Annotated in this window: 229 protein-coding genes, 1 pseudogene and 1 riboswitch (2 of these 231 running past the window's edge); of the genes and pseudogenes, 124 read left to right on the top strand and 106 right to left on the bottom strand. The window is 67.5% G+C overall.

The annotated features are described in order from the left end of the window. The 3 genes in view from AC1U2B_RS09750 to AC1U2B_RS09760 are tightly spaced (at most 57 nt apart) and all read left to right on the top strand, a layout consistent with a single transcriptional unit that may run on beyond the window. Positions 1–122 carry the 3' portion of a hypothetical protein gene (locus AC1U2B_RS09750; protein ID WP_071289762.1) on the top strand. The gene continues 187 nt to the left of window position 1, outside the view, so only the last 122 of its 309 coding nucleotides appear in the window; its start codon lies off the left edge, out of view; the stop codon is at positions 120–122. A gap of 57 nt (positions 123–179) precedes the next feature. Continuing rightward, a complete protein-coding gene (locus AC1U2B_RS09755; RefSeq protein WP_480216658.1) occupies positions 180–2,156 on the top strand; it encodes a thioredoxin domain-containing protein in 1,977 nt (658 codons plus the stop codon). Between the two features lie 10 nt (positions 2,157–2,166). Next, positions 2,167–2,529 carry a nuclear transport factor 2 family protein gene (locus AC1U2B_RS09760; RefSeq protein ID WP_043396049.1) on the top strand — a complete coding sequence of 121 codons (363 nt, stop codon included), beginning with the start codon at positions 2,167–2,169 and terminating at the stop codon, positions 2,527–2,529. Positions 2,530–2,581: 52 nt separating this feature from the next. Here the strand turns inward: AC1U2B_RS09760 and trhA are convergent, their stop codons facing one another. Next, positions 2,582–3,304, bottom strand: a complete 723-nt coding sequence (trhA, locus tag AC1U2B_RS09765) for a PAQR family membrane homeostasis protein TrhA (protein WP_260943367.1) — start codon at positions 3,302–3,304, stop codon at positions 2,582–2,584. A 116-nt stretch (positions 3,305–3,420) separates the two neighbouring features. Here trhA and AC1U2B_RS09770 point away from each other — a divergent pair, with 116 nt between their 5' ends. The 4 genes from AC1U2B_RS09770 (at position 3,421) to AC1U2B_RS09785 (ending at position 6,700) form a co-directional block, all read left to right on the top strand. Then, a complete protein-coding gene (locus AC1U2B_RS09770; protein WP_071289767.1) occupies positions 3,421–4,218 on the top strand; it encodes a (2Z,6E)-farnesyl diphosphate synthase in 798 nt (265 codons plus the stop codon). 21 nt (positions 4,219–4,239) lie between these two features. Then, positions 4,240–5,604 (top strand): hypothetical protein, encoded by a 1,365-nt coding sequence (locus AC1U2B_RS09775; RefSeq protein ID WP_480216659.1) that lies wholly within the window; start codon positions 4,240–4,242, stop codon positions 5,602–5,604. Positions 5,605–5,733: 129 nt separating this feature from the next. Continuing rightward, positions 5,734–6,153: a hypothetical protein gene (locus tag AC1U2B_RS09780; RefSeq protein ID WP_071289769.1), complete on the top strand. Its 420-nt coding sequence runs from the start codon at positions 5,734–5,736 to the stop codon at positions 6,151–6,153. Between the two features lie 145 nt (positions 6,154–6,298). After that, positions 6,299–6,700 carry a hypothetical protein gene (locus AC1U2B_RS09785; RefSeq protein WP_260972655.1) on the top strand — a complete coding sequence of 134 codons (402 nt, stop codon included), beginning with the start codon at positions 6,299–6,301 and terminating at the stop codon, positions 6,698–6,700. Between the two features lie 62 nt (positions 6,701–6,762). Here AC1U2B_RS09785 and coaA read toward each other — a convergent pair whose 3' ends face one another. Continuing rightward, positions 6,763–7,701 carry a type I pantothenate kinase gene (gene coaA, locus AC1U2B_RS09790; RefSeq protein ID WP_043395777.1) on the bottom strand — a complete coding sequence of 313 codons (939 nt, stop codon included), beginning with the start codon at positions 7,699–7,701 and terminating at the stop codon, positions 6,763–6,765. 62 nt (positions 7,702–7,763) lie between these two features. Between coaA and AC1U2B_RS09795 the strand changes: the two genes are divergently transcribed. The 5 genes from AC1U2B_RS09795 (at position 7,764) to AC1U2B_RS09815 (ending at position 13,435) form a co-directional block, all read left to right on the top strand. Further along, positions 7,764–8,996 carry a DUF885 domain-containing protein gene (locus AC1U2B_RS09795; RefSeq protein ID WP_480216660.1) on the top strand — a complete coding sequence of 411 codons (1,233 nt, stop codon included), beginning with the start codon at positions 7,764–7,766 and terminating at the stop codon, positions 8,994–8,996. Positions 8,997–9,005: 9 nt separating this feature from the next. After that, positions 9,006–9,464, top strand: a complete 459-nt coding sequence (locus tag AC1U2B_RS09800) for a hypothetical protein (RefSeq protein ID WP_480216661.1) — start codon at positions 9,006–9,008, stop codon at positions 9,462–9,464. A gap of 46 nt (positions 9,465–9,510) precedes the next feature. Beyond that, positions 9,511–10,983: a glycine hydroxymethyltransferase gene (locus tag AC1U2B_RS09805; RefSeq protein WP_260943248.1), complete on the top strand. Its 1,473-nt coding sequence runs from the start codon at positions 9,511–9,513 to the stop codon at positions 10,981–10,983. Positions 10,984–11,109: 126 nt separating this feature from the next. Further along, entirely contained in the window at positions 11,110–11,931 is an 822-nt protein-coding gene (locus AC1U2B_RS09810; RefSeq protein WP_043984703.1) for an acyl-ACP desaturase, read from the top strand. Positions 11,932–12,121: 190 nt separating this feature from the next. Continuing rightward, positions 12,122–13,435, top strand: a complete 1,314-nt coding sequence (locus tag AC1U2B_RS09815; protein ID WP_043395757.1) for an RNA 5'-3' helicase PhoH2 — start codon at positions 12,122–12,124, stop codon at positions 13,433–13,435. Here the strand turns inward: AC1U2B_RS09815 and AC1U2B_RS09820 are convergent. Together AC1U2B_RS09820 and AC1U2B_RS09825 are read right to left on the bottom strand one after the other, a co-directional pair. Continuing rightward, the gene (locus tag AC1U2B_RS09820) at positions 13,413–14,414 is read right to left on the bottom strand and encodes an NAD(P)H-quinone oxidoreductase (protein ID WP_480216662.1); all 1,002 of its coding nucleotides are present in this window, start codon (positions 14,412–14,414) and stop codon (positions 13,413–13,415) included. The genes AC1U2B_RS09815 and AC1U2B_RS09820 overlap by 23 nt on opposite strands. 28 nt (positions 14,415–14,442) lie before the next feature. Then, entirely contained in the window at positions 14,443–15,000 is a 558-nt protein-coding gene (locus AC1U2B_RS09825; RefSeq protein ID WP_480216663.1) for a hypothetical protein, read from the bottom strand. A 153-nt stretch (positions 15,001–15,153) separates the two neighbouring features. Here AC1U2B_RS09825 and AC1U2B_RS09830 point away from each other — a divergent pair, with 153 nt between their 5' ends. Beyond that, complete coding sequence (locus tag AC1U2B_RS09830) at positions 15,154–16,029, top strand: polysaccharide deacetylase family protein (RefSeq protein ID WP_480216664.1); 876 nt, start codon at positions 15,154–15,156, stop codon at positions 16,027–16,029. A 72-nt stretch (positions 16,030–16,101) separates the two neighbouring features. On the opposite strand, the gene AC1U2B_RS09835 is transcribed toward AC1U2B_RS09830, so the two are convergent. From AC1U2B_RS09835 to glpX, 3 genes are all read right to left on the bottom strand, one after another. Beyond that, positions 16,102–16,461, bottom strand: coding sequence for a hypothetical protein (locus AC1U2B_RS09835; protein ID WP_480216665.1), 360 nt, complete (start codon positions 16,459–16,461; stop codon positions 16,102–16,104). A 159-nt stretch (positions 16,462–16,620) separates the two neighbouring features. Continuing rightward, on the bottom strand, positions 16,621–18,027 hold the full coding sequence (locus tag AC1U2B_RS09840) for a class II fumarate hydratase (protein ID WP_480216666.1): 1,407 nt from the start codon (positions 18,025–18,027) through the stop codon (positions 16,621–16,623). 28 nt (positions 18,028–18,055) lie between these two features. After that, on the bottom strand, positions 18,056–19,084 hold the full coding sequence (gene glpX, locus AC1U2B_RS09845) for a class II fructose-bisphosphatase (RefSeq protein ID WP_043395742.1): 1,029 nt from the start codon (positions 19,082–19,084) through the stop codon (positions 18,056–18,058). 90 nt (positions 19,085–19,174) lie between these two features. Here glpX and AC1U2B_RS09850 point away from each other — a divergent pair, with 90 nt between their 5' ends. After that, positions 19,175–19,837 (top strand): DUF4245 domain-containing protein, encoded by a 663-nt coding sequence (locus AC1U2B_RS09850; RefSeq protein ID WP_043984820.1) that lies wholly within the window; start codon positions 19,175–19,177, stop codon positions 19,835–19,837. Here AC1U2B_RS09850 and AC1U2B_RS09855 read toward each other — a convergent pair. Genes AC1U2B_RS09855 through AC1U2B_RS09875 form a run of 5 tightly spaced genes read right to left on the bottom strand, consistent with a single transcriptional unit; the run spans position 19,764 to position 25,160 of the window. Next, complete coding sequence (locus tag AC1U2B_RS09855; RefSeq protein ID WP_480216667.1) at positions 19,764–20,993, bottom strand: AI-2E family transporter; 1,230 nt, start codon at positions 20,991–20,993, stop codon at positions 19,764–19,766. The two genes, AC1U2B_RS09850 and AC1U2B_RS09855, sit on opposite strands and share 74 nt — an antisense overlap. A gap of 32 nt (positions 20,994–21,025) precedes the next feature. Further along, complete coding sequence (locus AC1U2B_RS09860) at positions 21,026–21,790, bottom strand: SDR family NAD(P)-dependent oxidoreductase (protein ID WP_480216668.1); 765 nt, start codon at positions 21,788–21,790, stop codon at positions 21,026–21,028. 51 nt (positions 21,791–21,841) lie between these two features. Then, complete coding sequence (locus AC1U2B_RS09865; RefSeq protein WP_480216669.1) at positions 21,842–22,723, bottom strand: formylglycine-generating enzyme family protein; 882 nt, start codon at positions 22,721–22,723, stop codon at positions 21,842–21,844. After that, positions 22,716–23,609: an HAD family hydrolase gene (locus AC1U2B_RS09870; RefSeq protein ID WP_480216670.1), complete on the bottom strand. Its 894-nt coding sequence runs from the start codon at positions 23,607–23,609 to the stop codon at positions 22,716–22,718. The genes AC1U2B_RS09865 and AC1U2B_RS09870 overlap by 8 nt, the downstream gene beginning before the upstream one ends. Further along, on the bottom strand, positions 23,610–25,160 hold the full coding sequence (locus AC1U2B_RS09875; protein ID WP_480216671.1) for an arylsulfatase: 1,551 nt from the start codon (positions 25,158–25,160) through the stop codon (positions 23,610–23,612). Between the two features lie 151 nt (positions 25,161–25,311). On the opposite strand from AC1U2B_RS09875, the gene AC1U2B_RS09880 reads away from it, so the two are divergent. Continuing rightward, positions 25,312–25,587 carry a dsRBD fold-containing protein gene (locus AC1U2B_RS09880; RefSeq protein ID WP_043396041.1) on the top strand — a complete coding sequence of 92 codons (276 nt, stop codon included), beginning with the start codon at positions 25,312–25,314 and terminating at the stop codon, positions 25,585–25,587. A gap of 123 nt (positions 25,588–25,710) precedes the next feature. Here AC1U2B_RS09880 and AC1U2B_RS09885 read toward each other — a convergent pair whose 3' ends face one another. The 4 genes from AC1U2B_RS09885 to AC1U2B_RS09900 form a co-directional block, all read right to left on the bottom strand. Next, positions 25,711–26,784 (bottom strand): 3-beta-hydroxysteroid dehydrogenase, encoded by a 1,074-nt coding sequence (locus tag AC1U2B_RS09885; protein ID WP_480216672.1) that lies wholly within the window; start codon positions 26,782–26,784, stop codon positions 25,711–25,713. 63 nt (positions 26,785–26,847) lie between these two features. Beyond that, complete coding sequence (locus tag AC1U2B_RS09890) at positions 26,848–27,060, bottom strand: exodeoxyribonuclease VII small subunit (RefSeq protein WP_043395723.1); 213 nt, start codon at positions 27,058–27,060, stop codon at positions 26,848–26,850. Further along, positions 27,047–28,279, bottom strand: coding sequence for an exodeoxyribonuclease VII large subunit (gene xseA, locus AC1U2B_RS09895; protein WP_480216673.1), 1,233 nt, complete (start codon positions 28,277–28,279; stop codon positions 27,047–27,049). Before xseA ends, AC1U2B_RS09890 begins: the two co-directional genes overlap by 14 nt. A 4-nt stretch (positions 28,280–28,283) precedes the next feature. Next, positions 28,284–28,862, bottom strand: a complete 579-nt coding sequence (locus tag AC1U2B_RS09900) for a lipid droplet-associated protein (protein WP_480216674.1) — start codon at positions 28,860–28,862, stop codon at positions 28,284–28,286. A gap of 53 nt (positions 28,863–28,915) precedes the next feature. Here AC1U2B_RS09900 and AC1U2B_RS09905 point away from each other — a divergent pair, with 53 nt between their 5' ends. Beyond that, positions 28,916–29,926 carry a 4-hydroxy-3-methylbut-2-enyl diphosphate reductase gene (locus AC1U2B_RS09905; RefSeq protein WP_260943187.1) on the top strand — a complete coding sequence of 337 codons (1,011 nt, stop codon included), beginning with the start codon at positions 28,916–28,918 and terminating at the stop codon, positions 29,924–29,926. A 50-nt stretch (positions 29,927–29,976) separates the two neighbouring features. Here AC1U2B_RS09905 and AC1U2B_RS09910 read toward each other — a convergent pair whose 3' ends face one another. After that, complete coding sequence (locus AC1U2B_RS09910; RefSeq protein WP_480216675.1) at positions 29,977–31,119, bottom strand: DUF6542 domain-containing protein; 1,143 nt, start codon at positions 31,117–31,119, stop codon at positions 29,977–29,979. An 83-nt stretch (positions 31,120–31,202) separates the two neighbouring features. On the opposite strand from AC1U2B_RS09910, the gene ychF reads away from it, so the two are divergent. Continuing rightward, complete coding sequence (gene ychF / locus AC1U2B_RS09915; protein WP_480216676.1) at positions 31,203–32,276, top strand: redox-regulated ATPase YchF; 1,074 nt, start codon at positions 31,203–31,205, stop codon at positions 32,274–32,276. Positions 32,277–32,367: 91 nt separating this feature from the next. Further along, positions 32,368–32,709, top strand: coding sequence for a DUF1801 domain-containing protein (locus AC1U2B_RS09920; RefSeq protein WP_480216677.1), 342 nt, complete (start codon positions 32,368–32,370; stop codon positions 32,707–32,709). Positions 32,710–32,743: 34 nt separating this feature from the next. Here the strand turns inward: AC1U2B_RS09920 and arr are convergent, their stop codons facing one another. Next, positions 32,744–33,154, bottom strand: coding sequence for an NAD(+)--rifampin ADP-ribosyltransferase (gene arr / locus AC1U2B_RS09925; RefSeq protein ID WP_480216678.1), 411 nt, complete (start codon positions 33,152–33,154; stop codon positions 32,744–32,746). Between the two features lie 63 nt (positions 33,155–33,217). Continuing rightward, entirely contained in the window at positions 33,218–34,189 is a 972-nt protein-coding gene (locus AC1U2B_RS09930; protein WP_480216679.1) for an NAD(P)H-dependent flavin oxidoreductase, read from the bottom strand. Positions 34,190–34,345: 156 nt separating this feature from the next. Further along, positions 34,346–34,411: riboswitch (guanidine-III (ykkC-III) riboswitch) on the top strand. A gap of 9 nt (positions 34,412–34,420) precedes the next feature. Between AC1U2B_RS09930 and AC1U2B_RS09935 the strand changes: the two genes are divergently transcribed. Together AC1U2B_RS09935 and AC1U2B_RS09940 are read left to right on the top strand one after the other, a co-directional pair. After that, a complete protein-coding gene (locus tag AC1U2B_RS09935; protein WP_480216680.1) occupies positions 34,421–34,735 on the top strand; it encodes a DMT family transporter in 315 nt (104 codons plus the stop codon). 36 nt (positions 34,736–34,771) lie between these two features. Continuing rightward, complete coding sequence (locus AC1U2B_RS09940; RefSeq protein ID WP_480216681.1) at positions 34,772–35,335, top strand: dihydrofolate reductase family protein; 564 nt, start codon at positions 34,772–34,774, stop codon at positions 35,333–35,335. A gap of 72 nt (positions 35,336–35,407) precedes the next feature. Here the strand turns inward: AC1U2B_RS09940 and AC1U2B_RS09945 are convergent, their stop codons facing one another. After that, entirely contained in the window at positions 35,408–35,854 is a 447-nt protein-coding gene (locus AC1U2B_RS09945; RefSeq protein WP_480216682.1) for an Lrp/AsnC family transcriptional regulator, read from the bottom strand. A gap of 80 nt (positions 35,855–35,934) precedes the next feature. Here AC1U2B_RS09945 and AC1U2B_RS09950 point away from each other — a divergent pair, with 80 nt between their 5' ends. Then, positions 35,935–36,642 (top strand): AzlC family ABC transporter permease, encoded by a 708-nt coding sequence (locus AC1U2B_RS09950; RefSeq protein WP_480216683.1) that lies wholly within the window; start codon positions 35,935–35,937, stop codon positions 36,640–36,642. Next, the gene (locus AC1U2B_RS09955; RefSeq protein ID WP_480216684.1) at positions 36,635–36,958 is read left to right on the top strand and encodes a branched-chain amino acid transport AzlD family protein; all 324 of its coding nucleotides are present in this window, start codon (positions 36,635–36,637) and stop codon (positions 36,956–36,958) included. The genes AC1U2B_RS09950 and AC1U2B_RS09955 overlap by 8 nt, the downstream gene beginning before the upstream one ends. On the opposite strand, the gene AC1U2B_RS09960 is transcribed toward AC1U2B_RS09955, so the two are convergent. Then, positions 36,931–37,323 (bottom strand): VOC family protein, encoded by a 393-nt coding sequence (locus tag AC1U2B_RS09960; protein ID WP_480216685.1) that lies wholly within the window; start codon positions 37,321–37,323, stop codon positions 36,931–36,933. The genes AC1U2B_RS09955 and AC1U2B_RS09960 overlap by 28 nt on opposite strands. Before the next feature lie 141 nt (positions 37,324–37,464). Between AC1U2B_RS09960 and AC1U2B_RS09965 the strand changes: the two genes are divergently transcribed. Beyond that, positions 37,465–37,863 carry a VOC family protein gene (locus AC1U2B_RS09965; RefSeq protein ID WP_480216686.1) on the top strand — a complete coding sequence of 133 codons (399 nt, stop codon included), beginning with the start codon at positions 37,465–37,467 and terminating at the stop codon, positions 37,861–37,863. A 7-nt stretch (positions 37,864–37,870) separates the two neighbouring features. Here the strand turns inward: AC1U2B_RS09965 and AC1U2B_RS09970 are convergent, their stop codons facing one another. Beyond that, positions 37,871–38,251, bottom strand: a complete 381-nt coding sequence (locus AC1U2B_RS09970) for a nuclear transport factor 2 family protein (RefSeq protein WP_480216687.1) — start codon at positions 38,249–38,251, stop codon at positions 37,871–37,873. A gap of 109 nt (positions 38,252–38,360) precedes the next feature. Between AC1U2B_RS09970 and AC1U2B_RS09975 the strand changes: the two genes are divergently transcribed. Continuing rightward, a complete protein-coding gene (locus AC1U2B_RS09975) occupies positions 38,361–39,107 on the top strand; it encodes a class I SAM-dependent methyltransferase (RefSeq protein ID WP_480216688.1) in 747 nt (248 codons plus the stop codon). A gap of 72 nt (positions 39,108–39,179) precedes the next feature. Here AC1U2B_RS09975 and AC1U2B_RS09980 read toward each other — a convergent pair whose 3' ends face one another. Continuing rightward, entirely contained in the window at positions 39,180–39,758 is a 579-nt protein-coding gene (locus AC1U2B_RS09980; protein WP_043395680.1) for a TetR/AcrR family transcriptional regulator, read from the bottom strand. A gap of 47 nt (positions 39,759–39,805) precedes the next feature. Between AC1U2B_RS09980 and AC1U2B_RS09985 the strand changes: the two genes are divergently transcribed. Then, complete coding sequence (locus AC1U2B_RS09985; protein ID WP_480216689.1) at positions 39,806–40,642, top strand: phytanoyl-CoA dioxygenase family protein; 837 nt, start codon at positions 39,806–39,808, stop codon at positions 40,640–40,642. A 73-nt stretch (positions 40,643–40,715) separates the two neighbouring features. Here the strand turns inward: AC1U2B_RS09985 and AC1U2B_RS09990 are convergent, their stop codons facing one another. Next, on the bottom strand, positions 40,716–40,943 hold the full coding sequence (locus AC1U2B_RS09990; RefSeq protein WP_480216690.1) for a hypothetical protein: 228 nt from the start codon (positions 40,941–40,943) through the stop codon (positions 40,716–40,718). A gap of 110 nt (positions 40,944–41,053) precedes the next feature. After that, complete coding sequence (locus AC1U2B_RS09995; protein ID WP_480216691.1) at positions 41,054–41,746, bottom strand: guanylate cyclase; 693 nt, start codon at positions 41,744–41,746, stop codon at positions 41,054–41,056. 56 nt (positions 41,747–41,802) lie between these two features. Between AC1U2B_RS09995 and AC1U2B_RS10000 the strand changes: the two genes are divergently transcribed. Continuing rightward, complete coding sequence (locus AC1U2B_RS10000) at positions 41,803–41,970, top strand: hypothetical protein (protein ID WP_260943154.1); 168 nt, start codon at positions 41,803–41,805, stop codon at positions 41,968–41,970. On the opposite strand, the gene AC1U2B_RS10005 is transcribed toward AC1U2B_RS10000, so the two are convergent. Together AC1U2B_RS10005 and AC1U2B_RS10010 are read right to left on the bottom strand one after the other, a co-directional pair. Continuing rightward, on the bottom strand, positions 41,931–42,749 hold the full coding sequence (locus AC1U2B_RS10005; RefSeq protein WP_110788963.1) for an adenylate/guanylate cyclase domain-containing protein: 819 nt from the start codon (positions 42,747–42,749) through the stop codon (positions 41,931–41,933). The two genes, AC1U2B_RS10000 and AC1U2B_RS10005, sit on opposite strands and share 40 nt — an antisense overlap. A 34-nt stretch (positions 42,750–42,783) precedes the next feature. Next, entirely contained in the window at positions 42,784–43,671 is an 888-nt protein-coding gene (locus tag AC1U2B_RS10010) for an alpha/beta fold hydrolase (protein WP_480216692.1), read from the bottom strand. 138 nt (positions 43,672–43,809) lie between these two features. Between AC1U2B_RS10010 and AC1U2B_RS10015 the strand changes: the two genes are divergently transcribed. From AC1U2B_RS10015 to AC1U2B_RS10035, 5 genes are all read left to right on the top strand, one after another. Then, positions 43,810–44,445 (top strand): Rv1363c family protein, encoded by a 636-nt coding sequence (locus AC1U2B_RS10015; protein WP_480216693.1) that lies wholly within the window; start codon positions 43,810–43,812, stop codon positions 44,443–44,445. Beyond that, complete coding sequence (locus tag AC1U2B_RS10020) at positions 44,442–45,107, top strand: Rv1363c family protein (RefSeq protein ID WP_480216694.1); 666 nt, start codon at positions 44,442–44,444, stop codon at positions 45,105–45,107. The genes AC1U2B_RS10015 and AC1U2B_RS10020 overlap by 4 nt, the downstream gene beginning before the upstream one ends. A gap of 79 nt (positions 45,108–45,186) precedes the next feature. Further along, positions 45,187–46,431: a WS/DGAT domain-containing protein gene (locus tag AC1U2B_RS10025; protein ID WP_480216695.1), complete on the top strand. Its 1,245-nt coding sequence runs from the start codon at positions 45,187–45,189 to the stop codon at positions 46,429–46,431. Between the two features lie 9 nt (positions 46,432–46,440). Beyond that, positions 46,441–46,956, top strand: a complete 516-nt coding sequence (locus AC1U2B_RS10030) for a DoxX family protein (protein WP_480216696.1) — start codon at positions 46,441–46,443, stop codon at positions 46,954–46,956. A 115-nt stretch (positions 46,957–47,071) separates the two neighbouring features. Next, entirely contained in the window at positions 47,072–48,802 is a 1,731-nt protein-coding gene (locus AC1U2B_RS10035; protein WP_480216697.1) for a DUF3556 domain-containing protein, read from the top strand. On the opposite strand, the gene AC1U2B_RS10040 is transcribed toward AC1U2B_RS10035, so the two are convergent. Continuing rightward, the gene (locus AC1U2B_RS10040) at positions 48,792–49,589 is read right to left on the bottom strand and encodes a FadR/GntR family transcriptional regulator (protein WP_043984739.1); all 798 of its coding nucleotides are present in this window, start codon (positions 49,587–49,589) and stop codon (positions 48,792–48,794) included. The genes AC1U2B_RS10035 and AC1U2B_RS10040 overlap by 11 nt on opposite strands. A gap of 194 nt (positions 49,590–49,783) precedes the next feature. Between AC1U2B_RS10040 and AC1U2B_RS10045 the strand changes: the two genes are divergently transcribed. From AC1U2B_RS10045 to AC1U2B_RS10055, 3 genes are read left to right on the top strand one after another with little or no spacing between them, the layout of a single operon-like run. Further along, a complete protein-coding gene (locus tag AC1U2B_RS10045) occupies positions 49,784–50,929 on the top strand; it encodes a thiolase family protein (protein WP_480216698.1) in 1,146 nt (381 codons plus the stop codon). Beyond that, positions 50,926–51,726, top strand: a complete 801-nt coding sequence (locus AC1U2B_RS10050; RefSeq protein ID WP_480216699.1) for a crotonase/enoyl-CoA hydratase family protein — start codon at positions 50,926–50,928, stop codon at positions 51,724–51,726. Before AC1U2B_RS10045 ends, AC1U2B_RS10050 begins: the two co-directional genes overlap by 4 nt. Before the next feature lie 2 nt (positions 51,727–51,728). After that, entirely contained in the window at positions 51,729–52,871 is a 1,143-nt protein-coding gene (locus AC1U2B_RS10055) for an acyl-CoA dehydrogenase family protein (RefSeq protein ID WP_043984740.1), read from the top strand. 69 nt (positions 52,872–52,940) lie between these two features. Here AC1U2B_RS10055 and AC1U2B_RS10060 read toward each other — a convergent pair whose 3' ends face one another. Together AC1U2B_RS10060 and AC1U2B_RS10065 are read right to left on the bottom strand one after the other, a co-directional pair. Then, complete coding sequence (locus AC1U2B_RS10060; protein WP_480216700.1) at positions 52,941–53,696, bottom strand: fasciclin domain-containing protein; 756 nt, start codon at positions 53,694–53,696, stop codon at positions 52,941–52,943. A gap of 133 nt (positions 53,697–53,829) precedes the next feature. Then, a complete protein-coding gene (locus AC1U2B_RS10065; protein WP_480216856.1) occupies positions 53,830–55,050 on the bottom strand; it encodes an MFS transporter in 1,221 nt (406 codons plus the stop codon). Positions 55,051–55,160: 110 nt separating this feature from the next. Here AC1U2B_RS10065 and AC1U2B_RS10070 point away from each other — a divergent pair, with 110 nt between their 5' ends. After that, complete coding sequence (locus tag AC1U2B_RS10070; RefSeq protein ID WP_043396016.1) at positions 55,161–55,676, top strand: gamma carbonic anhydrase family protein; 516 nt, start codon at positions 55,161–55,163, stop codon at positions 55,674–55,676. Positions 55,677–55,725: 49 nt separating this feature from the next. On the opposite strand, the gene tet(V) is transcribed toward AC1U2B_RS10070, so the two are convergent. Beyond that, on the bottom strand, positions 55,726–57,009 hold the full coding sequence (tet(V), locus tag AC1U2B_RS10075; RefSeq protein ID WP_480216701.1) for a tetracycline efflux MFS transporter Tet(V): 1,284 nt from the start codon (positions 57,007–57,009) through the stop codon (positions 55,726–55,728). 81 nt (positions 57,010–57,090) lie between these two features. Then, a complete protein-coding gene (locus AC1U2B_RS10080) occupies positions 57,091–57,882 on the bottom strand; it encodes an enoyl-CoA hydratase (RefSeq protein ID WP_480216702.1) in 792 nt (263 codons plus the stop codon). Between the two features lie 120 nt (positions 57,883–58,002). Here AC1U2B_RS10080 and AC1U2B_RS10085 point away from each other — a divergent pair, with 120 nt between their 5' ends. From AC1U2B_RS10085 to AC1U2B_RS10095, 3 genes are read left to right on the top strand one after another with little or no spacing between them, the layout of a single operon-like run. Continuing rightward, complete coding sequence (locus AC1U2B_RS10085) at positions 58,003–59,097, top strand: CaiB/BaiF CoA transferase family protein (RefSeq protein WP_480216703.1); 1,095 nt, start codon at positions 58,003–58,005, stop codon at positions 59,095–59,097. A gap of 39 nt (positions 59,098–59,136) precedes the next feature. Continuing rightward, entirely contained in the window at positions 59,137–59,889 is a 753-nt protein-coding gene (locus AC1U2B_RS10090) for a 3-hydroxyacyl-CoA dehydrogenase (protein WP_071288912.1), read from the top strand. After that, positions 59,889–60,890: an NAD(P)H-dependent flavin oxidoreductase gene (locus AC1U2B_RS10095; RefSeq protein WP_480216704.1), complete on the top strand. Its 1,002-nt coding sequence runs from the start codon at positions 59,889–59,891 to the stop codon at positions 60,888–60,890. The genes AC1U2B_RS10090 and AC1U2B_RS10095 overlap by 1 nt, the downstream gene beginning before the upstream one ends. 121 nt (positions 60,891–61,011) lie before the next feature. Here AC1U2B_RS10095 and AC1U2B_RS10100 read toward each other — a convergent pair whose 3' ends face one another. Continuing rightward, the gene (locus tag AC1U2B_RS10100) at positions 61,012–61,134 is read right to left on the bottom strand and encodes a hypothetical protein (protein ID WP_020099274.1); all 123 of its coding nucleotides are present in this window, start codon (positions 61,132–61,134) and stop codon (positions 61,012–61,014) included. Positions 61,135–61,470: 336 nt separating this feature from the next. Between AC1U2B_RS10100 and AC1U2B_RS10105 the strand changes: the two genes are divergently transcribed. From AC1U2B_RS10105 to AC1U2B_RS10115, 3 genes are read left to right on the top strand one after another with little or no spacing between them, the layout of a single operon-like run. Further along, positions 61,471–63,699, top strand: a complete 2,229-nt coding sequence (locus AC1U2B_RS10105) for an MMPL family transporter (RefSeq protein ID WP_480216705.1) — start codon at positions 61,471–61,473, stop codon at positions 63,697–63,699. Then, positions 63,696–64,364: a TetR/AcrR family transcriptional regulator gene (locus AC1U2B_RS10110; RefSeq protein WP_480216706.1), complete on the top strand. Its 669-nt coding sequence runs from the start codon at positions 63,696–63,698 to the stop codon at positions 64,362–64,364. The genes AC1U2B_RS10105 and AC1U2B_RS10110 overlap by 4 nt, the downstream gene beginning before the upstream one ends. Before the next feature lie 2 nt (positions 64,365–64,366). Further along, complete coding sequence (locus AC1U2B_RS10115) at positions 64,367–64,996, top strand: class I SAM-dependent methyltransferase (RefSeq protein WP_043395632.1); 630 nt, start codon at positions 64,367–64,369, stop codon at positions 64,994–64,996. Here AC1U2B_RS10115 and AC1U2B_RS10120 read toward each other — a convergent pair. Then, complete coding sequence (locus AC1U2B_RS10120) at positions 64,983–65,711, bottom strand: NAD-dependent deacylase (protein WP_071288915.1); 729 nt, start codon at positions 65,709–65,711, stop codon at positions 64,983–64,985. The two genes, AC1U2B_RS10115 and AC1U2B_RS10120, sit on opposite strands and share 14 nt — an antisense overlap. Before the next feature lie 85 nt (positions 65,712–65,796). Between AC1U2B_RS10120 and AC1U2B_RS10125 the strand changes: the two genes are divergently transcribed. Next, positions 65,797–66,159 carry an Rv1152 family transcriptional regulator gene (locus AC1U2B_RS10125; protein ID WP_071288916.1) on the top strand — a complete coding sequence of 121 codons (363 nt, stop codon included), beginning with the start codon at positions 65,797–65,799 and terminating at the stop codon, positions 66,157–66,159. A gap of 197 nt (positions 66,160–66,356) precedes the next feature. Here AC1U2B_RS10125 and AC1U2B_RS10130 read toward each other — a convergent pair whose 3' ends face one another. Then, positions 66,357–67,553, bottom strand: a complete 1,197-nt coding sequence (locus AC1U2B_RS10130) for a PucR family transcriptional regulator (protein WP_480216707.1) — start codon at positions 67,551–67,553, stop codon at positions 66,357–66,359. A gap of 131 nt (positions 67,554–67,684) precedes the next feature. On the opposite strand from AC1U2B_RS10130, the gene AC1U2B_RS10135 reads away from it, so the two are divergent. Both AC1U2B_RS10135 and AC1U2B_RS10140 read left to right on the top strand, forming a co-directional pair. Then, complete coding sequence (locus tag AC1U2B_RS10135; protein ID WP_480216708.1) at positions 67,685–69,190, top strand: flavin-containing monooxygenase; 1,506 nt, start codon at positions 67,685–67,687, stop codon at positions 69,188–69,190. A gap of 70 nt (positions 69,191–69,260) precedes the next feature. Then, positions 69,261–72,398, top strand: coding sequence for a bifunctional cytochrome P450/NADPH--P450 reductase (locus AC1U2B_RS10140; RefSeq protein WP_480216857.1), 3,138 nt, complete (start codon positions 69,261–69,263; stop codon positions 72,396–72,398). Here AC1U2B_RS10140 and AC1U2B_RS10145 read toward each other — a convergent pair. The 3 genes from AC1U2B_RS10145 to AC1U2B_RS10155 are packed head-to-tail and all read right to left on the bottom strand — an operon-like array spanning position 72,371 to position 75,051. Next, on the bottom strand, positions 72,371–73,642 hold the full coding sequence (locus AC1U2B_RS10145; RefSeq protein ID WP_480216709.1) for a uracil-xanthine permease family protein: 1,272 nt from the start codon (positions 73,640–73,642) through the stop codon (positions 72,371–72,373). The genes AC1U2B_RS10140 and AC1U2B_RS10145 overlap by 28 nt on opposite strands. Before the next feature lie 42 nt (positions 73,643–73,684). Further along, a complete protein-coding gene (locus AC1U2B_RS10150; RefSeq protein ID WP_260943353.1) occupies positions 73,685–74,461 on the bottom strand; it encodes a class I SAM-dependent methyltransferase in 777 nt (258 codons plus the stop codon). Positions 74,462–74,517: 56 nt separating this feature from the next. After that, the gene (locus AC1U2B_RS10155; RefSeq protein WP_480216710.1) at positions 74,518–75,051 is read right to left on the bottom strand and encodes a DUF1697 domain-containing protein; all 534 of its coding nucleotides are present in this window, start codon (positions 75,049–75,051) and stop codon (positions 74,518–74,520) included. A 54-nt stretch (positions 75,052–75,105) separates the two neighbouring features. On the opposite strand from AC1U2B_RS10155, the gene AC1U2B_RS10160 reads away from it, so the two are divergent. Together AC1U2B_RS10160 and AC1U2B_RS10165 are read left to right on the top strand one after the other, a co-directional pair. Continuing rightward, positions 75,106–75,549: a PPOX class F420-dependent oxidoreductase gene (locus AC1U2B_RS10160; protein ID WP_043395606.1), complete on the top strand. Its 444-nt coding sequence runs from the start codon at positions 75,106–75,108 to the stop codon at positions 75,547–75,549. 18 nt (positions 75,550–75,567) lie between these two features. Beyond that, a complete protein-coding gene (locus AC1U2B_RS10165; RefSeq protein ID WP_043395603.1) occupies positions 75,568–75,756 on the top strand; it encodes a DUF5302 domain-containing protein in 189 nt (62 codons plus the stop codon). Between the two features lie 78 nt (positions 75,757–75,834). On the opposite strand, the gene AC1U2B_RS10170 is transcribed toward AC1U2B_RS10165, so the two are convergent. The 3 genes from AC1U2B_RS10170 to AC1U2B_RS10180 are packed head-to-tail and all read right to left on the bottom strand — an operon-like array spanning position 75,835 to position 78,921. Continuing rightward, on the bottom strand, positions 75,835–77,118 hold the full coding sequence (locus AC1U2B_RS10170) for an acyltransferase family protein (RefSeq protein ID WP_480216711.1): 1,284 nt from the start codon (positions 77,116–77,118) through the stop codon (positions 75,835–75,837). A gap of 44 nt (positions 77,119–77,162) precedes the next feature. Next, the gene (locus AC1U2B_RS10175; RefSeq protein WP_480216712.1) at positions 77,163–78,383 is read right to left on the bottom strand and encodes an MFS transporter; all 1,221 of its coding nucleotides are present in this window, start codon (positions 78,381–78,383) and stop codon (positions 77,163–77,165) included. A gap of 7 nt (positions 78,384–78,390) precedes the next feature. Further along, positions 78,391–78,921 (bottom strand): helix-turn-helix domain-containing protein, encoded by a 531-nt coding sequence (locus AC1U2B_RS10180; protein WP_480216713.1) that lies wholly within the window; start codon positions 78,919–78,921, stop codon positions 78,391–78,393. 100 nt (positions 78,922–79,021) lie between these two features. On the opposite strand from AC1U2B_RS10180, the gene AC1U2B_RS10185 reads away from it, so the two are divergent. Both AC1U2B_RS10185 and AC1U2B_RS10190 read left to right on the top strand, forming a co-directional pair. Further along, entirely contained in the window at positions 79,022–79,807 is a 786-nt protein-coding gene (locus AC1U2B_RS10185) for an aldolase (protein ID WP_480216714.1), read from the top strand. Between the two features lie 24 nt (positions 79,808–79,831). Next, positions 79,832–80,710, top strand: a complete 879-nt coding sequence (locus AC1U2B_RS10190; protein ID WP_480216715.1) for a dihydrodipicolinate synthase family protein — start codon at positions 79,832–79,834, stop codon at positions 80,708–80,710. Positions 80,711–80,716: 6 nt separating this feature from the next. On the opposite strand, the gene AC1U2B_RS10195 is transcribed toward AC1U2B_RS10190, so the two are convergent. Then, positions 80,717–81,013: a hypothetical protein gene (locus AC1U2B_RS10195; protein ID WP_043395587.1), complete on the bottom strand. Its 297-nt coding sequence runs from the start codon at positions 81,011–81,013 to the stop codon at positions 80,717–80,719. 118 nt (positions 81,014–81,131) lie between these two features. Between AC1U2B_RS10195 and AC1U2B_RS10200 the strand changes: the two genes are divergently transcribed. Further along, positions 81,132–81,710, top strand: coding sequence for an HhH-GPD-type base excision DNA repair protein (locus AC1U2B_RS10200; RefSeq protein WP_043395583.1), 579 nt, complete (start codon positions 81,132–81,134; stop codon positions 81,708–81,710). A gap of 71 nt (positions 81,711–81,781) precedes the next feature. On the opposite strand, the gene AC1U2B_RS10205 is transcribed toward AC1U2B_RS10200, so the two are convergent. Further along, positions 81,782–82,444, bottom strand: a complete 663-nt coding sequence (locus AC1U2B_RS10205; protein WP_260943088.1) for a nitroreductase family protein — start codon at positions 82,442–82,444, stop codon at positions 81,782–81,784. A gap of 33 nt (positions 82,445–82,477) precedes the next feature. Between AC1U2B_RS10205 and AC1U2B_RS10210 the strand changes: the two genes are divergently transcribed. The 4 genes from AC1U2B_RS10210 to AC1U2B_RS10225 all read left to right on the top strand — a co-directional run bounded on the left by AC1U2B_RS10210 (position 82,478) and on the right by AC1U2B_RS10225 (position 84,393). Beyond that, positions 82,478–82,627 (top strand): DUF1059 domain-containing protein, encoded by a 150-nt coding sequence (locus tag AC1U2B_RS10210; RefSeq protein ID WP_071289247.1) that lies wholly within the window; start codon positions 82,478–82,480, stop codon positions 82,625–82,627. Positions 82,628–82,768: 141 nt separating this feature from the next. Next, entirely contained in the window at positions 82,769–83,197 is a 429-nt protein-coding gene (locus AC1U2B_RS10215) for a MarR family winged helix-turn-helix transcriptional regulator (protein ID WP_480216858.1), read from the top strand. 31 nt (positions 83,198–83,228) lie between these two features. Continuing rightward, the gene (locus AC1U2B_RS10220; protein ID WP_480216716.1) at positions 83,229–83,591 is read left to right on the top strand and encodes a nuclear transport factor 2 family protein; all 363 of its coding nucleotides are present in this window, start codon (positions 83,229–83,231) and stop codon (positions 83,589–83,591) included. 61 nt (positions 83,592–83,652) lie between these two features. Continuing rightward, positions 83,653–84,393 carry an SDR family NAD(P)-dependent oxidoreductase gene (locus AC1U2B_RS10225; protein ID WP_043984830.1) on the top strand — a complete coding sequence of 247 codons (741 nt, stop codon included), beginning with the start codon at positions 83,653–83,655 and terminating at the stop codon, positions 84,391–84,393. A 12-nt stretch (positions 84,394–84,405) separates the two neighbouring features. Here the strand turns inward: AC1U2B_RS10225 and AC1U2B_RS10230 are convergent. Then, positions 84,406–85,380, bottom strand: a pseudogene (locus AC1U2B_RS10230) (Rv1157c family protein); the annotation flags it as partial. A 43-nt stretch (positions 85,381–85,423) separates the two neighbouring features. Then, the gene (locus tag AC1U2B_RS10235; protein ID WP_480216717.1) at positions 85,424–86,215 is read right to left on the bottom strand and encodes a hypothetical protein; all 792 of its coding nucleotides are present in this window, start codon (positions 86,213–86,215) and stop codon (positions 85,424–85,426) included. 183 nt (positions 86,216–86,398) lie between these two features. Between AC1U2B_RS10235 and AC1U2B_RS10240 the strand changes: the two genes are divergently transcribed. Beyond that, on the top strand, positions 86,399–87,532 hold the full coding sequence (locus tag AC1U2B_RS10240) for a mannosyltransferase (protein ID WP_480216718.1): 1,134 nt from the start codon (positions 86,399–86,401) through the stop codon (positions 87,530–87,532). Here the strand turns inward: AC1U2B_RS10240 and AC1U2B_RS10245 are convergent. Next, a complete protein-coding gene (locus AC1U2B_RS10245; RefSeq protein ID WP_043395575.1) occupies positions 87,513–87,788 on the bottom strand; it encodes a 4a-hydroxytetrahydrobiopterin dehydratase in 276 nt (91 codons plus the stop codon). The two genes, AC1U2B_RS10240 and AC1U2B_RS10245, sit on opposite strands and share 20 nt — an antisense overlap. A gap of 208 nt (positions 87,789–87,996) precedes the next feature. After that, on the bottom strand, positions 87,997–88,260 hold the full coding sequence (locus tag AC1U2B_RS10250) for a hypothetical protein (protein ID WP_480216719.1): 264 nt from the start codon (positions 88,258–88,260) through the stop codon (positions 87,997–87,999). Between the two features lie 42 nt (positions 88,261–88,302). Between AC1U2B_RS10250 and AC1U2B_RS10255 the strand changes: the two genes are divergently transcribed. Both AC1U2B_RS10255 and AC1U2B_RS10260 read left to right on the top strand, forming a co-directional pair. Beyond that, entirely contained in the window at positions 88,303–88,863 is a 561-nt protein-coding gene (locus AC1U2B_RS10255; protein WP_480216720.1) for a hypothetical protein, read from the top strand. Between the two features lie 73 nt (positions 88,864–88,936). Further along, entirely contained in the window at positions 88,937–89,314 is a 378-nt protein-coding gene (locus AC1U2B_RS10260; RefSeq protein ID WP_480216721.1) for a (deoxy)nucleoside triphosphate pyrophosphohydrolase, read from the top strand. On the opposite strand, the gene AC1U2B_RS10265 is transcribed toward AC1U2B_RS10260, so the two are convergent. Then, complete coding sequence (locus AC1U2B_RS10265; RefSeq protein WP_418003204.1) at positions 89,308–89,580, bottom strand: hypothetical protein; 273 nt, start codon at positions 89,578–89,580, stop codon at positions 89,308–89,310. The genes AC1U2B_RS10260 and AC1U2B_RS10265 overlap by 7 nt on opposite strands. Before the next feature lie 93 nt (positions 89,581–89,673). After that, positions 89,674–89,841 (bottom strand): hypothetical protein, encoded by a 168-nt coding sequence (locus AC1U2B_RS10270; protein WP_110767632.1) that lies wholly within the window; start codon positions 89,839–89,841, stop codon positions 89,674–89,676. Between the two features lie 68 nt (positions 89,842–89,909). Between AC1U2B_RS10270 and typA the strand changes: the two genes are divergently transcribed. Further along, entirely contained in the window at positions 89,910–91,814 is a 1,905-nt protein-coding gene (gene typA, locus AC1U2B_RS10275; protein WP_043395565.1) for a translational GTPase TypA, read from the top strand. 52 nt (positions 91,815–91,866) lie between these two features. On the opposite strand, the gene AC1U2B_RS10280 is transcribed toward typA, so the two are convergent. Beyond that, complete coding sequence (locus AC1U2B_RS10280) at positions 91,867–92,721, bottom strand: hypothetical protein (protein ID WP_480216722.1); 855 nt, start codon at positions 92,719–92,721, stop codon at positions 91,867–91,869. A 126-nt stretch (positions 92,722–92,847) separates the two neighbouring features. Here AC1U2B_RS10280 and AC1U2B_RS10285 point away from each other — a divergent pair, with 126 nt between their 5' ends. Next, on the top strand, positions 92,848–94,689 hold the full coding sequence (locus tag AC1U2B_RS10285; RefSeq protein WP_480216859.1) for an ABC transporter family substrate-binding protein: 1,842 nt from the start codon (positions 92,848–92,850) through the stop codon (positions 94,687–94,689). Here the strand turns inward: AC1U2B_RS10285 and AC1U2B_RS10290 are convergent. Further along, positions 94,676–95,977 (bottom strand): chloride channel protein, encoded by a 1,302-nt coding sequence (locus tag AC1U2B_RS10290; protein ID WP_480216723.1) that lies wholly within the window; start codon positions 95,975–95,977, stop codon positions 94,676–94,678. The two genes, AC1U2B_RS10285 and AC1U2B_RS10290, sit on opposite strands and share 14 nt — an antisense overlap. Before the next feature lie 28 nt (positions 95,978–96,005). Here AC1U2B_RS10290 and mshB point away from each other — a divergent pair, with 28 nt between their 5' ends. Beyond that, positions 96,006–96,884 (top strand): N-acetyl-1-D-myo-inositol-2-amino-2-deoxy-alpha-D-glucopyranoside deacetylase, encoded by an 879-nt coding sequence (mshB, locus tag AC1U2B_RS10295; protein WP_480216724.1) that lies wholly within the window; start codon positions 96,006–96,008, stop codon positions 96,882–96,884. 90 nt (positions 96,885–96,974) lie between these two features. After that, positions 96,975–97,427 carry a hypothetical protein gene (locus tag AC1U2B_RS10300; RefSeq protein ID WP_480216725.1) on the top strand — a complete coding sequence of 151 codons (453 nt, stop codon included), beginning with the start codon at positions 96,975–96,977 and terminating at the stop codon, positions 97,425–97,427. Positions 97,428–97,568: 141 nt separating this feature from the next. Here AC1U2B_RS10300 and AC1U2B_RS10305 read toward each other — a convergent pair whose 3' ends face one another. Then, on the bottom strand, positions 97,569–98,921 hold the full coding sequence (locus AC1U2B_RS10305) for a hypothetical protein (RefSeq protein WP_480216726.1): 1,353 nt from the start codon (positions 98,919–98,921) through the stop codon (positions 97,569–97,571). A gap of 213 nt (positions 98,922–99,134) precedes the next feature. Between AC1U2B_RS10305 and AC1U2B_RS10310 the strand changes: the two genes are divergently transcribed. Together AC1U2B_RS10310 and AC1U2B_RS10315 are read left to right on the top strand one after the other, a co-directional pair. Then, positions 99,135–101,711: a bifunctional FO biosynthesis protein CofGH gene (locus AC1U2B_RS10310; protein WP_480216727.1), complete on the top strand. Its 2,577-nt coding sequence runs from the start codon at positions 99,135–99,137 to the stop codon at positions 101,709–101,711. A 120-nt stretch (positions 101,712–101,831) separates the two neighbouring features. Continuing rightward, on the top strand, positions 101,832–102,287 hold the full coding sequence (locus AC1U2B_RS10315; RefSeq protein ID WP_480216860.1) for a DUF2231 domain-containing protein: 456 nt from the start codon (positions 101,832–101,834) through the stop codon (positions 102,285–102,287). Between the two features lie 77 nt (positions 102,288–102,364). Here AC1U2B_RS10315 and AC1U2B_RS10320 read toward each other — a convergent pair whose 3' ends face one another. Together AC1U2B_RS10320 and AC1U2B_RS10325 are read right to left on the bottom strand one after the other, a co-directional pair. Next, the gene (locus AC1U2B_RS10320; protein ID WP_480216728.1) at positions 102,365–104,392 is read right to left on the bottom strand and encodes an FAD-dependent oxidoreductase; all 2,028 of its coding nucleotides are present in this window, start codon (positions 104,390–104,392) and stop codon (positions 102,365–102,367) included. Further along, positions 104,389–104,949 carry a PadR family transcriptional regulator gene (locus AC1U2B_RS10325; protein WP_043395546.1) on the bottom strand — a complete coding sequence of 187 codons (561 nt, stop codon included), beginning with the start codon at positions 104,947–104,949 and terminating at the stop codon, positions 104,389–104,391. Before AC1U2B_RS10325 ends, AC1U2B_RS10320 begins: the two co-directional genes overlap by 4 nt. 246 nt (positions 104,950–105,195) lie before the next feature. Between AC1U2B_RS10325 and fdxA the strand changes: the two genes are divergently transcribed. From fdxA to AC1U2B_RS10340, 3 genes are read left to right on the top strand one after another with little or no spacing between them, the layout of a single operon-like run. After that, the gene (fdxA, locus tag AC1U2B_RS10330) at positions 105,196–105,516 is read left to right on the top strand and encodes a ferredoxin (RefSeq protein ID WP_029121628.1); all 321 of its coding nucleotides are present in this window, start codon (positions 105,196–105,198) and stop codon (positions 105,514–105,516) included. Next, positions 105,513–106,622, top strand: coding sequence for a succinyldiaminopimelate transaminase (gene dapC, locus AC1U2B_RS10335; RefSeq protein WP_480216729.1), 1,110 nt, complete (start codon positions 105,513–105,515; stop codon positions 106,620–106,622). The genes fdxA and dapC overlap by 4 nt, the downstream gene beginning before the upstream one ends. Before the next feature lie 51 nt (positions 106,623–106,673). Next, the gene (locus AC1U2B_RS10340; RefSeq protein ID WP_480216730.1) at positions 106,674–107,705 is read left to right on the top strand and encodes a TIGR03617 family F420-dependent LLM class oxidoreductase; all 1,032 of its coding nucleotides are present in this window, start codon (positions 106,674–106,676) and stop codon (positions 107,703–107,705) included. 12 nt (positions 107,706–107,717) lie between these two features. Here AC1U2B_RS10340 and AC1U2B_RS10345 read toward each other — a convergent pair whose 3' ends face one another. After that, complete coding sequence (locus AC1U2B_RS10345) at positions 107,718–108,644, bottom strand: LysR family transcriptional regulator (protein ID WP_480216731.1); 927 nt, start codon at positions 108,642–108,644, stop codon at positions 107,718–107,720. 69 nt (positions 108,645–108,713) lie between these two features. Here AC1U2B_RS10345 and AC1U2B_RS10350 point away from each other — a divergent pair, with 69 nt between their 5' ends. Further along, positions 108,714–112,148, top strand: a complete 3,435-nt coding sequence (locus AC1U2B_RS10350) for a proline dehydrogenase family protein (RefSeq protein WP_480216732.1) — start codon at positions 108,714–108,716, stop codon at positions 112,146–112,148. A 9-nt stretch (positions 112,149–112,157) separates the two neighbouring features. On the opposite strand, the gene AC1U2B_RS10355 is transcribed toward AC1U2B_RS10350, so the two are convergent. The 4 genes from AC1U2B_RS10355 to AC1U2B_RS10370 all read right to left on the bottom strand — a co-directional run bounded on the left by AC1U2B_RS10355 (position 112,158) and on the right by AC1U2B_RS10370 (position 115,166). Continuing rightward, positions 112,158–113,177, bottom strand: a complete 1,020-nt coding sequence (locus AC1U2B_RS10355; protein WP_480216733.1) for an isopenicillin N synthase family dioxygenase — start codon at positions 113,175–113,177, stop codon at positions 112,158–112,160. Between the two features lie 84 nt (positions 113,178–113,261). Then, on the bottom strand, positions 113,262–113,507 hold the full coding sequence (locus tag AC1U2B_RS10360; RefSeq protein ID WP_260972753.1) for a hypothetical protein: 246 nt from the start codon (positions 113,505–113,507) through the stop codon (positions 113,262–113,264). Positions 113,508–113,605: 98 nt separating this feature from the next. Beyond that, positions 113,606–114,103 carry an NUDIX domain-containing protein gene (locus AC1U2B_RS10365; RefSeq protein ID WP_480216861.1) on the bottom strand — a complete coding sequence of 166 codons (498 nt, stop codon included), beginning with the start codon at positions 114,101–114,103 and terminating at the stop codon, positions 113,606–113,608. Positions 114,104–114,182: 79 nt separating this feature from the next. Beyond that, the gene (locus AC1U2B_RS10370; RefSeq protein WP_480216734.1) at positions 114,183–115,166 is read right to left on the bottom strand and encodes an NAD-dependent epimerase/dehydratase family protein; all 984 of its coding nucleotides are present in this window, start codon (positions 115,164–115,166) and stop codon (positions 114,183–114,185) included. 142 nt (positions 115,167–115,308) lie between these two features. On the opposite strand from AC1U2B_RS10370, the gene AC1U2B_RS10375 reads away from it, so the two are divergent. After that, entirely contained in the window at positions 115,309–116,706 is a 1,398-nt protein-coding gene (locus tag AC1U2B_RS10375; protein ID WP_480216735.1) for an acyl-CoA synthetase, read from the top strand. A gap of 85 nt (positions 116,707–116,791) precedes the next feature. Here AC1U2B_RS10375 and AC1U2B_RS10380 read toward each other — a convergent pair whose 3' ends face one another. Further along, on the bottom strand, positions 116,792–118,117 hold the full coding sequence (locus AC1U2B_RS10380; RefSeq protein WP_480216736.1) for a hypothetical protein: 1,326 nt from the start codon (positions 118,115–118,117) through the stop codon (positions 116,792–116,794). A gap of 181 nt (positions 118,118–118,298) precedes the next feature. Between AC1U2B_RS10380 and AC1U2B_RS10385 the strand changes: the two genes are divergently transcribed. Next, positions 118,299–118,712, top strand: a complete 414-nt coding sequence (locus AC1U2B_RS10385; protein WP_043395524.1) for a PPOX class F420-dependent oxidoreductase — start codon at positions 118,299–118,301, stop codon at positions 118,710–118,712. Positions 118,713–118,783: 71 nt separating this feature from the next. Here AC1U2B_RS10385 and dapD read toward each other — a convergent pair whose 3' ends face one another. Both dapD and AC1U2B_RS10395 read right to left on the bottom strand, forming a co-directional pair. Continuing rightward, complete coding sequence (dapD, locus tag AC1U2B_RS10390) at positions 118,784–119,707, bottom strand: 2,3,4,5-tetrahydropyridine-2,6-dicarboxylate N-succinyltransferase (protein WP_480216737.1); 924 nt, start codon at positions 119,705–119,707, stop codon at positions 118,784–118,786. A gap of 83 nt (positions 119,708–119,790) precedes the next feature. Next, entirely contained in the window at positions 119,791–121,605 is a 1,815-nt protein-coding gene (locus AC1U2B_RS10395; RefSeq protein WP_480216738.1) for an NAD(P)-binding domain-containing protein, read from the bottom strand. A gap of 114 nt (positions 121,606–121,719) precedes the next feature. Here AC1U2B_RS10395 and AC1U2B_RS10400 point away from each other — a divergent pair, with 114 nt between their 5' ends. The 6 genes from AC1U2B_RS10400 to abc-f all read left to right on the top strand — a co-directional run bounded on the left by AC1U2B_RS10400 (position 121,720) and on the right by abc-f (position 128,253). Beyond that, positions 121,720–122,766, top strand: a complete 1,047-nt coding sequence (locus AC1U2B_RS10400) for a 2,3-butanediol dehydrogenase (RefSeq protein WP_480216739.1) — start codon at positions 121,720–121,722, stop codon at positions 122,764–122,766. Between the two features lie 14 nt (positions 122,767–122,780). Continuing rightward, positions 122,781–123,575: an acetoin reductase gene (locus tag AC1U2B_RS10405; RefSeq protein WP_480216740.1), complete on the top strand. Its 795-nt coding sequence runs from the start codon at positions 122,781–122,783 to the stop codon at positions 123,573–123,575. Between the two features lie 23 nt (positions 123,576–123,598). Continuing rightward, positions 123,599–124,891: a GAF domain-containing protein gene (locus AC1U2B_RS10410; protein WP_480216741.1), complete on the top strand. Its 1,293-nt coding sequence runs from the start codon at positions 123,599–123,601 to the stop codon at positions 124,889–124,891. Between the two features lie 205 nt (positions 124,892–125,096). Beyond that, positions 125,097–126,161 (top strand): succinyl-diaminopimelate desuccinylase, encoded by a 1,065-nt coding sequence (dapE, locus tag AC1U2B_RS10415; RefSeq protein ID WP_260972784.1) that lies wholly within the window; start codon positions 125,097–125,099, stop codon positions 126,159–126,161. Continuing rightward, entirely contained in the window at positions 126,158–126,520 is a 363-nt protein-coding gene (locus AC1U2B_RS10420; RefSeq protein ID WP_043395497.1) for an Hsp15 family ribosome-associated heat shock protein, read from the top strand. Before dapE ends, AC1U2B_RS10420 begins: the two co-directional genes overlap by 4 nt. A 143-nt stretch (positions 126,521–126,663) precedes the next feature. Continuing rightward, a complete protein-coding gene (gene abc-f, locus AC1U2B_RS10425) occupies positions 126,664–128,253 on the top strand; it encodes a ribosomal protection-like ABC-F family protein (RefSeq protein ID WP_480216742.1) in 1,590 nt (529 codons plus the stop codon). A gap of 160 nt (positions 128,254–128,413) precedes the next feature. On the opposite strand, the gene AC1U2B_RS10430 is transcribed toward abc-f, so the two are convergent. Together AC1U2B_RS10430 and AC1U2B_RS10435 are read right to left on the bottom strand one after the other, a co-directional pair. Next, positions 128,414–129,250 carry a type VII secretion target gene (locus AC1U2B_RS10430; RefSeq protein ID WP_480216743.1) on the bottom strand — a complete coding sequence of 279 codons (837 nt, stop codon included), beginning with the start codon at positions 129,248–129,250 and terminating at the stop codon, positions 128,414–128,416. Positions 129,251–129,321: 71 nt separating this feature from the next. Then, complete coding sequence (locus AC1U2B_RS10435) at positions 129,322–130,977, bottom strand: tetratricopeptide repeat protein (protein WP_480216862.1); 1,656 nt, start codon at positions 130,975–130,977, stop codon at positions 129,322–129,324. A gap of 101 nt (positions 130,978–131,078) precedes the next feature. Here AC1U2B_RS10435 and AC1U2B_RS10440 point away from each other — a divergent pair, with 101 nt between their 5' ends. The 7 genes from AC1U2B_RS10440 (at position 131,079) to AC1U2B_RS10470 (ending at position 136,696) form a co-directional block, all read left to right on the top strand. Beyond that, positions 131,079–131,654 (top strand): cytokinin riboside 5'-monophosphate phosphoribohydrolase, encoded by a 576-nt coding sequence (locus AC1U2B_RS10440; RefSeq protein WP_480216744.1) that lies wholly within the window; start codon positions 131,079–131,081, stop codon positions 131,652–131,654. A gap of 11 nt (positions 131,655–131,665) precedes the next feature. Then, positions 131,666–133,447: a long-chain-acyl-CoA synthetase FadD6 gene (gene fadD6, locus AC1U2B_RS10445; RefSeq protein ID WP_480216745.1), complete on the top strand. Its 1,782-nt coding sequence runs from the start codon at positions 131,666–131,668 to the stop codon at positions 133,445–133,447. Between the two features lie 214 nt (positions 133,448–133,661). Then, the gene (gene folP / locus AC1U2B_RS10450; protein WP_043984842.1) at positions 133,662–134,486 is read left to right on the top strand and encodes a dihydropteroate synthase; all 825 of its coding nucleotides are present in this window, start codon (positions 133,662–133,664) and stop codon (positions 134,484–134,486) included. After that, a complete protein-coding gene (locus tag AC1U2B_RS10455) occupies positions 134,483–135,424 on the top strand; it encodes a glucosyl-3-phosphoglycerate synthase (protein WP_043395487.1) in 942 nt (313 codons plus the stop codon). Before folP ends, AC1U2B_RS10455 begins: the two co-directional genes overlap by 4 nt. A 37-nt stretch (positions 135,425–135,461) precedes the next feature. Beyond that, positions 135,462–135,794 (top strand): DivIVA domain-containing protein, encoded by a 333-nt coding sequence (locus AC1U2B_RS10460; RefSeq protein WP_480216746.1) that lies wholly within the window; start codon positions 135,462–135,464, stop codon positions 135,792–135,794. Beyond that, positions 135,791–136,375 carry a DNA-3-methyladenine glycosylase I gene (locus AC1U2B_RS10465; protein WP_480216747.1) on the top strand — a complete coding sequence of 195 codons (585 nt, stop codon included), beginning with the start codon at positions 135,791–135,793 and terminating at the stop codon, positions 136,373–136,375. Before AC1U2B_RS10460 ends, AC1U2B_RS10465 begins: the two co-directional genes overlap by 4 nt. A 153-nt stretch (positions 136,376–136,528) precedes the next feature. Next, complete coding sequence (locus tag AC1U2B_RS10470) at positions 136,529–136,696, top strand: DUF3117 domain-containing protein (protein ID WP_005059648.1); 168 nt, start codon at positions 136,529–136,531, stop codon at positions 136,694–136,696. A gap of 1 nt (position 136,697) precedes the next feature. Here the strand turns inward: AC1U2B_RS10470 and glgA are convergent, their stop codons facing one another. After that, the gene (gene glgA / locus AC1U2B_RS10475; protein ID WP_082067846.1) at positions 136,698–137,867 is read right to left on the bottom strand and encodes a glycogen synthase; all 1,170 of its coding nucleotides are present in this window, start codon (positions 137,865–137,867) and stop codon (positions 136,698–136,700) included. Positions 137,868–137,942: 75 nt separating this feature from the next. On the opposite strand from glgA, the gene glgC reads away from it, so the two are divergent. Continuing rightward, entirely contained in the window at positions 137,943–139,157 is a 1,215-nt protein-coding gene (gene glgC / locus AC1U2B_RS10480; protein ID WP_043395484.1) for a glucose-1-phosphate adenylyltransferase, read from the top strand. Here glgC and AC1U2B_RS10485 read toward each other — a convergent pair. The 6 genes from AC1U2B_RS10485 to AC1U2B_RS10510 form a co-directional block, all read right to left on the bottom strand. After that, a complete protein-coding gene (locus AC1U2B_RS10485) occupies positions 139,154–139,759 on the bottom strand; it encodes a DUF4126 domain-containing protein (protein WP_043395482.1) in 606 nt (201 codons plus the stop codon). The genes glgC and AC1U2B_RS10485 overlap by 4 nt on opposite strands. Positions 139,760–139,831: 72 nt before the next feature. Beyond that, a complete protein-coding gene (locus tag AC1U2B_RS10490; protein WP_480216748.1) occupies positions 139,832–140,506 on the bottom strand; it encodes a methyltransferase family protein in 675 nt (224 codons plus the stop codon). 8 nt (positions 140,507–140,514) lie between these two features. Then, complete coding sequence (locus AC1U2B_RS10495; protein WP_480216749.1) at positions 140,515–142,152, bottom strand: ABC transporter permease; 1,638 nt, start codon at positions 142,150–142,152, stop codon at positions 140,515–140,517. Beyond that, positions 142,149–143,072, bottom strand: a complete 924-nt coding sequence (locus tag AC1U2B_RS10500) for an ABC transporter ATP-binding protein (protein ID WP_480216750.1) — start codon at positions 143,070–143,072, stop codon at positions 142,149–142,151. The genes AC1U2B_RS10495 and AC1U2B_RS10500 overlap by 4 nt, the downstream gene beginning before the upstream one ends. Then, the gene (locus tag AC1U2B_RS10505) at positions 143,069–143,722 is read right to left on the bottom strand and encodes a TetR/AcrR family transcriptional regulator (protein ID WP_480216751.1); all 654 of its coding nucleotides are present in this window, start codon (positions 143,720–143,722) and stop codon (positions 143,069–143,071) included. The genes AC1U2B_RS10500 and AC1U2B_RS10505 overlap by 4 nt, the downstream gene beginning before the upstream one ends. A 181-nt stretch (positions 143,723–143,903) precedes the next feature. Then, positions 143,904–144,659, bottom strand: coding sequence for an O-methyltransferase (locus AC1U2B_RS10510; RefSeq protein WP_480216752.1), 756 nt, complete (start codon positions 144,657–144,659; stop codon positions 143,904–143,906). A 249-nt stretch (positions 144,660–144,908) separates the two neighbouring features. Here AC1U2B_RS10510 and sigE point away from each other — a divergent pair, with 249 nt between their 5' ends. The 4 genes from sigE to tatB all read left to right on the top strand — a co-directional run bounded on the left by sigE (position 144,909) and on the right by tatB (position 148,231). After that, a complete protein-coding gene (sigE, locus tag AC1U2B_RS10515) occupies positions 144,909–145,742 on the top strand; it encodes an RNA polymerase sigma factor SigE (RefSeq protein WP_480216753.1) in 834 nt (277 codons plus the stop codon). Between the two features lie 84 nt (positions 145,743–145,826). After that, on the top strand, positions 145,827–146,234 hold the full coding sequence (gene rseA, locus AC1U2B_RS10520) for an anti-sigma E factor RseA (protein ID WP_043395473.1): 408 nt from the start codon (positions 145,827–145,829) through the stop codon (positions 146,232–146,234). Positions 146,235–146,318: 84 nt separating this feature from the next. After that, positions 146,319–147,812 (top strand): serine protease HtrA, encoded by a 1,494-nt coding sequence (htrA, locus tag AC1U2B_RS10525; RefSeq protein WP_480216754.1) that lies wholly within the window; start codon positions 146,319–146,321, stop codon positions 147,810–147,812. Then, entirely contained in the window at positions 147,812–148,231 is a 420-nt protein-coding gene (gene tatB / locus AC1U2B_RS10530; protein ID WP_043395469.1) for a Sec-independent protein translocase protein TatB, read from the top strand. The genes htrA and tatB overlap by 1 nt, the downstream gene beginning before the upstream one ends. Positions 148,232–148,236: 5 nt before the next feature. On the opposite strand, the gene AC1U2B_RS10535 is transcribed toward tatB, so the two are convergent. Then, positions 148,237–148,944, bottom strand: a complete 708-nt coding sequence (locus tag AC1U2B_RS10535) for a TetR/AcrR family transcriptional regulator (RefSeq protein WP_480216755.1) — start codon at positions 148,942–148,944, stop codon at positions 148,237–148,239. 143 nt (positions 148,945–149,087) lie between these two features. On the opposite strand from AC1U2B_RS10535, the gene AC1U2B_RS10540 reads away from it, so the two are divergent. From AC1U2B_RS10540 to AC1U2B_RS10565, 6 genes are all read left to right on the top strand, one after another. Next, on the top strand, positions 149,088–150,173 hold the full coding sequence (locus tag AC1U2B_RS10540; protein WP_480216756.1) for an oxygenase MpaB family protein: 1,086 nt from the start codon (positions 149,088–149,090) through the stop codon (positions 150,171–150,173). 41 nt (positions 150,174–150,214) lie between these two features. Continuing rightward, positions 150,215–151,906: an aldehyde dehydrogenase family protein gene (locus tag AC1U2B_RS10545; RefSeq protein ID WP_480216757.1), complete on the top strand. Its 1,692-nt coding sequence runs from the start codon at positions 150,215–150,217 to the stop codon at positions 151,904–151,906. A gap of 85 nt (positions 151,907–151,991) precedes the next feature. Continuing rightward, positions 151,992–152,657, top strand: a complete 666-nt coding sequence (locus AC1U2B_RS10550; protein WP_480216758.1) for a TetR/AcrR family transcriptional regulator — start codon at positions 151,992–151,994, stop codon at positions 152,655–152,657. Positions 152,658–152,778: 121 nt separating this feature from the next. Next, entirely contained in the window at positions 152,779–153,942 is a 1,164-nt protein-coding gene (locus AC1U2B_RS10555) for a DUF2306 domain-containing protein (protein WP_480216759.1), read from the top strand. Between the two features lie 27 nt (positions 153,943–153,969). Beyond that, positions 153,970–155,670 carry an aldehyde dehydrogenase family protein gene (locus tag AC1U2B_RS10560; protein WP_480216760.1) on the top strand — a complete coding sequence of 567 codons (1,701 nt, stop codon included), beginning with the start codon at positions 153,970–153,972 and terminating at the stop codon, positions 155,668–155,670. Positions 155,671–155,806: 136 nt separating this feature from the next. Next, complete coding sequence (locus AC1U2B_RS10565) at positions 155,807–156,718, top strand: acyl-ACP desaturase (RefSeq protein ID WP_480216761.1); 912 nt, start codon at positions 155,807–155,809, stop codon at positions 156,716–156,718. 10 nt (positions 156,719–156,728) lie between these two features. Here AC1U2B_RS10565 and AC1U2B_RS10570 read toward each other — a convergent pair whose 3' ends face one another. The 5 genes from AC1U2B_RS10570 to AC1U2B_RS10590 form a co-directional block, all read right to left on the bottom strand. Next, positions 156,729–157,733: a beta-ketoacyl-ACP synthase III gene (locus tag AC1U2B_RS10570; protein ID WP_480216762.1), complete on the bottom strand. Its 1,005-nt coding sequence runs from the start codon at positions 157,731–157,733 to the stop codon at positions 156,729–156,731. A 28-nt stretch (positions 157,734–157,761) separates the two neighbouring features. Continuing rightward, positions 157,762–158,895 carry an Mrp/NBP35 family ATP-binding protein gene (locus AC1U2B_RS10575; RefSeq protein ID WP_043984804.1) on the bottom strand — a complete coding sequence of 378 codons (1,134 nt, stop codon included), beginning with the start codon at positions 158,893–158,895 and terminating at the stop codon, positions 157,762–157,764. A gap of 43 nt (positions 158,896–158,938) precedes the next feature. Then, positions 158,939–160,444 (bottom strand): lytic transglycosylase domain-containing protein, encoded by a 1,506-nt coding sequence (locus AC1U2B_RS10580; protein WP_480216763.1) that lies wholly within the window; start codon positions 160,442–160,444, stop codon positions 158,939–158,941. 70 nt (positions 160,445–160,514) lie between these two features. Then, positions 160,515–161,147, bottom strand: coding sequence for a DUF1003 domain-containing protein (locus AC1U2B_RS10585; protein ID WP_480216764.1), 633 nt, complete (start codon positions 161,145–161,147; stop codon positions 160,515–160,517). Continuing rightward, entirely contained in the window at positions 161,144–162,457 is a 1,314-nt protein-coding gene (locus AC1U2B_RS10590; RefSeq protein WP_071285416.1) for a magnesium transporter MgtE N-terminal domain-containing protein, read from the bottom strand. Before AC1U2B_RS10590 ends, AC1U2B_RS10585 begins: the two co-directional genes overlap by 4 nt. 25 nt (positions 162,458–162,482) lie before the next feature. Between AC1U2B_RS10590 and AC1U2B_RS10595 the strand changes: the two genes are divergently transcribed. Next, the gene (locus tag AC1U2B_RS10595) at positions 162,483–163,448 is read left to right on the top strand and encodes an HpcH/HpaI aldolase/citrate lyase family protein (RefSeq protein WP_043984806.1); all 966 of its coding nucleotides are present in this window, start codon (positions 162,483–162,485) and stop codon (positions 163,446–163,448) included. 9 nt (positions 163,449–163,457) lie between these two features. Here the strand turns inward: AC1U2B_RS10595 and AC1U2B_RS10600 are convergent, their stop codons facing one another. Both AC1U2B_RS10600 and AC1U2B_RS10605 read right to left on the bottom strand, forming a co-directional pair. Further along, the gene (locus AC1U2B_RS10600) at positions 163,458–163,682 is read right to left on the bottom strand and encodes a DUF4190 domain-containing protein (protein WP_162625244.1); all 225 of its coding nucleotides are present in this window, start codon (positions 163,680–163,682) and stop codon (positions 163,458–163,460) included. Positions 163,683–163,687: 5 nt separating this feature from the next. Further along, on the bottom strand, positions 163,688–164,338 hold the full coding sequence (locus AC1U2B_RS10605; RefSeq protein ID WP_480216765.1) for a DUF4190 domain-containing protein: 651 nt from the start codon (positions 164,336–164,338) through the stop codon (positions 163,688–163,690). A gap of 80 nt (positions 164,339–164,418) precedes the next feature. Here AC1U2B_RS10605 and AC1U2B_RS10610 point away from each other — a divergent pair, with 80 nt between their 5' ends. The 6 genes from AC1U2B_RS10610 to AC1U2B_RS10635 all read left to right on the top strand — a co-directional run bounded on the left by AC1U2B_RS10610 (position 164,419) and on the right by AC1U2B_RS10635 (position 169,963). Continuing rightward, positions 164,419–164,919, top strand: coding sequence for a general stress protein (locus AC1U2B_RS10610; protein WP_043395450.1), 501 nt, complete (start codon positions 164,419–164,421; stop codon positions 164,917–164,919). A 113-nt stretch (positions 164,920–165,032) separates the two neighbouring features. After that, positions 165,033–166,442, top strand: coding sequence for an ABC transporter substrate-binding protein (locus AC1U2B_RS10615; RefSeq protein WP_480216863.1), 1,410 nt, complete (start codon positions 165,033–165,035; stop codon positions 166,440–166,442). Next, positions 166,439–167,353, top strand: coding sequence for a carbohydrate ABC transporter permease (locus AC1U2B_RS10620; protein ID WP_051954859.1), 915 nt, complete (start codon positions 166,439–166,441; stop codon positions 167,351–167,353). The genes AC1U2B_RS10615 and AC1U2B_RS10620 overlap by 4 nt, the downstream gene beginning before the upstream one ends. A gap of 1 nt (position 167,354) precedes the next feature. Next, the gene (locus tag AC1U2B_RS10625) at positions 167,355–168,191 is read left to right on the top strand and encodes a carbohydrate ABC transporter permease (protein ID WP_133764677.1); all 837 of its coding nucleotides are present in this window, start codon (positions 167,355–167,357) and stop codon (positions 168,189–168,191) included. Between the two features lie 3 nt (positions 168,192–168,194). Beyond that, entirely contained in the window at positions 168,195–169,370 is a 1,176-nt protein-coding gene (locus AC1U2B_RS10630) for an ABC transporter ATP-binding protein (protein ID WP_480216766.1), read from the top strand. After that, positions 169,367–169,963: a suppressor of fused domain protein gene (locus AC1U2B_RS10635; protein ID WP_071285424.1), complete on the top strand. Its 597-nt coding sequence runs from the start codon at positions 169,367–169,369 to the stop codon at positions 169,961–169,963. The genes AC1U2B_RS10630 and AC1U2B_RS10635 overlap by 4 nt, the downstream gene beginning before the upstream one ends. Positions 169,964–170,020: 57 nt before the next feature. Here AC1U2B_RS10635 and AC1U2B_RS10640 read toward each other — a convergent pair whose 3' ends face one another. Then, positions 170,021–170,299 carry a hypothetical protein gene (locus tag AC1U2B_RS10640; protein WP_043395442.1) on the bottom strand — a complete coding sequence of 93 codons (279 nt, stop codon included), beginning with the start codon at positions 170,297–170,299 and terminating at the stop codon, positions 170,021–170,023. Between the two features lie 89 nt (positions 170,300–170,388). Next, entirely contained in the window at positions 170,389–171,495 is a 1,107-nt protein-coding gene (gene corA / locus AC1U2B_RS10645) for a magnesium/cobalt transporter CorA (RefSeq protein WP_480216767.1), read from the bottom strand. Between the two features lie 136 nt (positions 171,496–171,631). Here corA and AC1U2B_RS10650 point away from each other — a divergent pair, with 136 nt between their 5' ends. Both AC1U2B_RS10650 and AC1U2B_RS10655 read left to right on the top strand, forming a co-directional pair. Beyond that, complete coding sequence (locus AC1U2B_RS10650) at positions 171,632–172,774, top strand: NAD(P)-dependent malic enzyme (RefSeq protein ID WP_071285558.1); 1,143 nt, start codon at positions 171,632–171,634, stop codon at positions 172,772–172,774. A gap of 5 nt (positions 172,775–172,779) precedes the next feature. Continuing rightward, positions 172,780–173,640, top strand: a complete 861-nt coding sequence (locus AC1U2B_RS10655) for a glycine betaine ABC transporter substrate-binding protein (RefSeq protein ID WP_480216768.1) — start codon at positions 172,780–172,782, stop codon at positions 173,638–173,640. Here AC1U2B_RS10655 and AC1U2B_RS10660 read toward each other — a convergent pair. Next, positions 173,637–174,467: an SDR family NAD(P)-dependent oxidoreductase gene (locus tag AC1U2B_RS10660; RefSeq protein ID WP_480216769.1), complete on the bottom strand. Its 831-nt coding sequence runs from the start codon at positions 174,465–174,467 to the stop codon at positions 173,637–173,639. The genes AC1U2B_RS10655 and AC1U2B_RS10660 overlap by 4 nt on opposite strands. A 28-nt stretch (positions 174,468–174,495) precedes the next feature. Further along, on the bottom strand, positions 174,496–175,332 hold the full coding sequence (locus tag AC1U2B_RS10665) for an SDR family NAD(P)-dependent oxidoreductase (protein WP_480216770.1): 837 nt from the start codon (positions 175,330–175,332) through the stop codon (positions 174,496–174,498). Positions 175,333–175,545: 213 nt separating this feature from the next. On the opposite strand from AC1U2B_RS10665, the gene AC1U2B_RS10670 reads away from it, so the two are divergent. Continuing rightward, on the top strand, positions 175,546–176,400 hold the full coding sequence (locus AC1U2B_RS10670) for a TIGR04222 domain-containing membrane protein (protein WP_480216771.1): 855 nt from the start codon (positions 175,546–175,548) through the stop codon (positions 176,398–176,400). Continuing rightward, a complete protein-coding gene (locus AC1U2B_RS10675) occupies positions 176,397–177,476 on the top strand; it encodes an MbnB/TglH/ChrH family RiPP precursor modification enzyme (RefSeq protein WP_480216772.1) in 1,080 nt (359 codons plus the stop codon). Before AC1U2B_RS10670 ends, AC1U2B_RS10675 begins: the two co-directional genes overlap by 4 nt. Here AC1U2B_RS10675 and AC1U2B_RS10680 read toward each other — a convergent pair. Together AC1U2B_RS10680 and AC1U2B_RS10685 are read right to left on the bottom strand one after the other, a co-directional pair. Then, positions 177,473–181,195 (bottom strand): multifunctional oxoglutarate decarboxylase/oxoglutarate dehydrogenase thiamine pyrophosphate-binding subunit/dihydrolipoyllysine-residue succinyltransferase subunit, encoded by a 3,723-nt coding sequence (locus AC1U2B_RS10680; protein ID WP_480216773.1) that lies wholly within the window; start codon positions 181,193–181,195, stop codon positions 177,473–177,475. The genes AC1U2B_RS10675 and AC1U2B_RS10680 overlap by 4 nt on opposite strands. 187 nt (positions 181,196–181,382) lie before the next feature. Beyond that, positions 181,383–182,135, bottom strand: a complete 753-nt coding sequence (locus AC1U2B_RS10685) for a hypothetical protein (protein WP_260942430.1) — start codon at positions 182,133–182,135, stop codon at positions 181,383–181,385. A 160-nt stretch (positions 182,136–182,295) separates the two neighbouring features. On the opposite strand from AC1U2B_RS10685, the gene AC1U2B_RS10690 reads away from it, so the two are divergent. Continuing rightward, positions 182,296–183,582 (top strand): Bcr/CflA family efflux MFS transporter, encoded by a 1,287-nt coding sequence (locus tag AC1U2B_RS10690; RefSeq protein WP_480216774.1) that lies wholly within the window; start codon positions 182,296–182,298, stop codon positions 183,580–183,582. Positions 183,583–183,785: 203 nt separating this feature from the next. Continuing rightward, positions 183,786–185,441: an MFS transporter gene (locus AC1U2B_RS10695; protein WP_480216864.1), complete on the top strand. Its 1,656-nt coding sequence runs from the start codon at positions 183,786–183,788 to the stop codon at positions 185,439–185,441. A 1-nt stretch (position 185,442) separates the two neighbouring features. Here AC1U2B_RS10695 and AC1U2B_RS10700 read toward each other — a convergent pair whose 3' ends face one another. After that, entirely contained in the window at positions 185,443–186,051 is a 609-nt protein-coding gene (locus tag AC1U2B_RS10700; protein WP_480216775.1) for a hypothetical protein, read from the bottom strand. 72 nt (positions 186,052–186,123) lie between these two features. Here AC1U2B_RS10700 and AC1U2B_RS10705 point away from each other — a divergent pair, with 72 nt between their 5' ends. Next, on the top strand, positions 186,124–186,822 hold the full coding sequence (locus tag AC1U2B_RS10705) for a hypothetical protein (RefSeq protein ID WP_480216776.1): 699 nt from the start codon (positions 186,124–186,126) through the stop codon (positions 186,820–186,822). Between the two features lie 92 nt (positions 186,823–186,914). Further along, positions 186,915–187,529, top strand: coding sequence for a hypothetical protein (locus tag AC1U2B_RS10710; protein WP_480216777.1), 615 nt, complete (start codon positions 186,915–186,917; stop codon positions 187,527–187,529). A gap of 79 nt (positions 187,530–187,608) precedes the next feature. Here the strand turns inward: AC1U2B_RS10710 and AC1U2B_RS10715 are convergent, their stop codons facing one another. From AC1U2B_RS10715 to AC1U2B_RS10725, 3 genes are read right to left on the bottom strand one after another with little or no spacing between them, the layout of a single operon-like run. Next, positions 187,609–188,976 carry an FAD-binding oxidoreductase gene (locus AC1U2B_RS10715; RefSeq protein WP_480216778.1) on the bottom strand — a complete coding sequence of 456 codons (1,368 nt, stop codon included), beginning with the start codon at positions 188,974–188,976 and terminating at the stop codon, positions 187,609–187,611. Then, positions 188,973–189,488, bottom strand: a complete 516-nt coding sequence (locus AC1U2B_RS10720) for a hypothetical protein (protein ID WP_480216779.1) — start codon at positions 189,486–189,488, stop codon at positions 188,973–188,975. Before AC1U2B_RS10720 ends, AC1U2B_RS10715 begins: the two co-directional genes overlap by 4 nt. Next, entirely contained in the window at positions 189,485–192,913 is a 3,429-nt protein-coding gene (locus tag AC1U2B_RS10725; RefSeq protein ID WP_480216780.1) for a TM0106 family RecB-like putative nuclease, read from the bottom strand. The genes AC1U2B_RS10720 and AC1U2B_RS10725 overlap by 4 nt, the downstream gene beginning before the upstream one ends. A gap of 11 nt (positions 192,914–192,924) precedes the next feature. Here AC1U2B_RS10725 and AC1U2B_RS10730 point away from each other — a divergent pair, with 11 nt between their 5' ends. Continuing rightward, on the top strand, positions 192,925–193,305 hold the full coding sequence (locus AC1U2B_RS10730; protein ID WP_480216781.1) for a DUF2200 domain-containing protein: 381 nt from the start codon (positions 192,925–192,927) through the stop codon (positions 193,303–193,305). Here the strand turns inward: AC1U2B_RS10730 and AC1U2B_RS10735 are convergent. After that, positions 193,302–193,841: an LppP/LprE family lipoprotein gene (locus AC1U2B_RS10735; protein WP_071285564.1), complete on the bottom strand. Its 540-nt coding sequence runs from the start codon at positions 193,839–193,841 to the stop codon at positions 193,302–193,304. The two genes, AC1U2B_RS10730 and AC1U2B_RS10735, sit on opposite strands and share 4 nt — an antisense overlap. 111 nt (positions 193,842–193,952) lie before the next feature. Between AC1U2B_RS10735 and AC1U2B_RS10740 the strand changes: the two genes are divergently transcribed. Further along, positions 193,953–195,875, top strand: coding sequence for a DEAD/DEAH box helicase (locus AC1U2B_RS10740; RefSeq protein ID WP_480216782.1), 1,923 nt, complete (start codon positions 193,953–193,955; stop codon positions 195,873–195,875). Next, positions 195,872–196,972, top strand: coding sequence for an acyltransferase family protein (locus AC1U2B_RS10745; protein WP_480216783.1), 1,101 nt, complete (start codon positions 195,872–195,874; stop codon positions 196,970–196,972). The genes AC1U2B_RS10740 and AC1U2B_RS10745 overlap by 4 nt, the downstream gene beginning before the upstream one ends. Here the strand turns inward: AC1U2B_RS10745 and AC1U2B_RS10750 are convergent. After that, a complete protein-coding gene (locus AC1U2B_RS10750; protein ID WP_480216784.1) occupies positions 196,969–198,066 on the bottom strand; it encodes a DUF5685 family protein in 1,098 nt (365 codons plus the stop codon). The two genes, AC1U2B_RS10745 and AC1U2B_RS10750, sit on opposite strands and share 4 nt — an antisense overlap. A gap of 97 nt (positions 198,067–198,163) precedes the next feature. Here AC1U2B_RS10750 and AC1U2B_RS10755 point away from each other — a divergent pair, with 97 nt between their 5' ends. Further along, on the top strand, positions 198,164–198,889 hold the full coding sequence (locus AC1U2B_RS10755) for a siderophore-interacting protein (RefSeq protein WP_480216785.1): 726 nt from the start codon (positions 198,164–198,166) through the stop codon (positions 198,887–198,889). Here AC1U2B_RS10755 and AC1U2B_RS10760 read toward each other — a convergent pair. From AC1U2B_RS10760 to AC1U2B_RS10770, 3 genes are read right to left on the bottom strand one after another with little or no spacing between them, the layout of a single operon-like run. Then, complete coding sequence (locus tag AC1U2B_RS10760) at positions 198,874–199,458, bottom strand: TetR/AcrR family transcriptional regulator (protein ID WP_480216786.1); 585 nt, start codon at positions 199,456–199,458, stop codon at positions 198,874–198,876. The two genes, AC1U2B_RS10755 and AC1U2B_RS10760, sit on opposite strands and share 16 nt — an antisense overlap. Beyond that, positions 199,458–200,705 carry a cytochrome P450 gene (locus tag AC1U2B_RS10765; RefSeq protein WP_480216787.1) on the bottom strand — a complete coding sequence of 416 codons (1,248 nt, stop codon included), beginning with the start codon at positions 200,703–200,705 and terminating at the stop codon, positions 199,458–199,460. Before AC1U2B_RS10765 ends, AC1U2B_RS10760 begins: the two co-directional genes overlap by 1 nt. Before the next feature lie 44 nt (positions 200,706–200,749). Further along, entirely contained in the window at positions 200,750–202,114 is a 1,365-nt protein-coding gene (locus AC1U2B_RS10770) for an FAD-binding oxidoreductase (protein WP_480216788.1), read from the bottom strand. Between the two features lie 101 nt (positions 202,115–202,215). Between AC1U2B_RS10770 and AC1U2B_RS10775 the strand changes: the two genes are divergently transcribed. After that, positions 202,216–202,563, top strand: coding sequence for a hypothetical protein (locus AC1U2B_RS10775; RefSeq protein WP_480216789.1), 348 nt, complete (start codon positions 202,216–202,218; stop codon positions 202,561–202,563). Here the strand turns inward: AC1U2B_RS10775 and AC1U2B_RS10780 are convergent. After that, entirely contained in the window at positions 202,550–203,188 is a 639-nt protein-coding gene (locus tag AC1U2B_RS10780; RefSeq protein ID WP_480216790.1) for a TetR/AcrR family transcriptional regulator, read from the bottom strand. The two genes, AC1U2B_RS10775 and AC1U2B_RS10780, sit on opposite strands and share 14 nt — an antisense overlap. A gap of 80 nt (positions 203,189–203,268) precedes the next feature. Here AC1U2B_RS10780 and AC1U2B_RS10785 point away from each other — a divergent pair, with 80 nt between their 5' ends. Genes AC1U2B_RS10785 through AC1U2B_RS10795 form a run of 3 tightly spaced genes read left to right on the top strand, consistent with a single transcriptional unit; the run spans position 203,269 to position 206,131 of the window. After that, positions 203,269–204,216, top strand: a complete 948-nt coding sequence (locus AC1U2B_RS10785) for an oxygenase MpaB family protein (RefSeq protein WP_480216791.1) — start codon at positions 203,269–203,271, stop codon at positions 204,214–204,216. 28 nt (positions 204,217–204,244) lie between these two features. Further along, positions 204,245–205,075, top strand: a complete 831-nt coding sequence (locus AC1U2B_RS10790) for a uracil-DNA glycosylase (protein WP_480216792.1) — start codon at positions 204,245–204,247, stop codon at positions 205,073–205,075. 3 nt (positions 205,076–205,078) lie between these two features. Then, positions 205,079–206,131 (top strand): LLM class flavin-dependent oxidoreductase, encoded by a 1,053-nt coding sequence (locus AC1U2B_RS10795; protein ID WP_480216793.1) that lies wholly within the window; start codon positions 205,079–205,081, stop codon positions 206,129–206,131. Here AC1U2B_RS10795 and AC1U2B_RS10800 read toward each other — a convergent pair. From AC1U2B_RS10800 to AC1U2B_RS10810, 3 genes are read right to left on the bottom strand one after another with little or no spacing between them, the layout of a single operon-like run. Then, positions 206,128–206,574: a nitroreductase family deazaflavin-dependent oxidoreductase gene (locus tag AC1U2B_RS10800; protein WP_480216794.1), complete on the bottom strand. Its 447-nt coding sequence runs from the start codon at positions 206,572–206,574 to the stop codon at positions 206,128–206,130. The genes AC1U2B_RS10795 and AC1U2B_RS10800 overlap by 4 nt on opposite strands. Continuing rightward, a complete protein-coding gene (locus AC1U2B_RS10805; RefSeq protein WP_480216795.1) occupies positions 206,571–207,017 on the bottom strand; it encodes an HIT family protein in 447 nt (148 codons plus the stop codon). Before AC1U2B_RS10805 ends, AC1U2B_RS10800 begins: the two co-directional genes overlap by 4 nt. 23 nt (positions 207,018–207,040) lie before the next feature. Beyond that, positions 207,041–207,508, bottom strand: a complete 468-nt coding sequence (locus tag AC1U2B_RS10810; protein WP_043395402.1) for a VOC family protein — start codon at positions 207,506–207,508, stop codon at positions 207,041–207,043. A gap of 26 nt (positions 207,509–207,534) precedes the next feature. Here AC1U2B_RS10810 and AC1U2B_RS10815 point away from each other — a divergent pair, with 26 nt between their 5' ends. Next, positions 207,535–208,362 (top strand): AraC family transcriptional regulator, encoded by an 828-nt coding sequence (locus AC1U2B_RS10815; protein WP_480216796.1) that lies wholly within the window; start codon positions 207,535–207,537, stop codon positions 208,360–208,362. An 18-nt stretch (positions 208,363–208,380) separates the two neighbouring features. Beyond that, on the top strand, positions 208,381–209,757 hold the full coding sequence (locus tag AC1U2B_RS10820) for an amidase (RefSeq protein WP_480216797.1): 1,377 nt from the start codon (positions 208,381–208,383) through the stop codon (positions 209,755–209,757). Here the strand turns inward: AC1U2B_RS10820 and AC1U2B_RS10825 are convergent. Beyond that, positions 209,754–210,695 carry an alpha/beta hydrolase gene (locus tag AC1U2B_RS10825; RefSeq protein ID WP_480216798.1) on the bottom strand — a complete coding sequence of 314 codons (942 nt, stop codon included), beginning with the start codon at positions 210,693–210,695 and terminating at the stop codon, positions 209,754–209,756. The two genes, AC1U2B_RS10820 and AC1U2B_RS10825, sit on opposite strands and share 4 nt — an antisense overlap. Positions 210,696–210,745: 50 nt before the next feature. Continuing rightward, positions 210,746–211,240, bottom strand: coding sequence for a DNA-deoxyinosine glycosylase (locus AC1U2B_RS10830; RefSeq protein WP_260942376.1), 495 nt, complete (start codon positions 211,238–211,240; stop codon positions 210,746–210,748). Between the two features lie 42 nt (positions 211,241–211,282). Between AC1U2B_RS10830 and AC1U2B_RS10835 the strand changes: the two genes are divergently transcribed. Together AC1U2B_RS10835 and AC1U2B_RS10840 are read left to right on the top strand one after the other, a co-directional pair. Further along, positions 211,283–212,362, top strand: a complete 1,080-nt coding sequence (locus AC1U2B_RS10835) for an adenylate/guanylate cyclase domain-containing protein (RefSeq protein WP_260942373.1) — start codon at positions 211,283–211,285, stop codon at positions 212,360–212,362. A 57-nt stretch (positions 212,363–212,419) separates the two neighbouring features. After that, positions 212,420–213,220, top strand: coding sequence for a glycoside hydrolase family 16 protein (locus AC1U2B_RS10840; protein WP_480216799.1), 801 nt, complete (start codon positions 212,420–212,422; stop codon positions 213,218–213,220). On the opposite strand, the gene AC1U2B_RS10845 is transcribed toward AC1U2B_RS10840, so the two are convergent. Both AC1U2B_RS10845 and AC1U2B_RS10850 read right to left on the bottom strand, forming a co-directional pair. After that, positions 213,221–215,332 (bottom strand): heavy metal translocating P-type ATPase, encoded by a 2,112-nt coding sequence (locus AC1U2B_RS10845; RefSeq protein WP_480216800.1) that lies wholly within the window; start codon positions 215,330–215,332, stop codon positions 213,221–213,223. Beyond that, complete coding sequence (locus AC1U2B_RS10850) at positions 215,329–215,532, bottom strand: cation transporter (protein ID WP_061002753.1); 204 nt, start codon at positions 215,530–215,532, stop codon at positions 215,329–215,331. Before AC1U2B_RS10850 ends, AC1U2B_RS10845 begins: the two co-directional genes overlap by 4 nt. A 97-nt stretch (positions 215,533–215,629) precedes the next feature. On the opposite strand from AC1U2B_RS10850, the gene AC1U2B_RS10855 reads away from it, so the two are divergent. The 5 genes from AC1U2B_RS10855 (at position 215,630) to AC1U2B_RS10875 (ending at position 218,897) form a co-directional block, all read left to right on the top strand. Beyond that, positions 215,630–215,842: a hypothetical protein gene (locus AC1U2B_RS10855; protein WP_260942367.1), complete on the top strand. Its 213-nt coding sequence runs from the start codon at positions 215,630–215,632 to the stop codon at positions 215,840–215,842. 79 nt (positions 215,843–215,921) lie between these two features. Further along, complete coding sequence (locus AC1U2B_RS10860) at positions 215,922–216,473, top strand: ATP-binding transcription factor AbmR (RefSeq protein ID WP_480216801.1); 552 nt, start codon at positions 215,922–215,924, stop codon at positions 216,471–216,473. A gap of 62 nt (positions 216,474–216,535) precedes the next feature. Continuing rightward, on the top strand, positions 216,536–217,009 hold the full coding sequence (locus tag AC1U2B_RS10865) for a hypothetical protein (RefSeq protein WP_480216802.1): 474 nt from the start codon (positions 216,536–216,538) through the stop codon (positions 217,007–217,009). Between the two features lie 39 nt (positions 217,010–217,048). After that, a complete protein-coding gene (locus tag AC1U2B_RS10870) occupies positions 217,049–217,528 on the top strand; it encodes a methyltransferase family protein (RefSeq protein ID WP_480216803.1) in 480 nt (159 codons plus the stop codon). Between the two features lie 130 nt (positions 217,529–217,658). Next, positions 217,659–218,897 carry an HNH endonuclease gene (locus AC1U2B_RS10875; RefSeq protein ID WP_480216804.1) on the top strand — a complete coding sequence of 413 codons (1,239 nt, stop codon included), beginning with the start codon at positions 217,659–217,661 and terminating at the stop codon, positions 218,895–218,897. A 245-nt stretch (positions 218,898–219,142) separates the two neighbouring features. Here the strand turns inward: AC1U2B_RS10875 and AC1U2B_RS10880 are convergent, their stop codons facing one another. From AC1U2B_RS10880 to AC1U2B_RS10895, 4 genes are all read right to left on the bottom strand, one after another. Continuing rightward, positions 219,143–219,688: a TetR/AcrR family transcriptional regulator gene (locus AC1U2B_RS10880; protein WP_480216805.1), complete on the bottom strand. Its 546-nt coding sequence runs from the start codon at positions 219,686–219,688 to the stop codon at positions 219,143–219,145. A 94-nt stretch (positions 219,689–219,782) separates the two neighbouring features. Beyond that, a complete protein-coding gene (locus AC1U2B_RS10885; protein ID WP_480216806.1) occupies positions 219,783–219,998 on the bottom strand; it encodes a hypothetical protein in 216 nt (71 codons plus the stop codon). 3 nt (positions 219,999–220,001) lie between these two features. Further along, positions 220,002–221,072, bottom strand: a complete 1,071-nt coding sequence (locus tag AC1U2B_RS10890) for an oxygenase MpaB family protein (protein ID WP_480216807.1) — start codon at positions 221,070–221,072, stop codon at positions 220,002–220,004. Between the two features lie 84 nt (positions 221,073–221,156). Next, positions 221,157–221,239, bottom strand: the 3' portion of a protein-coding gene (locus AC1U2B_RS10895; protein ID WP_480216865.1) for an ABC transporter ATP-binding protein. 1,819 nt of this gene lie beyond the right edge of the window; 83 of the gene's 1,902 nt are visible here — the last part of the coding sequence; the start codon falls outside the window, past its right edge; it ends in the stop codon at positions 221,157–221,159.

Below are 221,239 nucleotides of genomic sequence, written 5' to 3' on the forward strand. Positions count from 1 at the left end.
AAGCCGATCAGGCGGTCGACGACGGCACTGTCGGTGGTGTGCCACTGGAAGCTCCGGATGCCGATGCTGGGCACAAGGATGCGGGCAAGCCAGATGCTGGGTCAGACTCCCGGGATGGCTAAGTCTGATGCACCGGGCTTCTCATCGCGGCTCGTACCTCACCGCTTGATCGGCGCCCGGTGAACACCCTCGGCTCCGCCACCAGCCCGTACCTGCGCCAGCACGCCGACAACCCGGTGCACTGGCAGCAGTGGTCGCCGGAGGCGCTGGCCGAGGCCGCGGCCCGGGATGTGCCGATCCTGCTGTCCATCGGCTACGCGGCCTGCCACTGGTGCCATGTGATGGCGCACGAGTCCTTCGAGGACTTGGAAGTAGCAGCCGTGGCGAACGAAAGCTTCGTGTGCATCAAGGTCGACCGGGAGGAACGTCCCGACCTCGACGCCATCTACATGAGTGCGACCGTCGCCATGACCGGCCAGGGCGGCTGGCCCATGACGTGCTTCCTGACGCCTGACGGGCGGCCGTTCTTCTGCGGCACCTACTACCCGAAAGCCGGCTTCCTGCAGCTGCTTTCGGCGGTCACCGACACCTGGCAGAACCGGCGGGCTGAGGTCGAACAGGCCTCGGACCAGATCGCCTCGGAACTGCGCAAGATGTCGTCCGGGCTGCCCGACGGTGGACCCGTGCCCTCGCCCGAACTGTGCGACCACGCCGTCGCCGCGGTGCTGCGCGACGAGGACCTGCCCCGGGGCGGCTTCGGCCGCGCGCCCAAGTTCCCGCCGTCGGCATTGCTCGAAGCCCTGCTGCGGCACCACGAACGCACCGGCTCCGCGCTCGATGCGGTGGAACGCACCTGCGCCGCGATGGCCCGCGGCGGTATCTACGACCAACTGGCAGGCGGCTTCGCCCGATACAGCGTGGACGCCTCCTGGGTGGTGCCGCACTTCGAAAAGATGTTGTACGACAACGCCCTCCTGCTGCGGGTGTACGCGCACTGGGCGCGGCTGACCGGAAACCCGTTGGCGCGCAAGGTGGCCGACGAGACGGCACGATTCATCATGAATGACCTCGGCGACGGCGGCATGTTTGTCTCGTCGCTAGATGCCGACACCGCCGGGCATGAGGGCCTGACCTATGTGTGGACGCCCGCGGAGCTGGTGTCGGTGCTGGGCGACGACGACGGCCGTTGGGCCGCTGCGCTTTTCGAGGTCACCACCGCCGGGACGTTCGAGCACGGCAGTTCGGTGCTGCAGCTGCTGGCCGACCCTGACGATGCCGCGCGCTTCGAGCAGGTCCGCGCGAAGTTGATGGCGGCCAGGGAGCTGCGTCCGCAGCCGGGTCGTGACGACAAGGTCGTCACCGCTTGGAACGGCTTCGCCATCACCGCTCTCGCGGAGGCCGCTGTCGCGCTCGGGGTGTCCGAATTCCTTGACGCGGCAACGGGTTGCGCCCGTCGGCTGCTGGATCTGCACCTGGTCGACGGCCGGCTGCGCCGGGCCAGCCTCGGTGGCGTCGTCGGCGACAGCGTCGGGATCCTGGAGGACTACGCGGCGCTGGCGACGGGTCTGCTCACGCTGCATCAGGTGACTGCGGACGGCAGTTGGCTGGCCGCCGCGCAGAACCTGCTCGACACCGCGCTGACGCACTTCACCGACCCCGACCGCGGCGGCCGGTGGTTCGACACCGCGGATGACGCCGAGGCCTTGCTGGTGCGCCCCGCCGACCCGGTCGACGGGGCGACGCCGTCGGGCGCCTCGTTGGTCGCCGAAGCGCTGCTGACGTTCGCGCACCTGGCTGCTGAGCCGCAGCGATACATCGACGCGGCCGCCGCCACCGTGGCGTCGGCGACCCCGATCCTGGCCCGCTCGCCGCGCGGCGGCGGTCACTGGCTGGCGGTCACCGAAGCGGCCGTCCGAGGCCCTATCCAGATCGCGGTGGCCTGCGCCGACCCGGATTCGGAATTGCTCAGTGCCGCACGCAGATTCGCGCCCGGCGGGGCGATCGTCGTCGGTGGCGCGGAAGGGTCGTCGGCGCTGCTCGACGGACGTGGCCTGGTGCGCGGTCAGGACGCCGCGTACGTCTGCCGCGGCCAGATGTGCGACCTCCCGGTCACGACGGCGGGGGATCTCGCCGCTGCCCTCGGCGCGGCCGTGTAGCGTGCGGCGCATGCCCAGCGCTGAGCAGATCACCGAAAACGTCAACCGTTACCTGGACCTCGTCGACGTCGCGGACGCCGATGGGATCGCGCAGCTGTACGCCGTCGATGCCGCCATCGAAGACCCGGTGGGTGGCGAGGTGCACGTCGGCCGTCAGACGATCCACGGGTTCTACTCGAACATCGCGGGCACGAAGAACTCCCACGAACTGCACACGCTGCGGGTCTGCGGCCACGAGGCCGCGTTCTACTGGACCCTGACCGTCAACAGCGCCATGCGTATCGACATCATCAGCACCATGAACTTCGACGCCGACGCCAAGATCACGTCGATGAAGGCCTACTGGGGCCCCGCGAACGTCACCCAGCTTTAAGCGATTTGTGCACGTTCCGTCTCGCTCAGCGTGACGGGACGTGCACAAATCATCACGAGAAGACCGCGAACCACATCGCGATGTAGTGGCAGATGGCCGCCACCGCGGTGCACGCGTGGAAGAACTCATGGTGCCCGAACGTCCGGGGCCACGGGTTGGGCCACTTGACCGCGTAGAGCACGCCGCCGATCGAATACAGCGCGCCGCCGACGAGCAGCAGCACCACCGCCGTCACCCCGGCGCCTTCCAGGATCGGGCCGATGAACCACGCCGCCACCCAGCCCAACAGGATGTACAAGGGCACGCCCAGCCAGCGCGGGGCCGTCGGCCACAGCATCTTCAGCGCCACCCCGGCGAGCGCGCCGCTCCACACGATCCAGAACAGCAGCCACCCGTTGGTGCGGACGGCGAGCAGCGCGAACGGCGTGTAGCTGCCGGCGATGAAGATGAAGATCATCGAGTGATCCATGCGCTTCATCCAGGTGCGCGTCTTCACCGACTTCCAGTTCACCCGGTGATAGGTGCCGCTGACGGTGAACATGGCGACGATCGTGAAGGTGTAGAGCAACGTCGCCAATCCGGCGCGGGTGCCCTGCAAGGCCCACGACACCGAAACCAGTGCGGCGCCGGCAAAGAACGCGACCACCGCCGAATACACGTGGATCCAGCCGCGGGCTCGGGGCTTGCCAAGGAACTCGACGACGCTTTCCACCACCACGTCCGGCAGCGAATCTGAATGACGGAGTACCGCCGCAGCACGGTACGGCTTGGTCATGTGCGTCGGCGCATCGGCCGCTTCGGTGGCAGCCGGATCTGTATTGCTCGGAGCGGTCAACGTTCCTCCACTAACAGCCATGGGATACCCAGAAGTCCACAGTAGTCTGGTTTCTCGTGGACATCATTCCTCCGCGCCTCAAGGAACCGGCGTACCGGCTCTATGAGCTGCGGCTCCGTCAAGAGCTGACGGCCTCGAAAGCGCAACTGCCACGCCATATTGCGGTGCTGTGCGACGGGAACCGGCGCTGGGCGCGTGAGGCAGGTCACGACGACGTCAGCTACGGCTACCGCATGGGCGCCGCGAAAATCGCCGAAGTGCTGCGCTGGTGCCAACAGGCCGGCATCGAGATGGCGACGATCTATCTGCTCTCGACCGAGAACCTGCAGCGTGACCCGCATGAGCTGGCGCCGCTGATCGAGATCATCACCGACGTCGTCGAAGAGATCTGCGCGCCCGACAAGCACTGGACCGTCCGCACCGTCGGCGACCTCGAACTGCTCGGTGAGGAACCGGCCAAGCGCCTGCGCGACGCGGTGGAGTCGACGACCGAGCGCACCGACGCCGGCTCGTTCCACGTCAACGTCGCCGTCGGCTACGGCGGTCGGCAGGAGATCGCCGACGCGGTACGCACCCTGCTGAGCAAGGAACTCGCCAACGGCGCGACGGCCGAAGAACTCATCGAGGCCGTGACCGTCGACGGCATCTCGGAGAACCTGTACACCTCGGGCCAGCCCGACCCCGACCTCGTCATCCGGACCTCGGGTGAGCAGCGGCTCAGCGGATTCCTGTTGTGGCAGAGCGCCTATTCGGAGATGTGGTTCACCGACGCGCACTGGCCGGCGTTCCGGCGAGTGGACTTCCTGCGTGCCCTGCGCGACTACACGCTGCGGAACCGCCGCTACGGAAAATAGCGTTCGTGCCAAACTGAAGACATGGCTGCGCTGTCGGCAGTGGTCTTCGCCCTGAGCTGGTGGCTCGGGCTGTATCTGCTGGCGCGCGATCCCCGCAAGCCCATCCTGGCGTGGTCCGCGGTCGGGTTGTGCAGCTTCGCCGTGGTGGTCGCCGTCGACGCCATCCGGCTGGGCAGCGGTGCGCCCACTGGTCTGCTCAGTCACGTCGAGGCGTACCTGGCTGTGCTGCCCGGCATCGCGTGGCTCACCGTGCTGCTCGAGTTGGCCCGGCCGGTCGATTCGACACGGAGCCGGCAGGGCTTCTTTGTGGTGGCGGCGGTGGCCGCCATCGCGTTGGTGGGGGCCGGGATATCCGGTGGCGTGCACCCGCCGCTGCGGCCCGGGCACTGGGTCATGGTCGGCGCCATAGCCTTGTCGGCGTTCGGTGCCCTGGTGCTCGCGGTGCGACGGCTGCGCCGTGGGGCGTCGTCGCGCAAGATCGTCCCGCCGGTGGTGGCGGCGACCATCTTCTTCGGGCTCGGCAATGCGATTTTGCTGATCCCGCTGGGGCTCCTGCCGAGTTGGGTGGTGCTGGCCTCGGCGGCCTTCGACGTGCTGCTGCTCGGTATCGCGGTGGCGTGGTGGGACGCGTTCGACGAGGGGCAGGCCCTGCGCGCGGGCATGCGCCGCTCACTGGTCGGCAGCATGGCGGTGTCGGTGCTGTTCGGCGGGCAGGTGCTGATCGGTCTGGCGGTCACCGGTGAGCATGTGGCGTTGATGGTTTTGTTGTTCACCAGCCTCGCGGTGGCGATCGCGATCAACGTGCTGGCCGACCCGCTGTCCGGACTGCTGGACCGGCTGGCGTTCGCCCGCGAACCGGATCTGCGGGCCGACCGCGCCGCACTGCGTCGCACCGAGGCGGCGCTGCCGCTGCGCGCGACCAACCCGCTGGACCACGTCGATGACGAGACCTTCGTCCGCCTCACCCGACGCGCCCTCGGCCACTACGCCGACCTCTCGAAGCTCGTCGCATCGCCGCTGACGACCCTGCCGGTGATCGACGACCGGCTGGCCCGGCGCGGCGCACCCGACCAGCCGCTGGAGCGCGCCAACGAACTCAAGGATTTGCTGGCCGATCGCATCGCGGCGCTCAAGCCGCGCGACGCCGGCGACTTCGGTACCACCGAGCAGTGGCGCCACTACAACTCGCTGTACTTCCCGTACGTCGTCGGCGTCCGGGCCTACGCGCAGAACGCCACCGCCTCCGGGCTGGACCCAGTGGCCCGCCAGGCCTGGCAGTGGTTCGTCACCGAGGTGCCGCAGCGGTCGCTGCACAACTGGCAGAACGCGGCCGCCCGGGTGATCGCCGCCGACTTGCGCGGTACCCCGGTATCAACCTCGAGTTAGGCCCTGCAGGGCGCTGACCTGCGGTTGGCAGTGCCTGGCAGTATTCGGCAGCATTTGGTGCAGACCGGGCAGCGCGGTCCGGGCAATGTCATGGGTGTCCCCACACCGGCACCGCAAGGAGCGACCGCCATGACCGCCATCAACCCAGGACTCCACACCCGCCCACTGTCCGACAGTTCCGATTCCCTGCTCCGTTTCGCCCTCCGGGTCGACGGCACGCTGTGCTCGCTGACCGGCCTGCTGATGGCTTTCACCGCTGATCCGCTGTCCCGGTTGTCGGGGCTGTCGGCGACGTCCGAATGGATCATCGGCGCCGTGTTGGTCGTTTGGGGGTTTGCTCTGTACGTCCTGGCCGCGGTGCCCCGGATTCGGCGCGTCGGGACCGGCGTGCTGATCGGCAACCTGGTCGGCACCGTCGCGGTGCTCGGTGTGCTGGCCTCGGGGGTGCTCCCGCTGACCGCGGCAGGCAACGTCCTGGTGCTGGCGATCATGGCCGTCGGCCTGGGCTGCGCCTGGCTGCAATACCTCGGAGTGCGTCGTCTGGCGTGACTCCCTCCCCGCCGGGCGGGGACGTCACTGAAAGAGGTTGCAGTCGACGTCCCCGCACCGGCCTTCCCCAAGCGATTTCGGCGTGATTCGTATCGATCAACGTGACGAATCACGCCGAAGTCACCACTCGATGAAAGGAAAATCCATGACCACCATCACTTCACCTGTCCGCGTCCGGTCCGACCGCCTGCTTCGCCTGGCCCTCCGGGCCGATGCGCTCATCAGCGGCGCCGCCGGCGTCATCATGGCGGCCGCGGCCGGCGCCGTGGCGGCGGAGTCGGGTATCCCGCAGTCGGCCGTCTACGTGTTGGCCGCGGTCCTCGTCGGCTACGGCGCCGTCGTCTACGGGTTGTCGACCATGGCGGCGGTGCGCCGTCCCGGCATCGCCGTCGCGATCGCCAACGTGGTCTTCACCATCGCCGCGATTCTGGCCATCGTCGACGACGTCTGGCCACTGACGACGACCGGCGTGGCCATGATGATCGTCAGCGCCGTCTACACGCTGGCGATGGCCGAGCTGCAGTACCAGGGCGTCCGCCGCGCCTGATCACCGGGGATTTGTGCACGTTCCGTCACGCTGACCGTGACGGAACGTGCACAAATCACTGTCTAGAGCTTGCGGAGACGCAGCCGGTTGATGGCGTGGTCGGCGTCTTTGCGCAGCACCAGGGTGGCGCGCGGCCGGGTCGGCAGGATGTTGTGGATCAGGTTGGGCAGGTTGATGGACTGCCAGATGTCGCGGGCGGCGAAGATCGCCTGCTCGTCGGTCAGTGTCGAGTAGTGGTGGAAGTGCGACTGCGGATTGGCGAATGCGCCGGCGCGCATCGCCAGGAACCGCGACACGTACCACTGCTCGATGTCTTCGATCCGGGCGTCGACGTACACCGAGAAGTCGAACAGGTCCGAGATCATCAGGGCCGGCCCGGTCTGCAGGACGTTGAGTCCCTCGATGATCAGGATGTCGGGATGCCGGACGACGACCTTCTCGCCGGGCACGATGTCGTAGATCAGGTGCGAGTACACCGGGGCGGACGCCTGATCGGCGCCCGACTTGACCGCGGTGACGAAGCGCATCAGCGCACGACGGTCGTAGCTTTCCGGAAAGCCCTTGCGGTGCATGATCTTTCGCCGCGTCAGCTCGGCGTTCGGGTACAGGAAGCCGTCGGTGGTCACCAGGTCGACGCGCGGGTGGTGGCCGAACCGGGCGAGCAGCGCCTGCAGCACACGGGCGGTGGTCGACTTGCCGACGGCGACGCTGCCGGCCACGCCGATGATGAACGGCACCGGCCGGTCCGGGCTCTGCTGGGGCTCGCCGAGGAACTCGGAGGTGGCCGCGAAGAGGCGCTGCCGGGCGGCGACCTGCAGGTGGATCAGACGGGCCAGCGGCAGATAGACCTCTTCGACTTCCAGCAGGTCGAGTTGCTCGCCCATACCGCGCAGGCCCAGCAGTTCATGAGCAGTGAGTTTCAGGGGAGTCGCCATACGCAGTGCGCGCCATTGGCGCCTGTCGAACTCGACGTAGGGACTCGGCTCGCTCGGCCGCGGCATGCGCCCAGTCTTGCAGTAATTGCCGCGCGGTGAACGCGGGGGTACCGGCTAACGTGGCGGATATGAGCACTGGGCATATCCCGATGCCGGTTACCGATACCGCCGCAGACGGCTTGATCCGCGAATACCTGCTGCTCGGTCTGCGGTTCGACCGCATCGAGGAGGGCTACGTCGACTCGTTCACCGGGGACCCCGCGCTGCGGGCCGCGGTCGCCGATGAGGCCGCGCCGGACCCCGCGGCGCTGGCCCGGCAGGCGCGCCGCTTGCACGGCGAGGTCGACGGCTCCGGCCTGAACCCGCAGCGGGCGGACTATCTCAAGGCCCATCTGCGGGCCCTGGACTGTGCGGGGCGCAAGTTCGCGGGGGAGGACGTCGGCTTCGTCGACGAGGTCCGCGACTACTTCGACGTCTCGATCGCAAAAGGCGACGAGGACCGGTACCGCGAGGCGCACCGCGCGCTGGACGAGGCGCTGGGCGGCAGCGGCCCGCTGGTCGAGCGCATGCAGGCCCACCGATCCGGCGAGGAGATTCCGCCCGAGCGGCTCGAGGAGTGCATCTACGCGTTCTCCTCGGCGCTGCGCGACCGTGTCCGGGCGGACTTCCCGCTGCCCGACACCGAGACGATCAACTACGAGATCGTCACCGACAAGCCGTGGTCGGGCTTCAACTACTACGAGGGCAATTTCCGGTCGACGGTCGCGGTCAACGCCGACCTCAAGCAGCAGATGTCGAACCTGCCGCGGCTGGTGGCGCACGAGTCGTACCCGGGTCACCACACCGAGCACTGCCGCAAGGAAGCCGGCCTCGTCGAGCTGGGCGGCCAGGCCGAGCAGACCATCTTCCTGGTCAACACCCCGCAGTGCCTGATGGCCGAGGGCCTTGCGGACCTGGCGCTGCACGCGGCGGTGCCCGACAACTGGGGCAGCTGGGCCGCCGAAATCTACGCCGACCTGGGCCTGCGTTTCGACGGCGAACGTGCCGAGGCGATCTCCGCGGCGAGCGCCGCGCTGGCCGACGTCCGTCAGGACGCCGCGCTGATGCTGCACGACGAACATCGCGACGCGGACGACGTCGTCACCTTCCTGCAGCGCTGGCTGCTGACCAGTCCGGAGCGGGCCCGGCAGTCCATGCGGTTCCTGTCGTCGCCGTTGTGGCGCGCCTACACGTCGACGTACGTCGAGGGTTACCGGCTGCTGCGGGGCTGGCTCGATGCCCGGCCTGACGACGTCACCCTCACCGCGCGGTTCGGCCGCCTGCTCGACGAGCCGCTGATCCCGTCGTCCTTGCGGAATTAGGCCCGGACGGTGTCGACCCTGCCGCGGGACAGCGCCGGCCAGGCCATGCCACTCAACATCCTGTTGGTGGCGTGGATGGCGATCGGGCGGGGACTTTTCGTGCCGCTGGGCTGGATAGCGCTGTTCACGATCTTCTTCTCGCCTCTTCTCCTGGCGTGTCTGCTGGCGACCACCAGGATGATTCGCCGGCTACCCGGGCGGGACCTCACAGTCGGGCAGACGCGCGCACAGGTCGCCTTATGGTCGGCGATGTTCGGCTTCGGGTTGTTCGCTCCCGATGGCGGTGACGGTCCTACCTATCCGTCGATCCTGATGAAACTGCTCGGTGAGCCGTCCTGGTCGGAAACAGTGAGCGGGCTGCTCTGGTGGGGCTGCATCATCGCTGGGCCGGTCGCGTGGTGCGTGCTGTTCTCCAAGCTCACCAAAGGTCTCGCCGCTGTGCAGCCGCCGTACCCGCCCACGGGCTAGCCATCCTGGGGCAGGAGCGCAGAGACCAGCGCACTATTCTGAACGCATGACCGCAGACGCTTCCGTGTCCAAGTCCGGCCTGGGTGCCGGCTACGCCGCCACCGCCAGCGAGGCCTACCAGGCGGCGCTGCGGGTCATCGAGCAGGTCGAGCCCCGCGTCGCCGCGGCGACCCGGAAAGAGCTTGAGGATCAACGCAGTTCGCTGAAGCTGATCGCCAGCGAGAACTACGCGTCGCCCGCCGTGCTGCTGACCATGGGCACCTGGTTCTCCGACAAGTACGCCGAGGGCACCGTCGGGCACCGGTTCTACGCTGCCTGCCAGAACGTCGACACCGTCGAGGCGCTGGCCGCCGAGCATGCCCGTGAACTGTTCGGCGCCCCGTACGCCTACGCGCAGCCGCACTCGGGTATCGACGCCAACCTGGTCGCGTTCTGGGCCATCCTGGCCACCCGCATCGAGGCCCCCGGCCTCGCCGAACTGGGCGCCAAGCACGTCAACGACCTGTCCGAGGAGGACTGGGAGAAGCTGCGCAGCAAGCTGGGCAACCAGCGCCTGCTGGGCATGTCGCTGGACACCGGCGGCCACCTCACCCACGGTTTCCGCCCCAACATCTCGGGCAAGATGTTCCACCAGCGCAGCTACGGCACCGATGCGCAGACCGGCCTCATCGACTACGACGCCGTCGCCGCTGCCGCCCGCGAGTTCAAGCCGCTGGTGCTGGTCGCCGGCTACTCGGCCTACCCGCGCCGCGTGAACTTCGCCAAGATGCGCGAGATCGCCGACGAGGTCGGCGCCACCCTGATGGTCGACATGGCGCACTTCGCCGGTCTGGTCGCGGGCAAGGTGTTCACCGGCGACGAGAACCCGGTGCCGCATGCCCACGTCACCACCACGACGACGCACAAGTCGCTGCGCGGTCCGCGCGGTGGCCTGGTGCTGGCGACCGAGGAATACGCCCCGGCCGTCGACAAGGGCTGCCCGATGGTGCTCGGCGGCCCGCTCTCGCACGTGATGGCCGCCAAGGCCGTCGCGCTGGCCGAGGCCCGCCAGCCCGAGTTCCAGACCTACGCCCAGAACGTCGCCGACAACGCCAAGTCGCTGGCTGACGGCTTCCTCAAGCGTGGCGCGACGCTGGTCACCGGCGGCACCGACAACCACCTGGTGCTGCTGGACGTGCAGTCCTTCGGGCTCACGGGCCGGCAGGCCGAGTCCGCGCTGCTGGACGCCGGTGTGGTCACCAACCGCAACTCGATCCCGAACGACCCGAACGGCGCCTGGTACTCCAGCGGCATCCGCTTCGGCACCCCGGCACTGACCACGCGTGGTTTCGGCGCCGACGAGTTCGACAAGGTCGCCGAGCTGGTGGTGGACGTGCTGTCGAACACCCAGCCGACCGCTGCGTCGAATGGGCCGTCCAAGGCCAAGTACACGCTGGCCGACGGCACCGCCGACCGCGTCCGCGCGGCCTCGGCCGAGATGCTGGACGCCAACCCGCTGTACCCGGGTCTGACGCTCTGACGCCCTGAGTTTGTGCCGAACGTGGGGCCTGTGACCGCAGAAATCGCGAGATTTCGGTCATAGGCCCCACGTTCGTTCGGCGAGGCTGATTTCAAAAACATGTGTACTCGGGTTACAGTTACTTTCATGGCTGCGAAACCCGTTGCGAACGCGCTGACCCTTGAGCTCGATCCCGTCGTGGGCCACGAGCTGTCCCGGCACCTCGGGACCGAGGAAGCCTGGTACGCCCACGACTACGTGCCGTTCGAGCAGGGCGAGAACTTCGCCTTCCTCGGTGGCACCGACTGGGATGCCTCGAGTGTCACGCTGCCCAAGCCGGTCACCGATGCGCTGGAAATCCTGCTCATCACCAAGGACAACCTCGCGGGCTACCACCGTGAGCTGGTCGAGCACTTCATCCTCGAAGACAAGTGGGGCCGCTGGCTGGGCCGCTGGACCGCCGAGGAGCACCTGCACGCCATCGCGCTGCGCAACTACCTCGTGGTGTGCCGCGAGATCGACCCGACGGCCAACGAGGACGTCCGCGTCGCGCACGCCATGAAGGGCTACCGGGCCGACAAGTTCAGCCAGATCGAGACGCTGGTCTTCATGGCGTTCTTCGAGCGTGCGCACGCCGTCTTCACCCGCAACCTGCAGGCCCAGATCGAGGAGCCCGTGCTCGCCGCCATGGCCGGCCGCATCGCGCGTGACGAAGAGCGGCACGAGGAGTTCTTCGCCAATCTGGTCACCCACCTGCTCGAGACGCACCGCGACGAGACCATCGCCGCCATCGCCGCCCGGGCCGCGGGCATCGAGGTCATCGGCGCGGATATCGACGCCTACCAGGACAAAGTCCAGGTGGTTGCCGACGCCGGCATCTTCGACGCCGCGGCGCTGCGTACGGTCATCTCCGACCGCATCAAGGCGTGGGGCCTGGGCGACGAACCGTCGCTCGCTCAGTTCATCTAGACGTCACAAAACAGTCACGGCGCGCCAGCCAGCGGGGTGCGGCAGCCGAGAGTAGCGTCGCCGGTGATGGCTAGCGAACTGCTCTGCTATCCGGGCGGTACCCGATTCGAGATTGGGACCGGCCCCGGTCCAGGTACCGCTGCGTCCACCGAAGTACTCGTGTGGGGCCGCACGGGCCGAGGAGCGCCACGTGTCTGATTCGCAGGTCCGTACCTATGTGCTCGATACCTCCGTGCTGTTGTCCGATCCTTGGGCTTGCACGCGTTTCGCCGAGCACGAAGTGGTTGTCCCCCTGGTGGTCATCAGCGAGCTGGAAGGTAAACGCCATCACCACGAACTGGGATGGTTCGCCCGGCAGGCGCTGCGCATGTTCGACGACCTGCGTTTGGAGCACGGACGGCTGGATCAACCGATTCCCGTTGGGACACAAGGTGGTTCGCTCCAAGTTGAGCTGAACCACGTCGACCAGTCGGTGCTGCCCTCGGGCTTCCGCACCGATACCAACGACCACCGCATCCTGGCCTGCGCCGCCAACCTCGCCGCCGAAGGCAAGCGAGTCACGTTGGTCAGCAAGGACATTCCGCTGCGCGTCAAGGCCGGTGCGGTGGGTCTGATCGCCGACGAATACCACGCGCAGGATGTCATCACCTCGGGCTGGACGGGCATGACCGAGATGGATGCCGCGCCGGACGATATCGACACGCTGTTCGCCGACGGCGAGGTCGACATTCTCGAGGCGCGGGATCTGCCGTGCCACACCGGGATTCGGTTGCTCGGCGGCACCTCGCACGCACTCGGCCGGGTCAATGCCGAGAAGCGGGTGCAGCTGGTCCGTGGTGATCGCGAAGTGTTCGGCCTCCGGGGAAGGTCAGCCGAACAACGCGTCGCCCTCGATCTGCTGCTCGACGAATCCGTCGGCATCGTCTCGCTCGGCGGCAAGGCCGGTACCGGCAAGTCGGCGCTGGCGCTGTGCGCCGGCCTGGAGGCGGTGCTCGAGCGTCGCACCCAGCGCAAGGTCGTGGTGTTCCGCCCGCTGTATGCCGTTGGCGGACAAGACCTTGGCTACCTGCCGGGCAGCGAGAGCGAGAAGATGGGCCCGTGGGCGCAGGCCGTCTTCGACACTCTGGAAGGACTGGCCAGCCCGGCCGTGCTCGAAGAGGTGCTGTCCCGCGGAATGCTGGAAGTGTTGCCGCTCACGCACATTCGCGGTCGCTCGCTGCACGACTCGTTCGTCATCGTCGATGAGGCGCAGTCGCTGGAGCGCAACGTGCTGCTGACGGTGCTGTCTCGCCTCGGCAGCGGTTCGCGGGTGGTGCTCACGCACGACGTCGCCCAGCGCGACAACCTGCGCGTCGGCCGGCATGACGGTGTCGCCGCGGTGATCGAGAAGCTCAAGGGCCACCCGCTGTTCGCGCACATCACCCTGATGCGCAGCGAACGGTCGCCGATCGCCGCGCTGGTCACCGAGATGCTCGAGGAGATCAGCCCCGGCACCCTGCCGTGACGTGATTGTCGAGGATGACTTTGCCGACGGTCTCTCCGGACTCCATCAACCGGTGAGCCTGCCCGGCGTCGTGTAGCGGTACGACGGTGTCGACCATCGGGCGGATGGCCTTTGTCTCGAACAAGGGCAGCACCTCCCGGATGACGCCGGCGACGATCGCGGCTTTCTGCTCGGCGGGGCGGGCCCGCAGCATCGTGGCGGTGACGCTGGCTCGCTTCGCCATCAGCAGGCCGAGGTCCAACATCGCGGGCTCCGTGGAACCGCCGATGACGACCAGGTGCCCGTCGGGTGCGAGGCACTCAAGGTTGCGGTCCAGGTAGCTCGAGCCCACCACGTCGAGGATGGAGTCAACCCCGCGACCACCGGTGGCGGACAGCGTGGCGGCGACGAAATCTTCGGTGCGGTAGTTGATCGCCGTGCGCGCGCCCAGGTCTCGCCCGGCGTGCACCTTGTCGTCGCTGCCGGCGGTCGTGATGACGTCAACACCGATGGCGGCGGCCCACTGAATGGCGAACGTGCCGATGCCGCCACCGGCGCCGTGGATGAGCACGCTGTGCCCGTGGGTGAGTCCGGCGACCATCGCGAGATTGGAGTACACCGTGCAGGCCACCTCCGGGATCGCGGCGGCTTCGATCATGCTCAGCCCTTGCGGGATCGGCATCAGCTGGGTCGCGCGCACCGCGACCTGGTCGGCGTAGCCGCCGCCGTCGAGCAGGGCGCACACCTGGTCACCCGGCGACCAACCGGTGACGCCCTCGCCAATCGCGACGATGGTTCCCGCGCATTCCAGCCCGAGCGGACGCGGCGCCCCGGGCGGCACCGGGTACCGTCCGCGCCGCTGAAGCAGGTCGGCGTTGTTGATCCCGGCGGCCTCGACACCGATCACCACCTCGCCCGGGCCGGGCAGAACGGGGTCCACGGGTTGCCAGTGCAAAACGCCGGGGTCGCCGGGATGGTCAAACAGCACTGCTGAGGGCATGCGAAGTCTCCTTTGCCTGGTTGGGTGACTATGCGGCGGTTGCGGCGCGGTCGGCCGCCCAGCGGGCGATGCTCTGGGCGTACCGCGGGGTCTCGACACGGCAGTGGCGTCCGGAGGCGTCCTGACGGGCGGCGGCTGCCTCGGCGAAGGTCTGCCCGTGCTGGGCGATGAATTCCAAGAAATGCTCGGTGGGGTGCGAGGTGACCGTGTTGGTGTAGCGGCAGCGGTCACCGTCGAGCTGCTCCATCCGCAGTTCCCAGATGACCTGCGTGCTGGTCCATCCGAGCGGGGTAAACACATCCGATAGCGAAACCATCCGGCAGTAGTGCGGCTCGGCGACCTCGAACCGGTACTGCTGCACCACCAATCCGGTGCCGATCATCTCCACGTTGATGGACATCGGGGTTCCGTCGTCGTCGACGGTGTAGCCGGCCGCCTTGTGGTCGCCCGGGGCGCACCGCTGATATTCGTGTGTCGGGAGGGTTTTCAACCACCGCGCGATGTCGACGTGATCAAACGGCGCCCGCACTTCTGCGGTTATCACCGCCTGCGACAGGATCAGATCCTCGCGAACCGTCGAACTCATGAAATGCTCCCTTCATTCCGATGTTGTGTGTGGTCAACCCTGCTCGACGAGAAACTCCGGCACCATGGCGCTAGCCGCACATTCGGCGGTAGTGCTAGCCCCCACTACGCCGGGGTCAGGGACCAGTCAGCCGCGGCCGGTAGCATTTCTCCCGTGCCACGCCGACCCGAGAGCCCGTTTTGGTCCTATTGGCGAACCGTCCTCGGCGTCTGCGCCGGCGTGACGATCGTCGTGGTCGGGTGCCAGACCGGTAATGTCGCCAAGGCCGACGAAGTCGACTGCAGCAAGTACAAGTGCATCGCGCTGACCTTCGACGACGGTCCCAGCCCGTACACCGACCGGCTGCTGAAAATCCTGCAGGACAACGACGCCAAGGCGACGTTCTTCGAGATCGGCAACAAGGTCGCCGCCAACCCGGCCGGCGCCAAGCGCGTCGTCGACGCCGGGATGGAGCTGGGCAGCCACACCTGGGAACACCCCAACATGACGACGATCCCGCCGGAGTTCATCGCGGGCCAGTTCAGCAAGGCCAGTGACGCCATCGAGAAGGCCACCGGGCAGCGGCCGAAGCTGGTCCGCACCGCCGGCGGTCTGATCAACGACCAGGTGCTCGCCGAGGCCAAGAAGCAGGGCCTGGCCGACATCAACTGGGACGTCATCCCGTTCGACTGGGCCAATGACTCCAACACCGCGGCCACCCGCTACATGCTGATGACGCAGATCAAGCCGAATTCGGTGGTGCTGTTCCACGACACTTACTCGTCGACGGTCGACCTGGTGCAGCAGTTCATCCCGGTGCTCAAGGCCAACGGCTACCACCTGGTGACGGTCAGCCACATGGTCGGCCATCGCGAGCCGGGCACCAGCTACGGCAGCCGCGACAACGGCCCGCCAGTCAACGGGCTCACCGACATCCCGCCGGCAGAGATTCCGACGCTGCCCAACACCCCGTCGCCGCCGCCGATGCCGAACATCCCGATCACGGACATCCCGGGCGCCAACTCCGGCGGCTCGAACAACGGTCAGTAATTCCGCGAGCAGACGAATAACTGTCGTTTTCGCCTGGAAATGGACAGTTTTGTGTCTGCTCGCGAGGGAACGCTAGGCAGTGGGGAAGCGGTCGGCGATCGCATCGACCATGGCCATGACGTCGGCCATCCTCGAACGCAGCACCTCGAGGTGCTTGTCGGCGCCCTGTTTCGCCGCCCGGCGCTCCGTCGCCGCCAGCTGCAGGTTCAGCTCGCCCAGCTCTTCTTCGAGCAGTTCGATGAACAGCCTGGCCTGCAGCACGTCGGCGTTCCGTTGCCCCGGTGAGGTCGTCACCAGTTTGAGGACATCAGCCTGGGATTTGGGCATCGGCTCCACGGCGTGTGTGTGCGGCATGTGGTAACGCCCGTGCGTCATGCACGGGACGGCGTCCAGCCGGGTACCTCGATACGAATCAGTGAGGTCGGCCGCCATTGCAACACGATCGCAAATACGCGGGCGAATCCCGTTTCCCAGCCGTATCTGCGCCGTAAGGACCTATTCACATCGTCGGCACCGAGGTTGTGAGAAGGAACCCGCCCGAGCGCACAAAAATGCCCCCTCCCGAGGAAGGGGGCATTTTCGACGCGAGAACTACTCGCCGTCCTTGACCTTCGCCATGGCCAGCACGTCGAGGCGCTTGTCCAGCTCGGCCTCGGAGAGGTTGTCGCCGATCAGGCCGCGGTCGATGACCGTCTGCCGGATGGTCTTCTTCTCCTTGAGGGCTTCCTTGGCCACCTTGGCGGCTTCCTCGTAGCCGATGGCCGAGTTCAGCGGCGTCACGATCGACGGCGACGACTCCGCCAGCGTGCGCAGGTGGTCCTCGTTGGCGACGAGGCCGTCGATGCACTTGGACGCGAACAGCCGGGACACGTTGGACAGCAGCGTGAAGGATTCCAGCACGTTGCGGGCCATCATCGGGATGTACACGTTCAGCTCGAAGGCACCGGACAGGCCGCCGACGGTGACCGCCGCGTCGTTGCCGATGACCTGTGCGGCCACCTGGGTAACCGCTTCGGGCAGAACGGGATTCACCTTGCCCGGCATGATCGAGCTGCCCGGCTGCAGGTCGGGCAGCTGGATTTCGCCGAGGCCGGTCAGCGGGCCCGAGCCCATCCAGCGGACGTCGTTGGCGATCTTGGTCAGCGACACCGCGATGGTCTTCAGTGCGCCGGAGGCCTCGACGAGTCCGTCACGGGCGGCCTGCGCCTCGAAAGAGTCTGCGGCGGTGCGCAGTTCGGCGATGCCGGTCTGGTTCACCAGCACCTCGACGACCTTGGCGCCGAAGCCGTCGGGGGCGTTCAGGCCGGTGCCGACGGCGGTGCCGCCGATGGCCAGCTCACCCAGGCGGGGCAGCGTCCCCTTGACGCGCTCGATGCCGGCCTCGACCTGGCGGGCGTAGCCGCCGAACTCCTGGCCCAGGGTGACGGGCACGGCGTCCATGAGATGGGTGCGGCCGGACTTGACGACGGTGCGCCACGCGCGGGCCTTGTTGGCCAGCGACTCGTGCAGCACCTCGAGCGCCGGGATCAGGTGGCGCACAGCGGCTTCCGTCGCCGCGATGTGCGTGGCGGTGGGGAAGGTGTCGTTGGAGCTCTGCGACATGTTGACGTGGTCGTTGGGGTGGACCTCGACGCCGTTGCGGCCCGCGATCGAGGCGATGACCTCGTTGGCGTTCATGTTCGAGCTGGTGCCCGAACCGGTCTGGAAGACGTCGATGGGGAACTGGTCGTCGTGCAGACCGTCGGCGATCTCACCGGCGGCGGCGATGATTGCGTCGGCCTTGTCGGCGGCCAGCAGGCCCAGGTCCTTGTTGACCTGCGCGCAGGCGCCCTTCAGCAGGCCGAGCGCGCGGATCTGAGTGCGCTCCAGGCCGCGGAACGAGATCGGGAAGTTCTCCACCGCTCGTTGCGTCTGCGCGCGCCACAGGGCGTTGATCGGCACCCGGACCTCGCCCATGGTGTCGTGCTCGATGCGGTATTCGACATCGTTGTCGGACATGTGCTCCCTTTTGTTGAGGTGAACGGAATTACGGCAGGGGGTGTGCAGCGGACAGGTCGCCGGTGAAGTCCACTGCGGAGTACTCGTTGAGCTTGGAGAGCCGGTGGTAGGCCTCGATCATCCGGACGGTGCCGGACTTCGAGCGCATCACGATCGACTGGGTGGTGCAACCGCCGGCGAAGTAACGCACGCCGTTGAGCAGGTCGCCGTCGGTGACGCCGGTGGCGCAGAAGAAGACGTTGTCGCCGGCGACCAGGTCTTCGGTGGTCAGCACGCGGTCCAGGTCATAGCCGCGGTCCAGGGCGCGCTGGCGCTCGTCGTCGTCGGTCGGGGCGAGGACGGCCTGGATCGCGCCGCCCATGCAGCGGATGGCGGCCGCGGCGATGATGCCCTCGGGGGTGCCGCCGATGCCGGCCAGGATGTCGGTGCCGGACTCGGGGCGGCAGGCGGAGATGGCGCCGGCGACGTCGCCGTCGGAGATCAGCCGGATGCGGGCGCCGGCCTCACGGACCTCGCTGATCAGCTGGGCGTGCCGGGGCCGGTCCAGGATGCACACTGTGACATCGGCCACGGATTCGTTGAGCTTCTTGGCGACCCGGCGGATGTTCTCGCCGATGGGCACAGTGATGTCGATGACGTCGGCCGCGTCGGGTCCGACGGCGATCTTGTTCATGTAGAAGACGGCCGACGGGTCGAACATGGTGCCGCGCTCGGAGACTGCCAGCACCGAGATGGCGTTGGGCATGCCCTTGCTCATCAGCGTGGTGCCGTCGACCGGGTCGACGGCGAAGTCGCAGTCGGGGCCGTCGCCGTTGCCGACCTCTTCGCCGTTGTAGAGCATCGGGGCGTGGTCCTTCTCGCCCTCGCCGATGACCACGACACCGCGCATCGATACCGAATTGACCAGCTCACGCATGGCGTCGACGGCCGCGCCGTCACCGCCTTCCTTGTCACCGCGGCCAACCCAGCGGCCGGCGGCCATGGCCCCGGCTTCAGTGACCCGGACGAGTTCGAGTGCGAGGTTGCGGTCTGGGGCTTCCCGGCGCGAAGGCGTCATGCGCAGATTGTCCCATTAGCCAGTGCGCGTCGGGGAGCTGGGATACTGAGCACCGTGACGTCATCATCCCCGGAACCTGAGGGCCAGCCGATCGCCGCACCCGAGGTGGTCGCCGAGGGCCAGTCGGTGCCGGTGCCGCGCCCGGCGAAGGACCGGCTGCTGCAGGACGGCCGTGACATGTTCTGGTCGATCGCCCCGCTGGTGGTGGCCTGTATCGCGCTGGCCGGGATGCTCGGGATGTGCTCGTTCGCGCCGCAGGGGCCGGGCAAGGGTCCGGCGCCGCAGTACGACGCCCCGGCCGCCCTCAAGGCCGACGCCGCGGCGCTGCACATCCCGATCCGCGTGCCCGAGCTGCCGTCGGGGTGGCATGCCAATTCGGGGTCCCGCGGCAGCATCGAGGCGGGTCGTATCGATCCCGTCACCAAGCAGCCCACGCGGGCGTTGACGTCCAAGGTGGGTTATCTGACCGCCGCCGGCATGTTCGTGGCGCTGACCCAGAGCAATGCCGACGAGGACAAGCTGGTCGCCTCGATCCACAGCGGTATGTACCCGACCGGTGCCCAGGATCTGGGCGGCGTGCACTGGGTGGTCTACGAGGGTGCGGGCGAAGACCAGCAGGGCACCGAACCGATCTGGACCGCCAGGCTCGACGGGCCGACCGGCCCGGCGCAGGTCGCGGTCAGTGGGTCGGCGGGGCCGGTGGATTATCGGACGCTGGCGGAGGCGACGCAGCAGGCACAGCCACTGCGGTAGCCGGTTGCGATCGGCGCATTCGGGCCCACAGTGCGGCGCTCAGCCGGGAAAGGCGTCCCGGTGCCCGGGGTCCGTCGGGTTCCGGGTCGCTCAGCGGAACGCCTTTGTACACAGCGAGATACACGCTGATCGTGGTGACGACGACGATCATCAGCACCGGGCCGATCACCAGTCCCAGGAAACCGAACATCGCGATCCCGGAGAACACCGACAGCAGCATCAGTGCGGAATCCAGCCGGGCCGCGCGGGGCACCAGGATCGGCCGGAGCACATTGTCGATATTGGTGACCACCAGGATGTGGAACAGGATCACGAACAGTCCGCCGCCGACATTGCCGAACAACGCCAGGCCGATGCCGAACGGGATGCTGACGATGCCACCGCCCAGCGGGATCACCGACAGGGCACTCAGCAGGATCGCGAAGATGAAGAACCCGTCGTGGAATCCGGCGATATAGATCGAAATCGCGCCTGCCACACCCTGAGCCAGGGCGATGACGAACTGGCCGAGGACCGTCCCGCGGACCATGGCGCCCATCTTGGCCAGGTACAGGTCGGTGACCTCTTCGCCGAGCGGATTGAGCCGCCGGATCAGCAGGACCACTTCGTCACCGTTGACCAGTAGCGAGATGAACACGTAGAGGAAGATCACCGCACCGGCCAGCGCGCCGAACAGTCCGCCCGCCGCGTCCTGCAGCACGTTCAGGCCCCATGCACCGGCGCGCTGCGCGAACGTGATGATCCATTTCTGGAGTGATTCGCTCGTCAGCGTCACGTCGTGCAGGTACGGGATTCGTGCCAGCAGGTCGTTGACGGCCTGTAGCGAGCGGGTGCCCAGTGCGCCCATGTCGGTGCGGCTCACCCAGTCCGACACATTGCGGATCATGCTGCTGATCTGAACGATGCCGATGGCGACGGCCCCGCTGATCGGCACGACCACCACGACCAGCGCGGCCAGCAGCGTCAGCGTGGCCGACAGTCCGGTGCTCAGCCGCGTCGACAGCCGGCGGAACAACGGGGTGAACAGGTAGGCCACCACGCCGGCGACCATGACCAGCATGAACTGGCTCCGCAGGAAATAGGCGCCGAACCCGACCGCCATGACCGTCGCGATGGCAAGTGCCCGCTTCTGGGTGACCGTGAAATCGGTGTCCATGCGGGTGATTCTGTCCGATTTGTCGCCGATCGCTACCCCGACGCGAGCTTCAGCACGTGGCTCATGATGTCGGGGTAGCGCTTGAGGTGCGCGCCGCCGTTGAGGTCGAGCACCTCGCCCGTCATCCACGACGACTGCTCCGAGCACAGGAACAGCACGGCGTTCGCGATGTCCTCGGGGGCGCCGGCGCGGCCCAGCGCGGTGTTCTCCACGTACTCGTCGACGACGCCGGGGATCAGTGCCGCGCCCTCGGTCAGTGGGGTGGCCACAAAGCCTGGGGCGACGGCGTTGACGCGAATTCCCTTGGGGCCCAACTCCAATGCGGCCACCTCGGTCAGCATCGACAGGCCGGCTTTTGCCGCGCTGTAGGCGCTCATGCCGATGGCCGGCTGGCGGCCGTTGAGCGACGAGATGCACACCAGTGACCCGCCCTCGCGGAGCTGGCGGCCGGCGTACTTGGCGACGATGAACGAGCCCGTCAGGCAGCAGTCGACGACGGCCCGGAAATCCTCGACCGGCATGTCGACGATGAGCCCGAAGGTCGAGAATCCGGCACAGCTGACGACGGCGTCGAGCTCACCGACCTGCTCGAAGGCGGCAGCGACGGAGGCCTCGTCGGTCACCTCGACGACGACCGACGTGTGCGGCGCGCCGAGTTCGGTGGCGCGGGATTCGGCGAGTTCGGCGTTCCGGTCGGCGATGGTGACGCGGTAGCCCTGTGCGGCCAGGCCCTGGGCGGTGGCCCAGCCGATACCGGATGCCCCGCCGACGACGAGGGCGTTGCGCTGTGTGCTCACTGGTTTCTCCTGGGCCGAGGCGATCGCGTCACCCCGAGCGGAGTGAACAGATTACTCAATCTGTATACACCTGAATCCGACGTGACTCATCCCCGTGTCGACGGCTTGTGGACGACGGGCCGCCGGCCGGTAGCGCAGGCAGTAGCTGTCCGCGCAGAGGAACGACCCGCCCTTGATCACCCGCCGCGGTACCTGGAATTGCGGCTGCTCTGGGTCGTAACTGTCTGCGGCGCAACACGGCCCGCTGTCGCGGGTGGCGCCGTAGAAGTCGGTCGTCCACTCCCAGACATTGCCGGCCATGTCGAACAGGCCGTAGCCGTTCGCCGGGAAGCTGCCCACCGGCGTGGTCTGGCCGTAGCCGGTGTCCGGCAGGTAGGGGAACTCGCCGTGCCAATAGTTGGCCAGCCGCTGCCCGGGCTGCTCGGATTCCGTACCCCAGGTGTACGTGGCGCGGTCCAGTCCGCCGCGGGCGGCGACCTCCCACTGCGCCTCGGTTGGCAGGGCCAGCCCCGCCCAGTCGGCGTACGCCGCGGCGTCCTCGAACGCCACATGCACGACGGGATGGTGCTCCCGGTTCCGCAGCGACGACTTCGGGCCACGCGGGTGGTTCCAGCACGCACCCGGCGTCCACGTCCACCACTGGCTGAGGTGCCGCAGGTCGACGGGGCCGGGGGTGCGGCGGAACACCATCGAGCCCGGTTGCAGATTCTCCGCCGGGGCGCCCGGATAGTCGGCGGGGTTGAGCGGCCGTTCGGCGACGGTGACGTAGCCGGTGGCGTCGACGAAGGCGCCGAACGCTTCATTGGTCACCTGGTGCGGCTGAATCCAGAAACCGTCGACGGTGACCTCGCGGGCCGGGGCCTCCTCGGGGTAGTGCCGGTCGGAACCCAGCATGGCGGTCTGCGCCGGAATCCAGGCCAATGCGTCAGGCATCGAACACGGCGGCCCAGTCCGACTGCATGCTCGCGACGGTCCAGCTCTCGGTCTTCGCCCGCTCCAGCGCCCGTTCCGCCCCTGCGACGTAATCGAATTCGCGTTCGGCATCGTCGTGCAGCACCAGCATCCGGAAGCCGCGGGCGTATTCGAGCATCTCGATGTCGCCGTTGGAGTTGCCCGCGGCGAAGATCGGCCGGCGCCCGATCCGTCCCCAGATCCGCACCGGCTTGATGGGCCCGTCGTCGAGGTACTCCGGTTGGGCCGTCGTGAGCAGTTCGCCGTCCTGGTATTGCAGCGCAACGGAACTGCCGACCACCCGCTCGGGCGGAATGCCGTACATCGCAGCCGTCACGGGCCGCATGAAATCGCGTCCGCCGCCGGAGGCGATGTAGCAGGTGAACCCGCTCGATTCCAGGTAGCGCAGCAGCTCGATCATCGGCACGTAGCCGCATTCGGTGTACGAGCGGTCCAGCGTCGGATGACGGACCTCGGCGAAGAACGCCGCCACCCGCGCGGCATGTTCCTCGACGGTGATCCCGGAGTGCGCCGAAAGCACGGCCGCACCAAGCACTTTCAGATCGCTGTCATCGCCCTGATAGTGCTTGGTGACGGCGTTGCCGAACCACGCGAGATCTCCCGACGCGGCCGCGGCGTACGGCTGCCGGTCCATCAGCGCCGGGTCGGCCGCGACTTGCTCGGCCAGCCGGCGCACCAGGAAATCCAGCTGGATGTAGGCCGGTTTCTCGCACCACAGCGTGCCGTCGTTGTCGAACACCGCGATCCGGTCTTGCGGCGCAATGTAATCCGGGCCGGTGGTGGTGACCCGCCCGACGAAGTCGACGATCGCCGACTTCGTCGGGCCGTCATTCCATGATTCGAGCACCTAATCTGCCGCCAAGAACTGGTGGAGCTTCTCGACGATCTGATCGATGCTGAAGCTGGCCGGTGGGTGCCGCGGCGGGAACTCCTTGAACGTGTCGAGGAACGCCGCGGCCATGGCCGTCGCGTAGAACGCGAAGAAGTCGCGCCGCAGGAACCACTCGTAGTACGTGTTCGACGTGATGTCGGCGTACTCGAACGGATCGGTGCGCAGATTGAACAGCTTGGGGACGCGCAGCGGCGTGAACGGTTCGGCCCAAATCCGCAGCGTGCCCTGGCAGCGCTGCTCGGCGAAGACGATCTTCCAGTTCTCGAAGCGCATCGCCACCAGCTCGGCGTCGTCGTTGAAGTAGAAGAAGCCACGCCGCGGGCTGTGCTCTACCTCGCCCGTCAGGTACGGCAGCAGATTGAACCCGTCGATGTGCACCTTGTACTCGGTCTCGCCGTCCGCCCCGGCCTTGTGCCCCTTCTTGAGCTTCTCGACGATGTCGGTGTCACCGGCGGCGGCCAGCAGCGTCGGCAGCCAGTCGTGGTGCTGGATGATGTCGTTGGAAACCGTGCCCGCCTTGATCTTTCCGGGCCAGCGGATCAGCTCCGGCACCCGGAAGGCGCCCTCCCAGTTGGTGTTCTTCTCACTACGGAACGGGGTGGTGCCGCCGTCGGGCCATGTGTTGCGGTGCGGGCCGTTGTCGGTGGAGTAGATGACGATGGTGTCGTCGGCGATGCCCAGTTCGTCCAGGACGTCCAGCACCGTGCCGACGTTCTTGTCGTGATCGATCATCGCGTCGTGGTACTCGGACTGCCAGATGCCTGCTTGCCCGCGGCTCTCCGGCTTCACATGTGTGTAGAGGTGCATGTGGGTGAAGTTGCACCAGACGAAGAACGGGTTGCCCTCGTCGTGCTGGCGCTTGATGTAGTCGACGGTGCGGTCGGCGATGTCGTCGTCGATGGTCTCCATCCGCTTGGCGGTCAGCGGCCCGGTGTCCTCGATGGTCTGCTTGCCGACGGGACCGAACTTCGGGTCGTCCGGCTCGGACGAGACCTCGGTGGTGGCCTTGCAGTTCATCACCCCGCGCGGCAACGCCTTCTCGTACAGTCGCGGGAACTGGTCCTTGTGCGGGTAGTCGACTTGCTCGGGCTCTTCTTCGGCATTGAGGTGGTACAGGTTGCCGTAGAACTCGTCGAAGCCGTGCACCGTCGGCAGGTACTTGTTCAGGTCGCCGAAGTGGTTCTTGCCGAATTGCCCGGTGGCGTAGCCCAGCGGCTTGAGCAGTTCGGCGATGGTCGGATCCTCTGCGGCCCAACCGATGTCGACGCCCGGTATGCCGACTTTGCTCATCCCGGTGCGGTACACGCTTTGCCCGCTGATGAACGCGGCCCGACCGGCGGTGCAGCTTTGCTCGCCGTACGAGTCGGTGAAGCGCATGCCCTCGGCGGCGATGCGGTCGATGTTCGGGGTGCGGTAGCCCATCAGCCCGTCGCTGTAACAACTCAGGTTGCTGATGCCGATATCGTCGCCCCAGATCACCAGGATGTTGGGTTTGCGGTCGGGCATTGCGAAGCTCCTCGGTCGAAACGGATTTTCCTGTGCCCGTTCGACTTTACGGGTGCGTCACCGGTTGCGGCGCCTGTTCGGCAGGTGCGTGAAACCGGTACTGGTCAACGGGCGGCGGGAGGAGCACGCTTGTTTAGGGAAGGTGATCGACATGTACGACAAGGATCTGACCAACAAGTGGCACGTCGAGATCGAGTTCTACGAAGATGACGTCCACACCCACGCCAGCGCGCACGCCCGGCTCCGCGACGACACGCTCTCGACGACGGGGGATGCCTACCGCAATCCCAAAGACCCGAGTGCGCCGTTGGTCGGCGAGGAGATCGCAGCGGCCCGGGCGCTCATCGCGCTCGGCACCGACCTGCTCCTGGCAGCCTCGGCGAACATCGAGAAATCAACACAGCACCCGGTGCATCTCTACCGCTGAACGCGGCAGACACCATCGCGAGCAGTCCCCCGCAAGCGGGAGGTGCCCCCAACAAAACTGTCGTTATTTCAACGAAATTGACAGTTTTGCGTCTGCTCGCGAGGAGAGATGACGCGCTAGCTCTTACTTGGCGTCCGCCGCTTCCATCTGACGGAAGAGCTCGACGTAGTACGGCATGCATTCCTTCATGGCCTGCTCGGTGTTGAACAGTGGCTCGTAGCCCAGGTCGCGCTTGGCCTTGGCGATCGAGAAGTAGTTGTTCAGGTAGAGGCGCTCCACGGCCAGCGGCTCGATCAGCGGCTCGGGCAGGCCGAACTTGAAGTGCAGCCACTGCCAGGCCATCATCGCGCGGTGCACGAGCTTGCCGGAGACGCGGAAGTCGGGCAGCTTGCGGCCGCACGCGGCGACGACGGGGCGGGCGAACTCGAACATGTTGAGCGGTTCGCCGTCGTTGATGAAGTAGGCCTGTCCGGGTGACGTGCCGCCCGGCACCAGGTGCTCGCCCGCCAGGATGAAACCGTGGATCAGGTTGTGCACGTAGGAGTTGTCCAGCTTGATGTTCTTGTTGCCCACCAGCACCTTGACGTGGCCGGCGAGGATGTTCTCGAACACCTTCCTGAACATGGTCTGGTCGCCTCGGCCCCAGATGCCACTGGGCCGGATGGAACAGGTGAGCATGCCGTCGACATCGTTCTGCGACAGCACGAACTTCTCTGCGGCGACCTTGGTCTCGGTGTACAGGTCGTTGAAGCGCGTGGTGTACGGCATGGACTCGTCGCCGTTCTGGATGTCCTGGCCACCCATCACGACGCTGTTCGACGCGGTGTAGACGAACCGCTTGACGCCCGCGGCCCGGCCCAGCTTCACCAGGTTCTCGGTGCCGCCGACGTTCACGCCGAAGCTGCGGTTGCGGTACTCCTCGGTGACGGACGCGCCGCCCATCAGGTCGATGATCGCCGCGGTGTGGATGATCGTGTCGATATCGGCGACAGCCTTCGACACATCTTCGGGGTTGGTGATGTCGCCGACCTGTGTCTCCAGGTTCGGGTTCTCCGGCAGCGGCGACGGGACGCGGTCGAAGGACCGGACGCGGTGGCCGCGGTCGAGCAGTTCGGTCACCAGGTTGGCGCCGACGAAGCCGGACCCACCGGTTACCAGCACACGGCCGAGGTCTGTGGTCAGGGAAGCATCACGCATGGTGCAGGAGCATAACTGAAACGTGTTCCAGTTAACAGGGTGCTGCAGAAATTACCGCACTGATCAATTTTCGTCGTCGGCGCCCGTGGCGAGCGCATCCTCGACTTTCTTGCGGGCGCCGGCCAGATGCTCTTCGCACCGTTTTGCCAGTTGTTCGCCCCTTTCCCAGAGCTGGAGCGAGGTATCGAGGTCGAGCCCGCCCGCTTCCAGTTGGCGGACGACCTCGATCAGTTCGTCGCGGGCTTTTTCGTAGCCAAGCTGACTAATGTTCGTCATATATTCCTTCGCTCACGGTCGTGACGGCGCCGTCGGCCACCCGGATTCGGAGTCTGGTTCCCGCGGGGGCGTCCTGCGCCGACCGCAGGACCGTGCCCGCCGCCGACAGGTTCTGCACCACGGCGTAACCGCGGGCCAGCGTCGCGGCCGGGCCCAGGGTGGCCAGCCGGGCCGACAGGTGGCCCACGTGATTGGTTTCGGTGGCGATGAGCCGCCGGATGTCGCGGCGCGCGGCCGTCACCGCCCGGGTGATCTCCTCGCTACGGGCATCCAGTGCCTGTAGCGGCTGGGCCAGGACCGGGCGGCCGCGCAGCTGCTCGATGAAGCGCGCCTCACGGTGCACCCAGTTGCGCAGGGCCTGGGCGCTGCGCCGGCGCAGGTCGGTCACCAGTGCCTGCTCGGCGGCGGCGTCCGGGACGACGCGTTTGGCCGCGTCGGTCGGGGTGGCCGCCCGCAGGTCGGCGACCAGGTCGCACAGCGGGTTGTCCGGTTCGTGCCCGACGGCGCTGACCACCGGGGTGGTGCAGGCGGCGATCTCGCGGCACAGCGTCTCGTCGGAGAACGGCAGCAGATCCTCGACGCTACCGCCGCCGCGGGCGATCACGATGACGTCGACGGCCGGTTCGGCGTCCAGCGCGCGCAGGGCCTCGACGATCTGCGGCACCGCGTTCGTGCCCTGGACCGCGGTGTTGCGGATATCGAAGTGGACTGCGGGCCAACGGCTTTGGGCGACGGATACGACGTCGTGTTCGGCGGCCGACGCCCGGCCGGTGATCAGGCCAATGGTGTTGGGCAGGAACGGAATCGGGCGTTTGAGTCGCGGATCGAACAGGCCCTCGGCGTCCAGGAGCCGGCGCAGCCGGTCGATGCGGGCCAGCAGCTCACCGATGCCGACCGCGCGAATCTGGCTGATGCGCAACGAGAATGAGCCGTTGTGGGTGTAGAACTGCGGCTTGCCCAGCATGATCACCTGGGTGCCCTCGGACAGCGGCACCGGGGCGTCGTCGACCAGGGCGCGGGGGCAGCTGACCGACAGCGACATGTCTGCCGCCGGGTCGCGCAGCACCATCCAGGCCGTCGACTGCCGCAACTTCAGCTCGGTGAGCTGGCCCTCGATCCAGATGGTGCCGAGCCGGTCGATGTACTTGGCCACCCGGGTGGATACCGCCCGGACCGGCCATGGGTTCTCGGCCGAGTTCGGTATCTCGGCAGCTGTCACCGCATCACTTCGCGGTCGCGCGGGTGATCCTGTTGGCCAGCAGCGTCTGGAACGGCGCGCGGGACTTCGTGTTGTTCTCGTAGGCGAGCAGCGCCTCGAGGTCGTCGACCTTGAGCTGGGGCAGCCGGGCCCGCAGCTGGGCCAGGGTCAGGGCCGCGTAGTCGAGGTCGGTCACGATTGCCGGCTCGATCGCAGTCGTCGCGCTGGCACCGTTGGTGGCCGAGCCGTTGGTGGTCGCCTTCGGCGTGTCCGTGTACAGCGCGAAGCGGCCCTCGGTGAGGCGGGCGCCGTCCCGCTGTTCGGTGCTGGCAGCCACATCCGCCGGTGCCGCGTCCAGCAGATCCTCGTCGAACGTGGCCCATTCCGGCTGCTCGTCCTTCGGCGGGAACCACTGCTCGAGGGTCTCGTCCCCCTTGTTGACGAGTTCGGCCAGGTCCTGCTGCATCTTCATGACCAGCTGGGCGAGCTGACTGGCCAGCGTCATCGGGTAGGTGAGGATCGTTTGGGGGAGCCGGATGGTCTCCTCGAGCGCGGTCGCAGCCGCGCCGACCAGCAGCCGGACTCCGTAGGGCGCAGTAGACATGCTTGCCAGAGTACGGCTGGCTCTGGCTGGACGTTGGTCAGTACCCTTGAGCCATGCCACCGACGATCAATATGGGCATTCCCGGCGCCACCGTTTCGGTTGCCGGGGCTGCGATGAGCAAAACCGGTAAGCGGGTGCTCCTCGCCGAGCCCCGAGGGTACTGCGCGGGCGTGGACCGCGCGGTCGAGACCGTCGAGCGGGCGCTGGAGAAGCACGGTGCTCCGGTGTACGTGCGGCACGAGATCGTGCACAACCGCTATGTGGTGGACACCCTGGCCAAGGCCGGGGCGGTGTTCGTCGAGCAGACCGAAGAGGTGCCCGAGGGCGCCATCGTGGTGTTCTCCGCTCACGGCGTCGCGCCGACGGTGCACGAGGAAGCCGCCGCGCGCAATCTGCGGACCATCGACGCCACCTGCCCGCTGGTCACCAAGGTGCACAACGAGGCCAAGCGCTTCGCCCGCGACGACTACGACATCCTGCTGGTCGGTCATGAGGGCCACGAAGAGGTCGTCGGCACCGCAGGTGAGGCGCCTGAGCACGTGCAGGTCGTCGACAACCCCGAGGCCGTCGACAAGGTGACCGTGCGCGATCCGAACAAGGTCATCTGGCTGTCCCAGACCACCCTGTCGGTCGACGAGACCATGGAGACCGTGCGGCGGCTGCGGGAGAAGTTCCCGACGCTGCAGGACCCGCCCAGCGACGACATCTGCTACGCCACCCAGAACCGCCAAGTTGCGGTCAAGGCGATGGCCCCGGAGTGCGAGCTGGTGATCGTGGTCGGCTCGCGCAACTCGTCGAATTCGGTGCGCCTGGTCGAGGTGGCGCTGGGCGCCGGCTCGAACGCGGCCAAGCTCGTCGACTACGCCGAGGACATCGACCCGGGCTGGCTGGAAAACGTCACGACGGTCGGCGTCACGTCCGGCGCCTCGGTGCCCGAGATTCTGGTGCGCGGCGTCCTGGAGCGACTCGCCGAATTCGGCTACGACACCGTGCAGCCCGTCACCACCGCGAACGAGACGCTGGTGTTCGCGCTGCCGCGCGAGATTCGTCCGGCCCGGCACTAGGCCCAGCCCGGCACTGGTCCGGGCGGGCGCTGACCCGGGCGGCTACGCCGTCAGGCGTCGGCGTCCCAGGTGCGGCGAGGCCGGCGCTCTGCGAGGGGCTCCGCCGCCGCATCGTCGTCCGCACCGCGGTACCGCACGCGCGAGACCGGGTGGTGGGCGCTGCTGGGCGGCGCGCTCCGCGCCGGGCGAGCAGGGGACTGGTAGCGGTCGCCGGGCTCGTACGGGTCGTCGGCGTAGCGACGACGGCGCGGCTCGGACGCGGACGGCCGTTGCGTCGGGCGCTCGTAGCGATCCCGTTCCCGCGGCTCCCGGTAGTCATAGCGGTCCTGCGGCGGGGTACGACGCGGCTCGCGCGATTCGGCGGCCGGACGCGGGCGACGCCGCGGCTCGTCGGGAACGGCATACGAATCGGTGGCAGCCGGGCGGGGACGGGCCGCCCGCTGTGGCCGCCGCAGCTGTCCGGGTACGGGATCGATCAGTTCGGTGTCGCTGGCGTGCGCACGTGCCCGGGCCGGACGCGGCGCGCGCTGCGGATCGGCCGTGCCGCGGCGGGACGACTCTGCCGCCGTACGACGCGACGGGGTGGCGCGCGTCCGGGCACTGCGGGGCGTCTGGCCGGTGGTCAGCTTGGTGAGCTTGGCCGACAGCGTCGCGGCCAGACCGGCGGGTGCGACGGCGTCTTCGTCCTCGGCCTGGCGCCGGGTGCGGCGTGGCTTGGCCTCGGCGACTGCCTCGTCGTCGTCTTCCTCGTAGCTCAGGAACTGCGGCAGGACGAACCAGCGGACCAGACCGAGCACCAGCACGGTCGCCGCGGTGAAGAACATCGTCGGAAAGCGCTCGATCAGCGGATACCCGCAATTGATCAGCAGCTCTTTGATGCCGGCGATCTTGTCGCTGTGGAACATGAAGTACGCGCCCGGCACGGCCACGAAAAGAATCAGCGGTGGCTGGATGACCGCGGTGAAAATCCCGGACCGCCGCACGCCGAGCACGGCGAGTACACAGCCGGCTACGTAGCAGAACGTGAAGAAAGCGCTGAGTTCTTTGTCACCGGTGCCGGCGTCGTAGGCGAACCCGATCGCAGTGGCTGTGACCGCCAGCACAAGGCCTCCCCACCAGGGGATTCCCGGGATGCTGGGCAGCGCCGAGCGGCGATCGAGGGCTGCTTCGGCCCCATGATGCTCTGCTGACACTCCTAGACCGTACCGGCAATCTGGGCCTTAGTGCCTACAGGCGGGCGTTGGGACGGTGTGGCGTCTCCTAAACTAGTGAACTCGTGGGTCTGAACCTGGGAATCGTCGGTCTGCCGAACGTCGGAAAGTCGACGCTGTTCAACGCGTTGACACGTAATGACGTGCTCGCGGCTAATTATCCGTTTGCAACGATCGAACCCAACGAGGGCGTGGTGCCGCTGCCCGACCCGCGGCTCGACAAGCTCGCCGAAATCTTCGGCTCCGAGAAGACAGTCCCGGCGCCCGTGACGTTCGTGGACATCGCCGGCATCGTCAAGGGCGCCTCCGAGGGGGCAGGCCTGGGCAACAAGTTCCTGGCCAACATCCGCGAGGCCGACGCCATCTGTCAGGTGGTGCGCGCCTTCGCCGACGACGACGTCGTGCACGTCGACGGCCGCGTCGACCCCAAGTCCGACATCGAGGTCATCGAGACCGAGCTGATCCTCGCCGACATGCAGACGCTGGAAAAGGCGCTGCCGCGGCTGGAGAAGGAAGCCCGCACCAACAAGGACCGCAAGCCGGTCCTCGAAGCCGTGGGGGCTGCCCAGGCCGTGTTCGATGAGGGCAAGACGCTGTTCTCCACCGGCAAGGACTGGTCCGTCCTGCGCGAGCTGAACCTGATGACCGTCAAGCCGTTCCTGTACGTCTTCAACGCTGACGAGTCGGTGCTGACCGACGAGGCCCGCAAGGCCGAGCTGACTGCCATGGTCGCCCCGGCCGAGGCCGTGTTCCTGGACGCCAAGATCGAGGCCGAGCTGCTGGAGCTCGACGACGAGTCCGCCGCCGAGCTGCTGGAGTCCATCGGCCAGACCGAGCGCGGCCTGGATGCGTTGGCGCGCGCCGGTTTTCGGACGCTGAAGCTGCAGACCTACCTGACCGCCGGGCCCAAGGAATCGCGGGCCTGGACCATCCATCAGGGCGACACCGCGCCGCGCGCAGCCGGCGTCATCCACACCGACTTCGAGAAGGGCTTCATCAAGGCCGAGATCGTGGCCTTCAACGACCTCGTCGAAGCCGGGTCCATGGCCGCTGCGAAAGCCGCCGGCAAGGTCCGGATGGAAGGCAAGGACTACGTCATGGTCGACGGTGACGTCGTGGAGTTCCGCTTCAACGTCTAGGCCCCGGCAGTGCGCCGAGAGTGGAGAAGATTGCGAGATTTTCGCGAAATCTCGCAATCTTCCGCACATTCGATGACATAGATTGACGGCTGTGAGTGGCGATTGGCGCAGCGATCGAGTCGACGAGCTGCGGTCATTGATCAAGCAGGCCGAACCTGACGTCGTCGAAGAGTCTAAATGGCGCAAGCCGTCCAATCCTGATGGTGTGCCGACGTTTTCACTGGACGGCTTGATCTGCACGGTGGAGACGTACAAGGACAAGGTCAAGGCGACGTTCGCCAAAGGCGCGTCCCTGAAGGACCCGAGTCAGTTGTTCAACGCGAGTCTCGACGCGGGAGTCCGGCGCGCCATTGATCTGCACGAAGGCGACGGACTGGACGCGGACGCGTTCAAAGCCTTGATCCACGAGGCAGTGAGAGCCAACCGCAGCTAGCGCGCCGGGCGATCGGTCCCAGGGAGGCGATGGCTCAGTTGATGATCTCGCCGCGGCTGTCGGCGTGAACTGCCGCCAATCGGTCGCGCCACATCTGGAGCGCTTCGGGCGTCAGCCTCGTCCAGTCCGTGACTTCGCCGACGATCCGGAGCGGCGCCGTGCTGCGGTATGACCGGGTGGGATTGCCCGGGAACTTCTTGTCGGTGACGTTGGGATCGTTCTCGAATTCGCCGGTCGGTTCCACGGCATAAACCCGCGGCTCGCCATCGCCGGCAGCGAGCTCAGCAGCGAGGCCTGCGCCGTCGCGCAGCGCGGTGAAGTAGATGTGGTTCATCACAATCTCGGGCCGGTAGTTGGATCGGAAACCAGCCGTAAGAAGTTCTCCCACTTGCAGATCGGCTTTTGTACCGTGAAAGAAGGGCCCGTCGTCCAGAGGCTCTGCCATCTCGACAGGCTACAAACTGGGCCGCCGTCGCGCTTGTTCGCGTGCCGGGACGCGGGGGTCCGGCTACACCGTGTAGTCGGCTCCGCCCCGCAACAATTGCGCCGCCTCCTCGACGATGCGCTCGATGATCGCGCCGGCGGGTTCGATCGAGTGGATGAGCCCGGCGGCCTCGCCGAACACGACCCCGGCGTTGTCGGGATCGCCGTCGGCGAAGGCGGCGCTGTAGCGCGGGCCCTCGACGTCGGCGTTGGCTGCCAATGCCTTTTCGTCGCCGTGCCAGCGGTTGGTAAAAGCGTTGCGGCGCATGCGCATTGTGAATTCGGCCGGCCACTCGAGTCCGCGGGCGATGTCGCCCGTCGTCGTGCGAATTGTGCTGTCCCCGTTGGATTCGACGATCGCTTGGTGGTGACGCGGATGCACCAGCGCCTCATCGGAAGCCCACAGGCGAGTGCCGACCAACACCCCGTCGGCACCCAAGAGCAGCGACGCGGCCAGCGCCCGCCCGTCAGCGATGCCGCCGGCTGCGAGGAGCAAGGTTTCGGGGGAGCGTTGGGCCAGGAAATCGGCGACCTCAGGAACGAAGCTCAACGTCCCGCGTAAGGAACCGTGGCCACCCGCTTCAGTGCCCTGTGCGACCACGACATCGGCACCGACCTCGATAGCGCGGGCGACGTGGCCGAGGTCCTGGCATTGGCAAATGAGCACGGCGCCAGCATCTTTGACTTGATCAGCGAAGACCGCGGGATCGCCGAATGACAACATGACCACGGCGGGACGGAACTCGAGTGCTTCGGCCACCACGCTGGGTGAGCGCTGCGCCGACCACGTGATGAAGCCGACGCCGACCCGCTCGGCTTCGGCCGCCGCGAATTGCGCACGGACCCAGTCGGCGTTGCCGTAGCCACCGCCGATGAGCCCGAGCCCGCCGGCCCGGCTGACCGCAGCGGCCAGTGCACCGCCGGCGGCCAATGCCATTGGCGCGGAAACAATCGGGTGCGCAATGCCGAGACGATCGGTCAGGCGGGTAGCGATCATCGTCTGATTATGGGCGCCATCGGGGCCGTCGAGCGTGGGGGCCGACGCGGAAAAACGCCGGAGAATCCCTCGTATACCCCCACGCTCGGTGTAGTCACGCGGACGGTGGTGACCGACCTGACATTGCCACCCGCCCACCCCTGTGAGAACTTGGTAACAGAGCCTTAACGATGGCTTCCGGACGATGGGTGCCGTACCCGGTGTGCGACAAGACGGCCCGGGAGAAACATCATGTCGTGGGTAATTCTCGTCATCTCCGGTGTCCTCGAAGCGGTGTGGGCGACAGCGATGGGCAAGTCCGAAGGATTCAGCAGGCTGTCGCCGAGCATCGTGTTCGCGGTCTCGCTCATCGCCAGCATGGCCGGCCTGGCCTACGCGATGCGCGACCTTCCGGTCGGCACCGCCTACGCCGTCTGGGTGGGCATCGGCGCAGTCCTTACCGTCGTCTACGCGATGGCTACCGGGGATGAGACCACCTCGCTCCTCAAGGTGGTCTTCTTGGCCGTGATCATCGGCGGCGTCGTCGGACTCAAGCTCGTCCACTAGGGCCGATTCCATGCCGGGCGGAGTAGGTTGCCCGGCATGGGGGCTCTGAACTTCACCGCGACGGTGTCACTCGACGGCTACGTCGCCGACGCCGACGGCGACTTCGATTGGTCCGGCCCGGGCGACGAGGTGTTCGCCGTGCACACCGCACGCATCGCAGGTGTTTCCACCGAGGTGCTGGGCCGGAAAACCTTTGCGCTGATGCAGTATTGGGAGAATTTCCCGGGGGATGACGATGCCACCGAGGAGGAATTGGAATTCGCCCGGCTGTGGTGCGACATCGAGAAGATCGCCGTGTCGTCGACGCTGACGCGCGAAGACCTCGGGACGAGTCGAGCCCGGCTCGTTCCCGCACTGACCTTGGCAGAATTGCGCAAGATCGTGGACGACGCGCTAGGCGCGGTGGAGATCTTCGGGCCCACCACGGCGGCTGAGGCGATCCGTGCCGGCATGGTCGACGACTTCCATTTCTTCGTCGTCCCCAAGGTCGTGGGCGGAGGACTGCGTGCCCTGCCTGACGATGTGCGGCTCGACCTGAACCTCGTCGAGCATCGGGTTTTCGACGACGGCGTCGCCTACCTGCATTACAGGCCTCGCTGAAAGTGGTTCGAGCGTGGGGGTTTACGCGGAAAGACGCAGCGAATTCCTCATAAAGCCGCACGCTCGACGTAGTCAGAGCGGCCGTAGCGACTTGATGGTCTTCATCGGGAACCGCGACGAGACGCGGTGGATGCCGGGGATCGCCAGCACCTTGCTCGTCAGGAACTGCTCGTAGGCGGGCAGGTCCGCGACGGCGACGCGGACGAGGTAGTCCGGCGACCCGAACAGCCGATGCAGTTCGAGCACTTGGGGATACGCGGCCATCTTGGCCTCGAAGGTCTCGATGCTCTTCATGTCGAAGTCGGTGATCTCGACGTCGAGGAGCACCTCGAAGCTCTGGTTGGCGGCCGCGGGTGAGATCTGCGCCTGGTAGCCGACGATGACGCCATCGGCCTCGAGCCGCTGAACCCGCCGCAGGCACGGCCCCGGCGTGAGCCCGACCCGTTCGGCCAGGGCGACGTTCGCGATGCGACCGTCCTCGCGCAGGACGTCGATTATTGCTATGTCGAGGCTGTCCATGACCAATTATTGCTCACAACGGCCCGCTGGCGCAGTAAGTAGCAACCAAATTCTGCTGCTGACCTGGGATCATTGTTGTCATGGATGCTCTGGTGGTGACTTCTCGGAAAGCGGAGGTCGCCGCGGGTGTGCGGGCGTCGCTGGCAGCTGGACTCGGCATGTATCCGATCGGTGTCGCCTTCGGGCTGCTGGTCGTCCAGGCGGGCCTGCCGTGGTGGGTCGCCCCGGCACTGTCCATCGCATGTTTCGCGGGGTCGCTGGAGCTGCTGCTGATCGGTCTGATCGTCGCGGCCACACCGCTCGCGACCATCGCACTGACCGCGTTCCTGGTGAACTTCCGCCACGTCTTCTACGCCTTCACCTTTCCGCTGCACGTGGTGCGCAACCGGTTCGCCCGTGCCTATTCCGTCTACACCCTGGTCGACGAGGCGTACGCGGTGACCGCCGCCAACCCGCGCGGCTGGACGTCATGGCGCCTGGTCTCGATGCAGGCCGCCTTCCAGATCTATTGGGTCGGTGGCGGTTTGACGGGCGTCTTGCTCGGTTCGATGCTGCCCGCGCGCATCGAAGGACTCGAATTCGCTTTGTGCGCACTGTTCGTCACGCTGACGCTCGACGCCTGCCGCTCCCGCGATGGTGTGCCATCGCTTCTCCTTGCGGCCCTTAGCTTCTCGATCGCGGTGGTGGTTGCGCCGCACGCGGCGTTGTTCGTCGGGCTGCTGCTGTTCATCGCCACGCTCGTCGCGCGCTACGTGTTGGTACGGCGGCAGGCGGTCGTCGATGCCTGACCTGGGGTACCTGGCGGCCGTGCTGGCGACCGTCTTCGCCATCAACCTGGCGTTGCGCGCCGTGCCGTTCGCGATCCTGCAGCCACTGCGAAAGTCGCGCTTCGTCAACACGATGGCCGCCTGGATGCCCGTCGGCATCGTGGTGATTCTCGCGGCGAGCACCTTCCGTTCCGTCTCCGGCGACGGAAAACACTTGGCATTCGCGGCATTTGCGGTGGCCATTACCATGGCGGCCCACCTGCTGGGCGGACGGCGGACCTTGCTCAGCGTCGGCGCGGGAACGCTCGTCTATGTGTTGCTCGTGAACTCGCTCTGATCCGGGAAGTACTGCACCAGACAGAACTCGTGGCCTTCGGGGTCGAACATGACCAGCACGACACCCTCGTCGTACTCGTGCCGCGTCCCTGACCACTGCCCGCCGAGGTCCTCGACGTGTTGGCGACCCTCGTCGATGTCTTCGACTTCGACGTCGAGATGAATGCGAACCTTCGTCGCCTTCGCCTCGGGCACGCGCTGGAAGGTGAGCCGCGGCGTCGGACCTTCCCGAGAACCGAGGGTCGCCCAGCCTGGGTCGTCGCCGTGCTCGTAGGACGGCTCGATGCCGAGCAGCTGTCCCCAGAACGTCGACATCACAACCGGATCGACGCAGTCGATGGTTACGCCCGACCATTGATTCGGCACGGCCACACACCCCCTTGTGTTGATGGTGGCGGGCAGGGGCTTCGAGCGTGGGGGTTTGCGCGGAAATCGGCGAGAACACCTCGTAATCGCCCACGCTCGACGAGGCGCAATCTGTCGGTGCCCACCGATAGCCTGCGGGCCATGAAGCTTGTTTCCACCCGCATCATCACCGCCGACGTGCCGAGCCTGGTCGGCTTCTACGAATTGGTGACCGGATCAGACGCGGTCTGGGCCAACGAACTGTTCGCGGAAATCCCGACGCCGGTGGGCACTTTGGCCATCGGTAGCGACAAGACCGTGCCACTTTTCGGGGCGGGTTCCGCCGAGCCGGCGGCCAACAGATCGGCCATCATCGAGTTCATCGTGGCCGACGTCGACGCTGAATATGAACGGCTGCGCGACCGCTTGGACGAGGTCGTCACCGAGCCGACCACCATGCCGTGGGGTAACCGGGCGCTGCTGTTCCGTGATCCCGACGGAAACCTGATCAACTTGTTCACTCCGGTCACCGACGAAGCCAAATCCAGGTTCGGGGGCTAGCGGTCAGTCAGGCCATCTGTTCGACCCACTGGGCGCGCGATGGCCCGGGTTCGAACGGATCGCTGAAATACTGTGTTTCCCTGACGATTTCACCGTTCTCGAATTCGGCGATGCTCACGACGTAGTACGGGTGTTCGTCGTACGTCATGATCAGCTCGCTGATCCAGAGATCGCCGGTGCCGACGATCCGCCGCACCGTAAAGCGCTTGGCGTTGGGCTGTGCTTCGCGTGATGCCTGAATGTTGTCGCGGCCGCGGATACGTTCACCGGACTGCGGGTATTCGAGGACCGCATCAGATCGGTAGATGCGATGTTCCGCGTCGAAGTCGTTGACGTCGGACGCTGCCCAGTGGGCTGCAAGCGCACCCCGCACTTCGCTGTCGTTCATGGCTGCCTTCCTGAAGGGGTCCACCCAGTGTGGTCGTGCCGCAGCGCAGGCGGTGAACCCCTGGTCGCGCCCACTGTCGCTGCGGCCGTAGGCGGCCTAGCATTTGTCGGTGAGCTTCGTCGTCTCGCCAGACGCCTACGGCCGCTACATGGGCCGGTATGCCGAACCGCTCGCGACGGTCTTCGGCGCGTTCGCCGGGATCGCCGCGGGCAGCAAGGTGCTCGACGTCGGCTGCGGCCCCGGCGCGCTGACGGCCCACGCCCTGTCGGTCGGCGCCGAGGTGTCGGCCATCGATCCGTCGCCGCCGTTCGTCGACGCGATTCGTGAACGGTTCCCCGCCATCGATGTGCGCAGCGGTACGGCAGAGGAATTGCCTTATGACGCAGATACTTTCGATACCTCGCTCGCGCAGTTGGTGGTGCACTTCATGGCGGACCCCGTGGTCGGTATCAGCCAGATGGCCCGTGTCACCCGGCCTGGCGGCGTCGTCGCGGCCTGCGTCTGGGACGGGCCGACAGGTGCGCTGGCGCCGTTCTGGGATGCGGTTCACGTGATCGACCCCGATGCGCAGGATGAGGCGCTCCTTTCTGGTGCGAACCGGGGGCATCTGACCGAGATCTTCGAAACCGCAGGATTGCGCGACGTGCACGAAGACGCCATCGCCATCGACGTCGTGCACCCGACTTTCGAGGAGTGGTGGGAGCCGTACACATTCGGTGTCGGCCCCGCGGGCGACTACGTGCAGCGACTCGACGACGAAGCCCGCGAGAGGCTGGAAACCGTTGCGCGCGAACGTCTTGGCGCCGGGCCGTTCACCGTCACCGCCACCGCGTGGGCTGCGCGCGGGACGGTCTGATCCGGACCGCGGAGCGGCCGGTTATGACGCGCGAATTGCGAAGTTGCGTGCGATAACTGGCCGCTCGGCGGGTCAAGAAATGCCGAGGGCTGCGGCAGTCAGATGCCAGAGCCGTTCGGCTGCCAGGTCCGGGTCGGCCCTGGGCGTGGCACGCAACTGCTGGGCGATGCTGTGCCGCAGGCCGCCGATGACGAACGCTCCGGCGCTGGCCGCATCGATGTCGTCGGGCAACTGACCGAGGGCTTGTCCACTGCGGATGTTGTCGGCCGCAACCTCGCTCATGGTCTGGAGGTGGACGGCTTCGAGCTCGGCGAGTTCGGGGTCCAGTGTCGCGCGGCCGAGCAGGATCGGCGCCAGGTCATCGTCGAAGTGATAGGCGACGAAACGCCGGGTGCGCTCGCGTTCCCGGACGCCCCAGTCGGCGTCGACGGGCAGGTGCACGTCGGCGATGGCATGGCGCAGCCCGTGGTAGAAGTCGTCGTAAACCGCTGCGAGCAGACCGCTTTTGGAGCCGAAGTGGTGATAGAGGGCGCCGGTGCTCAGCTGCGCCCGACGTGTCAGCGCGCTCAGTTCGAGCACCCCGTTGCCGCGGACCAGTTCGTCGCGGGCGGCGGTCAGAAGTTGTTGACGTCCGATCGGGGCGCGTGCCATAGTCCGAACATAACAGAATTCAGTTATGTTTCGGCGGGAGTGGGGCAATGAGCACTGAAGTGTCATCGTTGGCGGACCTGAGCGGCGATCTGGCCGGCACGTATCGCCGAACCGAAAGCAGCGGCGCGACGGTCGATCCCGCGCTCGTGGAGGCCGACCTCGCCGCGATGGCGCGCGACGGGTACGTGATCCTGCCCGACCTGCTCAGCCCCGCGCAGCTCGACGAGATTCGCGCCGCCGTGACGCCGATGCTGGATCGGCACGGCCGCAACGGATTCGAGGGGCGTTCGACGCAGCGGATCTACAGCGTGCTGAACAAGACCTCGGCGTGTGACGTCATCGCCGACCATCCGCGGGTGCTCGCGCTACTGGACCGGATGTTCCTGCCGAACTATCTGCTGTCGATGCTCCAGGTGATCAACATCCTGCCGGGGGAGCAGGCCCAGATGCTGCACACCGACGACGGCTTCTATCCGCTGCCGCGTCCCAGGGCCGCGTTGGGCGCCGCGACCATCTGGGCCATCGACGATTTCACCGCCGACAACGGTGCCACCGATGTGGTGCCCGGCAGCCAGCTGTGGGATGACCGGCTGCCCGGCGACGACGTCGAGCGTCGGCCCGTCGTGATGAAAGCCGGCTCGTGCGTGTTCTTCCCGGGCACGCTGTGGCACGGCGGCGGAGCCAACCGCACCCACCGTCCGCGGCTCGCCCTCACCGCGCAGTACTGCGAGCCGTGGCTGCGGCCGCAAGAGGCGTTCACCCTGTCGATGACCCGTGACACCGTGCGCCGGGTGTCGGAAGACATTCGCCGGATGCTGGGCTACAGCATCCATCCGCCGTTCATCGGGCAGGTCGAAGGCATGCACCCGAAGCGCCTGCTTTAGGGGTGCGCCCCAACCTGAGCTTGTGTGCGACGAGTCTGCCGAATTTCGGACACAAGCTCAGGTTCGGCGGAAATCAGTACGGCACGTCCGTGGCGCCGGCGGAGGTGTCCTTCTCGTCGTGATTCGACTCGTGGAATCCGAAGTCGTAGGGGTTCGGGCCTTGCTGCGGCAGGTCGAATTCGTCTCCGCCATAAGGCACATCGGGATCGGGGTCGGCGCCGGCCATCGGAGCGAGGCTTATTGCGCCGCCGATCGCGGCCGCGGCAATCCATGGTGCAACGAACGCGATTTTCATTCGCATGACGCCTCCTGCAAGCTGGCCGATTACTGGGAATTTGCGCACAAATACTAGTCCCGGCTTGACAGGATCAATGGCGATTGCGATTAATCGACGAATTTCTGGGCCGCAGGTCAGGCCAGGATTTCGATCTCGCTGCCCAGCTGATATCCCGGCGTCAACGACAGGGAATCACCACTCCAGAATGACCCCGGATCGAAATAGTTCTCGCGCTTCTCGGTGATCAGCAATCCCATCTCCTCGTAGGTGATGGCCACCGTCTCGGCGCAGTACGCGGTCTCCAGTCCGGCCGCCCGTCGACGGTTCTTGTCCTTCTCGGCGGTTTCGCGAACCTTCTGGTGCACCACCGGAATTCCGCGGGTGTAGTCGCTGATCACCGGCGCCCGCCCCCGGAACCACCGACCCGTCAACCGGGCCGTGGTGGGGAACGCGGTGCCGTCCATGCGGGCCACCACCTTGAGCGCCAGGTCTTCCTGCTCGCGGGTGGCGTACGGCGTCAGCTGCCGCAGCCAGCAGCGCTGCCCGTACACGTACACCCACCGTTCGACGGCGGAGCGCAGATCGTTGAGTTGCACGCCGCGGTGGTGACTGCCGCTCCACAGGCATTCGAGTTTGTCGCCGAGTTCAGCGTGCCAGATCAGCGGCGGCAGATCGTCGATGGCGACCGTCATGCCGACGTGGTTGACGGGCGCATTCGTGAGTGCCTGGATGGCACGGTCGGGCTTGGAAGCCCCGCGGAACAACCAGATATCGCCGGTCCGGGTCTCGGCCAGCGCCCGCTCCAGTGTCACCGCGTTACCAGTCATGTGGGCAGTTAAACATTCCCCGTCGCTTCGCTCGCCCAGGAAGGCAGAATCGAGCCATGCGTGGCTTGTGGAAGTGGGTAGGCATGGCGGGTGTCGCGGGCGTGGTCGCCGGTGGCGTGTTGGTCGCGCGCGATCAGCGCAAACGCGAGTCGTATACCGCCGACGACATTCGCGCGCGGTTACATCAGCGGCTGGCCGAGTCCAGCGGCCAGTCCACCGCGTAGAGCCGGTGGTCCCCGGTGAAGCCCTTCAGCTCCGCCGTCCGGCCACTGTCGAAGCTGATGTCGGCGCAGGAACCCAAGCCGGACAGGGCATCTCGCACGGCTTTACTCACCAGGATCTCGGCGCCGTCGGCCTGACTCGCGACGCGGGCCGCCATGGCGACGTTGCGGCCGAACAGGTCGTCGCCGCGGCGCACCGACTTTCCGGTGTGAATGCCGATGCGGACGCGAATGCCATTGGGGGCCTTGGCCAATTGCTGCTGCATGTCGATGCTGCAGCGCACCGCCTGCTCGGGCTCGGCGAAGGCGATCATGAAACCGTCGCCCTGACTCTTCACGACGTACCCGGACTGCTTCTTGACGCACCGACTGACCAGCTTGTCGTGGTGGTCGATCAGCCGCACCCAGGCCCGGTCGCCCATCCGCTCATTGAGGGCGGTGGACCCCTCGATGTCCGAGAACACGATCGCCACCCGACCGGTCGGCGCCAACTTGGCCAGGTCCGGCCGCTCCACCTCGGCCCAGCCGGCCAGCTCCTCGATCGATGACCACATCGCGCCGCCGAAACCCTCTTTGTTGATGAGGTTGGCGGTTTGCCACATCGTCTTGACGGCGGCCCGCCCGCCGGCCAGCAGCAGGTTGGTGCGTGGCTCGGACGGCGCGCGCAACTCCTCGATCTCCTGCCGCGCGGCGCGCAACCGGGCGCGTGTCACCCGCACCACGATCGCCTCGGCGACAACGACCACCGCGAGCACGCAGATGGCGACCAGCTCTACCGTCACCGCTCAAGTATCGAGGCGACGGCCCACTATCGGGTCATTGACGGACGAACTGCACCACCGCGTCGGTGAACGCGTCATTGTCGTCACCGGCCGCGGTGTGTCCGGCGTCGGACAGTTCGACGAACTGCGCGGCCGGCACCTTCTGCAGGAAGTCCTGCACGCCTTCGGTGGTGACCACGTCGGAGAGCTTGCCGCGGATCAGCAGGATCGGGATCTTGAGGTTGATCGCGGCGTGCTCGAGCATCTCGGCGCGCTCGAACGGATCGTCGTCGGGCGCGGTGAGGAATGCCGGGTCCCAGTGCCAGAACCACTTGCCGTCGCGCAGCCGCAGGTTCTTCTTGAGCCCTTCGACGCTGCGCGGCCGGGTGCGGTGGGGCAGGTAGGCCGCGACGGCGTCGGCGGCCTCCTCCAGCGAGGTGAAGCCGTCGATGCCGCTGAACATGAAGTCGCGGATTCGCGCGCTGCCGCTCTTCTCGAATCGCGGCACGACGTCGACCAGGACCAGCTTGGTGACCAGCTCGGGCCCGGCCTCGTGCGCGACCGGCAGGCTGGTCAGGCCGCCCATGCTGGCGCCGATCAGGGCCACGGGCCGGCCGATCTGATAGATCACCTGCAAGGTGTCGCCGGTGAGCGTCTCCAGCGAGTAGTTCGCCGTGGGGGAGCGGTCGCTGTCGCCGTGCCCGCGGCTGTCCAGCGCGACGACGTGGAAGCCGGCGTCCGCGAGAATCTGACCGGTGCTCTTCCAGGAGTGCCGGTTCTGACCACCGCCGTGCAGCATCAGAATGGTGGGCTTGTCCTGGGCGATCTCCGCGTCGCGGTTCCACTCGTCGGCGACCAGGGTCAGCTCGTCGATACCGCGGAATTGCACCGTCTGTGGATTGCTGCCGCCATCGGCGGGGGAAGTGCGTTCATCGGTGCTCACTGGGAATCCTCTCGTCACTTCTCCTGCACGTTACCGAGCTGTGCTAACTGAACCGAACACGACCCTCGTCACCCCGTGGTCTCTAGACTCGGCCGAGGTGTCGCCGCCCACGCCGGGTGCGCGGCGAGAGGAAGGCACATGGCTGACGAGCACGGGCGGCACAGGAATCCCGACGAAGTGGACGACGCAGACGCGAGCGCCGCGGACCCGACGCCGGACGCCGCCGATGACAAACCGGCCGTTTCCGACGATGAAGCCCTCGCCTTCCTGAAACCGGCTGCGCCCAAACGGGATAGCCGTGTCATCGCGGCATTGGTCGTCGGTGTTGTGGTGGTGGTTGCGCTGGGTGCGCTGGTGACCTGGCTCGGTCAGCGCGAACTGCAGTCGCGTCGCGACGATGCCCTGCACGAGATGTATCTGACCGCCGGGAAGCAGTCCGCGGCCAATCTCACGACCATCGACTACCGGCACGTCGACGACGACATAAAGCGTGCCCTGGATACTTCGACCGGCGCCTACTTCGATGAATTCAAACAGCGCTCGACGGCCGTCGTGGACTCGGTGAAGCAGCAGCAGTCGGTGTCGTCCGGCACGATCACCGAGGCCGGTGTGGAATCGGCGAACGACACCAGCGGCGTGGTGCTGGTCGCGGTGAAGGTGCACACCGAGGTCGGCAGCGGTCCGCCGCAACGGGACCGCTACTGGCGCGTGCGGCTGACGATGCAGAAGGCGGGCGACAGCGCCAAGGTGTCGAACGTGGAGCCGATCCAATGAGCAAGCACGGGATGGACGAGCCCGGCGAGGCGGCCGAGACCGAGCTCGAGGCGACGGAGCTCGAGGCGGAGCCGGAATCGACGGAGTCCGAGGGGTCCGAGTCTGAGTCCGAATCCGAGTCCGCTGAGGCGGCACCGGTGGCGGCCGATGATGCTGTGCCGCAAGCGAAACCGCTGAAGCCTCGGATCGAGTGGGGGCGAGTGATCGCCTACCGGGTGCTGCCGGCGCTGGCGGTCGTACTCGCGGCCGCTGCCGGCGGCCTGTGGTACCTGACCGCGAGGCACAGCAATGAGGCGGAGCGGGCTGCGGTGATCAAGGTGGCCCGCGACGGCACGGTCGCGCTGCTGTCGTACGAACCGGACACCGTCCGCCAACAACTCACCGACGCGCGCAAGCTGCTCACCACTCCGTTCCTGGACGAGTACACGACGCTGACCAAGTCGGTGATCCCCGGCGCCGAACAGCGGCACATCTCGGCGGCGACATCGGTGCCGGCCGCGGCCGCGGTGTCGGTCGACGAGAACCACGCCGTCGTGCTGGTGTTCGTCAACCAGACTGTCCGCGTCGGCGACCAGCCGCCGACCAGTACGCCGACCAGCGCACGGGTGACCCTGGAACGACTGGGGGGCCAGTGGCTGATCGCCAATTTCGAACCGGTCTGATCGTCGTGATTTGTGCACGATTTTCCGCGGCCGGCGCGGATTTTCGTGCACAAATCCCGGGGCGGTGGACGTGAACCGGATGGCGGCGGCCGACGCCCAGAGCTTCTGGATGTCGGCGAAAATCCCCAATGACATGTTTCAGGTATGCGGGTTCGACGGTGTGCCCGCCGACCTGGACGAGGCGCTGGCAGCGGTGCGCCGGAATGTGGCCGCCTGCCCAGAGTTGTTGGTACGTATAGACGATTCGGATTCGTGGCGCTATCCGTCGTGGGTGCGGTGCGACCTGGCCGAGGAATCCGTCGTCGTGCACGAACTCGACGACGCCTCCTGGTCCGGGTGCCTCGACGCCATCCGTGGCGTGGCAGCCGGTGACCAACTCGATGCCACGGTGCAAGTGTGGCGGCTGCACGTGTTCGCCGGCGTCACCGGGATGCCGGAGACGACAGGGCCGGGCACGGTCGTCGTCGTGCAGATGTCGCATGCCCTGGCCGACGGGCGGCGGGCGACGGCCCTCGTCGGGCGAATCTTCGGACGGGACCAGGAAGTGCCCGCGGTGGTCGAGCCGCGGTGGGGGACGTGGGCGCTGCCGTATCTGGCGTGGCGAGCCAGCGCCGCTCACCGTCGGCTCGTGCAGGACACCGAGTCGGGTGCTGTTGCCGCACCGGCGGATTCGTGGCCGTTGCAGCCGACCAACAACGCGCCGGAGGGGCCCGACGTGCTGCGGGCGGTGGTCCGTCATCGTGCGCAGCTGCCCGGGCCGACGGTGACGGTGGGCGTGCTGGCGGCCATCTCGGAGGCGCTGGCCGCCGAGTTGGGTGGCGTCACCGCGCTCGGAGCCGAGGTGCCCATGGCCAAGACCAGCACCCGCCACGCCTACAACCACTACGGCAACGTCAGTGTGGCATTGCACCCGCAATTGCCGTTCCATGAGCGGGCGGTCCGGATCGAATCGGAACTCGCCGAGCGGCGGCAGCGTTTCGAGCATCCCGCGGTCACGGCGAGCGATGCCGCCTCAGCGGCGGTACCGGCACCGGTATTACGTTGGGGGCTGGGGCATTTCGATCCACATGCCCGGTCGGCGACGGCGGCCGGCAACACCGTGGTGTCCAGCGTCAACCGGGGTCCGGCCGATCTGACGTTCGGCGGATGCCCGGTGGTCTTGTCCACCGCGTGCCCGGCGTTGTCCCCGATGATGGGCTTGACGCACGGGGTGCACGGCATCGGGGACACCGTCACGATCAGCGTGCACGCGTCCCCGTCGGCCTTACCGGATGTCGATTCGTATGTGGAACGGTTGTCAGCGGTCCTGGACTCCGGGGCTTAGTCTCGACGCGTGACTGCTTACGCGTTCTCGATCCTGCTGCTGCGGGTGGTGCTCGGTCTGACCATGGCTGCGCACGGGTACAACAAGTTCTTCGGTGGCGGCCGGATCCCGGGTACCGCCGGCTGGTTCGACAGCATCGGTATGAAGCCGGGCCTGCTGCACGCCCGGCTGGCCGCCAGCACCGAAATCCTGGCAGGCCTGGGCTTGGCGGTCGGCTTCCTGACGCCGATCCCCGCCGCGGGCTTCGTGGCGCTGATGGTCGTGGCGGCCTGGACCGTGCACCGCGACAACGGTTTCTTCATCGTGAAATCCGGCTGGGAGTACAACCTGGTGCTGGGTGTCGTGGCGGTGGCGATCGCGGGTACCGGCGCGGGCCGCTACAGCCTGGACTGCCTGCTGTTCCACGGCACCAGCTTCTATCACCTGCTGCACGGCTGGTGCGGGCTGGCGATCGCCGTCGGGCTCGGGCTCGCCGGTGGCATCGGGCAGCTGCTGATCTTCTTCCGTCCGCCCGCCAAGGTTTGAGCCTTCGTTGACCCTGCGTCCTGGGCGCGGCTTACTCGGACTTTTGCGCCCGGGCCGCAGATTCAACTGCGGGATCTGATTCCGTCAGACTAGAACACGTTCTAGTCTGACGGGTATGGGCTTTCTCAAACAGGACACCCCCGTCATCGACTTCGCGGAGTGGAGCAAGGGCACCCGTGCGGAGAAGATCGTGCCGATGGCCCGGCACTGGGCCGAGACGGGCTTCGGCACGCCGGTGGCGCTGCACCTGTTCTACGTCGTGAAGATCGGCCTCTACATCCTGGGCGGCTGGCTTATCGCGTTGTCCACCAAGGGGATCGACGGCTTCACCGACGTCGCGACATGGTGGACCGAGCCGATCGTCTTCGAGAAGGTCGTGCTGTACACGATGCTCTTCGAGGTGGTCGGCCTCGGCTGCGGATTCGGCCCGCTGAACAACCGGTTCTTCCCGCCGCTGGGCTCCATCCTGTACTGGCTGCGGCCGAAGACCATTCGTCTGCCGCCGTGGCCCGGCCGCATCCCGCTGACCAAGGGCGACACCCGCGGGCCGGTTGATGTGCTGCTCTACGGCGCGCTGCTGATCCTGCTCGTCGTCGCCCTGTGCTCCGACGGCACCGGCCCGACGCCGGGACTGCACACCGCCGTCGGTGTGCTCCCGATGTGGCAGATCTGGGCCATCTTGGGAGTGCTGGCGGTGCTCGGCCTCAGAGACAAGGTGATCTTCCTGGCCGCCCGCGGCGAGGTGTACGGCTCGTTCACCGCCGCCTTCCTGTTCGCCGGCTACGGGGTCGACCTGATCATCGCGGCCAAGCTGGTGTGCATGGTGATCTGGCTGGGCGCCGCGACCTCGAAGCTCAACCAGCACTTCCCGTTCGTCATCTCCACGATGATGAGCAACAACCCGGTGCTGCGCCCCAAGTTCATCAAGCGCGCGTTCTTCGAGCACTTCCCGGACGACCTGCGTCCCGGCCGGCCGTCGCGCTTCATGGCGCACTTCAGCACTCTCATCGAGGGTGGGGTGCCGCTGGTGCTGTTCTTCTCGGGCGGCGGCTGGCCGACGTACGTCGCCGCGTTCGTCATGCTGTGCTTCCACTTCGGCATCCTGTCGGCGATCCCGATGGGTGTGCCGCTCGAGTGGAACGTCTTCATGATGTTCTGCGTCGTGACGCTGTTCGTCGGCCATGCCGACATCGGCCTGACGGACCTGACGTCGCCGTGGCCCATCGTGCTGTTCGCGGTCGTCGCGGGCACCGTCGTGATCGGAAACCTGTTCCCGCGCAAGGTGTCTTTCCTGCCGGGCATGCGGTACTACGCCGGCAACTGGGACACGTCGCTGTGGTGCATCAAGCCGTCGGCCGACGAGAAGATCGCCAAGAACATCGTCGCGATCGCCAGCATGCCCGCCGCGCAGCTCGAAAAGTTCTACGGCAGTAAGGAAGCCGCGCAGATCCCGATGTACATGGGCTACGCGTTCCGCGCCTTCAACACGCACGGCCGCGCGCTGTTCACGCTCGCCCACCGCGCGATGGCCGGGTACAACGAGGACGACTACACCCTGACCGACGGGGAGCGCATCGTCTCGACCGCCATCGGCTGGAACTTCGGCGACGGCCACATGTCCAACGAACAACTCGTCGCGGCGCTGCAGGAGCGGTGCCACTTCGAGCCGGGCGAGGTGCGGATCGTCATGCTCGACGCGCAGCCCATCCACCGGCAGACGCAGCAGTATCGCCTGGTCGACGCCGCCACCGGCGAGTTCGAGAGTGGCTACGTGAAGGTGGGCGACATGGTGAGCCGCCAGCCGTGGGCCGACGACGTGCCGGTGTACGGCGTGACTAGCGCATGACGTCGCGGACTTTGAGGTTCTCCATGCCCTCGAACAGCAGGCTGTTCGCGGTGTCGAGGTGCTTGCGCCAATGTGCTTCGGCGGCTGCGGCATTGCCGGAGCGCATGAGCGTCATGAGGCGGCGGTAGGACCGCATCAGGATGTCGTAGTCCGCCTTCGACATCGGGCGGTTCTCGCGCATCGCGAACGCGATGTGGCGGACGGTGATCTCGTGCAGCATGCCGGCGATGATGGCCAGCGTCGCGTTGCCGGACAGCTCGACCATGCGCAGGTGGAAGTCGCCGGTCGTCTCGGCCATGCGGCCCGACTCGTAGCCGGACGGGACGTACTCGGCCAGCATGGTGTCGAGCTCGTCGAAGACCTCGGTGTCGCCCTGCTCGGTCAGCAGCCGCACCACGGTGGGCTCGACGCTGGAGCGGGCGATGGTCACGTCGGCGATCGTGGCGCCGGACAGCTCCAGCAGCAGGCCCGCCGGGCGCGCGACGATTTCCGGGCCGGGCACCCGGACGCGCGCACCGGTGCGCGACCCGCGCCGCACCTCCACCAGGCGCTCGGATTCCAGGACGCGAACGGCCTCACGCAGGGTCGGACGGCTGACGCCGAAGTGCGCCATCAGCTCGGCCTCGTTGGGCAGGAAGTCGCCTTCCTTGAGCTGGCCGTCGACGACCATGCGGCGCAAGGTACCGGCCACCAGTTCCGCGGTTTTGGGGGAGCGGATGGGGCCGCTCGTCGAGGATGGCACAGTACGTGGGTCGATCATCGGCGACAACGGCGGAGTCTGCGCCATCTGGGCCCTCCTTGAACCGAATGTGCTGGCCTCGTGTTAGGCAACTCAGTAAACCATGTGGGATGGCGTTAGCCGTTCATTCGCGGAAATGGCGCCTGCCTACCAACCAGTAGGTTGACCTAGTAAACCTACTGTTCTATGTTCACTGATAAAGCGTGTTTACGGGTGTCAATTCATCGTTGAAGGAGAAGTCCGTGGCAGAAGCAGTCATCGTCGAGGCAGTCCGGTCGCCCATCGGGAGGCGCAACGGCGCCCTGTCGGGTGTGCATCCGGCCGAGCTGTCGGCTCAGGTACTCAACGCGCTGGTGCAGCGCGCGGGTGTCGACCCCGCGCTGGTCGACGACGTGATCTGGGGCTGCGTCATGCAGGCCGGCGAGCAAGCCCTCGACATCGCCCGCACCGCGGTGCTGACTGCCGGCTGGCCCGAGACCGTCCCCGGCGTCACCGTCGACCGCCAGTGCGGCTCCAGCCAGCAGTCGGTGCACTTCGCCGCTGCCGGTGTGGTCGCCGGCCACTACGACGTCGTCGTCGCCGGTGGCGTCGAATCGATGTCGCGCACCCCGATGGGCTCGTCGCTCGCCAACGGCGGCCACCCCTACCCGGAGGCGTTCCGCGCCCGCTACACCGAAACCCCGAACCAGGGCACCGGCGCCGAGATGATGGCCGAGAAGTGGGGCCTGTCGCGCACCCAGCTCGACGAGTTCTCGCTGCGGTCGCACGAAAAGGCCGCTGCCGCACAGGATGCCGGCGCCTTCAAGGATCAGATCGTGGGCATCAAGGACCAGGACGGCAACATCGTTCTCGAGGACGGCGGCATCCGTCGCGGTGGCACCGTCGAGGCCATGGCCGCGATCAAGCCGGCCTTCAAGGAAGACGGCGTCATCCACGCCGGAAACGCCTCGCAGATCTCCGACGGAGCTGCGGCACTGCTCATCATGTCGGCGGAGAAGGCAAAAGAGTTGGGCCTCAAGCCTCTTGCCCGGCTGCACACCGGGGTCCTGGCCGGCGCCGACCCGGTGATGATGTTGAGCGCCCCGATCCCCGCCACCCAGAAGGCGCTGGCCAAGTCCGGTCTGAGCGTGGGCGACATCGGCGTCTTCGAGGTCAACGAGGCCTTCGCCCCGGTTCCGATGGCCTGGCTCAAGGACATCGGCGCTGACGAGGACCGGCTGAACCCGAACGGCGGCGCCATCGCCCTCGGCCACCCGCTCGGCGGTTCCGGCGCCCGCATCATGACCACCCTGCTGCACCACATGCGGGACAACGGAATTCAGTTCGGTTTCCAGACCATGTGTGAGGGCGGCGGCCAGGCCAACGCGACCATCCTGGAGCTGTTGTGACCTCTGTTGCCGCCGAACCCGGCGCGCTCTCCGAGCGGCGCGGCAACGTCCTGCTGATCACCATCAACCGGCCCGACGCCCGCAACGCGGTCAACCAGGCCGTCAGTATCGGTGTCGGCGACGCGCTGCAGGCCGCGCAGGACGACCCCGAGATCCGGGCCGTCGTGATCACCGGCTCCGGCGACAAATCATTCTGTGCCGGTGCGGATCTCAAGGCGCTGTCGCGCGGCGAGAACCTCTTCCACCCGGACCACACCGACTGGGGCTTCGCCGGCTACGTCAGCCATTTCATCGACAAGCCCACCATCGCGGCCGTCAACGGCACCGCCCTGGGCGGCGGCTCGGAACTGGCGTTGGCCAGCGACCTGGTGGTCGCCGAGGAGAGCGCGAAATTCGGTCTGCCGGAAGTGAAACGGGGACTGATCGCCGGTGCCGGCGGTGTGTTCCGCATCGTCGAGCAGCTGCCGCGCAAGGTGGCTCTGGAGCTGCTGTTCACCGGTGAGCCGATGACGTCCGCCGACGCGCTGCGGTGGGGCCTGATCAACCAGGTGGTGCCGGACGGCACCGTCGTCGACGCGGCTTTGGCGCTGGCGGAACGGATCACGTCCAACGCGCCGCTGGCCGTGCAGGCCAGCAAGCGGGTGGCATATGGCGCCGACGACGGCGTGGTGACCGGCGAGAAGGATGGCTGGAGGCGCACCAACCGCGAGTTCGTCACCCTGCTGCAGTCCGAGGACGCCAAAGAAGGACCGTTGGCCTTCGCGCAGAAGCGCGAGCCCGTTTGGAAAGCGAAATAGTAATGAAGCGAACAGTTTTCGAAGACGAACACGAAGCGCTGCGGGAGTCCACCCGGCAGTACATCGAGCGCGAGCTCGTCCCCAATGCCGAGAAGTGGGAAGAACAGCGCATGGTCGACCGGTCGGCGTTCCTCGCCGCTGGGAAGTACGGCCTGATCGGGTTCAACATGCCCGAGGAGTTCGGCGGCGGTGGGTCCGACGACTTCCGGTTCAACGCCGTGATCGACGAGGAGCTGGCCCGCTACGGCGGCCCCGCGCCGTCGCTGAGTCTCCAGAACGACGTCGTCGCACCGTATTTCAAGCACCTAGCGAACGACGAGCAGAAGGCGCGGTGGATGCCGGGCATCGCCAGCGGTGAGCTGATCCTCGCCGTCGCGATGACCGAGCCCGGCGCCGGCAGTGACCTGGCCGGCATCCGGACCTCCGCAGTCCGCGACGGGGACGACTGGATCATCAACGGCTCCAAGACATTCATCTCGTCGGGCATCAATTGCGACCTCGTCGTCGTGGTGTGTCGCACCAACCCGGAGGCCGGGCACAAGGGCTTCACGCTGCTGGTCGTCGAACGTGGGATGGCCGGCTTCGAGCGGGGGCGCAAGCTGGACAAGATGGGCCTGCACGCGCAGGACACCTCGGAGCTGCACTTCGAGAACGTCCGCGTGCCGTCGGCGAACATCCTCGGCAAAGAAGGTGGCGGCTTCTACCACCTGATGCAGAACCTGCCGTCAGAGCGGCTCGGCATCGCCATCTCGGCGATCGCGGGCGCCCGCGAATCCTGGCGCCAGACACTGCAATACGCCAAGGACCGCAAGGCTTTCGGCCAGTCGATCGGCAACTTCCAGCACAACCGCTTCCTGCTGGCGGAGATGGACACCGAGCTCGACGTGTGCGAGCGGTACATCGACCGGTGCCTGCAGGGCGTCGTCGACGGTGATCTGTCCGCCGTCGAGGCGGCGAAGGCCAAGTGGTTCTGCACCGAGACCGCCAAGAAGGTCATCGACGGCTGCGTGCAGCTGCACGGCGGCTACGGCTACATGATGGAGTACCGCGTGGCCCGCGATTACTGCGATTCCCGCATCCAGACGATCTTCGGTGGCACCACCGAGATCATGAAGGACATCATCGGCCGCGATCTGGGCCTGTAGTCCTACAGAAGCCAATCGGCGCCCCCGCACAATGTGGTGCAGGGGCGCCGATTTCGTTTGTCTGGCTGGCTACCGTGCGGCCGAAGTCGTCGTGGCCGGAGCCGACGACGAGGTCGATGCCGGAGCCGACTCGGTGGTGCTCGGCGCCGCCGAGGTCGACGTGGTCGTGGTGGCCGACGTGGAGGTCCCGCTGCCCGCGGCGGTGACCGGGGTCGGGGCGTCCGCCAGGTCCAGCACGGTGTCGATCACGTAGATGCGGGCGTTGCTCGCCTCGATCGCGCCACAGACCAGCTTGGCGGTGTCGTTGACCTTGATGTCGCCGCCGTCGCCGGTCACCTTGATCTGGGTGCCCTGCTGCGTCGGACGCTGGCCCTTGACGGTGTCATTGCCCAGCACGCCCAGGAAGACGTGGTAGTAGTCCAGGCTCGTCAGCGCGGCCGGGTCGGCCTTCAGCGCGGCCAGCTTGGCCGGGTCCAGCGCCTCGAAGGCGGCGTTGGTGGGTGCGAACACCACGTACGGACCGTTGTCCAGCACGCTGGTGATGTTCACGTCGGGGTTCAGACCGCCGGAGATCGCCGAGTTGAAGGTGCTGATCGACGGGATGCTGGCCAGAGCGGCGCTCACCGGCTTGCTGGTCAGCGTGCTCAGATCGGGCATGCCGACCTTGACCTGGTCGCAGCCGGGGCCCTTGGGGTCCGGCGTCTTGTTGGTCGGCGGCGGCAGCGGTGGCGGGTCTGCGTAGGCGGACACCGCCAGCGGCAGCGACGCCGTCAGGGCGGCGACGGCCGCGGTTACGCCCAGAAATCTGCTGGTGCGAGTCTTCATGGTTCGGCTCCTCAGCTGTTCATGTCGCGCACACGGACCGATCGGGGAGACCCCAGCCGGGGCGTGGCGCCCGTCGAATGGTAATGGCTGGCGCTGCGAAACAGCAAAATCAGCTACCGGTGGTCCGGTTAGGTCACGCGGTGCTGACCTGCACTTTTCGCACGCTGAAGCACAGCACCGCGGCGACCGCACACAGGCCCGCGGCCAGTTGAAAGGCCAGGTCATAGTTACCTTGCAGGTCCCGAAGCCAGCCGGCCGCGGCCGCGGCGACGGCGGCGCCCACTTGGTGCGCGGCAAACACCCAGCCGAACACCACCGGGGCCCGATCACCGAAGTAGTCGCGGCACAGCGCGATCGTCGGCGGCACCGTGGCAACCCAGTCCAGGCCGTAGAACACGATGAACACCCAGGTGCCCGGGTCGGCGTGCGGGGAAAGCAGCGAAGGCAGCAGCATCAGCGAAATCCCGCGTCCGATGTAGTAGACGGTGAGCAGGAGCCGCGGATCGACCCGGTCGGTGAGCCAGCCCGAACAGACCGTGCCGGCCACGTCGAGGACGCCGATGGTGGCCAGTAGACCCGCGGCGACCGTCGTCGGCATGCCGTGGTCGCCGGCAGCAGGGATGAAGTGGGTGCCGATCAGCCCGTTGGTGGTCATGCCGCAGATCGCGAAGCTGCCCGCCAGGAGCCAGAACACGGGCAGCCGGGCGCCGATGACGAGCCCGTCCAGCGCCGACCGGAAGCCGTTCGTCGGTGCGGTGACCGGCATGGGCGGGTGATGACGCATGACGATGACGACGGGTGCGATGACCACGAATGCGGCCGCGGCGACGATGAGGCAGGCCCAACGCCAGCCGTGCCGGGTCGCGACCTCGGCGACCAGGGGCAGGAAGATCAGTTGTCCGGTCGCGCTGGCGGCGGTCAGCACGCCGGTCACCAGGCCGCGACGTTCGTCGAACCAGCGGGTGGCCACGGTCGCCACGAAGCCCATCGAGATGCATCCGGTGCCGATGCCGACCAATACGCCCCAGCAGGCCACCAACTGCCAGCCGGTCGTCATCCGGACCGACAGTGCCGAACCGGCCGTGATCAACCCCAGCGCCACCGACAGCACCGGCCTGACGCCGAATCTGTCCATCAATGCGGCCCCGAACGGGGCGGTCACCCCGAACAGCGTCATGTTGACCGACATCGCGAGGCCCACCGTGGCGTGCGACCAGCCGAACTCGTGGTGCAGCGGGTCCATCAGGACGCCGGGCACGGCCCGGAAGCCGGCGGCGGCCAGGATGGCCAGGAAGCTGACCGCGGCCACGGCCCACGCGGCGCGCGGCGGCGCTGTCGTCGAGGTGAGCGTCACCGCATCACTGTGCCGGTGGCGCCGCGGGTAGGCCAGTGGCGGAACCGACACGAACCGCACAGATTGCGCCACACTCCCGGCCGTCAATGAGTGCGACCTAACATGACCGCATGTCAGGACCGTTGATTCTTCCCATCCAGGGCCATGCCCCGCAGCTGCACGACGAGTCGTGGGTCGCGCCGACCGCATCCGTGCTCGGCCAGGTGACGCTCGCCGCGCGGGCCAGCATCTGGTACGGCACGACGCTGCGTGCCGAGTTCGAGCCCATCGAGATCGGTGAAGGCTCCAACATCCAGGACGGCTGCACCGTGCACGTCGACCCGGGCTTCCCCGTGAAGGTCGGCGCCGGCGTCAGCGTCGGGCACAACGCGGTCCTGCACGGCTGCACCGTCGAGGACGGTGCCCTGGTCGGTATGGGCGCCATCGTGCTCAACGGCGCGCGGATCGGCGCCGGTTCGCTGGTGGCGGCCGGAACCGTTGTGCCGCAGGGGTTTGTGGTGCCGCCGGGAACGATGATCGCTGGCGTGCCGGGCAAGATTCGGCGTGAGCTCACCGAAGACGAGATCAACCACAACCGCATCAACGGCCAGGTTTACGAGCACCTGCTCACGCTGCACCGCGGCTAGGGATTTCGGCGTGATCCGTAACGCCGACAGTTACGGATCACGCCGAAGCCTAGAGCGGGTGGGCCAGTTCGTCGGCCCGCATCTTCGCCACGACCCACGCGAAGGCCGTCAGTATTGCCGGCAGGACGCCGGACACCACGAAAATCCATTGCATGGGAACGATTTTCGACAGCGGGCCGACGATCGCGTAGGACACTGGCAGGAACACCAGTGAGACGAAGAAGTCGAGGCTCGAGACCCGGCCCAGCATCTCGGTCGGTACCCGCATTTGCAGCAGCGTTCCCCAGATCACCATGCTGGCGCCCTCGCCGATGCCGACGAGGAACGTCGCGGCGAACATGACCGGGAACGACCACGTGCTGCCGACCACGACCAATGGCAACGCGCCCAGACCCCAGATCGCCATCATCGCGGTCAGGTAGTGCCGTGGCATCCGGGCGTAGGAAACCGCCAGCGCGCCAACGGCACTGCCGATGCCGAATCCGGCCATGATGAACCCGTAGGCGCGCGGACCGTCTTCGAAGCGTCGTTCGGCGATGAACGGCACCAGCACCTCGATGGGTCCCAGCACCACCAGCACGTAGACGCTGGCGACCAGCAGCGTCCACAACAGCCACGGGGTGCGGGTCATGAACCTGAAACCGTCACGCAGATCGTGCAGTACGTGCTTGTGCTCGACCGGTTCCTCGTCGGCCCGGACGGTGCTGGGCCTGGTGGCCACCAGCAGGACCAGGCCCACGCCGAACAACACCGCGACAGTGGTCGCGCCGACGCTCGGGAACGTCAGTCCCACGAGGACACCGGCGGCCGCCGGGCCGATCGCCTGCTGGAGCACCGGGCGCACCACGCCCTCAATGCCGTTGGCCGCCAACAACTGTTCAGGTGGCAGCATCCGAGGCACGAGCGCGCTGTAGGCGGGGAAGAAGAACGCGGCCGCGATACCGAGGCACGCCGCTGCCACGGCCATGTGCCAAATACGCAGCGCCCCAGTCGAACTCAGGACAGCGACGGCCGTCACCGCGGCGAGGTTGACGACCTCGACGGTGATGATGATGTTGCGTCGGTTCAGCCGGTCGGCCGCGATGCCACCGACCAACACGAAGCACACCAGGCCGGTACCCAGACAGGTCGCCACCAGAGACAGCGCGGCCGGATCGTTGTCCAGCGCGATGACCTGCAGCGCGGCCACGACCGTCCACATGCCCTCGGCGAAGATGGACAGTGAGACGGCCGCGATGAGCAGACGGTATTCGCGGAAACGTAAGGGCGCGAATACCCGCCAGCGGTCAGTGGTCCGCGGTTCGGGCGTTTCGACGTCGAACTGGGAACTCACCAATCCATCGTCCCGCGCCCGTCAAGCGATTTGTGCACGTTTTTCCGCGGCCGGCGCGGAAAAACGTGCAGAAATCACCGGTTAGACGTCGGAGTAGACCGGCAGCCGCCGCTGCTGGAAGGACGTCACGCCCTCCAGGAAGTCGGCGGCGTGCAAAAGCTGGATCTGCCCGGCGGTTTCGCGGGCGAACGCGTTGTTCAGCTCGGTCAGGGTGGCGTCGTTGACGGCCTGCTTGGTCTTGCGCAGGGCCACGGCCGGACCGGCCTTGAGTACCGCGAGCACCCGATCCACCTCGGCGTCGAGGTCGTCGGCGGCGTGCACCGAGCTGACCAGTCCGGCGGCGTAGGCCTCGGCGGCGGGCAGCTTCTCGGCCAGCAGCGCCATCCGCATGGCCCGGGCCCGCCCGATCGACGCGGCGACCAAGGCCGAGGCACCGCCGTCGGGCATCAGCCCGATCTTGGTGAAAGCCAACAGGAACGATGACTTCTCGGATGCCAGGACGATGTCGCACCCGAGGGCGAGGGAGACCCCGACACCGGCGGCGACGCCGTGCACCACCGCGACGGCGGGCTTCGGCAGGTTGACCAGTGCTGCGACGGCGCGGTTGGCAGCGTTCAGCACCGCAGCGGCATCGAATTTCTTGGCTTCCTGGTCCTCGGGGCTCAGGCCGGCGCCGGAGCAGAAACCCCGGCCGGCGCCGCCGAGGCGGACCACTTTGACCGCGGGATCGGTCGCGGCCTGGAGCACCGCATCGCCGATGAGTTCGAGCATGTTCAGGGACAACGAGTTCAGTGTGTCCGGCCGGTTGAGCGTCACGGACAACACGCCGTCGTCCAGTGAGACGGTCAGATCGTCGGATCCGGTGTAAGTCATTCAGTACCCCAGTTTCATGGGCGGGCCAGATGCCCGCACTAGACAGACTTCGTTATACAAGTAAGCTATGTCGCGGTCAACACGACTGGGATCAAACGATCTACCAAGAGGTGCATGAAAATGGCTGGACCATTGCAGGGACTGCGCGTTGTCGAGCTGGCCGGCATCGGCCCGGGCCCGCACGCGGCGATGATTCTCGGAGACTTGGGCGCCGACGTGGTGCGCGTGGAACGCCCGAGCAAGTCCGGCAAGCCCAGCGCCGACTCCATGCTGCGCAACCGTCGCTCTGTCACCGCCGACATGAAGAGTGATGAAGGCCGCGAGCTGGTGCTGTCCCTGATCAAGAAGGCCGACGTCCTCATCGAAGGCTTTCGGCCGGGTGTCACCGAGCGTCTGGGTCTGGGTCCCGAGGACTGTGCGAAGGTCAACGAGCGCCTGATCTACGGCCGCATGACCGGTTGGGGCCAGACCGGCCCGCGCGCGCTGCAGGCCGGCCACGACATCAACTACATCTCCCTGAACGGCCTGCTGCACGCCGTCGGCCGCAAGGGCGAGCGCCCGGTGCCGCCGCTGAACTTGGCGGGCGATTTCGGCGGTGGCTCGATGTTCCTGCTGGTCGGCATCCTGTCGGCGCTGTTCGAGCGGCAGACCTCCGGCAAGGGCCAGGTGGTCGACGCCGCGATGGTCGACGGCTCCAGCGTGCTGATGCAGATGATGTGGAGCTTCCGCCGGCAGGGCATGTGGCGCGACGACCGCGGCGTCAACATGCTCGACACCGGCGCGCCGTACTACGACACCTATGAGACCGCCGACGGCAAGTACATGGCCGTCGGCTCGATCGAGCCGCAGTTCTACGCCGAGCTGCTGGCGAAGCTGGAACTGGACTCGGCCGCCCTGCCCGACCAGAACGACGTCGCCCGGTGGCCCGAACTGCGCGACATCTTCACCACCGCCTTCAAGTCGCAGACCCGCGACCACTGGACCAAGGTCTTCACGGGCTCGGACGCGTGCGTCAGCCCCGTGCTCAGCTTCGCCGAGGTCGAGACCGAGCCGCACATCGCCGAGCGCGACACCTTCTTCCGGTTCGCTCCCGAAGACGGCGGCAACCTCGAGCCGATGCCGGCGCCGCGGTTCTCCCGCACCGTGCCGGCCACGCCGACACCGCCGCGCGTGCCCGGATCCGACACCGAGTCCGTGCTTCGCGACTGGGCCTGAGGCCGCAGCAGATTTCCGTAACAAGAAGGGATTGCATCAATGCAGATCAAAGATTCCGTAGCCGTCGTGACGGGTGGCGCGTCGGGCCTGGGCCTGGCGACCACCAAGCGTCTGCTCGACGCCGGCGGCAGCGTCGTCGTCATCGACCTCAAGGGTGAGGACGTCGTCGCCGAGCTGGGCCCGCGCGCCAAGTTCGTCGCCACCGACGTCACCGACGAGGCCGGCGTCAGCGCGGCGCTGGACGCGGCCGAGGAGATGGGCCCGGTCCGGATCAACGTCAACTGTGCCGGCATCGGCAACGCCATCAAGACGCTGAGCAAGGACGGCGCGTTCCCGCTGGCCGGTTTCCGCAAGGTGGTCGAGGTCAACCTGATCGGCACGTTCAACGTCATCCGCCTGTCGGCCGAGCGCATCGCCAAGACCGAGGCGGTCGACGGCGAGAAGGGCGTCATCATCAACACCGCCTCGGTGGCGGCGTACGACGGCCAGATCGGTCAGGCCGCGTACTCGGCGTCCAAGGGTGGCGTCGTCGGCATGACCCTGCCGATCGCCCGCGACCTGTCGCGTGAGCTGATCCGCGTCTGCACCATCGCGCCCGGTCTGTTCAAGACACCGCTGCTGGGCTCGCTGCCCGAAGAGGCACAGAAGTCGCTGGGTCAGCAGGTGCCGCACCCGGCTCGCCTGGGTGACCCCGACGAGTACGGCTTCCTGGCGCAGCACATCATCGAGAACCCGATGCTCAACGGCGAGGTCATCCGCCTCGACGGTGCGATCCGGATGGCGCCGCGCTGATGGGCATCACGACGAAGTTCACCGAGGTCTTCGGTGTCGAGCACCCGATCGCCCAGGGCGGTATGCAGTGGGTCGGTCGCGCGGAACTGGTTGCCGCCGTTGCCAATGCGGGCGGTCTGGGTTTCATCACCGCGCTGACGCAGCCGACGCCGGCTGATCTGGCCAATGAGATCGCCAAGACCCGCGACCTGACGGACAAGCCGTTCGGTGTGAACCTGACGATCCTGCCGTCGATCAACCCGCCGCCGTACGACGAGTACCGAAAGGTGATCGTCGACGCCGGTATCAAGATCGTGGAGACGGCCGGTTCCAACCCCGGCCCGCACCTGCCGATGTTCCATGATGCGGGCATCAAGGTCCTGCACAAGTGCACCTCGGTCCGCCACGCGGTCAAGGCCCAGAGCCTGGGCGTCGACGGCATCAGCATCGACGGTTTCGAGTGCGCCGGCCACCCCGGTGAGGACGACGTGCCCGGCCTGGTGCTGATCCCGGCCGCGGCCAAGGAGATCGAGATCCCGATGATCGCCTCGGGCGGTTTCGGGGATGCGCGCGGCCTGGTCGCTGCTTTGGCGCTGGGTGCGGACGGCATCAACATGGGCACGCGGTTCATGTGCACCGTCGAGTCGTGCATCCACCAGAACGTCAAGGAAGCCATCGTGGCGACCGACGAGCGGGGCACCGAGCTCATCTTCCGCAGCCTGAAGAACACCGCGCGGGTGGCGTCGAACGCCGTCTCGCGTGAGGTGGTGGAAATCCTCAAGGGCGGTGGCCAGTTCGAGGACGTCAAGGATCTGGTGGCCGGCGTGCGGGGCCGCAAGGTGTTCGAGAACGGCGACGTCGACGCCGGTATCTGGACCGCGGGCACCGTCATGGGCCTGATCCACGACATCCCGACCTGCGACGAGCTGATCAGCCGCATCGTCGGCGAGGCTGAAGACATCATCACCGGCCGACTGGCCGGAATGGTCGGAGCCGGCGAAGCCGAGTTGGCTTCCGTCTAACCGGCACAACTGCGCTGAGGGCCGCGACTCCACTGGAGTCGCACGAGTCCTTGTGCGCCGTTAGAGCGCACGGACGGTAGCGCCTCAGCGCGGCGTCAGACTCGCGGGTGGACCCGCGGAATCAGACGGCCTCGGCGAGGTCGGGGAACTGCTCGGACGTGTCACCCTCGATCAGGACGTCCCCGTGGTACAGGGCATCGAAATCTACTTTGATGACATCTGCGTTGGTGTCGTCGATCCACATGTCTATGAGGCTATGGGTCGCTATTAAGAAATCTTTGAGTCACGATTCGGAAAACGCTGGCAATTCTTACCGGTGGGTAGGTTGGCCAACCCGGACCCCTAAGTAACTGGTGGGTAGCTCACATTCGACAAGGCCACGGGTGATCTTGATGTGCTGTACGGGCTCCTGATCGCGGCTTAGTTCACTGGCCAGTAGCAAACATGATGGCGATCGCGCAGATAGTGCCTGGTAGGCCGGGTGAACCAGACGTCAATAGATCTCGTGACCACGGTGAGCGACTGTTGACACACCTAAGTTATCGTCGTTAACTTAGCGGTGTTTCGTGAAGGGGAATCCATGCTGAACCGCATTGCGCTGCTGGCCATCGCCGCGCCGAGGAGAATTCTGGCGCTGGCAGGGCTGGTCCTGATCGCTGCGGCAATCTTCGGCGTCCCAGTGGTCAAGACCTTGCCCGCGGGCGGTTTCCAAGACCCCAAGGCCGAGTCCTCACAAGCCAGTCGGCTACTGGCCACCAAGTTCCACCAGGGCGACATGCCCATGTTGGTTACCGTCACCGCGCCCGACGGGGTGCACGGGCCGGCGGCCTCCTCGGCAGCCCGCGACATCGTCGACCACCTCAAGGCCTCGCCCCATGTCGCTTACGTGTCCTCGGCCTGGACGGTGCCCCCGGCTGCGGCCGGGGAGCTGATCAGTAAAGACGGGAAGTCCGGGCTGATCGTGGCCGGGATGAACGGCGGCGAGAACAACGCGCAGAAATACGCCCAGGAACTCGCCGATCAGGTGGTGCACGACCGGCCGGGCGTCACCGTCAAGGCCGGCGGTGGAGCCATGGTCTACTCCCAGATCAACACCCAGACCGAGCACGACCTGCTCGTCATGGAATCCATCGCGATACCGCTCAGCTTCCTGGTGCTGGTGTGGGTGTTCGGCGGACTGGTCGCCGCCGCGCTCCCCATCCTGGTCGGCGGGCTGGCGATGACCGGCACGCTCGCGGTGCTGCGGACCATCACGTTCTTCGCCGACGTATCCGTGTTCGCGCTGAATGTGGCCACGGCCCTCGGGCTGGCCCTCGCCATCGACTACACGCTGTTGATCATCAGCCGCTATCGCGATGAGGTGGCCGAGGGGCAGCCCCGGGACCAGGCGTTGATCCGCACGATGGTCACCGCGGGCCGCACCGTGTTGTTCTCAGCGACGACGGTCGGTCTGTCGATGGCAGCGATGCTGATGTTCCCGATGTACTTCCTCACGTCCATCGCCTACGCCGGCATCGCGACGGTCGCGTTCGCCGCCGCGGCCGCGGTGATCGTCACCCCGGCCGCCATCTGGCTGCTCGGCGACCGGCTCGACGCCCTCAGCCTGCCGCATCTGTTCCGGCGCAACACCACACCCAAGCCGGTGCAGGAGATGTTCTGGTACCGCGCCGCGAAGGCGGTGATGCGCCGCTCGGTCTCCGCCGGTCTGGCCGTCGTCGCGCTGCTGTTGGTCCTGGGCGCACCCTTCCTCAGCGCGAAATGGGGTTTCCCCGATGAGCGGGTGCTGCCGACCACGGCGTCCGCGCATCAGGTGGGGGACCAGCTGCGCAACGACTTCGCCAACAACTCGGCCACCGACATCACGGCCGTCATTCCCGACGCCGCCGGACTGGCTCCGGCAGCCTTCGATTCCTACGCCGCCGACCTCTCGCGCGTCCCCGCCGTCACCGAAGTGACGGCGCCGACCGGAACATTCGTCGGCGGACGGAAGGTGGGGCCGGCCGGTCCCGGTGCCGCGATCGTCGACGGCAGCGCCTTCCTGACCATCGGCAGCAGCGCTCCGCTGTTCTCGGACGCGTCGCAGGCGCAACTTGACGCGGTGCACGCGGTCAAGGGACCGGACGGGCGCACCGTGCAGCTCGCCGGCGTGGCGCAAATCAGCCACGACAGCGTGCAGGCTGTCACCGACCGGCTGCCGTGGGTGCTGGCCGCCATCGCCGTCATCACGCTCGGGCTGCTGTTCCTGCTCACCGGCAGCGTGGTGCTTCCGGTGAAAGCCGTTGTGCTCAATGTTCTTTCGCTCACCGCGGCGTTCGGCGCACTGGTCTGGATCTTCCAGGACGGCCATCTGGGCGCGCTCGGCACCACGGCCACCGGGACGTTGGCATCCAACATGCCGGTGCTGCTGTTCTGCATCGCGTTCGGACTGTCGATGGACTACGAAGTGTTCCTCGTCGCGCGCATCCGGGAGTTCTGGCTGGTCGAACGGGACAACGACGAGAGCGTCGCGCTCGGGCTGGCCCACACCGGCCGGGTGATCACCGCCGCGGCCCTGGTGATGTCGATATCGTTCGGCGCGCTGATCGCCGCGGAGGTGTCGTTCATGCGGATGTTCGGCCTCGGGCTGACCATCGCCGTCCTGGTGGACGCCACCCTGGTCCGGACCGTGCTGGTGCCGGCCTTCATGCACCTGATGGGACGGTGGAACTGGTGGGCGCCGGCGCCGCTGGCCCGGCTGCACAAACGCATCGGTATCAGTGAGTCCGGTGCGGCCGAGCCGCCCGTGCCATCGGCGTGCGGAGCGCAATGACCGAGACCAAGCGGCGTCGCGCCCCGCGCGGGTCGGGGGATCAGCTGCGCGACGAAATCCTCGACGCGGCAACCGAATTGCTCCTGGAATCCAACCAGGAGAAGGCGGTGTCCATCCGGTCGGTCTCACAGCGGGTGGGCATCACCCCGCCGTCGATCTACCTGCATTTCGCCGACAAGGACGCCTTGTTGGACGCGGTCTGCGGCCGGTACTTCGAGCGGCTCGACGACGTCATGCAGCGGGTGGCCGCCGAGCAACCGACGACGATCGACCGGTTGCGCGCACAGGGACTGGCGTACGTCCGCTTCGCCCGGCAGAACCCCGAGCTCTACCGGATCGCCATGATGTCCGAAGGGCATCCGGGCAGCAACGTGGACGAGGCCCTCAATACCGCGGCCTTCGTGCACATGCGGGATTCGGTGCAGGCCCTGATGGACGAGGGCAGTTATCCGCGTGGAGATGTGACGGTGACGGCGCTCGGATTGTGGACGGTGGCACACGGTCTGGCAGCACAGTTCATCTCGCGGCCGTATCTGCCGTTCGGCGATCTTGAGGACTTCGCAGACCAGGTGCTCAGCGCCGCGTGCCTCGGTGGCATGGTGAGAGGACTGGGCGGGCCGGATACGGCGCCGCAGCAGCTGGTCGAGCGACTGAAAGGTTCCTGACGATGACCGAGACCTCGGTGGACAACCCGTTCTTCGCCCGCATGTGGATCGCGATGTCGTCGCGCGAGCGCAAGTTCATGAAGAAGCTGCGTCAGGAGAATCTGGCCGGACTGACCGGGCGGGTGCTGGAGATCGGCGCCGGCACCGGGACCAACTTCGCCTTCTACCCGGACACCGTGACCGAGGTGGTGGCCGTCGAACCGGAGGTCCGGCTGGCGCCGCTGGCCCGGGAAGCGGCGCTGACCGCACCCGTTCCGGTGACGGTCCGCACCGAGACCGTCGAGAACTTCGACAGCGACGACCTTTTCGACGCGGTCGTGTGCTCCCTGGTGCTGTGTTCGGTCGACGAACCGGAAAGCGTGCTGCGGCAGATGTATTCACGACTCAAGCCGGGCGGTGAACTGCGCTACTTCGAGCACGTCGCCAGCGACGGGGTGCGGGGCCGGGTGCAGACCTTCCTGGATTCGACGTTCTGGCCAAAGATTTCGGGCAACTGTCACGCACACCGGGAAACTGAGCAGAGCATCGTCGGCGCGGGATTCCAGGTCGCCGATGCCCGCCGCGTGCTGATGCTGCCGGGCTGGGTACCGCTGTCGGAGGCGGCGTTGGGACGCGCCGTCAGGCCTGCTTGATCGTCGACAGCAGTTCGGGCAACCGCTGCAACAGGGTGGGTAGCGCGGTGGCCGCGGTCTCCCGCAGGGACACCGTGGCCTGATCGGAGAACGGCGTCGGCTTCGGGTTGACCTCGATCACCGGAATACCCTGCTGCACGGCCGCTTCCGGCAGAGATGCCGCCGGGTACACCACCGACGACGTACCGACGGTGATCACCAGGTCGGCAGTGCTGACCGCCGCGACGGAGTTGTTCCACGCATCGGAGGGCAGGTTCTCGCCGAACCACACCACGTTGGGCCGCACCAGACCCCCGCAGTAGCACTCCGGTGGCTCGACGGTGATCGCAGGCTCGGGCATGTCTGGCAGCGTGCCTTCGAAGTTGGCTTTGCAACTATCGCAATGGAATTGGAACAAGCTGCCGTGCAGATGGTGGACCCGCGTGCTACCGGCCCGCTCGTGCAGGTTGTCGATGTTCTGGGTGACGATGTCGACCTCGGTGTAGTCCTGCCACGCGGCCACCGCACGGTGCCCATCGTTGGGGGACACGTTGCCCATCATGTGGTGGCGCCACAGGTACCAGGCGAACACTCGCTCGGGGTGGCGGCGCCAGGCATCTGAACTGGAGATCTCATACGGGTCGGTGTTCGCCCATAGGCCGGTCTCGGCGTCCCGGAAGGTCGGTACGCCACTGTCGGCGGACATCCCCGCACCGCTGAACACCGTCACCCGCATCAGACCACGTTATCGGGTTTGGGGTGATCTGGGCCACTCGCGGGCGGGGACGTTGGGCGCCGGCGTCGTCGGTCATACTCGGCGGATGACCGATTTCGGGGAGTGGGTGCGCCTCGATCCGCACGCGGGGCCGTTGTTCGACCAGTTGCGACTGCAGATCATCGAGGCCATTCGTAGTGGGCGCCTGCCTGCCGGGACCAGGCTGCCCACGGTGCGCGACCTGGCCGGCACGTTGGGAATGGCGGCCAACACCGTCGCCAGGGCCTACCGCGAGCTCGAGACCGCCGGTGTCCTCGAAACCCGGGGGAGGTCAGGCACTTTCGTCGCTGCTGCCGACCCGGCTGCCGCGGCGATGGTGGATGCCGCGAACGCCTTCGCCGACACCGCCAGGGCGTTGGGTGTGCTGAAGGCCGACGCACTGCGGTACCTGGACGCGGCGTTCGAATAGCGCCCCGCCGCGCCCTCGAATGTGCAGTCCGAGTGCCGATTTCGCGGATCCGGCGATCTGTGTGCACCCTCGCGCGCAGGCGGACCGCCGCGGTCTCCCCATTGGTGCGCGCTGGGAGCCGTCACAATACGTGACATTGTCAGCACATGGTGACGGCTCTGGACGGCAAGTGCCATGGTGGGCCGGCGCGCCAACCGTCAACCGCGCCAATGCAACACGTCGAGCGCTACGCCGACCTCGACGCTGTTGTCGGCCAGCGGGCGCGGCAGGAGTTCGTCGGCGCGGGCCAATCTGCGCAGCAGGGTGTTGCGATGCGTGAAGAGCTTGCCGGCGGCGCGGGATACGTTGCATTGCTCGCGCACGAATATCCTTACCGCAGAACGTAATTCCGGACTGGCTGTCTCCAGGTCACCGAGGACTCGTTTGACGAACACCGCCGCGCGGTCGGCGTCCGCGGTGAGCAGCGCCACCAGCTCGATATCGGTGTACTCGGCGATCTGTTGCGGCGAGCGCAGCCGCGCCATCATCTGCTGCGTGGTGAGCGCATCGAAGTGGCTGCGTCGGAAGCCGTCCACCCCGGGACCGGTGGAACCGATCGCGATGCGGACCTCGCTGCCGGCGGCTGACGCCAGGGTGGTGACGTCGGGTGCGCCCGGTGCCCATACCCACCGCGTGGCGGTACTGGCCGACACGGTCAGCGGACGTACGCGCCCGCCTCGTCCGAATGCCTCGGCAGCCCGATCCAGTTGGGACAGATCGCCATTCGGATTGTCGGTCCAGATGACGGCGGCGGTGTGGGTGCCGCCGAGCCCGTAACCGAGTCGGCTTTCGGCGCGCTGTCGGGGGATGGGCGCGCCGTCCAGCAGGAGCGCGACCGTCTCGCGCCGCTCGGCGTGGCTGCCCCGCGTCAGCTCGTCACGCTCGAGTTCGATCTGCGCGGCGATGGCGCCCAGGGTGGTCTCGATGAACTCGCTGATGGACCGCGAGCACACGTTGAGCATCTCGTGCAGGGCTGCCGGGTCGGAGCTCAATTCGAAGGCGATATCCATCAAGCGTCGCCACGCCACGCCTTCGCCGACCCGGTACGCGTCCAAGGAGTACGAATCGACACCGCGACGGACCAGCTCCCGGGCGACGGCGATGGGCTCCGAGGTGACGTTGGCTGGTACCGGTGCGCCCGGGTCGTGCACGTTGGCCGCGCCCCAGAACAGCAGATTCGACCGGTTGCTGCGACTGATGGCCGCCGCCAGTTCCGGGTCCGACGCGATGGCGGGGTTGGCGCCCAGTACGGCCTGGTCGAGTTCGTCGAGCCACTCCGGCCGGGCGTTGACGACGACCTGTGCGCACTGCCGGATCAGCTCGCGTACCTGCGGTGACGGTCGCGTTTCGGCCATCGGGTCAGGTTATCGCGCGAGGTGCAAAATGCACCGCTAATCGCGAAAGTTGAGATGTTTTGACCTTCAGTTGAGGGGTCGGCGGCGCCAACATTGTTACCACGCCCACCACCGCCAACAGGGAGTCTGCAATGGAGCACACCGCCACCACCACCCAGGTCGACGTGCTGATCGTCGGCGCCGGAATCTCCGGCATCGGCGCCGCCTACTACCTGCAGCAGGAACACCCGGGACGGTCGTACGCCATCCTGGAGTCCCGTGGCGCGACGGGCGGGACCTGGGACCTGTTCCGGTACCCCGGCATTCGTTCCGACTCCGACCTGCACACCTTCGGCTACGAATTCAAGCCGTGGCGCGACGAGGACGCCATCGCCTCCGCCGACAAGATTCTGGGGTACCTGCGAGAGACGGTCCGCGAGAACAACATTGACCGCAACATCCGGTTCCACCATAAGGTCCTCGGCGCGGCCTGGGACAGCGACACCGCGCGCTGGCTCGTCGACGTCGAGCGCACCGACACCAACGAACTGGTGCAAATTTCGGCCAACTGGCTGTTCTGCGCCGGCGGCTACTACCGCTACGACCAGGGCTTCACCCCGCAGTTCCCCGGCCGCGACCGCTTCGCGGGGCAGATCGTGCACCCGCAGCACTGGCCCGAGGACCTCGATTACACCGGCAAGAAGGTCGTCATCATCGGCAGCGGCGCGACGGCGGTGACGCTGGTGCCGTCGATGGCCGCCACCGCCGCGCACGTCACCATGCTGCAGCGCTCGCCGACCTACATCATGCCGGTGCCGGCCAAGGATGCCTTCGCGAATGCGGCCGGTCGCCTGCTCGGCGCAGACCGCGGCTACGCGCTGGCCCGTCGCAAGAACATCGCGAAACAGCGTGCGGTGTATACCTTTTGCCAGAAGTTCCCCACCGCGGCGCGGAAGCTGATCCGCTCGATCAATGCCAAGCAGTTGCCCGCGGGATACCCGGTCGACGAGCACTTCAGCCCCGCCTACAACCCCTGGGACCAGCGGCTGTGCGCGGTTCCGGACGCGGATCTGTTCAAGGCGATCAGCGCCGGCAAGGCATCGGTCGTCACCGACCGCATCGCCACCTTCACCGAGACCGGCATCAAGCTGGAGTCCGGGCAGCACCTGGACGCGGACATCATCGTCACCGCAACGGGTTTGAACGTCCAGCTGTTCGGTGGGATGTCGCTGACTGTCGATGGTCAGGCGGTGAACCTCTCCGAGACCGTCGCCTACAAGGGCATCATGTTGTCGGGCATACCGAACTTCGCCTTTGCCTTCGGTTACACCAACTCCTCGTGGACGCTCAAGGTCGGGCTGCTGTGCGAGCACTTCTGCCGACTGCTCAGCCACATGGACGAGGGCGGCTTCGACAGCGTCCGACCGGTGTTCGACGGCGCGGGAATGGAGACCAAGCCACTGCTGGACTTCGCTGCCGGGTACGTGCAGCGAGTCGCTGACACGCTGCCGCGGCAGGGCGTCGAAGGACCATGGACCATGTCGATGAACTACAACTTCGACCGCGAGGTGCTGCGCAACGGACCGGTCGCCGACCCGAACCTGCGGTTCGCCGCCGCGGAGCGCGCAGAAGATCGGGAGCGCGTGCCGGTTTCCTGATCGGCACTCGTCGCGGACGTTTACGCTGGCGTGAGTGGAGACATCTAAGGCGAGCGAAGCGACGGGAAGTATGGAGTCGCCAGCTGTACCGCCCGAAATCCCTGGTGTCCCTTCAGCTGTAGGTGTCGAATTGCCGTCCGGGCCTGTGCCCGGACGGCCTTATTCGTTGCCACTGGATTTGCTGACCGAGCAATACGGCCCGCTGTTCTACGCCGACTTCGGTGCCAGTCGCCGGCTGTACGCCTGCTCCCTGGCGCTGGTCGATGAACTGTGCGACGAGACCCGGTTCACCAAGGCTCTGACGGACCGGTTAGCCAGGTTCCGTCCGGTGGTCGGCAACGGATTGTTCACCGCCTACCCCGGCGAGGACGGCTGGCAGGAGGCCCACGACGTCCTGATCCCAGGCTTCAGCTTCAGCGGACTGCGCAGCTATCACCCGGCGATGTTGGACATCAACCGGCAGCTGATCGAGCAGTGGGACGCGGCCGTCGGCGCCCACACCGTGGATGTCGCGGGCGACCTGGCCAAGCTCGCGATGGACACCGTCGGCCTGGCCGGGTTCGGTGCGCGGTTCGACTCCTATCAGCACGACGGACTCGCCGACATTCCCGCGAGTTTCGCGGCGACCCTGGACCAGGTGCTGGCCGGTGCCAGCGGTGACCAAGCGGTGTTCCAGACCGAGCGCGGCAAGCTGTTCAGCTTCATCGCCGACCTCATCGCCCAGCACCGCGCCGGTGAGGTGGACGTCGACGACCTGCTGGCCTTGATGCTGCAACCGGGACCCGACGGCGCCCCGATCCTCGACGACGACAGCATCCGCAACCAGATCGCCACATTCCTGGTCGCCGGGCAGGACACCACGTCGACGGTGATGCCGACCGCGCTGTACAGCATCGTCAAGAACCCGGCGGTGCTGCACCGGGCGCAGACGGAGGTCGACGCGCTCTTCGGCCCCGAGGACGACCACGTGCCGACCTTCGACGAGATCGGCAAGCTCACCTACATCCGCCAGATCATCGACGAGACGCTGCGGCTGTCCCCGCCGGTGCGGGAGTTCGATCGAATGGCGTTGGCGGACACCGTGATCGGTGGCAAGTATCCGGTGCGGCAGGGTGAAGCAGTGACGGTGCTGACGTCGTCGCTGCACCGCCAGCCCGAGTGGGGCGACAACGCCGAGATCTTCGACCCGGACCGATTCGACACCGATCGCGCCGGGCAGCGTCCGGTCAACCTGTTCAAGCCGTTCGGGACCGGCGCGCGGTCGTGTATCGGGCGCCAGTTCGCGCTCCATGAAGCGACGATGGCGATCGCGACACTGGTCCACCGCTACCGGTTCGTGGACGTCGAGCACTACACCCTGCGCACCCACAGCGACCTGCTGCGCAAGCCGGAGGGCTTCCAGCTCAAGCTCATCCGCCGCACCCCGGAGGACCGTCGGCAGGCGCCCGCGGCCGTGCTGGCGGCGCCGGTGACGCAATCCCGCGCGGCCGTGCCGTCGGGCACGAAACTGCTTGTGCTGCATGGGTCGAACCTCGGCAACTGCCGGGCGCTGGCGCAGCAACTCGGCGACGAAGCCGTCGACCTCGGCTATGAAACAACCGTCGCCGCTTTGGATTCCGCGACCGGCGCACTGCCGGACCAGGGTGCGGTGGTGATCGTCGCCGCGTCGTACAACGGGATGCCGACCGACGACGCCCGCGCGTTCGTGGACTGGCTGGACAGCGCCGCCACCCAGGCACCTGCGGTGCCGTACGCGGTTCTCGGTGTCGGAGACCGCAACTGGGCCGAGACCTATATGGCGATACCCCGGCGCATCGACGCGCGGCTCGCGGAACTCGGTGCCACACAACTCCTTCCGATGGTCGAAGCCGACACCTCGGGTGACTTCGCCGGCGTGGTCGAGGACTTCTCGGTGGCACTGTGGAATGCGCTCGGCGGCGTCTTCGGCGCCGTTGCCACGGATGAACCCGTGGCCGACGAGTCGCTCTACGATCTGCGCGCCATCGACGGGCCCGTCACCGCCGCGATCGACGCCCGCTACCAGGTGCAGCCGGCCACGGTGCTGGACAACATTCCGCTGGTGGACACCGGCTCCGAGTTCGGGCAGGACAAGCGGTTGATCCGCATCGCCCTGCCCGACGGCGTCGGCTACCAGACCGGCGACCACCTCACCGTGCTGCCCGACAACACCCCCGCGCTCGTCGACGAGGTCGGTGAACTGCTGGACCTGCGCCTCGATCGCCGCATCTCGATCAACCCACGGCGTAGCACGCGGCGGGCCATCCCGATCGACCGGGAAGTCACTGTGCGCGAACTGCTTACGCACTTCCTCGAGCTCCGCAAGCCGGCCACCCGTAGCCAGCTGCTCCGGCTCGCCGCGGCGAACCCATGCCCGCCGGAACGTGCCGCGCTGACCGCATTGGCCGACGAGCCCGAGGCGCGCGCATTGAGCGTCACCGAGTGCCTGGCGGAATTCCCGGCCACGCAGCTCAGCCGTGAAGAGCTGCTGGAACTGTTCGAACCGATGTCCCCGCGCCACTATTCGATCGCCACGTCGTCCCGGCGTCGGGTCCGGGAAGTCGAGCTGGTGGTGGGGGTGCTGGAAGGACCGGCCCGATCCGGCTCCGGCTTGTTCCGCGGCGTCTCATCCAGCTACCTCGCGGATTCCGTTCCGGGACAGCAGATCCGGATGCGCGTCGATCCGGCGCGCCAGGCCTTCCGGGCCGGCGCCGACCCGACCCGCAACGTCATCCTGGTCAGTGCCGGCACGGGCGTCGCGCCCTTCCGGGGATTCATCGGAGACCGGTTGGGTGCGCTGGAAGCGGGGGAGCCGTTCACCGCCGCCCTGTGTTTCTTCGGCGTGCGTCATCCCGACGTGGACTACCTGTTCCGGGACGAGGCCGAGGATGCCGAACGCCTTGGCATCGTCCGGATGCGGCCGGCGTTCTCCCGGGCCGGGGATGAGGTCAGGTACGTGCAGGACCGGATCGCCGCGGACGCCGACGAGGTCTGGGACATGCTCGGCAACCCGGACAACGACACCCATGTCTACGTGTGCGGTGACGGTGCCCGGATGGCGCCCGCGGTGCGCGCGGCGTTCCAGGACATCTACCGCAGCCGGACCGGCGCCGATGATGACGCGGCCCGCGCCTGGCTCACCGGCCTGGTCAACACCGACCGCTACGTCGAGGACGTCTGGGCCGGCTGACTCGTACCGCCGCGGACGGCGGTCAGCCCGCGCATGGCGTGGTAGATCACCAGCGCCGCAATGGAACCCAGCGCGATACCGGTGAACGTCAATGGTCCGGCCTGCCAGGTGAAATCGGCGATGCCGATGATGAGCGGGATGGCGGCGGTCATCTGGTTGATCGGCTGGGAGAAATCCACGTGGTTGGTCAGCCAGATCCGCACCCCGAGGATGCCGACCAGACCGTAGAGCACGATCGTCGCGCCGCCCAGCACGCCCGGCGGGATGGCGGAGATCGCGGCACCGACCTTGGGGCACAACGACAGTACGACGGCCACCACGGCGGCGACCCAGTACGCGGCGGTGGAGTAGATGCGCGTCGCGGCCATCACCCCGATGTTCTCGGCGTAGGTGGTGGTGGCAGAGCCACCGCCCGCTCCGGCCAGCACGGTGGCGACTCCGTCGGCCGCCAGCGCCCGTCCCATCAGCGGATCCAGATCGCGGCCGGTCATCTGGCCAACTGATTTCACGTGCCCGATGTTCTCGGCGATCAGCGCGATGACTGCAGGCAGGAACATCGGCAGGACCGCCAGACTGAATGACGGACCGTGGAATTCGGGCAGCCCGATCCACGGGGCGGCAGCGATGGCCGCGGTGTCGACCTCGCCGAGGGCCAGCGCCAGCAGATAGCCGATGACCACCGCGAGGAAGATGGCCAGTCGGCCGATGATGCCGCGGAAGAACGCCAGCGTCGCGACCAGCAGCACCAACGTCACCAGGCCGACCAGCGGTCCCTTCTCGAAATTGTGCTTCGCCGCCGGGGCCAGGTTGAACCCGATGAGGGCGACGATCGCGCCGGTGACCACCGGCGGCAGCGTGACATCCAGCCAGTGCGTGCCGACCAGATGCACGACCCCGCCGACGAGGATCAGCAGCACACCCACGGCGATCAAACCGCCCAGCGCGCTACCGGTTCCGTGCGCCGCGACCGCGGCGGTCACCGGCGCGATCACCGAGAAGCTGGATCCGAGATAACTCGGCAGCCGGTTTCCGGTGATCAGCAGGAACAGAATTGTGCCGACGCCGGAGAACAACAGCGTGGTGGCCGGTGGGAAGCCGGTCAGCACCGGCACCAGGAAGGTGGCGCCGAACATCGCCACCACATGCTGTGCGCCGATACCGATGGTGCGGGGCCAGCTGAGCCGTTCGTCGGGCGCGACGACAGCGGCGTCCGGTCCTACCGGCTTCCAGGAGAGCGCAACCATCCGGTCATATTGCCCGACTGGGTCCGTCTTCGCGCGGGAGTGCTAGCCGAATTCGAGCAGCGTCATGGCGGGCCGGACCGCGTCGAACAACGAGGGGAGCCGCTGCGCCGTCCACATCATGGCGTTGAGTATCGCGCTGCGGCTGGCGGGCAGTTCGACGTCGCGCACTGCGCGCACACCCGGGATGGTGTCGACCAATCGCGCGGCCTGGCTTGCCGACAGGGTGAACGGCATCGGTGGCACCCGGTAGCGCAAGGAGGTCCGCATCCCGCGTCCGACCAGTCCGGCGAACAGTGCGGGCGGTGAATCGAACATCAGCCGTCCGCCCGGGAACCGTTTGGCGCATTCGGCGATCAGCCCCAATGACTCCTCGGGCTGTAGGTACATCAGCAGGCCTTCGGCCGTGATGAAGACGCCCTCGGAGGTGTCGACCTGGTCCATCCAGCTGTAGTCCAACGCCGACTGTGCGCACACCGAAACCCGGTCCGAGGGCGGCAACAGCTTGCTGCGAACCTCGATCATCGGCGGTAGATCGACTGTCAGCCAATGGAATTGCGGATCGGGCTCAGCCGCGGAAAGTCGGTAGAAGCTGGTCTGAAAGCCTTCGGCCAGCGCCACCACGGTGGCCTTCGGGTGGTCGCGCAGATAGTCGCGGGTGGCGCGGTCGAACGCCAACGCGCGCAGCGCCATGTCGGGGCGGCTCGAATAGCCGAACTTGGCGAAATCGAAGTCGATGCGGTCCACCAGCTCGACCGCCACCGGATCGTCGATGATTCCGTCCGGTCGGCGGGCTTCGCTGGCCCGGACCTGGAGGGTCATCAGTGCCGTCTCGGATACGCCGGTCAGAGCGCTGCCGTCGATCTTCGGAGTTGAACTCACGGTTTCGAACCTACCGAAGCCAGCACTTTCTCGACGGTCCGCAGATTGCGGGTGGTGGTGGACGACTTATAGCGCTTCTTGCCCATCGTTTTGCTGATCGCACTACTCAAGGTGTCGCCGCGGGCCACCTGCCAGTACAGGACGCCGCGCCCGCGACTGATCAGTTCGTCGCCGACCGGGTCAAGCGCCGCGAGCTCGTCGAGCACGTCCGGGTCGCTGACGAACGTCACGTACGAATGATGGCCGTCGACCTCGCGCTCGAACGGGTAGTCCGCCGAGATGGACTGGAGTTCGTCCATCGGATACACCAGCACCCAGGCGTCGTACCCGAATGATTCCCGCAGTGCCGCTTCGGCTTTCGTGCGAACTCCGGCTGCTTTCGCGGAACTGGACAGCACCACGTTGCCACTCGCCAGCAGCGTCTTCACGTCGTCGAAGCCGGCCTCTCGGAAGGTGGCCGCGACGTCGGCCATCTTCAGATTGACTCCGCCGACGTTTACGCCGCGCAGAAACACCGCGTAGCGCGTCATCCGAACTCCGTCATGACGCCCAATGGTAGGCAGTTGCGCCGTACGCTGGGTGCCATGACCCGTCAGGTCTTCGAAGACAAGCTGCTAGCGCTGATCAGCGACAATTCGCTGGGCGTGCTGGCCACCATCAAACGCGACGGTCGACCGCAGTTGTCGAACGTGTCCTACTACTTCGACCCACGCGCCGTCACCATCGGGGTGTCGATCACCGAGCCCCGGGCCAAGACCCGTAATCTGCGGCGGGACGCCCGGGCATCGATCTACGTCCGATCCGACGACGGCTGGGCGTATGCGGTCGCCGAGGGGGACGCGGTGCTGAGTCCGCCGGCCGCGGCGCCTGACGACGACACCGTCGAGGGCCTGATTACCTTGTACCGCAATATTTCCGGTGAGCATCCGGACTGGGACGATTATCGGCGGGCGATGGTCGCCGACCGTCGGGTGCTGCTCACCATGCCGATAACCCACCTGTACGGGCTGCCTCCGGGCGTGCGCTGAACGCGCTACGCTGCGTGCATGGCCGAGAACTCCGACGAAGGTGCAGCATCGCCCGACGAGACCAAGCGGAAGTTTCGCGAAGCGCTCGAGCGTAAGAAGGCCGGTACCGCCGGCGCCGCCGCAAACCAGGATCGTGGGGCCAAGCAATCCAAGTCGCACGGTGCCGTCGGTGGGGGTCGCCGGGAGTTCCGCCGCAAGAGCGGCTAGCGCCTTTTCGCGAGCAGACATAAAACTGTCCCTTTTCCCACGAAAAGGGACAGTTTTATGTGTGCTCGCGGAGATCAACTAATCCCGGGCCAGCAGCCGGGCCCCGACGAGCGCCGCCAGCATCACCGAAACACATTGCAGGCCGGTGTCTTTCAGGCCCCAGCCGACTGACGCCAGGGTGGCGGCACCGGCGACGACCAGCAGGGTGCCGACGGCCGCGCTGCGCCAACCGGGTTCAGAGACCCGGCCGCCGTCCCACAGCGGCAGGGGGTTGTTCTCCAGCGGCCGCAGCAGCAGGAACAGCCCGGCGACCAGCACCGCCATGAGCGCCACCTGGTAGACGCTGAGCACCAGGAAGTGCGGCTGGCCGGGGTAGCGGGGCAGACCCGCCAGATCGAAGGCCAGGTGCATCCCGAGCAGTGCGGGCATGTGCCACAGGTAGAGCGTCATGGCGCCGGTGTTGCCGATCACCGCGAGGCGCCACACCTGCGGCCGGGCGGCCCAGCGGCTGATGGCCGGGGCGGCGGCAATGGCGAACGCGCACATCATGATTGCGTGACCGGCGAGCAGCAGCGACGGCGGCGTCATGTTCTTGATGTGCTGGGTCTCGATGCCGACCAGGCTCAGCTCGTAGGGGCCGGCCCAGACCATCGCGACGTTGACCGCCAGCATGGCCAGGCCGACTCGCAGGGCGGCTGCGGTGGTCAGCAGTCCGCGGCGGTACGCCACGCCGAACATGCCGGGGATCAGCCACACCACGAAATTCACGTAGCCCAGCGCGGACCAGGAGTGGTCGTTGATGCGGATGGCATCGACCAGCGCGACCAGGGCGTAGGTGCCGGCGACCGCAGCGACGAGCTGGCCGAGGGTGGTGATCCGCATCAGCAGCGGCACCGCGGCCAGCACCATCACGTAGGCGCCCAGGAACCACAGCAGCTGGATGCTGATGCCGGCGATGGGTTCGTAGACGTGGATCGGCAGCAGCGGCTTGAGGATCAGCAGCGCCGCGGCCCAGAACGCCAGGTAGTAGAACACCGGCCGGTACAGCCGGGTGCAGCGCTTGAGCAGCCAGCCGCCCCAGCTCATCCCGCTGCGGTACGACGCGGCCGAGGCCGCGACACCGGCGAAGAAGAACAGCGGCATGATCTGGAAAATCCAGGTCAGCGCCTGGAACACCACCGACGTGGTGAGCAGGTTGCCCCACCGGAAGACGTCGTTTTCGATGATGCTCGTCGCCATGATGGTGTGACCGGCGACGACGCCGATCAGCGAGACGATGCGGATGACGTCGATGGCGCGGTCGCGGTCGACCGGCGTGCGCTGCGCGATCTCGGCAGCGGAAGGAAAGACGCGGGTGGTCATGTCTTCGAACGTAAGGGCCGACCCCCTAGGTATTGCTACTCAAATTACGCTGACCTGCGGCGTTCCTGCCAGAGGACAGCGGCCAGGCAGACGGCCGCCAGGACGGCGATGACGACGGCGAAGCTGACCCCGGCCGCCTGCAGACCCCAACGCTGGGCGGCGAACCCGAGGCTGACGACCGGCAGCGAGATGGCCACGTAGGCCACCACGAAGTACGTCGAACTGACTTCGGCACGCCGCTCGGTCGGGGTGCCTTCGACGACGGCGGCCAGTCCGCGACTGAAGCTGATGCCCTGCCCGACGCCGGCCACTACGGCCGCGGCCAGCAGCCCCGCCAGTGACGAAAACTGCAGTGCCACAGCCAGGATCGCCATGCCCGCGACCAGGGTCGCGCAGCCCAGCGCGACGGCCCGCGGGGGATGGAGGCGTCGCCCGGCCAGCTGAGCGGCGGCCGAGGCACCGAAGATCGATGCGGCCACGGCGCCGCCGACGGCGTGGTTGTCGATGCCGATGACGCTGCTGACGAAGGACGGCGCCACCGCGGTGAACAGGCCCATCACCGCGAAGCCCGCGAAGGCGGCGGTGGCTGCGAGGACGAACGTCGCGCGGACTTCGGCGGGAACCGACAACCGCTGGAAACCGATGCGCCCGGTGCGGCTCGAGGTCTCCGGGACCAGCCAGACCGCCACGATGGCCAGCACGGCCAACACGATGTGCACGAGGAACGGCAGCTGCAACGGGTGTGGCAGGTACTGCACCAGCAGGCCGGCCACGACGGGTCCGGCGCCGAGCCCGCCGATGTTGGCGATGGTGGCACCGGCCGCGGCCTGCTCCCGGCGGGCCTCGGGCACGGACTCGACGACCGCCGCCGTCGCCGTGCCGGTGAAGATGCCCGCCGACAACCCGGACAACAACCTGCCCACCAGCAGCAACGGCACACTGTCGGCGTAGAGGAAGACGACGGCGCTCGCGATGGCGGCGAGCGCCCCCGCGATCAGTACCGGCCGACGGCCGACGGCGTCGGACCAGCGGCCGAACAGCAGCAGTGCGGCCAGCACGCCGATGGCGTACGCCGAGAAGATGACCGTCGTCGTCAGGACCGCGAAGTGCAGCTCGTGCGCGTAGAGGGCGTAGATCGGCGTCGGCAGCGTGGTGCCCAACATGATGGCGGCGAAGGCATAGGCCAGCAGCGGAAAGCCAAGGCGCGAGGTCACGGTTCGAGTTTGGAGCACGGGTAGGGCAACGCGGGCGGGACGCGCTGGCATTCCTTGGTCACCGCACTGTGCGGGGTGGCGCCGGCGAGGTCACCACGACCACGACGGCGGTGTCGTCGCCGACCTGGCGGAGCTTGTGCTGCGTGGCGGCGTCGAAATAGGCGCTGTCGCCCGTTGTCAGTTCCACGAGACGACCGTCGTAATTGAGTTCGATTGTCCCGGAGTGGACGAACACGAACTCCTGACCGGGGTGCGTCGGGTGGGCATGGGCGGCGAACTGGCGGCCGGGCCGCACCACGAACGGCGACATGGCCTTGCCCAGCATCCCTGACGCGATCGCGTGATTGCGGGCGGTGCCGCGATCGGCGGCGCGTTCGACGGTGAACGTGCTGACTTCCGGATCGTCGGAAAAGAGTTGCGCCACATCGACATCGAGCGTTCGGGAGATCTTGAGCGCCGCGGCGATCGACGGCACGCTCTGACCCCGCTCGACCTTGGACAGGTAGCTCTTGGTCAGCCCGGTGCCGGCTGCCAGCTCCTCCAGCGTCATCCCGCGTTGCTGGCGCACCGCACGCAACAAGCCACTCACGGAAGTGAGGATATCTCATTGACTGCATGACACTTTGTGTCCTATGGTCTGCAATGTGTCATAGAGGTGCGGCCACGCACCAAAGCTGAGGGGAGTTCCGATGACCGACACGATGCACGACTCCAAGGGTGAACTGATGCAGCGCGCCGAAGACGGACTGAACCGCCACATCGCGGAGTCCAACCTGAACGTCCGCGAGAAGCTGGCGCTCACCTGCCGGGCGCTGTTCGACGCCGGACACGACTCGGGCCTGGCCGGGCAGATCACCGCCCGCGCCGAGGAACCGGGCACCTACTACACCCAGCGGCTCGGCCTGGGCTTCGACGAGATCACCGCGGGCAACCTGCTGCTCGTCGACGAGGATCTCAACGTGCTCGACGGCGGCGGAATGGCCAACCCCGCCAACCGTTTTCACTCCTGGATCTACCGAGCCCGGCCGGACGTGAACTGCATCGTGCACACGCACCCGTTCCACGTCGCGGCGCTGTCGATGCTCGAAGTTCCGCTGATCGTCTCGCAGATGGACATCGCGCCGCTGTACGACGACTGCGCGTTCCTGGCGGACTGGCCCGGCGTGCCGGTGGGCAACGAGGAAGGCGAGATCATCTCCGGCGCGCTGGGGGACAAGAAGGCAATCCTGCTGGCCCACCACGGTCAGGTGGTGGCCGGGGCCAGCGTCGAGGAAGCCTGCTCGCTGGCCATGCTCATCGAACGCGGGGCCAAGCTCCAGTTGGCCGCCATGGCCGCCGGCACCATCGCCCCGCTGCCCGACCGGCTGGCCCGTGAAGCCCACGACTGGACGCTGACGCCCAAGCGCAGCGTCGCCAACTTCGCCTACTACGCACGGCGTGCCCTGGTGCGCCACGCCGACGCCCTCGACAACTGACGAACCCAGAAGGGACACGACCTCATGACCGATATCCACGGCATCATCGCCTACCCCATCACCCCGTTCACCGCTGACGGCGCCAACGTCGACACCGCCACGTTGGCGGGCGTCGTCGAGCAACTGGTCAGCACCGGCGCGCACGCCATCGCCCCGTTGGGCAGCACCGGAGAGTCGGCGTACCTCACCGAGGACGAGTTCGACGCCGTCGTCGACGCCACCGTCGGCACCGTCGACGGCCGGGTTCCCGTCATCGTCGGAGCGTCAGATCTGACCACCGCCAACACCATTCGGCGCGCGCGGTACGCGCAGCAGGCCGGCGCCGACGCCGTGATGGTGCTGCCGATCTCGTACTGGAAGCTGGGCGAGCGGGAGATTTTCCAGCACTACGCCAGCATCTCGGCCGCCGTGGACCTGCCGATCATGGTGTACAACAACCCCGCGACCAGCGGCATCGACATGCAACCCGAACTGCTGGTCCGGATGTTCAACGACATCGACAACGTCCGCATGGTCAAGGAGTCCACCGGCGACCTCACTCGGATGCTGCGGATCAAGGAGCTCTCCGGCGGCACGCTGCCGTTCTACAACGGCAGTAACCCGCTGGTGCTCGACGCCCTGCTGGCCGGCGCGTCCGGATGGTGCACCGCCGCACCGAATCTGCGTCCGCAGCCGTGCCTCGATCTGTACGACGCGGTGCGGTGCGGCGATCGGGCTCGCGCGCAGGAGATCTACGACGATCTCGCACCGCTGCTGCGCTTCATCGTCGCGGGCGGACTGCCGACGACCGTCAAAGCCGGACTGGATCTGTTGGGGCGCAATGCCGGGGCTCCGCGTCCGCCGCTGCTGCCGCTCGACGAGGCCGGCCGCGCTGAACTCAAGGACCTGCTCGCCGACGCGTGAGTGCGCCTATTCGACCGGGCAGGCGTACTTTCTGGCGACGTCCATCACCCGCTGCTGGGCGCCGGGGCCGATGACACCCTGCGCGGCCAGTTCCAGATTGATGTAGCCGGGGAGGCCGCCGATGCACGCCTGGTGCGCCACGCGCCACGCGGTATCCGGATTCAGGTTGTAGCCGTTGCGCTCCAGGCCCTGCATGTATTGGTCGAACTGCGGCGTGCCCTGGTCTGGTATGGCGCTGGCCGCGCCGGCCAGGGCAATGGCGGCAGCGATCGCTGCGATAAGAGCTGCGACTGCACGTCTCATGTCCGTCCCCCTACAGGCATGTACCGGTTACCGGCCTACACGTTCGCACATCGCACTCACGCAGAAACTCTGAACCGGCGTAATCGGGTTGCGGCTACCGGGGTCCTAAACTGGCGTGATGTCGAAGCTGCAGCTGGTTCAGGAGCCGTCCGCCGACGCACTGCTCGAGTCCAACCCGTTCGCGTTGTTGGTCGGAATGCTTCTTGATCAACAGATTCCGATGGAAGTGGCGTTCGCGGGGCCGAAGAAGCTGGAGGACCGCCTCGGTGGGCTGGAGGCCGGCGTCGTTGCCGACTACAACCCCGACAAATTCGCCGAGCTGTTCGCGCAAACCCCTGCGGTGCACCGGTTTCCGGGATCCATGGCCAAGCGGGTGCAAGCGCTGTCGCAGGTGATCGTCGACGAGTACGACGGCAACGCCGCCTCGCTGTGGACCACCGGCGACCCCGACGGCAAAGAGGTGCTGCGCAGGCTCAAGGCGCTGCCCGGGTTTGGTGAGCAGAAGGCCAAGATCTTCCTGGCGCTGCTGGGCAAGCAGTACGGCGTCACGCCCGAGGGCTGGCGCACCGCGGCCGGCGACTACGGCAAGCAGGGCACGCACATGTCCGTCGCCGACGTCGTCGACAAGGGCTCACTGGATCAGGTTCGCGCCTACAAGAAGCAGATGAAGGCAGCGGCCAAAGCGGCCAAAGCCTGAGCGTTGACTCCGCGCTCACGGTGACTTTTGTCGAGTAGCTGACGCCGTAAGCACAGGATCAACGCCGGGTTCTAGAGCGCGGGCCCGTCGAACCGGTCCCGGGTGGTGAACTCCGACACCGGACGGCGGGTCAGCTTCGTCACCTGCTTGACCGGCTTGCCCAGTGGCAGCATGCACGCCACCGCGTAGTTGTCCGGGATGCCGAGCAGTTCGCGCACCGCTGGCTCCTGCGCCACCACCATGGTCGTCAGCACGCCGCCGAAGCCCTCGTTGCGGGCGGCGAGCAGGATGCCCCAGACGAACGGGTAGATCGACGCCCCGCTGATCACGCCGATGCGATCCAGGTGCTGATCGAACGCCGCGGCCACGCCGAGGTCCAGACACACCACGAGCACCACCTCGGCGCCCAGCAGGGTGCCGGTGACCATGCCGTCGGGGACCGGAGTGGCCTCGACGACGGCGGGGTCAACGCCGCAGGGCCGCAATGGGTTCCATGGGCCTTCGCCGGCGGCGATCTGCGCGACGTACTGCCTGGCGCCGGGCTTGGAGAGTTCGCCCAGTTTCTTGCGCGTCTCGACGTCACGCACCGCGATCACCCGCGCGCCCTGCCGGTTGCCGCCACTCGGGGCGAAGCGGGCGTTGTCGAGGATCCGTTCGAGCACTTCGTCGGACAGGGGCTCGCCGCTGAACTTGCGGACGGCCCCGGTCGTGCGCATGACGTCGTAAATCTCCATACCGACCATCATGCGTATGCGAAGGTGATGTGTATGGCTAAGACACACTTGAATTGCCCCTGCGGCGAGGCGATCTCCGGCAGCGACGAGGACGATCTGGTCGAGAAGGCGCAGACCCATCTCGCCGAGCAGCACCCCGGTCGCGAGTACGACCGGGAAATGATTCTGTTCATGGCTTACTGAGCCAATAAAAAGCGAGCGTGGCTGCCGTCGGGGGCAGCCCCGGCCGTCATACTGACGAGCGTGACGCCGAGAAAGGCAGGGGAGCCGACTCCGGAGCGGGGATGGCTCACGCCGAAGCAGCAGCGGGCCTGGGTGGCCTACATGCGGGTGCAGCTGCGGATGAATTACGAGATGAACCGGCAGCTGCAAGCCGACACGGGGCTGTCCCTGGCTGACTACGACGTGCTGGTCGCGCTCAGTGGCGACCACGGTGGCGGCCTGCGGGTCGGCGACTTGGCGGCGCAGATCGGCTGGGAACGTAGCCGGCTCTCACACCAACTGCGGCGCATGGAAGAACGCGGCTTGACTGAGCGTCAGCCGAGCGCCGAGGACGGCCGCACCACCAATGTCGTGCTGACCGTCAACGGTCGGCGGGCGATCGCCGACGCCGCACCCGGACATGTCGATCTGGTGCGCAGTCTGTTCTTCGATCCGCTGCCGGAGAACTTGCTCGGGCCGTTTACCGCGGCGTTGGAGCACATCCACGTCAACCTCGATCATCACAGCTCGCTTCCGCCCTCACCGGGCTAGAATTAGGTGATAAATCACCTATAGGAGTGCCATGAGTGAAATCATCGTCGGTCTGATGGAAGCCAATCTGCTGGCTGTGTTCAACGAGCGTGACCCGCAGCTCCGCGCCGCTGCGATCGCCGAGACCTACGCGGACGACGTGACGTGGACCGATGACGAAGGCATCGCCGTCGGCCACGACCAGCTGAATGCCAAGGCGGCTGAGCTGCAGGAGAAGTTGCCCGGCCTGCACTTCGTGAAAGCTGGCCCGGTCCGGCAGACCCGTGGCCTGGGTTTCCTGGCGTGGGAGGTTCACGCCCCGGACCACGCCACGGTGGCGTCGGGCTTCGACGTCGCCGAGGTCGTCGACGAACGCATCATCCGGTTGTGGACGGTGTTGAATGATGCGGAATAGGTGACACATCACCTAAGTTGATACGGGTGGAACTACAGCCACACAGAAACGGAGCCCGATCATGGGACAGCTCGACGGCAAGACGGCACTGGTAACCGGAGGAACGTCGGGCATCGGCCTGGCGACCGCAAAGCGCCTCGCGGATGAGGGCGCGTACGTCTTCATCACCGGACGTGATCGCACTCGGCTCGACGAGGCGGCCGCGTCCATCGGCGCGCACGGTGTGCAGAGCGACATCAGCAAGCCCGAAGAACTCGACGTCCTGGCCGCCGAAATCGCCAAGCACGGCAAAGGACTCGACGTCGTCTTCGCCAATGCCGGCGGCGGCGACTTCGCCACCCTCGCCGACGTGACGCCGCAGCACTACCGGGACAACTTCGATCGCAATGTGGCCGGCACGGTGTTCACCGTGCAGAAGACGCTGCCGCTGCTCAACGACGGGGCGTCGATCATCCTCGCCGGGTCCACCGCCGCCTCCGAGGGCGTTCCTGCATTCGGCCTCTACGCCGCGTCCAAAGCCGCCATCCGGTCTCTGGGTCGCACGTGGGCGGCGGAGCTGGCCGATCGCAACATCCGGGTCAATACCGTCATCCCGGGCCCGATCGAAACTCCAGGACTCACCGGCTTGGCGCCGGCCGAGCAGAAACAAGATCTACTCGACGGCATGGCTGCTCAGGTGCCGATGAAGAGGCTGGGGCGCCCCGAGGAGATCGCCGCAGCGGTGCTCTTCCTGGCCTCGGACCAGAGCAGCTTCATGACCGGGGCGGAGCTGGCCGTCGACGGTGGCCAGATCCAGCTCTAGAAACACGTCGAGACGACGCCCCGTGGGCGTCACCTGACCGAAGATCGTCGACATGATGCTGCCCGAGCCGGTGTCGACGATGGCGGTCAGCGTCGTCGGCCCCTGCGGGTTGATGTCGGCCTGCGGCTTGAGGGTCGCGCTGCCCGACTTGCCCGTGGTCAGGTTGACCCAGGTGACATTCAGCGGCAGCTTCTGCTCGGCCGCCGGGCCGGGCGTGCCGACCGCGGTGAACACGTAGGCGGTCTGACCGGGGCCGGGGCCCGGGGTCGGAATCTTGGCGGGGCCGGCCACGGTGATGGCCGTCCCGAGGACGTTGCCGCCGTCGGCCTGGCAGCCGTTGCTGATCGACGGGTACATGAAGTCCTGCGTGATCGGCGTGCCCGGTCCGAACGCCCCGGCCGGAGCCGGCGCCGCTGCGGGTGCCGCAGCAGGTGCGGCTTCGGGAGCCGGGACCGTCGCCGCGGCCTGGGTGACCGGGGCGGACGCCGGAGCGGCTTCGGGAGCAGGAGCCGGTGCCGGCGCGGGGGCCGGAGCCGCGGCAGGTGCCGGTGCCGGTGCAGCTTCAGGGGCCGGAGCCGGAGCAGCTTCAGCCACCGGGCCAACAGCGTGCACCGGGTCGACGCCGGCAGGCAGGTGGGCCTCGACTCCCGGCACCGCGCCGGGTGCCGGCACGTGCGGGGCTTCCGGTGCGGCCGCGAACTGGTTCACGGCGTTGGCCAGATTCTTCGAATCCGACGGTGCGGCCTGGCTGCCGGCGAACGCCCGGGCTGCTGCCATGAGCAGCTCCGCGGCGCCCGCCGGATCAGCGGCGGCCTGCTGGATCACCGGGGCGAGAGTCTGCATGGCCGGCAGGCCAGGAGCCTGGAGGCCATCGATGGGCAGCGGCAACGGCAGTGGCGACGTCGGATCAGCGTGAGCGACGGTGGCCGCGCTGATCGTGAGTGCGACGGATGCGCCAAGCGCGATGAACAGCTTCCTCGATTGCATGTCTCTCCCCGGTTTCGTATCGGTTATCTGGTTACGGTGCGGATCACGGCAAGCCGGAGGTGATGACCGGCGCGAGGCTGGTCAGGCTCATGATCCCGGGCACGATGCCCGGGATGGCCTGCGCCGCGGGTGCGGCAGCCGCCACGGCGGCGGGTGCGGTGGCCAGCGGAGACGCAGCAGCCGGAGCGGCAGCCAACGGCGCGGCGAGCGGAGCCGTAGCGGCGGCCAGCGGAGCTGCGGCAGCAGGAGCAGCAGCGGCGAGCGGAGCAGCCAGCGGTGCCGCTGCGGCCGCGAGCGGTGCGGTGGCGGCGGCCAGCGGTGAGGTGGCGGTCGTCGCAGCGGCAACCGGAGCGGCAACAGCCGGCTGCGGCAGCAGGTTCGCCAGCGGCATACCGGCCGGCAGTAGCGAGGTCAGGTCACCCGGGAAGGCGATCTGCTTCGGCAGCGGCACCGGCGAGCCCGGAATCTGCGGCAGGTTGATGTTGGCCGACGGGATGATGCCCTGGGCCGGGGCGGCAGCTGCGGGTGCAGCGGCTGCCGGAGCGGTGGCGGCGGGGACCAGGTTCTGCGGCAGGGTCACCGACGCGGTGGCGGCGGGAGCAGCCGGAGCGGCAGCCGGCGCGCCGGACGTCAGGGCCTGCGTGACCCCCGACAGCGCCTGGACGGGAGCTTGGGCGAGTTCATTCACCAGCGGCGTGCCGGGCACGACGGGTGCTGGGGCCGCGGGGGCCGGGTCGGCGGCGGCGACAGCGCTCAGCGCGATCGCCACCGGGACTGCGCCGGCGGCGGCAATCATGCTGGTGGCCAACAGTTTTCCAGTGGTGCGGTTGCGCATGTGAGGGGTCCTCCCGGTACAGGTGTGGCGCGTCAGTACCGAAGGTATGCCGTTACTGGTGTTACTCAAGTGACACGTGTGGCATTTATAGATCCGTTACTGACCCGAAGGCGAAGGGAGACCGACCGTTACAGTCGTGCGATAAACACCGCCACGCGATCCGTCCTGCGCTGGGCGCCACTGATGCTGGCGCTCAGCGTCGCTGCGCGCTTCGCCTGGACCTACCTCGTGCCCAACGGGGCCAACTTCGTCGACCTCCACGTCTACGTCGGCGGCGCGGCGACGCTCGGCAGCGGCCACCCGCTGTACGACTACGTCTACGCCGACCAGACGCCGGACTTCCCGCTGCCGTTCACCTATCCGCCGTTCGCCGCCGTGCTGTTCTATCCGCTGCACTTCGTGCCGTTCGATTTGCTGGCGTTCTGCTGGCAAGTGGGGATCATCGGTGCGCTGTACGGCGTGGTGTGGATCAGCTTGCGGCTCATCGGGTTAGGCGATCCCGCGCACCGGCTGGCCATGGCGTGGACGGCCGTCGGCATCTGGACCGAGCCGCTGCGCAGCACCTTCGACTACGGGCAGATCAATGTCATCCTCGTGCTGGGCGCGCTCTATGCGGTCTACAGCACCCGCTGGTGGTGGTCCGGTCTGCTGGTCGGCCTGGCCGCCGGAGTGAAGCTGACGCCCGCGGTGACGGGGCTCTACTTCGTGGGCGTCCGGCGTTGGGGTGTGGCGGTGTTCGCGGCCGTGACGTTCGCCGGCACCGTGCTGGTGTCGTGGCTGGTGCTGCGCGGTCAGGCGCTCTACTACTTCACCGATCTGCTGGGCGACGCCAATCGCATCGGCCCCGTCGCGACGTCGTTCAATCAGTCCTGGCGCGGCGCGATCTCACGAATCGTCGGGCACGACGCCGGTTTCGAGCCGGCGGTGGTGATCGCGGTGGCGCTGACGGCCGTCGTCGCAGTGTTCGCCTGGCGCGCCGTCTACGGCCCCGACCGGCCCGATCGACTGGGTGCGCTGCTGGTGGTGCAGTTGTTCGGGCTGCTCTTCTCGCCGATCTCGTGGACCCACCACTGGGTGTGGCTGATCCCGTTGATGATGTGGCTGTGGCACGGGCCGTTCGCGGCGCTGGCCAGCGCGCGGGCGTTGCGCTGGACCTGGCTGGTGCTGCTGCTGGTCGGGGTGCCGTGGCTGCTGAGCTTCGCGCAGCCGACGATCTGGGTGATCAGCCGCCCGTGGTACCTGGCGTGGGCGGGTCTGATCTACCCGGTGATGACGTTGGTGACGCTGGCGTGGATGGCTAAACGACGAGTCCGTTGATGTCCTCGGCCATCGCGACATCCTTGTCGGTGATGCCGCCCTCTGAATGCGTGACCAGAACGAAAGTGACTGTCCGCCAACGGATGTCGATGTCCGGGTGATGGTCCTTGGCTTCGGCGTGGATCGCCACCCGGCGCACGGCATCGATGCCGTCGAGGAACGTCGGGAACTTCACGGACCTGCGTAGTGCGCCGTCGGCTCGTTCCCAGCCCCCGGGCAGTGCGGCGTCTACTTGTTCATCGGTGAGGACGGCCATGGGTTCGAACGTACTCCCGCCCAAACCCCTACGCCGAGCGTGCGGGCTGCCGGTGGTGATCGCGGCGCGTCATCTCGGTAGCCGCCACGTTCGACGTTCGGCTTGGCCGCAGCGAGTGCCTCGCGGCCTGTGGATAACTGCGGTTCGAATTGGCGTTCCTGTCGGTGCCGGCTCCGAAAGTAGCGGTATGGATGAACCATTCCGCGGGTCACACGCGTTGCGCGCCGGCACGCTCACCGAACATCGACTCCGTAACTACTACCGTGCGGTCTTTCGCGATGTATACGTAGCCGGCGACGCGGTCATGACCGCTGGGCTCAAGGCCCGGGCAGCATGGCTGGCGGCCGGGCCCGGTGCGGTCCTGGCGGGCGTATCCGCGGCGGCGGTTCATCGCGTTGAATGGCTCGACCCAGGACTTCCGGCAGTCGTCGTGCGCGACGATCGGCACCGCCCGTCGGGATTGGTTGTCCACTCGTATGACCTTGCGCCGGAAGAAGTTTGCACCGTGGACTGCATGCGGGTCACGACGCCGGCGCGTACGGCTCTCGACATCGGACGGCTGCTGCCGGCGGCCGACGCGGTTCCGATTCTCGATGCGCTGATCCGATCTACCGGGCTGGTGACCTCGGATGTCTGGGCCATCGCAGACGCTCGCCCGGGCCTGCGTGGCGTCCGAAAACTGGGCGCCACGGTCGGGATTGCCGACGGTGGAGCCGAGACGCCGCTTCAGTCGCGTGTCCGGACGCTGCTGGCGAACGCGTATCTACCCCGCCTGGAAACCCAGATCGTGTTGGGCGACGAGCTCGGGCCTGTGTTCACCCGGGCTCACATGGGGTGGCGGCATTGGCAGGTGGTCGTGCAATGCGACGAGGACCTCGACTGGACCTTGGAACGACGGTCACGGCAATTCGAGTACACGGAGGACCTGGCACGAATCGGGTGGCGCAATGTGTGGGTGACGGCGCCCATGATGAGTCAACCGCAACGAGTGGTGTGGCGTGTCAAGGACGCGATTCAGGCTGTGCGACGACGGCTACCGCTGGCGCGCTCCGTCGAAGGTGGTGCCCAGCGGTGACGACACGCGGGGAGTGGCCACGGTTATCCCCACACTCGACGTAGGAAGCCGGACGGCAAGTAGGTTCAGAGCCGTGATCGTCGTCGCAGGTGCGCTCATCGCCGACGCCAAACTGTTGGTCGCTCAGCGCAATCGGCCGCCGGAGCTGGCGGGTCTCTGGGAGCTGCCGGGCGGGAAGGTGGCGCCAGGGGAAAGCGACGAGCAGGCGCTGGCCCGCGAACTCCAGGAAGAACTCGGCGTCGAGGTGACTGTCGGGAAGAAGCTGGGCGAGGACGTGCCGTTGTCCGACACCGTCACGTTGCGGGCGTACCGGGTGTCGACCAACGACGCGCCCCACGCCCACGATCATCACGCCGTGCGCTGGGTGGGCACCGACGAACTCGACGAGCTGCCCTGGGTGCCGGCGGACCGGGCGTGGCTCGCAGAACTGAAGGTCGCGCTGGCTCAGTAGTGCAGCTTGTCGCCGACGACGCGCGTCGACGCCATCGCGCTGCCGTGCTGCGCGGTGTAGAGCGGATGTAGCAGCGCCGGGTACTTGCAATGCGGGCAGTCGGTCTTCGGCTTGTTCACCGTGGAGAACGCCAAATGGTGACACGCAGCACACCGCACCACGAAGAATCCGCCTGCCCAATTGGCCAAACCGGCGAATATCGCGGCCGTTGCGCCGAGTGCCAGAACGAATCCGACGACACCGGTCAGCACTTCGTAGATTGTCATGACGACGACCTCCTCGCGCTCGTTCCCTGGAACTGACGAGACGCTTCCACGGTACGCGCGATGCGAATAAAGAGGCAGGTCAATCGCTATATATCAAGCCTTGCGGGCGCGCTTGTAAACCTTCTCGAGATCCTTGCCGTGGATCCCGTGGTGCGCCGCTTTCTGGACCTTGTGCAGCACCAGCGGACACCGCTTGCACCGGGGCTTGCTGCGGCAGCACTTCTTCTTCGGTTTAGCCCCGGCTAGCTTGCTGGCCTTCATCGACTAGCAGTTTTGCCAGGCCGCCCGCAGTTTCGCAAACCGACCCCCTCGCTGCGACAATCTCTGACGTGAGTGAGCAGCCCAAATTCCGCAATGTTGCCATCGTCGCGCACGTCGACCACGGCAAGACGACGCTCGTCGACGCCATGCTGCGGCAGTCCGGCGCCCTGACGCACCGCGGCGACGACGCTGTCGAGCGACTGATGGACTCCGGTGACCTGGAGAAGGAAAAGGGCATCACGATCCTGGCCAAGAACACCGCGGTGCACCGGCACCACGCGGACGGGACCATGACGGTGATCAACGTCATCGACACCCCGGGCCACGCCGACTTCGGTGGTGAGGTCGAGCGCGGCCTGTCCATGGTCGACGGTGTCGTGCTGCTGGTCGACGCGTCCGAAGGCCCGCTGCCGCAGACCCGTTTCGTGCTGCGCAAGGCGCTGGCCGCCCACCTTCCGGTGCTGCTGGTGGTCAACAAGACCGACCGGCCCGACGCACGCATCGCCGAGGTCGTCGAAGAGAGCCACGACCTGCTGCTCGACGTCGCGTCCGACCTGGACGAGGAAGCCCAGGCGGCCGCCGAGAAGGCACTGGACCTGCCGACGCTGTACGCGTCGGGCCGGGCTGGTATCGCCTCGACCACGCAGCCCGCCAACGGCGAAAACCCCGATGGCGAGAACCTCGATCCGCTGTTCGACGTGCTGCTCGAGCACATCCCGCCGCCAGCCGGCAACCCCGAAGCCCCGCTGCAGGCCCTGGTCACCAACCTCGACGCGTCGGCCTTCCTGGGTCGTCTGGCGCTGGTCCGTATCTACAACGGCAAGATCAAGAAGGGCCAGCAGGTGGCCTGGATGCGCGAGGTCGACGGCCATCCGGTGATCACCAACGCCAAGATCACCGAGCTGCTGGTCACCGAGGGCGTGGAACGCACCGCGACCGCGGAAGCCGTCGCCGGCGACATCGTCGCCGTCGCGGGTATGCCGGAGATCATGATCGGCGACACCCTCGCCGATGTAGACCATGCGCACGCGCTGCCCCGCATCACCGTTGACGAGCCCGCCATCTCGGTGACCATCGGCACCAACAGCTCGCCGCTGGCGGGCAAGGTCTCCGGTCACAAGCTGACGGCGCGAATGGTCAAGTCCCGCTTGGATTCCGAGCTGGTCGGCAACGTGTCCATCAAGGTCGTCGACATCGGCCGCCCGGATGCCTGGGAGGTCCAGGGCCGTGGTGAGCTGGCGCTGGCCGTGCTGGTCGAGCAGATGCGCCGCGAAGGCTTCGAGATGACCGTCGGCAAGCCGCAGGTGGTCACCCGCCAGGTCGACGGCAAGCTGCACGAGCCGTTCGAGGCCATGACCATCGACTGTCCCGAAGAGTTCGTCGGCGCCATCACGCAGCTGATGGCCGCCCGCAAGGGCCGCATGGAAGAGATGACCAACCACGCCGCCGGGTGGGTCCGCATGGACTTCATCGTGCCGTCGCGTGGCCTGATCGGCTTCCGCACCGACTTCCTGACCCTGACGCGCGGCACCGGCATCGCCAACGCCGTGTTCGACGGCTACCGCCCGTGGGCCGGCGAGATCCGCGCCCGGCACACCGGCTCGCTGGTCTCCGACCGCACCGGCTCGGTGACCCCGTTCGCCATGATCCAGCTGGCCGACCGCGGTCAGTTCTTCGTCGAGCCCGGCCAGGACACCTACGAGGGCCAGGTCGTGGGCATCAACCCGCGCGCCGAGGACCTGGACATCAACGTCACCCGCGAAAAGAAGCTGACGAACATGCGCAGCTCGACCGCAGACGTGATGGAGACGCTGGCGCGGCCGCTGGAGCTCGGCCTGGAACAGGCCATGGAGTTCTGCGCCGAGGACGAGTGCGTCGAGGTCACCCCCGAGATCGTGCGCGTGCGCAAGGTCGAGCTGACCGCCAGCCTCCGTGCCCGGGCCAAGTCCCGCGAGAAGGCTCGCAACAACTAACGAACGACGCTCACCGGCCGGTTAGTACACGCAATTCACGAAAAAGCGTGCGCTAACTGGCCGTTCGGCGTTCGAGCCAGGCCACGCCGTCCTGGGCTGCTTTGATCAGCGCACCGCGTTCACCGAAGTACGTCGAGACGGCGCCGACCCACGGCAGCGCACTCAGGCGCTGCCACCACTTCGTCGGCTGCGGCCGCTTGGCGATCTCGTCGAACGTCGCGCGCAGGATCCCGGCCAGCTGCCACACGGTCCGCACGACGACCACCGGCATCGACGACGTGATGGCCTCCAGCGGCTTCCAGCCCGGCGGCGGTGCTTCGGGGAGCGGCGCGGGTTCCTGTGCCGGTACGTCGAAGTCTTCCGGCAGCTGCCGCCCGCACAACACGTCGGCCAGCAGGCGCACCTGCTCACGTTGATCGGTGACGCCGTATTCGCGAGCCACCGCGCACAACACGATGGCGTCGTTGACGAAGCCGGCCAGTTCGCTCACCGGCAGGACCCGGGCCAGCCAGCCGAAGGCGCCCGGCGTGGCCACCAGCAGCGTGTTCAAGGCGCCGACGCGGTGCACCCACCAGTGGATGCGCTCGTCGCGGCTCAGCCGGCCCCAGGCGGCGGTGCCGGGGAGGTCGGCGGCGTTCATCAGCTGGGCGCCCGCATTCATGGCGAAGTCCGTGGCGCTGGGGTTGCGACCGGCCCGAGCACGCCGCAGCCGCAGCCGCAGCCGACGGACCCGGTCGCTCAATCCGCGGGGCGGATGCAGCAACCGGTGCGTGCGTTTGCGCAGCCCGATGGGATCGGCCTGCGACAGCACATTGAGCAGCGGGTTGATGACCGCGACCGCGCGGCTCAGGGCATCGGCGACGTCGGCATCGGAAAGCGGGGTGTACGGCTTCGGCAGCAGGCCCATACCGCTGATTGTGGACTACATCGGCGGCGAGCGGAGCGACAGGGATTTGCCGCGGGGCATCGGCTGGTGGTTCGGCCCTGCCCTGCGGATACCCTGAACGGCGTGCCGACCGCCCGCCGCCAGCTGATGACGACAGGCGCACTGGTGTCAGTTCTGGCGCTGGCCGGCTGCACCGTCAGCCCACCGCCCGCTCCGCGCAGCACCGAGACGACCAAGACCGTCGTCCCACCGCCGCCCAAGATGAGCCAGATCATCATGGCCATCGACTGGATCGGCCCCGGGTTCAACCCGCATCTGCAGTCCGATCAGTCGCCGGTCAACGCAGCGATCTCCGCGCTGGTCCTGCCGAGCTCGTTCCGGCCCATCGCCGATCCGGCGTCGCCGTCGGGATCGCGCTGGGAACTCGACCCGTCGTTGCTGTTGTCGGCCGAGGTGACCAACCAGAGCCCGTTCACCGTCACGTACAAGATCCGCCCCGAGGCGCAGTGGACCGACAACGCGCCCATCGCCGCCGACGACTACTGGTACCAGTGGCGGCAGATGGTCAGCCAGCCCGGCGTCGTCGACCCGGCCGGCTACGACCTGGTGACCGGCGTCCAGTCCGTCGACGGCGGCAAGACGGCCGTGGTGACCTTCGCCCGCCCGTACCCGGCCTGGCGGGAACTGTTCAACAACATCCTGCCCGCGCACATCGTCAAGGACGTGCCGGGTGGTTTCGGCGCCGGCCTCGCCCGGGCCATGCCGGTCACCGGCGGCCAGTTCCGGGTCGAGAGCATCGATCCGCAGCGCGACGAAATCCTGCTGGCGCGCAACGACCGCTACTGGAGCGTGCCGTCGGTGCCCGACCAGGTGCTGTTCCGGCGCGGGGGTTCGCCTGCGGCCCTTGCTGATTCGATTCGTAACCGGGACACCCAGGTGGCTCAGGTGCACGGCGGGCAGGCGACGTTCGCGCAACTGGCGGCCATTCCGGGCGTGCGCACCGCGCGGATCGTCACCCCGCGGGTCATGCAGCTGACGCTGCGCGCGCAGCGACCGGGACTGACCGATACCCAGGTCCGCAAGGCGCTGCTGGGTCTGCTCGATGTCGGCCTGCTGGCGGCGGTCGGCGCGGGTAGCGACAACACCGTCACGTTGGCGCAGGCGCAGGTGCGGACGCCGTCCGACCCCGGTTATGTGCCGACGGCGCCGCCGGCGCTGGACCGCAATGCCGCGATGGACCTGCTGCACCAGGTCGGGTACAACGTCGAGTCCGCGGTCGCACCGCCGTCGCTGCCCGGCACGCCACCGCCGCCGGGCCACGATCGGCTGGTCAAGGACGGCACGCCGCTGGGGCTGGCCATCGGTGTCGCCGCCAATGACCCGACCTCGGTCGCGGTGGCGAACACGGCCGCCGACCAACTGCGCAGCGTCGGAATCGAGGCCACGGTGCTGGCCATGGATCCCGTGGCGCTGTACGCGGACGGGCTCGAGCGCGTCGACGCGATCGTCGGCTGGCGGCACGCCGGCGGCGACCTGGCGACGGTGCTGGCATCGCGCTACGGCTGCCCGGGTCTGGACGCGACGGCGGTGTCGACCGCGACGACCCCGGCACCCACTCCGCAGCCGACGTCGACCTCCAAAACCGTTGCGCCGCAGCCGCCGACGCCTTCGGTGACGTCGACTGCACCGACCATTCCGCTGCCCAAGCCGCTCGGCGGCGATCAGCTGGTGCAGGCGCCCAGTAACTTGACCGGCATCTGCGACCACGCGATCCAGCCCAAGATCGACGCGGCCCTTGCCGGCACCGAGAAGATCGCCGACGTACTGAACGAGTTGGAGCCCAAGCTCTGGGCGATGGAGACGGTGCTGCCGATCCTGCAGGACACCACGATCGTCGCGGCCGGGCCGACGGTGCAGAACGTCAGCCTCACCGGCGCGGTCCCGGTCGGGATCGTGGGCGACGCCGGCAAGTGGGTCAAGGTTCCTTGAGCTGTTCCTGAGCCGGCTTCGGCTCGGGAGCTTTCGTCCGGGCCGCCGACTGTTCTCGTAGCAGCCGGATGCCGTGCGACGAGTACGCAGCGACTGCGAAAACCAGCAGCAGCCACACCGGTGGATGTGCCAGCTCCCAGACGAACAGCGCCGCGAATGCCGGTGCCCGCTGGGTGATCGCGAGGACGCCCGCCGCGCATGTGAGGGCCACCGCGGGCACGTGCAGGTGCGTGTCCGCCAGGCCATTGAGGGCGAACGTGGCGACGGTGCCCGCGGCCGCGCCGGTGGCCAGTGCCGGGGTGATCATGCCGCCGACCGCGCCGACCCGCAGATACAGCGCGGTGAGCAGTGGTTTGAGCACCAGGAGAACCGCTGCGGCGGCGAGGCTCAGCTGGGCATCGACGCTGACGATCAGCACGCTGCGGCCGTTCCCGGGCAGTTCGGGACGGTAGATCGAGCAGATGCCGGTGATCAGCCCGGCCAGCGCGACGCCAGGGACGAGCACCCAGGAGGTCAGCTGCGGCTTCGGGCCGGCGACCGCCATCAGCCGGTTGAAGGCCAGGCCGATCACCACCGCAAGCGGTGCGATGGCCAACGCCAGCATGGTGAATTGGTACGACAGTGCCGGTTCCGGCCAGGTGAGGTCGCGCTCGAAATGGGTGACGGGGTGCGACACCGCGACCGCCAGGCTCGACGTGATGAGGGCCGTGCCGACGACCTTGGGGTGCCAGGTGCCCATCATGACGCGAGCGGCGAAGAACGCGCCGCCCAGCGGCACGCTGTACACCGCGCCCAGCCCGGCGCCCGCGGCGCAGGAGAGCAGAATCTCGCGGTCGCGGGCGGTCAGCGTCCCCATGGTCGACGCGGTGAGCCGCCCGAGCCACGTCGTGCCGTAACTGCTGAGGACCGCGGCCAATTGGCGCGGCGCCGTCTCCCGGCCCAGCGAGGCACCGGACCCGACCACCAGGGCCTGCAACGCCGCGTCGGCCGCCATCGGCAGATGCTGCATCGGCTTCTTCCCTGCGATGGTCGCCGACAGCGACGGCGTCCCATATCGCCGCCGCAGAAGCCACCAACCGAGTCCGGCCAGCGCCCCGCCGATCGCCGGTGCCAGCGCGCGCCGAACCGGCGAGCTGGCGCCGATGCCGTCGAGCAGGAGACCGTACGAATAGTGGTAGGCGAGATGTTCGACGGCGTGCAGCAGCGAGACCGTCAGCGCACCCGCGACCCCGGCGAGCAGGCCGGTGAGCAGCACCGCACTGCCGAACTCGAGCGCACGTCGCGTCACCCGGCGAATGTATGCCAGCCTGGGGGATATGGAGACCCCACGGCTGCTGTTCGTCCACGCCCATCCGGACGACGAGACACTGACTACCGGAGCGACCATCGCGCACTACGCGGCCCGCGGCGCCGACGTGCGGGTGCTCACCTGCACGCTGGGTGAAGAGGGTGAGGTCATCGGTTCGCAGTGGGCGCAGTTGGCGGCCGACGGAGCCGACCAGCTGGGCGGCTACCGCATCATCGAATTGTCCTCGGCGCTCAAGGAATTGGGCGTCGACCATCCTCGGTACCTGGGTGGGGCCGGCCGTTGGCGGGACTCTGGGATGGCCGGCAGCCCGGCGCGGCACCGGACCCGCTTCGCGGACGCCGACATGGACGAGGCCGTCGCTGAGCTGGTGGCCGTGCTGCGGGACTTCCGCCCGCACGTCGTCGTCACCTACGACCCCAACGGCGGCTACGGGCACCCTGACCACATCCAGGCTCACCGCGTGACGACGGCCGCGGTCGCCGCGTCATCGGGCGACGGTCATCCGGGGGAGCCGTGGCAGGTGCCGAAGTTCTACTGGACCGTGATGGACGGCGAGACGATGGCCGAGGGCCTGGCGTCGTTGGACAGTATGGAGCTGCCCAACGACTGGGTGCGGATTCCGGCGAGTGCCCTGGAGTTCGTGCTCGATCACCCCATCGACGCCATCATCGATATCCCGGAGACCCTGCCGGCCAAGGTCGCGGCCATGCGCGCACACCAGACTCAGGTGACGGTCGAGCCGAGTGGCCGGGTGTTCGCCCTGTCCAACAACATCGCGCTGCCGATCACCGCGTGCGAACACTATGTCTTGGTGGAGGGCACGGCGGGCGAACGCGACGCCCGCGGTTTGGAAACTGACCTACTCAGCGGGATAAACCTGGCGTGACACCCGGATCGGGGGGAGTAGGGTGACCGCCATGGACTCGGATCTGGATCCCAACTTGCAGCACCTGCAGGGCCTTGGCGACAACTATCAGTGGGTCGTCGGCTCGCTGGTTTCGCTGCTCGACAGCATCCCGACCTGACATCAGCTCCGCCGCGCGCCGACCCCGGTCGGATGCGTGCCTTCGTTCTCGGTGTTCTCGCGCTCGACGGCGCCTTGTCGGCCATCGCCGGTGCACTGTTTCTGCCGCTCTACCTCGGCCCGGTGCCGTTCCCGATCAGTGCCCTGATCAGTGGACTGGTGAACGCCGCCCTGGTCTGGGCGGCGCTGCAGTGGACAACCAACTCCCGCTTGGCCGCGCTCCCGATGTGGATCTGGCTGTCGACTGTCGTGATTCTGCTGCTCGGTGGGCCCGGCGATGACGTCGTGTTCGGCGGCCGCGGAATCATGCAGGCATCGCCGTTGATCTTCTTGCTGCTCGGGGCGACACCGCCCGGCGTGGTGCTGTGGCGGCATGCCCGGCGGCGCGCTGAAATGCCGGGGTAGCGGCCGGAATCCGGTCTCTCTACACAACTCTCGCCCAGAGCCGTCAAATTTCCCTGACGCGTCAGGGAAAGCTGACGGCTCCCGATCGAACGTGTGGCAACGGCAGCCGACACTGCGCGTAGCCGGCGAAACCCGGCAGGTTCAGCCCTTGGCGGCGTGGCCTTCCGAGCCCGCATGCTGGCCTGAGTTGGCATTGGACGACTGCCCAGCGCCCCTCTCACCCTTGGTGCCCTTTGTGCCCTTGCCGGGCTTCGTCGTTCCGGTAGTGCCGGTTTCGCCCGCGGCCTGGTTGTCCCCGGCGTTCTTGGTCCCGGTCTTGTCACCGGTCTTCTTGCCGCGGGTCTTGACGGGCTTGGGCGCCTTGACCTCGTCCTGCTGCTGGGCAGCCGGTCCATCGGTGTCGCCCGCGGCCGGAGCGCCCGGCTTCGGGTCGGCCTTGGGCTCGGTTTTGGGCTCTGTCTTCAGATCCGTCTTGGGGTCGGTCTTGGGTTCGGCCTTCGGCTCTGTCTTGGGCTCGGCCTTGGGTTCGGCCTTCGGCTCTGCCTTGGGGTCGGCCTTCGGTTCGCCGGCCTGCGGGTCCGTCGGCTGGCCGGCCTCGGTGCCCTCCGTCTGCGTGCCCTTTTCGTCGGCCTTGCCCTTGTCCTCGACCTTGGCCGGCGTCTCCGAAGGCTTCTCGGTCGGCTTCTCGGCGGGGGCCCCGGTCTGCGCGGCGGTTGGCGCGATCTTGCTCGTCGGGTCGGTCTTCTCAGCGGTCTTGGCCGGGGCGAAGCCGGCAGCCAGGCTGGTCAGCGCGGTCTGGACGGACTTGGCCAGGGACTCGAGGGTGGGCGTCGTGGCCGCGAGCGGACCGATCGGCGGAAACGGCGGAATCGGCGGGATGAGCCAGCCGAAGAAGTAGTTGAACTCAGAGATGCCGAAGTTGATGACCGGCGGAATCGACATCCGGACCACGTTGCGGATGGCCTGGGTCCACACGAACAGGTTCAGCGGATCGTTCACGATCGGAACGACGGCCTGATAGAAGATGTTGTCGGAGATCGGCCTGATCAGCGTGTAGTAGAAGATGTCGGTCTGCGCGGCGATCGCGCCCGAGAACGGGACGAACCACCCCGCCCAGTACAAAAGGTCGGTCGCGTAGTCGACGCCCCAGTCGACCCAGGCCTGGATTCCCGTGTACGCGTTGATGAGCCAGTCGCTGGCCGCGTTCTGCGCGCCGACGACGGGCGCGGCGGCCAATGGCGCCGCGGCCAACGGGTTCGGTCCGACCTTGGGTACGACGCCCGCGGCGGGCAGCTTGGGCGGCGCCGGCGGGGTCATATTGCTGGCCGCGGCCAGCAGCTTCACCATGGCCTCGGTCAGGTGCGGTTGGGCAGTGGTCGGGTGCGCGGGGACTGCGACGTCGGCGGGAACGACCTGAATCGGGGTCAGCGCCAGAGCTGTGGCGGTCGCCGCGGCGGCGCCCGCCACCAGATATGAACGAACAGAAACGGACACCATGACTCCTTGAAACGATCGCGTCCCGACCCTCTGAACTTACGCGGTCGTCACTAAAATCTTCCAGTAGTCTGCGCGTTTGCTGTATGTGTCGGGGTATGGGGCCCGCGACGCGCCGACGAGCTGGCGCTACTGTGGCCGGTATGCCAGGCGCAGTGGTTTCAGAATGTGAGACGCGTGGATGAACGCCGACACCACCGGGGTTACACGGAAGTGGCTCTGAACCCCCCGAACGGCGCAGACCTGCCTCTCCCCGTGGTCCCACCGCTCGCCGCGCCGTCATCGTCCGCGTTACGCCGCGTCCTGCGCCGCGCGCGTGACGGTGTTTCGCTCAATGTGGACGAGGCCGCCATCGCGATGACGGCCCGCGGCGACGACCTCGTCGACCTCTGCGCCAGCGCCGCCCGCGTCCGTGACGCCGGGCTGGAAGCGGCGGGCCGGCGAGGTGCGAACGGCCGGCTGCCGGTCTCGTATTCGCGCAAGGTTTTCATCCCCGTCACCCACCTGTGCCGTGACACCTGCCATTACTGCACGTTCGTGACGGTGCCCGGCAAGCTGCGCGCGCAGGGCATGGGCATGTTCATGGAGCCCGACGAGATTCTCGACGTGGCCCGCCGCGGCGCCGAGTTGGGTTGCCAGGAGGCGCTTTTCACCCTGGGTGACCGCCCGGAGGACCGGTGGGACGAAGCCAAGCAATGGCTCGACGAACGTGGCTATGACTCCACCCTCGATTACGTGCGCGCCATGGCGATTCGCGTCCTCGAGGAAACCGGACTGCTGCCGCACCTGAACCCCGGCGTGATGAGCTGGTCGGAACTGTCGCGGCTCAAGCCGGTCGCGCCGTCCATGGGCATGATGCTCGAGACCACGTCGCGCCGCCTGTTCGAGACCAAGGGCCTGGCGCACTACGGCAGCCCCGACAAGGACCCGGCAGTCCGGCTGCGCACGCTCGACGACGCCGGCCGGCTGTCGATCCCGTTCACCACCGGTCTGTTGGTCGGTATCGGTGAGAACCTCACCGAGCGGGCCGAGACCATGCACGCGATCCGCAAGTCCCACAAGGAATTCGGGCACGTGCAGGAAGTCATCGTGCAGAACTTCCGGGCCAAGGACCACACCGCCATGGCCGCGACGCCCGACGCCGGGATCGACGATTTCCTGGCCACCATCGCGGTGACCCGCCTGGTGCTCGGACCCAAGATGCGGATCCAGGCGCCGCCGAACCTGGTGTCCCGCGAAGAATGCCTGGCGCTGATCGGCGCCGGCGTCGACGACTGGGGCGGCGTCTCACCGCTGACCCCCGACCACGTCAACCCGGAACGGCCCTGGCCGGCCCTCGACGATCTGGCCGACATCACTGCTGGAGCCGGCTATGACCTGGTGCAGCGACTGACGGCGCAGCCGTCGTACGTGCAGGCCGGGGCGGCGTGGATCGACCCGCGCGTGCGCGGACACGTGGATGCCCTGGCCGACCCTGAGACCGGGTGGGCGCGCGACGTCAACCCGGTCGGTATGCCGTGGCAGGAACCCGACGAGGCCTCGGAGTCGTTGGGCCGCACCGATCTGCACACCGCCATCGACACCGAGGGCCGGCTGACCGAGACGCGCAGCGACCTCGGTAGCGCGTTCGGCGACTGGGAGTCCATTCGGGAGAAGGTCTCCGAGCTGGCGGCCCGCGCCCCGGAACGCATCGACACCGACGTGCTCGCCGCGCTGCGTGCGGCGGAACGCAATCCGGGCGGCTGCAGCGACGACGAGTACCTGGCGCTGGCCACGGCCGACGGTCCGGCGCTGGAAGCTGTTGCAGCACTGGCGGATTCGCTGCGGCGGGATGTCATGGGCGACGACGTCACGTTCGTCGTCAACCGGAACATCAACTTCACCAACATCTGCTACACCGGGTGCCGCTTCTGCGCCTTCGCGCAGCGCAAGGGTGACGCCGACGCGTACTCGCTGTCGACCGACGAGGTGGCCGACCGCGCCTGGGAGGCGCACGTCGCCGGAGCCACCGAGGTCTGCATGCAGGGTGGCATCGACCCCGAGCTACCCGTCACCGGCTACGCCGATCTCGTGCGTGCGGTGAAGAAGCGGGTGCCGTCGATGCACGTGCATGCCTTCTCGCCCATGGAGATTGCCAACGGTGTGACCCGCAGTGGAATGTCGACGCGCGAGTGGCTGACGTCGCTGCGCGAGGCGGGCCTGGACACCATCCCGGGCACCGCCGCCGAGATTCTCGACGACGAGGTCCGCTGGGTGCTGACCAAGGGCAAGCTGCCGACCGCCGAGTGGATCAACGTGGTGACCACCGCGCACGAAGTGGGTCTGCGGTCGTCGTCGACGATGATGTACGGGCACGTCGACACCCCGAAGCACTGGGTGGGGCACCTCAACGTGCTGCGTGGAATCCAGGACCGCACAGGCGGTTTCACCGAGTTCGTGCCGCTGCCGTTCGTGCACCAGTCGTCGCCGCTGTATCTGGCCGGTGGCGCGCGCCCGGGGCCGACGCACCGCGACAACCGCGCGGTGCACGCACTGGCGCGGATCATGCTGCACGGCAGGATCCCCAGCATCCAGACCTCGTGGGTCAAGCTCGGGGTCGAGCGAACCCAGGTGATGCTCCAGGGCGGCGCCAACGACCTGGGCGGCACTCTGATGGAGGAGACCATCTCCCGCATGGCGGGTTCGGAGAACGGGTCCGCCAAGACCGTCGCCGAGCTGGTCGCCATCGCCGAAGGCATCGGCCGCCCGGCCCGCCAGCGCAGCACCGACTACTCACCGCTGGCCGCCTAACTGCGAGCCGGCCTGGGGGCACCTCCCGCTTGCGGGGGAGTCGGTACGGGCTTTCGCGGTGTGTCGCGTGCATTCTGCGCACGCTCGCGAGCGGTGAGTGTCACGCTGTGATGCGTGAACATGATCGGTGACCTGCCCGCTCATCCGTTGCTCGTGCACGCGATCGTCGTCCTCGCGCCGCTGACGGCCGTCCTGACAATCCTGTGCGGAGTGTGGACGGCCGCGCGGGAGCGGCTGGTGTGGCTGACGCTGGCGCTGTCCGTGGTGACGGTCGTGCTGACCCCATTCGCCATCGAGGCCGGCGAGGCGCTGATTCACCAGCTACCCAAGAGTCCCGTCCTGCGTGAGCACGCCGAACTCGGCGACACCGCAATCTTTTTCGTCATCGGCCTGCTGGTGGTGTCGTTGGCGCTGACCTTCTTGCACCGTTGGGGCATGCGACTCGGGGACAAGGAGAAGCTGGCCCGCGTCGTGGTGGCGGTACTGGCCGTGGTCGTCGGTGTGGCGACGATTTACCAGATCGTGCGGATCGGGCATACCGGTGCGCGTGCGGTCTGGGGCGGATTCAGCTTGTAGTAGTTCCGCTCGCGAGCAGACGCAAAACTGTCGAATTTCCGGGGAAATCGACAGTTTTGCGTCTGCTCGCGGGAAAACTACAGCCGCGCAGCCAGTTCGGTGCCCTGCCGGATCGCGCGCTTGGCGTCCAGCTCGGCTGCCACCGCGGCGCCGCCGATGATGTGCGGCTCGATTCCGGCTTGGCGCAGTGCGCCTTCCAGGTCGCGGACCGATTCCTGGCCGGCGCAAACCACCACATTGTCGACCTCGAGGACGCGTGCCCCGGACCGGTCCGGCCCGAAGCTGATGTGCAGCCCGGCGTCGTCGATCTTTTCGTAGTTCACCCCGGAAAGCTGCTGCACGCCTTTGGCTTTGACCGACGCCCGGTGCACCCAGCCGCTGGTCTTGCCGAGCCCGCGCCCCTGGGTGCCCTTGGTGCGCTGCAGCAGGTACACCTCGCGGGCCGGTGGCAGCGGGATCGGGGTGGCCAACCCGCCGCGGGCGTTGCCGCCGTCGGCGATGCCCCACTCGGTTCGCCACTCCTTGAGGTTCAGGGTGGGGGATTCGTCGACCGTCAGGAACTCGCTGACGTCGAAACCGATTCCGCCGGCGCCGATCACGGCCACCCGCTTGCCGATGGATGCGCCGGTGATCGCCTCGGCGTACGACAGCACCATCGGATGGTCGATGCCCGGAATGTCCGGCATGCGGGGCGCGACACCGGTGGCGAGCACGACGTCGTCGTACTCCGCGAGATCGGAGGCCGTGGCTCGGGTGCCCAGTCGCACGTTCACGCGATGCTTGGACAGCATCGTGGCGTAGTAGCGGAGAGTCTCGTTGAATTCCTCTTTCCCGGGAATCCTCCGGGCCAGATCGAATTGGCCACCGATGTGGTCGCCGGCCTCGAACAGTGTCACGTCGTGGCCGCGCTGCGCGGCGGTGACGGCGGCGGCCAGGCCGGCCGGTCCGGCACCGACCACCGCAACCCGCTTGGTGGTCCGAGTCTTGCCCAGTACCAACGTGGTTTCGTGCCCCGCTCGCGGATTCAGCAGGCACGACACGGTCTTGTGCACGAACGCGTGGTCCAGGCAGGCCTGGTTGCAGGCGATGCAGGTGTTGATCTCGTCGGCCGCGTCGTGCTGGGCCTTGCGGACCCAGTCCGGGTCGCTCAGGAGCGGACGGGCCATCGAGATCAGTTGCACCGCACCGTCGGCCAGAATCTGTTCGGCGGACTGCGGCATGTTGATCCGGTTGGAGGCCACCACGGGGATGGTGACGTGTTGAGCCACGGCGTTGCTGATGTCCGCGAACGCGCTGTTCGGTACCGACGTGACGATGGTCGGCACCCGTGCTTCGTGCCAGCCGATCCCGGTGTTGATGATCGTCGCCCCGGCAGCTTCGATTTCCGTTGCCAGGGCGAGGATTTCCTCCCAGGTCTGGCCGTCGTCGACGTAGTCGGCCATGGACAGCCGGTAGCAGATGATGAAGTCGTGGCCGACGGCCTCGCGGGTGCGCCGGACGATCTCGACGGGGAACCGGCGGCGCTTTTCGGGCGTGCCGCCCCAGGCGTCGGTGCGCTTGTTGGTGCGCGGCGCCAGGAACTGGTTGAGCAGATAGCCTTCGCTGCCCATGATCTCGACGCCGTCGTACCCGGCCTCGCGGGCCAGCAGCGCGCATTTCACGAAGTCGTCGATGGTGCCCTCTACGTCGCGCAGCGCCCGCGGCCGGAACGGGTTGATAGGAGCCTTGATCGACGAGGCGCTGACCGAAAGTGGGTGGTACGCATAGCGTCCCGCGTGCAGCACCTGGAGCAGGATCTTGCCGCCTTCAGCGTGGACGGCCGTGGTGATCTTCCGGTGCCGACGGGCGTCGCTCGAGGACAGCATCTCGGCGGCGAACGGCAGCAGCCAGCCGGTCCGGTTGGGTGCATAGCCGCCGGTGATGATCAGCCCGACGCGGCCGCGGGCCCGCTCGGCGAAATACTCGGCGAGCTTGCCGGTGTCGCGGGCGCGGTCCTCCAGACCCGTGTGCATCGAACCCATGATCACCCGGTTGCGGAGCGTGGTGAAGCCAAGGTCCAACGGGGACAACAGGTTCGGATAGGGCGTTGCATGCGGCGCGGTCATCGGTTTCCTCTCAATGCCAGCAGAACTTCGTCCAACCAGTCCACCGATCCCTGCTCGGCGCGGATACCGCCGCGCAGCACCAGGTACTGGTGCAGCGCGCTGCCGGTGAGCGCAGCCGGATCGGGGAACTGACGTTTCTCGTAGCCGAGGTAGGTGTCGAGCAGCGCGGCGCGCTCGGCGCGCAGGGCGTGAATCTGCTCGTGCAGTGCGGCGGTGCTGTCCGCCGAGCCGTACGCCGCGCCGCGCAGCTTCACCGCGAGTTCACGGGTGCGGGCGTCGGTCACGGCACTGCCGCGCCCGGTGAGCGGTTCGGCGATCCAGCGCTCCAGCTCGGCTCGGCCGGCGTCGGTCACCGAGTAGACCTTCTTGTCCGGCCGGCCATGCTGTGCGACGACCTCGACGCTGACCCAGTCATCCATGGTGCGCAGCGTCTTGTAGATCTGCTGGTGCGTGGCCGCCCAGAAATAGCCGATCGAGCGGTCGAACCGGCTCGCCAGTTCGTAACCGGAACCGGCTTGTTCGCACAGCGCCACGAGGATGGCGTGGGGGAGGGCCACGGCACGAGCGTAGGTGCTACCGGCGGTCCTATGCAACAAATTGCAAAGCCGAACATGACACGCGTAAAAACCTGTGAGTCGCAACTAGTCGGAAGGTATCTGCAACGGCTAGTGTCAGTAACCACGCGCCCCGGCGCGCAAAGTTAGGTCACACTGAGCCAGACCGCTCAAAATGGGCGCACCATACTGACGTCGGCTCGTTGAGTCCTGATGAGCCAGCAGCCCCCTGGAACAGGAGAACTACCGGTGACGTACGTCATTGCCGAACCCTGCGTCGACGTCAAAGACAAGGCATGCATCGAAGAATGCCCGGTCGATTGCATCTACGAGGGTGCACGCATGCTGTACATCCACCCCGATGAGTGTGTGGACTGCGGCGCGTGCGAGCCCGTCTGCCCCGTCGAGGCCATCTACTACGAGGACGACGTCCCCGATCAGTGGAGCGGATACACCCAGAACAACGCCGACTTCTTCGCCGAGCTCGGCTCGCCGGGTGGTGCGTCGAAGGTCGGCCAGACCGACAACGACCCGCAGGCGGTCAAGGATCTCGCGCCGCAGGGCGAGTGACCCTGTCCGCTCGAACCAAGGTCTCGGCTGCTCTGCCGGTGTTCCCCTGGGACACGCTGGCTGACGCAACCGCGACCGCGCGTGCCCACCCCGACGGCATCGTCGATCTGTCCGTCGGTACGCCCGTTGACGATGTCGCACCGGTGATCCGGGAGGCCCTGGCCGCCGCCAGTGCCGCACCGGGTTATCCGACGACGGCCGGCACGCCGGCCGTTCGCGCGTCGGCGGTGGCTGCCCTGCAGCGCCGCTACGGCGTCACCGGTCTGCCGGAGCAGGCGGTGCTGCCGGTCATCGGCACCAAAGAGGTGATCGCCTGGCTGCCGACCCTGCTCGGGTTGGGGGCCGCCGACACCGTCGTCGTGCCAGAGCTGGCCTACCCGACGTACGACGTCGGCGCGCGGCTGGCCGGTGCTCAGGTGCTACGGGCCGATTCCCTGACCCAGATCGGGCCGCAGGCGCCCGGGCTGGTCTACCTGAACTCGCCCAGCAACCCGACCGGCAAGGTGCTCGGTGTCGACCACCTGCGCAAGGTCGTCGGCTGGGCGCGTGAGCGCGGTGTCGTCATCGCGTCCGACGAGTGCTACCTCGGCCTGGCGTGGGACGCCCAGCCACTGTCGGTGTTGCATCCCGACGTCTGCGACGGCGACCACACGGGTCTGCTGGCCGTGCACTCGCTGTCCAAGACGTCATCGCTGGCCGGCTACCGGGCCGGTTTCGTGGCGGGTGATCCGGCTTTGGTTGCCGAGTTGTTGGCGGTGCGCAAGCACGCCGGGATGATCGTCCCGACGCCGGTGCAGTCCGCGATGGTCGCCGCCCTTGACGACGACGAGCACGAACGTATCCAGCGGGACCGCTACGCCAAGCGGCGCGACGCACTGCTGGCGGCAGTCCGGGGCGCCGGCTTCACCGTCGAGCACTCCGAGGCGGGCCTGTACCTGTGGGCCACCCGCGGCGAGTCCGGTCGTGCGACGGTCGCGTGGCTGGCCGAGCGCGGCATCCTCGTCGCCCCCGGTGAGTTCTACGGCCCGGCCGGCGAGCAGTTCGTGCGCATCGCGCTGACCGCGACCGACGAGCGCATCGCCGCCGCCGTTTCCCGGTTGGCTTAGTCCTTCCGCTTGCGGGAGGCAGTCAACCCGGCTGGGCTAGCGTCCTGACGTATGCAGGTATTCGCCGCCATGTCGCCCGAGCTGCCTCTGACAAGGGTGCCGGCCTACGCGCGCCGGGTCGAGAAGCTCGGGTTCGACGGGCTGCACATTGCGGAGACGATCCACGACTCGCTCGCCGTGGCGCTGCTGGCCGCCGAACACACGGAACGGCTGACCATCCGGACCGCCGTCACCCTGGCGTTCGTCCGCAGCCCCATGCTCACCGCCTATGCGGCCTGGGATGTGCAGACCTTCTCCGGTGGGCGGTTCGAATTGGGCCTCGGCACCCAGATTCGGCAGAACATCGAAGACCGGTTCGGCATGCCCTGGAGCGAACCGCGGGAGCGGATGGCCGACTACGTGAGTGCGCTCAAGGACATCTTCGAGGCGTTCCGTACCGGCGGGTCTGTGCACCACGAGGGCGACGCCTACCGCATCACGCGGCTGCAGCCGTACTTCAACCCCGGGCCGAATGACCTGGCGCCACCACGCATCTGGCTAGGTGCGGTCAACGCGCGCATGTGCGAGCTGGCCGGCGGGGTGGCGGACGGTGTCGTCACGCACTCCACGAATTCCGATCCCGACTATTTGAGAGACGTTGTGCGCCCGGCACTTCAGCGTGGCGCACAGGCCTCGGGTCGGGCCGAGTTGCCTCAGCTCGTGGCGTCGACCGCGGTCGCCACCGGCAGCACCGACCTGTTGGTGGAGCGGGAACGCGAGCGGCAACGCCGGATGCTGACCTTCCTGCTATCGACCCCCGCTTACGCGACGACGCTCAAGCGGCGGGGCTGGGACACGCTGGCCGATGATCTGCGCGGGCTCATCAAGCAGGACCGGTGGGCTGACTTGCCGGCGGTTCTGAATGACGCGGTGCTCGATCAACTCGTCACCAGCGGCCGCTATGACCAACTGCCAAACCTGTTGCGGGACAAGTACGACGGCATTGCCGACGGGGTCGTGCTGCCGCCGATGAGCGCCGGCGACGACGACGGGGCGGTGCTGGCCTGCGTCCGGGACCTACAGAGCGGAGCGGCGTCGGGTTGACGCGTGGCGCGTTCAGTCCACGTCGAGTTGCGGCGGCACTGCCGAAGCCAGCGCCGCCCGGCACGCCACGATGGCCGGTGTCTTGCTGATGGCGGTCCGCGTCGCCGTGAACACCACCCGCCGACGCGGGTCGACGTCCACCACGCGTAAGTCGGGACGGCGCCGGACTCGCATCAGGTCGGGCAGGATGGCGACCGCGTTGCCATTCTCGATCAGGGCGATCTGGGCTTCGAGGTCGTCGGTCTCGAAGCGGACGTCGGGCTCGAAACCTGCTTGCCGGCAGAGTTGTTCGGCCCAGTGCCGGGAGGCGGTGCCTTCGGGCTCCATGGTCCACGGCAGGTCGGCAGCATCTTTGACCGAGGAGACGCGGTCCCAGGGGTCTCCGGTCGGTGGTACGGCCAGCCGCAGCAGGTCGGTGGTCAGCGATGCCCGGTGCAGGTCGGGATACGCGCGCGCGGCATGCCCCGGATACTCCTCGGCGATCACCAGATCGAACTCGCGCAGCCAGGTTTCGTAGAGCGCCTGCTCCGGTTCGCGTTGCGACATCGTCACGCGCAGACGCGGATGGCGTGTCGCCAACTCGGTCAGCATCTGTGGCATGAAGGCCGAGGCCGCCGATTGGAAGACGGCCAGCCGAACGGTGCCGGAAGCCTCGTCGCTCTGCACCGCGACATCGGAGGCGGCTTGCTCGAGCCGCGCCAAGATGACCGCGGTGTGCTCGACGAGCACCTCGGCCGCGGGGGTGAGCCGCAGCCGGCGCCCGACCTTCTCCAGCAGCGGCACGCCGACCTCGCGCTCGAGCTGGCTCAGTGCCTGCGATATCGCCGAGGGGCTTTGGTGCAGGGCCTCGGCGACCTCGGACAGCGTGCCGCGCAGGCTGAGCTCGTGCAGCAGCCGCAGCCTGCGGACGTCCAGCAGATCGGCACGTAGATGTTTCATCGTTACTTAAACTTTCATGTCAGAAATCATCGCTTTATTTTAAGTGTCTGGTCGGCTCATGATGGGCAGATGACGGAGCTGAGCAGCCGGGACGACCTGCTGACCGAGGTGGTGACCCAGGTTCGGTACTGGCTCGATGACGCCGCCCGCCTGCCCGTCGCCCCGGCCGGCCGCCGGTTGGCTGAGGTCCTTCGCGATCCTCATGGCCTGGATTTCACCGTCGGCTTCGTCGACCGCGTGATCCGGCCCGAAGACCATCGGGTCGCGGCCGCCAACCTGCGCGCCCTGGCGCGTAACGCCCCTGGCTTCCTGCCGCTGCACGAACGGCTGTTGATCAAGCTCGGTGCTCTGGTGTCGGTGATCGCGCCCGGCCTGGTCATTCCGGTCGCCCGGAAAGCGTTGCGCGAGATGGTCGGCCACCTCCTCGTCGACGCGACCGATGCCCGCCTCGGGCGTTCCATCGCACGGATCCGCAAGCGCGGCGTCGGGCTCAACATCAACCTGCTCGGTGAGGCCGTGCTCGGTCGGGCCGAGGCGGCCCGACGGCTGGAAGGCACCGAACGGCTGCTCGCCCGTCCCGACGTCGACTACGTGTCGATCAAGGTCTCGGCCACCGTGCCGCCGCACTCGCCGTGGGCGTTCGATGAAGCCGTCGACCACATTGCGCAGAACCTGCTGCCGTTGTTCACCCAGGCCGCGACCGCGCCGACGAAGAAGTTCATCAACCTCGACATGGAGGAGTACCGCGACCTGGAGCTGACGATCGCGGTGTTCACCAAACTTCTGGACCGGACCGAACTGCTCGACCTCGAAGCCGGGATCGTGTTGCAGGCCTATCTGCCCGATGCGCTGAGCGCGATGATGCGACTGCAGAACTGGGCGCGTGCGCGCCGCGAGCGGGGTGGCGCGGGCATCAAGGTTCGGCTGGTCAAGGGTGCCAACCTGCCCATGGAACACGTGGAGGCCTCGCTGCACGGCTGGCCCGTGGCGACCTACTCGACCAAGCAGGACACCGACACCAATTACAAGCGGGTGCTGGATTACGCACTGCGGCCCGAGCACACCGCGAATGTGCGTATCGGTGTCGCCGGGCACAACCTCTTCGACATCGCCTACGCGTGGACGCTCGCCGGGCGTCGCGGCGTCCGGGATCGCGTGGAGTTCGAGATGCTGCTGGGGATGGCGGAGGCGCAGGCCGAAGCCGTCCGGCGTACCGTCGGCGGTCTGCTGCTGTACGTACCGGTGGTGCACCCCAAGGACTTTGACGTTGCCATCGCCTATCTCGTGCGCCGGTTGGAAGAAGGTGCCAGCCAGGACAACTTCATGTCCGCGGTGTTCGAGCTGCACGACGACCAGTCGCTGTTCGAGCGCGAGAAGGACCGGTTCATCGCGTCCATCGCCGATCTCGTTGGGGAGAGCGTCGTTCCGGTGCCCAACCGTCGCCAGGATCGCCGTACCGATGATCCACGCGCAGCGATGAGCCCGGCCGGCGAGTTCGCGAATGTCGCCGACACTGATCCGGCACTGCCCGGCAATCGACTGTGGGGACGAGCGATCACCGACCGGATCGCCGCGTCGTCGGCGGGCGTGGAGCTGGTCGCCGAGCACACCGTGTCGAGTGGGGCTGCGCTGGACGGGATCATCGCCGACGGTGTGACCGCGGGCGCGACCTGGGCTGCGTCGACCGGTGCGCAGCGGGCGGCGGTCCTTCGGCGTGCGGCGGCAACGCTGCAGGCAACGCGGGCGGTATTGCTGGAGGTGATGGCGTCCGAGTGCGGCAAGACGCTGGATCAGGGCGATCCAGAGGTCTCCGAGGCCATCGATTTCGCGAATTACTATGCGGCACAAGCGGAAAAACTGGACTCGGTCGACGGCGCCGTCGCGGTGCCGACCGGATTGACGGTGGTCACGCCGCCGTGGAACTTCCCGGTGGCGATCCCCGCCGGGTCCGTGCTGGCCGCGCTGGCCGCGGGTAGTCCCGTCGTCATCAAACCTGCCACTCAGGCCAGGCGGTGTGGATCCGTTATGGTGCAGGCGCTTTGGGACGCCGGCGTGCCGCGCGATGTGCTGCAGTTGGTGCACCTCGATGAGGGCGAACTCGGCACGCAGTTGGTGTCCGACCCGCGGGTTGCCCGGCTGATCCTCACCGGTGCCTTTGAGACCGCAGAATTGTTCCGCAGTTTCCGGCCGGACCTGCCGCTGTTGGCGGAGACCAGTGGCAAGAACTCCATCATCGTCACCCCGCATGCTGATCTCGATCTCGCGGTGAAAGACCTGGTGTACTCGGCCTTCGGGCATGCCGGTCAGAAGTGCTCGGCCGCGTCGCTCGGCATTCTGGTGGGCTCCGTCGCCCGGTCCGCGCGGTTCCGCGACCAGCTCGTCGATGCCGTCACCTCACTGAAGGTCGGCTACCCGACAGACCCGACCGTGCAGGTGGGACCCATCAACGAACCCGCGCACGGCAAACTGCTGCGTGCACTCACGCAGCTCTCGCCGGGGGAGCAGTGGCTGGTAGCGCCCCGCCGACTCGACGACACCGGACGGCTCTGGTCACCGGGGGTGAAGACCGGGGTTCGGTGCGGCTCGGAGTTCCACCTCACCGAGTACTTCGGTCCGGTGCTGGGTCTCATCGCCGCCGATGACCTCGACGAGGCGATCGCGATTCAGAACCAGGTCGACTACGGACTGACGGCAGGCCTGCACAGCCTGGACCGCGCTGAGATCGAACGCTGGCTCGACCAGGTCGAGGCCGGCAACGCCTATGTGAACCGCTCGACGGTCGGGGCGATCGTGCGGCGTCAGCCCTTCGGCGGGTGGAAGAAGTCGGCGGTGGGTGCGGGCGCCAAGGCAGGCGGCCCGAATTACCTGATCGGGCTGAGTGACTGGCGGCCCGCGCCGGCGACCCAAGCGGCGTCGATAGCACCATCCGTACGCGCGATCCTGGACGCTGCGCAGACTTTCGCGCTGAGCCCCGGAGAACTCGATTTCCTCGAACGGTCCTTCGGATCCGACGCACATGCCTGGGCGACGGAATTCGGTGTAGCGCGCGATGTCTCCGCCCTGATGGCGGAGAGGAACGTCTTCCGGTACCTGCCCGTGCCGGTGACGGTGCGCGCCGAGTGTGTTGATCCGGCAGCCGTACTGCGGGTGGTCGGGGCGGGAATCCTGGCCGGTTCCTCCGTGACCGTCTCCACCCCGGTTCCGCTCGATCCGGCGATCGCCGGCACGCTGGCCACCGCCGGCGTCGTCTGCCGGGTAGACGATTCAGTGTCGTGGCGGAACACGCTGCGCGACAACGCACCTGGACGCGTTCGCCTGCTCGGTGGCAGCCGCGAACAGTTCGCTCGCGACAGTGCCGGCGATGTCGGCATCGCGCTCTACGCGGGGCCGGTCGTCGAAGCCGGGAGGATCGAGCTGCTGACCTTCCTGCACGAGCAGGCGATCGCGGTGACCGCGCACCGATTCGGTTCCCCGACACCGTTGTCCGAGAACTTGTTTCGGTGACGCCGCGTCTCAGAGCGCGTAGGCGAGCTTGAACTTGTCGAGCAGATACGGCCCCGACACCACGGGCTCGTAGCGCGGCGGATTGTCGGCGCTCGCGCAGGTGGGAATGCACTCGATGACGGCGTCGAAGTTGGGTTGATGGAAGAACGGCAGGCTGAACCGTTCGCCACCCGCGCCGTTGCTCACCACGCGGTGCACGGTGCTGACCCAGCGGTCGTTGGTCCACCTGGCCAGCAGATCACCGATGTTGATGACGAATGATCCGGGGACCACGGGCACGTCGAGCCACTCACCGCGGTCGTTGAGAACCTGTAGCCCGCGCTGAGATTCGTCCTGCAGCAGGATCGTGAGATTGCCCCAGTCGCTGTGCTGGCTCAGCCGGATTTCGCCGGCCGGCCGGTCGTCGGCAGGGTAGTAGTTGGCCATCAGGTTGGAGTTGTGCCGGTCGATCGACGCGTCGAACCAATCCTCGCGCAGGCCCAGTGCGAGTGCGAACAGCCGGGCCAATTCGGTGGCCAGTAACTCCATTTCGGCGTAGTAGCGCTCGTAAGCCGCGCGGAAGCCGGGGAGTTCGGGCCACCGCTGCGCGACGAACATCCGCTCGTCGGTCCAGCCGTCGCCGCCCATGCCCTCCGGATTGCCGAGCGGGAAGTGGACGAACTTCTCGACCCGGTCCGGCGCCTGGTGCTCGGCCTCGATGTCCGCGCCATCGTTGGTGGCCGCGAGCTTGCCCGCGCTGCTGAATCCGCGGGCCAGTGGGTCGCCCGGTTGCGCCCGGACGCGGTCCTTTTCGGCCTGCGGTAGCGCGAAGAACGCGCGCAGGGCGTGATTGACGTCGTTGATGGCCTTGTAGGGCACACCGTGCCCGACGAGGAGCAGGAAACCACTGGTCTCGCAGCATCGGCCGATCGCGTCGGCCACCGCCTGGCGGTGCCTCGGGTCACCGCTACGGGCGCTGCTGATGTCTATCACCGGGACGAAGCCGTCCTGCAGGACGACCTGGTCGACTATCACTTCTGGTTGGGTCATGCTTTCGACGCTAGAACCTCAACTTAGGTTGAGATCAAGTGTGAGAGTTATTCTCCCGCAAGGCCACAGGCCGGAGGTGGCGAGTCACTGGCTCTGGTGAACCGTGGTGTCGACGTGCGGCGCCTGCGCGTGCGGCTGGATGTCCTGGAGCCACTGCAGCTGATCGATGCCGTGGTTGTTGTGAGATGCCACAACGGTTTCCGGCAGCGCCTTTTGGGTGTCGTCGGTGAACGACCACACGATCGGGGACACCAGCGCTCCGACTGTCAGTGCGCCTGCGAGAACGTAACGACCCACCGTCTGCTGTGCAAAACCGCTGATCGTCTTCATGTCACTGCCTCCTGCTTGGGTGCTATGCCCAGATCAACAGGCGGCCGAGACGGCATCATCCCAGGTGGCGCGATGTTTACCCGAGTTGGCAGGATTGCTTACCGGCCCCTGTGCAATCGCAGCAGAGTCCACCCTGCGATCGACTGCGCATCGGTGATCTCGCCGCGGCGGATCATGTCCTCGATCTGATCGGCGGTGAACCACTCGCTGTGCATGTCCTGCTCTTCGTGCTCGCGCTCGTGCTCACCTTCGGTGATGCCGGTCGCGAGGTAGGCCCAGCCGCGTTGGCTGCACATCCCTGGAGCGACGTCGAGCTGGCCCAGCACCTGCCACGTCTCGGCGCGCAGCCCGGTCTCCTCACGGAGTTCCTGCGCGGCCAGATCGGCGGGTGCGGGCTCGTCGCCGTCCAACGTGCCCGGTGCAGTGCCCTGGACAAACTCCCAGCGCCGCAACCCAATTGGATAGCGGAACTGTTCCACCATGCGGTAGCGGTCGCCGTCATGGGCAATGACCAGTGCGTACGTCGGTTTGTCCACCACCCCGTAGATGCCGGTGGTGCCGTCGGGACGGCGGATGTCGTCTTCGCGCACCGACATCCACGCGTTGCGATAGACCTCACGGGAGCCGACTCGTTCGATCACTGCTCCAGTATCGCGGAGTGTGCGCGATGAAGTGCTATTCGACAGGGTATGGGCCGTCGGTGAAAGCGTGCGAGTGGTATCCCTTTGACCCGACGGATTGAGTCAGGGAACTGCGGAATTCGCGGTCCTGCTGGAGTCGTTCGATCAGCTCGGCGAAGGTGTGACGCGGGTACCAACCCAGATCGTTCCTGGCGCGGTCGTTGACGTAGACCCGATCTATCGTCGGGAACATGGTCCAGCCGCGGCGCCGGTATTCGTCCACGTATCCAGGTGCGTAACGCTCCACGACGGCCGGCGCGTCCAGCCGCAGCTGCGGCAGATCCGCCGGGGTGAAGGGCGACGTTGCGCTGATGATGTAGCGCCCGAACCCGATATCCGGTGCGCGTTCGATGGCACGCAGGTGGGCTTCCACCACGTCCTCGAGATCGACACGGCGGTAAAGGAACTCGTTGACCTTGGCGTTGGCGTCGTCGTAGCTGTCGCGAATGTCCTTGTTGTCATCAGCTTCCGGGAAGAACCGCGACGTCCGCAACACCACGCAGGGAAGTCCGCGTCGGCGTGCGAAGAGCTCACACAGGTCTTCGGCGGCCGCCTTGGTGACGCCGTAGATGTTCTTGGGTTTGTCCGCGACGTCCTCGGTGATCCAGGCGGCCGGTTCGTGCGCACCCGGAACCAGCGCGTCCCCGAATGCGCTTGTCGTGCTGGTGTAGATGAATCGCGTCACCCCGGCCGCGACCGCGTTTTCCAGCAGGTTGAGCGTGCCGGTGATGTTCGTATCGACGAATTCCTGCCGCGTGTGCGTAGCGACGTGAGGCTTGTGCAGCGTTGCAGTGTGCACAACGGCATCGACCCCGCGTATCGCTTCGGCGACGGCCACTGGATCAGTGACCGATGCCTGGTGGCGGGTAAAGATCGACGCCGTCGTATCGAGACCGACGACTTCGTGGTTCGTCTGCCGCAAGCGCCGCATCAGTGCTTCACCCAGGTGGCCCGAACTACCGGTCACAAGAATCTTCATCGCGGCTGGTCCCTGGCCAACTTTCTGAATAGACGATGTTCCACCCCTAGAGCAACGAACATATTGGCGTGGACTGGCGTGCGCGAGCCATTTAATGACGCGGGACCTTCGTTGCATCTGCATAGGCGAGTAGCCTCGCGATGTGCTGCTGACCTCTCTGAACCCAGCCGTTGTCGCCGCCGGGCACGACCTCGAAGACGCGGTGCGTATCGACGGCGCGGTGTTGTCCCGCAGCGATCTGGTCGGGGCCGCGACGTCGGTGGCCGAACGGGTCGCCGGCGCGTCGCTGGTGGCCGTGCTGGCTCGGCCGACGGCCAAGACGGTGCTCGCCGTCGCGGGCTGCCTCATCGCGGGGGTGCCGGTGGTTCCGGTGCCCGCCGACGTCGGCGCGGCCGAACGTCGGCACATGATCACCGACTCCGGGGCGCAGGCCTGGCTGGGGGAGGTGCCTGACGAAACCGAAGGGCTACCGGTCATCCCGGTCCGGCTGCATGCTCGGTCCTGGCACCGCTACGCCGAACCGTCGCCGGATTCGACCGCGTTGGTCATGTACACCTCGGGCACCACAGGGTTGCCCAAAGGCGTGGTGATCAGCCGTCGCGCCATCGCCGCCGACATCGACGCGTTGGCCAAGGCCTGGGCCTGGACGCCGGCCGACACCTTGGTGCACGGCCTACCGCTGTTCCACGTGCACGGTCTGATCCTCGGTCTGCTGGGCTCACTGCGGATCGGAAATCGCTTCGTACACACCGGAAAACCCACGCCGGCCGCCTACGCCGCCGCGGGCGGCTCGCTGTACTTCGCGGTGCCGACCGTCTGGTCCCGCGTGGTGGCCGACGCTGCTGCCGCCGAGGCGCTCCGCGGAGCGCGACTGCTGGTGTCGGGCAGCGCAGCGCTGCCGGTGCCGGTGTTCGACGACCTGATCCGGCTCACCGGACACGCGCCGCTGGAGCGCTATGGCAGCACCGAATCTTTGATCACCCTGTCTACCCGGGTCGACGGCGAACGCCGGCCCGGCTGGGTCGGGTTGCCGTTGGACGGCGTGCAGACGCGGCTGGTCGCCGAAGACGGGTCTGCGGTGCCGCACGACGGGGAAACCATTGGCCGCCTTGAGGTTTCCGCGCCGACGATCTTCACCGGCTATCTGAACCGCCCAGAGGCGACGGCCGAGGTGCTGAGCGACGACGGCTGGTACCGCACCGGCGACGTCGCGGCCATCGATGAGGGCGGTATGCACCGCATCGTCGGTCGCGAGTCGGTGGACCTCATCAAGTCCGGCGGTTTCCGGGTCGGCGCCGGCGAGATCGAGACGGTCCTGCTGGGCCACCCGGGTGTATCGGAGGCCGCGGTGGTCGGCGTGCCGGACGACGATCTGGGGCAGCGCATCGTGGCGTTCGTGGTCGGGTCGGCGTCGGCGCAGGAACTCATCGACTTTGTCGCGCAACAGCTTTCGGTGCACAAGCGGCCGCGCGAGGTGCGCCTCGTCGACAGCCTGCCGCGCAACGCCATGGGCAAGGTGCAGAAGAAACTCCTCGTCTAGGCAACGTCGTCGCGATGGAGGACGGTTGTCAGATGGAGGTGCTGTCCGGACGCCGCGGCCGCGACGAGGTCACCGGCTGTGAGACCTAGGGCAGACGACTGGCCGGTCCACCCTCGATCTCCGGCTGGATCAGCCGGAAGTGAGATTCGCTGCGCTGCATGTGCCGTCGCTGGTAGTCGCCCTCGATGTGCTTGCCGTCGACCATGCCGGTCAACATCAGCCGGTCGGGACCGTCCAGACGAAAGTGCAGCACGATGGGCGGATCCGATTCGTGCCTCTTGATCTCCAGTCGGTCGTCGTGGATCTCGAACAGGTAGACGGTGACGTAGCCGGCGGGAACCTGGGTGACGAAGCTGGTGTAGTCGTCGACCCGGTCGGCGATCGCGACGTTGGTCCACGGCGCAGGAGACGTCTGCTGCAGCGTCGCCGCTTTGCCGTCGACCGTGAATGACGTTGCACGCCAAACTCCGTCGATGTCCGATTCCCTGTGCCGAATGTCGTAGAACGTGACGACGCTGAGCGTGGTCACCAGCGCGCCGACGACGGCTGCGATGGTGAACTTCGCCACGGTGCCGGTGCGGCGCAGCCATCTCCTGCCGGAGCCCAGCGCCGGCCACAGCACGACCGGTTCGGGAGTGCCACGCTGGAACACCATTTGGGCCAGGCCCCGCCAGTACGGCGTGGTGATCGCGACGGCGATGAAGAACAGGGCTCCGGACACCAGTTTCACCGGAACGTCGTAGAACAGATTGAGCAGGAACACCTGCCCCATGGCGCCGATCGCGATCAGCGCACCCAACAGCCACGTCCGATTCCACAGAAGCAGCACGCCGGCAACGAATTCGACGAGACCGGCGGCCACCGAGTACGGGTCGGAGGCGCCCATGAAACCCCACAACGTGTTCATCAGGCTGACGTCGCCGACCATCTGGATCTGGTAGCCGGGCAGCATCATGTAGGCCATCTGCGTCGGAATGAGCTTGGCCAGACCATAGAGCAGCATCGAGACGGCCAGACCGAACCGGGCGAACACCAGCAGCAGTGCGGCAAGGCTGCGGTAGTTGGGCCTACGCCGGTCCAGCGCGGTCCAGGTCGCGGTGATCAGCTGGGCCACCAGAATCCAGCCGAGGTGGAAGCACCACTCCGCCAAGGAATCAGCACCCCCATTGACGTTCAGGTACACGCCTTCACCGCGGGTGACGAAGCTGCCCAAGTTGGCGAGCGCCTGCAGAAGCGGAGCCATCAACAGGCTCAGGCCCAGATTGCCGTACACCGAGAGGATCAGGATTCCGCCGCCGATGGTGAAGAACAGCCGGAACGCCAGCTTCTGCTTGCCGGTCCATTCGGGCGCCGAGATCTCGTCGGGGTTGCTAGTTGTCAAGGTGTCCGCGTCGCCGGTCGTCGTGCTCACCGGATTGACGCTAGTGATGAATAGGCGCCGATGTCCCCGGGGAAAACCTCCAACTTCCCGGCGACGATCCCCCCGATGGTCGCCGACTGTGCGGTTCCGTACGCGACGAGCCGGGCGAATCCACGCGCACGAGCTCATTCTCGGCGGGAATGGCTGGGCAAGCAGATACCTTGTAGATGCCATGCAACTCACAGACGAAGCCCGCGCCCTCATCGGCGACGGGGCCAACGCGACGCTCGTGACTTTGAATGCCGATGGCAGCCCACAGGTTTCGGTGGTGTGGGTGGAACTGCAGGGCGACGAACTGGTCAGCGCCCATCTCGCCGACTACAAGAAGCTGCGCAACATGCGCCGCGATCCCAGGGTCGCGGTCACCATCATCGGTACTGACCGGGGCGCGGCGTCGGTCAATCCCTATCTCGCGATCAGCGGCACCGCACGCATCGTGGAGGGCGGGGCACCCGACGTGCTGACCCGGCTGACCAACGTGATGGCGCCGGAGTTCAACGGCCAGTTCCCGCCGGCCGAAGCGCCGCCCGGATACCTCACCCGCATCACCATCGAGAAGGTGACCGGCGTCGGCCCCTGGGCCTGAACGACGAAAGTGAGCTTGTGTGCGAGATTTCGATGAAACCACGCACACAAGCTCACTTTCGGTGAGCAGAACTAGTTGGCGTGCAGCGCCTCGTTGAGCGTGATGCCGGTGCCGTCGCGCTTGACGACCTCGACCGCACCGCTGACCGAGTTCCGGCGGAACAGCAGGTTGTTCGAGCCGGACAGCTCCTTGGCCTTGACGGTCTGACCGTCGGCGGTGGTCACCTTGGTACCGCCGGTGACGTACAGGCCGGCCTCGATGACGCAGTCGTCGCCCAGCGAGATGCCCAGGCCCGCGTTGGCACCCAGCAGGCAGCGCTTGCCCACCGAGATGACCTCCTTGCCGCCACCGGACAGCGTGCCCATGATCGACGCGCCGCCTCCGACGTCGGAGCCGTCATCGACGACGACACCCGCCGAGATGCGGCCCTCGACCATCGACGTGCCCAGGGTGCCGGCGTTGAAGTTGACGAAGCCCTCGTGCATGACGGTCGTGCCCGACGCCAGGTGCGCACCCAGCCGGACGCGGTCGGCGTCGGCGATGCGCACGCCCGACGGCAACACATAGTCGACCATGCGGGGGAACTTGTCGACACCGAACACGGTGACCGTGCCGCGGCGACGCAGCTTGGCGCGGACGGTCTCGAAGCCCTCGACGCCGCAGGGGCCGAAGTTGGTCCACACCACGTTGGTCAGCAGGCCGAAGATGCCGTCCAAGTTGGCGCCGTGCGGCGCGATCAGGCGGTGCGACAGCAGGTGAAGACGCAGCCAGACATCGTGCGTGTCGGCGGGCTTGTCGTCGAGCGAGGCGATGGTGGTGCGCACGATCTCGGTGCGCACGCCGCGGTCCTCATCGGTGCCGACGAGAGCTTCCAGCTCAGCGGGGACCGGGCCGGCCGCGGCGTCAGCGGAGAGCTCCGGAGCGGGGAACCAGGTGTCCAGGACCGTTCCGTCGGCGGTGATGGTGGCGATGCCGATGCCAGATGCAGAAGTCACGTTGGCCAAGGTTACTGAACCAACGGTGAGCTGGGGGCACCACCCACGAGCGGGAGGTGCCCCCAGATCGCACGGAGTGCCGCTCACTGCAGGTGGTGGACCTCCTGCAGGCCGAAGACCGGCGTGGGGATGCCTTCGTACCGGGCCTTGAGCTGCAACGCGAGGTACAGCGAGTAGTGCCGCGACTGGTGCAGGTTGCCGCCGTGGAACCACAGGTTCTCCTGCTGCGTGGGCTTCCACATGTTGCGCTGCTCGCCCTCCCACGGGCCGGGGTCCTTGGCGGTCCCGCTGCCCAGGCCCCACACCTTGCCGACCCGGTCGGCGATCTCCTGGCCCATCAGGTCGGCGGCCCAGCCGTTCATCGAGCCGTAGCCGGTCGCGTAGACGACGACGTCGGCCGGCAGCTCGGTGCCATCGGCGAGGACCACCGCGTCTGCCGTCAGGTGCGACACCTGGCCGTGCGCCAACTTGATCGAGCCATCGGCCACCAACTCACACGCGCCGACGTCGATGTAGTAGCCCGAGCCGCGGCGCAGGTACTTCATGAACAGTCCGGAGTCGTCGTCGCCGAAGTCCAGCTCGAAGCCGGCGGCCTCCAGTCGATCGTAGAAGTCCTTGTCCCGCAACCGGATCGCGTCATAGATGGGACGTTGGAAGTCGGCCATGATGGCGTAGGGCAGCGATGCGAAGGTCAGGTCGGCCTTCTCCGTCGTCATGCCCGCGGCCACCGCGCGTTCGGAGTACAGATCGCCGAGGCCGAGGTCCATCAGCGAATCCGACTTGACGACGTGCGTCGACGACCGCTGCAGCATCGTCACGTCGACGCCGTTCTCGTACAAGGCTTTACAGATGTCGTGCGCGGAGTTGTTCGACCCGACCACGACGACCTTCTTGCCGACGTATCGATCGGGCCCCGGGTGCTGACTCGAGTGGTGCTGTTCCCCGGCGAAGACGTCCTGGCCCGGAAGCGTTGGGATGCTGGGCTTTCCGGACATGCCTGTCGCAAGCACCAGTTGGGTCGGGTGGAGAGTGAGCCGCTCGCCGTCGCGGTTGACTTCGACGGTCCAGTGGCCCGCGTCGGAATCGTAAGTGGCCGACAGGCATTCGGTGCGCGACCAGTACGGCACCTCCATGACGCGCGTGTAGAACTCCAGCCAGTCGCCGACCTTGTCCTTCGGCGCGAACACCGGCCAGTTGGCCGGGAAGGGCAGGTAGGGCAGGTGGTCGTACCAGACGGGGTCGTGCAGGCACAGGGACTTGTAGCGCTTGCGCCACTGGTCGCCGGGCCGCTCGTGCTTGTCGACGACGATGGCCGGGACCCCGAGCTGACGCAGCCGCGCACCCAGCGCGATGCCGCCCTGTCCGCCGCCGATCACCAGCACATACGGCTGCGCCTCGCGGCCCAACGTCGCCTCTTCCTCCGCGCGCTTCTCGGCCCACGACCGCGGGTCGGGATCGGACCCGTGCACCGCGCCGAGCACGCGCGTCGCGCCCTTGCGCTCCTCGTGGCCCTTGAGCTCCTGCAGTGTCGTCAGCAGCGTCCAGCCTTCGTCTCCACGCAGCCGTAGGTGCCCCGAGCCGCGCCCGGTGGCTGTCTCGAATTCGATGAACGCCGACGTCACATCGCCGTCAGCCGTGGCAGGTTCCCGGGTCCGGAACCCGGACGGTGTGGTGTCGGCCAGCCGTGCGCGCAGCATGCCGGCGATCTGGTCGCGACCCTCGACGGTCTTGAGGTTCCAGGTGAACGCGACGAGGTCGCGCCAGAAGCTGTCGACGGCGAACATCCCGACGACGCCGTCGATGTCCTGCGCGGCCAGCGCCGCTTCGAAGTTCGCGAGCCAGGTCTCGACGCGCTCCTGCGGCGAGACGGCGGTAATCGGTTCGAGTGTGGAAGTCATGTGACCCAGAACACATGCCTGGCGCAACCCACGACAAGAGTTGCACCACGTTGCAGCGTTGCAACCCCCTGCAACTCTGTCGAGGTGTGGTCGCCGTCACATAGAACTGGGGACATGAGAGCAGCTGTCTACTACGGACCCAACAAAGTCTCGGTCGAGGACGTCGCCGTCCCGGACCCCGGGCCGGGCACGGTCCAGTTGCAGGTCGGCTTCAACGGCATCTGCGGCACCGACCTGCACGAGTACTACGCCGGCCCCATCTTCGTCCCCACCCAGCCGCATCCGCTGACCCATCAAGAGCTGCCGCTGACGCTTGGCCACGAATTCTCCGGCACCATCACGGCTGTCGGTGCCGGAGTCACCGAGTGGCGCGAGGGTGACCGGGTGGCCGTCGAGCCGATCTACAAATGCGGCCACTGCGGACCCTGCGCGGCGGGTAACTACAACGTCTGTCAGCAGATCGGCTTCCACGGCCTGATGTCCGACGGCGGCATGGCCGAGTACACCGTGGTGCCGACGAACATGCTGCATCGGCTGCCCGACAACGTCTCGCTGGAACTCGGAGCGCTCGTCGAACCGATGTCGGTGGCCTACCACGCGGCGACCCTCGGCGACGTCAGCCCTGGCGACACCGCGATGGTCTTCGGTGCCGGGCCCATCGGCATCGGACTGTGGTTCGCCTTGCGCGGTAAGGGACTTCAGGATGTCTTCGTCGTCGAGCCGTCGCCGGTCCGGCGGGCCGCCATCGAAGCACTCGGCGCCACCACGCTGGACCCGACGGCCACCGACGTGCCCGGCTTGATCGCCGACCACACCTACGGCGCCGGCGCCGGCGCGGTGTTCGACGCCGCCGGCGTCACACCCGCTGTGGAGACGGCGCTGGCGTGCGTCGGGTCCCGCAAGCCGATGGTGAGCGTCGCCATCTACGAAAAGCCATTGCAGACACCACTTCTGAACCTGGTGATGAACGAGTCCCGCATCCAAGGGTCGCTGTGTTACACCGGCACCGACTTCGAGGCGGTCATCGCATTGATGGCTCAGGGCGCCTACGACACCACCGGATGGGTGGCCCAGATTCCGATCGGTGAAGTGGTCGCCGAAGGATTCGAAGCGCTGCATGCGGGGAACAAGATGAAGGTTTTGGTCGACCCGACGCGATGAGCGGAGAAACAGAAATGACACTGGCAGGCAAAGTAGCCCTGGTCACCGGCGCCGGCCGGGGGATCGGACGCGGTATCGCACTGCGGTTGGCCCGCGACGGCGCCGACGTCGCGCTCGTCGACGTCGAAGCCGATCCATTGGCGGAGGTGGCCGCCGAGGTCTCCGAGATCGGCTGCAAATTCACCACTTTCGTCGCGGATGTCAGTCAACGGGATCAGGTGTTCGCCGCGGTCGACTATGTCGCGACCGAACTCGGCGGGCTGGACATCATGGTCAACAACGCCGGTGTCGCGCTGGTCGGCCCGCTCGTCGACGTCACACCAGAAGACCTGCAGCGGTTGTGGGCGATCAACGTCGACGGCGTGCTGTGGGGCATCCAGGCTGCCGTCGCGAAATTCAAGGAACTCGGCAATCAAGACAACGGGAAGATCAGCAAGATCATCAACGCCTCGTCGATCGCCGGGCATGACGGCTTCGCGATGCTGGGGCCGTACAGCGCCACCAAATTCGCGGTGCGTGCCTTGACTCAAGCCGCGGCCAAGGAGCACGCCGCCGACGGCATCACCGTCAACGCCTACTGTCCCGGCGTGGTGGGCACCGACATGTGGGTCGAGATCGACCAGCGGTTCGCAGAACTGACCGGCGCCCCGGTGGGCGAGACCTACGCCAAGTTCGTCGGCGGGATTGCCCTGGGCCGGGCCGAAACCCCCGACGACGTAGCCGGATTCGTGTCCTATCTGGCCGGACCCGACGCCGACTACATGACAGGGCAGGCCGGTCTGATCGACGGCGGTCTGGTTTATCGCTGACATGCGGAGCACAATCGGCGATGATGCAGAGCCCGGCCGTGCCTGAACCAGCGGTAGCCGTTGGCGAGGACCCGCGCAGTTACGCGCGGTTGATGTCGGCTGTCTACGACGCCACAATGTCCGGCGGGCGCGCCCCGGCGCGGCCCCGCGACGTGATCGGCGACTCCTGGCAGCGCATGCTGGCCCGCGGCGTCAACCCGGACACCCACATCCCGCCGGTCATCGAAGCGACCGGGCTCGACGCGCTGCGAAAGGCATCGGGCTTGCTCACGGTGCTCGACGACGTGTCGCGCGGACTGGAATCCATTGTCGCCGAAGGGGACAACATCCTGGTGCTGGCCGACGCCCGGGGCCGCGTGCTGTGGCGTTCGGGTTCGCCGGCGGTACTGGGCAAGGCCGACCGGCTCGGGTTCGTCGAGGGCGCCAACTGGGGCGAGGGCGCCGTCGGCACCAACGCCATCGGCACCGCACTCGCATCCAACCGCGCCGTGCAGGTGTTCTCCGCCGAGCATTTCCTGCGCAGCCACCACGCCTGGACCTGCGCCGGCGCCCCGGTCCGCGACCCGCGCACCGGCCAGGTCATCGGCGTCGTCGACGTCTCCGGGCCGGCCGCCACGGTGCATCCCACCACCGTCGCGCTGGTCGACGCAGTCGCCCGGCTGGCCGAAGCGCACCTGCGCGAGCAGCACGATCGCACGCTGAACCGGCTGCGGATGGTCGCCGCACCGATCCTGGCCCGGATCGGCAGTCCCGCACTGGCGGTCGATGCCGACGGCTGGGTGGCTGCCGTCGACCAGATGCCGCTGCACAACCGGATTCTGCTGCCCGACGAACTGGCCCCGGGCCGGGTCTGGATCCCCACGCTGGGGCGGTGCGATGTCGAGCTGCTGCCTGGCGGGTGGCTGGTCCGGCCGTCCACTGCCGCCTCCGACGACGACGCGACCGCCACCCGCGTCGTGCTGGATCTGCGAGGGGCGCCCGTCCTCGAGATGGCGGGGCAGTTCGGTGGGTGGCGCCACGACATCTCGCTGCGGCACGCCGAGATCCTGCTGGTCCTGTCGATCCACCGGAACGGTCGGTCGGCATCGGAGCTGGCCGAGGACCTCTACGGTGACCGGAGTCGGGTGGTCACCGTGCGCGCTGAACTTTCCCGGATGCGAAAGCAATTGGCCGGCTTGATCCTTGGTAAGCCCTACCGGTTCGGCGAAGATGCCGTCATCGACGTGCGCTACCCGGCCGATCGCTCGACCCTGCTGGGCGCCTCCACGGCACCGGCCATCCGGGCCCTGCGCATTGCCCGGTCAGCAGACGCATGACCGTCGTTTTCAGGCGTTGCTTACGTGGGAGCCGTTGACTCGGAGTTCATGGCGCAAAAGGTCGAGTAGGGACCGCCCAGGTTTCCGGGTCAACGAGTATGCGGGCGGGGGAGCCGTTGACCAGGAATTCATGGCGCAAAAGTGCCCCGGCCATCCGGGCCCTGCGCGCCGTAGCCTGAACCAGCGGACCGACTAACCTGGCTGAATGCTGGATCTCACCGCAGACCCGATTGCTCTGACCGCCGCGCTGGTCGACATTCCCAGCGAATCGCGGCACGAGCAGCTCATCGCCGACGAGATCGAGACCGCGCTCAAGGCGCAGGCCCCGCACTTCGAGGTGATTCGCAACGGCGACGCGGTGCTGGCCCGGACCAACCTGGGCCGGCCGTCGCGGGTGCTGCTCGCCGGGCACACCGACACCGTCCCCGCCGCCGACAACCTGCCCAGCCGAATCGAAGGCGACGAACTCTGGGGTTGCGGCACCTCCGACATGAAGGCCGGCGACGCGGTGTTCCTGCACCTGGCGGCCACCATCGCCGAGCCGACGCACGACATCACCCTCGTCATGTACGACTGCGAGGAGATCGAGTCCAGCGCCAACGGTCTCGGCCGTATCGAGCGTGAACTGCCCGACTGGCTCAAGGCCGACGTCGCGATTCTCGGCGAGCCCTCGGGCGGCCTCATCGAAGCCGGCTGCCAGGGCACGTTGCGCGTCATCATCCACGCCACCGGCACGCGCGCGCATTCGGCGCGATCGTGGCTGGGCGACAACGCGATTCACAAGCTCGGCGCCGTGCTGGATCGGCTCACCGCCTACCAGTCGCGCTCGGTCGACATCGACGGCTGCGTCTACCGCGAGGGCCTCTCCGCGGTCCGGATCGACGGCGGCATCGCGGGCAACGTCATCCCCGATGCCGCGTCGGTCACCGTCAACTTCCGGTTCGCCCCGGACCGCAGCGTCGAGCAGGCGCTTGCGCACGTGCACGAGGTCTTTGCCGGTCTCGAGGTGACCATCGAGCTGACCGATTCCGCAGCGGGTGCGCTGCCCGGTCTGGCGCAACCGGCCGCGGCCGCGCTGGTGGCGGCCGCCGGGGGACAGGTGCGGGCCAAGTACGGCTGGACCGACGTGGCACGCTTTGCCGCCCTTGGCATTCCGGCGGTCAACTACGGGCCGGGTGACCCGAACCTCGCACACAAGGTCGACGAGCGGGTGTCGACGCCGGACATCACCGCGGTCACCGACATCTTGCGGCGGTACCTGACAAGTTGAGTAGCGTCCGCGTCGACAGCTGGATTTTCGCGGTCCGGATCACCAAGACCCGGGCGCTGGCGGCGGCCGCGTGCCGGGCCGGACACGTCCGCGTCAACGGCGTCACCGTCAAACCGGCCCAGCTGGTCAGTCCAGGTGACGAGGTTCGCGTCCGGATCGAGGGCCGTGAGCGCATCGTCGAGGTCATCCGTCCCATCGCCAAGCGGGTGGGCGCGGCCGTCGTGCCGGAATGCCTGATCGACCGCAGCCCGCCGCCACCGGCCAAAGAGACGATGCCCGCGGTGCCCATCCGGGACCGCGGCGCCGGCCGGCCCACCAAACGTGAACGGCGACAGCTGGATCAGCTGCGCGGCTACTGAGCGACGATAAATCAGTTGCGCCCGTGCGTATGGTGGGTTTTGCAACTGCTGTCAACGAAGGTGGGCCGAAAACATGCTGGGAGAAGACATCTCCGGATAACCGGAGTACGCCCTCGCCCTGTCACTCTCACGAGAGCTTTTGCATGTCTTCTATTACCTGTTCCCATTTGTCGTTTTCCTGGCCCGATGACACCGAGGTGTTTTCGGATCTGTCGTTCACCGTCGGTGCCGGCCGCACCGGACTGGTCGCTCCCAACGGCGCCGGGAAGAGCACACTGCTCAAACTCATCGCCGGAGAACTGCAGCCGACCGGCGGCGGAGTGACCGTCGACGGGTCGGTGGGCTACCTGCCGCAGACGCTGCCGTTCGCCACAGACCTGACCGTCGCCGAAATGCTCGGGGTGGCACCCATTTTGGCCGCGCTCACAGCGCTGGCGGATGGCGACGCGTCCGAGGCTGTCTTCGCCGCCATCGGCGACGAGTGGGACATCGAGGAACGTAGTGCGGCGCAGTTGGCGCGACTCGGCCTCGACGTCCCCCTCGACCGGGTGCTCGGCACGCTGTCCGGCGGAGAGGTGATCACTCTCGGGCTGGCCGCGCAGTTGCTGCGGCGGCCCGACGTCCTGCTGCTCGACGAACCCACCAACAACCTGGATACTGCTGCGCGACAACGGCTCTACGACGAACTCGACCGCTACCCAGGCGCGTTACTGCTGATCAGCCACGACCGTGCGCTGCTCGATCGGATGGATCGCATCGCCGAACTGCGTGACGGTGACGTCCAGTTCTACGGCGGGAATTTCACGGCGTACCAGGACGCGGTCGCCGACGCGCAACGTGCCGCTGCAGATGAGATGCGCAATGCGGAGTCGCAGCTCAAACTTCAGAAGCGCCAGATGCAGCAGGCCCGGGAACGCGCGGCCCGCCGAGCCGGCACCGCCGCCCGCAACCTGAAGGACGCCGGACTGCCGAAAATCGTTGCCGGAAAGCTCAAACGCAATGCCCAGGAATCGGCCGGCCGCGCCGACGAGGTCCATGCGCGCCGGGTCGACGACGCCCGGGCGCGCCTTGACGCAGCCGAACGCGCGGTGCGCGACGACGATGTCATCGCCCTCGATCTGCCGAACACGGAAGTCCCCGCGGGCCGTACCGTGCTGAGTGCGAGTGGCCTGAACATCCAGCGTGGTGGTCGGATGCTGTTCGCCGACAACGGAATCGACCTCGACATCCGCGGTCCGGAGCGCATCGCCCTGACCGGTCGTAACGGTGCGGGCAAGTCCACGCTGCTCCGGATGATCAACGGCGACATAGGGCCCGATGCCGGCACCCTGACTCGCGGCGACGGCCGCGTCGCCTACCTGTCGCAGCGCCTCGACCTGCTGGACGAGCAGCGCACGGTCTTGGAGAACCTGATGTCCTGGGCGCCGACCCTCAGCATCACGCGGAGGCGGCACCTGCTGGCGCAATTCCTGTTCCAGGACAACAGGATCGACCTACCCGTGTCGGTGCTCTCCGGCGGTGAGCGGCTGCGCGCGACGCTGGCCTGCGTGCTGTACGCCGAACCGGCGCCGCACCTGCTGCTGCTCGACGAACCGACGAACAACCTCGATCTGGTGAGCGTCGGGCAACTGGAATCCGCGCTGAACGCCTACCGTGGCGCCTTCATCGTCGTCAGCCATGACGAACGATTCCTCGACGCGATCGGCATCGAGCGCCGGATGACGCTGCCCTAGCCCGGCCCTGAGCCTGGGGAGGTCGGCGTTCGAGGCGCCGGCGGGGTCTGTACCCCCAGTTCGGTTGGCGCCCGTCAACTTTCATTGACCGTCAATGAAAGCTGACGGGTCCGGATCGCACCTGTCCTACAGACAGGTGCGGCCGGACCAAGTACTACGGCTAAACGTCCTGCGGCCGGGTCTGGGCCGGGCGGCGCGGCGGGGGAGCCGTGCCTGCCGGCCCGGTCGCCGACTCCGCATCGGCGGCACCGGACTGACCGCGGTGCTCAACCGACAGAATCCGTTTGTCGTCCTCGCCCTTTTCGTGGCGCTCGGGGTCGCGGCGCTCCCGATCCCGGTCCCGGTCATCAGCGTCCGACTTATCTTGTTCCCCAACGGTATCCACGCCGCTGGGGTCGCTCAGTCCGCCAAGTCCGGCTCCCGCGGCGTGTCCGGCACCGGCACCGTCGACCCCGCCCAGCCCGCCGAGCAGCCCACCCAATACGCCGCTGACGCTCTGCGCCAACTGCCCAGGAATCTGACCCAACGACTGCGCCACACCCTGTGCGATCTGCCCGGCCTGTTGGCCTACCTGCCCGAGCGTCTGCGCCACGTCACCACCACCGGCGGCCGGGCTACCCGGCACTGCCGCGCCGAGGCCACCCGGCGTGCCGGCACTGACGCCACTGCCACCCCCTGGGATGCCCTCGGCTGCCGAGGACAGGCCACGCGCGCCCTGCTCGTCGCCGGCCCGGTAGGACTCGGCGGCGCGGTGCAACTGCTCGGACATCTGCTGGCCGGCCGCACCCGTCGACTGCAGGATGTTGTCCCGCCGTGCCATGACCCCGCCGAGCGCCGAATTCATCCCGAAGGCGATCAACCCGTGTGTGGTCGCGGGGCCGACCGACTGCCCAAGGCTGCCGCCGTTCTGCAGCTGTCCGAGCCCCGCGGCGACTGCGTCGTGCACCCGGGCCATGCCCAGCACACCCTCGGTATTGACGTACAGCGGATCGCCCATGACCTGCTCCCTCGATGACCTGTTGCGGTCAATCCTATGGCGGGTCGGACGACCCGCCGTGCGGCAAATGGTCAGGCGCGCTCGGCGGCGACCCCCGTCGCCACCGCGCGGGCCTGCCGGCCGAAGACGCAGTCGACGCTGACGCGGTCGAAACAGCCGGCGGCCCGGACATCGCCCAGGCGCGCCGCGTCGTGCAGGGCGCGCAGTGCCACGGCCGACTGGCCGCCGCGCTCGGCGGCGCGGAACGCCTCGCGGGCAGCGGCTATGGCGCCGTGCTGATCCCGCCGAGCCGCGTTGGTCCAGGCGCGGGCCAGCGCCAATTCGGGGGCGAACAACATCGACTTCAGCCCATGCCGAGCCTCGGCACGGGCCAGGGCGCGGCCGGCCTCGGCGGTCGCTCCGCGTTGGCCGAGCGCCTGCGCCAGCAGCATCCACGCCAGCGGACCCCACGAATATCCGGTGGGCGCCAGCACCTTTGCGGCATCGCCGAGCAGCTCGATCGCCGAGTCGAGTTCGCCTCGCGCGATCAACACGTCGGCCAGCAGCACCTCGCCGATGGCCCGCCCGGGTTGTTGCGACTGGGTGAAGTCGATCAACTCCTGGGCCAGTTCCTGAGCCTGGTCCGGTGCCCCGTCCAGCAAGAGGGCCGTCGTCTGCCCGAAGCCACTGGTGAACCGCAGCAACCCGGGCTGCCCGGCGGCCAGGGCACGTTCGGCGAAGGCGTCCACTTCGGTCAACCGGCCCGTGCGGGCGCAGCTCAGCGCCGCCGCCGATGCCGCCCAGCCGACGGCGGTGTCGCTCGGGTCGTCACTGGCCAGCACCGAGTCGGCCAGCTGCATGGCCCGGCTGAGATTGCCCGCGTTCATCGCGAAGGTCGCCGACAGCGCGTCCAACGTGACCTGCGCGGCCGGCGTCTGCACCCGGCTTCGGATGGTGCGCAGGAAGGCCGTCGCGCGCTCGGGCTCGGACAGCATCCAGAACTGATTGGCCGCGCGGGGCAGTGCCCACGTCATCAATGCCGGCTCGGTCAGCGCCGCCGGATCGACCTCGGCCAGCACCGCATCGGCGTCCAGGCCGCGGCCCTGCCAGGCCAGTGCGTAGCTCAACGTCACCCGGGTGGCCAGGCCGCCGGCCGGCAGCGCGGTCCGACCCAGCCGTTCGGCCAACTCCAGATCGCCCAGGCGCAGGGCATCGTCGGCGGCGGCAGCCAGCTCGGCCACCCGCGCAGCGGCACCGCCGTCGAGTGCCCGCACCGCGCGCCGCAGCCGGGCGACGACACCGTCGCCGTCCAGCGGCGGCAGTTCCGGCGCCTCGAACGCAGCAGACGAGCCTGGCCCGTCAGCCGCCACCGGTACCACCAACCGGTCCCGCGCCAACGACGAAATGCCCTCGGGCAGAGACTGATTCGCTTCCGCTGTCACGATGACCCGGGCCGCGCCGGACACCGCGAGCTGATACACCAGCGACGCCGAGAGTCGGTCCAATAGATGCCCGTCATCGACGACCAACAACAGTCCCGTCCCGAGCGCTTCCCGCGCCGCTCGCAACACCTGCACCGTCCGCCCGGTCTCGGGCACCGTGAACAACCGCTCGAACGCCGCGAACGGCACGCACGAATCGGCCGCGCTGCCGGCGATCCAGGCCGCGCGCTCGAACCCCGGTGCCAGCTCCTCGTACGCCGCCCGCGCCCACGCGGTCTTGCCGGACCCACGGGCACCGGTCAGCAGCGCACCGGCTCCGGATTCGACGCCCGCTTTCAGCTGGCTGAGCACCACGATCCGATCCTATGGCCGAGCGACGGACGGCACGGCTCGATTAGCGTTGTGCTGTGCTGGCCGACAACATCCCCGAAAACTCTTATGCCGTCTGTGTCTACTGCGCCGCCGGTCCCCGTCATCCCGAATTGCTCACTCTCGCCGCCGACGTCGGCCGGGCCATCGCCGCGAAAGGCTGGACCCTGGTGTCCGGCGGCGGCAACGTCTCGGCGATGGGCGCCGTTGCCGACGGTGCCCGGGAGAACGGCGGCCGCACCGTCGGCGTCATCCCGAAGAAACTGGTGCACCGCGAGCTGGCCGACGTGAACGCCGCCGAACTGATCGTCACCGACACCATGCGCGAGCGGAAGCAGATCATGGAGGACCGCTCCGACGCGTTCATCGCGTTGCCCGGCGGCATCGGCACCCTCGAGGAGTTCTTCGAGGCCTGGACAGCCGGCTACCTCAACATGCACGACAAGCCGCTGGTGATGCTCGACCCGCACGGCCACTACGACGGCCTGCTGACCTGGCTGTACACGCTGGTCGACACCGGATACGTGCAGCAGGCCGCGCTGGACCGGCTCGTGGTCGCCCGTGACGTCGACGAGGCGATAGCTGCTTGTGCACCCGGTCACATCGCTCACTAGGCTCACCACGCATGAGTGACGACACTTCACGCACCGGCGTCGGCCTGCTGGACATCGCCAAGCAGCTGCCGGGCTTCCTGGCTGACGCTCCGGTGATCGCTCGGGGCCTGATCACCGGTTTCGGCGCCAGCCCGACGGCGAAGACATCGATCGGCAAGGTGTTCCAGGAACGCGCCGAAGCCAACAAGAACAAGGTCTTCATCAAGTTCGACGACCAGCGCATCACCTACGGCCAGGCCAACGCGACCGTGAACCGCTACGCGTCGGTGCTGGCGGCCAAGGGTGTCGGGCCAGGCTCCGTGGTCGGCGTCATGCTGCGCAACTCGCCGGACGCGGTCCTGCTGATGCTGGCGACGGTCAAATGCGGCGCGATCGCCGGGATGATCAACTACAACCAGCGCGGCAACGTGCTGGCACACAGCCTGGGCCTGCTCGGCGCCAAGGTCCTGGTCGCCGAGGCGGACTTCGTCGAGCCCGTCACCGAGTGCGGTGCCGACCCGGAGCTGACCAAGGGCCTGGTCTCGGTTGAGGAGCTGCGCGAGCTCGCCGTCGGCCAGTCGACCGCCAACCCGGTCGGCACCAGCCAGATCCTGGCCAAGGAGAAGGCGTTCTACATCTTCACCTCGGGCACCACCGGCCTGCCGAAGGCCAGCGTCATGACGCACTACCGCTGGCTGCGCGCGCTCGGTGGGTTCGGCGGGCTGGGACTGCGCCTGAACAGCAGCGACACCCTGTACTGCTGCCTGCCGCTGTACCACAACAACGCCCTCACCGTCGCGACGTCGTCGGCCCTGAACGCCGGTGCCGCGCTGGCGCTGGGCAAGTCGTTCTCGGCCTCGCGCTTCTGGGACGAGGTCATCAAGTACGACGCCACCGCCTTCATCTACATCGGCGAGATCTGCGGCTACCTGCTGAACCAGCCGCCCAAGGCGACCGACCGGGCGCACAAGGTCCGGGTCATCGCCGGCAACGGTCTTCGCCCCGCGATCTGGGACGAGTTCACCTCCCGCTTCGGCATCAAGCGCGTGTGCGAGTTCTACGCCGCCAGCGAGGGCAACACCGGCTTCGTCAACGTCTTCAACATCGACAAGACCACGGGCATCTGCCCGTCGCCGGTCGTGTACGTCGAATACGACCTGGAGACCGGTGAGCCGGCCCGTGGCCCCAACGGCCGGCTGCGCAAGGTCAAGCGCGGCGAACCGGGTCTGCTGCTCAGCAAGGTCAACAACCTGCAGCCGTTCGACGGCTACACCGACAAGTCGGCCAGCGAGAAGAAGCTGGTGCGCAACGCGTTCAAGGACGGCGACGTCTGGTTCAACACCGGCGACCTCATGCGGTCGCAGGGCTTCGCGCACGCCGCGTTTGCCGACCGCCTCGGTGACACCTTCCGGTGGAAGGGCGAGAACGTCGCCACCACCGAGGTCGAGGCCGCGCTCGGTGGCGACGACCAGGTGGAGGAGTGCACGGTCTACGGCGTCGAGGTGCCGGGCTGCGGCGGCCGCGCCGGGATGGCGTCGGTGCAGCTGCGCGACGGTGCCGAATTCGACGGCGCCGCGCTGGCCAAGGCCGGCTTCGAGCATCTGCCGGCCTATGCGGTGCCGCTGTTCATCCGGATCGTGCCCGCGCTGGCGCACACCTCGACGTTCAAGAACCAGAAGGTCGACCTGCGCAAACAGGGCTACGGCGCGGAAGTTTCGGACCCGATCTACGTGCTGGCGGGGCGAGAGGACGGCTACGTGCCGTTCTACGCCGAGTACCCGGCCGAGGTGAAGGACGGCAAGAAGCCGCGCTAGCCCGACGGGCCGCTGATGGTGCCGGTGTGACTCCCGGGGCGATTGGCGGCCGTCGCGGGCAGCGAATGTGCCGTCAGCGCGCCCGTTTCGGCGGCTCCGCGCGCTGAGTGCACATTCGGCGCGTCCGAGACTTCCGGTTAGCCTGGGAGCCGTGCAGTCCTCCGCAAGGGGCCAGTTCCTGGGTCGCCAGGTGGCCGGCGATCGCGCGCTGATCATGGCGATCGTCAACCGCACCCCGGATTCCTTCTATGACCGGGGGGCGACCTTCAGCGACGGCGCAGCCAAGGACGCAGCGCACCAGAAGATCGCCGACGGGGCCGACGTCATCGACATCGGCGGCGTCAAAGCCGGGCCGGGCAGCACCGTCGACGCCGACGAGGAGATCGCGCGCGTCGTGCCGTTCATCGAATGGCTCCGCGGCGAATACCCCGACCAACTGATCAGCGTCGACACCTGGCGGGCGAACGTGGCCAAGCAGGCCTGCGCGGCCGGGGCCGACCTGATCAATGACACCTGGGCCGGCGCCGATCCCGGGCTGCCCGAGGTGGCCGCCGAATTCGGGGCCGGGCTGGTCTGCTCGCACACCGGCGGGGCAGTGCCGCGGACCCGGCCCTTTCGCGTCAACTACGGCGTCACCGAACGCGGTGTGGTGGACGACGTCATCGCCGAAGTGACCGCCGCGGCGGCGCATGCCGTTTCCGTGGGCGTCCGCAAAGACGCCATCCTGATCGACCCGACGCACGATTTCGGCAAGAACACTTACCACGGTCTTAGTTTGTTGCGCCACGTAAAAGATCTTGTAAATACCGGATGGCCAGTGCTGATGGCCCTGAGTAACAAGGATTTCGTAGGGGAGACTTTAGGAGTCGAACTGACCGAGCGCCTGGAGGGGACGCTGGCCGCGACGGCACTTGCCGCCGCTGACGGCGCCGCCATGTTCCGGGTGCATGAGGTGGGCCCCACCCGGCGCGTCCTGGAAATGGTCGCGTCGATCCAGGGCGGGCGTCCACCGAGCCGAACAGTGAGGGGACTCGCGTGACCCTAAGTCCTGAATTGACCGCAGAAGGCATCGCTCGCCATGCCTGGCTGGCAGAACGCAGCTGGAGCCGGCCGACGTGGACCATCGCCGAGCTCGAGGCCGCCAAGGCCGGCCGCACCGTCTCCGTCGTGCTGCCCGCGCTGAACGAGGAAGACACCGTCGCCGACGTCATCGACAGCATCAGCCCGCTGCTGGGTGGCCTGGTCGACGAGCTGGTGGTCCTCGACTCCGGTTCGACCGACGAGACGGAACTGCGCGCCATCGAGGCCGGGGCGCGGGTCGTCAGCCGCGAACAGGCCCTGCCCGAGGTGCCGGTCCAGCCTGGCAAGGGCGAGGCCCTGTGGCGCTCGCTGGCGGCCACCACCGGCGACATCGTCGTGTTCGTCGACTCCGACCTGCTCGACCCTGATCCGATGTTCGTGCCCAAGCTGCTCGGGCCGCTGCTGCTGGCCGACGGCGTGCACCTGGTCAAGGGCTTCTACCGGCGGCCGCTGAAGATCAGCGGCGGCGAGGACGCCAACGGCGGTGGCCGGGTCACCGAGCTGGTGGCACGTCCGCTGCTGGCGTCCCTGCGGCCCGAGCTGACCTGCCTGCTGCAGCCGCTGGGCGGCGAGTACGCCGGTACCCGGGAGCTGCTGACGTCGGTCGGGTTCGCGCCGGGCTACGGCGTCGAGATCGGCCTGCTGATCGACACCTACGACAAGTTGGGCCTCGACGCCATCGCTCAGGTCAACCTCGGGGTGCGTACACATCGCAACCGGCCGCTGACCGAGCTGGCCGCGATGAGCCGTCAGGTGATCGCCACCCTGCTGTCGCGCTGCGGCATCAGCGACTCCGGCGTCGGGCTGACCCAGTTCTTCCTCGACGGCGACGCCTACACGCCGCGGACGTCGACGGTGTCGCTGATCGACCGTCCGGCGATGAACACCCTGCGCTGATCCCACTTTGTCGGTGCGATCCGGCAGGATCGTCGGTGTGACGCTGATTCTCATCTACCTCGTGGTGCTGATCCTGGTCGCGGTGGTGCTGTTCGCCCTGGGCACCGTGTTGTTCGGCCGCGGTGAGCAGCTGCCCCCGCTGGCGCGGGGCACCACTGCCACCGTGCTGCCCGCATCCGGTGTCACCGGCGCCGATGTCGATGCCGTGAAGTTCACGCAGACCCTGCGCGGCTACAAGACCAGCGAGGTCGACTGGGTGCTGGACCGGCTGGCGCAGGAGCTGGACTCGCTGCGCGGCGAGCTGACGACATTGCGTGCGCAGACCGCACCGCCTGAATCGCTCCTCACGTCCGCGGAAGCCGAGCAGTGACTGCTCCCGACGGCCGGGTCCGGTGCGGCTGGGTCGACATCGGCGAGTCCGCCGACGCGACGCAGTACCGCGACTACCACGACACCGAGTGGGGCCGCCCGCTGCGCGGCACGCAGGCGCTGTTCGAGCGCGTCTCGCTGGAGGCGTTCCAGAGCGGCCTGTCGTGGCTGATCATCCTGCGTAAGCGGGAGAACTTCCGGGCTGCGTTCCACGGATTCGATGTGGCGAAGGTGGCCGGCTTCGGGGAGCAGGACATCGACCGGCTGCTGGCCGACCAAGGCATCGTCCGCAACCGCGCCAAGATCGAGGCGACCATCGCCAACGCCCGCGTGATCGACGACGGTCTGGACCTCGACGAGCTGCTGTGGTCGTTCGCGCCGCCATCGCGGCCGCGGCCGGTTGACCTGGCGCAGGTCCCGGCGACCACCCCGGAGTCGGTGGCCATGGCCAAGGAGCTGAAGCGGCAGGGATTCCGGTTCGTCGGCCCGACCACGGTGTATGCGTTGATGCAGGCCACCGGGATGGTGGACGACCACATCGAGGCCTGTTGGGTGCCCCGGCACAGCTCATCGGAGGTCTGACGGGCGGGTCTTTCACACCCGCCGGTAGCGATAGGGAACAATAGACATAGTTCAGTTGCAGTTCAGTGCCGTGAGCCGACCACGTCAGTGGGTCGTTCCGGCCTTGATCCGGGACCGTGGATGCGGTCCGGGCGCGTGCGGAGGGAGCACCCGATGGCGGCGATGAAGCCCCGGACCGGCGACGGTCCACTGGAAGCAACCAAAGAGGGGCGCGGCATCGTCATGCGGGTACCGCTGGAGGGTGGCGGTCGTCTGGTGGTCGAGCTGACCCCGGATGAGGCCGCGGCCCTGGGCGACGAACTGAAGAACGTCACCAGCTAGTTCAGCTGCAGACGCTCCGATAGATATCGAGCGTCTGCTGGGCGACCTGCAACCAGGAGAATTCCTCGATGCACCGCCGACGGCCGGCCTGCCCGAACGCGCGGGCCTGTTCGGGGTCGCGGACCAACGCGTTGACCGCGTCCGCGAGCCCCGTCTCAAACTCCACCGCGTCGGCGGCGTCGTAGTGCACCAGTAGTCCGGTGGTGCCGTCGTCGACCACCTCAGGAATGCCGCCGACGTCCGATGCGACCACGGCGGTGCCGCAGGCCATCGCTTCGAGGTTGACGATGCCCAGTGGTTCGTAGACCGACGGGCAGACGAAAACTGATGCCGTCGCGAGTATTTCGCGGATTTTCTCGGTCGGCAGCATCTCCTGGATCCAGTGCACCCCGGCGCGGGTCGCGCTGAGCTCCTTCACCGCGGCAGCCACCTCGGCGGCGATCTCCGGGGTGTCGGGCGCGCCGGCACACAACACCAGCTGCACGTCGGGGTCGAACCGGTGGGCCGCCGCGATCAGATGGCTGACGCCCTTCTGCCGGGTGATCCGCCCGACGAAAGCCACGATCGGCCGGTCCGGATCGACGCCCAGGTCGGCCAGGGTTTGGCCTGCCTCGACCGGATACCAGTCGTCCGTGTCGATCCCGTTGCGCACCACGTGCACTCGTGCGGGGTCCAGCTGCGGGTAGGTGGCCAGGACGTCGGCCCGCATACCCGCACTGACGGCGATGACGGCGTCGGCCGCTTCGATCGCGGTGCGCTCGACCCACGACGAGATGCGGTAGCCGCCGCCGAGCTGCTCGGCCTTCCACGGCCGCCTCGGCTCCAGCGAGTGCGCGGTCAGCACGTGCGGGATGCCGTGCAGCAGCGCGGTGAGGTGTCCGGCCATGCCGGTGTACCAAGTGTGCGAATGCACCACCGTGGGTACGGCAGCCGGTCCGGCGAAGGCGTTGTTCACCATCGCCAGGTCAGCCGACAGCGTTGTCAGGGCCGCGTTGGCCCCGGCGAGCAGCGGATCGGGCTGGGCCACGAAGGCATCCCTGCGGTGCACACCCATGCAGTGGACGTCGACGTCGCACAGCTTCGTCAGCTGCCCGACGAGTTCGGTCACGTGCACGCCCGCGCCGCCGTAAACCTCCGGCGGATACTCCCGAGTCATCATCGCCACGCGCATGTCGATGACGTTAACGCGTGACAGGTTGGGACGTATGTCTGGCCGCTTCGGTTGGTGGCTATTAGGTTTGGTGCCATGAGGGAACAGCCGCAGGTGCTGGGAATCGTCTTGGCAGGCGGTGAGGGCAAGCGGCTGTATCCACTGACCGCCGACCGGGCCAAGCCCGCCGTCCCGTTCGGGGGCGCCTACCGGCTCATCGACTTCGTCCTATCCAACCTCGTCAACGCCCGGTACCTGCGGATTTGTGTTCTGACGCAATACAAGTCGCATTCCCTGGACCGGCACATCTCGCAGAACTGGCGGCTGTCGGGTCTGGCCGGCGAGTACATCACCCCGGTTCCGGCGCAGCAGCGGCTGGGCCCGCGGTGGTACACGGGCTCGGCCGACGCCATCTACCAGTCGATGAACCTCATCTACGACGAAGACCCCGATTACATCGTGGTCTTCGGCGCCGACCACGTGTACCGCATGGATCCCGAGCAGATGGTGCAGTTCCACATCGAGAGCGGAGCGGGCGCGACCGTCGCCGGCATCCGGGTGCCGCGGGCCGAGGCGTCGGCGTTCGGCTGCATCGACGCCGACGAATCCGGCCGCATCCGCAGCTTCATCGAAAAACCGGCGGACCCGCCGGCCTGCACCGACGACCCGGACCAGACGTTCGTGTCCATGGGCAACTACGTGTTCACCACCAAGGCGCTCATCGATGCCATCCGGGTGGACGCCGAGAACCACGATTCCGATCACGACATGGGCGGCAACATCATTCCGCAGATGGTGGCCGACGGGATGGCCGCCGTCTACGACTTCAACGACAACGAAGTGCCCGGGGCCACCGAGCGTGACCACGGCTACTGGCGTGACGTCGGAACGCTGGACGCGTTCTACGACGCTCACATGGATCTGGTGTCGGTGCACCCGGTGTTCAACCTCTACAACCGGCGCTGGCCCATCCTCGGCGAGTCGGAGCACCTGGCCCCGGCCAAGTTCGTCAACGGCGGTTCGGCGCAGGAATCGGTGGTCGGCGCGGGCAGCATCATTTCGGCTGCGTCCGTGCGCAATTCGGTGCTGTCGTCCAACGTCGTGATCGACGACGGCGCCATCGTCGAGGGCAGCGTCATCATGCCAGGGGCGCGGGTCGGTCGCGGTGCGGTGGTGCGGCACGCCATCTTGGACAAGAACGTCGTCGTCGGGCCCGGCGAGATGGTCGGTGTGGACCTCGAGAAGGACCGCGAGCGCTTCTCGGTGAGTGCCGGTGGCGTGGTCGCGGTCGGTAAGGGCGTCTGGGTCTAGACGGCCGGCGGCGTCGCGGCCGCCGTTTTCGCCTTCCCACGGCGGCGGCGGAGCAGGGCCACCGCAGCCCAGACCAGCCCCGCCAGCACGACCAGCACCAGCACGGGTAGCACGATCGCGACGATGACCAGCCCGACGCTGGCCACGTCCTCCAGCGTGCTCAGGACCGGCGCTGCGAGCCCGCCCGTGGCGACGTTGGCGACCGGCCGCACCGTGGATTTGGTCAGCGACACCACCAGCGCGGTGACGGCCCCGATCACCACGGGAATCCACTGTCCGGAACTGGCGAACGCGCCAGGGTCGGTGACAGCCGCGGTCTGCGCCGCGGTGCCGGAGCCGAAGACGATGCCGCCGGAGGTCGGCCGTACGAACGTCTGGATGGTGTCGTTGATGCTGTCGAGGGCCGGCACCTTGTCGGCGACGATCTCGACGACCAGCAGCACGGCCACGATGCCGATCACCCAGCCGTTGGTCAGCCACGCCCACGGGTGCGGTAGCTCCACGAGGTTGGTGAAGCGTCCCAGCAGGCCCATCGCCAGCAGCGGGATATAGGCGTTGAGGCCCGATGCGGTGGCCAGGCCGAGCCCGGTGAACAGTTCCACCGGTTCAGTCTCCGCGATGTGTGCACGATTTCTCGCGCTGTCCGCGGATTTTCGTGCACAAGTCGCGGGGTCTCACCACACGTAGGGGAGCAGGCGGTAGCGCACCTTCTCGGTGTACGCGACGTAGCCGGGCAGCTCGGCGCGCAGCATCTTCTCCTCGTCGAAGATCCGGGCCATGAGCGCCGGGGCGGCGGCGAGCACCGGGACCAGGCCCCAGTAGGAGCCGAGCGCCAGCGGGGTCGCGAGCATCATGATCAGCGCGCAGATGTACATCGGGTGCCGCACGATGCCGTACAGCCCGGTCGAGATCACCGGCTGCCCGGTCTCGACGGTGATGCTGGCGCCCGCGAAGTTGTTCTGGATCACCACCCACTGGGCCGCCACCAGCGAGGCGCCGACAACGACGTTGCCCAGCACCACGACCGCCGTCGGCACGTGCGACCAGCCGAAGCGCCAGTCGAGCGCGCTGACCACCGCGGTCGCGACCACCGACGCCAGGACCGCCCACATGATGAGTTTCTGTACGGGGCGGGTCTCGGCCGTCGGTCCGCCGTGCATCCGCCGGGCCAGGGCGTCGGGGTGCTTGATGGCCAGGTACATGCTCGGGCCCATGGTCGCGATCATGAAGACCGCGATGAAAACCCAAGCCTGCCAATAGTGAATCGTGCCGGCCGGCACGCACAGCAGCAGCGCGAAGAAGATGACGCCGAGTGCTGCTGAGGCGAGCGCCTGCAAGGCGAGCTTCATGGTTCCTCCTACCGTAGGTCGCGGCGCCGGAAGGCCAAGGCGCCGACGATGATCAGAGTTGCGTCCAGGACCAGCAGCCAGGCCAGTGGTGTCGCGGTGAAACTGTCCGACCCGACGCGTGGGATGTGGCTGAACGGATCGAGGTCCAATATCCAGTGCGGTGAATTCGCCAGCGAACCAAGCAGATACACCGCGATGAAGCCGACCAGCACGCCCCAGGCCGCCGGGGCGAACCGCGGCACCGCGCCGAACAGGACGGTCGTCGCCGCCACCAGGAGCCAGATCGCGGGCAGTTGCACCGCCGCGGAGCCCAGCACCTGCGGCAGCTTGCCACTGATATCGCCGGCGGCGGCGCCGTAGGTCACGCCGGCCAGCAGGCCTGAGGTGAGCATCGCGACCGTGGTGCCGGCCAGCGCGATCAGCAGATATCCAGCCAGCCAACGGATGCGGCTCACCGCACCGGCGAGCAGTGTCTCGGCGCGCTGGCCGGTCTCCTCCTGATGGGGCCGCAGCGCCAGCGATACCGCGAACGCGGCGGTGACCATGCCGAGCATGTTGAAGGCGATCGAGACGAATGCCTGCTCGAGCGCGCCGGTGCCACCGAGCCGGGTGATGATGTCGCGCGCCGAGCCACTGCCGCCCAGCTCATCGCCGATGCCGTGCACGACGCTGCCGACCAGCAGTCCGTACAGTCCCAGCCCGACGGTCCACACCAGCACCGAACCGCGGCTCAGCCGCCATGCCAATCCGGTTGGGCCGCTGAGCATTACGGTGGCCCGGGGACGGCCGCGCCGCTCGGCGAACATCCCGGCCCCGACGTCGCGGGTGCTCTGAAGTTGGTAGGCCAGCACCACCAGGGCGACGGTCAGCGTCAGATGCAGAGCCAGCACCCCGAACCGGTCGCCGGCATACGGGCGCACCAACAGTGACCACCCCAACGGCGAGGCCCAGGACAGCTCGCTGCCACTGGCGTCGCCCACCGCCCGCAGCGTGAACGCCGCGCCGAGCACACCGAAGGCGACGCCGCGGGCAACGCGGGCGCTGGCGGACAGTTGTGCGGCCACCGCCGCGACGGCAGTGAAGACCAGCCCGGAGGCGGCCAGTGCACAGCTGAAGGCCAGCGAACCCAGCACGGGTACATCGGTTTTCAGCAGTCCGAGGAAGCCGAGCAGCCCGGTCAGCAGCGAGGCGCCACCGGTCAGCAGCAGCGCCGCGGTCAGACTCGCGTTGCGGCCCACCGCCGTCGAGTCGATCAACTCGGTGCGGCCGGCCTCTTCGTCGGCGCGGGTGTGCCGGATCAGGGTCAGGATGACGGCGACGGCGATCAGCACGTGGAACATGCCGGCTTTCCAGATGCCGGCGGCGCCCAGACTGTCGTTGTAGATGTTGCCGTAGATCGCGCGCTGCGCCGGGCTGGCCATGATGCTCGCGACGAATCCGGCGCGCCCCGCCGCGGTGGGGTAGACGGCCTCGATGCTGCCGATGTACACCGTGGACAGCGGCAGGGACAGCAGCAGCACCCACAGCGGCAGCACAATCCGGTCGGTGCGCAGGTAAAGGCGAAGCAGCCCAACGGTTCCGGTGAAGCTGGAAGCGCCGGCGGCAGGTCGGGCGGGCCTTGCCGGGCGGTCCAGTACGGCGGTCATACCCGCACCTGCTCGGGTTCGCGGCGCGTACGACCGTTGTCGTAGTGCCGCAGGAACAGGTCCTCGAGGGTGGGCGGCTGGCTGACCAGCGAGCGCACCCCGGCATCGCCGATGGCCTTGATGACGGCGCCGAGGCTTTCGGATTCCACCCGGGCGGTGAGCGTCCGGCCGTCGAAGAAGATGTCGGAAACCCCTGGGAGGTGGTCGATCCGGCCCGGGTTGTTGATCATGTCGGCCTTGATGGTGGTGCTCGACAGGTGCCGCATCGACTCCAGGGTCCCGGTCTCCACGGTGCGACCGGCGCGGATGATGGTCACCCGCTGGCACAGCCGCTCGGTCTCGGCCAGGATGTGGCTCGACAGCAGGACGGTGGCGCCGCGGCCGGCGGCTTCGGCGACGCACTGCTGGAAGATGTTCTCCATCAACGGATCCAAGCCACTGCTGGGCTCGTCGAGCAGCAGCAGGTCGGCGTTCGAGGCGAACGCGGAGATCAGCGATACCTTCTGCCGGTTGCCTTTCGAGTAGGTGCGGGTCTTCTTGGTGGGGTCCAGGTCGAACCGCTCGGTGAGCTCGGCGCGGCGTTTCTCATCGATGCCGCCGCGCATGCGGGCCAGCAGGTCGATGGTCTCGCCACCGGTCAGCGTCGGCCACAGCGTGACATCGCCTGGTACGTAGGCGATGTGGCGGTGCAGCGCGACCGCGTCGGTCCACGGGTCGCCGCCGAGCAGGCGCACGGTGCCGGAGTCTGCGCGCACGAGCCCGAGCAGGATGCGGATGGTCGTCGACTTGCCCGCGCCGTTGGGTCCGAGGAAGCCGTGCACCTCACCTCGCTCGACTCTCAGGTTGAGCCCGTCGAGAGCCCGGACTGCGCCGAAGTTCTTTGTCAGGGTGTCGATTTCGATCGCGGCGTTCACATTCACTCCTCAGTGGTGGTGACGATGGGTTGGCCTGCTTCGCGCTGCGCCAGAAACGCCTCGTACATGGTCGGATCGGCCATCAAGCCCTCGGTGTACAGCTCGAGCGAGGGCAGCAGCATGTCTTCGGCGTAGTCGTGCAGCACCTGGCGGAAATCTGCCGGGTTGGGGTGCAGCTGGATGTAGGTCAGCAGGGCGCCGCCGCTGGTCAGGGCGAGGAACCGGGCACGGGCCTTGGGGTCGCGGCTGGGTTTGAGCGTGCCGGCGCGGACGCCTTCTTCGAGATAGCCCTCGGTGTTGTCGATCATGCTCTGCCACAACGACTTCGCCAGGTCGCCGCCGGTCTGCAGGGCACGCATGAGGTACGCCGTCAACGGCGCGAAGGATTCGATCTCGGCGATCTGGGCGAACCACGCACTCGGGCTGGCGTTCTGCATCGACTCGGTCTTGACGACCCGGATGGTCTCGACCGCGTAGGCGTCGCAGGCTTCACGCAACTTGTCCTTCGAACCGAAGTGGTGGATCACCAGCGCGGCGCTGACTCCGGCGGCCGCGGCGATGCTGCGCACGCTGGCAGAGAACCCGTTTTGGCCGAACTGTTCGATGGCCGCGTCGCGGATTCGGGCGACGGTGGTGAAGTCCTCGGCTGAACGCATGTTCAATACGCTAAACATTCGTTCAGTCGGTCGTCAAGCATCCGGCCGTCAAGAGCCCGTAAAAATTCGACAACAACGACAACGGCCCGGCGATTCGCTCGCCGGGCCGGTCGTAGATTCTGCGGTGAGGGTGTCGGCTACTCGACTTTCAGCGCCCTGGGTTCAGGGTGAACGTGAGTCACTAGTCGCGGACGGCCGCCAACAGCCCGTCGCCCAGCGGCACCAGGACCGGGGTCAGCCGCTCGTCCTCGGCGATGGCGCGAGTGGCCTCGCGAACTGCCGTCACGTCGCGGTCGTTGGCCGCGGCGTCGCCGGCACGGCCGCCGAGCGCGGCCCGGTGCACGACGATCACGCCGCCCGGCCGCAGCAGGCGAACGCCCTCGGCGACGAACTGCGGCTGGTCGACGGGCTCGCCGTCGATGAACACCAGGTCGTAGGACTCGTCGGCCAGCCGGGTGAGGACTTCCTGCGCGCGGCCCACGATCAGCCGGGTCCGGGACGGTCCCACGCCGGCGCCGACGAACGCCTGCTTGGCCAGCCGCTGGTGCTCGGGCTCGATGTCGATGGTGGTCAGCACGCCGTCGTCGCGCATGCCGGACAGCAGCCACAACCCGCTGACACCGGCGCCGGTCCCGACCTCGACGACGGCCTTGGCCGACGCGATCTTCGCCAGCACGCTCAGCAGCGCGCCCACGGCCGGGGTGATCGGGTTGGCCCCGCTCTCCTCGGCCCGTTCCCGGGCCGCTGCGGTGATCGGTTCCTCGGTGATGGACCGCTCGGCGTGCTTGACGATGGCCTCGGCCGTGCTGGGCTTGGGAGCGGCGGCGGGTGCAGCTGCGACGGGCTGGGCCGGCGTCGCCTGCTCAGGGGCGGCCGGAGCCGGCTGGGCCGGCGCGGGCTGGCCGGCCGAAACCGTCGGGTCATCGGTGCTGGACATATCCGCAGCGTAACGAACACCCAGCAAGCCGCCGCTCAGCACACGCTCAACAGAATGAGGTGGCGGGCCGGCCCATCGGGAGGCTGAGAGGCAACCCTGAGCGACAGCGCGCCACGCCCGGGACGCAAGGTTAAGTTTTGGCGAACATTCTCGGGGTATTCGCAGGTCATGGCCCTGGAATTCGGTTTCTCAGGAAAAGTTCAGTTTGCTCATACATCAACCTCACCAGGGTGGGGAACCGTAATCGCCATGCACGCAAGTGTGAACGATCTGCAAAGCGATTCCGGGCTCCGGCAGTCGCCGGATATCCGCGGTATCGGGAATATCGGACTCCAGGTACCGGTTGCTGGTGATGCGTCGTGTAACTACGACGATGAACCGACCGAACTGGAGATTGCCACGACCGCCATGCCGGCCCCCGCGATGCTTGCCCCGACGCACATGTCCCATGTCTCGGCGCCCGAGGTTGAGTTGGATTGGGCCGAAGTCAGCGACGAGCTGACCGGCACCGCCGTCTTCGACGCCACCGGCGACGTGGCGACCATGCCGTCGTGGGATGAGCTGGTCCGGCAGCACGCCGACCGCGTGTACCGGCTGGCCTACCGGCTGTCGGGTAACCCGCAGGACGCCGAAGACCTGACCCAGGAGACCTTCATCCGGGTGTTCCGCTCGGTGCAGAACTACCAGCCGGGCACCTTCGAAGGCTGGCTGCACCGCATCACCACCAACTTGTTCCTGGACATGGTCCGGCGCCGCGCCCGTATCCGTATGGAGGCGTTGCCCGAGGACTACGACCGGGTGCCGGCCGACGATCCGAACCCCGAGCAGCTGTACCACGATTCCCGGCTGGGGCCGGACCTGCAGGCTGCGCTCGACTCGCTGCCCCCGGAGTTCCGCGCAGCTGTGGTGCTCTGTGACATCGAAGGTCTGTCGTACGAGGAGATCGGCGCGACGCTCGACGTCAAGCTGGGCACCGTGCGCAGTCGTATCCACCGCGGCCGGCAAGCGCTGCGGGAGTACCTGGCCAGCCACCCCGGTGACTACTCCGAGGCGGCTGCGGCGATCTCCGCCAAGTCTGCCTGAGCGTTGTGACGCATCCGTCCCAGATTGTCGCGCTACATTCAGTAGTAACGGCAACGCGAACGTGGCGCGGAGAGGAGCTCGGTGATGGTGGACCGGGGACAGTTGTTCCGTCGTGCGTTCTCCTGGCTGCCCGCCCAGTTCGCCTCCCAGAGCGACGGGCCCGTCGGCCCGCGGCGCTTCGGGTCAACGGAGCACCTGGCAATCGAGGCCATCGCCGCATTCGTCGACGGTGAACTGCAGATGGGCGCCCACCTGCGTGCCGCCCATCACCTGTCCCAGTGCCCGGATTGCGCCGCCGAGGTGGACGCCCAGGGTCAGGCCCGGAGCGCGTTACGCGATTCGTGCCCGATCATCGCGCCCACTTCTTTGCTGGGCGCCTTGGCGAACATCCCCAACGACACATCGATGCAGTTCGTGGATATCCAGGCGTCAGGAATTGAAGACCAGGACTTTGCCGACCGGCCGCCGCGGGAACGTCGTCGTCGCCGGTAGGGTTGAGCCTGAATTTTGAGTAGCCGTCACGCCCGCCCAGGCGGGCCGTACGGACAAAGCCAGCAGATGGGGAGTGGAACACCGGTGACGAATCAGGACATGTCCGGCGATCGCCCCCGTCTGGCTCCGCGTCCGGTGACGCGCACCCCGGTGGACCCGGCGTCGCAGCGTGCGTTCGGCCGGCCCGACGGCTTCACCGGCTCGTTCCTCGCCGAGGACCAGTTCCGGAACCAGGGGGAGTACACCCCGACCAATCAGGCGCCCGATCCCGTGCTGGCCGAAGCCTTCGGGCGCCCGGGTGCTGCCACCGACTCGCTGCAACGTCACCCCGCCGACGCCGGCGCGCTGGCGGCCGAGGGTAAGGACGACGACGAGGCGGTCGCCGACCCGTGGCGGGACCCGTCGGCCGCGCCGTCACTCGGCACGCCGGCGCTGCCCCCGCCACCTCCGGTGGTGGTCACCGCTCCCGTCGGCAAGCTCGGCGTGCGTGACGTGCTGTTCGGGCGCAAGGTCTCGATGACCGCGCTGGCGGTGCTGGCCTTGCTGGCGTTGGTGGTCGGCACACTCGGCGGCGTCGTCGGGCGCAAGACCGCCGAGGTGGTCGAGGCCTTCACCACCTCCAAGGTCACCTTGAAGACCAGTGACGGCGGCGATCTGCCTGCCGGCCGGTTCGCGAAAGTCGCTGCCGCCGTGGCAGATTCGGTGGTCACCATCGAGGCGATGGGGGACACCGACGGGTCGCAGGGCTCCGGCGTGGTGGTCGACGGGCGCGGCTACGTCGTGACCAACAACCACGTCATCTCCGACGCGGCGAAGGACCCCAGCAAGTACCACATCTCCGTGGTGTTCAACGACGGCAAGCAGGTCCCGGCGAACCTCGTCGGTCGTGACCCCAAGACCGACCTCGCGGTGCTCAAGGTCGACAACGTCGACAACCTGACCGTCGCGAAGTTCGGTGATGCCGAGAAGGTCAAGGTCGGTGACGAGGTCATCGCGGCCGGCGCCCCGCTGGGCCTGCGCAGCACCGTCACCCACGGCATCATCAGCGCGCTGCACCGCCCCGTGCCGCTGTCCGGCGAAGGGTCCGACACCGACACCGTCATCGACGGCATCCAGACCGATGCGTCGATCAACCACGGCAACTCGGGCGGCCCGCTGATCAACATGAATTCCGAGGTCATCGGGATCAACACGGCCGGAAAGTCGCTGTCCGACAGCGCCAGTGGTCTGGGCTTCGCCATCCCCGTGAACGAGGTCAAGGCCACCGTCGAGGTCCTGATCAAGGACGGCAAGATCTTCCACCCGACGCTGGGCCTGAACGCCAAGTCGGCCAGTGACAAGGTCGCTTCGGGCGCCCAGGTCGTGAACGTCGTCGCCGGCAGCCCCGCCGAGAAGGGCGGCATCCTCGAGAACGACGTCGTGGTCAAGGTCGGTCCCCGCAAGGTCGCCGACGCCGACGAGTTCGTCGTTGCCGTACGGCAGCTGCAGATCGGTCAGCCGGCGCCCATCGAGGTGATTCGCGATGGCCGGCACGTGACGCTCACCGTCGTACCCAACGCAGACACCCCGGCCAGCTGATGTTCGGCAACATCGGATGGGGCGAGATGCTCGTGCTGGTCATCGCGGGCCTGGTGATCCTGGGTCCAGAGCGGTTGCCCGGCGCCATCCGGTGGACGGCCGGCAGCCTCAAGCAGGTGCGGGACTACCTCAGCGGCGCGACCAGTCAGCTGCGCCAGGACCTCGGCCCGGAGTTCGAGGACCTGCGTCAACCCCTCAGTGAACTGCAGAAACTGCGCGGTATGACGCCGCGCGCGGCGCTGACCAAGCATCTGCTGGACGGTGACGATTCGTTCATCACCGGCGCTTTCGGCACCGCGACCCCGGACCAGACGAAGCCGCTGACCACGCCGGAAGTCAATGGTGTGCCGCCCACGCCGGGCACCACCGAACCCGCACCGCAGCCGGGGAAGACGACGTTCGATCCCGACGCGACCTGACGCAGCTAGAGATTCAGGGCTTGTAGGCGCGCCGGATCCCGGTAGCGATCCGAATTCTCGGCGATCTCAGCGGCCGGTGGCAGGATTTCATCCGCGGCGACGTAGACGCCGCCGGCGCGCAGTGAGTCGTCGAGCATCAACCAGATCCAGCGGGTCAGGTCGGCGACCAGTGCGTCCTGGCTGTCGCGCAGCGGCTGTTCGAGCCAGTGCCCCGCGGCGGTCTCGACGAGGCCGACGATGCTGTAGGACAACCGCTCGGCGTCGGCCTGCACATCGAATGCCGCCACGTACACCTTGAGCACCGCGGTCAGCAGGTTGGCGATGGTGATCTTGATGTCGGCGAAGGCGTTGAAGCCCTCATCGATGGAGCATCGCTGCAGGTAGCGATACAGATTCGGGTGTTGGGTCAGGAAGTGGACGTGCGCGCCCACACCGGCCTGCACGATCTGCGCCATGCTGCCCTCGGGCCGCCACACCGGCGCGAGTTCGGCGGTGATCATCTGGCTGGTGCGATTCGCGACCTCGCGCTGCAGGTCAGCGGCGTCGACGAAGTGCCGGTACAGCTTGGTGCGGCTGACGCCGACGTGCGCGGCGATCTGTTCGGTCGAGGTCTGGGGCCCGTGTTGCTCGATCACCACGAGGGCAGCGTCGATGAACTCAGCGCGCCTGCGCTCGCGTTGGCCGGCCCAGCGACCGGTGGTGGCATTCGCCATGGCTCCTTGTTTACCTCATGTACCTGGTCGGGAGTTACCTGATGCATCCAATCAGTGGGAGTCTAGCTATCTAGTGGTACGTGGCGTACCATCTAGCGCGTCGCGCCAGAGGCTGGCGCCTTCCTGTTCAAAGGGGAACGACGATGGATGCCGTGTCCACATTTCGCCGCGTTGCCGGCCTGCCCGTCGCCGATACGAAGCTGACGCCCGCGGTCGACTACGGCTTTTTCGGACCCGACTCCGTGACCTGGCGGGTGTGGAGCTACCCGACGTCATTGCTGCTGGGCTTCGCCCGCGCTGTGACCATCGAGCACCTCGACCCCTTCCTCGCGGCCGCGGTGGACGCCAGCGGCCAGGTGTACGCCCGGACCCGGCTGCGCTACGACCGCACCATGCAGTACTTCGCGCTGGTCGCCTTCGGTGACGCCGAGGCCGTGCTGGACGCCTCCGAGATTCTGGTCAAGATTCACGGCAAGGCCATCGGCACCGAGCCGATCACCGGCAAGCAGTTCGACGCCAACGACCCGTACTCGCAGCTGTGGATCCACCTGACGGCGTGGCACTCGATCCTCTACACCTACGAGATGTTCGGACCGGGCAAGCTGACCGAGGCCGAAGAACTGCAGTACTGGGAAGAGTGCGCGCGCGCCGCCGAATTCCAGACCATCAACCCCGACGACGTGCCGCGCACGCGCGAGGGCATCCAGCAGTACTTCGAGCAGTACCGGCCGCAGATGGCCGGCTCCGAGGTGGCCCAGAACATGATGAACTACCTGGTCGACCTGGGTTATCACATCCTGCCCGAGCGGGTGCCGAGCTGGATGCGCCGCGTGTTCAACTGGCCGATGCGCCGCGCGATCATCGCCACGATGCCGAAGTGGATGCGCACCCTGGGCGGCATCCCGCAGAACTACTCCGATGACGTCATCGCCAAGTTGGTGGCGCGGCCGTTCCTGCGGGCGGTGTCCAGCATCCCGCGCCTGGAACTGGCGATCCTGGACTTCACCACTCCGCACACCACGCCGATCGTCGGTCCGACGCTGATGAAGATTCCGGCGCAGAACCCCGTCACCTACACCCCGGCCGAGGCGCGGGAGAAGTTCGGCCGGACCACGCCGTTCGAGCAGTACCAGGCCCTCGTCGCCAAGCGGGCCGTCGGGCAGGGTCCCAAGCCGTACGAGCACAACCACAGCGACGCGCTGCTGGAATTCGAAGCACACGCCGGCTGATTCCGGCCCATACCGACCGCACCACCGGGAGAATTCAGTACATGACGGACACTGCGTACACAGCCCTGGTGGACCAGGCGCTGAATGACCTCGCCGAGGGCGAGAAGGCTTGGGCGGCAACCCCTCTGGCGCGCCGGCGGGAGATTCTCGACGACGTACAGCAGTTGGCGGTGCAGCACGGCGCCGAGTGGGTCGAGGCCGCGGTCCGGATCAAACAACTGAATCCGGACTCGCCGCTGGTCGGTGAGGAATGGATTTCCGGCCCCTACCCGCTGGCCGCCGGGGCTGCCGCACTGTCGGCGAGTCTGGCCAAGCTGGAAGCCGGCAAGAGCCCCCTGGACGGCGCGGACTTCGGCACCGCCGCGGGCCGCACCACCGTGGATGTATTGCCGCTCAACGTCTTCGACAAGCTGCTGCTGTCCGGGTTCAGTGCGCAGGTGTGGCTGCAGCCGGGCGTCGGCCGGGACGAGGCGCTCCGGACCGCCGGCCTGGCGCAGCGCGATCCGGGCAAAACCAACGGGATCGGCGTCGTCCTCGGCGCCGGCAACATCACGTCGATCGCCCCCCTGGACACCGTCTACGAGCTGATCGCCAACAACCGGGTCGTCGCGCTCAAGCTCAACCCGGTCACCGATCCGATCCTGCCGGTGCTGACCAAGGTGCTGGCGCCGTTCATCGCACTCGGTGCGGTGCGGATCCTCACCGGTGGCGCGGACGTCGGCACCTACCTGGTGCAGCACGACGCGGTGGACCACGTGCACATGACCGGCAGCGCGCTGACGCACGACGCCATCGTCTTCGGCGTCGGGGAAGAGGGCGCCCGGCGCAAGGCCGCGGGCGAGCCGATCCTGCACAAGGACATCACCAGTGAGCTCGGCGGCGTGTCGCCGACCATCGTGGTGCCCGGCAAGTGGAGCCGCGCCGACATCGAATTCCAGGCCAACCACATCGCCACCCAGCGGCTGCACAACAACGGCTACAACTGCGTGGCGTCGCAGGTCGTGGTGCTGTCGTCGAAGTGGGCGCAGCGCGACGAGTTCGTGGCGGCGCTGACCGAGGCCATCGCCGCGGCACCCAAGCGCGCGGCGTACTACCCGGGTTCCGATGCCCGCGTCGCCAGCGCCGAGGCCACGTATCCGAAGGCCCAGCGGATCGGCGATCGCGTGCTGGTGGTGGATCCCGAGGACCGCACCGCGCTGCTCAACACGGAGTACTTCTCGCCGGTGTACGGCGTCATCGACCTGGACAGCGACGGCGTCGAATTCGTCCGTGAGGCCACCCGCCTGGCCAACGAGGACTTCGTCGGCACCCTGGGCGTCAACATCGTCGCGGCGCCCGCCACCATCAAGGCGCTGGGCAAGGCCTTCGACGCCATGATCGAGGCGCTGCACTACGGCACGGTGGCGGTGAACGCCTGGACCGGCGTCGGATACCTGACCCCGCACGCCACCTGGGGCGCGTTCCCCGGGCATACGCTCAGTGACGTGCAGAGCGGAATCGGTGTGGTGCACAACGGATTCCTGCTCGAGAAGCCCGAGCGCACGGTGGTGCGCGGGCCGTTCCGCCCGTCGCCGCGCTCGCTGATCGGCGGCGAGCTGTCGATCTCGCCCAAGCCGCCGTGGTTCGTCAACAACCGCACGGCCGCCTCCACGGGCCGGCTCCTCACCGCCTTTACCGGCAAGCCCAGCTGGGCCAAACTGCCCGCGATCTTCGTCTCTGCGCTGCGGGGCTGATGGATTTCCCCGGGGGTCGTTGATCCGAAAGGCCGGTCTGTGGTCAGCCACGGGCCGGCGTTTCTGTTCTCGCTAGTGTTTTGGTGTGACAAGCAACCACGGCAGTGACGCAGAGGCGGCGGCCCGGGCGCGGGGGGAGCGCCGCCGGATGCGTACCCGGGCGGCGATCCTGGACGCGGCCGAGGTGTTGCTGTCGCAGCATTCGGCCGACGCGATCAAGGTCGACGACGTGGCCGAGGTCGCCGGCATTTCTCCCGCATCGGTGTATGGCCACTTCGGCACCAAAGATGCGCTGGTCACCGCCGCGGTGGAACGGCTCCTGGATATGTCGATGACGACGCTGACCGCGGCGTACGCGCGCGACGGCTCGCCGTTCGAGCAAGTCGTGGAGGCCGGGCGCGCGTACATGCGGCTGCTCGTCGAGCACCCGGCCTTGACTCGCTACCTGTCGGTGAACGCGCTCGCCGGGCCGGGACTGCCGACCGACGGCCTGGTGGCCGAGCGGATGCACCTGCTGCGGTCCATGTTCGAGGAGCGAATCCAGGCCGCGATCGACGCGGGCGAGCTGCAGCCGATAGACAGTCGGCTGATGTCGTTCTTCCTGTTCGGCGCCTGGAACGGGGTCGCTGCCCTCGCGTTGCGTCAAGATCAGGCGCAGCTCACCGCCGACGAGGTCGAGCAGGCGCTACTGCAGGCGATGAGCATTTTCCGGCGGGGAGTCGTGGTGCAGCCGGAGGCCCTCCAGGGGTAGTCACGCCGGTGGCCCGGCAGTCGCGGGCTCGCGCCTATTGCGCAATTTGGAGTCGAACTCTAAATTAGAGGTCAACTCCAAATGACGGTCCCGCATGGCCGTCGAGAAATGGTGGTCGACGATGTCCCCGCAAACTTCATCCCGGGCGCACCTGCCGATGTCCCGGGTGCTGTTCTATGTGATCGCGGCAGTGGCGTTCCTGTACCTGCCGCTGGCGATCAACTACATGTGGCCGGTGTTCTCACCCGGGACGCCCCGGCTGCAGGACGGCATCAATGAGCTGCTCAACGGCCACGCCTACGCCGTCGGCGCGGGCTCGGTGGAAGACGTACGGCATGCCGACTACGCCCGCCATCGCGTGGTGATGGGTATCCACACGACGCTCGGCGCGCTCGCATTGGGTGCGGCGATGTTCCAGTTCTCGACCCGGCTGCGCGCCCGCCGCCCGGCGATCCACCGCTGGACCGGACGCGCCTACCTGGCGCTGATGACCGTCAGCATGTTGTACGCGATCGCCTTCCTGGCCATGACCATGCCGGTCCATCACTTCATCGGCCGCGCCTTCGATCTGCAGCTGTGGGGACTGGCAATCGGCACGCTGGGCAGCGGCTGGCTCGGTTTCGTGGCAATCCTGCGGCGGGACGTCGTCAGTCACCGCGCTTGGATGGGCTACAGCATTGCCTTGATGATGACGGCTCCGCTGCTGCGGGTGCTGTGGATCGGCGTGCAGCCCGTCATCCCTCAGCATGACCTGCTCACCAATCTGGGGGCCGCCTCGATTCTGGGGGGTGTGCTCGCGCCGTTCGGTGCCGCGGTTGCGTTCATGCTGACCAATCGTGGTCGCGGTGGTGGTGCGGGCGCCGCCACCACGGCACCTGGTTACCGAATGTGGTTGGCAGTGGCCATTTTTGGATCGGTGATCTACACCGTGCTGTTCTCGCGACTGCCCGAGTCCGTGCCGGATGCGGTGCTGGCGTACCACCTCGTACCGGTGTGGCTGGCCGCGGCGGTCGCCGTCGCCGGTATCCGCAACGCCCGCGTGGCCGGCGACGGCGTTCGCGAACAGCGCTGGCGCTGGTTGCTTGCCGGGGTGGCCCTGGCGCCGGTCGCCGCTAGCGTGACCGCCTTGCTCGCGGCGCCGGTCTACACCGCCACCGACGCGGTGCTCGCCGGCGGGATGGTCGGTGCGTCGCTGCCGATCACCGCGTCCTTCGCGCTCGTGGTGTGGCAGGCGCGAGTTCGCAGGCGGACTCCTGCCCCCGCCGACCAATTGGCTGTGGCGTGACCCCTTCATTCAAAGGAGAAGTGCCGCATGGCATCTGACTACGCGACACCTACCGCGTCCATCGACCAGGCTCAGGTCGACCGCGACATCGCTGACCTGACGGCCGGTGCGGCCGGCTGGGCCGCGCTCGATCTGCCGGGACGGATTGCGTTGCTCACGCGGACCCGTGTGGCCATCGCGGGCGCCGCCGACGCCTGGACGCGGGCCGCGGTGGCCGCCAAGAGCACGCCCGCCGGACCGTGGGAGGGCGAGGAATGGATGTCCGGGCCTTATGCCGCGCTATCGGGGTTCGCCGCGGTGATCGACAGTCTGGAGAAACTGAGCCAGGGCCGGTCCCCGGCGCACGGCCTCAAGGTGGGCACCGCACCGGGTGGGCGGACGACCTTCACGGTGCTGCCGAGCAATCTGTATGAATTCAACCTGTTCAACGGCTTTCGCGGCGAGCTGTGGCTGTTCCCGGGGGTGTCGGCGCGGCGCGCCGTCGCCGCAGCGGGATTGGGGGCACGCCGGTCCGGCGAAAACGGCGGGGTGGGCCTGGTGCTGGGCGCCGGCAACATCAGCTCCATCGGGCCGCTGGACGTGCTCTACGAATTGATCGCCCACAACCGGGCCAGCGTGCTCAAACTCAACCCGACCTTCAGCACCCTGTCCGACGTGTACGCCGCCGCGTTCGGCCCGCTGATCGACGCGGGCCTGTTGCGAATCATCAACGGGGGACCGGAAATTGGGGCCTATCTGACGGGCCATCCCGGGATCGGGCATGTGCACATCACCGGTGCTCAGCGGACCCACGACCTGATCGTGTGGGGGACCGAGAACGACAAGCCGAGCACCCCCAAGCTGGACAAGCCCATCACCAGTGAGCTGGGCGGCGTCTCGCCGATCATCGTCGTCCCCGGGCGGTGGAGCGCAGCCGATCTCAAGTTCCAGGCCGAGCACGTCGCCACCCAGCGGTTGCACAACGCCGGCCACAACTGCATCGCCGGCCAGGCGTTGATCCTGTCGGCCGACTGGGATCAGAAGGATGAATTCCTCGCCGCGCTTCGTGACGTCCTCACGTCGCTGCCGGCGCGCCCGGCCTGGTATCCGGGCTCCGGCGCAAAGCTCGACGCCGCCACCGACCGCTACCCGGCGGCCGAGCGCATCGGCGATCGGGTCCTCATCGAGGTCACGCCCGACACGGCGCAGGACCTCTTCACCACCGAGTACTTCGCCCCGGTCCTGGGTTACACCAGCCTGCCCGGCACGGGCGCCGAATTCTTCGGCAATGCAGTGGAATTCGCCAACAACTCGCTCTACGGCACCCTCGGCGCCAGCGTCATCGTCGCGCCCGGTGATCGCCGTGCGATGGGCGCCGCGTTCGATGACGCGCTGGCGCAACTGCACTACGGCACCATCGGGGTCAACGTCTGGAGTGCGATCGGATTCCTCGTGCCCGGGCTGAGTTGGGGTGCGTATCCCGGCAACACCCTGGACAACGTCGGCTCCGGCATCGGCATCGTCCACAACGCTCATCTGCTGGACAACGTCGAACGCAGCGTCATCTACGGGCCATTCCGTCCGTTCCCCCGCTCCGTGCTCGGCGGAGAGCTGGCGCTCTCACCCAAGCCCAGCTGGTTCGTCACCAACAAGACCGCGGCGCGGGTGTCCGAGCTGCTGACCAAGTTCAGTGCGCAGCCCAGCTGGGCCAAGCTGCCGGCGATCTTCAACGAGGCCTTCCGCGGGTAGTCCGTCGGCGCTGTTGTGGCGGTGAGGGTTCGTCACCATCTGGTCATCGAACGCTAACCTACGGTACCGTAGGTTACGGTACCGTAGGTTTGTGAAATGTGGACCTGACGCTGACCAACGATGGAGGGATTGACCCATGGATACCCAGACAGCTGTGCTTTATGAACTGGAGCCCGTCGTCGCGCAGAACCTCGACCGGCACCTGAAGACGGCGCGGGAGTGGTTCCCGCACGACTATGTCCCGTGGAGTCGCGGGCGTGATTTCGCATTCCTCGGCGGCGAGGACTGGCAGCCGGAGGACTCACCGCTGGACCCGGTCGCCAAAACGGCGCTGACGGTCAATCTGCTGACCGAGGACAACCTGCCGTCGTATCACCGCGAGATCGCCACCCGGTTCTCCCGCGACGGTGCCTGGGGCACCTGGGTCGGGCAGTGGACGGCCGAGGAGGGGCGCCACAGCATCGCCCTGCGGGACTATCTGGTCGTCACCCGCGGCGTCGATCCCGTCGCTCTGGAACGGCTTCGCATGGAGCACACCGTCGCCGGGTATGACGCGGGAGAGAGGAGCGCGCTGTCGGTGCTGGCCTATGTGTCGTTCCAGGAACTGGCCACCCGCGTCTCGCACCGCAACACCGGCCGGGCGTCGGGTTGCCCGCTGGCCGACCAGCTCTTGGCCCGTATCGCGGCCGACGAAAACCTGCACATGGTCTTCTACCGCAACCTGATGGCCGCGGCGCTGGACATCGCCCCGGACGACGCGATGGTCGCCATCCGCGATGAAGTCATCAATTTCGCGATGCCCGGCCAGGGAATGACCGACTTCACCAAGAACGCACTCACCATCGCCAAGGCCGGCATCTATGACCTGCGCATCCACCACGACGACGTGCTGGTCCCGGTGCTGCGGTTCTGGAACATCTTCGACCGCAACGACTTTGGCCCGGTTGGCGAACAGGCCCGGGAGGAACTGATCGGGTTCCTCGGGCTGCTCGACGAGCGCGCGCGGTTCTACGAGGAGAAGCGCAAACTGGCCACCGTCTCCGGGTGAGCCGCGGGAGTTATCCCGGCAGCCGGATGACCTGGGCGGCGTAGGCCAGACCCGCGCCGTAGCCGAGCAGCAGTGCCACGCTGCCGGGCTTGGCCTCGCCGGTGTCCAGCAGGGTGAACATCGCCAGCGGAATCGAGGCGGCCGAGGTGTTACCGGCGTCCTGAATGTCTTGGGCGATAACGGTTTCGGGCCCCAGCTCCAGCCCCTTGGCGAGCAGCTCGTTGATCCGGCCGTTGGCCTGATGGGGGATGAACACGTCGATGTCGTCCACCGTCAGGCCCGCCGCCGCGATGGCGCGCTTGCCGACGTCGACCATCTGGAAGGCCGCCCAGCGGAAGACGGTCTGGCCCTCCATGCGCAGGAAAGGCCTTGGCCCGGAAGGGTTCTCGGCGTAGTCGATCCAGCTGAGGTCCTGCACGATGGCGCCGGACTGCTCACCGTCGCTACCGGCGACAGTGGGCCCGATGCCTTGCTCGTCGGTCGGTCCCACCACCACCGCGGCGGCGCCGTCGGCGAAGATGAAGGCATTGCCGCGGTCGGTCATGTCGATGGCGTCGGACAGTTTCTCCGAGCCCACCACGAGGATGCGGCCCGCGCTGCCCGATCGGATCATGTCGGCGGCCACGCCCAGCGAGTACCCGAACCCGGCGCAGCCCGCGGCGATGTCGAAAGCCGGAATACCCTGTGCGCCAATCTCGGTCGCGACCTGCGGCCCGCACGGCGGGGTGTTGCGGAAGTTGGTGCTGGTGGCGACGATCACCGCGTCGATGTCGGCGCCGGACAGTCCCGCCGCCGCGCAGGCCCGGCGGCCGGCCTCGCACGCCATGCTGACCGCGGACTCGTCGGGCCCGGCGAACCTACGGTTCTTGATGCCGGTCCTGGAGTAGATCCATTCGTCCGAGGAATCGATGGTTTCACAGATTTCGTCGTTGGTGACGACGCGGCCGGGGCGATAGGCCGCCACGCTCAGCAGGCCGACGTTCTGTGCGCCGCTGCGCGTATGGATATGTGTCACTTGATGATTCCTGTCGGACAGAGGGAGGTCAGCGCCCAGCCGGGTCGAGCCCGAGTGACATGCCGGCCAGGCCGCGCTTGCGGCTGGACAGTTTGTCGGCGATACCGCGCAGCGCGGCGCCTGCGGCGGTGTCAGGGTCGGACAGCACCAGCGGCACCCCCGTGTCGCCGGCCGAGACCAGCCGCGGGTCCAGTGGGACCTGGCCCAACAGCGGAACCTCGGCACCGACTGTGCGCGTGAGGCTTTCGGCGACCTGGGCGCCGCCGCCCTCGCCGAACAGCTGCATGGTGGTGCCGTCGGGCAGGGTCAGTCCGGACATGTTCTCGACCACGCCGACGATGCGCTGACGGGTCTGCACCGCAATGGCGCCGGCGCGCTCGGCGACCTCGGCGGCGGCCATCTGCGGCGTGGTGACGACGAGGATTTCGGCACTGGGGATCAATTGCGCCACCGAGATGGCGATGTCGCCGGTGCCGGGCGGCAGGTCGAGCAGCAGGACGTCGAGGTCGCCCCAGTACACGTCGGCCAGGAACTGCTGCAGCGCCCGGTGCAGCATCGGCCCGCGCCACACCACCGGGGTGTTGCCCTGGGTGAACATCGCGATGGAGATGACCTTCACATCGTGCGAAACCGGCGGCAGGATCATCGAATCCACCTGCGTGGGGCGATCCTGCACACCCATCATCCGGGGCACCGAGTGGCCGTAGATGTCGGCGTCGAGCAGGCCGACCGACAGACCCTTGGCGGCCAGCGCGGCTGCCAGGTTCACCGTCACGCTGGACTTGCCGACGCCGCCCTTGCCGGACGCCACCGCGTACACCCGGGTCAACGAACCCGGCTGGGCGAACGGGATGACGGGTTCCTTGTCGTCGCCGCGCAGCTGCTTGCGCAGTTCGGCGCGCTGCTCGTCGTTCATCACGTCGAGGGTCACCTTGACGGTGCCGGTGCCCGGCACGTCGGTGACGGCCGCGGTGACCCGATCGGTGATCTCGGTCTTCTTGGGGCAGGCCGACGTGGTCAGGTAGATCTCGACGTGGACGGCGCCGTCGGATTCGACGGTCACGTCCTTGACCATGCCGACCTCGGTGATCGGACGGCGCAGTTCAGGGTCGATAACTTTGCCCAGTGCGGCGCGCACGGCGGCATTCAGCTCAGCAGACATCAGCGGCGAGTCTATGCCTGCCGGTCAGCAGACCCGCAGCTGGTCACGGCAGGGATGGGAAGGCGGGCGCCGGGGGACCCATGGCTTCGGCGGGCGGCGGGCCGGCGGGAGCCTGCGGCGCCGGGACCGCTGCCGGTCCGGGGACAGGGCCCGGGGCGGCGCCGACCGGGCCGGCGGCCGGGGTACCCACGCCCACGGCGGTGACCGGAATCGGACCCGCGGGAGCGGGAGCGGGCGCGACGGGCGCCGGCGGCGGTGCCATCGGAGCCGGCGGCAGCAGGAACGGCGGCACGTTGAACGGGTTGGCCGGGGGCGCGTCCAGCGCCGGGGCGTCCGGTGCGGGCACGGCGGCCGGCGCGGGCCCACCGGACAGACAGAACACGGCGCAGTTCTGTTTCGGTTCGGCCGGTCCGGGCAGCGGGCCCGTCCGCCCCATCTGCAGTGCGGGCGTCATCGCCAGTGGGTCGTCGGACGGCAGTCCCATCGCGTTGATCGGCAGGCCCGGCCCGAGCCCCTCGGGGTTGTCGAGGTGCTGGTCGCCGATGGCGGGCGGCGGGCCGACGATCGGCGGCAGGTCGACCGGTGCGATACCGGTGACGTACGCCTTGGCCCAGCCCAGCACGTTCTGGGCGTAGGGCATCGAGTTGTTGTAGCGCAGGATCGCGGTCAGCACCTGGGACGGATCACGCAGGTTCAGCCCGCCGCTGCACAGGTACCGGGCCGCGGCCAGGGACGCGTCATAGACGTTCTGCACGTCGGGCTTGCCGTCGCCGATGGCGTCCGCGGCGTACCGGGCCCAGGTACCGGGCAGGAACTGCATGGGTCCGAGGGCCCGGGCGTAGGTCACGCGGCCGGCCGCGATGCTCTGCACGATGACCTCGTTGCCGGCCAGGGTGCCGTCCAGGACGGGTCCGAGGATCGGGGTGATCGCGGTGCCCCGGGCATCGGTGGCGCCGCTGTTGGCGTGCCCGGACTCGATGCGTCCGATGCCCGCCAGCAGGTTCCAGCTGATGCCGCAGCCCGGCGCGTTGGTCGCCATGATCTTCTCGGCGGTGCGGTAGGCGTTCAGGACGACCGGCGGGATCCGCAGCCCGCCGGGTGCCATCACCAGCGACGCCGGCGGCGGCGACAGGGCAGTGGTCGGGTCCATGTGCAGGGCGCGGGGAATCTGATCGGATGCCACCACCGTCATGCCGGCCCGGTTTCGTGGTCCGGGGGTGGTGGGCGTGACGGCCGCCATCGGCGTGACGCCCGCGGTGGCGCTGTTATGCACCGTCGTTTGCCGAGTCGGCGCCGAACCGCCTACGGCAAGCATCAGAACCAGCGGCGCGACGACCGCGACGCCGGCCAGGGGACGGCGCAGCGCCCGGGCGATCTGTCGGCGACGGCCGGGAACGGCAGCACCGACCGGGTCAGCCTCGTCATCGACCGCGGCGTCGTAGTCGTGAATTTCGTCGTCAACCAGCGCAGAGTCACCGAAAAGTGCGTGGGAGTCAGTAGTAGGCGCAGTGTTGTCCGCGGAGTCTGCGGCGTCGCCCCCGATGTGCACTAAGCCATCCTATGGAAGTGGAATACCGGAGTGACCCCGGTGACCTGTGTTGTGATCCAAGTCACCATACCTACTCTGCGGGCGGTTGGCGTAGCAATGTTTCCGCAGAGTGGAAACTCTCATCCGCGGCAGCGTCGGAGCTGGTCGCCGGGTCGCCGGAAAGGTCGCTTTCCTCGGCCGGCGGACGTGACTTTCCGGTCTTGCGCTTGCCCGACCCGCTCTTGGCGCCGTTCTGCTGAGCAATCAACGTGCGCAACTCATCGAGTTCGCGGCGCAGGTAGTCGCGAGTGGCCACCTCGCCGACGGCCAGCCGCAGCGCGGCCAGTTCCCGGGCCAGGAATTCGGTGTCGGCCTTGGTCTGGGCCGCGCGTCGGCGGTCCTCTTCGAGCGCCACCCGGTCCCGGTTCTCCTGGCGGTTCTGGGCCAGCAGGATCAGCGGCGCGGCGTAGGCGGCCTGCGTCGAGAACGCCAGATTCAGCAGGATGAACGGGTACTCATCCCATTGCAGCCGTACGGCGAAGACGTTCAGACCGATCCACACCACCACGATCACGGTCTGGATGAGCAGAAACTTGCCGGTGCCCAGGAATCGGGCGATCGATTCGCTGAACCGGCCGACGGACTCGACGTCGACCCACGGGGTCAGCCGGATTCGGGACGTGCGCGGGATGTCCAGGCGCTGCCTGGCTGAAGGCTCGCTCACCGCTTGACTCCAGAGATGTTGTCGGTGATGGCCTGGGTCGAGCCCGGCCCGGGTTCATCAGCGCTGCGCCAACCGGACGGCAGCAGATGATCGAGCAGGTCGTCGACGGTGACGGCGCCCAGTAGATGATTTTCGTCGTCGACCACCGGTGCGGACACCAGGTTGTAGGCGGCGAAGTAGCGCGTCACCTCGGCCAGGGAGCTGGTGGGTGACAGCACGGGGAGATCGCTGTCGAGGATGCCGCCGACCTGGGTGGCCGGGGGTTCGCGCAGCAGCCGTTGGGTGTGCACGCAGCCCAGGTATTGGCCGGTCGGTGTCGCGGTCGGCGGCCGGGTCACGAACGTCAGCGTCGCCAGCGCCGGCGTCAGCTCGGGGTCGCGGACGCGCGCGAGCGCCTCGGCGACGGTGGTGTCCGGGGTGAGCACGACGGGCTCGGGTGTCATCAGACCACCGGCGGTGTCAGGGGAGTGCTGCAGCAGGCGGCGCACGGGCTCGGAGTCCTCGGGGTCCATCCGGTCCAGCAGCACGGCGGCGCGGGTGGCGTCGAGCTCGGCGAGCAGGTCGGCGGCGTCGTCGGGATCCATCTCTTCCAGCACGTCTGCGGCACGTTCGGTGCCCAGCTGGTTGAGCAGTTCGGCCTGCTCGGGTTCGGAGAGCTCCTGCAGGATGTCGGCCAGGCGCTCGTCGTCGAGGGCCCTGACGACCTCGTGGCGGCGTTTGGCCGGCAGGTCGCGCAGCGCGTCGGCGACCTCGACGGGACGCTGACCGTCGAACTGCTCCAGCAGTTGGGCCACGCCCTGACCCGGCAGTGCGAGCGCCGACGGTGTCAGTCCGGTGACGTTGTGCCAATCGACCACGTGCACCGTGGTGCGCCGGCCCAGCCGGCGGTGGCGCACCGCGACGCGGGTCACCACCCAATCGCGCGACCGGGCCTGCTCGATGGCCAGGTCCACCACGACGACGTCGACGCCGGCGAGCTGTTGGAGCTCCGGATCCGTGACGCGGACGCGAGTGTCCAGAATCTGCCCGAGCACCAGCGCCTCGCCCGGGCGCTGGGCGAACCGGCGCAGCGAGATGGTCGCCCCCGTGAGGGTCACCGAGTTGTGTTCGATCGAGGTCACCCGCAGGATCGGGACGAAAATTCGGCGGCGCGAGGTCAGCTCCACGACCAGGCCGAGTACCCGCGGCTGCTGGCGGACGATGCCCATGCTCACGACCACGTCACGCACCCGGCCGACCGACTCTCCGTCGGGCCCGAGAACCACCAGTCCAGCGAGTCTGGCCACATAGACCCTGTTGACCGCCACCATGCACCACAGGGTAGAGAGTGGGGTTGTGGAGAACCAGTATCGGCCCCGCCGTACCTGCCTGTCGGTTCCCGGCAGCAGCGACAAGATGATCGCCAAGGCCAAGACGTTGCCCGCCGACCAGGTGTTCCTCGACCTCGAAGACGCGGTGGCGGCCGACGCGAAGGCCGCGGCGCGAACCCGGGTGGCGCAGGCGCTGTGCGAGCCGGGTTGGGCGGGCCAGCTGCGCGGACTTCGGGTCAACGACTGGACCACACCGTGGACGCACGCCGACGTGATCGAGGTGGTCACCGCGGTGGCGCGCGGCGGCGGTGAGTTGGACGTCATCGTGTTGCCGAAGGTCAGCGACGTCTCGCACGTGCAGGCCCTCGATCTGTTGCTGACCCAGCTGGAGCGCGCGCACGGACTACCCGTCGGCCGCATCGGCATCGAGGCCCAGATCGAGGACGCCAAGGGGCTCACCAACGCCGACTCCATCGCCGGCGGGCCGCGGGTGCAGGCGCTGATCTTCGGGCCGGGCGATCTGATGGCCAGCCTGAACATGCGCACCCTGGTCGTCGGGGAGCAGCCCGTCGGCTACGGCGTCGGCGACGCCTATCACCACGTGCTGATGACGATCCTGGTGGCGGCGCGGGCGCACGGCATCAATGCCATCGACGGCCCATATTTCAAGGTGAAGGACACCGAGGCGTTCACGCGCGTTGCCGGGCAGACCGCGGCGCTGGGGTACGACGGGAAGTGGGTGCTGCACCCCGACCAGATCGCCGCCGGAAACCAGATCTTCAGTCCACGCCAGGCCGACTACGACCATGCCGAGCTGATCCTCGAGGCCTATGAATGGCACACCTCGCAGGCCGGCGGCGCCCGCGGCGCCGTGCTGCTCGGCGACGAGATGATCGACGAGGCCAGCCGCAAGATGGCGCTGGTGATCGCGGGCAAGGGACGCGCCGCCGGGATGACGCGCACCGGCGAGCGGTTCACTCCGCCGGCGTGAGCGGGCCGGCTAGGCGCCGCCGAGGACCAGTACGACCAGGAACAGGTTGAGCAGAAACGCCAGGGCGCCGCACACGATGCCGCTCACGGCCAGGACGCTGCCGCGGGTGCCGCTGCCGGGGATGCGCTCGTAGGCGACCACACCGAGCCCGACGCCGATGAGCGCGATGGGGCCGAACACCACGCCGGCCAGTGCGCACACGACCGAGCCGACCGCCAGTCGGTTCACCCGCACGCCGATCACACGTTCGGGTCTTGGTGAATCGCCCAGTCGTAGAACAGCACGAAGCCGAGCAGGCCGATGACGATGGACGCGCCACCGATGGCGATGCCCGAGATGGCCATGGTCCGGCCGCTGGTCCGCGGCCGGCCCTTGCTCTGCATCATGGCCACGATGCCGAGCACGATGCCCAGCAGCGAGACGACCGGACCGATGAAGCACATGAAATAGAGCGGCAGCGCGACCAGCGAGCACACCAGTGACCCGATGGCCATCCCGTCGTTCGACGGCGGTGGCGGGTACGACGAGTACAGCGGGGGCGGCAGGTATCCCGGCGGCAGGTATCCCGGCGGCGGATATCCGGGCGGCGCCATCCCCGGCGGCGGGCCGAACGGCCCGGCGGGCAGGGCACCGTAGAAGCCTGGTGGCGGCGGACCGGGAGGCGCGGGGAACGGACCCGTCGGCGGCTGCGGCTGAGGCGCTGGCGCCGGTGCGGGCGGCCCCTGCTGCCAGGGTGCGGAGGTGGGTCCGGGCTCTTCGAGAGCCGGGTACTCGTACACCGGATAGTCGCTGGTCGCTTCGGCGTCGGTACCGGACGGCGGGCGGACCGGATCGGCCGGGCGCGACGGACCCCAAGAGGGCTGCCCCGACTCCCCGCCCGGACTTGTCATGCCGACCAACCTAGCCTAAGAGATCATGGCATCGTGGTAGCCGAAGTGCGTTCCGCGGCGACTGACAGGAGACCAGGAGCATGACGAATCCGCTGCAACCCGACCGGACCCCGGGCCCGGGTGGACAGCCCGGATTGCCGACTCCGCCGAAGGGCTGGCCCATCGGGTCGTACCCGACCTACGCCGAGGCGCAGCGGGCCGTCGATTACCTGTCAGACCAACAGTTTCCGGTGCAGCACGTGACCATCGTGGGCGTCGACCTGATGCAGGTCGAGCGGGTCACCGGGCGGCTCACCTGGCCGCGCGTGCTGGGCGGCGGCATCCTGACCGGGGCGTGGCTGGGCCTGTTCATCGGGCTGGTGCTGGGGTTTTTCGGCACCAACGCGTGGGGTTCGTTGCTCACCGGCCTGATCGCCGGTGTGTTCTTCGGCTTGATCACCTCGGGCGTGCAGTACGCGATGTCCCGCGGCACAAGGGATTTCAGCTCCACCATGCAGCTGGTCGCGGGACGCTACGACGTCCTGTGCGACCCGGTGTGTGCCGAACAGGGCCGCGACCTGCTGGGGCGCCTGTCGCTGTAGCGGTCGGCGGCCCTGCCGCCTGATCGGCACCTATGGCGGCGATATGTTGCACGGCACACCCGCGGCGCTCTACGGTTTGCGCGCGGGAGGTTCCCGTGAGACAGGAGGCGTCCGTGGTGCGCGCGGGAAAGCTGCGGGCTGCGCTGGCAGCGGGTGCTGCGGCGTGCACGGCCGCCACGTTGGTCTCCGCCTGCGGTTCGGGTGCGGGCGGCACCGTCGTCAGTGTCTACACGTCGGCCAATGAGAAGGCCACATTCTCGGCCCTCGCCAGGCGGTGCAACGCCGAGCTCGGCGGCCGTTTCAGCATCAAGCAGGTCAGTCTGCCCAAGGGCGCCGACGATCAGCGGCTGCAACTGGCGCGCCGGCTGACCGGCAACGACAAGAACCTCGACATCATGGGCCTGGACGTCGTGTGGACCGCCGAGTTCGCCGAGGCCGGCTGGGCCGTGCCGCTTTCCGACGACCCGGCCGGAAAAGCGGAAGCCGACGCCGCCGACGACACCCTGCCCGGACCGCTGAAGACCGCGCAGTGGCAGGGCCGGCTGTTCGCCGCGCCCATCACGACCAACACCCAAATGCTCTGGTACCGGGCCGATCTGATGCCCGAAGCGCCGGCCACCTGGGACGACATGGTGGCGCAGGCGACGCGGCTGCATGCCGCCGGGGGACCCAGCTGGATCGCCGTGCAGGCCAAGCAGTACGAGGGCCTGGTGGTCTGGTTCAACACCTTGCTGACCAGTGCCGGCGGCAGCGTGCTGTCCGACGACGGCAAGACCGTCACCTTGACCGACACCCCTGAGCACCGCGCCGCGACCGTCAAGGCGCTGCAGGTCATCAAGTCGGTGGCCACCGCACCCGGCGCCGACCCGTCGATCACCCAGACCGACGAGGGGACGGCGCGGCTCGCTCTCGAGCAGGGCAAGGCCGCGCTCGAGGTGAACTGGCCGTTCGTGCTGCCGTCGCTGCTGGAGAACGCCGTCAAGGGCGGTGTGCCGTTCCTGCCGCTCGACGAGCGCGCGGAGCTCAAGAGCGCCATCAACGACGTCGGCACCTTCGCGCCCGACGATGCGCAGTTCACCACCGCCTACGACGAGAGCAAGAAGGTGTTCGGCTTCGCGGACTACCCGTCGGTGCAACCCGATGTGCCGGCGAAGGTGACCATCGGTGGGCTGAATCTTGCTGTGAGCAAGACCAGTACGCACAAGGCCGAGGCCTTCGAGGCCATCCGGTGCATGCGCAGCGCGACCAACCAGCAGTTCACGTCGGTGGAGGGCGGGCTGCCCGCGGTCCGCGCGTCGCTGTATGACGACGCCAAGTTCCAGGCCAAGTACCCGCAGTACGCGGTGATCCGTCGTCAGCTCGCCGATGCGGCGGTCCGGCCGGCCACGCCGCAGTATCAGGCGGTGTCGACACGGATTTCGGCGACGCTGGCCCCGATCACCAAGATCGACCCGGAGCGCACCGCCGACAAGCTGGCCTCCGAGGTGCAACAGGCGATCGACGGCAAGGGGCTGATCCCGTGAGCGAGGCTCGCCGAGCGAACAAACTGGCTCCGGGCCGTGTCGACAACCCCGAGCGCCGACTCGCGTATTCACTGATCGCACCCGCCGTGCTGGTGATGCTGGCGGTCGCGGCGTACCCAGTCGCCTACGCGGTGTGGCTGAGCCTGCACCGGGACAACCTGGCGGCGCCGAGCGAAACCCGGTTCGTCGGGCTGGACAACTACGCGACGATCCTCACCGACCACTACTGGTGGACGGCCTTCGTGGTCACCCTCGGCATCACGGTGGTGTCGGTGGCCATCGAGTTCGTGCTCGGCATGGCGCTGGCGGTGGTGATGCACCGGACCATGTTCGGCAGCTCCGTGGTGCGCACCGCCATCCTCATTCCGTACGGCATCGTGACCGTAGCCGCTTCTTACAGTTGGTATTACGCGTGGACGCCGGGCACCGGGTACCTCGCGAACCTGCTGCCCACGGGCACCGCGCCGCTGACCGAACAGTTGCCGTCGCTGGCCATCGTGGTGCTCGCCGAGGTGTGGAAGACCACCCCGTTCATGTCGCTGCTGCTGTTGGCCGGGCTGGTGCTGGTGCCCCAGGACCTGCTCGACGCTGCCCAGATGGACGGCGCGGGCCGCTGGCAGCGGTTCGCCAAAGTGACTCTGCCGCTGATGAAACCGGCGATCCTGGTGGCCCTGCTGTTCCGCACGCTGGACGCGTTCCGCATCTTCGACAACATCTACGTCCTCACGGGCGGCACCAACAACACCGGATCGGTGTCGATCCTGGGTTACGACAACCTGTTCAAGGCGTTCAACATCGGCCTCGGCTCGGCGATCAGCGTTCTGATCTTCGCCACTGTCGCGATCATCGCGTTCATCTACATCAAGATTTTTGGTGCCGCGGCGCCCGGTGCGGAAGCCGAGGTGCGCTGAGATGAGCGATCAGACACGTGGCGGCCGGCTGGCCGGCTGGGGTGTGGTCAACGTTCTGGTGGTGGTCTACGCGCTGCTGCCGGTGCTCTGGATTTTCTCGCTGTCACTCAAGCCGACGTCAACGGTCAAGGACGGCAACCTGATTCCGCGTCAGGTCACGTTCGACAACTACAAGGGCATCTTCACCGGAGGCGGCTTCGGTTCGGCACTGATCAACTCGATCGGCATCGGGTTGATCACCACCGCCATCGCCGTGACGATCGGTGGCATGGCCGCCTATGCCGTGGCCCGCCTGGACTTTCCGGGTAAGCGGCTGCTGGTCGGTCTGGCCTTGTTGATCTCGATGTTCCCCCAAATCTCGCTGGTGACACCGCTGTTCAACATCGAGCGCACCGTCGGGCTGTTCGACACCTGGCCGGGCCTGATCCTGCCGTACATCACCTTCGCGCTGCCGCTGGCGATCTACACCCTGTCGGCGTTCTTCCGGGAAATCCCTTGGGATTTGGAGAAGGCCGCCAAGATGGACGGCGCCACACCGGGGCAGGCCTTCCGGAAGGTGATCGCGCCGCTGGCCGCGCCCGGCATCGTCACCGCGGCGATCCTGGTGTTCATCTTCGCCTGGAACGACCTGCTGCTGGCGTTGTCGTTGACGGCCACGCAGCGGGCCATCACCGCGCCGGTGGCGATCGCGAACTTCACGGGCAGTTCGCAATTCGAGGAACCGACCGGTTCCATCGCCGCCGGGGCCATGGTCATCACGGTGCCCATCATCATCTTTGTTCTGATCTTCCAACGACGGATCGTCGCGGGCCTGACGTCCGGTGCGGTTAAGGGGTAGTTCATGGCCGAAATCGTTTTGGACCACGTCACCAAGAGTTACACCGGTGGGGCGACCGCCGTGCAGGACCTGTCGCTGACCATCGCCGACGGTGAGTTCCTGATCCTGGTCGGGCCGTCGGGGTGCGGAAAGTCGACGACGCTCAACATGATTGCCGGGCTGGAGGACATCAGTTCCGGCGAACTGCGCATCGGTGGCGAGCGGGTCAACGAGAAGGAGCCCCGGGACCGGGACATCGCGATGGTGTTCCAGTCGTACGCGCTGTACCCGCACATGACGGTGCGGCAGAACATCGCGTTCCCGCTGACCCTCGCCAAGATGCCGAAGGCCGACATCGCGGCCAAGGTCGAGGAGACCGCGAAAATCCTTGACCTGACCGCACTTCTGGACCGCAAGCCTGCCCAGCTGTCCGGTGGCCAGCGCCAGCGCGTGGCGATGGGACGCGCCATCGTGCGCAGCCCCAAGGCCTTCCTGATGGACGAGCCGCTGTCCAACCTGGACGCCAAGCTGCGGGTGCAGATGCGCACGGAGATCGCCCGGCTGCAGGCCCGGCTGGGCACCACCACCGTCTACGTCACCCACGACCAGACCGAGGCGATGACGCTGGGGGACCGGGTCGTGGTGATGAGCGGCGGTGTCGCGCAACAGATCGGCACCCCCGACGAGCTGTACAACCAGCCGGCGAACCTGTTCGTCGCCGGCTTCATCGGCTCCCCGTCGATGAACTTCTTCCCGGCCACCCGGACCGATGTCGGGGTGGAACTCCCGTTCGGTGAAGTCACCCTGAGCGACGAGGCCCGCGCGGCGCTGGACCAGCACCGGCCGTCGGCCGACCTGATCGCGGGTGTGCGCCCCGAACAGTTCGACGATGCCTCGGTGATCGACGCCTACGCGCGCATCCAGTCGCTGACCTTCGAGGTCGATGCCGAGCTGGTGGAATCGCTGGGCGCGGACAAGTACGTGCACTTCCGGATCGATGGTGCCGGCGCTCAGGCTGCCCAGCTGGACGAGCTGGCTGACGACACCGCCGACGCCGGATCGAGTGAGAACGCTTACGTGGCAAGGGTTTCGGCCAAGTCGTCCGCGACGGCGGGCGGCAAGATCGAGCTGGCTCTCGACACATCCAAACTGACCCTGTTCGATCCGGCGACGGGTCGCAATCTGTCGCTACCGCAGTGACCGACGTCCTCGCAGCGGTAAAGGCCCATGTGACGGCGTATTTCGCCGGCCGCGGCAGCACCGCCGAACCGGTGGGCGCCAGCGTCACCTTTCTCGGCGCCGACCCCATCGAGGTGCTGCGCTACGGACCGACCGACAACGACGTGTATCACTATGCGTCCCAAGGGTGCTCGCGATACCCCATGGCGGACCCGACGGACATGATGGCCGATGGGATCAGCGGTCCCCGGGCGGAAGCGGTGCTGTCGCTGCGCGGCCCCACGCCGCCGGGGCTGGCCCGCTCGATCGCGGTGCTGGCATCGGCGCCGGCCGTCGAAGGCCTGATCCTGGAGCCCGACGCCCTGATCGACCTACAAGAACCTGTGTGGCAAGGCGCTGCGTTCACCGCATTCCTGTTGGGCGCCAGTGAGATCGGCGATGTCGAACTGCCCGAGCCCTACCAGCCGGTGCGGATCCTGACCGCCACCCCGATCACCGCCACCGAGGCCGCCTGGGTGCGGCTCAAAGGCGCCGACGCCATGCGCGATGCGTGGCAGCAGGACGGCGTCGACGTACTCGATCAGCGGCGCCGGGCTGCGGAACCCCGCGCTTAGTCCCAATTGCCGCACTCCTCGACGCGGCTCGTGCCTCGCCGCTTGATCGTCGTACGGCTAGGAAGTGTTGTTCGGGCAGGCGACATCAGCCCACACGACGTCGCCTTCGGCCGGTTCGTCGGAGGACGGGTTGTTGACCCGGACCACCGTGCAGCGGGGTAGCAACGTGGGCTTGTTCCCGTTGAGCCAGTTGAGTCTGACGGTATAGCCCTCGGCTTCGAGGTCTCTGATGACGGCGTCCGCGCCGTTGGCGTGGGCGGCGGGTGCGGTGATGCCGGTGAGCACACCACTGGCAACGACCAACGCGACTACGGTGGACTTGCTCCCAATTTTCATTGGAAGATCATGCCCGATTGGTTGTTACCCGTGGTCGGTTTTGCTATAGGCCGCATCGGTCAGTGCCAGATTGCCGGAAGCTCACACAGCTACAGCCAGTGGTTGTGCCGGAACGTCCGATACAACCCCGTGCACACCAGCACCATCAACGTCAGCACCCCGAAATACCCGTAGTGCCAATGCAGTTCGGGCATGTTGTCGAAGTTCATGCCGTAGATGCCGGCGATCATGGTGGGCATGGCGGCGATGGCGACCCACGCCGAGATCTTGCGCATGTCCGCGTTCTGTTCCATCCCGACCTTGCCCAGAGCGGCCTGCACCAGCGAGCTCAGCAGATCGTCGAACCCGGTGATCTGGTCGGCGGCCTGACTGTTGTGGTCATGCACGTCGCGGATGTAGCGGCGAACTTCTTTCGAGATCAGGTCGTTGTGGTCGGACAGCAGTCGCTGCAGCGCCATGGTCAGCGGGTTCACCGAGTGCCGCAACTCGACCACTTCGCGCTTGAGCAGGTAGATGCTCTCGATGTCGGTCTGGGAGCGTGAGGAGAAGACGGTCTGCTCGACGGCGTCGATGTCTGTCTCGACGAGCGAGGTGACATCCAGATAGCTGTCCACCACATGGTCGGCGATGGCGTGCATCACCGCGTAGGGCCCCAGCGTGAGGATGGTGGGCGACTCGTCCAGCCGGTGCCGCACCCCGGCCAGTCCGCTGTGCTCACCGTGCCGGACGGTCACCACGAAGTCGGGTCCGACGAACACCATGATCTCGCCGGTCTCGACGATCTCCCGGGCGTTGGCCACCGACTCGTGCTCGACGTAGCTGACGGTCTTGAGCACCAGAAACAGGGTCTGGTCGTACCGTTCCAGCTTGGGCCGCTGATGAGCGCAGACTGCGTCCTCGACGGCTAGTTCGTGCAGTCCGAAGACATCGGCGACGGCTTGCATCTGGTGGTGATCGGGCTCGTGGAGCCCGATCCACACAAATGCCTCCGCGCCGGCCGCGCGCAGTTCGCGCACCTTCGCGACGGCGGCGCCGTGGGTGTATTTGCCGGGCAGGCGCGAGCCCATGGAGTAGACGCCGCAATCCACCGTCGCGCGTGCGACCGGCACGTGGATGGAGCTGGCATCGGGGCCGGTGGGGGCCTTTTTCGGGGTCGGGCGGAAATTCGACGGTTGTAGTGCGCGGAACGAGGGCATGCGGCTGACCTCCCGTGGGGCGGACTTTCTCGGCCAATAGACCAGTCGCAAATGCTACGCGGAACCCGCGAGTAACAATCGAGTGAAGTAGCCTAACGCGGTGTCAGATAAGACAGGTGCTGTGCGCACACCCCAGGTGGTCATTGACGATGCGGAAATCTTCGCCGCCCACGAAGGGGGCAAGCTCTCCGTAGCCCTCAACGAGCCGCTGGATACCCAGCGTGCGTTGTCGATCGCCTACACCCCGGGTGTCGCCCAGGTCAGCCGCGCCATCGCCGCTGATGCGACCCTGGCCAAGAAGTACACCTGGGCCAACCGCCTGGTCGTGGTCGTCAGTGACGGCAGCGCCGTGCTCGGCCTCGGCGACATCGGCCCCGCCGCCTCCCTGCCGGTCATGGAGGGCAAGAGTGCCCTGTTCAAGACCTTCGGCGGGCTGGATTCCATCCCGATCGTGCTGGACACCAAGGATCCCGACGAGATCGTCGAGACCCTGATCCGGCTGCGTCCGACGTTCGGCGCCGTGAACCTGGAGGACATCTCCGCGCCGCGATGTTTCGAGATCGAGCGCCGCGTCATCGAGGCGCTGGACTGCCCCGTCATGCATGACGACCAGCACGGCACCGCCATCGTGGTGCTCGCCGCGCTGCTGGGCGCCACCAAGGTGCTCGAGCGCGACATGCACGACCTCAAGGTCGTGGTGTCCGGCGCCGGTGCGGCCGGCGTGGCCTGCACCAACATCATGCTGGCCAGCGGTATTCGCGACATCGTCGTGCTCGACAGCAAGGGCGTCGTGCATTCCGGCCGCGAAGACCTCAACTCCTTCAAGGCCGAACTCGCCGGCCGCACCAACCCGCGCGGCATCACCGGCGGTGTCGCCGAGGCGCTCGACGGCGCCGACGTCTTCCTCGGCGTCTCTGCCGGTCTGGTGCCCGAAGAGCTCATCGCCACGATGGCCCCGAACGGCATCGTGTTCGCGCTGTCCAACCCGGACCCGGAGATCCACCCGGACGCCGCCCGCAAGTACGCCGCGGTGGTGGCGACCGGCCGCAGCGACTTCCCGAACCAGATCAACAATGTGCTGGCGTTCCCCGGTGTGTTCCGCGGGGCCCTGGACGCCGGTGCGCGTCGCATCACCGAGGCCATGAAAGTGGCTGCCGCAGAAGCCATCTTCTCGGTCGTCGGTGACGATCTGTCCGTCGACTACATCGTGCCCAGCGCGCTCGACCCGCGCGTGGGTCCGGCCGTGGCGGCCGCAGTGGCCGCCGCATCGCAAGCCTGAGCACCGTGAGCCGCCGGGTCGCGGTGGGCAGTGTGGCGCTGGCCGCACTGATCACCGCGACGACGGCGGGCTGCAGCACCGGGCAATCCGTGCCGGGGCCACCGGCGTTGACCGTCGGCGCGGCGCCGACGCCCGAGTCGAAGCTGCTGGCCCATCTGTACTCGGCGGCGCTGGGATATTTCGGTGTCCCGACCCGGGTGCATCTGGTCCCGGATCCTGTTGCGGCCCTTGATTCCGCCGACGTCACGGTCGCGCCGGGTCTGACCGGCGAACTGCTCGCCAGGTTCGTCCCGCACGCCACGGCGCGGGCCGACGAGCAGGTTTACCGGTCGATGATCTCGGCGCTGCCCGAAGGGGTGGCCGCTGCCGACTACACCGCGTCAGCGCAGGACAAGCCGGCCGTCGCGGTCACCGCGGCGACGGCCGACCGTTGGGGCACAAAGGATGTCGCGGCGCTGCCGGGCCATTGCGGCGGACTGTCCGTCGGGGTGGTGACAGGTGACGCCCACCCGGCTCGGGTGGGGGACTGCATCCTGCCGGCCGCCCGTGAATTCACGGACACCGCAAGCCTTTTCGCTGCGCTGAAAGCCGGTGCGGTGACGTTGGCCTGGACCTCGACCGCAGCGCCGGCGGCACCGTCGGGCGTGACGGTACTGACCGACCGGACCGCATTGATCCGCGCCGAGAACGTGGTGCCGTTGTACCGGCGCAATGTCCTGGCTGAGCAACAGGTGTTGGCGCTCAACGGAATTGCCGGCGAACTCGACACCGCGACGCTGACCGACATGATCGGTCAGGTCGACAAGGGCGCCGATCCGGCGGCGGTAGCGGGTGCGTGGTTGGCCCAGCACCCGCTGGACCACTAGCCGAGCTTCGGCAACACCCGTCCCGCGATGGCCGCGAACAGGCCCTGGTAGGCGCCTGACCCGGTGATGCGGACGATCACGTCGACGATCTTGGCGTCCGGTCCGACCAGAACCCGGGCATGGCCCTTGCGAACAGACTCGAGAATGATCTGGGCGGCCCGTTCCGGCGTGGTCAGGGCAGCCCTGTCGAACAGCTTGTTCAGTCCCGCGGAGTCGATGTCGGACGCCGCGGTCGAGTTGCGCACGATGTTGGTCTTGATGCCGCCCGGGTGCACCGTGGTGACCTTCACCGGATGCCCGGCCAGCTTCATCTCCTGGCGCAACGCCTCGGTGAAGCCGCGGACGGCGAATTTGGCTGCGTTGTAAGCGGATTGGCTGGGCACCGCGAACAGCCCGAAGATGCTCGAGACGTTGACGACGTGTCCGTCGCCCGAGGCGATCAGGTGCGGCAGGAAGACCTTGGTGCCGTTCACGACGCCCCAGAAGTCGACGTCCATGACCCGCTCGATGTCCTTGAACTGGCTGACTTCGAGATCGCCGGTGAAGGCGATGCCCGCGTTGTTGTAGATCTGGTTGACCTTGCCGAAGTGCTTGACCACGTCGTCGGCGTACAGCGCGAAGGCCTCGCGCTCGGCGACGTTGAGTCGGTCGGCCTTCACCGGGGCGCCGATCGCCTTGACCTGTTCCTCGGTCTTGGCCAGGCCCTCGGTGTCGATGTCGCTGATCGCCAACAGCGCACCTGAGCGCGCCAGTTCGATGGCCAGTGCCTGCCCGATGCCCGATCCTGCTCCGGTGATCACGCAGACCTTGCCGGCGAATCCCTCCATGAACGCTCCTTTGCGTTGGTTGACGGGGTCAGTGCGAACGTGTCGGCAGCACGCGTGAGGTGACGCGCGAGAACAGGTCCTGGTAGGCGCCCGAGCCGGTGGCCCGGATGATCAGGTCCAGCAACTTGGCGTCGGGCCCGACGAGCACGCGGGCGTGGCCCTTGCGGACGGCCTCGAGGATGATCTTGGCGGCGCGTTCGGGGGTGGTCTTGGCCAGCTTCGCGTCGAAGGTCTTGGCCAGTTCCTTGGGATCGAGGCCCTCGACGGCGGTGGAGTTGCGGGCGATGCCGGTCTTCACGCCGCCGGGGTGCACCGTGGTGACCTTGACCGGGTGCCCGGCGAGCTTCATCTCCTGGCGCAGCGCCTCGGTGAAGCCGCGGACGGCGAACTTGGAGGCGTTGTAGGCGGCCTGTCCGGGGACGGCGAACAGGCCGAAGACGCTGGAGACGTTGATGACGTGCCCGTCGCCGGAGGCGATCAGGTGCGGCAGGAATTCCTTGGTGCCGTTGACGACGCCCCAGAAGTTGACGTCCATGACGCGCTCGATGTCCTTGAACTGGCTGACCTCGATGTCGCCGGTGAATGCGATGCCGGCGTTGTTGTAGATCTGGTTGACCTTGCCGAAGTGCTGGGCGACGGCGTCGGCGTACAGCGCGAAGGCTTCGCGCTCGGTGACGTTGAGGCGGTCGGCCTTGACGGGGGCGCCGATGGCCTTGATCCGCTCTTCGGTCTCGGCGAGGCCCTCGGTGTTGACGTCGCTGATCGCCAGCTTGGCGCCCGAGCGGGCGAGTTCGATGGCGAGCGCCTGGCCGATGCCCGATCCGGCTCCGGTGACGACGCAGACTTTTCCGGCGAAGCCCTCCATGAACACTCCCTTGTGTTGGCGCGTGATGACTTGGCGTCAGGCTAGCCGATACCCGCGGTTCCGGGTGAGGCGGACGTCGCCCGCTGCCGGCCAATGTGTGGATCGCGCAAGGAAATCAATGATGCCAGGGCTTTGAGCTCGGTTTCGCCTGTCGTCGTGAGCATTCTGAAAACGCTTCATCGGCGGGATGTCAACGTAGACAGGAGGCGGGCGATGCACGAACCGTGGGGTCTGTCAGGACCGGATTTTTTGGTGCAGTTCATCGGGGTCTATGTGCTCGCGGTGTTCTTGGTGTTCTGGGTCAGAGGGATTCTGTCCGGTTCTCGTGGCCTTCGGGTGGGTAAGCCGCTCGATGACGCTTATCGGACGGCGTTTCTTGCGGGCGGTCCGAGGCGAGTCGTGGATACCGCGATTGCGCAGACGGTCTTGAGTGGCCGGATGCTCGTCGCTCGGGAAGGCGGGCTGACGGTCGCCGCGGGTTCCATCGGTCGCGACGCGATGGAGGAAGCGGTGCTCGAGGCCGCGCGCGAGACCGGTTCAGCGGGGAGACGACGCATCGAACGACTGCGTGACCATCCGCAGGTTTCCGCGGTCGGTGAGCATCTGAGAGCCGACGGCTTGCTACCCACGGGCGTCCGGGTGGTGCTCTGCCGCGTCGTTGCGCTGCTGCCTGGTGTGGTGTGGGTGGTCGGCGTCGTCCGGGCGATCAACGGTGCTGAGCTCCACCGTCCCGTCGGTGTACTGATTGTCGTCCTGGTGGTGACGGCGTTGGTGTCGTTGATCGTCTGGTGCATGGCCGCGGTGGGCGCCGGGCATCGCCCGACGGCGGACGGGCGGCGGGAGCTGGAAGCTGTTCGCGAGGAGTACGACGCGCGTGTAGCGGATGGTTCGGTGCTCGGGTCGGCGCAGGTGATGGGTGTGGCGCTGTTGGGCTTCGCGGCGCTGACCGACCCCGATCTGCGGAGTGCGCTGGTCGGCGCCACCGGCAGCGACGGCGGCGGGGGCGGTTGCGGCGGGGGTGGCTGTGGCGGTGGTGGTTGTGGGGGCTGCGGGGGTTGCGGAGGATGAGCACCGCGATCGGTATCGGCTGGCGCCCCGAAATCGACCTGTCGATCGAGCGGCTGCCCGGCGTCGAGTTCGTCGAGGTGATCGCTGAAGGCATCAAACCCGAGCGACTGCCCGACTCGCTACAGGCATTGCGGGCCCGTGGTGTTCCCGTTGTCCCGCATGGTGTTTCGCTCTCACTCGGTGGGGCACAGGTGCCTGAGGCGGCCCGCCTGGCGCACCTCGCCGCATGTGCGGCGGCACTGGATGCGCCATTGGTCAGCGAGCACATCGCCTTCGTGCGCGCCGGTGGCAGCGAGGCCGGGCACCTGCTGCCGGTGCCGCGCACCCGCGCGGCCCTCGATGTCGTCGTCGAGAACGTTCGGATCGCCCAAGACGCGCTCGGTGTCCCGCTGGCACTGGAACACGTTGCGGCAGTGCTGGAATGGCCCGACCGCGAGTTCACCGAGGCCCAATTCCTGACCGAGATCGCCGAACGCACCGGCGCGCTGCTGCTGGTAGACGTCGCGAACCTCTACACCTCGGCCGTCAACTTCGGCGCGGACCCTCTCGACGCGCTCGAAACGTTGCCGCTGGAACGAATCGCCTATGTCCACGTCGCCGGCGGCGCCTTGCGCGACGGCATCTGGCACGACACCCACACCGCCGACGTGGCCGAGCCGATCCTGGACCTACTAGCCGAGCTCGCGAGCAGAACCGTGTTGCCCGCGGTCATGTTGGAACGGGACGGCGCCTATCCGGCAGTGGACGTGCTCGCGGGGGAGCTCTCGGCCATCCGGTCCGCTGTCGGCCGCGAATCCGCAGGCACGGTCAGTCCCTGGGCGGCGGGCCTGTCGCGGTATCCGAGCGTGCCGTCACCGCACGTCCCTGAGACAACTCGTCACGAGCTCGCCGTCGCGCAATGTCACCTGCTGAATGGGCTGCTCGGACTGGCCGAACCGCCACCGGGCTTCGACGCAGACCGGGTTGCGGTCGCGGGGGCCCTATTGGCCCACAAACGAGCGCACAGTCTCGCGAAAATGAGCTTGGGTGCGAAGTTCCGCCGGAAGTTCGCACCCAAGCTCACGTTCGGGCGTTAAGGGGCGAAGGCCTCGTCGATGATGGCCTGCTGCTCGATGGCGTGCACCTTCGAGCTACCCGACGACGGCGCGCTCATGGCCCGGCGCGAGATGCGCTTGATGCCGGTGAGGCGGTCCGGCAGCAGTTCCGGCAGGCTCAGGCCGAACGTCGGCCAGGGTCCCTGGTTGGCCGGCTCTTCCTGCACCCAGAAGTACTGCTGCACGTTCGGGTACTGGGCCAGCGTGGCTTCGAGACGGCGCTTGGGCAGCGGGTACAGCTGCTCGATGCGGACGATCGCGATGTCTTCTCGGTTGTCCTTGGCCTTGCGTGCCACCAGGTCGTAGTAGAGCTTGCCGCTGCACAGCAGCACTCGCGTGACCTTGGCCCGGTCGCCGACGCCTTCTTCGTAAGTCGCCTCTTCGAGCACCGAGCGGAACTTGATCTCGGTGAAGTCCTTGACGTCGCTGACCGCGGCCTTGTTGCGCAGCATGGACTTCGGGGTGAAGACGATCAGCGGCCGGTGGATGCCGTCGAGGCCGTGCCGGCGCAGCAGGTGGAAGTAGTTGGCCGGGGTCGACGGCATGGCGACCGTCATCGAACCCTCGGCACACACCTGCAGGAACCGCTCGATGCGGCCCGACGTGTGGTCCGGACCCTGGCCCTCATGGCCGTGCGGCAGCAGCAGCACGACGTCGGAGAGCTGGCCCCACTTGGCCTCACCCGAGCTGATGAACTCGTCGATGATCGACTGCGCGCCGTTGACGAAGTCACCGAACTGGGCTTCCCACAGCACCATGGCGTCGGGGTTGCCGACCGAGTAGCCGTACTCGAAGCCGACCGCGGCGTACTCCGACAGCGCCGAGTTGTAGATCAGCAGCTTGCCGCCGGTGGGGGTGCCATCGGTGTTGGTGGCCAGCAGCTGCAGCGGGGTGAACTCCTCGCCGGTGGTGCGGTCGATCAGCACCGCGTGCCGCTGGGTGAACGTGCCGCGCTGGGTGTCCTGACCGGAGAACCGGATCAGGCGGCCCTCGGCGACCATCGAGCCCAGGGCGAGCAGCTCGCCGAACGCCCAGTCGATCTTGCCCTCGTAGGCCATCTCACGACGCTTCTCCAGCACCGGTTTGACGCGCGGGTGGACGTTGAAGCCCTCGGGCACCGCCAGGTGCGCGTCGCCGATGCGGGCCAGCAGTGACTTGTCGACCGCGGTCAGCAGGCGCTGCGGGATGGTCTGGTCGGACTCCACCGATTCGCTGGGCTCGATGGTGTGCTTCTCCAGCTCGCGCACCTCGTTGAAGACCCGCTCCAGCTGGCCCTGGTAGTCGCGCAGAGCGTCCTCGGCCTCTTTGATGGAGATGTCACCACGGCCGATGAGGGCTTCGGTGTAGGTCTTGCGGACGCCGCGCTTGGTGTCGATGACGTCGTACATGTACGGCTGGGTCATCGACGGGTCGTCGCCTTCGTTGTGGCCGCGGCGGCGGTAGCACAGCATGTCGATGACGACGTCCTTCTTGAACGCCTCACGGAAGTCGACCGCGATCCGTGCCACCCAGGCGCAGGCCTCGGGGTCGTCGCCGTTGACGTGGAAGATCGGCGCGCCGATCATCTTGGCCACGTCGGTGCAGTACTCGCTGGAGCGCGAATCCGTTGGCGCCGTGGTGAATCCGATCTGGTTGTTCACCACGATGTGGATGGTGCCGCCGGTGCGGTAACCCTTGAGCAGCGCCAGGTTCAGCGTCTCGGCCACCACGCCCTGGCCGGCGAACGCGGCGTCGCCATGCAGCATCATCGGCATGATCGAGAAGCGGCCGTGTGCGTCGCTGTCGTCGTGTTCGTCACCGACGAGCAGGTCCTGCTTGGCCCGGACCAGACCCTCGAGGACGGGGTCGACGGCTTCGAGGTGGCTCGGGTTGGCCACCAGCGACACGTCGATCTCGTTGTCGCCGAACATCTGCAGGTAGTGGCCGGTGGCGCCGAGGTGGTACTTCACGTCGCCGGAGCCGTGTGCCAGGGCCGGGTTCAGGTTGCCCTCGAACTCGCTGAAGATCTTCGAGTACGGCTTGCCGACGATGTTGGCCAGCACGTTGAGGCGGCCGCGGTGCGGCATCCCGATGACGACTTCGTCGAGGTTGTGCTCGGCCGCCTGGTCGATGGCGGCGTCCATCATCGGGATGACGGCCTCCGCGCCTTCCAGTGAGAAGCGTTTCTGCCCAACATATTTGGTGTGCAGGAAGGTCTCGAAGGCCTCGGCGGCGTTGAGCTTGGACAGGATGTACTTCTGCTCGCCGACCGTGGGCTTGTCGTGCTTGACCTCGACGCGCTCCTGCAGCCACTTCTGCTGCTCGGGTTCGAGGATGTGGGTGTACTCGACACCGACGTGGCGGCAGTAGGCGTCGCGCAGCACCGACAGCACGTCGCGCAGCTTCATGAACTGCTTGCCGGCGAAACCGTCGACCTTGAACTCGCGGTCCAGGTCCCACAGCGTCAGGCCGTGGGTGTTGACGTCGAGGTCGGGGTGGCTGCGGAAACGGGTCTTGTCCAGACGCAGCGGGTCGATGTCGGCCATCAGGTGACCGCGGTTGCGGTAGGCCGCGATCAGCTCGATGATGCGGGCGTTCTTGTGGGAGATCGAGTCCGGGTTGTCGATCCGCCAGCGCACCGGCTCGTAGGGGATGCCCAGCTCGCGGAAGATCTCGTCGAAGAAGGCGTCGTCCAGCAGCAGGCGATGGACCGTGCGCAGGAAGTCACCGGACTCGGCGCCCTGGATGATGCGGTGGTCATAGGTCGACGTCAGCGTGATGAGCTTGCCGATACCGAGCTCGGCGATGCGCTCCTCGCTGGCGCCCTGGAACTCGGCCGGGTACTCCATGGCGCCGGCGCCGATGATGGCGCCCTGACCGCGCATCAAGCGCGGCACCGAGTGCACGGTGCCGATGGTGCCGGGGTTGGTCAGCGAGATGGTGACGCCGCTGAAGTCCTCGGCGGTCAGCTTGCCGTCCCGCGCACGCCGGACGATGTCCTCGTAGGCCGCGATGAACTGGCCGAATTGCATTGTGTCGCAACGCTTGATGGCCGCGACGACGAGCTGGCGCGAACCGTCCTTGTTCTGCAGGTCGATGGCCAGACCGAGGTTGGTGTGCGCCGGCGTGACCGCCGACGGCTTGCCGTCCACCTCGGCGAAGTACCGGTTCATGTTGGGGAACTGCTTGACCGCCTGGACGATCGCGTAGCCCAGCAGGTGGGTGAAGCTGATCTTGCCGCCGCGGGTGCGCTTGAGGTGGTTGTTGATGACGACGCGGTTGTCGATCATCAGCTTCGCGGGGATGGCACGCACGCTCGTGGCGGTCGGCACGTCCAGCGACGCGTTCATGTTCTTGACGACGGCAGCCGCGGCGCCGCGCAGCACCTGCGTCTCCGAGTCCTCGGCCACCACCAGTGCGGGAGCGGCCTTGGCGGGAGCGGCCTTGGCCGGGGCCGGTGCCGCGGGGGCCGGAGCGGCAGCAACGGGCGCGGCGGCAGGAGCCGGTGCGGCCGGCGCGGGTGCCGGGGCCGGAGGTGCCGCGGCGGGTGCCGGGGCTGCTACGGCAACGGAATCCGTTGTGTCCGTTATGGGTTCGGGGTTGTAGTCACGTAGGAAGTCGTGCCAACTCGGGTCCACCGAGGACGGGTCCTCACGGAATTTGCGATACATCTCTTCGACCAGCCACTCGTTCTGACCGAATGGTGAAGGTGATGTGCTCACGGCCGCTATTCGCCTCGTTTCCTTCTGCCCGACGAGCGCTGGACCTCAGCCCGGCATAGCCCGCCATATGTTGTGTTGGCGGTCGCCCGCCCCGGTGCCGCCTAAGGCTAACCCGTCGGTCGATTCCTTGGTCGGCGGAAGTCAGTGAATGGTCAAGTATTGGTGCCTCAGCGCCACGGAGAGTTTGCTAATCCCGCGCCTCGGGCAGCACGTGCAGTGTCTGCCGCCACCGCGCCGGCGGCGGACCGAACGCCGCGCGGGCGTTCTCGATGATCTTCTTGCTCATCAACCGGTTGCCGACGCCACCGATGACCGCGCCGATGCCAACCGGCAACAGCTTGCCGAAGGCGATGGCGCCACGCTTGAGCGCGTACTTCTTCACGAAGAACTTCAGCAGCCGTGAGTTCAGTTGCGAGACAGCCGGCAGCGGCACGGTCGCCGCGCCGTCGGCCAGCCAGGCGCCACTGGTGCGGCCGGTGCCGAGCAGATCCCCGATGGCGTGCTTGCCCTCATCGCCGACCAGCACCGCGAGCACCAGAGCGCGCCGGCGTTCCCGCTGTTCGACCGGGATGCCGTGCACCTCGGCGACCGCCAGGGCGAACACCGCGGTCGCTTCGAGGAACACCACGGTCTCGCCCGCGACCGCCGACATCGCGACGATGGTGCCGATGCCGGGGAAGGCGGCGGCCGACCCGACTGCGGCGCCGCTGGCCATGGTCGCGGCGAGGTAGTGGGTCTCGAGCTTGGCGATGATCTCGGCCGGGGTGGCGCCGGGTTTGTGTTCACGCAACCTGTTCACGTAGGCCGCCACGGCCGGCGCCTGCACCCGGGCTCCGCCTTCGAGGATGTGTGACAGTGCCTTGGCGGCGGCGCCAGGATTCTCGTCGCGGGCGTCATGCTTCACAGGCAACTGCCCCTTCATGCTGGAGCGAGCACTCATCGGCCGGCCTCTCCATCTCCGTACTCAGGATTTCAGGCTATCGCGTGGTCAACGATCGGCGCGTCATCTGAGTGCCCGGCACCGGCTGAGCCGGTAAATGCATCTGGACCTGCCTGGTTTGCCGGGAAGAAAAAACCGGTATGCATTGCTAACCATATTCATGGCAGCATCGCCCCTTGTGGATCTGACAGCGGTGGGTGACGCCGCCGGTAGTGGCGCGCACCTCGAGGCACCGGAGGTACGTCCGGCGCCGAGTCGCACCCGAATGATCGTGGTGCTGGGCCTGCTGGTCGCGCTGGGCCCGCTGACCATCGACATGTACCTGCCCGCGCTGCCGCGCATCGCCTCTGAGCTGGGGCTGTCGTCGTCGGTGGCGCAGCTGACGCTGACGGGGACGCTCGGCGGGCTGGCCCTGGGGCAGCTGATCGTCGGCCCGCTGTCGGACGCGCTGGGCCGCCGTCGGCCCCTGGTCGCCGGCATCCTGCTGCACATGGCGGCCTCGGTGCTGTGCCTGTTCGCGCCGAACATCGAGGTGCTGGGCGTGGCCCGCACGCTGCAGGGCGTGGGCGCCGCCGCAGCCTCCGTCGTGGCCATCGCTGTCGTCAGTGACCTGTTCGAAGAGTCGGTCGCCGCCGTCGTGATGTCCCGGTTGATCCTGGTCCTGGGCGTGGCGCCGGTGTTGGCGCCGTCGTTGGGCGCGGCAGTGCTGCTGCGCGGTTCGTGGCATTGGGTGTTCGCCGCACTCGCGGTGCTCGGTGGTGCGATCCTCGCGGTGGCGGTGCTGGCCCTGCCCGAGACCCTCGCGGCCAAAGACCGGCGCCCGTTACAACTGCGGGCAATTCTGCGCACCTACGTCGAGGTGCTGAGCGATATCCGGTTCGTCGTGCTGGTCATCGTCGGCGCACTCGGGATGTCGGGCCTGTTCGCGTACATCGCGGGTGCTGCGTTCGTGCTGCAGGGGCGTTACGGCCTGGACCAGCAGGCCTTCGCCCTGGTGTTCGCCGCCGGCGCGATCGCGCTGATCGGCGCCACCCAGTTCAACGTCGTGCTGCTGCGCCGGTTCGAGCCGCAGAAGATCGCTCTGGTCGCGCTGGTCGCCGCATCGGTGTTCGGCCTCGGGTTCGTCGCGCTGGCGTTATTGCACGTGGGCGGTCTGGCCGCTTTCCTGATTCCGGTCTGGGCCATGCTGGCCGCGATGGGCCTGGTGATTCCCAACACACCTGCCGTCGCACTGGCCCGTCACCCTGATGCCGCCGGCACCGCGGCGGCCGCACTGGGTGCTGCCCAGTTCGGTCTCGGCGCGGCGGTGGCGCCCCTCGTCGGCGCACTGGGCAACGGTGAGTTGGCTCTCGCGGCGGTGATGACGACGGGCGTGGTGGTCGCGCTGTTGGCGCTGCTGTCCGTCGGGGACATGGGCGAGTCGGGACACGAACGCCACCGGGCTTAGTCCCTCGGGCCCATCGGGGGCCTTGGCGCCATGGCCGAGCTGCTGACTTGTTCGGATCCGCGACTGTCCGTAGCGTCGAAGCCGAGGCCGGCACGTCCGCCGGCCACCGGACTTGATACCCACTGCATGCAAACGTTGATTTTCGCCGGAGTTTGTCGGTGAGTGCTGCGCAGGTCAGTCGACCCTGGAATGCCCTCTGGGCCATGATGTTCGGCTTCTTCATGATCCTGGTGGACTCCACGATCGTCTCCGTCGCCAACGTCGTCATCATGCAGAAGCTCGGCACCGACTACGACGGTGTCATCTGGGTGACCAGCGCCTACCTGCTGGCCTATGCGGTGCCGCTGCTGGTCGCCGGCCGGCTCGGTGACCGCTTCGGGCCGCGGAACCTGTATCTGGCCGGGCTCGCCGTCTTCACGCTGGCGTCGCTGTGGTGCGGCCTGTCCGGCAGCATCGGGATGCTCGTCGCCGCGCGCGTGGTGCAGGGTCTGGGTGCGGCGTTGTTGACTCCGCAGACGCTGTCCACGATCACCCGCATCTTTCCGCCCGATCACCGCGGTGCGGCCATGAGCGTGTGGGGCGCCACCGCCGGGGTGGCGACGCTGGTCGGCCCGCTGGCCGGTGGCGTGCTGGTGGACCACCTCGGCTGGCAGTGGATCTTCTTCGTGAACGTGCCGATCGGCATCGTCGGCCTGGCTCTGGCCTGGGTGCTGGTCCCGCAGCTGCCCACCGAGCGGCACCGGTTCGACGTGCTCGGCGTGGTGCTGTCGGGCGTCGGCATGTTCGGCATCGTGTTCGGCCTGCAGGAGGGGCAGACACATGACTGGGCCTGGTGGATCTGGCTGGTGATCCTCGGCGGCCTGGGCTTCATGGCGGCCTTCGTCTACTGGCAATCGGTCAATCCGGACGAGCCGCTGATTCCGTTGACGGTGTTCCGCGACAACGACTTCTGCCTGTCCAACGTGGCGGTGGCCACCATCGGGTTCTGCGTCACCGCGATGATCCTGCCGGTGATGTTCCACGCCCAGGCCGTACTGGGTCTGAGCGCGACGCGGTCGGCCCTGCTCACGGCGCCCATGGCTGTGGTGTCCGGGATGCTGGCGCCGCTGGTGGGCAAGTTGATCGACCGTTATCCGCCGCAGCCGATCGTCGGGTCCGGGTTCTCGGCGCTGGCGATCGGGCTGACCTGGTTGTCGTTCGGGCTGACCCCGACGACGCCGATCTGGCAGCTGGTGCTGCCGTTCATCGCGATGGGCATCGGCATGGCGTTCATCTGGTCGCCGCTGGCGGCGACCGCCACCCGCAACCTGCCGCCGCGGCTGGCCGGCGCCGGGTCCGGCGTCTACAACGCGACACGGCAGGTCGGTTCGGTGCTGGGCAGCGCGGGTATGGCCGCCTACATGACGTCCCGGATCAGCGCCGAGATGCCGACCGGCGGCCGGCCGGCCGCCGACGAGGGTGCTCAGGTGACCCTGCCGCCGTTCCTGCATGAGCCGTTCGCGACCGCGATGTCGCAGTCGCTGCTGCTGCCGGCGTTCGTCGCATTGTTCGGTGTCGTGGCCGCGATGTTCCTGCGCGGTCAGGTGACCCCGGCTGCGGCGCCGGCTCGGTATGTGGAACCGGCCGAGCCCAACTACTTTCCCGATGACGACGACTACGTCGAGTACACCGTCGACCGCGCTGCGTTCGATGCCGTGTACGACTCCGAACCGCGGGACTCCTGGTACGCCGAACCCGAAGAGCAGCTCACCTCACCGATTCCGGTGCACGTCGATCCGGTGCCGTCACGACCGGGCCGGCACTACCGCGAAGACGACGATGCCACCGATCCGGGTGTGTACGGCCTGCACTCGATGTAGCTCAGTAGACGCGGCTGCCCTGCGCCGACAGCACGAAACCGTGGGCCTTCTTGTCCTGGCCCCAGGCTTCGCCAGGATTCTGGATCTCGCAGGTGAGTGATCCGTCACCCGCCGTCGCGCACACTTCGTCGTTCTCGTCGACGGACCCCTTGGCGCCGGGTACGACGATCTTCTGGCCGGGGGCCAACTCCCGGTAACTGGCGGGGTCGACGGGCACGCCGCCGTCCTGGGTTTCCTTCTGCTTGACATCAGCCTGGCCATAAGTCGCCACGCTGCCGGCTGCGACCTCCACCTGGGTCACGCCCGTGGGCACGCCCGGCAGCTTGCCCCAGCACGTGATGCTGGAGTAGTACTGCCACGAGTTCGGTCCGTCGTACAGCTCGCAGTGCACATCCCCGGCGGTCTTGAACCGGTACGACGACCAGCCGTAGTGCTTGGGTCCGGCGTAGTCGCAGAGGTTCACCGGGGCGTAGCCGTCGAACCCGGTGATCACCGCGGGCGCGCGGTTCGGATCGGTGGTGCCGCAGGCCGGTGCCGCGTGGCTGTCGGGCGCCGAGTTGATCGCAAGCAGTGGCAACGTGAGGGCAACGACCGGGGCGAATCTGCGCACAGTATTTGACGCTACCGCGGCCAAAGATGTGGGATCAGCGGACCGTGGTTCCGGCCGCGCGAAAGGAACTACATGACGCTTGCATTCATCGGTGGGTGGGGAAATCGGGACGATTCCTTGGAGACGTGCACGCGCCGGCTGCTGGACTCTCTGGAATACATGCCGCCCGAGCCCGATACCTATGGCCCATGGGGTGTATGGGTGCCTCTCGGTGATGGGATTGGGTACAAGTTCGCGAGCATCGACGCCAGCGATCCCGCAGTGCTTGAGCGGGAGATTGTGACGGCAACCGAGCGAATCTACGACGGCCCGAAAGCCACGCCCGGCCACAATGTCCTGCTGATCCGCGAGCCTCGTGGTGAGCGGTTGCCGACGAGCCCGAGCAGATTTGAATACGCGGTGCGGGCGGGGTTTGTCGGAAGGAAGAGGCCCTTCAACCATGTGTTGTTGGAGGCCGACGCCGCGACCGACGAATCTTTGGTGACCCGGATCATGAGCGCGCTGGTGATTGCCTGGGAGCCTGACCGGCTCGGTGTCGCCACCGATGAAGTGCAAACTGCGCAGGGGCAAACGCCGCCCCAAGCTCTCGTGGGATTGCTGACGTACGTCAAGGCCGGCACCGACTTTGACACTAATGCCGTGGACGACCAGGTGGTGGTCTCCGAGGCTGATGGCGGCCTCTACATCAACATCCCGGGAACACCCGAGAACCCGAGCATGGACCATATTCGGCAAGTGCGCACGGCGCTCGGTTATCCGAACTCGTCGTAGGACTTGTGGCCTTGAGATTCATCGGTGGATGGGGAAATCGCAGTGACGACCTACGGTCCTGCGCAGAGCGTCTGCAGCGCTCGCTAGAGCTAATGCCCGACGAATCGGGCGTCTATCGGGCATGGGGTGTGTGGCAATCCCCGAGCTTCGAATCCCAGTACAACGACCTCGTGTCAATCGATATGGATGACGTAGAAGCAGTCAAGAGTGCCATATCGGCGACCACCGAACGCGTCAACGCGGGCCCGCCGGCAATACCCGGACAACACATCCAGTTCGCTCGAGAACGTATTGGCGAGCTCGATTCGACAGACCGACGCTATTTCGACTACTCAGTCCGTGCGGGCTTCGTCGACGCTCCGGAACCGTTCAATCACTTGCTGTTTCAGCTGGCGGACGGTACCGATGAAGCAGTAGTCACTCGTTATCTGAGCGCACTTGTGGCCGCTTGGGAACCGGACCACATTGCTCTTGCAAGCCGCAAAACGCAACGCGCACAGGGACATATGCCGCCCCAAGCGATTGTCGGCTCGCTGACGTATGTGCGATCCGGCACGCCACTGGATGTCGCCGCACTTGGCGATCGGATCTCCACCACTAGCGCTGACGGTGGAATCTACATCTGTGTTCCGGGGTGCAACGCGGACAACCCGAGTATTGACCATGTCCGCCAGGTCCGCGCTGCGCTCGGTTATCCCAACTCCTAGGGCCTTGGTCGCTGCGAAAGCACGGCATCGTCACCACGTTGATGACGGCGTCACTCGATTAGGCAATATGCCGGGATCGTCAAACTTCCCGTGTCTGATTCAGCAACACCGCAGGATTCAGGTAGCCCGTCGGGTCGAATGCCGCCTTCACGGTGCGCATGGCGGCGATATCGGCGTCGGTGCGTGACATTCCCAGGTAGTCGCGCTTGCGGGTGCCGACGCCGTGTTCGGAGCTGACGTTGCCGCCGCAGTCGGCGATCAGCGTCATCATCGCGGTGTAGAGGGCTTGTTCGGTCTCGTCGGAGACGTTGCAGCGCACCAGGTTCAGATGCAGGTTGCCCTCGCCGATGTGGCCGAACAGCACGGGGATGGCCTCGGGTGCGTGCTCGGCGGTGACCGCGGCTGCCGCGTCGGCGAACCGGGCCACAGATGAAAGTGGCAGCGACACATCGAATTTCAGCGGCGGGCCATACCACCCCAGCACTTCGCCGATGGATTCGCGGACCTGCCACAGCCGCTGCGCCGCGTTGCCGTCGACGCCCACCGCCGGTTCGCCAGTCAGCTCGGCGTCGCCCAGCGCTGAGGCGAGCATGTCGGATTGATCTGTGTTGCCGGCCATTTCGATCAGCAGCTGCCAGGCGCCATCGACGGCCGCGTGCACGCCGAGGTGCTCGGCGGTCAGGGCGCTGGCGCGGGCGTCGATCAGCTCGAGCGCCGCAATGCCGTCGGCGTCCCGGAGCCGGCGCCCGGTGCCGATCAGAGCGTCGAGGTCGTCGAACCCGGCCACCGCGGTCACCCGGTGTGGCGGTTTCGGGTGCAGTCGCAGGTCCAGGCCGGTGATGACCCCGAGCGTGCCCTCGGCGCCGACGAACAACGAGGTCAGGTCGTAGCCGGTGTTGTCGCTGCGCACCTGGCTGTGCCGGCGCACCAGCGAGCCGTCGGGCAACGCGACCTCGAGGCCCAGAATCTGTTCGCGCATATTGCCGTATCGCACGGTGCGCAGGCCGCCGGCGTTCGTCGACGCCATGCCGCCGACGGTGGCCGAATCGCGGGACGCGAGGTCGACACCGAACACCAGGCCGGCGGCCGCGGCAGCGTGCTGCACCGCGGCGCAGGTAGCTCCGGCCCCGACCCGGATCCGGCGTTCCTCGGCATCGACCGCGCCGACCGCCGACAACCGTTCGGTGGACAGCAGGATGTCATCGTGTTCGGGGACGGTGCCGGCCACCAGTGACGTCCGTCCGCCCTGCACCGTGACGCAGGTGCCCGCGTCCCGGCACGCCCGCAGCACTGCCGCGACTTCGGTATCGCTGCCCGGACGGACCAGTGCCTGCGCGCGGCCGTGGTACCGGCCGGTGTGGTCGACGACGCGTCCGGCGAGCACGTCGGCGTCGGTGGTGACGTATCCCGCGCCGACGATCGCGGTGAGTCGCTCGAAAAGGGTCATGGCCGTGGTGCCGGTTGCCTGCGGGCGATCTGGCCGGCGGCATACCCGACAGCCGGCGGCCGCGCGAGCGGCGCCGGGATGCCGATGCGGCCCGTCTTGGTCTGCAGCGTCACCAGCTCAGCGGTGGGACGGATCGCGATGACCGAGCCCCAGTCGACCGTCACGGTGCCGGCCGGGGTGGCCAACATGAACCCGTAGTCATTGAATCCGGAGGCCCACTGAGCGCCGGGAAACATGGTGCGGCCCAACGCTCGATAGCTGCGGAACCACGTCAGCGCCACAATCACGCCGACGAAGAAGGGCAGCGAGACGATCACGCTTCCGATGGCCGCCCCGATGGATGGCGCGCGAGTGGCCAGGAACCCGCTGACGACCACGATGATCAACCACAGCTGCCACTGGGTCAGGGCCCGCCGCGTGGAGAGCCACGTGAAGTGCCGGCGATCTGACGGACCGGCCGTCCAGATGTGATTGACGGGTGGCACCTGCGGACCCGGCGGCGGCATCGTCATGCGGTCACCGACAGGAACGCGCCCAGTTCGATCATCCCGTCCGGGGTCGACGGCAGATAGTCGGTCAGATACGTCGAGCGCACCACGTAGGCGGCGTACTTCGCGCGGCTGATCGCCACGTTGAGGCGGTTGCGATTCAGCAGAAAACCCATGCCGCGGGGTACCTCGGCGATGGACGACGCCGTCATCGAGACGAACACCACGGGGGCCTGCCGCCCCTGGAACTTGTCGACGGTGCCCACCTGGACATCGCCGTACCCGGCCGCGTCCATCCGCTCGCGCAACAGCACCACCTGCGCGTTGTACGGCGCCACGATCAGAATATCTTCGGGCTCAAGGTTTTTCGTGCCGTCCTCGTCGGACCACTGCCGGCCGACCAGGCCGCCGATCGCCGCGATGATCGCCTCGGCCTCCTCGGGGCTGTCGGTCGCATTGCCCTCGTGGTCGACGGTCATCAGGTGCACGCCGGGTTCGATCCCGGCCAATTGCCGTGCACCGCTGACACTTTCGGCAGCCAGCAGCCGGTTGTCGTACGACAGTGCCGACACCGGCGCGCACACGGCCGGGTGCATCCGGTAGGACACGTCCAGGAAGTAGCCGCGTTCGGCGGGCAGGGTGTGCCGTCCCTCGACCAGCCAGCTCAGGGCCGATTCGTCGACCGGCTCCGGGTGGGTGCCCTGGCTGACCTGCGGCAGCTGCTGCGGATCGCCGAGCAGCAGCAGATTGCTCGCCGCGGGTGCGACGGCGATGGTGTTGGCCAGACTGAACTGGCCGGCCTCCTCGATGACGAGCAGATCCAGGCAACCCCGCGGGACACGCCCGTCGTTGGCGAAATCCCAAGCGGTGCCGCCGATCACGCAACCGTTGCTGTCCTCGATGAAGCGCGCGTACTGGTTGTCCGGGACGTCGCTGAACGGCGCATCCTCGGGCGCACGCTTCTTGCCGACCACCCGGCCGTCCACGCCCGCCTTGACCACGCTGGCGAGCACGTTCTCGACGACAGCGTGCGACTGCGCCACCACTCCGATGCGCCAGTGGTCGCGGTTGACCAGGTCGGCCATGACCTTCGAGGCGGTGAAGGTCTTTCCGGTTCCCGGTGGGCCGTGCACCGCGAGGTACGACGAGTCCAAATCCCGCAGGGCGGCAACGATGTCCCGCGCCGTATCACCGGTGCGGGGGAGTGGTCCCTTGGACAGGGTGCGCGGGGTGGACCTCAACAGGATGTCCAGCGCCGCACTGGGCGGCAACGACGGCAGTCCGGTAGCCACCGCACCGGCTGTCGTCTCGATCGACGTCCGCAGCGGTTTGGTGTTCGGCGGCGGACCGGGCGTCAGCGCGAAGGGCAGTTGGCCGAACTCGTCGCCGTCCTTGCCGGTGCGGTGCATGATCAGCACCTCGGTGCCGTCTTCGTTGCAGTCCAGCACCTTCGCGGTCCCGGCGGCGCGGACGTCCGGATCGTCGGAAAGCCCGGTCGGAGAGGGTGGTTCGTAGAGCGCGAACACCTCAGCGTCTGGCCGGATCGTGCCGGCGGCGATCTCGCCGCGCAGCAGCACCTGGCGCTGGGGCTTGCGGGCCTTGGGTGGGGTGTTCCAGTCGACGGCGATGTGCGGGGTTGTCGTGGCCACGAAAACGTCTGTGCTGTCGGCCCATTCGTCGACCGGGTTGTTGATCCGGTCGAAATGCTCCCACCAGAAGGGCTTCTCCTCGCGCTGGTGGTACCCGCGGGCGGCCGCGATCATGGCCACGGCCTGCTGCTTGTCCGAGCGTGCCGTGGTGCCGTCACCCGCGTACTTCGCCAGGGCGCGTTGCGTCGCGTCGTCGGTCGGCACCGCCGTCTCGGGTTGCGCGAGCCCGCCGCTGACCGGCCCGCGGGGCGCGATGCCCTCGGCCCACGCCACCCCGAGCAGCCACTCGCGCAACCGCAGTGTGGAGCGGCAGTCGTAGTGGTTGTAGTCCTCGATCTGCTTGAGGACCGTCGCGGCTTCCTCGTGTTCCCCGGCCGCCTCGAGTTCGGTGTAGCGCGCGTACTGCGTGATGGAGTCGGTGGCCTTGGTGACCTCGCCGACGCGCAACTCGCCGCCCATGTACAGCGGTTCCAGGTACTTGATGCTGTAGCTCTCGGTGCCGACCCGAATGCTCTTGCGTACCAACGGCAAAAGGTCCACCAGTATGCCGCTGCGCAGCAGCTCGTCCACCTCGGCCTCGCCGACGCCGTAGCGCCCCGACAGCCGCAGCAGCGTGCTCTTCTCGTAGGCGGCGTAGTGGTAGATGTGCATGTTCGGGTACCGCTTGCGTTGCTTGCGCACGAACGCCAGGAAGTCGACGAGTGCCTGCCGTTCACTGGCCCGGTCATGCGCCCACAGCGGGTGGAAATCCCCGGTCGCGGTCAAGGTGCCCCAGAGGTACTCCAGGCCCCAGTCCCGGCCGTTCTCGGTCCACAGCGGGTCGCCTTCGTAGTCGAAGAACAGGTCGCCGCGGTCGGGTTCGGGCAGCCCGGTGAGCGGCTGTGCGTCGATCACCTCGAACTGGGGCTTGTTGTCGACCGGGGGAGCGACCTGCAGCCGCGCCTGCCCGACGAGATTCGCCACGATGCGGGACGAGAGTCCCGGCACCGCGCTGCTGTGTTCGGCCAGCTCGTGCACGGTGGTGATCCCGGCATCGAGCAGTCGGGCCCGCTGGCTCACCCGCATCCCGGCCACCAGCAGCAGGTCATCCCGCTCGCGGACTTCGACTTCGCAGTCCTCGCATTGATGGCAGGCCCGCAGCTCCGGGGACTCCCACGACACCGGCGCCCCGCCGGCCCGGTGCTCGTCGAGCAGCCGCTGCAGTGCGGCCCGTCGCGGCAGGTAGACCGGAAGCAGTTCGGCCACTGGGTAACTGGCGATGGTGCCGTCACCGAGCACCAGGTCGACCTCCGGCGCCACCGGCACTCCGGCCTGCTCCAGCGCGTCGGCGTAGGCCGCCAGCTGCAGGAGTGCCTCGACTTTCACCGAGCGCGCCAGCTTCGTGTCCCGCAGGCGATAGCGGCCGTCGTCCAGGATCAGGAAGTCGGCGAAACCCAGGAAGCGGCCGTCGAACATCGCGGCCTGGTAGATCACCGGCTCCCGGCGGTCGACCGCCGCCCGGGTGGCCTCGGCCGCGGCGACCAGTCCGGCCACCGTGTACGGCCGCGGCCGGCCGATCGTCGTGACGTTGTCCCGGGATGCGGCCAGCTGTTCCAGGTGCCGCTGCTCGTGGGCGTCACCGAGTTCGGCGGTGCGGGCCAGCAGATCGTCGTCCACGACGGCTTTCGGTCCCCGGCCCAGCAGCCCGTCGAACCGGCGCAGCAGCGCGTACTCGCAGCGCGCCGCGGCGGCGAGGTCGGACGCGCTGTAAATCACAGCGGCGTCCTCACCATCGGAGTGCTTGCCGGGACTGAGGAACACGTCGCCACCATATGGCAGCCCGCCGACAGACCGGGGCTACCTTGGCTGGAGTGAGCAGGATTTTCACCACCAGCGTCGCGTCGGTCTATCCCCACTACGTCAACAAGGTGGAGAAGAAGGGGCGCACGACTGCTGAGTTGGATCAGGTCATCTGCTGGCTGACGGGTTTCGATCAGGCCGCGTTGGCTGCGCATCTCAAATCCGAGACGACCTTCGAGGACTTCTTCGCCGCGGCGACGCTGAACCCGAACGCGGCACTGATCACCGGGCTGGTGTGCGGCGTCCGCGTCGAGAACGTCGAGGACCCGCTGATGCAGAAGATCCGCTACCTCGACAAGCTGGTCGACGAGCTGGCCAAGGGCAAGGCCATGGACAAGGTGCTGCGCGCCTAGTGCGTGTTGCCGATCAGCTCGACGCCATTGCCGTTCCAGTGGAACCGCACGACGCTCTTGAGTCCGGTGGCCGGGTTGGTGTAGCTCAGCGCGACGGTATCGCCGGTGGTCGCGGCCAGGTCGATGCCGTTGAAGCCGTACGTGTCGGGCACCCCGGTCGGGATGAGCTGGCCCAGGTGGAACATCACGGCGCGGGTATTCGGCTGCTCGCCGTTGGTGTTCGCCTTCACAATCACCACCGACAGTGGCGCGCACTGGTTGTAATTGCCGGCCAGCGGTTCGGGGCTCCAGCCCTGCTTGCTGCGGGGATCGGCGGGCAGTGTGGACACCGCCTTGGCGATATCGGGGGCCGTGAGACTGACGGCGCAGGGGTCGGCCGGAGCCGCGCTGGTCTTCGGACCTGCGACGACGGTCGGCGCGGCGGTTTTCTTGGCGGCGGCCGGCGCGGTCGGATCGGGCGTCTTGGAGGCGGTGGAGTCGCCCGACCCGCAAGCGGACAGGCCTGCCGCCGCGAGTGCGGCCACCGCGATCGTCATCAGTTTCGGTTCGGCGCAGCGCACCCGGCCACCCTATAAGGCGGACCAGGGGGAGTCTGGTCAGCCATGCGGGGCGTACCTGGCCCGATGACCCTCTAGACTTCTCGCATAATGACGACGTCTTCGCCCGAGACCGACCCGGATTCGGGCGGCAGCAACACCACTTCTGAAACCTCCGTTGAGTCCAGCGCCGAGGTCACTGCTGAAACCTCCGCTGAGTCCAGCGACGAGGTCACCTTCGCCGACCTGAACATCCGCCCGGAGGTGCTGCGCGCGCTGACCGACGTCGGATACGAGTCACCGTCGCCCATCCAGGCCGCGACCATCCCCGCGATGCTGAGCGGATCCGACGTCGTCGGTCTCGCCCAGACCGGCACCGGCAAGACCGCCGCATTCGCGGTTCCGGTGCTGTCCAAGATCGACCCCACCAGCCGTAACACCCAGTGTCTGGTGCTGGCGCCGACCCGCGAGCTCGCCTTGCAGGTGGCCGAGGCATTCGGCAAGTACGGCGCGCACCTGAACGTCAACGTGCTGGCGATCTACGGCGGGTCGTCCTACACGCCGCAGCTGGCCGGGCTCAAGCGTGGCGCCCAGGTCGTGGTGGGCACCCCGGGCCGGGTCATCGATCACCTGTCGAAGGGCAGCCTGAACCTCTCGCACCTGGACTACCTGGTGCTCGACGAGGCCGACGAGATGCTGCAGATGGGCTTCGCCGAGGACGTCGAGCGCATCCTGGCGGACACCCCCGAATACAAGCAGGTCGCGCTGTTCTCGGCGACCATGCCGCCGGCCATCAAGAAGATCACCTCGAAGTACCTGCACGACCCGGTCGAGGTGACCATCAAGGCCAAGGCGCAGACCGCCGAGAACATCACCCAGCGCTACATCCAGGTGGCCGGCGCGCGCAAGATGGACGCCATCACCCGGCTGCTCGAGGTCGAGCCGTTCGAGGCGATGATCGTCTTCGTCCGGACCAAGCAGGCCACCGAGGAAGTCGCCGAAAAGCTCAGGGCCCGTGGGTTTTCCGCGGCCGCGATCAACGGCGACATCGCCCAGGCGGTCCGCGAGCGCACGATCAACGGGCTCAAGGACGGCTCGATCGACATCCTGATCGCGACCGACGTGGCGGCCCGTGGTCTGGACGTCGAACGCATCTCCCACGTGCTGAACTACGACATCCCGCACGACCCCGAGTCCTACGTGCACCGCATCGGGCGCACCGGCCGGGCGGGTCGCTCGGGTACCGCGCTGCTGTTCGTCACCCCGCGCGAACGGCACCTGCTCAACTCGATCGAGCGCGTCACGCGCAAGAAGCTCATCGAGTCCCAGCTGCCGTCGGTCGATGATGTCAACGCGCAGCGCGTGGCCAAGTTCGGCGATTCGATCACCGGCTCGCTCAACGCCCCGGGCATCGAGCTGTTCCGCCGGCTGATCGAGGACTACGAACGCGACAACAATGTGCCGCTGGCGGACATCGCGGCGGCGCTGGCGGTGCAGACCCAGGGCGGCGAAGAGTTCCTGATGAAGGAGCCGCCGCCGGAGAAGCGGCGCGAGCGTCCGGATCGTGACGACCGCGGTGACCGTGGCGACCGCGAGCGCAAGCCCCGGTCGACGCGTGAGGACCTGGCGACCTACCGCATCGCTGTGGGCAAGCGGCACAAGGTGATTCCGGGTGCCATCGTCGGCGCCATCGCCAACGAAGGCGGGCTGAACCGCAGCGACTTCGGGCACATCAGCATCCGCGTGGACCACTCGCTGGTCGAGCTGCCCGCCAAGCTGAGCAAGGACACGCTCAAAAAGCTTGAGAGCACCCGTATTTCGGGCCAGTTGATCCACCTGGAGCTGGACAAGGGTGGGCATTCCGGCGGCTATCAGGATCGTGGCGGACGCCCGGACCGGGGCTCGTACTCCGACCGCGGTGGCCGTCAGGACCGTGGGCCACGCCCGGATCGCGGGTCTCGACCCGGCCGTGACGACGATCGTCGTGGTGGCCACAGCGAAGGTCGAGGCGAGGGCAAGCGCAAGTACAAGTGACCCGGGTTGATTCACTCACCGGGGTCCGTGCGGTCGCCGCACTGCTCGTTGTACTGACTCACGCAGCGTTCACGACAGGCAAGTACACCCAGACCTACGTCGGGCTGATGTATGCGCGCGCCGAGATCGGTGTGCCGATCTTCTTCGTGCTGTCGGGTTTCCTGTTGTTCAGCCCGTGGGTCAAGGCGCTGGCTCGGGCCGATGCCGAAAAGCCTTACGAGGCACCGTCGGTGCAGCGTTACGCCTGGCACCGGGTACGACGGATCATGCCCGCCTACGTGGTGACGGTGCTGGCGGCCTACGCGCTGTATCACTTCCGAACGGCCGGCCCGAACCCCGGCCACAGCTGGCTGGGGCTGTTCCGGAACCTGACGCTGACCCAGATCTACACCGACAACTACCTGTACTCCTGGCTGCATCAGGGCCTCACCCAGATGTGGAGCCTGGCGGTGGAAGTTGCCTTCTACGTTGCCCTTCCGGCGCTGGCCTACCTGCTGATGGTGGTGCTGTGCCGGCGGCGGTGGCGGCCGGCTCTGCTGCTCGGCGCGCTGGCAGTGCTGGCCGGGCTGAGCCTGGCGTGGCTGACGTTGGTGCACACCACGCATTTCCTGCCCGACGGTGCCCGGCTGTGGTTGCCCACCTATCTGATCTGGTTCGTCGGCGGCATGCTGCTCTCGGTGCTGGCCGCGATGGGCGTGCGGGCCTACGGATTCCTGTGCATCCCGCTGGCATTGGTCTGCTACCTCATCGCGTCGACGCCCCTCGCCGGCGCCCCGACCACCTCACCCGCCACGCTGGGGGAGAGCCTGTGGAAGTCGGTGCTCTACGCGGGGATCGCCACCCTGGTCGTCGCGCCGCTGGGTTTGGGGGACCGGGGCTGGTACGCGCGGCTGCTGGGGAGCCGGCCGATGGTCTTCCTCGGCGAGATCTCCTACGAGATCTTCCTGGTGCATCTGGTCATCATGGAACTGGTCATGGTCGAGGTGATGCACCAGCACATCTGGACGGGTTCGACCTTCGCGTTGTTCACCCTGACGATGCTGTTCACCATTCCGGTGTCGTGGCTACTGCACCGGTTCACCCGGGTCCGGAACTAGCAGTCGCAGCAGCCGTCACAGTCGCAACAGCAGCCGTCGCATTCACAGCAGCCATCGCAATCGCAACAGCAGCCGTCGCAATCGCAGGCGCAGCAGCCGTCGAACCAGCCGGCCTTGCGCTCGGCCTTCTGCTCGGGATCTTCTTCGCCGGGTACCTCGCCGGCGCCGCCGTCCAACGGCAATTCGCCGAATGACGCGAGCGGCGGGATCGCGTCGGGCGGCACATCCGTGGCCTTGAACCCCGCGCCGCTGAAGGTCCGGGTCACGGCCCGTCGCAACTCACGGGTCAGCAGCCGGTGCACCAACCGCCCGTCGGTGAATTCCACGTCGGCCAGGGCGAGTTCGATGCCGAGCACCGCGTCGTCGCACGCCGCGCGGACGTCGCCGATCGGAGTTGCGGTGGCGGCCACCGGATTCCACTTCCCGTGCACCCGATCGTCGTGCAGATCCTCGATCGCGTCGAGCAGGTGCGCGACCCGCCCGAACAACTGGCCGACCTCCCGCAGCGGCGCCACGTTCCCCGGCCGCCCGGCCAGCACCGCGGTGTGCGCGAATGCCGCGGCGACCGAGGTTTCGGTGGGTTCGGTGACTGCGAGCAACGAACTCCCCGGCGTTGCAGCGGCTTCCAGCGCCGCCTGCCGACCGATCGCGTCCATCAGCACGGCGGTGTCGAAGCCCAGGGCTGTGCCGACGCCCGTACCTTGACGCTCCCATCGGTCGGCGATCCGTCGGGCAGCGGGCCGTACGCCTGCCGCGGCGAACACGCCGTCGCCGTCGTCAACGTGATCGCGCACCCGGGCGGCGGCGAGCACCAGGGAGACCACGGCCGCGAGTCGCACCGATTCGCCGATGGCGACGTCGGCCTTGCGCATGCCCCGCAGTGGGCACCGGCCGGCTTCGCGCCGCCCGGGTGCCGCGGTGGACTGCGCTTCCACCAACGCCGACACCACCAGCCCGTCGTAGTTGGTGGCGACGCGGCCGCCCTGCCCGTAGTCATCGCGAAGCGCGAGGCACAGCCCGCACAATTGCGCGGTCCAGACGGCGGCGAGTTCCTTGCCGAGTCGATGCCGGCAGGGCCGGAGGATGCCGAACACGGCTTGAAGATAGCTCCGGCCAGCGCAAATCGCAGGCAATCAACCGAGGAGCTCAATTAGGTTATGCTGCCCTAATAGTCCAATCGGAGGGTGCAACATGACCGAGTCGAAGCCGTCGCGTGGAATCCAGGGCGCGCTGGTCAAACTGTGGCGGGGTGGCGACTACGAGCTGACGGTCACCGGCCGCACCCAGATCACCCCGAACTACCTGCGGCTGCATTTCACCACCGGGAACCTGCTGGCCGAGCGGCCGGTGCACCCGACCATGTGGGTCCGCGGCTGGTTCCCCGACGGGGACAAGGCGCACCAGCGCGGCTACACGCTGGTCAACCCTGATCCAGCCGCGGGGACCACCGACATCGACTTCGCGCTCCATGACGGCCTGGCCACCCGCTGGGCCCAGGACGCCAAGCCCGGCGACACTCTCGAGGTGACGTTGCTCGGCAGCAGCTTCGAGCTGCCCGAGCCCGCGCCGGCCGGATACGTCCTCGTCGGTGACGCCGCATCGCTGCCGGCGATCAATACGCTGCTGCAGGCCATCGGCGCGGCGCCCATCCAGGTGTACCTCGAGGCCGGTCACGACGATGACCGCGACCTTCAGGTGGGCACCGGCGCTCTCGGCTTGACCGTCACCTGGGTCGACCGCAAGAACAACGGCGAGGCGCTGGTCGAGACCGTGCGGGCCTCGGCGTTCGACGCGTCCGATCACTTCGGCTGGGTGGCATGCGACAACCGGACCACCCGTTCGGTGGTCAAGGTGCTGCGTGAGGACTACCAGATTCCGAAGAAGGCAATCAAGGCCCGGGCCTACTGGGAAGCCTGATCCTTCGGAACCAACTGGGCCACAACGAATTCGTCGAGCATCTGGCGTTCGTCGTCTTCGTCGGCGCCGGGGAACATCAACAGCGACACCAGTATCCGGACCAGCCAATTGGCTCGGCGGTGCGCGTCCTCGGTCTCCAGCTCTGGCCACGACGCGGACAGGAACGCCGCCACCAGCCCGGTGATGACGTCGGACTGGGCGGCGACCTCACCACCGATGGGTCGCTGGGTGGCCACGAACCACGATGACAGGGCGGGACTTTCCCGCACACTGCGCAGCGCGATCGCGACGCCGTCGAGCAGTCGGGTGCGCGGGTCACTGATATCCGCGATCTGCTCGCCGACGTGAGCGAACACCCGAAACGCCTCGCGGTGCACGTAGGCCAGGTGCAGCACGTCACGGTTCTCGTAGTACCGGTACAACGTGGCGCGGGAACAGCCTGCCGCCCTGGCGATTTCGAGCATCCCGACGGTCGCGGCGTCCTGCTCGGCGAACAGGCGGTCGGCCGCGTCCAGGATGGCCTCGGCCGCGACCTCGGTGCGTCGGCCGGCCAGCCAGTCGTTTGCCATCAGCCGATCGTAAACGGCACCGATAGGGGACGTCGCACATAGCTGCCGCCGGCCCACTCGATGTTGGCCTCATCGACGGTGAATTCCGGTATCCGCGAGAGCAGTTCGGTCAGGGCGACGCGGGACTGCATCCGCGCGGCCGCCGCGCCCAGGCAGTGATGCGCACCGTGGCTGAAGGTCAGGATGTTGCGCGGCGCGCGCGCCACGTCCAAATCACCTGCGTTGGGGCCGTATTGGCGTTCGTCGCGGTTGCCCGAACCGTAGAGCAGCAAGGTCTTGCGCCCGGCGGGGATGGTGGTGTCGCCGATGGTCACGTCGCGCGTGGTGGTGCGGGCCAGGCCCTGGACCGGCGAGGTGAGCCGCAGCAGTTCGTCGACGGATTCCGTGATCAGGTCGGGGTTTTCGGCCAGCAGCCGGCGCTGGTCGGGGTGCCGGTGCAGCAGCTGCACCGAGCCGCCCAGCATTCCGGTGGTGGTGTCGTTGCCGCCCGTGACCATGGTGAACGTGAACGCGAGGATCGACAGCACGCCGCTGATGTCACCGTCGGCGCCGATGCCCGCGGCGACCAGGTGCGAAACCGTGTCGTCTTCGGGCTCCTTGCGGCGGCGCTCGATCAACGAGGTGAAGTACCCCATCATGTCGCCGAGCGCGCTGCCCAGCGTCTCGAGCGCGCTGCCCAGTCCGCCCTCGGCGGTGTTGGCCGCGACGATGGCCTCGGTCCAGCCGTCGAACTGGTCGCGGTCGGCCTCGGGAACGCCGAGGTAGTGCGCGACGACCATCGACGGCAACGGCTTGAACAGCTCGGCCACGATGTCACCACCGCCGGCGGCCTTCAGCTTCTCCAGCCGCTGCACGACGAACTCGCGGACCTTGGGCTCGACGGCTTCGACCTGGCGTGGCGTGAAGCCGCGCGACACCAGCTTGCGGAATTCGGTGTGCACGGGCGGATCGGTCATCACCATCGGCGGGTTGTCCTGCAGGCCGATGAGTTCCAGCTCGCCGTAGTTGACGGTCAGGCCCTCCGCCGAGGAGAACGTCTGGTGATCGCGGGCGGCGGTCCAGATGTCGGCGTGCCGGGACAGCACGTAGTAGTCGGCCGCGGGGTTGTCGGCGGGCACGACGTGGTGCACCGGATCGTGGTCGCGCAGTGACCGGTACATCGAAAAGGGATCGACCCACCCGGCCGAATCGGCAAGCTGGAACGCCACGGGGGAGCCGGAAGTCTCGTGAGACAAAATCGCCGTCATGTCTTATGTGTACGGCGACTGCCCCGGATGTGTCAATGCCCGAATCAGATGCCCGCGCCCGGATTCAGGATGTTGTCGGGGTCCAGGGCCGTCTTGATCCGGCGGTTCAGTTCCATGACCTCGGGCCCGAGTTGGCCGGCCAGCCAGGGCCGCTTGAGCCGGCCGACGCCGTGCTCGCCGGTGATGGTGCCGCCCAGCGCCACGGCCAGGTCCATGATCTCGCCGAAGGCGATGTTGGCCCGCCGGGTGTTCTCGGCGTCGTTCGGGTCGTGGACGATCAGCGGGTGGGTGTTGCCGTCCCCGGCATGTGCGATCACCGAGATCAGCAGGTCGTGCCTGCGGGCGATCTCACCGACGCCGTCGACCAGGTCGGCCAGTGCGGGCAGCGGCACACCGACGTCTTCCAGGAGCAACGGGCCTTTGGCTTCCACGGCCGGGATGGCGAACCGTCGGGCGGCCACGAAGGCCTCGCCCTCGTCGGGGTCATCGGTCGAAAATACTTCTGTCGCACCGGCTTCGGTGAACACGCGGGCCATGAACTCGGTGTCCTCGACGCCCGCGGCACCGCGGTCATCAGAGGCCGCCACCATCATGGCCTTGGCCTTTCGGTCCAGGCCCATCTTGAGCTTGTCCTCGACGGCGTTGATCGCGACGTCGTCCATGAACTCCAGCATCGACGGGCGAATCCGGCCGGTGATGGTCACGACGGCATCGGCTGCCGCGCGCACCGAGTCGAAGCTCGCGACCACGGTGCACCCGCGGTGCTGCGGCGGCAGTAGCCGCAGCGTCGCCTCGGTGACGACACCGAGCGTGCCCTCGCTGCCCACGAACAGCTTGGTGAGACTCAGTCCCGCAACGTCTTTCAGTCGCGGCCCGCCCAGCCGTACCGCGGTGCCGTCGGCCAGGACCACCTGCAGGCCGAGGATGTAGTCGGTGGTGACGCCGTACTTCACGCAGCACAGGCCGCCGGCGTTGGTGGCGACATTGCCGCCGATGCTGCAGATTTCGAACGACGACGGATCGGGCGGGTACCAGAGTCCGTGGGCCGCAACGGCTTTCTTCACCTCGGCATTGAGTAGGCCGGGCTGTACCACGGCGGTGCGGGTTGCCGTGTCGACGACGATGTCGCGCATCCGTTCGGTGGTCAGCACGATGCCGCCGTCGACGGCGGTCGCCCCGCCGGACAGGCTGGTGCCGGCGCCGCGCGGCACTACCGGAATCTTGTGCGCGGTAGCCCACCGCAGGATCGTCTGCACCTCTTCGGTGGTGCGTGGCCGCACCACCGCGATGGGGGTGCCGGCGTCCGGATCGAGCGCGCGGTCCTGTCTGTAGGACGCGACGATATCCGGATCGGTGACGACGGCGTCGGTGGGCAGGTCGGCGATGAGGCTCGGCAGCGCGGTGTGCACGGGGCAAGTCTAGGAGCCGCGTGCCGACCAGCTAAGACTCGCGTCATATGCCGTGTGCATTAATCCTGTGTAACGTCCGTGTTACCGGTATTCTCAGCAATGTGTACAGCAAGGCCATGTTGGCCGAGATGGGCGCGCTGCGCGACAGTCGTCGCGGGGCGCACGTGTCTGCGACCGCGATCGAGCTCCACGTGCGCGTCGTGAGTCGCACTGTGCGCACGCGCCGCCCGGCTTTCGTGGCCGATGCGGTCCTCGATGCCATCGCGCCCGGTTCGGTGACAACCGTTGCGGCACTGGAGCTTTGGACGGCCAGCCTCTGGCAGCGGGTACCTGGCGGCTATCTGATCGACGACCGCGAACTGATCGCCCATCTGTCCGCCGGTCCGGTTCGGCGCTGGGCGCGCCGGGTGTGGCTGAATCTCAACAGCGAGTCGGTCATCCCGTTCTGACGGCACCGGCAGTCGCGCGGACTGCGCGCAGCGAAGCGAACAACAGGTCGTTCAGCATGTCGATGAGGTGCTCTCGGTCGACCGTGATCGCCCCGACGAGGACCGCGGTGAGCGTCTCGCCGACCCCGCCGATGACGAACTGCGCGGCCAGGCGCAGGTCGAGTGGCTGCACGCCGGCGGCGGAACCGCTCAGTTCGGCGACGATGCCGGCGAACCGCTGAGCCTCGGCGAGCCGGCGCGAGCCGAGGGCAGGCGAGGCGGCGGACTCGATCAAGATGACGCGGCCCTTGCGCTCATCCGCCAGCACGAGTTCGGCCAGCGCCCCGAGCGCCGCCCGCGAGCGGGCCCGCGGGCCGCCTTCGGTATCGGCGATCGCGGCAAGTCCACGCTCTTCCAGTTCCGCCACGATCTCGTCGAACACCGCGATGTGCAGGTCCTCGATCGTCGGAAACGATTCGGCGAAGTAGCGCGCCGCGAGCCCGGACCGTTCTGCGACGCCACGCAGCGTCGTCGCGGGGATGCCCTTGGTGCCCATCAGGTCCAGGCCCGCCGCGACGAAACGGCGTCGCCGCTCGGCGATGCGGTCGGCGCCGCTCAGGCCGCCGTACTGCCTTGACCCACTCACGAAACCAATCTTGACACACGCGTGGACAGATGGTTGCCTGATCTCATCTATCAACGCTTGATGACAGATTGGATTCGCGCATGACGAGCACGGCAGCACCTGTCGAGGCCGCAGTCGAACCATGGCATCCCGGTCAGCCGCATGCGGAGCTGGCTGCCGACGTCCGCTGGTGGTTGGGCTCGCCGCTCAGCCTTGGGCTGTTCGGGCGCCTGGCGCTCGACCAGGTGGCGTACCGCCCGATCGCGGCGGCGGTCGATTGGTCAGGAAGGTTCCAGGAGAACTTCACCGACCGCGGCATTCGGTCATTGGCCTACGGCATGTTGATGTTGTTCGGCGACGAGGCCGACCGGCGGTGGGACACCGAGGAACTCAAGCGGCTCCATGCCGGGGTGCGGGGCACCGGCAACGGCGAATTCGCAGACACCCGGTTCAGCGCACTCGACCCTGAACTGTGGAACTGGATCGCCGTCAGCTCTCTGAATCTGTTCTACCGGGGCTATGTCGCCGTCCGCGGTGAGGACCTCGATGCCGAGCAGCGTGAGGTCGTCTATCAGACCGTGCGGTGGATGACGAGCTATCTGGAATTGCCCAGTGCCCGGGCCAAGTTGCCCGAGACCCTGGCCGACATGGAGGCGTACTACGACAGTGTTGCCGACAAGCACTTGGCGGACAACGCATTTCTGCAGTACGCCGACGACAGCTTCGACACTCTCCCGGTGCCCGCCTTGCTCCCGAAGCACCTGCGGGTGCTCGTCTTGCCGCTGTGGAATGCGGTGACGCCGATCGCGTTGCGCGTGCCGAAGGTGTTGGGGCAGCGCCACGCCCACCCGAAGATGCGGGAACTGCTCGACATCCGATCGACACGCTGGAACCGGCTGGAATATGCCCTCTATCTCAGGGCCTCGCGCCTGGCCTGGCGGTATCTGCCGCGAGCGGTCGTCCTGGATCCGTTGGCGTACAACCGCTACCGCTACGAACGGCTGCGGTCGGCGTACCACAGCGTCCAATTGGACAGCTTCGCCGCCTAGCGGCGCAGACGGGGCGCAGAATCTGGGGGTGCTGCCGCATCCCCGAACCGGAGTGTTGTTCCCGTCCCCGGTGCCGCCCGGCTCGGGTTGGCCCGGGGACCCCGCCGACGCCGATACTGCCGTCGCCCGCACCGCGGCGCAGGTCCGGTCCAGGGCCCGTCGCTGCTCCGACGAGGCCGACCTCGATGCCCAGGTATCGGTGTGCCGCGGCTGCCGCCGCCTGGTCACCTGGCGTGAGGACGTCGCCACCCGGCTGGTCGCCAAGCGCAAGGCCTATGCGGCCGAGCCGTACTGGGGCCGGCCGGTGCCGGGTCTCGGCCCGGCCCGGCCGCGCATCTGGGTGCTGGGCTTGGCGCCCGCCGCCCATGGTGCCAACCGCACCGGCCGGGTGTTCACGGGCGACCGGTCGGGCGACTTTCTCTTCGCGGCCCTGCACCGTGTCGGCCTGGCCAGCGGCGCCGAGAGCATCGATGCAGCAGATGGACTGACCCTCAACGACATTCGCGTGGTCGCCGCCGTCCGATGTGCCCCGCCGGACAACGCACCGACGCCGGCGGAACGTGACACGTGCGAGCCGTGGCTGAGTGCGGAATGGCGGCTGACGGGCCAGGACGTCCGGGTCGTCGTCGCACTCGGCGGCTTCGCCTGGAAGGCCGCGCTGGACCTGACCGGAGCCCGGCGGCCGTATCCGAAGTTCGGCCACGGCGCGCTTGCCACACTTCCCGACGGGCGGCAGCTCCTCGGCTGCTACCACCCGAGCCAGCAGAACACGTTCACCGGCAGGCTCACCCCGGCCATGCTCGATGACGTGTTCACCGTGGCCAAGGGAATCGCAACAGGAGAGAAAGGGTTGGATTAGAGCGTGCAGTTGTCTGTCCTTGATCTCGTCCCGGTCCGTAGCGACCAGTCCACCGCCGATGCCTTCGCCGCCACCGTGCACCTCGCCAAGGCTGCCGACGAACTGGGCTACACCCGCTACTGGGTGGCCGAGCACCACAACATGCCCGCGGTCGCCGCCACCAGCCCACCTGTCTTGTTGAGCTACCTGGCCGCAAAGACCCACCACATCCGCCTCGGCTCCGGCGGCGTGATGCTGCCCAACCACGCCCCGCTGGCGGTCGCCGAACAGTTCGCGCTGCTGGAGGCGGCCGCGCCGGGCCGGATCGACCTGGGTATCGGGCGGGCGCCGGGAACCGACCCCGTCACCTCGATCGCGCTGCGTGGCCCGGCCGGGCGTACCGACGAGGACATCCACCGCTTTCCCGAGTACCTCGACGACGTCGTCGCGCTGATGAGCCCCGGTGGGGTCAAGGTGTCGCTCGAGGGGCGAAACCTGTTGGACAAGAACTACATCCTGAAGGCCACCCCGGCCGCAGTGAGCCCGCCGAAACTGTGGCTGCTCGGCTCGTCGATGTATTCGGCACACCTGGCCGCAGCCAAAGGGCTGCCGTACGTCTTCGCCCACCACTTCTCCGGGCAGGGCACCGAAGAGGCACTGGCCACCTATCGTGAGGAGTTCCGGCCCAGTGAATTCGCTGACGCTCCAACAACATTCATGACCGTCAACGCCTGCGTGGCGGACACGCGTGACGAGGCCGAACAGCTGATCCGCCCCAACCTGCAGATGATGGCGTGGCTGCGTACCGGCGAGCCCCTGCGTGCGCTCGATCTGGTCGAGGACTCCGAGCACAACCAGCTCACACCACAACAGCAGGCCATCGTCGCCGCCGGAATGGAACGGGCCATCGTCGGCTCACCAGGCGAGGCCGCCCAGCAAATCCGGGATCTGGCATCGCATTTCGACGTCGACGAGGTGATGGTCAGCCCCGTCGCCGCCGCACGCCGGGGCTGCGATCCAGCCACCGCCCCGGCCCGCGAGACGACGCTACGGCTCCTCGCCGAGCAGCTGCTCTAACGCGGCGTCAGCGCCACGACCGGGATCGGCCGGGTGGTGCGCTTCTGATAGCCCGCGTACCGGTTGGCGTTGTTCTTGTTCACGACCTGCCAGAGCCGCGCGTAGTCCGGGTCGTCCTTGCCGACGACGCGGGCCGTGACCGGCAATCGCTTCGGCCCGACGTTGATTTCGATGTCCGGCTTGGCTTTCAGGTTGAAGTACCAGCCGGGCGCTGTCGGCTCGCCGCCCTTGGATGCGACCACCAGGTAGGCGTCGCCGTCCTTCGCGTAGGTCAGTGACGTGGTGCGCGCCAGCCCGGTCTTGGCGCCGACGGTGTGCAGCAGCAGGCTGGGCGGGACACCGGGGAACTGGTGGCCGATCCGGCCTTCCGTCTTCTGGTAGATCCGGTCATGCATCTTCAGCAACGGGAGGCCGAGATATTTCTCCCACAGGGGCATACTCATGGCTTCAAGTCTGCCTGCGGATCGGAGAGCCTCGCCACCGCCTCCAGTAGGATCTTTCCACTGGCTTCCCGGTCTGGGTCGCGGCGCAGCAGCATGCCCTTGGCGAACGCCAGTTTGTCGCCGGCCTTGCGCGGAACGACGTGCAGATGGATGTGAAACACCGTCTGAAATGCTGCTTTGCCGTCATTGATCGCAATGTTGTTGCCGTCGGCGTGCAGGCCGGACTCGCGCGACGCCTGGGCGATGCGCTGACCGAGTTTGGCCATGCCCGCCACTACCTCCGGCGGTGTGTCGACCAGGTTCTCGTAGTGCTGTTTGGGCACCACCAGGGTGTGGCCGCGGGAGAACGGCCGGATATCGAGGAACGCCACGTAGTCGGCGTCCTCGTAGACCCGGATCGCAGGCGCCTTCCCGGCGATGATGTCGCAGAACACACAGGCCATCGGTTCACCGTAGGCCAGCTGGGTCAGACGTTGGCGGCCGCCCACTCCGACAACCGGCGGTCGCGTTCGGCGGCGTCGACGTCTTCGACCCGCGTCATCACCGCCCAGCGCTGACCGAACGGATCGATGATCGACGCGAAGCGGTCGCCGGTGACGAAAGTCTGTGTCGCTTCCCGGATTGTCGCGCCTGCGCGCTCGGCCCGGTCGACCACCGCGTCGACGTCGGGGCAGTACAACACCACAGAGTGCGTGACCGGGCCGCTGCGTGGCGGCGCCACCAGTTCGTAGTCGGCGTTGGGATCAGACAACTGCAGCCGGCCGGTACCGAAGTCCAGTTCGGCATGCGCCACGGTGCCGTCGCTCGCGTCCATCTTCTCGATCACCTGAGCGCCGAAGACCTCCACGTAGAAGTCGATGGCGGCGGCAGCCCCGTCGATCACCAGGAACGGGGTGAGGCTGGTGTAGCCCTGGGGAATTGGTTGCACGCTCATGGCATCCAGTTTCGTAGGGTCTGAGTGTGGCGGCTTGGAAAAACCCGACAGCGACCCCGCAGCTGGGTGTGGTCGGCCGTGCCAACACGGGCTCGGTCTTCGACCTGCAGCAGTGGCCGCCGTCGGCCGCGGCGGCGGTCTGGGTCGAAAATTTCTGGTCGGTCACCTGGGATTTGCGGGACGCAGAGCCGTTCGACAGCACCGTCATCACGTTTCCCGCGGTGCACCTGACGCACGAATGGGGCACCGACGACGTTCGGCACGGTCACCCGTTGCCGGCGACGCTGGTGCACGGCGTGGTCGAGCGGGTGTTCACCACCAGGCTGTCGGCGTCGGGTTCCGTGGTGGGAGCCAGGTTCCGGCCAGGTGGGTTCGCGGCGCGGTTCGGCCGGGATGCCGGTGCGCTGACGGGCCGGGTGTTACCTATTGACGACGAATTATTCGGCACGCCAGTGTCTTTCGCCGACAACATCGAACAGGCGGCAGCCGCGCTCGACGACGCGATCGGCGTTCACATCGACCCGGACACCACGTTTCGCGACCTGTCGACGCTGCTGGACCGCGTCAGCGCCGATTCGCAGCTGCACCGGGTCGAACAGGTGATGGCGCTGTCGCCTTGGAGTGAGCGCACCACCCAGCGAGTGTTCCGCCGCTACGTCGGGGTCCCGGTGAAATGGGTGCTGTGCCGTTACCGCCTGCAGCACGCGGCACTGCAGATCGAGACGGTTCCCGATCTTGACTTCGCCGACCTGGCAGTGCGTTTGGGCTGGTACGACCAGGCGCATTTCATCAACGACTTCCGGGCCATGCTCGGCTGCACGCCGGGGGAGTACGCCACCAAACACCGTCGATGATGGGTAATCTGTCGCCGCATGGACCCTAGTGAGCTGGCGTTCGCCGGCGCCGCCGAACAGGCCCGGCTGCTCGCCGCCGGTGCGGTGAGCGCGCCTGAACTCGTGGAGCTGTATCTGGACCGCATCGGGCGCATCGATCCCGAATTGCGTTGTTACCGCATCGTTCTGGCCGAGAGTGCCCGAGCGCAGGCGCGGGCCGCGCAGGCCCGGCTGGACGCGGGGGAGCGGCTGCCCTTGCTCGGCGTGCCGATCGCCATCAAGGACGACACCGATGTGGCGGGCGAACTGACCACCTACGGCAGCAGTGCCCATGGAGCGGCGGCCACTGCCGATGCCGAGGTGGTACGTCGACTGCGCGCCGCGGGTGCGGTGATCCTCGGCAAGACCACGGTGCCCGAGATGATGATCTGGCCCTTCACCGAGACATTGACCTACGGTGCGACGCGAAACCCCTGGAATACGGGCTATGCGCCGGGTGGCAGCAGTGGCGGCAGTGGCACCGCGATCGCGGCCGGTCTGGCCGCATTGGCGCTCGGGTCGGATGGCATGGGGTCGATTCGGGTGCCGGCCACCTGGTGTGGATTGTTCGGCATCAAGCCGCAGCGGGACCGGGTGCCGGTGAGCCCGCACGATGACTCGTGGTGCGGACTGGTGCACTACGGGCCATTGGCCCGCACCGTCGAAGACGCGGCGCTGTTCCTGGACGCCACCACCGACGGCGGCTTCGTGGATGCCGCTCGGCGCGCGCCCGGCCGGCTGCGGATCGCATTGAGTACCAAGGTGCCACCGCTGGTGACCGCGCGGGTGGGAGCGAAGCAACGCGCCGCGGTGGAGCAGGCGGGGGAGTTGCTGCGCGAACTGGGCCACGACGTCGTCCATCGAGACCCTGACTACCCGCGGTCGGCGGTGTACGGCCACGCCCTGCCGCGCTACTTCCGCGGGGTCTATGACGACGTGTCGGCGCTGCCGCACCCGGAGCGGCTGGACCGTCGGACCCGGGCGTTCGCCAGGATCGGTGGGTTGATCTCCCAGCGGCGGATCGATGCGATCCGCGCCACGGAACCTGCGTTGACGGCGCGGGTGCAGTCCGTGTTCGACAGCGTCGACGTGGTGATCACCCCGGGCGCGGCGTCCGGACCGTCTCGGGTCGGGCAGTATCAACGCCGCGGCGCCGTCTCGACCCTGGCGGCGGTCGCCGCGCGGGTGCCGTTCCAGGCGATGTTCAACGTCACCGGTCAACCGGCAGCGGTAGTGCCCTGGGGGTTGGACGACGCCGGAATTCCGACCTCGATTCAGTTGGTGGGCAGGCCATTTGACGAGGCGACGTTGCTGTCGCTGGGTGCGCAGATCGAGGGCGCGCGCCCGTGGGCCGGTCGGCGGCCTCCGGTCGGTTAGTGCGCACCGAGCGAGTTCTGGATGTCCGGCTTCATCTGACGCAGCGCCTGGCCCCAGTAGGCCCAGCTGTGGGTGCCGGTCGGCGGGAAGCTGAACGTCGCGTTGTGGCCACCGGCAGCGAGGTACGCGGCCTGGAATTTGAGGTTCGACGCGAGGGTGAAGTTCTCCAGGAACTGTTGCGGCAGGCCGGCCGTCGCACCGGCCAGATCGTCGGGTGTGCCGGTGCCGCAATAGATCCAGATGCGCGCGCCGGTGCCGACCAGCTGACCGACGTTGACGGTCGGATCGTTGCGAGCCCATGCCGGGTCACCCGGTGGGCCCCACATGTCGTCTGGGTTGAAGCCGCCGGAATCGTTCATCGCGAGTTTCACCAGTGGCGGCCAGAATGGGTCGGACAGGTTCAGGAACCCGGACAGCGAGCCGGCGTAGCGGAATCGGTGCGGGTAGTTGGCGGCGTAGATCAGCGCGGTGGAGCCGCTCATGGACAGCCCGACGACAGCGTTACCGCCTTGCGAGAGTTGCTTGTTCGCGGCGAGCCAAGCCGGCAGCTCGCTCGTCAAGAAGGTCTCCCACTTGTACGTCTGGGTGGTGCCGCTCCCGACGGCGGGCTGGTACCAGTCGGCGTAGAAGCTCGACATCCCGCCGACGGGCATGACCACCGAGAGGCCTGACTGGTAGAACCATTCGAAGGCTTCGGTGTTGATGTCCCAGCCGTTGGCGTCGTCCTGCGCGCGCAAGCCGTCCAGCAGGAACAGGGCGTGCGGACCGCCGCCCTGGAACTCGACTCTGATGCTGCGGCCCATGGCTGCCGACGGCACGCTCAGGTACTCGACAGGTAGGCCCGGCCGGGAGTACGCGGCGGCGGTCGGGACGTTGGTGAGGCCGACGACTATGAGCGACGCCAGCGCCGCACCCAGTGTTCTGCAGGTCCGTGGCATGTCTGCCCCCTAGGTCCAGATTCAGATCTACGCCTGTTGCGGCGGCAGGTCTAGCCCAAGGCGATCGCCTGCCACGCCGCGAGCTTGTCGGCGAACGACATGGTCAACGCTCCGCTGCTCGACGGCAGCCGGGCGGCGGGCAGCGCGATATCGGCTTGCTGGAACAGGGTGAACGCGGTCAGTCCGTTGACGAATCCCCGTTCGATCGTCGGGTGCTCGGCGAGGAATGCGTTGAAATCATTGAGTACCAACGTCTTCCGGTCGATGTTCGCGTCCAGGCTGCCGACCCGCCGGCAGCTGTGCACGACGTCCCACAGCGCCACACCGGCACCGGTGACGGCATCGATGCGTTCGGGGTAGGGCAGCTCGGCGTCGAATCCGGCGAGCGAGCCCAGCAGCCGCCAGAACTGGTTTCGGGTGTTCGCGTAGTACTCGCCGGTGTCCAACGACTTCTCGCTGGGAAACGAGCCCAGGATCAACACCCGCGGGTTGGCGCCGACAACTGCCGGCAGTCCGGTGCGTAGCGGCATCTGTGGCTCGGTCATGTGCCCATTCTGCGGGGCTGTCAGGCACGATAGGTTGGCCGGGTGAGCGAACAAGCTGCCGAGCCGGCCGACCGCGAAGAGCTGACCGACTGGTTGCTGTCCGAAGGCTTCAGCGCACAGGAGATCGACGAGTCCTTTGCGCCGACGCTGTTACCGGCCCGGCGAGCTCTCGGCGACGACGGTGTTCGGCTGTCGGCCGGGGACATCGCGGCCCGGTGGGACATCGATATTGATCTGCTGCAACGAATTCTGCACGCGGCGGGCCGCCCCCGGTCCGATGACCCGACGGCCGCGCTGTACTTGACGGTGGACAGTCAGCTGGTCGGCTACGCGCAGCAATGTCTGGGCATGGGACTGCCGATCGAGCAGGTCGTCGCGGTGGTTCAGGTGATGACGGACGGTCTCGCGAAAACGGTCGAGGTCATGCAGTTTGCGGCGCTGTCGGCGATCCTCCAGGCCGACGCGACCGAGTTGGAGAACGCCAAGGCTGTCGCTGCGCTGACCGGATACGTTGCGCCACTTCTGGGTCCGATGGCCCAGGACATGCTCCGCACGCAGATGCTCCATGCGCTGCTGCAGCAGGAAGTCGCTGCCACCGAGCGGGTGACGGGGCCGGCGCTGCCGGGCGCCGGGCTCGTGTCGATCGCCTTCGCCGATCTGGTCGGTTTCACCAGCCTGGGTGAGGAACTGCCGCCGGAAGGATTGGAGCGGCTCTCGCAGCGGCTGGCCGATCTGGCGCGCACCCTGGCCCAGCCGCCCGTCCGGTTCATCAAGACCATCGGAGACGAGGTCATGCTCGTCAGCCCGGAACCGGTACCCCTGCTGAACATGATCCTGGACCTTGTCGACGCGGCTGAAGCCGATGAGGCCCTGCCCCGGCTCAAGGCCGGCATGGCGACGGGGATGGCCGTGAGTCGGGCCGGGGACTGGTTCGGCGGTGCCGTCAACAAAGCCAGCCGGGTGACGGGCGTGGCGCGGCCCGGTGCCGTCCTGCTGGCTGATTCAGCACGCGACGCGGTCGGTGACGCACCTGGTTTCGACTGGTCTTTCGCCGGTTCGCGACGGCTGAAAGGCATCCGTGACGAGGTGAAACTGTTCCGGGCCCGCCGCGACGAGGACTAGCTGCGGCACGGCACCCCGACTTGCACCTTGGCCGGGACGCGGCTTACATGGGTAGACATGCCAGACATTGATCGTCGCAGCATGATGTCCATGGCGGGGCTGGGCCTGTTGGCCGCCGCGCTTCCGACCGCCGAGGCCAGTGCAGATACGCCTGGTAAGCCCATCTTCGTGGACAACTTCGACGGACCGGCCGGTTCGTCGCCCGACACCTCCAAGTGGGAGATCGCAACGGCCCGCGAGTCGATGGAGAACCCGACGTACTGGGAGCTGCCCGAACACGTCGGTCAGTACCGCAACGACCGCAAGAACCTGTTCCTGGACGGCAAGTCCAACCTGGTGATCCGTGCCGCCAAGGACGGGAACACCTATTACAGCGGCAAGATTTTCGGGACGTTCCGCGCCGGTATCGGCCACACCTTCGAGGCCCGGATCAAGCTCAACTGCCTGACCCCGGGCTGCTGGCCGGCCTGGTATCTGGCCAACAACACCCCGGGGATCGGTGGCGAGGTCGACATCATGGAGTGGTACGGCAACGGCAGTTGGGCCCCTGGTACCACGGTGCACGTCAATCTCAATGGCGGCGAACATGTTTCGCACAACATCACGCCGGACAGTGCCTGGCACACCTGGCGCTGCCAGTGGGACGACGCCGGGATTCGATTCTGGCTGGACTACACCGACGGCGCCCAGCCGTACTTCAACGTCCCGGCAAAGTCGTTGCCCAACTGGCACTTCAACGATCCCGGCTACACCCTGTTCCCGATCCTCGGCCTCGCTGTTGCCGGTTCCGGCGGTGGCGACCCCGCAGGGGGAACCTACCCGGCCGAGATGCTCGTCGACTGGGTGAAGATCTGGTGATTACCTGCTGGGCTTGAAGCTACGCAGCCGCAGGCTGTTGCTCACCACGAACAGTGAGCTGAAAGCCATTGCCGCGCTGGCGATCATCGGATTCAGCATGCCCGCTGCCGCCAGCGGAATGGCCGCGACGTTGTAGGCGAACGCCCAGAACAGGTTGCCCTTGATGGTCTTGAGCGTCGCTCGGGACAACCGGATCGCGTCTCCGGCGGCCCGCAGGTCGCCACTGACCAGGGTCAGGTCCGAGGCCTCGATCGCCACATCGGTGCCGGTGCCCATCGCCAGTCCCAGGTCGGCTTGGGCAAGGGCGGCAGCATCATTCACGCCGTCGCCGACCATCGCCACGACGCGGCCCTGATCCTGCAGCCGCTTGATCTCATCGACCTTGTCGGCGGGTAGTACCTCGGCGATCACCGTCTCGATGCCGACTTCGGCGGCCACCGCGCCGGCTGCGCGGGCGTTGTCCCCGGACAGCAGGACGGGCGTCAGCCCCAGTTTCTTGAGATCGGCAATGGCTTCGGCGGCAGTGTCTTTCACCTTGTCGGAGACCACGATGACGCCTGTGATGACGCCGCCGATCGCCACCCACACCGGGGTACGGCCTTCGGATTCAGCGGTGTGCGCGATGGTCTGCAATTCGGGGGTGGCCTCCGTGGCCAGCCAGCCGTATCGCCCGACGGCGACCTCGTGACCGTCGACCACGCCGGTGACGCCGCGACCGTCGTGGTTGACGAAGTCGATGACGGGCGGCAGCGGGCCATTCTCGGCGGCACGGGCCGCCACGGCCTGGGCGATGGGGTGTTCGGACGCGTGCTCCAGCGCACCCGCGAGTCGTAATACGTTGTCGGACTCGGCATGTACCGCGACGACCGTCATCTTTCCGGTGGTCACCGTGCCGGTCTTGTCCAGCACGACGGTATCGACCTTGCGGGTCGATTCGAGCACCTGCGGGCCCTTGATCAGGATGCCCAGCTGTGCGCCGCGGCCGGTGCCGACCAGCAGCGCCGTCGGCGTGGCCAGCCCGAGGGCGCAGGGGCAGGCGATGATCAGCACCGACACGGCAGCGGTCAGCGCGGCGCTGACCGAACCGCCGGCGACCAGCCAGCCGATCAGAGTCAGCAGCGCCAGCCCGATGACCACCGGCACGAACACCGCGGACACCCGATCAGCGAGACGCTGTACTTCGGCCTTGCCGCTCTGGGCATCGGCCACCAGGCGCGCCATCTGAGCCAGCTGGGTGTCGGCGCCGACGCGCGTGGCCCGAACTTCGAGGCGCCCACCGGCGTTCACTGTTGCGCCGGCGAGGTGGTCGCCGGGGCCGACCTCGACAGGTACTGATTCGCCGGTCAACATCGACGCGTCGACCGCGGATGTCCCGGTGATCACCACACCGTCGGTGGCGATCTTCTCGCCGGGGCGGACCACGAAGGTGTCATCGACCGCCAATTCCTCGATGGGCACCCGGATTTCGCGGCCGTCGCGGAGCACCGCAACGTCCTTGGCGCCGAGATCGAGCAGCGCGCGCAGTGCCGCGCCGGACTGCCGCTTGGCGCGGGTCTCGAAGAACTTGCCCGCCAGGATCAGCGTCGTGACGGTGGCCGCGACTTCCAGGTACAGGTGATCGCTGCCCATGGCCAGCATCCATGCCGACCACAGGTAAGAGGTGAGAACACCGAGCGACACCAAGGTGTCCATGGTGGCCGCGCCGTGCCGCAGGTTGGTCCACGCGGCGTGGTGCAGCGGCCAGGCGCCCCAGAGCACCACGGGGGTGGTGAGCGCCAAAGCCCACAGCGGCCAGTGCGGGAACTGCAGGACCGGAATCATCGACAGGGCGAGGACCGGGATCGTGAGGGCCAGTGACACCAACAGCCGTGGCAGATATGTCGTTTCGGTTGGGGCATCGGCCTTGTCGATGCTCGCGGTGTAACCGGTGGCCTCTACGGCCGAAACGAGGTCGTCGGTGGTCACGCTGTCCGGGTAGGTGATTGCCGCCTGCTCGGTCGCGAAGTTCACGCTGGCATGAACACCGTCAATCCGGTTGAGCCGCTTCTCGATTCGGGCGGCGCACGACGAACACGTCATACCGCCCACGGACAGCGTGACCGACGTGGTCATGCTGGTTGGACGACGTCGTATCCGGCGTCTTCGATCGCGGCGGCAACGGCGGCCCGGTCAGGCTCGCCGTCCACTCGTACGGTTCCGGCCTTGAGGTCCACCTCGACACCGGTCACGCCGGGCAGCGGCTCGACAGCTGAGGTGATGGACGCGACGCAGTGTCCGCACGACATTCCCTGAACTTCAAGTACCTGACTCATGGCCGAAGTATATACCCATAGGGGGTATAGGTAGTGCTGTGATGTGGGTCTCGGTCGAATCTCTTCCTTTAGTCGGCTCGGGTGGCATCCTGGTTCCATGGCGCGCAAAGAAATTGACCCGATCCGGGCGAAGAGTGCCCTCGCGGTAGCGAAGGAACACCCGGGCATGCTGCTGTTCGTGGCGTCGCCAGTAATCGCCGCCATCGTGCTGGTCGGTGTTTTCGTGGGCACTGGCTGGGCGGTGTTCCTGGCGTTGGCGGTGCTTGGGCTGGTCGTGTTCGGCGGTTCCGCGCTGTTGCGCAAGCGCTGAGAGAGCCCTTTTTCCCTATCTCGTTCGCCTCGGGCGAAAGGCCGTTCCGTTGCAGCTGTAACGGTGTAATCATGTAAGCATGAGGCAACATCATTCGGGCCAGGACCGCCGCGGCGGCTGGCAACAAGCGCAGCAGCCCGATGCGGGCGACGCCGCGGACTGGTTCGCCGGTCGGCTCCCAGAAGGATGGTTCGCCGGCGACCCGAGCGTCACCGTGGACCGCGAGGAGATCGTCGTCATCGGGCGACTGCCCGAGCCGGAGAATCCGGAAACCGCCGCTCGGGCTTCGGGGCGGGTCTCGCGATTCCGGGAGGAAACCCGGTCCGAGCGCATGCACATCGCCGACGAGGCGGAAGCCCGCTACGGCCGCAAGGTGGCCTGGGGCGTGGCGGTGGGAGAGTCGGAGCGAATCCTGTTCACCCACTTGGCCGTTCCGGTGATGACCCGACTCAAGCAGCCGGAGCGTCAGGTGCTCGACACCCTGGTCGACGCCGGGGTGGCGCGGTCCCGTTCTGATGCGCTCGCCTGGTCGGTCCGGCTCGTCGGTGAGCATGCCGAGGAGTGGCTGGCGAAGCTGCGTGACGCCATGACCGCGGTCGATGATCTGCGTGCCGAGGGTCCACAGCTTTGAGCCATTGACCTACGCCACCGCGCGGGTGCAGTCTCAAAGGACCGGCCCGATGGGAGCGCGCGATGAGCGATCGGTTGTTCAACTACGTCGGCGAGATGCTGCGCGGTTGCCTGGATGTCGACCTCGCTTCCGCCCGCGTGATCGGCGCGGGCGATTTCGCGAAGTTCCTGACCGACGATGTGCGGTTACACGTCGTCAGTGGGCACCTGGCCGCAGCGGAATGGGGTACCGCGGAACGCCATCGGTCGGTGCCGGTGACGGACACCCACATCATCGTTACCGAGCACGGCCTGCTGTATGCGGCCGAAGTTGGCGGCCCGAACCCCGGTTTCTACCTGGCAGTCCCGCGGTCCCTGCTGGAACCCATTGCTGACCACATCGCCGACAGTCCGCCGCCGGCCGGTACGCCGATTGCGATCGACTGCCGCCTCGACCATGATCTCGCGTCCATCTGGCAGTTCGAGAGTGCGCTCCGGCATCAACTCGAGTCCGATCCGGTCATTCGCGTCCAGCTGACGCCGGTGTTCGCGGCCTGAGCCATGGGCTCTTCGGCGTCCCTCCGACGCCAAAGCCTCGTGCGCAGTGCGGTTTTCACCATCGTCGTGCCGGGCACCATGGCCGGGCTGATTCCGTATCTGCTCACCGGCTGGCGGCGGATCGGTGACTTGTTCGGCTTGCCTGGCGGGTGGATCGCCGGCGTCATCCTGATCGCTCTCGGGCTCCCGGTGCTGCTCGCGGCCATCTACAAATTCGCGAGTGACGGTTTGGGTACGCCGCTGCCCGCGGCGCCGACCCAGAGCCTGGTGGTGACGGGGCCGCACCGGTACGTCCGCAATCCGATGTACCTCGCCGTCGCAACCACCATCGTCGGCCAGGCGTTGGTGCTCGGGCAACCCGTACTGCTTTGGTATGCAGGCATTTTCGTGGTGGCTACCGCCACGTTCGTGTACGTCTACGAGCAGCCCACCCTGCTGAGACAATTCGGCGACGAGTACCGGCGCTACTGCGAATCGGTACCCGCGTGGCTGCCGCGGGTCACGCCGTATCGGCCCTAGGTCGGCGCTACAGCAATAACTTTGGTCACTTTGTTTGCGCTGGTCACAGTAGGTAACTAGGACCTCGTGTGTTGCGGTTCGGAGTGGCCAGAATCCTTGCACTTCGAACGTATGTTCGATAAAATGAGGTATGGACGCCACATCCGGTTTCGCCGCCCTTCTGGACCGCGCTCGTGAGCTGCTCATCCCAAACGACATCACCGGGACCGACGCGCACGATGTGTTGCGCATGCTGTTGGCCTTGCGCGGTGTGGTTGATTATCTGGCGGCGACGATGACAGGTGCGCTGGACCGGTGTGGGGTGGCGGCCGCGCAGGGGCGGACGCCGCGTGAGCTGTTGATCAGTCTGGGGTGTGCACCGTCGGTGGCTGAGCGGTTGGTGCGTGTTGGTGGTGCGTTGCCGTCGCTGCCGACCTTGGTGGCGCATGCTGCTGATGGGGCGATTTCTGGTGAGCATGTCGATGCGATCGTCAAGGGCATCAATCACATTCGGGCACGGTCGCCAGGTCCTGTCGATGAGGCGGCCCGGTTTGAACAGGTCACCGATCTGCTGGGGCAGTTCTTCTCAGGGGCCACTCCGGCCCAGATCGGTGACCGGGCCCGCCGGCTGGGGAATCGGGTGGCCGCCGCCGAGGGTGGCTTGCCCGCGGCCGAGGACCGCTCGATCAACACCGTGGACCATCGGGTGACCAGTGACGGCCGGCTACAGATCCGCGCGAATCTGGATGCCGAGGTCGGCGCCAAGTACGTCGCGGCGATGGAGGAGTTGTCGGCGCCGCGGCCCGAACCCGACGGCAGCCCGGATGTGCGGTCGGCGGGGCGGCGGCGTGCTGATGCGTTGGAGGCGGTGCTGGATATCGCGGCCCGCGGTGGTGACGTCGCCAGCGCGCCGCGCACGCAACTGCTGCTGACGGTGCCCGCGGACACCCCGGACCTGGCCGAGTTGGAGTTCATGGGGCCGATCACCGCCTTGACCCTGGACCGCCTGACCTGCGACACCACCGTCACGACGGTGATCGTCGACGGCGAACACGTGCCGCTGGACGTGGGACGCGAGAAACGCCTGTTCCCGGCCCACCTACGCAAGGCCCTGTATCTGCGTGATCAGTGCTGCATCAAATGCGGCGCACCACCGGGACGCACTCACGCTCATCACATCGTGCATTGGAGCCACCACGGCGAAACCAGCTTGGGCAATGGGTGCCTGCTGTGCCCGGCCTGCCACGCCAACATCCACCACGACGGCTGGGACGTCGTCATGGGCATGGACAAGCATCCGTGGCTTATCCCGCCGGCCACCGTCGACAGGTACCGGCGACCCATCCCCGCCTACAACAGACGCACCATGCGACTCGACCATGCCGCATAGCACATAAAGCATTGTGCACCTTGATAACTCAACAGTGATAACGCATCGCGGGTCTGCTGCTTCGGCGGCGGAAATCTGACGCAGCAGGCCCGCGCAGCAGCCGAATGCCGTGAGCTGTGTCGGTTCTCAGTCGACGCGCCACATTCCTGGTCAAGTTGAGGGGCGCCGTGGCTGACGCTGGCGGCGCGACGGGGTCCGGGGGTGTACGCCCTCCGGACTGGGGTCTGCCGGGTAGTGTTGTCGCACTAGGGTTTTGCGCGCATCGCGCGATACGCCGCCTTGCCCAAGGTTTCGGCCACCAACTCAGGGTCATCGTGATCGTCGGTGTCGAGCATCTTCCGGATAGCCACCTCGCAGATCGCCAGAAACACCTCGACCAACATCGGCAGCGCGACATCGACATCAGCGACCTGCCACCGCTCCGCCAGCGGGCGCATCGCCGTGGCCAACTGGCCACGGATGCGTTCACGGCCGCCGATGATCGCCGCAGTCAGCACCGGGTCGGGATCCGCGGCGAACATGATGCGCCATGAGGCGGGACGCTCGCGCACGGTACTGCACAGCGCACGGAACCCGTCGACGAACAGTTGCTCGATCGAGCCGGTGCGCTGCGGGGGTAACAGTTCCAGCAGGCTTGCCAGCACTACTTCGTTTTCCCGATCCAGCAGCGCTGCAAGGACTTCGCCGCGACCGGGATAGCAGGCGTAGACCACCGGCCTGGTGACGCCCAGACGCCGTGCGATGGCTCCCATCGTCACATCGGCCAGTCCCTGTTGCGCTGCGATCTCCAACGCGGTGTCAAGCACTTGCGGCCGGCGTCGGTCCGGACCCAGATGTTCGGCCCGGGCCCGGGTGGCGATTGTGGCTTCGTTCACTTCGCTTCACTCATGTCAGGTAGACATTCGCGATGATCAGCACCGGCCACGCGACGATCTCGCCCAACAGCGAAAACGCCTTGTCCAGTCCCTCTAGCGGAACGATGTGATCGATGTGTGCGGCAGCCCATGCCGTGCCGATGGCAAAGTATGGGACGCCAAGCACAAGCGCGAGGTAGACGAGTTGCCGGATGCTCAACCGGTAATTGAGAAGGTTTTTGATCACCGGTCAACCGATCCCGCCGAGAATAGGCTGCGACTCGATGATGCCCTCGTCGCTCGGTGAGAGTCCGTCACCGAACACCCGAACCCGCTGGCGTTCGCGAAGTGAGAAGTGCGCTTGGCTCGGCGTGTCGTAGCCGAAGCTGCGCTGGGCTTCGCGCGGCGTCGTCGTCACCGGATTCCGCGGCGGAACCGACAACAGAACCCGTGCGCCGAGCGGCAGGGTCGCCGGTGACAGTAGTCGCAGCAGGGTCAGCTGGAGCCGTTTGCTCGTCGCGATCACCGTGAATGCAGCACTGAGCGGCGGAACGACCAGCGCGTCGAGAACCCGGGATGTGCTGAGCCCGGACATCTCTCGCATCCAGCGCGGCATCGTCGCCAACGTGCCGCGGCGCAGGAACGCGGTGATCACGGCCGTGCCGGGGCGCAGTAGCAACGGCATCTTCGGCAGCATCACCTCGGCGCCCAGCAGATGGTTCATTGCCTGCCGGGCGATGTCTGAGCCGATCAGTTGGGGCCGCATCTTCTCGAAGTACTCCCGGATGCCCTCACGAGTCAGGGGTACATCGGACGGATCGCAGGTCTGCAGTTCGGCGGCGACCGCGCATTCCCGCCAGTACTGCAGCTCCTCTTCGGGCGGCAGCGGGCCGGGACCGTACTTCTCGTAGGCCACGAGGATTGAATGCCACGCCGTCAAATGGATCCACAATTGTGAATCGGGATCGTTGGCGTCGTATGCCTTTCCGGTGACCTGATCTGTACCGATGGCCTTGGAGTGGACCTTGACCAAGACATCGGCGGCCTTTGTGGTCGAGCGACTGTCGTCGAACGCCACCATCGCAAAGTAGTGCAGCGTCCGGTCGTACCGCGTCCGCGGCCGCGAGTAGATCTCATGGGTCTTGTCGACCGCGGCGATGAGAGCCGGATCGAGCTCTTCGATTACGACGGCACGCTGAAACCCGATCGACAGAGATGTCGGATAACTCCACACCTTCCACGTCACCGAATCGGGACCGAAGAAGCCGTAGTCCTCCCCAGGTTCGGTTTCGGGCAATGCTAACCAGTCACTGATGGCCATATCTCCCCCATTTTTTACACCGCGTAGTAAAATTCTTACACCGCGTAGGAAAAAGCTACATCGTGTAGGGAATGGGGTCAAGACTCAGGCCTGCGTCATCCGCCAGTAGGCCCCACGCTGCTGGAGCAACTCGGCGTGCGATCCGCGTTCGACGATCCGCCCGGCCT

It is taken from the genome of Mycolicibacterium sp. P4_G11, assembly GCF_056555145.1.

What these genes read in the sequence shown, in the direction of transcription:
- tatB (WP_043395469.1), top strand. Translation starts at nt 147,812, where the DNA reads ATGTTCGGCAACATCGGATGGGGCGAGATGCTCGTGCTGGTCATCGCG.
- AC1U2B_RS10785 (WP_480216791.1), top strand. Translation starts at nt 203,269, where the DNA reads ATGACGAGCACGGCAGCACCTGTCGAGGCCGCAGTCGAACCATGGCAT.
- AC1U2B_RS09805 (WP_260943248.1), top strand. Translation starts at nt 9,511, where the DNA reads ATGACCGCAGACGCTTCCGTGTCCAAGTCCGGCCTGGGTGCCGGCTAC.
- AC1U2B_RS10110 (WP_480216706.1), top strand. Translation starts at nt 63,696, where the DNA reads ATGACCGAGACCAAGCGGCGTCGCGCCCCGCGCGGGTCGGGGGATCAG.
- AC1U2B_RS09865 (WP_480216669.1), bottom strand. Translation starts at nt 22,723, where the DNA reads ATGCCTGACGCATTGGCCTGGATTCCGGCGCAGACCGCCATGCTGGGT.
- AC1U2B_RS10575 (WP_043984804.1), bottom strand. Translation starts at nt 158,895, where the DNA reads ATGTCTGCTGAGCTGAATGCCGCCGTGCGCGCCGCACTGGGCAAAGTT.
- AC1U2B_RS10320 (WP_480216728.1), bottom strand. Translation starts at nt 104,392, where the DNA reads ATGACCGCGCCGCATGCAACGCCCTATCCGAACCTGTTGTCCCCGTTG.
- AC1U2B_RS10805 (WP_480216795.1), bottom strand. Translation starts at nt 207,017, where the DNA reads ATGGCCTGTGTGTTCTGCGACATCATCGCCGGGAAGGCGCCTGCGATC.
- AC1U2B_RS09950 (WP_480216683.1), top strand. Translation starts at nt 35,935, where the DNA reads ATGGATGCTCTGGTGGTGACTTCTCGGAAAGCGGAGGTCGCCGCGGGT.
- AC1U2B_RS10875 (WP_480216804.1), top strand. Translation starts at nt 217,659, where the DNA reads ATGGACGCCACATCCGGTTTCGCCGCCCTTCTGGACCGCGCTCGTGAG.
- AC1U2B_RS10285 (WP_480216859.1), top strand. Translation starts at nt 92,848, where the DNA reads ATGACGACAGGCGCACTGGTGTCAGTTCTGGCGCTGGCCGGCTGCACC.
- AC1U2B_RS09970 (WP_480216687.1), bottom strand. Translation starts at nt 38,251, where the DNA reads ATGAACGACAGCGAAGTGCGGGGTGCGCTTGCAGCCCACTGGGCAGCG.
- AC1U2B_RS10670 (WP_480216771.1), top strand. Translation starts at nt 175,546, where the DNA reads ATGCACGAACCGTGGGGTCTGTCAGGACCGGATTTTTTGGTGCAGTTC.
- rseA (WP_043395473.1), top strand. Translation starts at nt 145,827, where the DNA reads ATGGTGGACCGGGGACAGTTGTTCCGTCGTGCGTTCTCCTGGCTGCCC.
- AC1U2B_RS10095 (WP_480216704.1), top strand. Translation starts at nt 59,889, where the DNA reads ATGGGCATCACGACGAAGTTCACCGAGGTCTTCGGTGTCGAGCACCCG.
- AC1U2B_RS10125 (WP_071288916.1), top strand. Translation starts at nt 65,797, where the DNA reads ATGACCGATTTCGGGGAGTGGGTGCGCCTCGATCCGCACGCGGGGCCG.
- AC1U2B_RS10215 (WP_480216858.1), top strand. Translation starts at nt 82,769, where the DNA reads ATGCGGGTGCAGCTGCGGATGAATTACGAGATGAACCGGCAGCTGCAA.
- arr (WP_480216678.1), bottom strand. Translation starts at nt 33,154, where the DNA reads ATGGCAGAGCCTCTGGACGACGGGCCCTTCTTTCACGGTACAAAAGCC.
- AC1U2B_RS10820 (WP_480216797.1), top strand. Translation starts at nt 208,381, where the DNA reads ATGGACCCTAGTGAGCTGGCGTTCGCCGGCGCCGCCGAACAGGCCCGG.
- mshB (WP_480216724.1), top strand. Translation starts at nt 96,006, where the DNA reads ATGGAGACCCCACGGCTGCTGTTCGTCCACGCCCATCCGGACGACGAG.
- AC1U2B_RS10060 (WP_480216700.1), bottom strand. Translation starts at nt 53,696, where the DNA reads ATGAAGACTCGCACCAGCAGATTTCTGGGCGTAACCGCGGCCGTCGCC.
- AC1U2B_RS10280 (WP_480216722.1), bottom strand. Translation starts at nt 92,721, where the DNA reads ATGGGCCTGCTGCCGAAGCCGTACACCCCGCTTTCCGATGCCGACGTC.
- AC1U2B_RS10240 (WP_480216718.1), top strand. Translation starts at nt 86,399, where the DNA reads ATGCTGGCGCTCAGCGTCGCTGCGCGCTTCGCCTGGACCTACCTCGTG.
- AC1U2B_RS09955 (WP_480216684.1), top strand. Translation starts at nt 36,635, where the DNA reads ATGCCTGACCTGGGGTACCTGGCGGCCGTGCTGGCGACCGTCTTCGCC.
- AC1U2B_RS09810 (WP_043984703.1), top strand. Translation starts at nt 11,110, where the DNA reads ATGGCTGCGAAACCCGTTGCGAACGCGCTGACCCTTGAGCTCGATCCC.
- AC1U2B_RS10825 (WP_480216798.1), bottom strand. Translation starts at nt 210,695, where the DNA reads ATGCCACGGACCTGCAGAACACTGGGTGCGGCGCTGGCGTCGCTCATA.
- AC1U2B_RS10695 (WP_480216864.1), top strand. Translation starts at nt 183,786, where the DNA reads ATGATGTTCGGCTTCTTCATGATCCTGGTGGACTCCACGATCGTCTCC.
- sigE (WP_480216753.1), top strand. Translation starts at nt 144,909, where the DNA reads ATGCACGCAAGTGTGAACGATCTGCAAAGCGATTCCGGGCTCCGGCAG.
- AC1U2B_RS10715 (WP_480216778.1), bottom strand. Translation starts at nt 188,976, where the DNA reads ATGACCCTTTTCGAGCGACTCACCGCGATCGTCGGCGCGGGATACGTC.
- AC1U2B_RS10730 (WP_480216781.1), top strand. Translation starts at nt 192,925, where the DNA reads ATGGCAGCCCGCCGACAGACCGGGGCTACCTTGGCTGGAGTGAGCAGG.
- AC1U2B_RS10505 (WP_480216751.1), bottom strand. Translation starts at nt 143,722, where the DNA reads ATGCGTTCAGCCGAGGACTTCACCACCGTCGCCCGAATCCGCGACGCG.
- AC1U2B_RS10510 (WP_480216752.1), bottom strand. Translation starts at nt 144,659, where the DNA reads ATGTCCAGCACCGATGACCCGACGGTTTCGGCCGGCCAGCCCGCGCCG.
- AC1U2B_RS10080 (WP_480216702.1), bottom strand. Translation starts at nt 57,882, where the DNA reads ATGACTTACACCGGATCCGACGATCTGACCGTCTCACTGGACGACGGC.
- AC1U2B_RS10545 (WP_480216757.1), top strand. Translation starts at nt 150,215, where the DNA reads ATGACGGACACTGCGTACACAGCCCTGGTGGACCAGGCGCTGAATGAC.
- AC1U2B_RS10410 (WP_480216741.1), top strand. Translation starts at nt 123,599, where the DNA reads ATGCAGAGCCCGGCCGTGCCTGAACCAGCGGTAGCCGTTGGCGAGGAC.
- AC1U2B_RS10350 (WP_480216732.1), top strand. Translation starts at nt 108,714, where the DNA reads ATGACGGAGCTGAGCAGCCGGGACGACCTGCTGACCGAGGTGGTGACC.
- AC1U2B_RS10690 (WP_480216774.1), top strand. Translation starts at nt 182,296, where the DNA reads ATGGCAGCATCGCCCCTTGTGGATCTGACAGCGGTGGGTGACGCCGCC.
- AC1U2B_RS09995 (WP_480216691.1), bottom strand. Translation starts at nt 41,746, where the DNA reads ATGACTGGTAACGCGGTGACACTGGAGCGGGCGCTGGCCGAGACCCGG.
- AC1U2B_RS10640 (WP_043395442.1), bottom strand. Translation starts at nt 170,299, where the DNA reads ATGAAAATTGGGAGCAAGTCCACCGTAGTCGCGTTGGTCGTTGCCAGT.
- AC1U2B_RS10810 (WP_043395402.1), bottom strand. Translation starts at nt 207,508, where the DNA reads ATGAGCGTGCAACCAATTCCCCAGGGCTACACCAGCCTCACCCCGTTC.
- AC1U2B_RS10120 (WP_071288915.1), bottom strand. Translation starts at nt 65,711, where the DNA reads ATGCGGGTGACGGTGTTCAGCGGTGCGGGGATGTCCGCCGACAGTGGC.
- AC1U2B_RS09980 (WP_043395680.1), bottom strand. Translation starts at nt 39,758, where the DNA reads ATGGCACGCGCCCCGATCGGACGTCAACAACTTCTGACCGCCGCCCGC.
- AC1U2B_RS10195 (WP_043395587.1), bottom strand. Translation starts at nt 81,013, where the DNA reads ATGAGACGTGCAGTCGCAGCTCTTATCGCAGCGATCGCTGCCGCCATT.
- corA (WP_480216767.1), bottom strand. Translation starts at nt 171,495, where the DNA reads ATGCCCTCGTTCCGCGCACTACAACCGTCGAATTTCCGCCCGACCCCG.
- coaA (WP_043395777.1), bottom strand. Translation starts at nt 7,701, where the DNA reads ATGCCGCGGCCGAGCGAGCCGAGTCCCTACGTCGAGTTCGACAGGCGC.
- AC1U2B_RS10185 (WP_480216714.1), top strand. Translation starts at nt 79,022, where the DNA reads ATGACCGACACGATGCACGACTCCAAGGGTGAACTGATGCAGCGCGCC.
- AC1U2B_RS10740 (WP_480216782.1), top strand. Translation starts at nt 193,953, where the DNA reads ATGACGACGTCTTCGCCCGAGACCGACCCGGATTCGGGCGGCAGCAAC.
- AC1U2B_RS09890 (WP_043395723.1), bottom strand. Translation starts at nt 27,060, where the DNA reads ATGACGAACATTAGTCAGCTTGGCTACGAAAAAGCCCGCGACGAACTG.
- AC1U2B_RS10205 (WP_260943088.1), bottom strand. Translation starts at nt 82,444, where the DNA reads ATGGAGATTTACGACGTCATGCGCACGACCGGGGCCGTCCGCAAGTTC.
- AC1U2B_RS10610 (WP_043395450.1), top strand. Translation starts at nt 164,419, where the DNA reads ATGACGAATCCGCTGCAACCCGACCGGACCCCGGGCCCGGGTGGACAG.
- AC1U2B_RS10800 (WP_480216794.1), bottom strand. Translation starts at nt 206,574, where the DNA reads ATGAGTATGCCCCTGTGGGAGAAATATCTCGGCCTCCCGTTGCTGAAG.
- AC1U2B_RS10535 (WP_480216755.1), bottom strand. Translation starts at nt 148,944, where the DNA reads ATGGCGAATGCCACCACCGGTCGCTGGGCCGGCCAACGCGAGCGCAGG.
- AC1U2B_RS10220 (WP_480216716.1), top strand. Translation starts at nt 83,229, where the DNA reads ATGAGTGAAATCATCGTCGGTCTGATGGAAGCCAATCTGCTGGCTGTG.
- AC1U2B_RS10765 (WP_480216787.1), bottom strand. Translation starts at nt 200,705, where the DNA reads ATGACGGCGATTTTGTCTCACGAGACTTCCGGCTCCCCCGTGGCGTTC.
- AC1U2B_RS09855 (WP_480216667.1), bottom strand. Translation starts at nt 20,993, where the DNA reads ATGGACACCGATTTCACGGTCACCCAGAAGCGGGCACTTGCCATCGCG.
- AC1U2B_RS10470 (WP_005059648.1), top strand. Translation starts at nt 136,529, where the DNA reads ATGGCGGCGATGAAGCCCCGGACCGGCGACGGTCCACTGGAAGCAACC.
- AC1U2B_RS09905 (WP_260943187.1), top strand. Translation starts at nt 28,916, where the DNA reads ATGCCACCGACGATCAATATGGGCATTCCCGGCGCCACCGTTTCGGTT.
- AC1U2B_RS10755 (WP_480216785.1), top strand. Translation starts at nt 198,164, where the DNA reads ATGACCGAGTCGAAGCCGTCGCGTGGAATCCAGGGCGCGCTGGTCAAA.
- AC1U2B_RS10145 (WP_480216709.1), bottom strand. Translation starts at nt 73,642, where the DNA reads ATGGTTGCGCTCTCCTGGAAGCCGGTAGGACCGGACGCCGCTGTCGTC.
- AC1U2B_RS10625 (WP_133764677.1), top strand. Translation starts at nt 167,355, where the DNA reads ATGAGCGATCAGACACGTGGCGGCCGGCTGGCCGGCTGGGGTGTGGTC.
- AC1U2B_RS10705 (WP_480216776.1), top strand. Translation starts at nt 186,124, where the DNA reads ATGACGCTTGCATTCATCGGTGGGTGGGGAAATCGGGACGATTCCTTG.
- AC1U2B_RS10150 (WP_260943353.1), bottom strand. Translation starts at nt 74,461, where the DNA reads ATGACCCTCCAGGTCCGGGCCAGCGAAGCCCGCCGACCGGACGGAATC.
- AC1U2B_RS10170 (WP_480216711.1), bottom strand. Translation starts at nt 77,118, where the DNA reads ATGACCACCCGCGTCTTTCCTTCCGCTGCCGAGATCGCGCAGCGCACG.
- AC1U2B_RS09775 (WP_480216659.1), top strand. Translation starts at nt 4,240, where the DNA reads ATGGCTGCGCTGTCGGCAGTGGTCTTCGCCCTGAGCTGGTGGCTCGGG.
- AC1U2B_RS10565 (WP_480216761.1), top strand. Translation starts at nt 155,807, where the DNA reads ATGGATACCCAGACAGCTGTGCTTTATGAACTGGAGCCCGTCGTCGCG.
- AC1U2B_RS10355 (WP_480216733.1), bottom strand. Translation starts at nt 113,177, where the DNA reads ATGACCCAACCAGAAGTGATAGTCGACCAGGTCGTCCTGCAGGACGGC.
- AC1U2B_RS10340 (WP_480216730.1), top strand. Translation starts at nt 106,674, where the DNA reads ATGCAGGTATTCGCCGCCATGTCGCCCGAGCTGCCTCTGACAAGGGTG.
- AC1U2B_RS09935 (WP_480216680.1), top strand. Translation starts at nt 34,421, where the DNA reads ATGTCGTGGGTAATTCTCGTCATCTCCGGTGTCCTCGAAGCGGTGTGG.
- glgA (WP_082067846.1), bottom strand. Translation starts at nt 137,867, where the DNA reads ATGCGCGTGGCGATGATGACTCGGGAGTATCCGCCGGAGGTTTACGGC.
- fadD6 (WP_480216745.1), top strand. Translation starts at nt 131,666, where the DNA reads ATGAGTGACGACACTTCACGCACCGGCGTCGGCCTGCTGGACATCGCC.
- AC1U2B_RS09965 (WP_480216686.1), top strand. Translation starts at nt 37,465, where the DNA reads ATGAAGCTTGTTTCCACCCGCATCATCACCGCCGACGTGCCGAGCCTG.
- AC1U2B_RS10395 (WP_480216738.1), bottom strand. Translation starts at nt 121,605, where the DNA reads ATGACTTCCACACTCGAACCGATTACCGCCGTCTCGCCGCAGGAGCGC.
- AC1U2B_RS09835 (WP_480216665.1), bottom strand. Translation starts at nt 16,461, where the DNA reads ATGGCGGCCGACCTCACTGATTCGTATCGAGGTACCCGGCTGGACGCC.
- AC1U2B_RS10405 (WP_480216740.1), top strand. Translation starts at nt 122,781, where the DNA reads ATGACACTGGCAGGCAAAGTAGCCCTGGTCACCGGCGCCGGCCGGGGG.
- AC1U2B_RS10370 (WP_480216734.1), bottom strand. Translation starts at nt 115,166, where the DNA reads ATGAAGATTCTTGTGACCGGTAGTTCGGGCCACCTGGGTGAAGCACTG.
- AC1U2B_RS10020 (WP_480216694.1), top strand. Translation starts at nt 44,442, where the DNA reads ATGAGCAAGCACGGGATGGACGAGCCCGGCGAGGCGGCCGAGACCGAG.
- AC1U2B_RS10685 (WP_260942430.1), bottom strand. Translation starts at nt 182,135, where the DNA reads ATGAGTGCTCGCTCCAGCATGAAGGGGCAGTTGCCTGTGAAGCATGAC.
- AC1U2B_RS10605 (WP_480216765.1), bottom strand. Translation starts at nt 164,338, where the DNA reads ATGACAAGTCCGGGCGGGGAGTCGGGGCAGCCCTCTTGGGGTCCGTCG.
- AC1U2B_RS10155 (WP_480216710.1), bottom strand. Translation starts at nt 75,051, where the DNA reads ATGACGCGCTACGCGGTGTTTCTGCGCGGCGTAAACGTCGGCGGAGTC.
- AC1U2B_RS09930 (WP_480216679.1), bottom strand. Translation starts at nt 34,189, where the DNA reads ATGATCGCTACCCGCCTGACCGATCGTCTCGGCATTGCGCACCCGATT.
- AC1U2B_RS10160 (WP_043395606.1), top strand. Translation starts at nt 75,106, where the DNA reads ATGACCCGTCAGGTCTTCGAAGACAAGCTGCTAGCGCTGATCAGCGAC.
- AC1U2B_RS10000 (WP_260943154.1), top strand. Translation starts at nt 41,803, where the DNA reads ATGCGTGGCTTGTGGAAGTGGGTAGGCATGGCGGGTGTCGCGGGCGTG.
- glgC (WP_043395484.1), top strand. Translation starts at nt 137,943, where the DNA reads ATGAGGGAACAGCCGCAGGTGCTGGGAATCGTCTTGGCAGGCGGTGAG.
- AC1U2B_RS10140 (WP_480216857.1), top strand. Translation starts at nt 69,261, where the DNA reads ATGGAGTCGCCAGCTGTACCGCCCGAAATCCCTGGTGTCCCTTCAGCT.
- AC1U2B_RS10190 (WP_480216715.1), top strand. Translation starts at nt 79,832, where the DNA reads ATGACCGATATCCACGGCATCATCGCCTACCCCATCACCCCGTTCACC.
- AC1U2B_RS09875 (WP_480216671.1), bottom strand. Translation starts at nt 25,160, where the DNA reads ATGCCCGACCGCAAACCCAACATCCTGGTGATCTGGGGCGACGATATC.
- AC1U2B_RS10710 (WP_480216777.1), top strand. Translation starts at nt 186,915, where the DNA reads ATGCCCGACGAATCGGGCGTCTATCGGGCATGGGGTGTGTGGCAATCC.
- AC1U2B_RS09785 (WP_260972655.1), top strand. Translation starts at nt 6,299, where the DNA reads ATGACCACCATCACTTCACCTGTCCGCGTCCGGTCCGACCGCCTGCTT.
- AC1U2B_RS10040 (WP_043984739.1), bottom strand. Translation starts at nt 49,589, where the DNA reads ATGGCGCAGACTCCGCCGTTGTCGCCGATGATCGACCCACGTACTGTG.
- AC1U2B_RS09820 (WP_480216662.1), bottom strand. Translation starts at nt 14,414, where the DNA reads ATGCCCTCAGCAGTGCTGTTTGACCATCCCGGCGACCCCGGCGTTTTG.
- AC1U2B_RS09780 (WP_071289769.1), top strand. Translation starts at nt 5,734, where the DNA reads ATGACCGCCATCAACCCAGGACTCCACACCCGCCCACTGTCCGACAGT.
- AC1U2B_RS10840 (WP_480216799.1), top strand. Translation starts at nt 212,420, where the DNA reads ATGCCAGACATTGATCGTCGCAGCATGATGTCCATGGCGGGGCTGGGC.
- AC1U2B_RS10495 (WP_480216749.1), bottom strand. Translation starts at nt 142,152, where the DNA reads ATGACCGCCGTACTGGACCGCCCGGCAAGGCCCGCCCGACCTGCCGCC.
- AC1U2B_RS10210 (WP_071289247.1), top strand. Translation starts at nt 82,478, where the DNA reads ATGGCTAAGACACACTTGAATTGCCCCTGCGGCGAGGCGATCTCCGGC.
- AC1U2B_RS10540 (WP_480216756.1), top strand. Translation starts at nt 149,088, where the DNA reads ATGGATGCCGTGTCCACATTTCGCCGCGTTGCCGGCCTGCCCGTCGCC.
- AC1U2B_RS10165 (WP_043395603.1), top strand. Translation starts at nt 75,568, where the DNA reads ATGGCCGAGAACTCCGACGAAGGTGCAGCATCGCCCGACGAGACCAAG.
- AC1U2B_RS09885 (WP_480216672.1), bottom strand. Translation starts at nt 26,784, where the DNA reads ATGCGTGATGCTTCCCTGACCACAGACCTCGGCCGTGTGCTGGTAACC.
- AC1U2B_RS10115 (WP_043395632.1), top strand. Translation starts at nt 64,367, where the DNA reads ATGACCGAGACCTCGGTGGACAACCCGTTCTTCGCCCGCATGTGGATC.
- AC1U2B_RS10200 (WP_043395583.1), top strand. Translation starts at nt 81,132, where the DNA reads ATGTCGAAGCTGCAGCTGGTTCAGGAGCCGTCCGCCGACGCACTGCTC.
- AC1U2B_RS10385 (WP_043395524.1), top strand. Translation starts at nt 118,299, where the DNA reads ATGCAACTCACAGACGAAGCCCGCGCCCTCATCGGCGACGGGGCCAAC.
- AC1U2B_RS09940 (WP_480216681.1), top strand. Translation starts at nt 34,772, where the DNA reads ATGGGGGCTCTGAACTTCACCGCGACGGTGTCACTCGACGGCTACGTC.
- AC1U2B_RS10225 (WP_043984830.1), top strand. Translation starts at nt 83,653, where the DNA reads ATGGGACAGCTCGACGGCAAGACGGCACTGGTAACCGGAGGAACGTCG.
- AC1U2B_RS10555 (WP_480216759.1), top strand. Translation starts at nt 152,779, where the DNA reads ATGTCCCCGCAAACTTCATCCCGGGCGCACCTGCCGATGTCCCGGGTG.
- AC1U2B_RS09840 (WP_480216666.1), bottom strand. Translation starts at nt 18,027, where the DNA reads ATGTCCGACAACGATGTCGAATACCGCATCGAGCACGACACCATGGGC.
- AC1U2B_RS10035 (WP_480216697.1), top strand. Translation starts at nt 47,072, where the DNA reads ATGGGCTTTCTCAAACAGGACACCCCCGTCATCGACTTCGCGGAGTGG.
- AC1U2B_RS09795 (WP_480216660.1), top strand. Translation starts at nt 7,764, where the DNA reads ATGAGCACTGGGCATATCCCGATGCCGGTTACCGATACCGCCGCAGAC.
- AC1U2B_RS10245 (WP_043395575.1), bottom strand. Translation starts at nt 87,788, where the DNA reads ATGGCCGTCCTCACCGATGAACAAGTAGACGCCGCACTGCCCGGGGGC.
- AC1U2B_RS09880 (WP_043396041.1), top strand. Translation starts at nt 25,312, where the DNA reads ATGTACGACAAGGATCTGACCAACAAGTGGCACGTCGAGATCGAGTTC.
- AC1U2B_RS10735 (WP_071285564.1), bottom strand. Translation starts at nt 193,841, where the DNA reads ATGACGATCGCGGTGGCCGCACTCGCGGCGGCAGGCCTGTCCGCTTGC.
- AC1U2B_RS09985 (WP_480216689.1), top strand. Translation starts at nt 39,806, where the DNA reads ATGAGCACTGAAGTGTCATCGTTGGCGGACCTGAGCGGCGATCTGGCC.
- AC1U2B_RS10590 (WP_071285416.1), bottom strand. Translation starts at nt 162,457, where the DNA reads ATGGTGGCGGTCAACAGGGTCTATGTGGCCAGACTCGCTGGACTGGTG.
- AC1U2B_RS10365 (WP_480216861.1), bottom strand. Translation starts at nt 114,103, where the DNA reads ATGTCGGTGCGCGAAGACGACATCCGCCGTCCCGACGGCACCACCGGC.
- AC1U2B_RS10675 (WP_480216772.1), top strand. Translation starts at nt 176,397, where the DNA reads ATGAGCACCGCGATCGGTATCGGCTGGCGCCCCGAAATCGACCTGTCG.
- AC1U2B_RS10015 (WP_480216693.1), top strand. Translation starts at nt 43,810, where the DNA reads ATGGCTGACGAGCACGGGCGGCACAGGAATCCCGACGAAGTGGACGAC.
- AC1U2B_RS09990 (WP_480216690.1), bottom strand. Translation starts at nt 40,943, where the DNA reads ATGCGAATGAAAATCGCGTTCGTTGCACCATGGATTGCCGCGGCCGCG.
- AC1U2B_RS09825 (WP_480216663.1), bottom strand. Translation starts at nt 15,000, where the DNA reads ATGAGTTCGACGGTTCGCGAGGATCTGATCCTGTCGCAGGCGGTGATA.
- AC1U2B_RS10255 (WP_480216720.1), top strand. Translation starts at nt 88,303, where the DNA reads ATGCGGGTCACGACGCCGGCGCGTACGGCTCTCGACATCGGACGGCTG.
- AC1U2B_RS10025 (WP_480216695.1), top strand. Translation starts at nt 45,187, where the DNA reads ATGGCGGCGGCCGACGCCCAGAGCTTCTGGATGTCGGCGAAAATCCCC.
- abc-f (WP_480216742.1), top strand. Translation starts at nt 126,664, where the DNA reads ATGTCTTCTATTACCTGTTCCCATTTGTCGTTTTCCTGGCCCGATGAC.
- AC1U2B_RS10560 (WP_480216760.1), top strand. Translation starts at nt 153,970, where the DNA reads ATGGCATCTGACTACGCGACACCTACCGCGTCCATCGACCAGGCTCAG.
- folP (WP_043984842.1), top strand. Translation starts at nt 133,662, where the DNA reads ATGGCGATCGTCAACCGCACCCCGGATTCCTTCTATGACCGGGGGGCG.
- AC1U2B_RS09945 (WP_480216682.1), bottom strand. Translation starts at nt 35,854, where the DNA reads ATGGACAGCCTCGACATAGCAATAATCGACGTCCTGCGCGAGGACGGT.
- AC1U2B_RS10490 (WP_480216748.1), bottom strand. Translation starts at nt 140,506, where the DNA reads ATGAAGCTCGCCTTGCAGGCGCTCGCCTCAGCAGCACTCGGCGTCATC.
- AC1U2B_RS09900 (WP_480216674.1), bottom strand. Translation starts at nt 28,862, where the DNA reads ATGTCTACTGCGCCCTACGGAGTCCGGCTGCTGGTCGGCGCGGCTGCG.
- AC1U2B_RS10890 (WP_480216807.1), bottom strand. Translation starts at nt 221,072, where the DNA reads ATGGCCATCAGTGACTGGTTAGCATTGCCCGAAACCGAACCTGGGGAG.
- AC1U2B_RS10235 (WP_480216717.1), bottom strand. Translation starts at nt 86,215, where the DNA reads ATGCGCAACCGCACCACTGGAAAACTGTTGGCCACCAGCATGATTGCC.
- AC1U2B_RS10855 (WP_260942367.1), top strand. Translation starts at nt 215,630, where the DNA reads ATGGCGCGCAAAGAAATTGACCCGATCCGGGCGAAGAGTGCCCTCGCG.
- AC1U2B_RS10100 (WP_020099274.1), bottom strand. Translation starts at nt 61,134, where the DNA reads ATGTGGATCGACGACACCAACGCAGATGTCATCAAAGTAGATTTCGAT.
- AC1U2B_RS10105 (WP_480216705.1), top strand. Translation starts at nt 61,471, where the DNA reads ATGCTGAACCGCATTGCGCTGCTGGCCATCGCCGCGCCGAGGAGAATT.
- glpX (WP_043395742.1), bottom strand. Translation starts at nt 19,084, where the DNA reads ATGACGCCTTCGCGCCGGGAAGCCCCAGACCGCAACCTCGCACTCGAA.
- AC1U2B_RS10085 (WP_480216703.1), top strand. Translation starts at nt 58,003, where the DNA reads ATGGCTGGACCATTGCAGGGACTGCGCGTTGTCGAGCTGGCCGGCATC.
- AC1U2B_RS10090 (WP_071288912.1), top strand. Translation starts at nt 59,137, where the DNA reads ATGCAGATCAAAGATTCCGTAGCCGTCGTGACGGGTGGCGCGTCGGGC.
- AC1U2B_RS10270 (WP_110767632.1), bottom strand. Translation starts at nt 89,841, where the DNA reads ATGAAGGCCAGCAAGCTAGCCGGGGCTAAACCGAAGAAGAAGTGCTGC.
- AC1U2B_RS10070 (WP_043396016.1), top strand. Translation starts at nt 55,161, where the DNA reads ATGTCAGGACCGTTGATTCTTCCCATCCAGGGCCATGCCCCGCAGCTG.
- AC1U2B_RS10845 (WP_480216800.1), bottom strand. Translation starts at nt 215,332, where the DNA reads ATGACCACGTCGGTCACGCTGTCCGTGGGCGGTATGACGTGTTCGTCG.
- AC1U2B_RS10865 (WP_480216802.1), top strand. Translation starts at nt 216,536, where the DNA reads ATGAGCGATCGGTTGTTCAACTACGTCGGCGAGATGCTGCGCGGTTGC.
- AC1U2B_RS10720 (WP_480216779.1), bottom strand. Translation starts at nt 189,488, where the DNA reads ATGACGATGCCGCCGCCGGGTCCGCAGGTGCCACCCGTCAATCACATC.
- AC1U2B_RS10265 (WP_418003204.1), bottom strand. Translation starts at nt 89,580, where the DNA reads ATGACAATCTACGAAGTGCTGACCGGTGTCGTCGGATTCGTTCTGGCA.
- AC1U2B_RS09760 (WP_043396049.1), top strand. Translation starts at nt 2,167, where the DNA reads ATGCCCAGCGCTGAGCAGATCACCGAAAACGTCAACCGTTACCTGGAC.
- AC1U2B_RS10760 (WP_480216786.1), bottom strand. Translation starts at nt 199,458, where the DNA reads ATGGCAAACGACTGGCTGGCCGGCCGACGCACCGAGGTCGCGGCCGAG.
- AC1U2B_RS10315 (WP_480216860.1), top strand. Translation starts at nt 101,832, where the DNA reads ATGATCGGTGACCTGCCCGCTCATCCGTTGCTCGTGCACGCGATCGTC.
- AC1U2B_RS10850 (WP_061002753.1), bottom strand. Translation starts at nt 215,532, where the DNA reads ATGAGTCAGGTACTTGAAGTTCAGGGAATGTCGTGCGGACACTGCGTC.
- AC1U2B_RS10130 (WP_480216707.1), bottom strand. Translation starts at nt 67,553, where the DNA reads ATGGCCGAAACGCGACCGTCACCGCAGGTACGCGAGCTGATCCGGCAG.
- AC1U2B_RS10830 (WP_260942376.1), bottom strand. Translation starts at nt 211,240, where the DNA reads ATGACCGAGCCACAGATGCCGCTACGCACCGGACTGCCGGCAGTTGTC.
- AC1U2B_RS10345 (WP_480216731.1), bottom strand. Translation starts at nt 108,644, where the DNA reads ATGAAACATCTACGTGCCGATCTGCTGGACGTCCGCAGGCTGCGGCTG.
- AC1U2B_RS10360 (WP_260972753.1), bottom strand. Translation starts at nt 113,507, where the DNA reads ATGAAGACGATCAGCGGTTTTGCACAGCAGACGGTGGGTCGTTACGTT.
- AC1U2B_RS10665 (WP_480216770.1), bottom strand. Translation starts at nt 175,332, where the DNA reads ATGGAGGGCTTCGCCGGAAAAGTCTGCGTCGTCACCGGAGCCGGATCG.
- dapE (WP_260972784.1), top strand. Translation starts at nt 125,097, where the DNA reads ATGCTGGATCTCACCGCAGACCCGATTGCTCTGACCGCCGCGCTGGTC.
- AC1U2B_RS10400 (WP_480216739.1), top strand. Translation starts at nt 121,720, where the DNA reads ATGAGAGCAGCTGTCTACTACGGACCCAACAAAGTCTCGGTCGAGGAC.
- AC1U2B_RS10055 (WP_043984740.1), top strand. Translation starts at nt 51,729, where the DNA reads ATGAAGCGAACAGTTTTCGAAGACGAACACGAAGCGCTGCGGGAGTCC.
- AC1U2B_RS10430 (WP_480216743.1), bottom strand. Translation starts at nt 129,250, where the DNA reads ATGGGCGATCCGCTGTACGTCAATACCGAGGGTGTGCTGGGCATGGCC.
- AC1U2B_RS10175 (WP_480216712.1), bottom strand. Translation starts at nt 78,383, where the DNA reads ATGCCAGCGCGTCCCGCCCGCGTTGCCCTACCCGTGCTCCAAACTCGA.
- AC1U2B_RS10630 (WP_480216766.1), top strand. Translation starts at nt 168,195, where the DNA reads ATGGCCGAAATCGTTTTGGACCACGTCACCAAGAGTTACACCGGTGGG.
- AC1U2B_RS10860 (WP_480216801.1), top strand. Translation starts at nt 215,922, where the DNA reads ATGAGGCAACATCATTCGGGCCAGGACCGCCGCGGCGGCTGGCAACAA.
- trhA (WP_260943367.1), bottom strand. Translation starts at nt 3,304, where the DNA reads ATGACCAAGCCGTACCGTGCTGCGGCGGTACTCCGTCATTCAGATTCG.
- AC1U2B_RS10660 (WP_480216769.1), bottom strand. Translation starts at nt 174,467, where the DNA reads ATGGAGGGATTCGCCGGCAAGGTCTGCGTGATCACCGGAGCAGGATCG.
- AC1U2B_RS10135 (WP_480216708.1), top strand. Translation starts at nt 67,685, where the DNA reads ATGGAGCACACCGCCACCACCACCCAGGTCGACGTGCTGATCGTCGGC.